The following is a 230,686-nucleotide window of genomic DNA, read 5'->3' as shown; positions in this document are numbered from 1 at the left end:
ACAGCCCCGCAACGAGTGCAGGAGCCGTGGCCGCAGCAGCAGTGGACCGCGAGGCGGAGGGCGCACCTGCAGAGGCCGGAGCGGAACCAGAAGCAGCCCCGGCGGGACCAGAGGGGGCATGGGAGGGATCATCGGAAGGGAGGAGCAGCGCCCTCGCCTGGATAGTCAGCAATGTCACAGTTCGTGAAAAAGCCTGCCGCCGGGCACCGGATGAACCCTCGGCCAGGTGCTGGCTAACTGCCCGCAGGTGCATAGTCTCAGCGAGGGCGGTAGCGCGTGCCTGCTCGGAAAAAGGCGGGGCTGCAGGCTCCGGGACGGGGCGGGGAATCAGGGCAAAACCGAGGCTGAGCACCAGAAGGGCCGTGAAGGCTGCAAGGGCATATCGGAAATAGCCGATGGGCCGGCCGCTTTCCCTGGTGTCCTTTTTCACAACACACCATGTTGTCACGGCAGCGGGCAACTCTGTGCACCAAGGCGGCCGGAAAATCGCTACGCTAGTAGTCACAACATCATCTATCGGGAGGCGGCCGGCATCGTGAGCAATGCAGAAGCCACGACTTCATCAGACCGGACCGACGCGGGAAAGGCTGAATCCGCGGGTGTCCATAATCCCGAGGCTGAGCGCCTCCGGGCTCTGTTCGAGCCGACGGTTCAGGCGCACAGGCTGTATCTGGAGGATGTTGCCATCAACATCGCGGGCTCCAACCGCGTAGTCCACGTGGTGGTGGACCTGCCGCAGGAAGAAACCGGCGGGGTCAGCCTCGATGTCATCGCAGACATTTCCAAGGAGCTTTCGGACATCCTGGACAACGTTCCCGGCATTGACAGCCGCCCCTACGACCTTGAGGTCTCCTCACCAGGCGTGGGCCGCCCGTTGAAGGAGCCCCGTCACTGGCACCGGGCCCGCGGCCGCTTGGTCACCGTTAACGTGGTCCAAGGTGACAACGTCACCGGCCGGATCCAATCTGTAGACGACTCGGGCGTGACGCTGATTCCCGAAATAGCCGTGAAAAAGGGAATGAAGCCCAAGCAGGGCGATCCCGTAAAACTTCCTTTCGACAAGATTCGCAGCGGAAAAGTCGAAATCGAGTTCAGCCACCTCGACGAGGCCGGTCTGAAAAATGAACACAATGGACCTTCTGAGGAGGCCTGATGGATATTGACATGAGCGCGCTGAGACTCCTGGAGCGTGAGCGCGAAATCCCCCTGGATCTCCTCATCCCCACGATCGAGCAGGCACTGCTGGTTGCTTATCACAAGTCTCCCGGCGCCTTCGAGAAGGCCCGCGCCGAGCTGGACCGCAAGAGCGGGCACGTGACCATCTGGGCCACCGAGATCGACGACGACGGTGTGCCGATTGGCGAGTTCGAAGACACCCCCGCGGGCTTTGGCCGCATCGCAGCCAGCACCGCCCGGCAGATCATCCTCCAGCGCCTTCGGGACGTTGAGGACGACAACGTGCTGGGCGAGTTCAAGGGCCGCGAGGGCGAACTCGTGGCCGGACTGATCCAGCAGGGCAACAACCCGCACATGATCCAGGTCAACCTGGGCAGTGTGGAAGCCCTACTGCCGCCGCCCGAGCAGGTGCCCGGGGAGAAGTACATCCATGGAAACCGCCTCCGTGCCTACGTCATCGACGTGCACCGCGGCACCAAGGGACCCTCGATAACGCTTTCCAGGTCGCACCCGGGCCTCGTCCGCAAGCTCTTCGAACTGGAGGTGCCGGAAATTGCGGACCACTCCGTGGAGATCGTGGCGCTGGCACGCGAAGCCGGGCACCGCACCAAGATCGCGGTGAAGGCCAATACCCCCGGGATAAACGCGAAGGGTGCCTGCATCGGCGAGATGGGTTCCCGCGTGCGGGCCGTCATGACTGAGCTGAATGACGAAAAGATCGACATCGTCGATTACAGCGAGGATCCGGCAACTTTTATCGCCAGTGCACTGTCCCCGTCGCGTGTGAATTCCGTCACCATCACAGATGAAGCCACCCGTTCGGCCCGTGTGGTGGTCCCTGACTACCAGCTGTCACTTGCCATCGGCAAAGAAGGCCAAAATGCCCGTCTCGCGGCGAAGCTGACAGGCTGGCGGATTGATATTGTCTCTGACGCGGCTGCGCCCCGCGCCTAGGGAGCGTTTTCCCCGGTCACGCCGGGATCGGTCGAAGCCTCCAACTGTGCTCTCCGACGGCGGCCGGTTCCGGCCGCCGTTTCGGGTGTGGGGGCCCCGAGGGGCTAGAATGGAACATGACCGTGCCTAGCAGCCGGCGCCAGTGTGCCTTTGTGCGGCCGCGTTTCTGTCTGAGGGCAGCAACGGTGCCGCCGGGCAGGCAGATATGTACAGGCAGGAAGATACTCGAAAGTGGCAGCAGTGCAACACCTCGGGAATCCGCCGCAACGTACCTGCATCGGATGCCGGAAGAAAGGGCTGCGGTCGGAGTTACTCCGGCTCGTCTCCGACGCCGGCGGGTCATCCGCTGTCGTAGTGGATGAACGACGCCGGATGGCTGGCAGGGGTGCATGGCTGCACCCCAGCGAAGCGTGCTTTGCCCTGGCGGTCAAGCGGCGTGCTTTCGGAAGGGCCCTTAACGGCGCAACCGGAACCGCCGACGTCGAACGCTGGATAGCGGCAGGAACGCACGCTGCGGACGTCCCGGCGTCTACAGCACCAACCGTCCAACCTGAAAGCGGGTCAGAAAACTGATGGAAACCCGATGAGTTCCCAGCGATGAGTGCGCAGCGATGACAACTTTGTTGCGCTCTGCAATGGACCTTTCAGCTGCATTAGCGGCGGAGGTCCGCAGTAAGAAGTAGACGGTTCGTGCCTGGCTCGGTGCGGACCGAGACAGGAGAAATGTGGCCAAGGTCCGCGTACACGAGCTTGCGAAAGAGCTCGGTATTACTTCCAAAGATGCAGTGAACAAACTGCAGGAACTGGGCGAATTCGTTCGCTCCGCCTCATCCACCATTGAGGCCCCCGTTGTGCGGAAACTCCGCAACGCCTTCCCGGCTGCGTCCGCTTCGACCTCCGAAGCGCCCGCAAGCGCTCCCAAGGCTCCGGCCAAGGCGGCAGAATCACGTCCCGCTCCGGCTCCCGGACCGGCTGCCCCGAAGGCCCAGGCGCCCGCACCGGCGCCGGCCCCGGCACCCGCCCCGGCACCCAAGGCTGAGGCACCTGCCGCCCCGGCAGCTCCGTCCCCGGTAGCTCCTGCAGCGGCCGCCCCGGCGGCTCCCTCCACTGGCGCCAAACCCGGAGCCCGCCCGGCCCCCAAGGCTGAGACCCCGGCAGCGCCGGCCCCGCGACAGGGCGGCTCCGCCCCGCGTCCTGGCGGCCCGCGCCCCGGCAACAACCCGTTCGCCACCTCGCAGGGCATGCCCCGTGGCCGTGGCGGCGACGGCGAGCGTCCGCCGCGTCCGGGTAACAACCCGTTCGCGACGTCCCAGGGCATGCCCCGCCCGGGCGGCGGCCGTACCGACGGCGACCGTCCCGGTGGCCCGCGTCCCGCAGCAGGAGCTCCCCGCCCCGGCGGTCCGCGTCCGGCTGCAGGTGCCGGTGGTGCCCGTCCCGGTGGTCCGCGGCCTGCAGCGGGTGCGGGTCCCCGTCCGGGTGCCGGAGGCAACCGTCCTACTCCCGGCATGATGCCTAACCGCACCGAGCGTCCGGCACCTGCCGGTGCCGGTGCCGGCCGTCCCGGCGGCGGCGGACGCGGTCCCGGCCGCCCAGGCGGCGCTCCCGGAACCGGCGGTCCCGGCGGTGGCGGCGGTGCTCCGGCCGGCGGTGGCTTCGGCAAGGGCGGCCGCGGCCGCGGTGGTACCCAGGGTGCCTTCGGCAAGGGCGGCGCAGGCCGCGGCAAGCAGCGCAAGTCGAAGCGCGCAAAGCGCCAGGAGCTCGAGCAGATGAGCGCCCCGTCGCTGGGTGGCGTGAGCGTACCCCGCGGCGACGGCAACACCGTTATCCGGCTTCGCCGTGGCTCGTCCATTACGGACTTCGCCGACAAGATCGAGGCGAACCCCGCCGCGCTGGTGACCGTTCTCTTTCACCTCGGTGAGATGGCTACGGCAACCCAGTCGCTGGACGAAGACACCTTTGCGCTGCTGGGTGAGGAGCTTGGCTACAAGCTGCAGGTCGTTTCGCCGGAGGATGAGGAGCGCGAGCTGCTCAGCACCTTCGATATCGACGTCGAAGCCGAACTTGAGGCTGAAGGCGACGAAGAGCTTGAGGCGCGTCCTCCGGTCGTCACTGTGATGGGTCACGTTGACCACGGTAAGACCCGGTTGCTGGATGCCATCCGCAACTCGGACGTGGTTGCAGGCGAGCACGGCGGCATCACGCAGCACATTGGTGCCTACCAGATCAGCCACGAGCATGAGGGTGCGCTGCGCGACATCACCTTCATCGATACCCCGGGTCACGAAGCGTTCACCGCCATGCGTGCCCGTGGTGCGAAGGTCACGGATATCGCCATCCTGGTGGTCGCAGCGGACGACGGCGTCATGCCCCAGACCGTTGAAGCGCTCAACCACGCCCAGGCGGCCAACGTGCCGATCGTTGTGGCCGTGAACAAGATCGACAAGGAAGGCGCCAACCCGGACAAGGTCAAGGGCCAGCTGACCGAGTACGGCCTCGTTCCAGAAGAATATGGTGGCGACACCATGTTCGTTGAGGTTTCTGCCCGCCAGAACCTGAACATCGACGAGCTGATCGATGCGGTGCTGCTGACAGCCGATGCCGCGCTGGACCTCCGCGCCAACCCGGACAAGGCTGCCCGCGGTATCGCCATCGAAGCGAACCTGGACAAGGGCCGCGGTTCCGTAGCCACCGTCCTGGTGCAGTCCGGTACCCTGGCGGTCGGCGACACGATCGTGGCCGGCACGGCTCACGGCCGCGTCCGTGCCATGTTCGACGAAGACGGCGAAGCCCTCGACGTTGCACTGCCGTCCCGTCCGGTCCAGGTCCTCGGCCTGTCCAACGTGCCGCGCGCCGGTGACTCCTTCCTGGTGACCGCCGACGAGCGTACGGCCCGCCAGATCGCTGAAAAGCGTGAAGCTGCTGACCGCAACGCCCAGCTCGCCAAGCGCCGCAAGCGCATCAGCCTGGAAGACTTCGATCAGGCTGTGGCCGAAGGCAAGATCGACACCCTCAACCTCATCCTCAAGGGTGACGTTTCCGGTGCCGTGGAAGCCCTCGAAGACGCGCTGCTCAAGATCGACGTCGGCGAGGGCGTCCAGCTCCGCGTTATCCACCGCGGTGTCGGTGCGATCACGCAGAACGACGTCAACCTGGCAACGGTCGACAGCGCCGTGATCATCGGCTTCAACGTCAAGCCTGCCGAGCGGGTTGCCGAGCTGGCAGACCGCGAAGGTGTGGATATGCGCTTCTACTCCGTCATCTACGCAGCAATTGATGACATCGAGCTGGCCCTCAAGGGCATGCTCAAGCCGGAGTACGAAGAGGTCCAGCTGGGCACCGCCGAGGTCCGCGAAGTGTTCCGCTCCTCCAAGTTCGGCAACATTGCAGGTTCCATCGTTCGCTCCGGCATCATGCGGCGCAACGCGAAGGCCCGTATCAGCCGCAACGGCAAGGTTATCGGTGACAACCTCACCGTCGAGACGCTCAAGCGTTTCAAGGACGACGTCACCGAGGTCCGCACGGACTTCGAGTGCGGTATCGGCCTCGGGTCGTACAACGACATCAACGAAGGCGACATCATCGAGACCTTCGAGATGCGCGAGAAGCCGCGCGTTTAGGTTCGTCTAGCGTCATAAAGTGCGGGGCCGCTGGATTTTCCGGCGGCCCCGCACTGTCGGTGCGTGGCAACTAACGAAACTCATGTACGTAGGCCGTCATCGCGCCGTCGTACCTCAATTTTTAGGAGTAAAAATGGCTGATCCGGCACGCGCTGCCAAGATGGCGCAGCGGATTAAGGTTGTTGTTGCAGAGGCCTTGGGCCGGAAGGTGAAGGATCCCCGGCTTGAGGGCATCACTGTCACTGATGCCCGGGTGACCAACGACCTGCAGCATGCCACCATCTACTACACCGTCTTCGGTGACCAGGCCGTCCAGGCTGACGCCGCCAAGGGCCTGGAGAAGGCCAAGGGCGTACTGCGGCAGGAAGTTGGCCGGAACATCACCGCCCGGCTGACCCCCACGCTGGAGTTCGTGGCTGACCAGATCCCCGTGAACGCCTCCAACCTCGAGGAGCTGCTCCGGGAGGCGAAGAGGCGTGACGCCGAGGTGGCTGCCCTGGCCGAGAAAGCCAAGCACGCAGGCGACGCTGACCCGTACAAGACGGACGTGCAGCCTGACGTGGACCTCGACGAAGACGATTTCGACGAAGAGGACATTGAGTTCAGCCGTGCGGATGACCTCGATGAGGGTCAGAGCAAGTAGGCATGAGCAGAACGGCGCGGCCGGACCTGAGGGTCCGGCCGCGCCGTTCCTATATGCCGCGCCGTTCTGATGTACTGAACGCCCGGCATCTTTCTTGTCGGGTTAGTCGTCCCGGTGCCCGGTCAGGGGCATGGAAACAACGCGGCCGTCCGGGGCCTTCCCCGGTTCAGGGAGAGCGTTCACGGTGGCGTAGAGGGTATCGCCCCTGAGATCGACGTCGGCAGCGAGCTGTGCCGGGAGCAGCACGCGCTGTTTGCGGTCGTCATCGTCGATCCTGACCACGCCTTTTCCGAAAAGGGAAGCGACGTAGACGTTGCCGTCGGCGTCGGCCTCAATGCCGGTGGGGGACATCACCCGGTCCGCGAACAGCTTCACCTGTCCGGTGTGTGGATTGACGCGGAACACCGCGCCGCGGGCGCCGAGGGCCGGATCTTCAGGGCCGCCGGGGAGCGAGGACACATATAGCCAGCCGTCCGGACCGACGGTGACGTCAGTGGGAACAGACTCGAAGCTGTAGGTGTACCCCACGATGCAGGCCGGCAGCTTCATAGCAGCAGCCTGTGACGCGGTGACGCGGTGCGGGCGGGCCGGCAGTACGGCGACTGTTTTCGTCTTGCCCGACTTCACATCGACGGACACAATGCTGTTGGCCCCCGCATCGGCCACGTACACTTTGGCGCCGGAAACTTCGATTCCGTAGGGGTGGGAGTCGACGTCGCCCTTGTAGGAGACCGGGGCGTCCTTCGGCAGTTGCGCAGCGCAGCCCGCCGGCAGGTTGCGGAAGCCGTACTGGATGCCGCCGTCGGCGTTTTCTCTCTTCTCCAGGGCAGCCAGATCACCGAACATGCGGTGTTTGCCACTGGAATCGATGCTGTGAATGTGTCCCGCCAGCGGGCGGGGATCCATCGGCCCGGCCCCTTGGCTGGCGGCGAAGAAGATCGTACCGCCCTGCCGGTCCGAACCCGCCACATCCCACGCGGCGTTTTCGTAGACTACAGACCGGGCTCCGTCTTTGGCGATCCGCACCAGCCGGCCCGCGAACTCTTCGCTGACGAGGACGGAGCGGTCCTGCCCGACGCTGAGATGCAGCGGAGCGACCAGGCCTTTAGCGAGCACCTTCGGGGCAATGGGCTTTGCAGCCGGGGCGGCCTGGGTGGCCGGGGCGGAAGAGAGGATCGTGGCTGCAGCGGCCAGTACGGTCAGGACTGCTGATGTCTTTTTCATGCTGTCTCCAATGTCAATGGTGATCATCCAGAGCATTGAGACCTGATTATTCGCCCGATTCGGGTTCCCCCGTCGCGCGCATTGTAGTCCCGGGAATTGGAGGCTGTCGATGGCTGACAACAAGTCGGCGCTGGCCGGAATCACGTCCGCAGCGCTGCAAACTCAACCGTGGCCGGCCGGAACGATTCATCTGACTATGATCGGAGCATGCCCGCCACACCAACTGACACAGACGTCCTGGAGTACCTGACCGAGGCAGTGGCCTTGGCCGAACGAAACGTGGCCGCCGGAGGCGGGCCCTTCGGTGCGCTCGTGGTAACAGCCGACGGCATTGTGCATGAGGGCGTCAACCGGGTTACCCGGGACAATGACCCCACGGCGCACGCAGAAGTGGTTGCGATCCGCACGGCGGCCGCCGAGTCCGGGAATTTTGATCTCACCGGCGCCGTGCTCTACGCCAGCTGCGAGCCGTGCCCGCTGTGCCTGGCCGCGGCCCTGTGGGCGCGGATCGAGCGCGTCTACTTTGCGGCTGACCGCCATGGGGCGGCTGCCGCGGGTTTCGACGACGCCGTGTTCTATGAGTATTTCGGCGGGACCCGGCCGGATCTGTTGCCGGTCACCCAAACCGCAGTCCCGACGTCGGGAAGCCCCTTTGAGGCGTGGCGCAGCAACGCGGAACGCACCGACTATTGAACAGGACCGGCAGCTGAACCGGAAGAGAGGCGGAACGTGCAACCCCAACTCGTCCCATGCCCCCACTGCGGCAAGACCAACAGGCTCCCGGCTGCTGCTGCCGGGCATCCGCGCTGCGGCAACTGCCGACAGGACCTCCCGTGGATAGTCACGGCCGGCGATGAGGACTTTGCCCGCATCGCCGAACAGTCCACCGTCCCGGCCCTCGTGGATTTCTGGGCCGCCTGGTGCGGCCCCTGCCGGATGGTCAGCCCTGTTCTCGATGGCCTCGCCCGCGAGAAGGCTGGGCAGGTCAAGCTGGTCAAGGTTGACGTGGACCGGTCCCCGGCATTGTCCCGGCGTTTTGACGTGCAGTCCATCCCCACGCTGATTGTCCTCGTGAACGGGAAAGTCGTGGCCCGCCAGTCCGGCGCCGCTCCCGCTCCCGTTCTTCGCTCCTGGCTGGAGTCAGCCCTGACGGGCAGCCGGGGCTGAGGCGCGCGCAGGCAGCCGGCCGAGTCCCTCCACCAGATCTGCCCCGCTGCCGCACAACGCGATCCGGATCCAGCCCTCACCAATGGAGCCGAAAGCGGTTCCCGGGGCAACGGAAACGCCGGACTCCGCGAGGAACGTGTGCACCCAGCTCCGCACGTCCCCTTCGCTCACATGCGACACATCGGCCCAGAGATAGAACGCGCCTTGGGCGGAGAGAAACGGGATGCCCTTGGAACGGAGGATGGCCGAAGCGGCATCCCGGTTCACCCGGTAATGCCTGCGGGCCTCCACCACGTAGTCCTGCGGACCGGTCAGGGCCGCCAGCGCGCTGTACTGCGACGGTGATGCCACACAGGAGACGATGGCCTCCATGACCTTGTTCATCTGCTGCTCGAGTCCTGGCGGGCAGATGAGGGCGCCGATCCGCAGCCCCGTGAGGCCATACGTCTTGGACAGTGTCAGGGACGTGAAGATCCGGGCCTCGCCGGAACTGCTGCTGTCAAAGCGCGCCGCGCTGACATGGGGAACATCGTAGGTGAACGCCTCATAGCATTCGTCAGAGATGATCCAGAGATCATGCCGCCTGGCCAGCTCCACCAGCTGGCGGGTGATTTCCTCGCTGAGCACCGCCCCGAGCGGGTTCGACGGCGAGTTGAGCATCAGGACACGCGTACGGTCAGTGATCAGCGCTGCAACGTCCTCGATCCGCGGCTGGAAGTCGTATTCCGGATAAAGGGGATACCCGACAGGGACGGCGTGCAGCAGCCGGCTGGTCATGGCGAACGTGGGATATCCGGGGTTGGGGATCAGGATTTCATCACCCGAACCCAGGAGGAGGCTCATCGCCAGGTGCAGCCCTTGCTGCGCACCGGCAACCACGTAGACGCGCTCAGCTCCAACGTCGGCCCCCGACTGCTCCCTGAACCTGTCGGCGAAGGCCTTGCGCAGGGCGGGAATCCCGGCGTTAGGGGTGTAGTTGGTCTCGTCACGGTCCAGGCACGACATCCCCGCCTCCAGAACGTGCCGGGGGAGGGGGAAGCCGGGTTCGCCGATACTTAACACCAGGGCGCCGGGGGTCCGCCACGCCGCTTCGGTGATTTCGCGGATCTGATTGACGGGGACGTCAGAAACGTGCGGCGCAAGCTCGGGCATGATTGTCATCCTAGTGCCCGAGGCCCCAGTGGCGGGACGGCTGTTTTGGCGGGCAGGCTACCGGGGCTTCCGCCGGCTGACAGGGAGGGTATCGCCACGCCGATATACTGGGAGGCGTGCTTTCTGGACTGGTAATAGTGGACAAGCCGCAGGGATGGACCAGCCATGATGTGGTTGGACGGATGCGGCGCATCGCCGGTACCCGGAAAGTGGGCCATGCGGGAACACTCGATCCCATGGCCACAGGGGTCCTTGTACTCGGAATTAACAAGGCAACGCGGTTGCTCACCTACATCGTGGGAACGTCCAAGACCTACACCGCCACCATCCGGCTCGGTGAATCCACCATCACCGACGACGCCGAAGGCGAGGTGGTGGCCACAGTGAGTGCCGCCGCCGTCAGCGACGAGGACATCCACGCGGGAGTGGCAGCGCTGACCGGGGAGATCCAGCAGGTTCCCAGCAGCGTCAGCGCCATCAAGGTCAACGGAGAACGGGCCTACGCCCGCGTCCGGTCCGGCGAAGCCGTGAAGCTGGCAGCAAGGCCCGTGACCATCCACCGTTTCGATCTGCAGGACATCCGCCGCGAACGCGGCGGGGACGTGGTGGATCTTGATGTGACAGTGGAATGCTCGTCCGGAACCTATATCCGGGCACTGGCACGCGACCTGGGCTCTTCCCTAGGCGTCGGGGGCCACCTGACCGCTCTGCGCCGGACCCACGTGGGGCCGTATTCACTCGACCAGGCACGGACTCTCGAGCAACTCGCCGAGGACCTGGAAGTATTCGAGATGTCCCAGGCGGCCCGTGCGCTCATGCCCAACAGGGAACTCAGCCCGGAGGAAACCACGGAGATATCATTCGGCCGCCGCATTGCTGCCGGAGCGCCGGCCGGATCGGCGGAGGCAGCCACCGCCGAACGGCCCGCAGCGGCGTTTGCTCCGGACGGCACCCTCGTGGCGCTGCTGGCGGATTCGGGCAACTTCGCCAAACCGGTACTCGTCTTTGCGCCCGGCACCGGGCCCGGCGCCGCCAGCGGGCAGGCCGTTTAGCCTTGGACGCCTATTTCTACATCATCCTGGTGGTCGGTCTGCTCTCCACCCTCATCTGTGCTGTGGCAGGAATCCTCAAGAAGGCGCCAAACGATGTCACTATCCTGTCGGTGGCCGCGGTGGAACTGGCGCTGCTGGTCTACCTCGTCGGCTCGATCATCCGTGTCATCGCAGGGGAACCGATCGCAGGGGAGGCCTGGGAGTTCTGGGGCTACCTCGGGACCGCCCTGCTCCTGCCCGTTGCCGCGGTGTACTGGTCGGTCCTGGAACGCACGCGCTGGAGCAATTTTGTCCTCGCGGCCGTCGGGGTGACTGCCCTGGTCATGGCCGCCCGAATGAACCAAATCTGGTACTGACGTGGAAGAAGCCTCCAAAGTGACCGCAACACCCGCCCACACCGAACACAACCCCCGCGAGGCCGGCAACACGCGGAACACCGGCCCCGGGAGGCTCCTGATCGCGGTGTACGCTGTGTTCGCCATCTCTGCGACAGCGCGCGCCGGATACCAGATTCTCACCAAGTTCTCCGAGGCCCCGCTGGCCTACCTGCTGTCCGCTTTCGCCGCTGCGGTGTACGTGGTCGCCACGGTCTCGCTGGCCAAGCCGGGGCGGGCATGGTTCCGCGTGTCACTCATCGCCGTGCTGGTGGAGCTGGTGGGCGTGGTGGTCGTGGGAGCGCTGAGCGTGTTCGACGCCGTAGCCTTTCCGCATGAAACGGTGTGGTCCCTTTTTGGCCGCGGCTATGCCTTCATCCCGCTGGTCCTGCCCGTCCTGGGACTGATCTGGCTCTACCGGCGGCGGCCGGCGGCACCTGCCGCCCAGCTGTCCTGAGCCGGGGCAGGCCGTTCCGGCCCGTCCGTGGACTGCCGTGATTGCGGGTAATCTAGGAGAGTTCCGGGCACCTGGCGGTGCACGGGAGTTCATGTCAGGCAGTAAAAGGCGAGGTTGATGGTTCACATCTGGAACGATCCGACCGAAGTTCCCCAGGACTTCGGTCCTTCCGTGGTCACGATCGGCAACTTCGACGGCGTTCACCGCGGCCACCAGCAGGTGCTGTCCCGGCTCATCCGGACCGCCCGGCTCAACAAGGCACGGTCCGTGGCCGTGACGTTTGATCCCCACCCCGCCCAGGTGCACCGGCCCCAGTCAGCGCCTGAACTCATCATGGGCCTGCAGGACAAGCTCCTGGCACTGGGGGAGCTCGGACTGGATGCCATCCTGGTGATGAAGTACTCGCTTGAACTCGCCAGCCTCACCCCTGAAGAGTTCGTTGGATCGGTGCTGGTCGACGCCCTCCACGCCAGCCATGTCGTCATCGGCCATGATGCCCGCTTCGGGCGCGGCAACTCCGGAGACCTGAACACAATGCGCGAGCTTGGGGCCAAGTTCGGCTTCGAGGTGCTGGTCATCAGCGAATTCGGCTCGGAAGGCTTTCCCCTGCATGACGACGGCGGCAAGGACCGCCGCTGTTCGTCCACCTGGGTGCGTGAAGCGCTCATGGAAGGGGACGTGGCCACGGCTGCCGCCGTGCTGGGACGCCCGCACCAGATGCGCGGTGAAGTAGTCCACGGTGCGGCCCGCGGCCGTGCACTGGGATTTCCCACCGCCAACCTTTCCCATGACGCCAGCGGCTTCATTCCTGCGGACGGGATCTACGCGGGCTGGCTGGTGGACCAGGCAGGCACCCGGTGGCCGGCTGCCATCTCGGTCGGCTCCAACCCCACCTTCGACGGCGTCAGCCGGCAGGTGGAAGCCCATGTCATCGACCGCCCCGAGGAAACCGTAGAAGACTTCGATCTGTACGGCCAGACAGTAGTGGTGGAGTTTGTCGCCCGGTTGCGGGGCATGGTGGCGTACCGTGGGCCTGAGGCCCTTGTGGAGCAGATGCGCCAGGATGTCGTGCAAACCCACGACATCCTCCTTAAACAGCGCTGACCCGCCAGCTCCACACAGTACTTGGCAAGGAAGGCAACGCTGTGACCGTGGAGAAGAACACCAGGAAACTGGACAAGGGAATCGTCCGCGATTTCAGTTCCAGGATGAGCTACGGGGCGTACCTTCAGCTGCCCACGCTGCTGAGCGCGCAGCGGCCTGTCAGCAAACCGGAACACCATGACGAGATGCTGTTCATCATCCAGCACCAGACCACCGAGCTCTGGCTCAAGCTCGTGCTGCACGAACTGCGCAGCGCCGCCGCACACCTCCGCAGGGACGATCTGGGTACCGCGCTGAAGGGCATTGCCCGCGTCAAGCACATCCAGAAAACCCTCACGGAACAGTGGTCTGTCCTGGCCACGCTGACGCCCACAGAGTATTCGCAATTCCGGGGCTTCCTCGGCAACTCCTCCGGATTCCAGTCCAGCCAGTACCGTGCGGTGGAATTCGTCCTGGGCAACAAAAACAAGAAAATGCTGCCGGTATTTGAGTCTGATCCGGAGGCGCACGCGCTGCTCACGGCGGTCCTGGAAGCGCCCAGCATCTATGACGAGTTCCTGGCCTACCTGCACCGGCAGGGCTACGACGTCCCCGCTGAGGTGCTCAACCGCGACGTCACCCGCGCCCACGAGTTCTCACCGGGGCTGGTTCCGCTGTTCAAGCACATCTACGAAAATGCCGCTGACAACTGGGGCGCCTACGAGGCCTGCGAGGAGCTCGTGGACCTTGAGGACAACTTCCAGCTCTGGCGGTTCCGGCACCTGCGCACCGTGCAGCGAACCATCGGAATGAAGACCGGAACCGGCGGCTCCAGCGGCGTGGCGTTCCTGCAAAAAGCCCTTGAACTCACGTTCTTTCCTGAACTGTTTGCTGTACGGACGGAGATTGGCCAATGACCGCCCTTGACGGAAGCCGGGACGTCGGAATGACGGAGGAGACAGTGACACAGGACAAACTCCTCCGGCATGCACTCCTGCTCGACGGGCAGGACCCGCTGGCCGCCTTCCGGGACCACTTCATCGGCACCGAGACGGATCTGTCCTATCTGGACGGCAACTCCCTGGGCCGGCCGCTGAAGCGGACAGCGGACGACATCAACACCTTCATCCACGCCGGCTGGGGCGGCCGCCTCATCCGCGGCTGGGATGAGGAATGGCTGGAGATGCCCCAGACCATCGGCGACCAGTTGGGACGGGCAGTCCTCGGCGCCGCCCCCGGACAGACCATCATTGCCGATTCGACCACCGTCGTGCTGTACAAGCTGATCCGCGCTGCCCTTGCCGCCGTCAAGGATCCCGGCCGGACCGAGATCGTCCTCGACACGGAGAACTTTCCCACAGACCGGTACCTCGTCGAAGGCATTGCCCGGGAGGAGGGGCTGACGCTGCGCTGGATTGAAGCTGATCCGGCCTCCGGGGTGACCCTTGAACAGGTGAGGCAGGCCGCCGGGCCGGCTACCGCCGTCGTGCTTCTCAGCCATGTGGCGTACCGCTCGGGGTTCCTCGCGGACCTGCCGGGCATCACGGCGGCGGTGCACGACGCCGGCGCACTGGTTGTGTGGGACCTGTGCCATTCAGCGGGGTCCGTGGAGATCGGGCTGGACGCGGCCGGTGTTGATTTTGCCGCGGGCTGCACCTACAAGTACCTCAACGGTGGACCGGGATCGCCCGCCTTCGCCTATGTCAATGCCCGGCACTTGCCCGGTCTCGCGCAGCCCATCTGGGGCTGGATGGGACGGAAAGACGCGTTCGAGATGGGCCCCGGCTATGAGGCTGCCTACGGTATCCGCGGCTTCCTGAGCGGAACGCCGGCCATCTTCGGCATGATCGCGATGCGCGGCACTCTGGACCTGATCGAGGAGGTGGGGATGCCCGCAATCCGCGGGAAGTCGCTCCAGCTGACGGAATTCGCGGTGGAGTTGTTCGACGCGTGGCTGGCTCCAGCCGGTGTCAGGCTCGCCACGCCACGCGACCCCGGGCAGCGCGGCAGCCACATCACCCTGGACCATCCCTCGTTCCGGGAAGTGACGGCCTCCCTGTGGAACAGCGACGTAATTCCCGACTTCCGGGCGCCGTCGGGCATTCGAATCGGTCTTTCGCCGCTCAGCACAAGCTTTGCCGAACTGCACCGCGGCATGGCGGCCATCCGGGACCTGCTGCCGGATCACTGACGCGCGACGGTTCGTATTGCCCGGCTCGTGATTGAACCGCCCGCATTGAACAGAACCAGCCATTGACCAGAGCGGGCGTTTCGACAAGATTGCGACAGGGCCGGTAAACTAACCGTGGGTCCGGCTGCAGTCCGTGGTTGCTGGATCCTGTTTCGCGCGGACAGCCTGTTTTGACGGGACCGTCCGCGCCTGCACACCCGGCAGTGAATTTCTGACTCGGGCCTCACGGCACATTTCTAGGAGTTATTGTGGCACTTGACGCCGCCGTAAAGCAGTCCATCATCAAGGATTACGCAACGTCCGAGGGCGACACCGGTTCGCCGGAGGTCCAGATTGCGGTTCTGACTCAGCGGATCAAGGATCTGACTGAGCACATGAAGGAGCACAAGCACGACTTCCACACCCAGCGCGGTCTGCTGGCCATGGTCGGTCGTCGCAAGCGCATGCTGACCTACCTCAAGAAGACTGACATCTCCCGCTACCGTTCGCTCATTGAGCGTCTTGGCCTGCGCCGCTAGTCTGACTTAGGGGGCGGCCCTTTCCCGCTGGGAACGGGCCGCCTTCTGCACTAAAAAACTCAACAGGAGGATCAACCGCATCACGCATTCGCGGTCCTCGGTAGTGATCCCCGGGAAGCTTCGCTGACGGAAGCCGGCCCGTGGGTCTCGATCGATGACCGGGTGCAGTGCAGGCCAGTAGACAGATGCTGGACTGGGTTGATGCGGCTGGACTTCCGTTAACAAAGAAACGGGGGTGACTCTCTTGGAGGGTCCCGAAATCCAGTTCTCAGAAGCAGTCATTGACAATGGCCGCTTTGGCAAGCGTGTAATCCGCTTCGAAACCGGCCGTCTTGCCAAGCAGGCCGCCGGCGCAGCCATGGTGTACATCGACGAAGACACCGCGCTGCTTTCCGCTACCACTGCCGGCAAGCACCCGCGCGAAGGCTTCGACTTCTTCCCCCTGACGGTGGACGTCGAAGAGCGCATGTACGCCGCCGGCCGCATCCCGGGTTCGTTCTTCCGCCGTGAAGGCCGTCCGTCCACCGAAGCCATCCTGGCCTGCCGCCTGATGGACCGCCCGCTGCGTCCCGCCTTCGTCAAGGGCCTGCGCAACGAGGTCCAGATCGTCGTCACCGTGCTGGCGATCAACCCGGACGAGCTGTACGACGTCGTGGCGATCAACGCCTCCTCGATGTCCACCCAGCTGTCCGGCCTGCCGTTCTCCGGCCCGATCGGCGGCGTCCGCGTTGCCCTCGTGGCGGACGAGCAGGGTTCGCAGTGGGTTGCCTTCCCGAAGCACTCCCAGCTGGAAAACTCCGTGTTCAACATGGTTGTGGCCGGCCGCGTGGCAGGCGACGACGTCGCCATCATGATGGTCGAGGCAGAAGCCACGGACAACTCCTGGAACCTCATCAAGGAACAGGGCGCCACCGCTCCGACCGAAGAGGTCGTTTCCGAGGGTCTCGAGGCCGCCAAGCCGTTCATCAAGGCTCTCTGCGATGCGCAGCAGGACCTGGCAGCCCGCGCCGCCAAGCCCACCGTCGAGTTCCCGGTCTTCCTGGACTACCAGGACGACGTGTATGCCGCCGTTGAGGCCGCCGCATCCGAGAAGCTCACCGCCGTCTTCCAGATCGCCGACAAGCAGACGCGCGACAACGCCGCCGACGAGCTGAAGGACGAGGTTGTCGCGTCCCTGGCTGAGCAGTTCGAAGGCCGCGAAAAGGAAGTTTCAGCAGCCTTCCGCTCCGTGACCAAGCACGTGGTCCGCCAGCGGATCCTCAAGGACCAGATCCGCATCGACGGCCGTGGCCTGACGGACATCCGCCAGCTCACCGCCGAGGTCGAGGTGCTGCCCCGCGTTCACGGTTCTGCCATCTTCGAACGCGGCGAAACCCAGATCATGGGTGTCACCACGCTGAACATGCTCAAGATGGAACAGCAGATTGACTCGCTCTCGCCCGTAACGCGCAAGCGTTACATGCACAACTACAACTTCCCGCCGTACTCCACCGGTGAAACAGGTCGCGTCGGTTCCCCGAAGCGCCGTGAAATCGGCCACGGCGCCCTTGCCGAGCGCGCGCTCGTGCCGGTGCTGCCGTCCCGCGAGGAGTTCCCGTACGCCATCCGCCAGGTCTCCGAGGCCCTTGGCTCCAACGGCTCCACCTCGATGGGCTCGGTCTGCGCCTCCACGCTGTCCATGCTCAACGCCGGTGTTCCGCTGAAGGCTGCCGTTGCAGGGATCGCCATGGGCCTGGTGTCTGACCAGGTTGACGGGCAGACCCGGTACGCCGCCCTCACGGACATCCTCGGCGCTGAAGACGCCTTCGGCGACATGGACTTCAAAGTCGCGGGCACGGCTGAGTTCGTCACCGCCATCCAGTTGGACACCAAGCTCGACGGCATCCCCGCCTCGGTGCTGGCAGCAGCGCTGAAGCAGGCGCGCGAAGCCCGTCTGCACATCCTCGAGGTCATCAACGCAGCGATTGACACGCCGGACGAGCTCTCCGAGTTCGCCCCGCGCGTTATCGCCGTCAAGATCCCCGTGGACAAGATCGGCGAGGTCATCGGTCCGAAGGGCAAGATGATCAACCAGATCCAGGAGGACACCGGCGCCGACATCTCCATCGAGGACGACGGCACGGTCTACATTGGCGCCACCGACGGACCGTCTGCCGATGCAGCACGCTCCGCGATTAACGCCATTGCCAACCCGCAGGTGCCGGAAATCGGCGAGCGTTACCTGGGCACGGTCGTCAAGACCACCACCTTCGGTGCGTTCATCTCCCTCACCCCGGGCAAGGACGGCCTGCTGCACATCTCCGAGCTGCGCAAGCTCGCCAGCGGCAAGCGCGTGGACAACGTCGAGGACGTCGTCTCCGTCGGCCAGAAGATCCAGGTGGAAATCACCAAGATCGATGACCGCGGCAAGCTGTCCCTGTCGCCGGTCGTGGCGGAAGAGGAAGGCGCCGGGGATTCCGAGCGCGCCCACACGACGGAGCCTGCTGAAGGCGCTGACGTCTAGCAGTTCCGTTTTCCGGGATACACACAGTATGAAACGCGGGGCCGGTGGTTGATCCACCGGCCCCGCCGGCTGTTAACAAGATGCTCTCCCCAGACACGCTACTGAAATTCTTATTGACACGGCGCATTCCTATTGGCACGGGGCAGGGCACCTGACCCGGGGCGCCGCTGGTACGATTGCAGGCAGATTTGGCTCCGCTTCCTGAAAGGCCTTGATGACTGTCGTACCCCTGCCGCTGGCGCAGAACCATCCCGGTGACACCCTGATCCACGGAGCTGACGGCGGCTCTGAAGTGCGCCGTTCGGTTCTGCCGGGCGGGGTCCGCGTGCTGACCGAGGCCATGCCTGGCCAGCGTTCCGCCACGATCGGTTTCTGGGTGGGAGTGGGATCCCGCGACGAGGCGCCCGGCCAGCACGGCTCAACCCACTTCCTTGAGCACCTGCTGTTCAAGGGAACACGGCGGCGGACGGCCTTGGAAATTGCGTCAGCTTTCGACGAAGTGGGCGGGGAATCGAACGCGGCCACTGCGAAGGAAAGCACCTGCTATTTCGCCCGCGTGCTGGACACGGACCTGCCGATGGCCATTGACGTCATCGCGGACATGATCACCGGGGCGGTACTGGACCCGGCGGAAATGGAACAGGAACGCGACGTCATCCTTGAAGAGATCGCCATGGACAGCGACGACCCTACGGACGTGGCGCACGAGCACTTCGTCGCGGCTGTTCTCGGTTCCCATCCTCTGGGCAGGCCCATTGGCGGTACCCCGGACGCCATCAGGGCAGTGGCCCGCGACTCTGTATGGGACCACTACCGGCGTTACTACCGTCCCGATGAATTGGTTATCACCGCCGCCGGCGGTTTGCATCACGACGACGTGTGCCGCCTTGTGGTGGATGCTCTTCACAGTGCCGGGTGGTCGCTGGAGCCCGATGCGGCTCCCGTGGAACGGCGGTCCACGGAACGAGCAGAGATCACCGGAACCGCAGGGCTGCATGTGGTCAAGCGCCCTGTGGAACAGGCCAACATCATCATGGGCTGCCCGACAATCGTAGCCACGGATGAACGCCGGTATGTCATGAGCGTGCTGAACGCAGTGCTTGGCGGCGGCATGTCCTCGCGCCTTTTCCAGGAGATCCGCGAAAAGCGGGGGCTCGTCTACTCCACCTATTCGTTCGCATCCTCCTATGCCGACGCCGGTTATTTCGGCATGTATGCCGGCTGCACACCCACAAAGGTCCGCCAGGTCCTGGAACTGCTGGGGGCGGAGCTGGACAAGCTCGCCAAGAGCGGCATCTCAGATGAGGAACTCCGCAAGGCCGTGGGTCAGCTCTGCGGCGGTATCGTTCTGGCTCTCGAGGACACCGGCTCGCGCATGTCGCGTCTGGGCCGCGCGGAACTCGTGTCCGGTGAGTACCAGGACATCGACGAGACCCTGCGGCTAATCAAGTCCGTGACTGCAGAGCAGGTCCAGGAACTGGCCGGCGAGCTCGCTGCGGCGCCGCGGACCGTGACGGTGGTAGGCCCGTTCGAAGAGACCGAAACCTTCGGCTTCTGATCTCCGGCTGCCGCACGGACGGATCTCGCCATGAGGGCAGTGACGCGCCACGGTCCTGCTACTGGACACCCCCGATGGGCGGGCTCATGATGGAGCCAGATCCCACTGCGCGGGGCTTCCATTGGGTTGGCCTGCGCGTACCCGCACTGGGGAGGAATAATGGAGCAGCCTCACCCGGGGACGGCCCACGATGCGCTGGAGATGTTCGTGGGGCACTGGCTGGGAACCACAGAGCTCGCGGCTTCACCGTGGGGTCCCGCCCGGACCGCGAAAGCGGAAGTGACGTTTACGAGGGCTGCGGGCGGGCTGGCCGTAGTGCAGACGTACCGCCACACCGAGACCGACGGCAGCCATTTCGAGGGCCACGGCGTCTTCACCGTCGACCCTGACCATGATGAAACGCTCTGGTACTACGTGGACAGTATGGGAAAGCCGCCCGAAGCCCCGGCGCGCGGCGCTTGGCGCGACGGGATGCTCACGGTCGAGCGGCACAGCGACCGCGGCACCGCACGGCACACCTTCCGCGTTGATGACGGCGTGCTGACCCACACCGCCGAGCTCCGGCTCGGGGATGCACGCGACTACAGCCCCTTCATGACCTCAGTCTGCCGCCGCGCCTGAGAGCGCGAACGGACACTTAAGCACCATATAAATCCTTGGCTCAGCCGCCGGCGAACGGCGGCAGGACGTCCACCACGTCACCGTCGGAGAGGACCACGGAGCGGTCACGGACGGCGACTTCGTTGAGCAGGAAACTGCTCCGCGCAAGGATGCCGGCAAGACCCGGCGTTCCGGCCGGGGGGTCGGGGCGTTCGACGTCGAGGACAGCCGTGAGCAGGGCTTCCACGGTGGATCCGGGTGGAAGGTCGAAGCGCTCCTCGTCCACGCCTGCCGCGGCGCGTGCGGCAGCGAAGTAACGTACGTTCAAGGGTTCAGCCTCCGATGGCGCTCATGCTGCGGTCCGGTTGGACGAAGTCCGGAGCGTCGAGTCCCACGTGGTCCATGCCGTGGGCCTTGGGCTTGAGCCACATGGCATCCTGCCAGCGTTCTGCCAGTTCCTGGTCGCTGGCACCGGCCCGAAGCAGGCCGAGCAGGTCGAATTCCTCCCGCGAGAAGAGGCAGCTCATGATCTTGCCTTCCGCGGTGATGCGGGTACGCCGGCAGTCGGAACAGAACGGCTCGGTGACGGAGGCTATGATCCCCACGGTGCCGAGAACAGGACTACTTAAGCCCGCAGACCCTGCTGTCACAGACCCTGAGGGTCGGTGCCGTACTTCAAACCGTTCCGCCGGCGCGCCATCGCGCGCGCGCGGATCCGGGCTCAGGACGTAGTCCCTGGACAGCAGCTCGCGGATCTCCGCCGCGGTGATCATGTCCTGCCGGGTCCAGCCGTGATCGGCGTCGAGCGGCATCTGCTCAATGAACCGCAGCTCATAGCCTTTCTCCAGGGCCCAGGCCAGCAGCGCCGGCGACTCGGTGTCATTGATGCCGCGCATGAGCACCGCGTTGAGCTTGACCGGGCCGAGTCCCGCCGCCCAGGCGGCGTCCACGCCGGCAAGGACGCGGTCCAGGAAGGGACGCCTGGTCAGCTTGGCGAACGTCTCCTCATGCAGGGAATCCAGCGAAACGTTGATCCGGGTGAGTCCCGCCGCTTTGAGCGCGGCGGCCTTCCTGTCCAGCCCCACGCCGTTCGTGGTCATGGAGATCGGCAGGTCCGGGTGTTCCTGGCGGAGCGCAGCGATGATGTCGACGAGGTCGGCCCGGACCAGGGGTTCGCCGCCGGTCAGCCGAAGCTCCCGGACTCCGAGCAGGTTGACTCCCACACGGACGATCCGCACAATCTCGTTGGCGGACATGACGGCCTGTTTCGCCAGCCATTCCAGCCCCTCGGCCGGCATGCAGTAGGTGCAGCGCAGATTGCACTTGTCCGTCAGGGATAGACGCATGTCTGTGGCGCGGCGGCCATAGCGGTCGGCGAGCCCTGCGGGAGCGTCGGCGGGGCGGGCTGCCGGAACGCCCTGCGCGCCCTGAAGGGGTCTGCTCCCTTCACGGGGCTGCGGCATGCCAAGCTGAACACTCATGAACTCAGGCTACGCCAGATTGCGCCAAAGCATCACGCGCATGACGCCACCCGGGAACCTATGCTGGAAGGGTGAACGAGTCCCAGCCGGACGTGGGCGGGACAGCGGCCGCTCAGCAGAGCGCTCCCGCGTCCGAAACACGCGCCGCGTCAGGACTTCCGCCCGCCCGGTCCCGCCGGTGGGCTGCAGCGGCGGGTGTGGTTGCGGCAGGTGCCGGACTAGCGGCGAGCGAGCTGATTGCCGGATTCGTCAGCCCTTCGCTGTCGACCATCACGGCCATCGGCGGCGTGATCATCGATAGCGTTCCGCCTGCAGTCAAGGACTGGGCGGTTGCGCTGTTCGGCACGGCTGACAAACTGGCTCTGCTGGCCGGGATGGCCCTGGTGATCGCAGCCGTGGCAGCGTTCGCGGGTGTGCTGGAACTCCGCAGGCGCCTGGCCGGAGCCGCGGTTTTCGCCATTTTCGGGCTGGTCGGCGTGGCAGCTGTGCTGACCCGCGCCCAGGTGACTGTTCCCGCCGTCGCCCTCCCTGTGCTGGCCGCTGGCATCGGCGGACTGCTGCTGCAAAGTTTGATCGCGCGGCTTGGCGCGTGGCAGGCCGGCATACCCGGTGCCCCTGCGGGCGGGCAGACCGGCGGGCAGATTACGGAGCGAGCCGGAGGACCGGACCCTGGACAAACCAGGCGGCGCGGGTTCCTCTCGCTGCTGGGCGGTTCAACCGGAGCGGTGTTGGTGGGCGGGGCGGTCGTCACGGCCTGGCGGGGCGGGGCAGCGGGGGTCAACGAGCTCCGCCGCACCCTGCGGTTGCCGGCGCCGTGGTCGCCGGCCTCGGCGATTCCCGCGGGTGCCGAGATCGGCCTGGACGGCATGCAGCCGCTCGTCACCCCGAACCCTGATTTTTACCGCATTGACACAGCGCTCTCCGTCCCTGTCCTTGATCCCCGCGAATGGAAGCTGAAGGTCACGGGCATGGTGGAGCGGGAGGTCGAACTTGACTTCGAGGCCCTGCAAGCGAAGCCCCTGCTGGAACGCCACGTGACTATCGCCTGTGTTTCCAACGAGGTGGGCGGAGACCTGATCGGCAATGCGCTGTGGCTTGGCTGGCCGGTCCGGGAACTGCTGGGCATGGCCGGCCCGCTGCCGGGCGCCGACATGGTCCTCTCCAAAAGCTCGGACGGCTGGACCGCGAGCACCCCCTTGGACGTCCTGACCGACAACCGGGACGCGCTGCTCGCCATCGGCATGAACGGCGAGCCGCTGCCGCTCGAACACGGCTTCCCCGTGCGCATGGTCGTCCCAGGACTGTATGGCTACGTGTCCGCCACGAAATGGCTCATTGAACTCAAGGTCACCCGGTTCGCTGACGACGTCGCCTACTGGACACCCCGCGGCTGGTCCGAACGCGGACCCATCAAGATCTCGTCGCGCATTGATGTTCCCCGCGACGGCCGGTCCGCCCGTCAGGGTGCATTGTCATTCGGTGGCGTGGCCTGGGCGCAGCACACGGGCATCGGAAAAGTGGAACTGCGCGTGGATGGCGGCGCCTGGCAGCAGGCCGAGCTGGCACCCGGCATTTCTGTGGACACCTGGTACCAGTGGAGGCTGGGCGTCAACCTGCCGCCGGGAAAGCATGAAGTCCAGGTACGGGCGACAGACCTGCGCGGCCGTGTACAAACGGAGGAACGCCGATCCGTTGCCCCGGACGGCGCCACAGGCCTGCACACCATTAGAGTTGACGTGAACCAATAACAGGCGCTCCCTAAGGCAGGACCATGCACAGTCACCCGCAGCCAACTGCCCAGCGCCATGCTGACGCAGGCCACAGGCACCCCAGCGTGGCCGAACACCGGCAGTCGGTCCGGAACCTCCTGGAGCCGCTGCTGTCCTCCGGCCCTCCCGAGCGGGTCCCGCTCACTGAAGCCTTGGGTCGGGGGCTGGCCGAGACCATCATCGCGCCGCTGAACCTGCCGCCCTTCGCCAACTCCCAGATGGACGGCTTCGCCGTTCACTCTCGGGACGTGCCCGACGGCGGCCCAGCACTCCGCGTCGCCGCTCCCGTTCCTGCGGGCGCCAGTCCCGCACCGCTGGAGGCGGGGACAGCAGCCCCGATCATGACGGGAGCAATGATTCCGCCCGGGGCCGACGCCGTCGTTCCTGTTGAGCGGGCGGTTCCCGCCGTGTTCCCCGCGCCCGGAACAGAGGCAACCGTGCAGTTGCCGTCCACCCCGTCGGGGACATTTATCCGGGCCTCCGGCAGCGATATCCGTGCGGGGGAGACAGCCCTTGCCGCAGGTACACACCTGGGTCCGGGGCAACTGGGGCTCGTCGCGGCGCTTGGCCTGCCCGATGTGCTGGTGCACCGCCGGCTGACCGTCCTGCTGGTCACAACCGGGGATGAAGTGGTTGCACCGGGGATCCCGTTGGACAACGGAAAGATCTACGACGCGAACGGTACGCTGCTGGAAACCTCGTTGCGGCAGGCCGGGCTGGCTGTGACCAGGGCCGGTATCTCAACCGATGATCCCGAGGCCCTCCGCCGTCTGCTGCGAAGCCATGCCGGAGTGGACCTCATCATCACCAGCGGGGGAGTGAGCAAGGGAGCCTACGAAGTGGTCCGCCAGGCGATGGACGGCCAAAATGTGGTCTTCGCCCACGTGGCCATGCAGCCCGGCGGCCCGCAAGGAATCGGAAAGTTCGACGGCGTGCCCCTCCTGGGATTTCCCGGTAACCCGGTCAGCTGCCTGGTCTCGTTCGAGATGTTCCTGCGCCCTGTCCTCAGCGATCTGTTCGGAGCACCGGTACCCAGGACCGTCGTGCGCGGCCGGCTCCTGCAACCGCTGACATCGCCTGCAGGCAAGCATCAGGTGCGGCGAGGAACCCTTCTATCCGACGGCAGCGTCCGGCTGGAGGGAGGCGAAGGGTCCCACCTGATCAGGGCCCTGGCGCATTCAAATGCCCTGGTGCAGGTGCCGGAAGGTGTCTCCGCGCTTAATGAGGGCGCCGAAGTGGAAGTATGGATGCTGTGACAGCACAAAATGATCCTGCAGCCCTGACGCATCTGCGCAGCGACGGCACCGCCCAGATGGTGGACGTCTCAGAAAAATCGGAAACCACGCGGGAAGCGACAGCCAGCGCGACGGTCCGCAGCACCCCGGAGGTTCTTGCGTTGCTGGGCACCGGCGGGCTGCCCAAGGGCGATGCCCTGGCCGTTGCGCGGATAGCCGGCATCATGGCGGCCAAGAAGACCCCTGACCTTATTCCGCTGTGCCATCCGCTGCCGGTTTCGAAGGTGACAGTGGACTTCGAGCTCGGCCCCGCGACCGTGGGCATCCTCGCCACGGTCAAGACCCGGGGAGTCACCGGAGTGGAGATGGAGGCGTTGACGGCGGCCTCCGTCGCGGCTTTGAGCGTGTACGACATGATCAAGGCCGTGGACAAACACGCCGTGCTGACCGACATCAAGGTACTTGCCAAAAGCGGCGGCAAGAGCGGGGACTGGCGATTGTGAGTATGGCAGGAGTACCGCACGTCCACGGGGAGGTCCAGGGGAGGAAGGCCGGCGTGGTGATTGCCTCGACCCGCGCCGCCGCCGGGCTTTACCAGGACGAGACCGGGCCGGTCATCATTGACTGGCTCACCGAGCACGGCTTCGACGCTTTCCCGGCCATGGTGGTTCCTGACGGCGAGCCGGTGGGCGCCGCCATCCGGGCGCTGCTCACCCAGCAACCCGCCGTCGTCATCACCAGCGGCGGGACCGGATTGAGCCCCGACGACCGGACGCCCGAAGTGACGCTGCCCCTGCTGGACCGGGAAATCCCCGGCATTATGGAAGGCATCCGGCAGGCGGGCATCGCCAAGACCCCGCTGGCGATGCTGAGCCGCGGGCACGCCGGCGCCGCCGGCACAACCTTTATCGTTAATCTGCCCGGATCACCCAAGGGCGTCATGGACGGGCTGTCCGTGCTGGATCCGGTGATCGGGCATCTTTGTGACCAGCTGGAGGGCGGACATGGGCACTGAACAGGCCAGGACTGAACAGGGCAGGACTGAACAGGGATCGACTGGGAGGCGATCCACCGCGGAGGCAACCCCGGTGCAGGCGTTCGACGTGGTGCATGCCGTGCTGAGCGAGGAAGCGATCTCCGTCGATGTGGCGATCGCTGCCGTGGAGTCGGAAACCGCCGGCGCGGTCGTCAGCTTCAGCGGCGTAGTGCGGAACCACGACGGCGGCAAGAGCGTCGAGCGGCTGAATTACACCGCCCACCCCACGGCCCACCAGGTCCTGGCCGACGTCGTGGCCAAACTCATCGCCGAGCATTCCGGCGATGACAGCGGAGAACCGGGCACTCCTGTGCGGATTTGGGCCGCGCACCGTATCGGCGCCCTGAAGATCGGCGATCCTGCCCTGGTCTGCGCCGTAGCTGCCGCGCACCGCGGGCAGGCATTTGCTGTGTGCTCGGAACTGGTGGACAGGATCAAGGAGCAGGTTCCCATCTGGAAAGAACAGTTCTTCACTGACGGCACCGTGGAGTGGGTCGGCGCAGGAGCCTAAGTGGCTGAGGAAATGTTCGACGGGTTTGACCACGTGACCGGCCTTGGCGGGATGTATCTGGCGGATCCCCGCCTCGCCGCCAACTATGGCGGTGAGCAGGGAGCACACCTCGTCCGCGACGCCCTCCGGGTCTTTGCCGAGAAGCACCTTTAGGCCTGTTACAGCCTCCCATCCGTGGGGGGAGAGCACGCCTGGGGGAACGGCAGGGGGGCTGGAAAGGGGGGTCCGGGATCCGGCTTTTTGTAGCCGGAGTGCGGCACGATGACGGCCATCGGGAGGAGCCCGCAGCCGTGGAAAACGGCCGACAGGCTGCTCCGGATGCGGTCCGGACTCCTGCCCGGGCTGGTCTCACGGCAGTGTGCGGAGGCGTGCACTGGCAGCTGCAGCAGAAAGGATTGGCCAATGGAACCGGCGAACCCAGGCTCGGAGACCGGAATCCACGGACCACGGGAGGACGTGGCACTGCAGCGCCGGGACCTCGGGAGAACGGCCGGTTCCAGGGGGCCGGACGGGTTCGCAGGATTGGACGGGGACCGCCGGCCAGGCACACGGGTGCGGGGCGATCCGTCCTTGCGCGGTCAGGTCCTGGACGTTATCGCGGACGTGGTCTCTGGTACGGCGACGTCCCCTGAAGTGCGCCAGCGGCTTCTGTGGCAGCTAATGGAGCATCCGGGCAACCCGGAGCAGGCCCTGCTCTCACACATCCTCGGTTTCGAGAATCCCTGAGGGAGCCGCGTCCGTCCGGATGTCAGGGTCCCGAAGGTGGTCCAGCAGGGCCCGCTCCGGGTGCCCGGGGTTTTCGGCAAGATGTTGCAGCATGCGTGCACGGACCTCCTGGCGGACGGGTTCCGCATCGGAAAGCACGTCCAGGATAATGTCCACGATCTGCCGGCGCAGTTCAGGGCTGCCGAGCTGGACACATGCCAGCGGCTCGGGTTCGGCCGTTTCCCATTCATGCAGGGCTGATGACTCGTGCAGCCCGCGAATCCCCGTACGCATTGCGGCCTCCTTCGGCTCGTCTAAGTTCCGGTCCCAGCCCCCCTGGGTGTTTCCATCATGGACGGTGAACGTGAAGCATGAATGAGACTCGTCTGAGAGTCTTCTCATCAGCTGTTCGCTTCCCGTTTCCCCGGAACTCTCTTCCCGTACACCTCCGGTTCCGCTGCCCGGCCAGCCAAAAGGTAGGGTTGAAGCCATGACCGAACAACTCCCCGTCGCCGTTTTGGGCGCGAGCGGGCGCATGGGCGCCGAAGCAGTCAAGGCCGTTGAAGCAGCTTCCGACATGAAGCTCGTGGCCGCCCTGGGCCGCGGCGATTCCCTCGATACGCTCGCAAGATCAGGGGCCCGGATCGTCGTGGACCTGACCGTGCCGGAGAGCACAGAGGCGAACGTCCGCTTCGCCGTCGAGCACGGCATGCACGCCGTCGTGGGAACCACGGGCTGGGACGCAGGAAGGCTCGCGGAGCTGGAATCCCTGCTGTCCGGCCGGCCGGAGGTGGGCGTGCTCATTGCACCGAACTTTGCCCTCGGATCGGTGCTGGCGTCTGCCTTTGCCGCCAAGGCCTCCAGGTATTTCGAGTCGGTGGAAATCATTGAACTCCACCACCCCGATAAGGTAGACGCCCCCTCTGGAACCGCGGTCCGCACCGCTCAGCTCATCGCCGGGGAACGTGTGGCCGCCGGCGTCGATCCAAGCCCGGATGCGACCACGAGCGAGCTGGCCGGCGCCCGCGGCTGTGACGTCGACGGGGTCCGCGTCCACAGCGTCCGGCTCCGCGGCCTCGTGGCGCACCAGGAAGTCCTGCTCGGCGGACCGGGGGAACAGCTCACCTTCCGCCACGATTCCTTCGACCGGGCTTCCTTCATGCCAGGAGTCCTCCTGGGCGTGCGGAACGTCGCCCGGCACCCCGGACTGACGGTTGGCTTGGACGGTTACCTGGACCTGGGGCTGTAGGGACCGTGGAACGCTTCCTTGACCGGCTGAAGCAGAGCCGCACCAAAATCTGGGTTGGGGCCGTCACGCTCCTGCTTGTGTTCTATTTGGTCGTGTCGTTCCAGCGCTCTGTCCTCCTGCTGACGGATCCCGAACCGGTGGCGCGCGCCATAGGGGCGGCCTATCTCGTTCTTCCGGTAATCGGCGCCTGGGCACTGATCCGCGAGCTGCTGTTCGGTGCCCGCACCGAACAGATGGCGAAAGTTCTCGAGGCCGAAGGCGGCCTCCCGGTAGACAACCTGCCCCGCACTCCTGCAGGAAGGATCGTCCGTTCCGCCGCCGACGAGGAGTTCGAGAAGTACCGTGCAGAGACCGAAGCGGCCCCTGATGACTGGCGCTCCTGGTTCCGGCTCAGCTGCGCCTACGACGCGGCAGGGGACCGCAAGCGCGCCCGGTCTGCCATGCGGGACGCGGTGCGGCTCTTCCGCGCCTCGAACAACGCGCTCACGCGGTAACCCCTTAGCGTAAGCACAGGCCGGATGCGGGGCACGAAGCGCACCGCCCTCAGCGGACCCTGTCCGGCTCCTGCCGTCCCACCTGATTTGCGGCGTGGCCAAGCCATTCGAGGGGGCCGCGGCGCTTCAGGATCACAAAGGCCATTCCGATCAGCACGGCGAGTGCGGCGTGCGCAAAGTACATGCCGTCTTCAGTCCATCCCTCCGGCAGGGGCTTGAGATGGAACGCCGCCACCACCCAGACGTGCACCGTGTACAGGGTCAGGGTCATGGCCCCGGGGCCGCGGAGGGGCAGCAAGAGATCCAGGTCCAGCCATTCGCCGAGCCTGCCCACCAGAAGGCACAGCCCGACGACGGCGGCAGCCACGCCGCTTGTATGCAGCAGATCGAGGGTGGTTCCGGAGTGTGGGGCGCTGCCGGCCAGCCACCACCAGGACCCCTCCTGCCGGACGCCGGCCAGGTTCACCTGCAGAAGGCTGTCCAGCGGGTAGTTGGGGTCCGTCAGTATCGCCTGCAGGGCCTCCCGGCCGCCCCACTCTTCCATGGCGGCGGTGCCCAGCACCTTCGCGAACGCAGCCACCGCGGTGCCTGCCGCCAGCAGCAGCAGTGGAATCCCAAGGGCCGTCAGGGAGAGGCGGCCGATGATCAGGCCGATCAGCAGGTACGAAAGCCACTGCAGGATGGGGTAGTAACCGGTCAGGAACAAATCGCCGAGCAGCTGGCCGGGCGTGGTCAGATCCTCCCACCCCGGGTTGTGGTTTAGCTGCAGCGGCGGCTCCGCGGCCATCAGCCAGGGGCGCAGCAGGAAGGCCAGCACGGGAGAGCCCAGAATCCAGCCGGCCGTCCAGGCGCAGAGGGTTTTGAGCCGCAGTCCGAGGAACGGCAGGATGCACAGGAAGAGAACGGCGTAGTGCACCAGGATCACTGCGACGTTGACCTCGAGGCCGCCCAGGGCAAGTCCGACGACGGCAATCACCAGGGCGCGCAGGGCTATGCCCCGCCGGGCAGCAGCCAGGGCGCCGCCTGCCAGCGGGTGTTGTTTGCCCGTGGAGAGCGCGAGACCGACGCCGGCCAGCACTGCGAAGAGGGCTGCGGCCCGCCCTGAAAACGTCAGCCCGATCCATGTGGGGGTCAGACTGGCATCCGCCTCGAAGGTCGGCAGCAGGTGTGTGGCCATCATCCCCAGGAGGGCAAGGCCGCGGGCGGCGTCGATGCCTGAGAGGCGGGTGGAGACTGCCTTGCCTTTCGATGTTTTGGACGATGCAGCCGTGCTCCCCGAGGTCATGATGTGATCGTCTCATATCCAGCCGGGCGGCCAAGGCGCTTCAACTGTGACGGACGGTCCTGCCGGAGAGTACGCAAAAGTGCTAATTGCATTCGAACATACTTTCGAATAATCTTGCGGCATGGATCGGCCGGAAAATGAAACGGGACAGGAAAGCAGGCCCGAGGGTCTGCTGAAGGCGATGAGTCCGGGCGTGGTGGACTACCTCTTCCGCCAGCTTGTCTCCGGAGAGCCTGCGGAGGATGTGCCATGGCAGCGCGAGGGTATACCTCTTTCTGCCCAGGCGCCGGGCGGAGAGTTGGCGCGCCGCCTGTCGGAGACAGACCTCGATGCGCTGACACCCACTGAGCTGTTCCATTACGTGCGGGCGGCCCAGCGCCTCGCGGCTTGGGCAGAGTCGCTCAGGGAGGCGGCCCTCGGCCGGTACTGCGCCGGAAATGATTCCCGTCAGGCCGGAAATGATGCCCGTCAGGCTCCGCGCCGCCCGCGCCATGCGTGACTGCCGCGCTTGCCGGTCGGCGCGACTTTGGCCATCATCACGCGCCCGCCATTGTCCTAACCTGCCGCTGACAGGGTAACGTTTTTCCCATGGCTGAAACTCCCGCGAACATTCCTGCTCTTGGAACCCTTCTGACCGCCATGGTCACGCCCTTTACGCAGGACGGCAAAGTGGACTACCAGCAGGCCGCGGAGCTGGCCGGCAAGCTCGTCGATGACGGCTGCGACGGCCTGGTAGTCACCGGCACCACCGGTGAAACCTCCACCCTCAAAGACGAGGAAAACCTGGGCATGTTCCGTGCGGTCAAGGAGGCGGTAGGAGGTCGGGCCGCCATCATCGCCGGAACCGGAACCAACGACACGGCGCACTCTGTGCATCTGTCCCAGCAGGCTGCGGCCCTCGGCGTCGACGGTCTCCTGCTCGTCACGCCGTACTACAACAAGCCCAGCCAGGCCGGCGTCCGAGCGCACTTCGAAACCATCGCGTCGGCAGTCGACGTACCCGTCATGCTCTATGACATCCCGGGCCGCTCCTCCATCGCGATCGCGCCTGAAACCATGATCCGGCTTGCCCAGCACCCGAACATCGTCGCCGTCAAAGACGCCAAGGCCGACTTCACCGCTGCCACGCGCGTCATGGCGGAAACCGATCTTCTCTTCTACTCCGGGGATGACGGCCTGACCCTTCCCTGGATGGCCCTGGGCGCAGTGGGCCTGGTAGGTGTGACGACGCACGTTGCCACCCGCCGCTTCCGCGAGCTTATCGACGCCGTCAACGCCAACGACCTCGGAACGGCGCGCAAGATCAACTTCGAGCTCGAGCCCGTGGTACGCGCAACCATGACCCGCGTGCAGGGTGCCGTCGCGGCCAAACAAATTCTTAAATGGCAGGGAGTCCTGCCCAACTCGATTGTCCGCTTGCCCCTCGTGGAGCCGGACGAAGCCGAGATCGAAACCATCCGCGGGGATTTGGCGGAAGGAGGGCTGGTCTTTTCCTGACGGACTGAGACCGGCACTCTTCCGCTGGAAAGAAGTGCAATATGACCCAACTAGCCCTACCCGGCCTCGTTACGCCCCCCCGCCTTGCGGAGGGGACCCTCAGGATTGTTCCGCTTGGGGGCCTGGGCGAAATCGGCCGCAACATGGCTGTCTTCGAAATCGACGGAAAGTTGCTGATCGTTGACTGCGGTGTCCTCTTCCCTGAGGAGACGCAGCCCGGGGTGGACCTGATCCTGCCCGATTTCTCCTACATTGAGGATCGGCTGGATGACATCGTGGCCGTGGTGCTCACGCACGGCCATGAGGACCACATTGGTGCCGTGCCCTACCTCCTCCGTCTCCGCAGCGATATTCCGCTGGTGGGATCGCAGCTGACACTTGCCCTGGTGGAAGCGAAGCTCCAGGAACACCGCATCCGCCCCTACACACTGACGGTGACCGAAGGCCAGGTCGAGCAGTTCGGCCCGTTCCAGTGCGAGTTTGTCGCCGTCAACCACTCCATTCCGGATGCGCTGGCCGTGTTCCTTCGTACCGCCGGCGGTACGGTGCTGCACACCGGTGACTTCAAAATGGACCAGCTGCCGCTGGACGGGCGGATCACCGACCTGCGGCACTTCGCCAAGCTCGGCGAAGAAGGCGTGGATCTCTTCATGTCCGACTCCACAAACGCCGACGTCCCCGGATTCACCACCGCCGAAAAGGAGATCGGACCCACCCTGGAGCGGCTCTTCGGGCAGGCTACGAAGCGCATCATCGTGGCCTCTTTCTCCTCCCACGTCCACCGCGTGCAGCAGGTCCTGGACGCCGCCGCCAAGCATGGCCGCAACGTGGCGTTTGTAGGACGCTCGATGGTCCGGAATATGGCCATCGCCGAAAAGCTCGGCTACCTGGACGTGCCGGACGGCATCCTCGTAGACCTCAAGAACATCGACGCCCTGCCGGACAACAAGGTAGTGCTGATGTCCACGGGGTCGCAGGGCGAGCCCATGGCTGCGCTGTCCCGGATGGCGAACGGGGACCACCGTGTGGTGGTGGGCCAGGGCGATACCGTAATCCTCGCCTCGAGCCTTATCCCGGGCAACGAGAATGCGGTGTTCCGCATCATCAACGGCCTGCTGAAGCTTGGCGCCGATGTCATTCACAAGGGCAACGCCAAAGTCCACGTCTCAGGGCACGCGGCCGCCGGCGAGCTGCTCTATTGCTACAACATCCTCGAACCGCTAAACGCCATGCCCGTCCACGGCGAAACCCGCCATCTGATCGCCAACGCAAGGATCGCGGAGGCATCCGGCGTGCCGGATGCCAGCATCCTCCTGGCGGACAACGGCACGGTTGTTGACCTCAAGGACCACCGCGCCGACGTTGTGGGCCAGATTGAAGTTGGCTTCGTCTACGTGGACGGCTCCAGCGTCGGCGAAATCACCGATGCTGACCTCAAGGACCGGCGTGTCCTTGGCGATGAAGGTTTCATTTCCATCATCACGGTCATCAACCGGGCTACCGGCAAGGTGGTTTCCGGTCCGGAAATCCACGCCAGGGGAGTGGCCGAGGACGACTCGGTCTTCGATGACATAATCCCCAAGATCAATAACGCCCTGGAAGAAGCTGTGCTGAGCAACGCGGACCACACCACGCACCAGCTGCAGCAGGTTGTCCGCCGGGTCGTCGGAACCTGGGTCAATCGCAAGCTTCGGCGCCGGCCGATGATCATTCCGGTGGTCCTCGAAGCCTAGCCTTCCGCCGGCGCGTGCTGCCGGATCGCGATTTGGGCGAATGCAGGGCTGTCGAACACAGCGCCGGAAGGCCCGGAAATCAGCGGAATCAGGTGCGGAGTGGAGTACCGTGGCACATATGGCCACACGTACTTCCTCCGCGCCAAAACGTACCCCCAGCGCCAGATCGGGCACGTCATCAGGCCGCGCCGGTGCCACGGCCTCCAAGGCGGGGCGTTCGGCATCAACCGGCCAGCCAGCCCGCACACGCCAGATGGCCGCCGTCGAACCCCGCCAGCCGTGGCTTCTGCGGGTTCTGGGCGGCGCCTGGCTGGCTGTCGGCCACCTGGTGGGTGGGGGAGTGCGCAGGATCGGTCATGATGTCAGCGACCTCCCGCCCGGGGATCGCCGGGACGGCGCCGCGCTGTTCAACCTGGCGCTGGCAATTTTCATCGCAACCTTCGCATGGTGGGGTTTCCGGGGCTGGTTCCCTGATGCGGTGTACGCAGTGGTCAATGGGACGTTCGGGTGGATGTCGCTGGTGCTGCCGCTAATGCTGTTCATCTGCGCTGTGCGGCTGTTCCGCCGGCCTGCCGACGGCCGCGGCAACAACCGCGTGGGGATCGGCTTCCTCATCATGACATTCGCAGGCTGCGGGCTGGCCCACATCATCGGCGGTCAACCAACCGTCGCCCAGGGTTTCGACGGCCTCCGCCAGGCGGGCGGCATGCTGGGTTTCCTGGCATCATCGCCCCTTGCCGCCATCCACGCCGCGGTGCCAGTGGCTTTATATGGACTGCTGGCGTTCGTCTCAGTGCTCATCGTCACCGCCACACCGTTCACGGCGATCCCGCGGCGCCTGCGCGCGGCCTATGAGCACCTCATGGGCGTTGACCTGCAGGAACATAAGGCCGACGGCCACGACCGCAGCTACCTTTACGAAAACACTGCTCCGGCAGCGCCGAAAAAGAAGCGCAAGCGCCTCTTCGGCAAGGAACAGGACGCAGACGCGCGCCTCGAGGGCTATGTCGGTGACGAGGCCTTCGAGCATGCGGTCATTGACGACGACGAGCCTGCCTCTTCCGGCAAGGGCGCCTCGGCGGTGGCCCCTGGTGTCCGCCGACCCACTCAGGCGGAGATCGCCGTCGAGAAGATCAAGGCGGCGCAGGGGATTGGAGTCAAGGGGTCGGACGCCCACGGGGAGAATGCCACGGAGGCCATCCCGCTCGTCGCCCCAGGCATGAACACGGCAGGCATGAACACGCCGGGTATCAGCGCCCCCGGCTCGCCGCCGGCGATGAATGCAGCGGGTGCGGCCGTCCATGTGCCTTCCAAACCGGTGGCGCCACCGCCGCCGCCCACGCCGATCCCGCAACGCACGGAGCAGCTTTCGCTGGCCGGCGACGTCACTTACACCCTCCCGTCGTCCGACATGCTGACCCCCGGGTCCATTCCGAAGGAGCGGACGGAAGCCAACGACGCCGTGGTCGCCGCCCTGACCGACACGCTCACCCAGTTCAACGTGGACGCCACGGTGACCGGGTTCAGCCGCGGTCCCACCGTCACGCGCTATGAAATCGAGCTCGCGCCCGGAACCAAGGTGGAGCGCGTCACGGCGCTGTCCAAGAACATCTCCTATGCGGTCGCCAGCTCGGATGTGCGGATCCTGAGCCCCATCCCGGGCAAGTCCGCCATCGGCATTGAAATCCCGAACACGGACCGTGAGACTGTGTCGCTGGGCGACGTCCTCCGCAGCCAAAACGCCCGGCGCACCGACCACCCCATGGTTATGGGCGTCGGGAAGGACGTGGAGGGAGGATACGTCGTCGCGAACCTCGCGAAGATGCCCCACCTCCTCGTGGCCGGTGCAACCGGTGCCGGTAAGTCCTCGTTCGTGAATTCGATGATCACGTCGATCCTCATGCGTTCCACGCCGGACGAGGTCCGCATGGTCATGGTAGACCCCAAGCGCGTGGAACTGACCGCCTATGAGGGAGTGCCGCACCTCATCACGCCCATCATTACGAACCCGAAGAAAGCCGCCGAAGCGCTGCAGTGGGTAGTCCGGGAAATGGACGCCCGCTACGACGACCTGGCCAACTACGGCTTCAAGCACATCGACGACTTCAACAAAGCCGTCCGAGCAGGGAAAGTCCAGCCTCCCGTGGATTCCAAGCGCGTGATCCGGCCGTACCCGTATCTGTTGGTGATCGTGGACGAACTCGCCGACCTCATGATGGTGGCCCCGCGCGACGTCGAGGACTCCATCGTCCGGATCACGCAGCTGGCGCGTGCCGCCGGCATCCACCTGGTCCTTGCCACGCAGCGGCCGTCCGTGGACGTCGTCACCGGCCTGATCAAGGCCAACGTCCCCTCGCGCATGGCCTTTGCGACATCCTCCGTGACCGACTCCCGCGTGGTCCTCGACCAGCCAGGCGCCGAAAAGCTTATCGGGCAGGGTGACGCCCTCTTCCTGCCCATGGGCGCCTCCAAAGCCATGCGCGTGCAGGGCGCCTGGGTGACGGAGTCAGAAATCCATAACGTGGTGGAGCACGTCAAGGGCCAGCTCAAGGCCGAGTACCGCGATGACGTTGCCGCAGATGCACCTAAGAAGCAGATTGACGACGACATCGGAGACGACCTCGAGGTGCTGCTGCAGGCCACCGAACTCGTGGTCACCACCCAGTTCGGCTCCACTTCTATGCTGCAGCGCAAGCTGCGGGTCGGGTTCGCCAAGGCCGGCCGCCTCATGGACCTTCTGGAGTCCAGGGGAGTGGTGGGCCCATCCGAAGGATCCAAGGCGCGCGACGTCCTGGTCAAGCCGGACGACCTCGCCGCCGTGCTGGCAGCCATGAAGGGCCAGGAAGCCCCGGTCGCACCCGATTCGCAGACCGCCGCTCTCAGCGACAATGCCAACGCCAACATCGCGCAGGGCGGCTATGCGGAAGACCTCGTTGCTGCCGACCTGGACAACCGCACGCAGAGCGTTGAGTACTACGACGGGGCCGATGGTCCGGGTGATGACGGTGACGGCTCCGAGGACGCCTGGTCCCTTACGGGGCGGTAGCTCTGAGACAGGAGCCGAACCCCCAGTTCTGAACGCTGGCCAGGAAGCTGACCGGCCGGAAGACGGTAGCCTAGGAAGGTGACTAGCACCGAAGCGACCGCGGCCGGCTCCAACAGCTCCGGGATCTGGAATCTACCCAACATCCTCACGATGCTCCGCATCGTGCTGGTGCCGTTCTTCGTCTGGTTCCTCCTGGCGGACGCGCCAGGGCTCAGCAGCGAGTCCGGGCCTTGGAGGTGGGCCGCCGTGGCGGTTTTCGCCGTCGCCATCTATACGGACAAGCTCGACGGCGACATTGCCCGCAGCCGCGGATTGGTCACCGATTTCGGTAAGATTGCCGATCCCATTGCAGACAAGCTGCTGACCGGCTCCGCCCTGGTCATGCTCTCTGTGCTAAACGAACTGCCCTGGTGGATCACGGTGGTCATCCTTGTCCGCGAATGGGGCATCACCGCACTGCGGTTCTTCGTCATTCGTTATGGCGTCATTCCGGCATCGCGCGGAGGAAAATTCAAGACTGTGGTGCAGACCGCCGCGATCTTCCTGTACCTGCTCCCGTTGTCGGCCATCGCGCCATGGCTGACCTGGGTGGCCCTCGCCGTGATGCTGGTCGCCGTGCTCATCACGGTGTGGACCGGCGTCGAGTATGTCATCGAGGCACTGAAGGTCCGCTCGCAGGGGCTGCGCCACAGGGCCGAAGAACAGCGCAGGGCCGAAGAACAGCGCGAGGCAGAAGAACAGCGCGGGCCGGACACCCGGGAGGGGCAGGTATGAGCAACCTTCACAGACTTGCCGGCGAAACCGTGGCGGCGGCGGCAGGACGCGGCGTCACGATAGCCACCGCAGAGTCCCTGACCGCGGGCATGGTCAGCGCCATGCTTGCTGACACGCCCGGCGCCTCCGCCATGCTGCGCGGCGGCGTCGTCTCCTATAGCAATTCGGTCAAGCGTGACCTCCTCCGCGTTCCCCAGGAGCTGCTGGACGCCGTGGGATCCGTGGACGGCGAGGTGGCCGCCGCCATGGCCGAAGGTGCCCGCAGCGCCTGCGGAGCGGACCTGGCCGTAGCAACCACCGGCGTGGCGGGGCCGGGGGAGCATGACGGGAAACCGGTGGGAACGGTGTTCATCGGTGTCGCCAGTGCCCACGGTTCCACGTCCTTTCCCTACAGTTTCGAGGGCACGCGGGCGGAGATCAGGGCGCTGGCTTGCGAGGCTGCGCTGGAACGGCTTCGGGAGGCGCTGGCCTCGCTAAGTTACCAGGAGTAAAGTTGCCGGGAACAAAAAGCATTTCCTAATAGTTGTTACATTGTGTCGCTTCCGCAATGGGGAGGCGCCTAGGATGAAAATACCAACATCGGTTCGCCCTTCAGCGGACCGGACTCATGAGGGAGCAAGGCGATACAGATGGTAAAGCAGCCCGTATCCGTGAACGGCGTTGTCCGCTGGAAGGATGTGGGCCTCGCTGATCAGTCCAAGAGCGAACAGAAGGAGCGCAAGATGGTAGTACTTCGTCACGAAATCGGTGATGTCCTGCGCGATGTCCGCCAGCGCCAGGGGCGTACCCTCCGCGAAGTGTCGCACAGCGCCCGGGTTTCCCTGGGTTACCTGAGTGAAGTGGAGCGCGGCCAGAAGGAAGCCTCTTCCGAGCTCCTGTCCTCGATTTGCTCTGCCCTGGACGTGCCGCTCTCCAGCATGCTCCGTGAGGTCAGCGACCGTGTGGCGGTGGCCGAGGGCGTTGCAGTGCCCGACACGGTGCCGCAGGAATTCTCCCAGCGTTACGGCCGTGATCTCGACCGCGACCTCAACACTGAGCTGAACAACGAGCTTGCCAAGGGCCTGCTGTCCGGAGCCCGGTAACCGGAACCGAACCCAAAGCTTCGCCTAACGAAAGCCCGCGGCAGCAGCCGGGGGCTTTCGTTACGCCTGGGGGTGTTCGTCCCGGGGAAACCCGTCACGTTCGTATGTTGCATTGAGCTTGGCCATATAGGTGGCAAGTGCTTCAAGATCCTCCACCGGCCATTCGCCCAACCGCTCCCGGAAGACCTGGTGCCTGGCGTCCTGCACCTGGTGCATCTTCTCTTCGCCCTTGGGTGTGAGGCGGATTGTCTGCGCGCGCCCATCGAGCGGATCCGCTTCCTTGACGACGAGGCCGATGTTCTCCAAAAACGCGATCTGACGACTCACCGAAGGCTTGCCGACTCCGATGCAGGACGCGAGTTCAGTCAGTCTGATGGGTCCCGTCTTGCGGATCATCGTGAGCAGCCCGTAGGCAGCGGGCTCCATGTCCGGATGCACCTGGCGCGACAGCTGCTGGGAAACAGCGCGGGCGCGCCGCCAGAAGATGCTGATCTGCTGCTCCACAGACTTCAGGGCCTCATCAAGGGTGTCTTCAGCAGGGGCGGACGTTCCCGGGACGTCAACGGGGTTGCTCATGGCAACCATTCTAGAGTCCGCCGGCCATGAGAGACTCTATCCTGTGCGGATCAGTGATTTTTGGCGGCTCATGGACGATGAGTTCGGTGCAGGCTATTCCCGTGTACTCAGCAGTTCGCTGAGCCTTGCAGGAGTAGGAGGCCGGACCGCCGATGAAGCATTGGCTGCCGGTGTCAATCCCCGGGACATTTGGCTGGCTATGTGCGACGTACAGGACGTTCCGGCAGAACGGCGCCTGGGTCGCGACGTCAAACCCACCAAGAACTGATCCTCCCATTCCGCTGGCAGAGTCCTGACACGCCGACCGGTTCTTCGAATATCTGTTCGGATGGGACTATGCTTTTTTCCAGCGGGTTATCCACATACGCAGCCGCGCCGGGCAATATTGTCACTGGCCGGCGATAGCGTCAGGGATGACAGAGAAAAGGGCCGCACAGGCCACTCCACAGCGAGAAAGCAACAGAGGTGTGAACCATGGCGGCAGCCCCGGACCGTGCAAAGGCGCTTGAAGCAGCGCTTGCCCAGATTGACAAGCAGTTCGGCAAGGGATCGATCATGCGGCTGGGCGATGAGACCCGGGCCCCCATCGAGGTCATTCCCACCGGATCGATTGCCCTGGATGTCGCGCTTGGCATCGGCGGGCTTCCTCGCGGCAGGGTCGTGGAGATCTACGGGCCGGAATCCTCCGGTAAGACCACCGTCGCGCTCCATGCCGTGGCGAACGCCCAGCGCAACGGCGGCATCGCCGCATTCATCGACGCCGAACACGCCCTTGACCCCGAGTACGCGGCCAGGCTGGGTGTGGATACAGATGCCCTGCTGGTCTCCCAGCCGGACACCGGTGAACAGGCCCTCGAGATCATGGACATGCTGGTGGGCTCCGGTTCACTGGACGTCGTGGTCATTGACTCCGTGGCCGCCCTCGTCCCGCGCGCGGAAATCGAAGGCGACATGGGCGACAGCCACGTCGGCCTCCAGGCGCGGCTAATGAGCCAGGCCCTCCGAAAGATCACCGGCCGGCTGAGCCAGACCAAGACCACCGCCATCTTCATCAACCAGCTTCGCGAAAAGATCGGCGTGTTCTTCGGCTCACCCGAAACCACCACCGGTGGTAAGGCGCTGAAGTTCTACGCGTCCGTCCGTATTGACGTCCGCCGCATTCAGACGCTGAAGGAAGGTGCCGACTCTGTCGGTAACCGTACCAAGGCCAAGATCGTCAAGAACAAGATGGCCCCGCCCTTCAAGGTCGCCGAGTTCGACATCATCTACGGGCAGGGCATCTCCCGAGAGGGCGGCATCATCGACATGGGCGTGGAGCACGGCATCATCAAGAAGTCCGGGTCCTGGTTCACCTATGACGGCGACCAGCTTGGGCAGGGCATGGAGAACTCCCGGCGCTTCCTTCGCGACAACCCCGAACTCGCGGCGGAACTGGAGCGGCTCATCAAGGAAAAGCTCGGCGTTGGAGTCAAGCCCGCTGCTGAAACAGAGGCTTCACCGAAGCTGAAGGCTGTTGACGGCTTCTAGCAGCAGGCGGCGAGGCCGGGACGGCGGTGCCGAGGACGGCGACTGGTCCGCCCCGGCATCTCCGCCGGGACAGAATGAGCCGCCGCCACCGCCGGAGGACAGAGAAGCAGATCCTGTGGCGGTGGCGCGGGCCATCGTGCTGCGCCAGCTGACGAACTCCCCTAAGAGCAGGCTGCAGCTGGAGCGCAAACTGGCCGAACGCAACGTGCCGGAAGACGTCGCCGTTGCTGTTCTGGACCGGTTCGAAGAAGTCAAACTCGTCAATGACGCGGAATTCGCCGATATGTGGGTGCGCAGCCGCTCGCAGAACCGCAAGCTGGCCAAGGGTGCCCTGCGCCGCGAACTGGCCGAGAAGGGCATCGACCCCGAGACCGCGGCATCAGCGCTGGGGCAGCTTAGCGACGAGGACGAGGAAGCTGCGGCCCGGCACCTGGTGGAGCGCAAGCTGCGGCCGGGCGTGGACCTGACGGACCGCGCCGAGCGGGACAAGGCAACCCGGCGCCTGGCCTCCATGCTCGCGCGCAAGGGGTACCAGCCCTCGCAGGCCTTCCGCATCGTCGGCGAAGTGCTGGACTCAGTCTCGGGCAGCTAGAGCTTCTCCGCCAGCTGAAGCACCGGCGGCCAAGCAGGCCCAGCCGGGGGACGAATCCGGGATCTGGACGCAGCCGGTACGCTTAATGGGTGAGTCTGACCTACCCTTCCCCCGTAACCGACGCCGTACCCGCAGCCGGCGGCGCTTCCGGCGCACCCCGCACCTACCAGGTGCGGACTTTCGGATGCCAAATGAACGTCCACGATTCCGAACGCATGGCCGGGATGCTCGAAGCGGCAGGCTACGTTCCGGCGGATGGCACCCAGGCCGACGTCGTGGTGTTCAACACATGCGCTGTCAGGGAAAACGCGGACAATAAGCTGTACGGCAACCTGGGCCAGCTGGCGCCGGTCAAGGCCGCCAACCCCGGAATGCAGATCGCCGTCGGCGGCTGCCTGGCGCAGAAGGACCGCGAGGCCATTCTGAAGAAGGCCCCATGGGTGGACGCCGTCTTTGGCACGCACAACGTCGGTGCCCTGCCGGCCCTTTTGGACCGGGCGCGCCACAACAGCGAGGCCCAGCTGGAGATCCTTGAATCGCTGGACGTCTTCCCGTCGACACTGCCCACGAAGCGCGACTCAGTCTATTCCGGCTGGGTGTCCATTTCCGTCGGCTGTAACAACACCTGCACTTTCTGCATCGTTCCAGCCCTCCGCGGCAAGGAAAAGGACCGCCGGCCCGGGGACATCCTCGCCGAAGTTCAAGCCTTGGTGGAGGACGGCGCCATCGAAGTGACCCTCCTGGGCCAGAACGTCAACTCCTACGGCGTGGAGTTCGGCGACCGCCAGGCGTTCTCCAAACTGCTGCGCGCCTGTGGTGTGATCCATGGCCTGGAAAGGGTCCGCTTCACCAGCCCGCACCCGGCCGCATTTACGGACGACGTCATCGACGCCATGGCCGAGACGCCCAATGTCATGCCGCAGCTGCACATGCCGCTGCAGTCGGGCTCAGACAAGGTCCTGAAGGACATGCGGCGTTCCTACCGCTCCTCCAAGTTCCTCGGAATCCTCGACAAGGTCCGGGAGAAAATGCCGCACGCCGCGATCTCCACGGACATCATTGTGGGTTTCCCGGGCGAGACGGAAGAGGATTTCCAGGGGACCCTGGACGTTGTTGAGAAGTCGCGCTTCGCCACCGCCTTCACTTTCCAGTACTCCAAGCGGCCCGGGACACCGGCGGCCGACCTTCCCGACCAGCTGCCTAAAGCGGTGGTCCAGGAGCGCTTCGAGCGGCTCACTGCCCTTCAGGACCGCATCGCTGCAGAGGAAAACGCAAAGCAGCTTGGACGGCGGGTTGAGGTTATGGTGACTGCGCAGTCGGGACGCAAGGCAGAGGAAACCCACCGCCTGTCCGGCAGGGCGCAGGACCAGCGGCTCGTCCACTTCTCGGTGCCTGGCGGTGCCCCAGCCCCTCGGCCAGGTGACCTCGTCACCGTCACGATCACCGGGGCTGCCGCTTTCCACCTGGTCGCCGACCCTGCAACGGCTGCGGACTACTCCCTCCGCCGTTCGCGGGCGGGGGACGCCTGGGACAGGTCACAGTCGGATTCCTGCGGCGCTCCCGCGCCGGCTGCCCCGGGCGGGAAATCCAACGTCTCACTCGGCATGCCGTCACTACCGATCCGCAGCCGCTAGCCCGTGGACGCCAGGCAGCCGCCCGTCATCACGGTGGTTGGGCCCACCGGTTCCGGAAAATCGGACCTGGCCGTCGAGCTCGCGCTGAAACTTGACGGCGAGGTCATCAACGCAGACGCCATGCAGTTTTACCGCGGCATGGACATCGGAACCGCCAAAGTCACCGAGGCTGAGCGCAAGGGGATTCCGCACCACCTGCTGGACACTCTGGACGTCACCGAGGAAGCGTCGGTGTCCGAGTTCCAGCAGCAGGCACGCGCCGCCATCGCTGACATCCACCGCCGCGGGAAACGTGCCATTCTCGCCGGCGGCTCCGGGCTTTATGTCCGTGCTGCCGTCGACATCCTCGAGTTCCCGGGTACCTCTCCCTCCATCCGGAAGCGCCTTGAGCAGGAACACGCGGACGCCGGCGTTGCCCCTCTGCTGGAACGGTTGCGGCGCGTCGACCCGGCCTCTGCCGGACGGCTGGGAGACGCGCGCCGGATCATCCGGGCCCTGGAGGTCTTTGAGCTGACAGGCCGTCCGTTCAGTTCGTTCATGCCCAACCGCGAGTACGTTCAGCCCACGGTGCAGATCGGCCTGCAAGTCGACCGGGAGATACTCCGAGACCGGCTCGCCGACCGCGTCCACCGCATGGTCGGGAAGGGACTCCTGGCTGAGGTTGAACGCCTTGACGCTGCCGGGCTCCGGCGGGGCCGCACTGCGCCCCGCGCGCTGGGATACGCCCAGTTTTTGAAAGTGCTCGACGGCGCGACGGATGTGGCGCAGGCAGCGGAGGAGACGATCGTGGCCACCCGGCAGTTTGCCCGCCGCCAGCTCACCTGGTTCCGGGCCGATCCGCGCATTGCATGGGTAGACTGGCAGGATCCTGATCTGGTCGCCAAGGCCGCGGCCCTCTGCTGCTGACGGGATCGCAGATGCAGGGCGGCCTCCGTTTTTCGGACCGTTGAGCCGACGGGTAACCTTGAAACATGAATGAAGCCCTTACAGAAGCCGACGAACGCCCGGTGTCACACCTGAGCGGCCTCCGCTTCTCGAAGGGCCACGGCACCGGCAATGACTTCGTCTTGATCGCGGATCCCGAGGGCATCCATTCCATCTCCCCGCACCAGGTCGCTGAGCTCTGCGACCGGCACCGCGGCATTGGCGGGGACGGACTCATCCGTGCGGTCCCGTCCCGGCTGCTCGATGAGGGCCGGCAGATCCTCTCTGTGAACCCGGATGCCGAATGGTTCATGGACTACCGCAACGGCGACGGCTCGCTGTCCGAGATGTGCGGGAACGGCGTCCGGGTCTTCGTTCACTTCCTCCTCGCCGAGGGCCTGGCGGAGCTGCCGCCTGGCGGCTCACTGACGGTCGGAACGCGCGGCGGCGTGAAGACGATCGTCCGCACAGCCGACGGCTACGCCGTGGATATGGGCCCTTGGGAGTTTATTTTCCCCGCCGATGCTGCCGCCCGCGCCATGGACTCCCTGGTCAGCGCTGACGGCCTGGAGGTGCCGCGGCCCGCACTGTCCGTCAGCATGGGAAACCCGCACACGGTCGTCGCCCTGGCTGAGCTGTCCGAGCTTGACGGCATGAAGCTCTTCACCGCACCGCATGTTGATCCGAAGCCCGAGCACGGAACCAACGTTGAATTTGTTGTGCCCTCCGAACCCCTGGTCCACGACGGTGTGGGCACAGTCACCATGCGTGTGCACGAACGCGGAGTCGGGGAAACACAGTCGTGCGGAACAGGTGCCTGCGCCGCCGCCGTAGCAATCCGTCACTGGGCCGGTCAGGGCGCACCGGACGCTTGGCAGGTAAAGGTGCCGGGCGGCGTCGTCGGTGTGAAATTCTTCACCGTGGCTGACGGCCGTGAGCACGTGGAGCTGAGCGGTCCGGCAACGATCGTAGCTAGCGGGACGCTTTCCTGACCCGCAGGATCCGGAACGACTTGGACGTGCTCTCACGGGTCACCGTGAAGGACTCATCGAGCGCCGTGTCCAGCCAGCGCTGCAGCGAATCGGAACCCAGGTTTTTCTGCACCACCATCCAGGCCGAGCCGCCCGGTGCCAGACGCGGCAGCCAGAGCAACAGCAGTGAATGCAGCTCGTCCTTGCCGACCCGGATCGGCGGATTGGACCAGATGGTATCGAAGCGCAGCTCCGGATCGACCTCCTCCGGCAAGCTGGCGGCGACATTGTCCAACCCAAGAAGGGCGGCGTTCTCGTTCGTGAGTGCGATGCAGCGTTCGTTGACGTCCACCGCGTAAACCTGCGCATGCGGCGCACGCAGCGCCATGGTCAGCGCGATGGGGCCCCAGCCGCAGCCTATGTCCAGCAGATTCCCCTGCGGCGCCGGGGCAGGGACTTCCGCCAGCAATATCGCCGTGCCCTTATCGATCCCGTCCGGGCTGAAAATACCCGAGGAAGTGTGCAGCTTCCGCGGTTCACCGGCCAGCTCCACGGTAAGCGGCTTGCGGGTGAACGGCCCTGCGGGCGAGGCGCTGAAATAGTGGGCAGAGTCCATAACTGGCCAGATTAGTGGGCTGACCGGCCTGATGGAAAACCGGCGCCGGAGTTCTGGTATTCTAGTAGGCATGTTCCTGACTTTTGAGTAGCCGGTATTTGTCGGCCGCAGGTTCAAGCCGCGGCCTCCGGCCACATGCCCTCCCGTTGCGATGCAGGTGTACAGCCTTCCGCGCGGAGCGCGCCCATTGACGCTCAATCAGTCCATTTCCTGCCGCTCCGGCTCCAAGCCCGCGGCATGTCAGGAGCCTCCGTGACCCTTCCCAGTCAGCCCAGCGCGAATACCGTGCCCAAGGGCGGCAATCAGCACTATTCTAAAGATGCAGAACCTTTTAAGGAGACCATGACCAGTCAGCACAATTCCGGATCCGACCCAGCCGCCCAGGACATGAGCCCTGAGGAAATCCAGGCTGTGATCGACCGGATCCTCTCCAAGGACGTCCCGGCCCGGGGCGCCGCAGCTGCTAACGGCCCGGAAGCCGGCAGTAACGCGGTCCTTGGCACAGCGCAGGCCATCTCGCGCCTTGACGAAGAACACAGTATGTTCGACGGCGACCAGCAGGACCTCGAGGAACGCCGCGCACTGCGCCGTACGGCTGGGCTGTCCACCGAACTCGAAGACGTCACCGAAGTTGAATACCGGCAGCTGCGCCTGGAGCGTGTGGTTTTGGCTGGGCTCTGGAGCGAAGGCACCCTCGCCGACGCCGAGAACTCCTTGCGGGAACTGGCCGCCCTCGCCGAAACGGCTGGGTCGGAAGTTCTCGATGGGCTGGTCCAGCGGCGGGCAAAACCTGACCCCGGGACTTTCTTGGGCGCCGGAAAGGCCCTGGAGCTCAAGGACGTCGTGATGGCCACCGGCGCAGATACCGTGGTGGTGGACGCGGAACTTGCCCCCTCGCAGCGCCGCGGGCTCGAAGACATCGTCAAAGTCAAGGTCATTGACCGCACCGCGCTGATCCTCGACATCTTCGCCCAGCATGCGAAGAGCCGCGAAGGCAAGGCTCAGGTGGAGCTCGCGCAGCTCGAATACCTGCTCCCACGCCTCCGTGGCTGGGGCGAATCGATGTCCCGCCAAGCCGGTGGCCAGGTGGGCGGCGCCGGTGCAGGCATGGGCTCGCGTGGTCCCGGTGAAACCAAGATCGAACTGGACCGGCGGCGCATCCGCACGCGGATGGCGAAGCTGCGCCGCGAGATTGCCGCGATGAAGCCGGCCCGGGAAACCAAGCGGGCCAACCGGCGTCGTAATGCCGTACCGTCCGTGGCGATCGCCGGGTACACCAACGCCGGCAAGTCCTCACTGCTGAACCGGCTGACTGATGCCGGCGTCCTGGTCGAAAACGCCTTGTTCGCCACGCTGGATCCGACCGTGCGCAAGGCGGAGACCGCGGACGGTCTGGGGTACACGCTCGCGGACACGGTGGGCTTCGTCCGGTCACTTCCCACACAGCTGGTGGAGGCTTTCCGCTCCACGCTGGAGGAAGTGGCAGACGCAGATCTGATCCTGCACGTTGTGGATGTCTCCCACCCGGATCCGGAGGGCCAGATCGCTGCTGTGCGCTCCGTCTTCGCCGAGGTGGACGCGCGCAAGGTGCCCGAGATCATCGTTCTGAACAAGGCTGACGCGGCGGATCCGTTCGTCGTCGAGCGACTGAAGCAGCGCGAGCCGCGCCATGTGGTGGTGTCGGCCCGCACCGGCCAGGGAATTCCCGAGCTGCTTAAGGCGATCAGCGACGGGATTCCGCGGCCCAGCGTCAAGCTTGAACTGCTGGTGCCGTACCATCGCGGAGACCTGATCAACAAGCTCCACGAGTCTGATGCGGAGATCCTCAGCATGGAGCACGAAGAGGGCGGCACCCGGGCCGTGGTCATGGTCCGGGAAGGCCTTGCGGCTGAACTGGAATCCTTCATCATCAATGACTGACCGGGCGGCAGCCTCCGCCGGTGCCGCTCCCTCCTCCGGCGCCACGGCCGGCGAGGAGTTCGTCATCGAGCTCCTCGACCGTGCCGTGGCGGCCATGGGCGGCCAGAGCCGCAGCGGCCAGCATGAGATGGCGCGGCAGGTGGCCCGGGCCATTGAAACCGGCCACCACCTGCTGGTCCAGGCCGGCACAGGCACCGGAAAATCCCTCGCCTACCTGGTCCCGCTCATCGCCCACTCGCTGGAAAGCAACAAGCCCACACTCGTCTCAACGGCCACCCTGGCGCTGCAGACCCAGATCGTTGGCCGCGACCTTCCCCGGCTGTTGGAGAGCCTCAAACCGGCACTCGACCGCCCGGTGAAGGTTGCCCTCGTCAAAGGCCGTGCCAACTACGTCTGCCGGCACAAGCTCGAAGGGGGCTTTCCCTCCGAGGAGCCCGCCGAGGGGCAGCTTTTCTCCTTGGGCGAGGACACCAGCGTCCCGCACTTCGCGGCTGCCATGGGCGGGCCGTCGTCACAGCTTGGCAAGGAGGTCGTCCGCCTCCGCGAATGGGCGGAAAAGACCACCACGGGCGACCGCGACGAGCTCCTTCCCGGTGTCACGGACCGCGCCTGGCGGCAGGTCTCCGTCACTTCGATGGAATGCCTGGGCGCCCAGAAGTGTCCGCTCGCCGAAGAATGCTTCAGCGAGCTGGCCCGGCACGAGGCAGCCGATGCCGACGTCGTCGTCACCAACCATGCCATGCTTGCAGTCAGCGCATTTGAGGGCCTGGCGGTCCTGCCCGAATACGATGTGGTCGTCGTCGATGAAGCTCACGAGCTGCACGACCGGGTCACCGGCGCAGTGTCCGGACAGCTGTCCGTCGCCATGGTCCATGCGGCAGCATCAGGTGCCCGCAAACACACCGGGATTACCGTGGACGCGCTCAACAACGCGGCGGCCAACCTTGAACTTGCCCTCGCGGCTGTCCCCAGCGGTCTGCTGCCCAACGGATTAAACGCGGAACAGCTCGACTGCGTTGACCAGCTCCGGGAGGCGTGCCGGGCGGCGCTCTCGGATTCCAAGGGGGACAGTAACAGCACGGCCGACGGCGGCCGGCAGCTCGCGCGCTCCCGCCTCCTCGTCATCCTGGAACTGTGCGAACGGCTGCTCGCCGCACGCGAGAACCGCGAGGTTGTCTGGTTTTCGCGGAACAGCACCTTCGATCCCCAGCAGGGGTACTCACCGCCGGATGACACGCAGCCCGCGCTGATCAACATCGCACCACTCAGCGTCGCCGGGCGCCTGCGGGAGGGATTGTTCGCGGACCACACGGTGGTGCTGACTTCCGCTACGCTCGCCATCGGTTCCGCGTTCGAACCCGCTGCCGGCGGCCTCGGCCTCCTGGGTGACGGCGCCCCCGGCTGGACCGGAGTGGACGTCGGATCGCCGTTTGACTACCCCAAGCAAGGCATACTCTACGTGGCAGGGCATCTGCCCAAGCCGGGGAGGGGCACGTCGCCTGAAGCGCTGGACGAACTCGAAGCGCTGATCAGGGCCTCCGGAGGTGGAGCACTGTGCCTCTTCTCATCCCGCCGTGCCGCTGAGGAGGCCGCGGATGCCCTGAGGCCGCGCCTGGACGTCGACGTGCTTTGCCAGGGAGACTCCACGATGACCGCGCTGGTTAAGCAGTTCGCGGACGAGCCGGATACCTGCCTCTTCGGGACCATGTCGCTATGGCAGGGGGTGGACGTGCCGGGTGGCTCTTGCAGGCTTGTAGTGATCGACAGGATTCCGTTTCCGCGGCCGGATGATCCGCTGATGACTGCCCGCTCCCGGGCAGTGGCGCAGTCCGGCGGCAACGGCTTCATGTCCGTCTCGGCGACCCACGCCGCGATCCGCCTGGCCCAGGGTGCCGGTCGTCTCATCCGGTCCACCGATGACAGGGGTGTGGTGGCTGTACTGGATTCGCGCCTCTCCACTGAGCGTTACGGCGCGTTCCTGCGGGCAGCGCTTCCACCGTTCTGGCCGACGACCGACCGCAAGATCGCCCTTGCGGCATTGGAACGACTCGCCCGGGCTGACTGAGGGCAGGCTTGCGTGTGACGGTCGCAGCGAGAGCTTGTCCCTGAAGCGGACACGCCTAGAGCGAGCGGAGCACCGAGACGACCTTGCCCATGACGATGGCGTGGTCGCCCAGAATGGGCTCGTACTGCGTGTTTTGCGGAAGCAGCCACGTGTGGCCATCCCGCTGCCGAAATGTCTTCACTGTTGCTTCGTCATCCAGCAGGGCCGCAACGATGTCGCCGTTGACGGCGTCACTCTGCCGGCGTACAACCACCCAGTCGCCGTCGCAGATGGCAGCATCCACCATGGAGTCCCCTGCGACGCGCAGCATGAACAGTTCCCCGTGGCCCACAAGCTGCCGGGGGAGTGGCATGAGCTCCTCCACCATTTGGTCGGCGAGGATGGGGCCGCCGGCAGCGATGCGCCCGACGAGCGGCACCATGGCGGTGTCGGTTGCGCTGGGAAGCTCGGACACACTGACCGGGCCGACACTCTGAAGCCGCACGTCCTGCTCGGGATCGGAGGTCTTGGACAGGCCGGCGTCCAGCGTCAGCGGCATGAGGACTTCCATGGCGCGGGGCCGCTTGGGATCGCGCCGGAGATACCCGAGCTTTTCCAGTTGAGAGAGCTGGTGAGTAACGCTGGACAGGCTGGCCAGCCCGACGATGTCTCCAATCTCCCGCATGGAGGGAGGGTAGCCGTTGTCATTGACCGAGCGCTGGATGGTCTCCAGTATCTTCTTCTGACGAATCGTCAGCCCCTTGGGCTTCCGGGGCCGCTGGCTGCGCTGGGTAGCTTTGCCTTCGGAGGCTGATGCTGCCATGTTCGCAAATGCCTTTCGTTCCACCCGGTCTGCGGGCTGCAGTGCCGGGAACCCCCGGCCTGAAAATGTCAGACCCTGCTGATCAACTGCAGAAGTGGTTGTTCTTCGATTTCAAACGTAGGCCAGCCGCAGGGCTTTTTCAAACATTTGTTCTAGCGAGTCTCGACTTTATTCGTTGATAAGTGCTAAAACTGGAGAAGCAAAAGTTCGAATATGTGTTCTATTGCAACTGCAGGTCCGGTCGGTTCTTCGAACACACTGGCGGACATGCTCAGCAGTATCGACCGGCAGCAGCACAGAGCAGCAGCACAGAGTAGTCCAGGAGGGCTCAGGTCATGTCAGCTTCAACAACCGTTCATCAGCCTCTTTCGCTCCAGTCCCACCCAGTCCCGTCCCAGGGCAGGACCGAACAGGCGGGGAAGCCGCCGCGTCTGCGTCTGACCCGCCGGGGCCGCATCGTTCTGATCGGGTTGCCGCTGGTGCTTCTGGCGGCGCTTCTGTTGACTCTGGCCGGACTGCTGAATTCCCCGGCTAAGGCAGCCGACGCGGCCAGCGAACTCTCGGTCACGGAGACGGTCACTGTGACGGTGCAGCCCGGGGAGTCGCTATGGGCCATCGCCGTGGACGCGGATCCCCACAGGGACGCCCGCGACACTATTGCCGACATTGTCCAGCTGAACGATCTGGAGGACGGCAAAGTTCTGCCGGGGCAGCAGCTGTTCGTCCCGTCCGCCAAGTCCTGAATGCGGTGCAGAATCGCTCCCTGCCTGCCGTCGCACCGGCCACAGTTTCCTGCCAGCCGCTTCGGGCAAATAAACTGTCCACGTGACCGACCAGCTTGAGCGACTGAACCGCCTTCCCCTTCGGACCAACCTGCGGGGGTTGACGCCCTACGGCGCGCCGCAGCTGGACGTGCCTATCCTGCTGAACGTCAATGAGAACACTCATGGCGTACCGGCCGATGTCAGGGCAGCCATATCGGAGGCTGTGACAGAGGCTGCGGCCGGACTGAACCGCTACCCGGACCGCGAATTCACCCAGCTCCGGGAAGCCCTCGCCGAATACCTGGGCCACGGTCTGGGCGCCGAAAACATCTGGGCGGCCAACGGCTCCAATGAAGTCCTCCAGCAGATCCTCCAGGCCTTCGGCGGCCCCGGCCGCACGGCGTTGGGATTTCCGCCCACGTACTCCATGTACCCGCTGCTGGCCAGCGGCACCGACACTGAATACATCGTGGGGCAGCGGGCGGAGGACTACGGCCTGAGCGCCGAGTCCGCGGCACGCCAGGTCCGGGAGCTGCAGCCGAACGTCGTGTTCCTGTGCTCGCCAAACAATCCCACCGGCACGGGCCTGGGGCTGGATGTAGTAGAAGCCGTGTATCAAGCCGGCGAAGCCAGCCAGACCGTTGTGATTGTCGACGAGGCCTACCACGAGTTTGCGCACGACGGCACGCCCAGCGCCCTGACGCTGCTGCCCGGGCGTGAGCGGCTCATAGTGTCCCGGACCATGAGCAAGGCCTTTGCCCTGGCCGGAGCCCGGCTCGGATACATGGCAGCAGCCCCGGAAGTGGCCGACGCGCTGCGCCTTGTCCGCCTTCCGTACCACCTGTCGGCGATCACCCAGGCCACTGCTCTGGCCGCGCTGGAGCACAGGGAGGCTCTGATGGCCGACGTCGAGGACATCAAGCGCCAGCGCGACCGGATTGTCACAGAGCTGACGCGGATGGGTCTGAAGCCTGCGGCGTCGGACTCCAACTACGTCTTCTTCGGCGGCATCGAGAACCCCCACCAGGTGTGGCAGGAGCTGCTGGACTCCGGTGTCCTGATTAGGGATGTCGGGATCCCCGGGCACCTGCGTGTTACCGCGGGTACTGAGACGGAAACCACAGCCTTCCTCGGGGCGCTGGAAGCGATCCTGGCCCGGCAGGCAGCCCTTCCGGCCTAAACTGGAGGGTAGACCGAGAGCAGCGTCTGCATCATCCTTCGTCAAAAAGGACATCTATCACCATGACCGATACCGGAATCAAGACTGTCGGGGCCCGCACCGCGCGCCTGGAGCGCACCACCAGTGAATCCTCCGTTCTGGTGGAGATCGACCTCGACGGCACCGGAGTATCAGACATCAGCACCTCGGTCCCGTTTTACGACCACATGCTGACCGCGCTGTGCAAGCACTCGCTGATCGACATGACCGTGAAGGCTACCGGCGACATCCACATCGATGTCCACCACACGGTGGAGGACGTTGCCATCACGTTTGGCGAGGTGCTGCGCACCGCCCTCGGCAACAAGGCCGGCATCCGCCGCTTCGGTGAAGCAACCGTGCCGCTGGACGAGGCACTTGCCCACGCGGTGGTTGATGTTTCCGGCCGGCCTTACCTCGTGCACGGAGGTGAACCGGCAGGCCAGGAATACCACCTGATCGGCGGGCATTTCACCGGTTCGCTAACCCGCCACGTCTTTGAGGCCATCACCCTGCACGCCGGCATCTGCCTGCACATGAACGTCCTCGCGGGGCGGGATCCGCACCACATTGTCGAGGCCCAGTTCAAAGCATTCGCCAGGGCGCTGCGCGCCGCCGTCGAGCCCGACCCCCGGGTCGAGGGAATTCCGTCCACGAAGGGTGCACTGTGACAGGCAAAGTGCTGCGCGACGGCGCCATCATCGACCCCTCGGCCACGGTGAAGCTCCCGTCGCCCGAAGGGAAGCCGACGGTCACCGTGCTGGACTATGGATCAGGCAACGTCCGTTCTGCTGTCCGGGCGCTCGAACGCGCCGGTGCTGAGGTCATTCTGAGCTCCAAGCAGGAGGATGTTCTGAACGCTGACGGCCTGGTGGTTCCGGGCGTGGGTGCCTTCGAAACTGTCATGCGTGAGCTTAAAGCCGTGGACGGCATCCGGATGATCGGGCGCCGCGTCGCCGGCGGCCGGCCGGTCCTTGGCATCTGCGTTGGCCTCCAGGTGCTCTTCGAAGCGGGCGTGGAACACGGGACAGAAGCGGAAGGCATGGGGGAGTGGCCAGGCAAGGTTGAGCTCCTTCCCGCCGACGTGGTTCCCCACATGGGATGGAACACGGTCAAGGTTCCGGAGGGTTCAAGGCTGTTCGAAGGCGTGGAGAATGAGCGGTTCTACTTCGTGCACTCCTATGGGGTGCAGAGCTGGGACTTCGACGTCATCCAGCCCCGCATGGCCCCACCGCTCGTCACCTGGTCCGAGCACGGCGCACCCTTCATCGCAGCCGTGGAGAACGGTCCGCTGTGCGCCACGCAATTCCACCCCGAAAAATCGGGCGACGCCGGCGGCCGACTCCTCAAGAACTGGGTGACCAGCCTGCTCAGTTCCTCGCACCGCATCCCCCCAGCGGACGCCTAGATGTGGTCGGTCGTCCTGATGGGCCTCGCCGGCTTGCTGATCGGCGGCGCGCTGTCCTTCAGGCAGCAGGAGAAGCCGCTCTGGACGCAAATAGGGTTCGGCGTCCTGGCGGCAATGTCACTGCTGGCCGCCTACCTGCTGACCCTGCCCGGATCCTGACGCCGGCTCCCTGACCACCGCGCAGCCATGACGTCTGCGCAATTCATAACCACATGTGCTCCACGAGAACTGAGGACCGAGATGACCAGCCAGAACGAACTGCCGGCACTTGAACTGCTTCCCGCAGTCGACGTCGTGAACGGGCAGGCCGTGCGCCTGGTCCAGGGCGAAGCAGGCAGCGAAACCAGCTATGGCACCCCCTTGGAGGCGGCCCTGAACTGGCAGCAGCAGGGCGCCGAGTGGGTCCACCTCGTGGACCTGGACGCGGCCTTCGGCCGCGGCTCGAATGCCGAGTTGCTGCGCGAAGTCGTCGGTCGTCTGGACATCAAGGTGGAATTCTCCGGCGGCCTGCGCGACGACGAATCGCTGGAAAAGGCACTGGACCTGGGAGTCGCGCGGGTCAACCTTGGAACCGCGGCCCTGGAAAACCCGGAGTGGACTGCCCGAGCCATCGACCGCTTCGGTGATCGGATCGCTGTCGGACTCGACGTCCGCGGCACCACCCTGGCTGGGCGCGGCTGGACTAAAGAGGGCGGGGACCTCTGGGACGTGCTGGGCCGCCTCGAGGAAGCGGGCTGTGCCCGCTACGTGGTGACGGACGTGACCAAGGACGGCACGCTGCAGGGACCCAACGTTGAACTGTTGCGCCAGATGGTGGAAAAGACTGGCAAGCCCGTGGTGGCCTCCGGCGGGATCTCCAGCCTGGATGACCTGAAGGTCCTGCGCTCACTGGTCCCGCTGGGCGTCGAAGGCGCGATTGTCGGCAAGGCCCTCTACGCCGGCGCCTTCACCCTGCCCGAGGCCCTTGACGTCGCCGGCCGCCCCTAGGCTGCCCCAGTGGCTGGGCAGGACTTAACCCCGGAAAACCGGGAGGACCCGGCAGGGCAGCCGCCTGCCCGCCGGCTCCCAGGCCATATCGAGGCGGCCCTGGCGGGTGCCGACGGCGCCACGGATTCCGCCGGCCAGCCTTGGGCGGGGCGCAGCCTCGCCGGTGAGGACGCGAAGATTCACAACTTCGAGGACGACGACGGCACAGCAGACAATGCCTATCTCGCCGCCATCGATGCGCTCTTGACCGGCGGAGCGGACGAAGCGGCTGTGGTCGCCACCCTGGCAACAGCGAGGGTCTTTGTCCCGGTGGTGGCGCAGCTTGCCGAGGAAGCGGAGGGAGCTGCAGGGCTCCATGCCGACAAGCAGGCGGATATGGCGCTGGTGACGCTCAAGGCGCCGGACGGCAGGCTGGCCATGCCGGTCTTCACTTCTTCGGCCGCACTGGCCGCCTGGCACTCGGAGGCGAGGCCCGTTGCCGTCTATGCATCGCGCGCTGCCCTATCAGCAGTCTCAGAGGGCGCGGAACTGCTTGTGGTTGATCCCGGCTCCGAGGTGACGTTCGTCGTGCGCCGGCCAGCGGTGTGGTCTCTCGCGCAGCAGCAGCCCTGGCTTCCCGCCTACAGGGACCCCGAACTGGCTGCGGTGCTGGAAGCGACAGCCGCCGCTTGGCCCGCGGTCCGCCGCCTGGAGGTTCTTCCCGGTCAGGGAGTGGCTGCCGCTACGGCATCCGGCCGCCGGATGGCAGGCGGAGGACCCGGCCCGGAGCTCCGGGTGGTGCTGTATCTCGAGGAGGGGCTTGATGCCGCCGCCGTCCAGTCGCTCGTCGGGGACCTGCACAATCAGTGGGCGCGGAATGAATTGTTCGGTGAACGTGTTGACTCGGTCGAGGTCAAGCTGAGGCGCGCCGCAGAGTAACCGCCGGTCCAAGTGGTCCGTCCGATTCTGCCCCGCGGCGGAACGAAGGGACCACCCGTGAATTTCACCCTGTACCGGGATCTGTTGGCTGTGGAGCCGATACGCCGCCTCCTGGTGGTGGGCATGATTGCCCGTATACCCCACTCATCTGCCGGCGTGCTGCTGACGCTGCACATCGTCCTCACCTTGGAACAGGGGTATGCCGCTGCAGGCACTGCAGCAGCCGTCATGACCGTTGGCATTGCCCTGGGTGCCCCATGGCGCGGCCGCCGCGTGGACACGGTGGGGCTGCGCCGGGCGCTGATCCCGTCGGTGGTTTCCGAGACCGTCATCTGGTCGATAGTCCCGCACGTTTCCTATCAGTGGCTGTTGCCGCTGGTCTTCGTGGGCGGCCTGCTGACGCTGCCCATTTTTAGTGTGGTGCGGCAGTCGCTGGGAGTGCTCGCCGACGGCGACCAGCGGCGGACCGCCTTCGCACTCGATGCCATCACCACCGAACTGGTGTTCATGATCGGGCCAGCGGCGGGAGCAGTCGTGGCTACGAGCGGCCAGTCGGTCCTCGGCCTGACCATCGTAGGTGTCTCCACCTCCCTGGCAGGTCTGTTCCTGATGTGGTTCAATCCGCCCACCCGAAGCGCTGCCGATAACGGGGCCAGCGTTGGCGAAGAGCAGGATGCTGCAGCGATGACCGTTGCCGCCGCAGCCCCGGCCCACCTGCAGGAAGCTGCCGCCGAGTTGGCATTGCCGACAGCCGTGCGCGGCCGGAGCGGTCTGCAGAATCCGGGCCGCCTGCGACGTCTGCGTCTGCGCCATGAAGGCCTGAAGGGGCGCGCGGCCGCCGGCTTCGCGTGGTTCACAGCGTCCGTGGCCGCCGTGTTCGCAGTGGCCGCCGGGGCCGGCATGGTCCTTAGCGGCACCGACGTGGGGATCATTGCGGCTCTTGAAACCAACGGCCGCGAGGCCGAGATCGGTATCGTGTTCGTTTTTTGGTGCGCTGCATCCGTCCTGGGCGGCCTCGTCTACGGCGCCCTGCATCGGCCGGTTTCGCCGATCCTGCTCCTGCTGGGAATGGCGGCACTGACCATCCCGATGGGATTCGCCACCGACACACTGACCCTGAGCCTGCTGTCCCTGCTTCCGGGCTTCCTGTGCGCCCCGGTGCTTTCGGCCGCCTCGGAGAAAGTGGCCGACCTCGTGGCCGAGGCGCGCCGGGGCGAAGCGATGGGATGGTATGGATCCGCCCTGACTGCGGGCATCGCGCTTGGGGCCCCGCTCGCCGGGCTGTTCATTGACACTGTCGGCGCGTGGGGCGGATTCGTTTCAGTCGGTGTGGCCGGAGTGCTCCTCTGCGCGGCTGGCATCGCATTGCAGCAGCGCCGCCGCCGGCGGGCCGCGGCGCCCTGACTTCGGCCGGGTCTATTTCCGAACGGCCGGCTCCGGAGCTCCCTGCTCGGAAACTCCCTACCCCCTACTCGGGAACAATGGGAGGAATGCGGACCTCAACCGGCTTAGTGAGTTCTATTTCTTTGCTGTTGATCACGACGGCACACTGGAACTCCGCAGAGCAGGTCTGCAGCACGACGAAGGCTACCGCTATTCCGGGATCGTAGGCGATCGCGCGGGGAATGACCCGGATGGTCACAGTCTGGCTTTCGCCCGTGCAGCTGAGCTGGGCGTTGCCAAAGCCATTGGCAATCCGGCCTTCGGTGACGCGCTGGTTCACTTCCACCACGGGAACGGCGATAATACGGCCGGGGTCGGTGTCGCAGGTAAACGTTATCGGGACATCGACGGCGGCGCCGTCAGCAACGAGGGTGCCCGGGCCGACGCTGACGAGGGCTGCAGGGGCAGCGTAAGCGGGTGTGGCAACTGCGGTCAGCCCGAGGCTGGCGACAAGGACGGTGGCGAAACGGACTGTTGTGCCTAGCATGGTAGGTTCTGCCTTTGTGAACGGGCGGCAATCTTTGCCTCCAGGCGGCGAGGGCGGGAATCCCGCTGCCTGGGTATACGGGGCGCTGCCCCTGACGGCAGCGCCCCGCAAAGGCGCCGCATGAGTGCCAGCCGGAAAGCCGGCTGGCCGCCGAGCTTACTCAGGGTGCGGTTCCGTGACAACAGTCAATTTATTGGAATGAAAAAAGAACGACGGCGGGCGGCCTCCTCAAGGCCGGCCTGCCGCCGTCGAACGCTGCTTTGCGTCAGGTACTGTCCGGTGAGTCAACGCCCCCGGTCAATTAATTTCACCGGTCAGTTGACAGCGCCCGTGAACTTCTCGCCCGGACCCTTGCCCGGAGGATCCGGAATGATCGACTCTTCCCGGAACGCCAGCTGCAGGGAACGCAGCCCGTCGCGCAACGGGCCGGCATGCTGGGAGCCGATTTCAGGCGCTGCCGCGGTGACAAGTCCTGCAAGGGCGGTAATGAGCTTCCGGGCCTCATCCAGGTCCTTGAGTTCCTCTGCATTCTCCTCGGCGGCCAAGCCAAGCTTCACGGCAGCGGCGCTCATGAGGTGGACAGCGGCCGTGGTGATGACCTCGATGGCCGGAACTTCTGCGATGTCCCGAACCTGCTGTGAGACATCGGCCTGGGGCGCGGGGGCCTGGTAAATGTGTGAATTACTGTCTGGAGTGCTCATACTGGTAAGCTTGACACAGACCGACTGGATGTCGTTATTTTGCCGTGGATGAGACCCACTGCCGCAATGTGCGGTGAGCGGGTATCTTTCTGTAAAATCGTCTTTCAGTTTGCAAGCGGAGTTCTCTCCCACCCGCGTCAGCCGTTTTCCCCGCAGTTTCAAGGGGACGCAAGGTTGCCGGGTAACAGGTCGGGCGTTCCCGCAGGCACAGTCCTGTGGAAGCGCGTGCAGTCCCCAGGGGCGTGCACATCCGATCTTCGAGGCCTTCGATTGCTCCGGCAATTGGGGGCCTTCTCTGTTTGCCGGTGGAACATCAAACACAAACACAGGAGCTTTAACATTAGCGAGCCAAGAATCAATGAGCGTATCCGCGTCCCTGAGGTGCGGCTGGTCGGCCCTGCCGGCGAACAGGTAGGAATCGTCCGTATCGAGGATGCCCTCCGTCTGGCTGCCGAGTCCGACCTTGATCTCGTTGAAGTTGCACCTCAGGCGAAGCCTCCGGTGTGCAAGCTGATGGACTTCGGCAAGTACAAGTACGAGGCCGCAGTCAAGGCCCGTGAGGCCCGTAAGAACCAAACCAACACGGTTCTGAAGGAAATCCGGTTCCGCCTGAAGATCGACACCCACGACTATGAGACCAAGCGCGGCCATGCCCTGCGCTTCCTCGGAGCCGGAGACAAGGTCAAGGCCATGATCCAGTTCCGTGGCCGTGAGCAGCAGCGTCCCGAAATGGGCCTGCGTTTGCTCCAGCGTTTCGCTGAGGACGTCTCCGACGTTGGGGTAGTGGAGTCCAGCCCCCGCATCGATGGCCGCAACATGGTCATGGTCATCGGTCCGCTGAAGAACAAGGCTGAGGCTAAGGCCGAAGCCCGCCGTACTGCGCAGCGCGCCGAGGCCAAGGCCCAGAATGAAGCCAAGGCATCCGGACACATCGACACCTCGGGCGCTGAGCAGGCACCCATGACGCAGTCGCTTGCAGACCTGCTGCCCGAGGGCTACCAGGTGAACACGGAAGCACCTGCGCCGGAAGCCGCCGTCGAAACGCCGGCAGCTAAGGCTCCGGAGGTCCCGGAAGCCCCGCAGCAGGAAGCCCCCAAGGCAGCAGAGCCGAAGCGCGAAGCGCCCAAGGCTGCCGCCCCCAAGGCTGCAGCTCCGAAGGCTGCAGCTCCGAAGGCTGCAGCTCCGAAGGCTCCGGCTCCGGCTCCGGCACCCGCAGCTCCTGCGGAGCCGAAAGCAACTGAAGCTGAAGCCGCTGCTCCAGCAGCACCAAAGCCTGCGGCAGTGCCTGCCCCGCCGAAGCCGGTGGCCAGGCCTGCTGCGCCGAAGCCCGCTGCACGCCCTGCAGCACCCCGGGCGACGCCGAAACCGGCAGGCAAGAAGACCACCTAGTCCACAGCTGCGGAAGGTATCGCCTTCAGGCAGTAAGCAACCAGCATGCCGCCCGCAGGGGCGGCTGCCCGAAAGACTGCAGACGTAGTCTGCGGAAACGTTAGGAGATCGGTTCCCATGCCGAAGATGAAGACCCACAGCGGTGCTAAGAAGCGCTTCAAGCTGACCGGCAGTGGCAAGCTGCGCCGCCAGCAGGCCAACCGCCGCCACTACCTCGAGCACAAGTCCTCCCGGCTGACGCGTCGCCTCGCCGGCGACAAGATCGTCTTCAAGGGCGACGCCAAGGTTATCCGGAAGATGCTCGGCATCTAATTTCCCAGCACTCTGACTGGTTGCCATTGGCAGCAGTCAACCACCAATAAGCCTTCTCAGGCCCGCCGGGATTCCGGCAGCAGACGCTTGGGATAAGAATTTTGAAGGAGTACGCACGTGGCACGTGTGAAGCGGGCGGTAAACGCCCACAAGAAGCGCCGGGTTGTTCTCGAACGCGCCAAAGGTTACCGCGGACAGCGCTCACGCCTGTACCGCAAGGCCAAAGAGCAGCTGCTGCACTCGTTTGTGTACAGCTACGGGGACCGCAAGAAGAAGAAGGGCGACTTCCGCCGCCTGTGGATCCAGCGCATCAACGCTGCATCCCGCGCCAACGGACTCACCTACAACCGCCTGATCCAGGGCCTGAAGGCCGCCGAGGTCGAGGTTGACCGCCGCATGCTTGCCGAGCTGGCCGTTTCCGACGCCAACGCCTTCGCTGCGCTGGTCCAGGTCGCCAAGGACTCCCTGCCTGCCGACACCTCCGCTCCGGCTGTTTCCGCCGAAGCTGCGCCGGCTGCCAAGACCAAGAAGCCTGCCGCCAAGAAGGCTGCCGCTGACGAGGCTGCTGTTTAGCAGCTCCCCGTTCCGGGCAGTTCGAGGACCTGTTGCAACAGCAACTAAGGTTCTTATATGAACGAAACCGGGCGCCCGCAAGACTTTCCACTTTCCAACCCCCGAGCTGATCGGGTCAGGGATGTGGCAAAGCTTGCCGGGCGCCCGGTCCGTTTAAAGCGCCGGCAGTTTTTGGCGGAGGGGCCCCAGGCCGTCCGTGAAGCACTGGTGCTGCACCGCAAGAGACTGGAGGCTGGGGAGCTTGGCGTCGTCCGCGACGTGTACGCCAGCGAAGCATGCCTGGACCGCTACCCGGAGTTCGAAGACCTGGCATCCGGCACCAGTGCCAGGCTGGCCACCGATGAGGTGCTGGCGGCCATGGCCGATACCGTCACACCGCAGGGGATCATCGCCGTCTGTGATTTCGTTGACGTCCCGCTGGACAGTGTGCTCGACGCGCGGCCCCGGCTGCTTGCTGTGCTGTGCCAGGTCCGGGATCCAGGAAACGCCGGAACCGTCCTCCGCGCCGCCGATGCGGCCGGCGCGGATGCCGTGGTTCTGACGGGCTCGAGTGTGGACATTTATAACCCCAAGGCCGTGCGCTCCACGGCCGGCTCCCTCTTCCACCTGCCGGTGGTGCTTGGCGCCGACGTCGAAGAGGTCGCAGCGCAGTGCAGGGCCCGGGGCATAGGTGTGCTGGCCGCCGACGGTTACGGGACACTGAATCTGGACCGGCTGCAGGATGAGAGTGCGGCGCGGCGGCTCAGCGGCTCGGACACCGGTTCGGACTATGCCCTGGAGGAGCCTACAGCCTGGCTCTTCGGGAATGAGGCGCAGGGACTATCCGAGGTTGAGCTCGCCTTGGCCGACCACCGGGTGGCAGTTCCCGTGTACGGCTCCGCTGAAAGCCTTAACCTCGGCACGGCAGCTACCGTTTGCCTCTATGCAAGTGCGAGGTCCCAGCAGCCGCAGCACGTGGCTGCGGGAGAATAAAAAAGCGGGGACCCACCGAAGTGGGTTCCCGCGTTCTTCTTTAGTTCAGGTCCGCCCACGGGGCAGCCTTGGTGTTCTTACGTCGTTGTGCGGTTGCGTCCGGTGATGGCCCCGTAGATGCCGGCGACTACCAGGCCGCCGATAATGGCGAGGATCCAGGTGCCGAGGTCGAAGAAGGCCAGGTCACCTCTGCCGAACAGAAGGCTGCCGATCCAGCCACCAACGATTGCGCCAACGACGCCCAGAACCAGGCTGGTGACCCAGCCGCCGCCAACCCTGCCGGGCATAACGGCCTTAACGATTGCGCCTACAATGAGGCCGAGAATAATCCAAGCAAGAAAACCCATTGTCTCCTCCTTTATATTCGTCGGGACCGATACAAAAACCACTCCCGATATGGCTTCAAGCTAGCACAGCGCATGTTTCTTGTCAGTACGCTTAGTTTCGTGTTTTTTTGTGGCGGGGCGTCGCCGGTACTGGTGCCCTCCGACGGCGGGACGGGTACGGTAATGACTAGTGGTTCCCGTTGGCGGGCCCAGTCCAATTCGTGGTGATGCAGACCTCAAAGAGGTGAGCCTCCCTTGGCTGCAACTGGTGGTACCAAGGCGATTGTTGCGGCTCTGGCTGCCAACCTGACCATCGCCGCCCTGAAGTTCGTCGCATTCATACTGACGTTGTCATCTTCAATGCTGGCCGAGGCAATCCACTCGGTGGCCGACTCCGGAAACCAGATCCTGCTTCTCGTGGGAGGCAAACGGGCGAAGCGTGCTGCAAGTGAAGAGCACCCGTTCGGTTACGGCCGTGAACGCTATATCTACGCCTTCATCGTTTCCATCGTGCTGTTCAGTGTGGGCGGCCTGTTCGCTCTCTACGAAGCATGGGACAAGTTCCAGCATCCGCACGTCCATCATCCCCCTCAAGACCCTGCACCTCGGGCCCGAGGAGCTGCTCGTCGCCGCAAAGATCACTGTGGGGGCAGCGGTATCGGGGCTGGAGATTGCCGAACTGATCAACGCCGCCGAGGAGCGGGTACGTGCGGCAGTTCCGATCGCCAGGGTCATCTATCTGGAACCCGATATCCACCGCTCGGAGCTGCGCACCGGGGAGGCGGCAGTTGGCGGCAAAGGGTCCTGAGCCCTGCCTGAACCTTTGGAAGCTGCTGGCTCTGTAATCCTGTCCGGGTTAGGTGGCCAGCGGCCTTTTATGCTCCAGCAGTCCGCTCAGCAGTGCTACGCCCAGGCCCAGGACGGCCAGCACCGCTCCCACCAGGGCAGGAGCAACATATCCCCATCCCCAGGCAATCACGAGGCCGCCGAGGAACGCGCCCAGGGCGTTGGCAACGTTGAGTGCCGCGTGATTGAGGGAGGAGGCCAGGGACGGTGCGTCGGGTGAGGCATCGAGCAGCCTGGTTTGCAGCGCGGGGACCAGCATTGAGCCGGCTGCGCCCACAACGAACACCATCACGAACGCGGACCAGGCCCAGTGCACGGCGACCGCGTAGATGACCAGCGCCACCGCGATTCCCGGCAGCACGCGGTAGAGGGTTCCCATGACTGACTTGTCGGCGAGCCTGCCGCCCACGATGTTGCCCGCCACCATTCCTAGACCATAGAGCGCCACGACGAACGGCAGGAACCCAGAAGGAATGCCCGCGACGGACGTCATCGTGTGCGCGATGTAAGTGTAGGTGGCGAAGAACCCGCCGAAGCCGACGATCCCGATCATGATGGCGAGCCAGACCTGTGCCCGCTTCAGTGCACCAAGTTCGCGGCGGATGCTCGCATCGGCATGGGCCTTCTGGAAGGGAACAAATTTCCAGATCAGGGCCAGCGTCAGCAGCCCGAGGAAGCCGACCAGAACGAACAGCAGACGCCAGCCGAACGTCTGTCCTATCCACGTGGCGAAGGGAACGCCGATGACGTTCGCCACGGTTAGCCCGGCCATGACCATGGAAATCGCCCACCCGCGTTTCGTCGGAGCCACGAGCGACGCCGCGATCACGGCGGCTACACCGAAAAAGGCGCCATGTGGCAGTCCGGCGGCAAAGCGGGAAACCAGCATGCTCGCATAGTCCGGGGCGATGAAGGAGGACAGATTGGCGACGCTGAAGAACAGCATGAGGCCGAGCGCGAGATGCTTGCGCGGAAGCTTCGCGCCCACGGCGGCCAGTGCAGGTGCCCCGACGACAACGCCCAGCGCATAGGCGGAGATGAGGTGCCCGGCCTCGGGGGTGCCGATGTTCAAGCCGACCTCCACCTCCTTGAGCAGCCCCATCATGGCGAATTCGGTAACACCGATGCCGAACCCTCCCATGGCCAGCGCCAGGATGGCGAGGCCGAGATGGGAGCGGTTGGCTGCGGCTTTGCCGGGAGCGTGAACGGTCGTGGTCATGTGCCTGCTTTTCCGAGCTCGGGGATGTGTGCTGCGGCGCAACTGAAGGCGCTGCCAGGTATTTCCGCGACGTTGGGGGAGGGCGCTGCAGAGGTGCACGCCCTAACCATTGTCCCCCATACACTGAGGAGGTGAGAGAACCGATAAGCGTCGTGGGCGGTGCCGTCCTGGATTCACTTGCCCGCCCAACCCGGCTGCTGGTGGCCAGGCGGACAGCACCCCCGCAGTTCGCAGGCATGTGGGAGTTTCCCGGCGGCAAAGTGGAACCGGATGAAACGGCCGAGACGGCACTGCACCGCGAGTTGGGTGAGGAGTTGGGCATCGGCGTCCGCCTGGGAGCGGAGCTGACGGCCCCGCACCAGTCTGGCTGGCCCCTGAACGAGCGGGCATCCATGCGCGTATGGTTGGCCGAAATCAGCGACGGTGAGCCCCTGCCCTTGGAGGACCATGACCAACTGGCCTGGGTGAGCATCCGTGAAAGTGAGGAAGCTCTCAGTCTGCCCTGGATTCCGGCCGACCTTCCGATTGTCCGGGCCCTGCTGGCAGAGCTCGGCACCTCAGCCCCGATGAACGCCCTCCCCGCAAATTAAGTTCCATTCAGCACTGCAGATCCCTTCTGATTGTTCGGATTAGGGCTCCTGCCGGCTTGTGGGCAGAATTTGCATGCTGGACGTTTCTGCTGCGTCCACCCCTTGGACAACTCGAGGGGACCGGCATATTCATCCCAGCCTGCAAGGAGTCCCATGATCTCGGTGAGCCGTGTCGTCAAGAGCTACGGCTCCGGAGCTTCGCAGGTCCGGGCCCTCGATGACGTGACCCTGTCCGTTGCCGAAGGTGAAATTTTCGGCGTCGTCGGTCAAAGCGGTGCAGGCAAGAGCACGCTGATCCGCACCATCAACTCCCTGGAGAGTCCCGACTCCGGCACCGTCCGGGTGGGCGGCCGGGAGATGACCAAGCTTGCGGGCCGGGAGCTGCGGGAAGCGCGGCACGACATCGGCATGATCTTTCAGCACTTCAACCTGCTTAGCGGCCGGACTGTCAGGTCCAACGTAGAACTCTCGCTGGAGATCACGGGAACCGGACGAAGCCAGCGCCGCAGCCGCGCCATGGAGATCCTGGAACTCGTAGGCCTGCATGGCAAAGCCGATGCCTATCCCGCTCAATTGTCTGGCGGGCAGAAACAGCGCGTCGGGATCGCCCGGGCATTGGCTTCCAACCCCTCGGTGCTGCTGAGCGATGAAGCCACTTCCGCGCTCGACCCCGAAACCACGCGGCAGATCCTGGATCTTATTCGCCAGCTCAGCAGGGACCTCAGCCTGACAGTGCTCCTGATCACGCACGAGATGGATGTTGTCAAGAGAATCTGCGAGTCCGCCGCTGTCATGAGCCAGGGGCGGATCCTTGAGCAGGGGCGCGTAAAGGACCTGCTGACGACGGACGGGTCCCTTTTGGGTAAGGCGCTGTTTCCCCTCGGAGACCTCCCGGAGACCTCGTCCGCAGTTGTCGAAATCACTTTTACGGGAGTTCCTACGGACCGGCCCGTCATCGCCCAGCTGGCCCGCAAGCACGGGATCGACGTCGGAATCCTGGGCGCCGCCGTCGAGACGGTCCACGGACGGCAGACCGGACGGACCCGGCTGGAACTGCCCGGCGACCGGGGGGCTGTGGCAGGTGCCATCGCGGACCTGCGCTCGCAGGGACTTTATGTGGAGGTAATCAAATGATTGACCGCAATGACCCTTACTTCTGGTCGGACTGGCTGGACACCATTCTTAACGGGGCGGGAGAGACGTTTTATACCGTCGGCGTGAGTCTCCTGCTGACCGTGATCTTCGGCCTTGCGGCCGGTGTGCTGCTCGTAACCACCGAGGCGGGCGGCCTGCTGGCCAAGCCGTTTGGAAGCCGAGTGCTGGGGCTCGTGATCAACCGCCTGCTGGATGTGCTGGTCAACATGGGCCGCTCGATCCCGTTCATTATCCTGATGATCCTGCTTATTCCCTTCACCCGCCTCCTGGTTGGCTCGTTCATCGGCCCGACGGCGGCCATCGTCCCGCTCACGATCGCCGGAATCCCGTTTTTCGCGCGATTGGTTGAGATCGGCATCCGGGAGGTGCCCCGGGGCCTTGTTGAAGCTGCCGAATCCCTGGGCGCCACGCGCTGGACCATCCTCACTAAAGTTTTGGTCGCCGAGGCCGTACCGGCCCTGGCCCTGAGCCTCTCCACAACGGTGGTGGGTCTCATTGGCTACTCCGCAATGGTGGGCGCTGTGGGCGGCGGGGGGCTGGGCGACGTGGCCTTCCGCTACGGCTACCAGCGTTACAGCCCGGAGTACATGTTCGGCGTGGTCATCCTCCTGATCCTGCTGGTCCAGATCTTCCAATCACTGGGAAACTTGGCGGCCCGCAGGCTTTCCCACCGCTGACCAACTCGTTTCAACTTCCATCCATTCCATCCCTGAAAGAGTTCCCCATGATTCGCTCCTCTCTCCTCAAAGCGGCCGCTGCCGGAGCAGCCGCCGTCCTCGCCTTGTCCGCATGCGGCGGTGCAGCTTCCTCCGCGAAGGAATCGGAAACCATCAAGGTAGGAGCGCTGGCTGTTCCGGCCGGCGACATGCTCAAGCACGTCCAGCGTGAACTGGCCCCCAAGGAAGGCCTGACAGTCGACTACAAGGAGTTCAGCGACTACAACACGCCGAACCCCGCTGTCAGCGACGGCGACATCGATGCCAACCTCTTCCAAAACACCACGTTCCTTGAGACCTACAACAAGGTGTCCGGCAAGAATCTGGTCAGCGTGGGCAAGGTCTACCTGCCGCCAATGGCCCTGTACTCCAACAACTTCAGCAGCCTGGACGCCCTGCCTGCCGGCGCCTCCGTGGCCATTCCGAACGACCCCACCAACGAGGCCCGTGCCTTGAAGCTGCTGGCGTCCAAGGGCCTCATCGAGGTCACGGAGAACCCGGTCACACTCAAGGACGTCAAGGCGAACCCCAAGAACCTGAAGTTCACGGAGATCGAAAACGCCAGCCTTCCCCAGGCCCTTAACGACAAGGACGCTGCGATCGTGACCCTGGCCTTCGCCCTGCCCGCTGGCCTGAGCGCCGACAAGCAGATTCTCGTCGAGGGCAAGGACAGCGCCTACTACAACGTCCTCGCTGTCAAGGCCGAGATGAAGGACGATCCCCGGGTGCAGAAGCTCTACAAGATCCTGACGTCCCAGGAGATGAAGGACTTCATCCAGACCGAGTTCAAGGGCCTCGTCATCCCTGCAAGCTAGGACGGCGATCAGAAGAGCGTCGGCTGGGATGCTTGAGCTGAGGCGACTGCTGCGGGGCGCTGGCTGGCTGCCTGTGGAATGCTCCCTTCCGGGTAGGCGGCCTCCTCGCCGCGCGGATCGTCGACATCACGGTGGCTGAATCCGTGAGACCCGCCAAATCCATGCCGTGCCTTGAAGTACCGGACCTTCCCCGCAAGCCAGGACCGGTATTCCTTGGAGGCGTAGGAGCCATTGCTGTACAACCTTTTGTACCGACCGACGAGTTCTGGGTGTGTGGCTGCAAGCCACTGCATGAACCACTCGCGGGTGCCTGGCTTGAGGTACAGCGCCCCTGCTGTCACTCCGGAGGCCCCGGCCCTGGCGAGGGAGGCAAACAGATCATCGAGGGCTTCGTCGCTGTCTGAAAGCCAGGGCAGGATGGGCATGGCCATGACGCCGCAGGGCAACCCGGCGTCACGGAGCCGCGACACAAGCTTCAGCCGGGCCCGCGGGCCCGGAGTGCCGGGCTCGATCGCCTCGGAGAGTTGTTCGTCTGTCATGGCGAGCGATATGCCCACCCCCACCGGCACCTGGGCGGCGGCATGCTTCAGCAGCGGGATGTCGCGGGCCAGCAGTGTTCCCTTGGTCAGGATGGACAGCGGCGTGCCGGAATCGGCCAGCGCGCCGATGATGCCGGGCATCAGCTGGTACCTGCCCTCGGCCCGCTGGTAAGGATCGGTGTTGGTGCCGAGCGCCACCTGCTGGCGCCCCCATGACGGCTTGGCCAGTTCCTTGCGCAGCACGTCCGCTGCGTTGATCTTCACGACCACTTGGCTGTCGAAGTCGAGCCCGGCGTCGAAGTCCAAGTACGTGTGGGTCTTGCGGGCGAAGCAGTAAACGCACGCATGGCTGCACCCCCGGTAGGGGTTCACTGTCCATTCGAACGGCATGCGGGAACCGGACGCCACCTTGTTGAGCACCGATTTGGCGGTGACCTCATGGAAGGTAACGCGGGCAAACTCGGGGGTGGAGACGGAACGCACCAGCCCGGCCAGCGGCAACAGCGGCACTGCGGCCGGGGCGGCCGCAGATGCACTGTTGGCGCTGGGCTCTCCGGGTGCCGGCTTAAGTGCTTGTGCGTCCCATCTCATGAGGTCTATTCGAATATATGTTCTAATGGAAGTCAAGATCCGCGGCTGGTGTGTCCGCGGCTGGAATGTCCGCCCCGGGCGGGATACCCGCCCGCTTCAAGTCCGGCGTGCCGCTCAAAGGGATTCCCCGATGCCGGATCGCCGTAACGCAGCAGCGACCAGCCGGCGGCTGCGAAGTAGAGCGCCAGGAAAGGCAGGCCGAGACATGCGTACTGGGTGGTGTGCCGTTCTTCGTGTCTGAGCAGGGCGGCGTTGGCCAAGGCCGCCTCAGGCCCGGCACGGTAGATGATTACGTTGCCCACCGCGAAGGCGCCGGCGATGGGCAGCCTCAGGTCGTAGCCGGTGGCGATGATGAGGCCGCGCGGTCCCTTGAACGTCCTGGTTCGGGCGAGCTGTGCGAGCATGAGTCCCGCCGGAGTGGAGGCATTGAGCAGGTTCGCGAGCTGTCGAAGCCGCTGTGCCGGGGTCATGAAGCCATGCTAGCGGCAGCCCCGCCGGACGGCACTGGCGGCAGCCCAGCCGGGCGGCACACCCAGCCGGCAGTGCCACCCGGCAGTTCGGGCAGCCGGGCGGCTTCAATTAGACTGGGAACAGTGCCTGCCGGCCAACCCCGGCGAGCCTGCCCTTGTCCTTGCATGGCGTCCTTGACCGGCGGTATGCGATGACGTGCCAGTGACGGACGCGCTGCCGGGAAACCGGTCCAGCAGCAGCGGCCGCTGGCATCACCCGACTCGTAGCTAAGAACAGTAGATGACTGAAACCTTGCCGGGCGCTGCCGTCCCGAACCCCACGGATGAAGCCGCCATCACCGCCGCCGTCGAGCAGGCAATCTCCGCCATTGCAGGAGCCGCCACACTGGACGAACTCAAGGCAGTGCGTTTGGCCCACACCGGTGAGAAATCACCGCTGAGCCTGGCCAACCGCGAGATCGGACGCCTGCCCAAAGACCAGAAGGCCATTGCTGGAAAGCTCATGGGCGCCTCGCGCGGACGCGTTAACAAGGCGCTCGCCGACCGTACTGCCGAGCTTGAGGCTGAAAACGACGCGCGCATCCTGGTGGAGGAAACCGTTGACGTCACCGCAGCCCCCCGCCGCCGCCGGGCCGGAGCGCGCCACCCGCTCTCCACCCTGCAGGACCGCGTGTCGGACATCTTTGTAGGCATGGGATGGGAGATCGCTGAAGGCCCGGAAGTGGAGTCGGAGTGGTTCAACTTCGACGCCCTGAACTTCAAGCCGGACCATCCGGCCCGTGAAATGCAGGACACCTTCTTCGTGGAGCCGCCGGAAGCGCACCTCCTCATGCGGACCCACACCTCCCCGGTGCAGGTCCGTTCCATGCTGGAACGTGAGGTGCCGATCTACGTGCTGTGCCCCGGCAAGGTTTTCCGTACGGATGAGCTCGACGCCACGCACACCCCGGTCTTCCACCAGTTCGAGGGGCTGGCGATCGATAAGAACCTCAGCATGGCGGATCTGCGCGGCACGCTGGAGCACTTTGCCCGCCAGATGTTCGGTGACGAAGCCCAGATCCGGTTGCGCCCCAACTACTTCCCGTTCACCGAGCCGTCTGCGGAACTGGACATCTTCCACCCGGGCGCCAAGGGCGGTCCGCGCTGGATTGAGTGGGGCGGTTGCGGCATGGTCAACCCCAACGTCCTCCGCGCGGCCGGCATCGACCCGGACGTCTATTCAGGGTTTGCCTTCGGCATGGGCATCGAGCGCACGCTCATGTTCCGCAACGAGGTTGGCGACATGCGCGACATGATCGAAGGCGATGTACGTTTCAGCGAGCACTTCGGGATGGAGATCTAACAGTGCGTATCCCACTTTCCTGGCTGCGTGAGTTCGCGCAGGTACCGGCCGGAGCAACGGCTGAAGATGTCATGGCGGACCTGGTCAAGGTCGGTTTTGAAGAAGAAGCGGTGCACCGCCCCACTGATGCCCTGCGCGGGCCCGTCGTGGTGGGCCAGGTCCTGAGCCTGGTCAAGGAGCCGCAGTCCAACGGCAAGACCATCAACTGGTGCCAGGTGCGCGTTGTCCCCGAGGGGCAGGAGCAGACACTCACCGGCAAGGGCATCGACCCATCCGGCGTGCAGGGCATCGTCTGCGGCGCCCACAACTTCGTCGAGGGCGACAAGGTGGTGGTCACCCTGCCGGGTGCCGTGCTGCCCGGTGACTTCCACATCTCTGCCCGCAAGACCTACGGCCACATGTCCGCAGGCATGATCGCCTCCGTCCGCGAACTGGGCATCGGCGAGGACCACGACGGCATCCTCGTGCTCTCGAGGATTGGACTCGACCCGGAAATCGGGACCGACGCCATGGAGCTGCTGGGCCTCTACGACGAAGCCGCCGAAATCAACGTCACCCCGGACCGAGGTTATGCCTTTTCCATCCGTGGCGTCGCCCGTGAATACGCCCACGCCACGGGTACGGTCTTCACCGATCCCGTTTCCAGGGTCAGCGCACCGGCTTCCCTCACCGGCGGCTACGGCGTGAAGATCAACGATGACGCCCCCATCTATGGCAACCCGGGATGCGACCGGTTCGTCGCCCGCACGGTCCGGGGCGTTGACGCGACCCGGCCCACACCGCCGTGGATGGCTTCCAGGCTGCGACTGGCCGGGATCCGCTCGATTTCCCTGCCCGTAGACATTTCCAACTATGTGATGCTCGAGCTCGGACAGCCCCTGCATTTCTACGACCAGGACAAGCTGTCAGGCGAGATCGTGGTACGGCGTGCCGTGGCGGGCGAGAAGCTCACCACCCTCGACGGCAAGGAACGCGCACTTGACCCCGAGGATCTGCTGATTACGGACAATTCGGGCCCCATCGGCGTCGCAGGCGTCATGGGCGGTGCATCCACCGAGGTCTCCGACGCCACGTCCACGGTACTGATCGAGGCCGCGCACTTCGAGGAAGTCTCGATTGCCCGTTCGCGCCGGCGCCACAAGCTGCCGTCGGAAGCGTCGAAGCGTTTCGAGCGCGGCGTTGACTGGCAGGTGGCGAACATCGCCGCCCAGCGTGCCGTCGACCTGCTTGTGGAACTTGCAGGGGGCACGGCTGAGGAGACGGGCACCGACGTCGGAACCGCACCGGACGCCGTGTCCATCGCCCTGCCGGCCGCTTTCGCCGCCGAGCGGATCGGCATCGACTTCACGGAAGAGCAGATCGTTACTTCCCTTGAAGACCTCGGCGCAGTGGTGGAAAAGTCCGACGGCGGCTGGGCAGTTTCGGCACCAAGCTGGCGGCACGACCTGGAAACCAAGGAGGATCTTTCCGAGGAGATCGCCCGTCTGGTGGGATATGACCAGATCCCGGCGATCCTTCCGGTCGCTCCTCCAGGACGGGGCCTGACGCGCGTGCAGCAGCAGCGCCGCCGGCTCATCCAGTCTCTTGCCGACGCCGGTCTCACCGAGGTGCTGGCTTATCCGTTCGTCTCGAAGGCCGCCAACGATACCTTCGGCGTGGCAGAGGCCGGGGCTGCCCGCTCGGCAGTCAAGCTGGCCAACCCCATCAGCGAGGAGCACGGCTACCTCCGCACGTCGGTCCTGCCCGGCCTGATCGAGGTGGCCAAGCGCAACCATTCGCGCGGCTTCCGGGACCTGGCGCTGTTCGAGGCAGGGCTTGTCTTCCTGCCCGGCGAGTCACTGGGAACCGCCTCGATTCCGCCGCTGGGCGTCAGGCCTTCGGATGAGGTGCTGGACGCACTGTACGACGGCGTTCCCGCCCAGCCGCTGCATGTCGCCGCCGTCCTGACCGGCCATGACTCCCCGGCCGCGGCAGGGCACACGCCAAGGTTGTGGGACTGGGCCGATGCGCTGGACATCGCACGCCTCATCGGTGACGTGCTCGGCGTCGAGGTCGTTGTGGCGCAGGGGCAGCACCAGGCCTTCCACCCGGGCCGGGCCGCGCAGCTGTCGCTGCGCACCGGCGAGGTAGTTGGCTACGCCGGCGAACTGCACCCCAAGCTCCTGGCGGCGTCGGACATGCCGGCCCGTTCCGTCGCACTCGAGATCAACGCCGACGCTCTCTTCGAGGCGGCCGCCGACGTGATCGTGGCACGCCATATCTCCACCTTCCCGGTGGCGACGCAGGACGTTGCGCTCGTGGTGCCGCAGGAGATTCCTGCGGACGATGTGCTGGCTGCCCTGCGCGAAGGCGCCGGTGAGCTGCTCGAAGACGTCGCCCTGTTCGACGTGTACGCCGGCAAGGGGATAGAGGACGGCAAGAAGTCACTGGCCTTCGGGCTCCGCTTCCGCGCCAACGACCGCACCCTGACGGCCGACGAGGCTTCCGCCGCCCGGGAGAGCGCTGTGGCCGTGGCGGCCGAGCGCTTCGGAGCAGTCCAGCGCTGATCCGGGCCTAAGAGATCTGGTCAGGAAATCCCCGCAGCCTTCCGGCTGCGGGGATTTTTTGTGGCCCGCGGCGCCGGTGCCGCATCTTCGGCCGCGTTCCTCGTATATTGGAATGCTGCGGGCATCGCAGGATCGGATAGCGGTGCAGCGTCAGGAGTCCGCAGATCCCGCTTTCTTGCGCGCTCGCCCCAGGGCACGGCAGACGATGGAACGGCCAACCGCGAACAGTTTGGCGCCAGATCGCCTGAGCATGTATTGAAGTGAAGCCGTCCTGGTGGACATGGACCAGGGACTACCAGGCGGGCGCACCCTGGTCATGCCTACGAGAGGAGTAGGCCCCTACGATTGCCCGGGATCCCTGGTACTGAACGCACCATGCGAAGCTCTCGCACGTTATCCTCGGTCTGGCTGACCCCGTCCGGCACGAACCCATGCTTGCGATGGCCTGCCAGGCTGCACCGTGCTTAGATGCCAATGCCATGGACTGAGCAATTTCAGCCTTGGCGCCCGCGCGAATGAGGACACCTTCCGTCACAAGCCTCAGAATAAGGGTGCTGTTCAGGCACGGGGCAGCGTGCGGTGCCAGCCCCGGCACTTCACCAAAAGCGAGCCCGTTATGGCACCAGCAGCACCTTGCCCGTGGTGCGCCGTCCCTCGAGGTCCTCGTGGGCCTGGCGGGCTTCGGCCAAGGGGTAGGTGGCGCCGATCCGGACCTTGAGGTTCCCGTTCGCGGCGGCGGCGAAGATCTCCCCGGAACGCCAGTGCCGTTCCTGTTCGTTGAGCAGGAAATGCGCGAGGGACGGCCGGGTCAGCGTCAGCGATCCGCCCGCGTTCAGGCGCTGCGGGTCAACGGGCGGGACAGCACCGGACGCTGCTCCGAACAGGACGAGCGACCCGCGGACCCGCAGGCAGGACATTGACCCGTCGAACGTGTTCCGGCCAACGCCGTCGTACACCACATCCACGCCCTTGCCACCGGTCAGCTCGCGGACATGGTGGGGAAATCCCTCATACCGCAGCACCTGGTCGGCGCCGGCTTCCCGGGCAAGCTCTTCCTTGGCGTCGGAGGACACCGTCGTGAGAACCCTGGCGCCCCGCTCCTTAAGCAGCTGGGTCAGCAGCAGGCCCACACCGCCGGCTCCCGCATGCGTCAGCACCGTGTGGCCCGGCTCCACCCTGAAGGACGAGTTAATGAGGTAATGCGCCGTCATGCCCTGCAGGGGGAGCGCCGCGGCCGTCTGGTCATCCACGCCGTCGGGCACCGGAAGGGCCTTCGCCGCATCCAGGATCGTGTAGCCGGCGTAGCATTTGGAACCCTCGGCCGTGGCTACCCGGCTGCCCACCGAGAAGTTCTCCACGCCCTCGCCGACTTCCTCTACGGTGCCGGCGACCTCCGATCCCGGAGTGAACGGGAAAGGAACCTTGTACATGCCGCCGCGCTGGTACGTATCAATGAAGTTCACGCCGGCGGCCGCGACCTTGACGAGTAACTGGCCGGGACCGGGGACGGGACGGTCGATTTCCGCGAAGTTCAGGACCTCGGGTCCGCCCGGCTGCTGGGCGACGATGGCATGCGTCATGGAATCTCTCCTTTCCCGGGCCGGGACTTCCGGCCGCCGGATTCTCAAACCATCCTATGGAGAGCCGTCCCGGAGGCGAAGTCGGCGGGCCTCATCAAGGGCGCGGAGCGGGGCTCGGCGACATCTCCGCCGCCTGGCGCAGCCTTGATCATGCTGCGGACGTCCACTATGCCCATGCCGGCGATAGCAATACGACGGGTGGAAGCACAGGAGAGCCAGAGATGAGCACCGCTAAAGCCAAGCGGGAAGAGATCTACCACCTGGCCGTCACCACCGGGTTGGCATTGGTGGAGGAACTGTCGCGGCATACCGGGGTCACCGCTTCCACCATCCGGCGCGATCTTGCCCACCTCAACGGGCAGGGAAAGCTGGCGCGGACCTACGGCGGCGCGGTGGCGCTGGGCGCCCACCCCGAGCCGTCCCTGCGGCAGCGGACGGGGGAGGCGTGTGAGCAAAAGCACGCCATCGCCGCTTGGGCCGCCGCCGAGGTGAAGGACGGCGAAAACATTCTGCTTGGTGGGGGGTCGACGGTAGGAGCGCTTGCACACGCCCTGCGCGCTCGGGAAAATCTCTCCGTCACCACCCCCGGCCTGAACACACTCCAGGAACTGGGGGACTCGGCAGGGGTCCAGGTGGACTGCCTCGGCGGCCGGCTGCGCGGCGTGAGCCAGACGTTCGTCGGTCCCCTCGCCGAGGCGGCACTGGAACGGATGAGCTTTGACCGGGTGTTCCTGGGAGCGGACGCCGTCACGGCAAGCGACGGCCTGTGTGAGCGGGCCATGCGCAGACCCGGCTCAAGGAGCTCATGGCGCGGCGCGGCGGCGCCGTCTACGTCCTTGCCGACTCCAGCAAGCTGGGCAAGCGCCCGTTCCGCGCCTGGGTCAGGATCACACTGCCGTGGACGTTGGTGACTGACGCCGACGCGGACCCCGGACAAGTGGCGCTCTTCCGGAAGGCCGGGGTGCAGGTGCAGCTGGTGCAGGCGGCGCAGCAGGAGCTAGCAGCAGCTGCTGCTGGCGCTAGCTCGCGCTGAGCTCCTCTGCCAAGATCGGAGCTTCCGACGTGGCCGGGACGAGCCGCGTGAGCATTTTGCCCCTGGCTGCTTCAATGAGCGCCTGGAAGAGTGCCATTTCCTCAGCCAGCTGCTCAGGGTGCCACTGCACACCGATGCAGAACCTATGGCCTGACAATTCAACCGCTTCGATGATCTGATCATCACTCCAAGCCGTAGCGATCAGACCCTGTCCCAAGCGGGCCACTGCCTGGTGGTGCGACACCGGCACTCCGTCGAGGCCAGCGGAGCCAAAAAGACGTCCCAACTTGGAATCGGCGCGCAACTCCACCCGGATGGAATTGAACTGGTAGCCGCCAGGCTGGTAGGCCGCGGTACCAACAATGTCAGGCAAGTGCTGGTGCAGTGTTCCGCCGAGCGTCACGTTCAGCATCTGCTCCCCGCGGCAGATGCACAAGAGCGGGACGTCCTGCCGGATTGCTTCAAGGATGAGTGCTGCTTCCCATTCATCCCGCTCCGGCCGAGGCGCGTCCGTCGCAGGATGTGCCTCCTGCCCATAGCGGGCAGGGTCAACATCCCAGCCGCCCGGAATGACCAATCCGTCAAGCCTGCTCACCAGATGCTCGACACTGGTTCCGAGAACCGGCTGAGGAGGAAGCAATACAGGCACTCCGCCGGCAGCCACGATCGGGGTCAGGTAGGTTTCCGGCAGGAAGGCCGCATTCACAGTGCCGCAACCCTCGGTCCCGGCCTGTTCCAGATACGTGGTCAGCCCAATGATCGGCTGCATTGCGGTATCGGCAGAGTTCATGCGGGTCCTTTCAGAATTAGTTCCTGCGGCAAGATTAGGGCGCAGTTGTGTACGCCGTGTTACGCCACTGTCACTATCGGATATCGGCGTGAGGAGGTCCTGCGGGACAACGTGTGCGCTCGGAGCTTGTTTTCCGGCCAGCGAGAGTTAACCATGGACGTGCTGGCACCGGCAAATTATGGAATCTGGGAGTGATCCGGGCCACCGGCAACTGTCCGGAACCTGCGGTTCGCCAGGGACGGTACCTTTCGGCGGACGGCCGCGATCCGCTCGAATCTGAGGTCGGCGAAAGCCACTCCTGGCGCTTCGCCGGCGTTGGCAATGACCACGCCGAAGGGATCCACGATCAGCGAGTATCCGGTGGCCAGCGGTCCAGTCTGGTTTGCCGTGACGATGTAGGACGTGTTTTCGATGGCCCTGGCCCGGACCAGCGTTGACCAGTGGTCTTCCTTTCCCGGCCCGCTGATCCACATTGCCGGAAGCAGCAGCACATTCGCGCCCGCGTCTACCAGGTGGCGGGAGCTCTCGGGAAAACGCAGGTCGTAGCAGGTGAGCACTCCGAGGCGAAGTTCCCCGAACTGAAGCAGGAAGGGCGGGCCGATCTCCCCGGGGCTGATGCCGTCACTTTCACGGTAGCCGAAGGCGTCATAGAGGTGGACCTTGCGGTACGTACCGGATATCCCACCTGCTGCGTCGACAGAGACCGCCGTGTTGAATGGCAAGCCTTCCGGGTTCGCCTCCGTCGTGCCCACCACCACCGGCAGGGCAAGTTCCCTTGCGCGGGCAGCGATTCCGCCGATGAAGGGGCCGTCAAGGTCCTGGGCGACGGAGGAGAGCGCGGCCGGCCCCGCACTGGCGTAAAGGCTCGATTCGGGAAGCACCAAAAGGTCAGCGCCGCCGGCGGACGCTGTTTCCATGAGCCTTGCGATTTCCTGCAGATTCCCTGCGGGGTCTGTTCCGGCAGGGAACTGTCCAGAGGCAATTCGCATGCTGCTCCTTAAGCAAACATCTCGCATTTGAGCCGGTTTTTCGGGCGGAACTCTGCCAATTTCGTCCTTGACGCAATCTTAGTCTCAGGAGAAGGTTAAGAAATAAGCATGCTTATTACTTTATGGGAGATTCAATATGTGCGGCATAGCGGGCGAGCTGGCCTTCCGGGGGGCAAGGGTTCGGCTGCGGTCAGTGGAGCGGATGACGGATTCCATGGCGGATAGAGGACCGGACGGAGAGGGGGTTTGGAGTAACAGCTGGGTGGCCCTGGGGCACAGGCGTTTGAGCATCATCGACCTGTCCGAAGCGGGTGCCCAGCCCATGATTGACGAGGGCGCCGGGCTGGCGCTGGTCTTCAACGGGTGCATCTACAACCACCATGAGCTCCGCAGGGAGCTTCAACAGCATTACGCCTTCGATTCCAGCAGCGACACTGAGGTGATCATCAAGGCCTATCGTCATTGGGGCGAGAACTTCGTGGACCACCTTGTGGGCATGTTTGCGATTGCCCTGGTGGACCGCCGGCGCAACCAAGTGGTCCTGGCCAGAGACCGCCTGGGCATCAAGCCGTTATACCTGGCATCCGTGGAAGGCAGCCTGCGGTTCGCTTCGACGCTGCCAGCGGTTTTGGCGGGCGGCGGGGTGGACACCGGAATCGATAATGTAGCGCTCCATCATTACCTCAGCTGGCATTCCATTGTGCCGGCCCCCCGCACCATCCTGGCCGGAGTTCGCAAGCTGCCTCCTGCTACCGTCCGGGTGGTCACCCCCGACGGTAGCCATCGGGACCGCGTCTACTGGAAGCCGGACTACGTCAGGCGTCAGGATCAGGCCCTGTGGACGCCGGACGATTGGCGTGAAGCCCTGCATCAGGCATTGCGGACTGCAGTTGCACGGCGGCTGGTCGCGGACGTTCCTGTTGGCGTGCTCCTCTCCGGCGGGCTCGATTCCAGCCTGCTGGTTGCCCTGCTCGCTGAGGGCGGCCAGTCCGGCCTCAATACCTTCAGCATTGGGTTCGACGGGACCGGCGGTGAAAGCGGCGACGAGTTTGAGTACTCGGACCTGATCGCCAGGAATTTCGGCACGGACCATCACAGGCTTCATATTCCCGTTTCCGAGTTTGCCCCGGCTGTTGCCGATGCGGTGGCCGCCATGCCTGAGCCCATGGCAAGCCATGACGTCCCTGCGTTCTTCCTGCTGTCAAAGGCTGTATCCGAGCAGGTCAAGGTGGTGCAGTCCGGCCAGGGCGCTGATGAAGTGTTTGCCGGATACGCCTACCACCAGCCTGCCGCAGCGGTTGCCCGAGAGCAGGCACTCGGCACCTTCACTGAAGCATTTGTGGACCGGAGCCATGCCCAGATGCTGGACGTGCTCGAGCCGGAGTGGCTGTGCCTGAGGGATGTGAGCCGGGAGCGACTGGCGGCGGAACTGGCTGTTCCCGGAGCGGAAACAGCCTTGGATGCCATTCTGCGCCTGGACACGCACGTCCTCATGCCTGACGATCCTGTCAAGCGGGTGGACAGCATGACCATGGCTTGGGGGCTGGAAGCCCGCGTTCCCTTCCTTGATCAGGACCTCGTTTCCCTGGCTGCCGCTTGTCCGCCCGGACTTAAGGCCGGGCAGGGCGGTAAGGGCGTGCTCAAGGATCTTGGCAGGGGGATCCTGCCGGACGACGTCATCGATCGGCCCAAGGGCTATTTCCCGGTTCCCGCCCTCCGCCACCTTGAGGAGCCGTTCCTCAGCATGGTCAGCGATGCCCTTCATACCCCCGAGGCCAAGCAGCGGGGCTTGTTCCGGAGCGACTTTGTGGAGGGGTTGCTGGCGAATCCCAACGAACGCTTCACCCTGGCCAGGGGCAACCTGCTGTGGCATCTGGGCGTTCTGGAGATGTGGCTGCAGCAGCATGGGGTTGGAACTTAACAATGGGGGGCGCACAGGAAGGCGTGGCCTGCCCCCTCGATCGCCGATGAGGCATTCAGGCGGAGGGTGGGCTCCGGCTACGGAGCCGCGGTAGCCGATCTGGGTGCGCTGGTGGAGATTCCTGGCATGGCCTGGGATGCCTTTGAGCCTGCACATCTTGAAAACAGCGCCGCCGCCGTCGCCAGACTGCTGTCGGGCGCCGGCCTGGGCGACGTGCATGTTGTGCGGCGAAACCGGACGGTACTCCCGGAGCTCCTGCGGTCCGCGCCCGAAAGTCCGTCCGGAGCGGCTGGCCGAGCATACTCCTCTATGCGCGACATGACGTCCAGCCTCCCGGTGATCCGGCGCTGTGGGAGACCCCGCCGTTGCCCCTGCTGAGCGCCACGGTCGGCTCTACGGAAGGGGCGTGGCGGACAACAAAGCCGGGATCATCATGCACCTTGCCGCCTTCCGGGCCCTATGGGAGGAACGGGAAGACAGCCTCGGAATCGGCATCACCTTCTTCATTGAGGGTGAGGAGGAAGCGGGGTCTCATGCTGACTGCCGTGGAAGAGTCTTGGGGAAAGCCGGCTGTGGAAAGGGGAGTCGGCGGTTCAATTCCCGTAACGGGCGTCATGGCGGAGGCTTTCCCCACGCTACTGTCCTGATCAACGGCGCTGAAGACCCGGATTCCCGCGCTCACGGCGCCAATGAGTCCATTGACTCGGCGGACTTCGGGAACGGCATCCTGGCCGAGGCATTGTTCCTCGATCAGCTGAACGGAGGTCAGCTGAACGGAGGTCAGTTGAACAGAGGCCAGCTAAATATGATCAGGTGAACAACTATGTGAACCGGATATGGTTCGCTGCATCGGCCGTTTCTTTTGCGGTGGGCCTTTCACAGGATGTCCCGAGTGACGACGGAGGGAAAAGCTTGTAACCGTGTGAGGCGGGATGCCTGCTGGTGAACCGGGTACGTATTTTGGCCATAGCATGAGGACGGCGCCACCGCCCCGATGGAGGATCAGCCCCTGAAGGAGGAGCAGCATGACGACAGCGAAGGCCGGACGGGAAGAGATCTACCATCTCGCCGTCACCACCGGGTTGGCATCTGTGGAGGAACTGTCCCGGCATGTCAACGTGACGGCTTCGACAATCCGCCGGGACATCGCGCATCTGAACGGTGAGGGCAAGCTGGCCCGGACCTACGGGGGCGCTGCTGCCCTCGGCGCCCACCCGGAACCGTCCCTGCGCCAGCGCACGGCGAGGCGTTCGAGCAGAAGCAGGCCATTGCTGCCTGGGTGGCCACACCCGGCATCAACACCCTCCAGGAACTCGCTGATTCACCGGGCGTCCAGGTGGACTGCCTCGGCGGCAGGCTCCGCGGCATGAGTCAGACGCTCGTCGGGCCGCTCGCCGAAGCCGCGCTGGAGCGCATGACCTTCGACCGGGTCTTCCTGAGCGCCGATGCCGTGACCGCAGAAGACGGCCTGTGCGAGGTGGACCACGCCCAGACCAGGCTGAAGGAGCTCATGGCGCGGCGCGGCGCCACCGTGTACGTCCTCGCTGACTCCAGCAAGCTTGGCAAAAAGCCCTTCCACGCCTGGGCCCGGATTCCGCTGCCCTGGATCCTCGTCACAGACACGTTTGCCGACGCCGGGCAGGTGCAGCTCTTCCGGGACACCGGCATTCAGGTCCACCTCGTGGACCCCGGGGGAGCAGGAATTGCGCAACCTCACGAAGAGACTGCCGGCAGCGCCAGCAAGGCCAGGGCGTCATGATCCCTCCTGAGATCACCACGCCCGAGGTGATGATCGACGTCGACATTCTCGACCGGAACATCGCCAGGATGGCCGCGGTGGCGCAAGCCCGCGGACTGCGGCTGCGCCCGCACGCCAAGACCCACAAGGTGCTGGAAATCGCGGAGCGTCAACTTGCGGCCGGCGCCGTCGGGCTGACGGTGGCGACCATCGGTGAGGCAGAAGTCTTCGCCACGGCTGGCGTCGCGGACATCTTTATCGCTTATCCGCTGTGGGTGACGGCATCCCAGGCGGCGCGGCTGCGGAAGCTCGCGGAGACCAGCAGAGTCGCAGTGGGCGTGGACTCGGCAGAAAGCGCGGCCTTTATGGGAGGGAACCTGGGAGCCGGTGCGGGCAGGGTTTCTGTCCTTGTGGAGCTCGACAGCGGACACCACCGCAGCGGCGTCCGGCCCGAGGATGCAGCCGCAGTTGCGCGGGCCGCCGCAGCTGCCGGACTGGACGTGGCCGGTGTCTTCACCTTCCCGGGCCACAGCTACGCGCCGGGAATGCCAATGGCAGCGGCCCGGCAGGAAGACGAAGCCCTGCGCCGAGGGGCTGACGAGCTGGCCGCCGCAGGTTTCACCGTGCGGACCGTCAGCGGCGGGTCCACCCCCACTGCCTCTCTCGACGGCGGTGCTTCTCACAACGGCAGTGCTTCTCCCGGCGGCGGTGCCTCTCTCGACAGCACGGCGGTAACTGAACTGCGCCCCGGGGTTTACGTGTTCGGCGACGCCCAGCAGTTCGAGCTTGGGCGGTGCGAAACCGCCGACATCGCCCTGACGGTTGCCAGCACTGTGGTCAGCCACCACCGCACTGCGCCGGGTGAACCGGGGCGCTTCATCATTGATGCAGGCAGCAAGGTCCTGGGCAGCGACCGCCCGGCCTGGGCCAGCGGCTATGGCCGGCTTCTGGACCATCCGGACGCCAGAATTACCGCCCTGTCCGAACACCACGCCACTGTTGAATGGCCGCCGGGACTCCCTCTGCCGGACCGCGGAGAGCGGCTCAGGGTGGTTCCCAACCACGTGTGCCTGACGATGAACCTGGTGGACGAGGTGTGTCTCATCCGTGCGGGAGCGCTCGCGGGGCGGTGGGAAGTGGCGGCACGCGGCAAGAACAACTGACGCGTCAGTACTGCCTCCGGCTGATCTGCCCCCACCGCGGGCAGGTGCCAGCCATGCATAAATATCGGGATCTATGCATATTCTTGCTGTATAGTCGGAACCATGACTATTTCTGTTGCCGTCTCAGGTGCCAGCGGCTATGCCGGCGGCGAGGTGCTGCGCATTCTGTCCGGCCACCCCGGTGTCACCCTCGGCGCCATCACCGCACACAGCAACGCCGGTTCAAGACTAGGCGAACTGCAGCCGCATCTCCATGGCCTGTCCAGCCGAATTCTTGAGGACACCACCGTGGAGAACCTGGCCGGGCACGACGTCGTGTTCCTGGCCCTTCCGCACGGTGCCTCCGCGGACATCGCCGCTAAGCTGCCCGGGGACACCGTGGTGATCGACGCCGGAGCGGACCATCGCCTTGAGGATCCGGCGGCATGGGAAAAATTTTACGGTTCCGCGCACGCCGGCACCTGGCCATACGGTCTGCCCGAACTTCCCGGACAGCGGGAGAAGCTCAAGGGCGCCAAGCGGATCGCCGTGCCCGGGTGCTATCCGACGTCGGCACTGCTGGCCCTGACGCCGGGCTTTGCCGCCGGGCTGCTCCAGGGCGAGGATGTGGTCATCGTTGCCGCCTCGGGCACGTCGGGCGCCGGAAAGGCCGCAAAGGTCAACCTGATCGGGTCCGAAGTCATGGGCTCCATGAGCCCCTATGGGGTAGGCGGCGGCCATCGCCACACTCCCGAGATCGAGCAGGGGCTGTCCAACGCCGGGGGGGAATCAGTCACCGTGTCCTTCACGCCCACGCTGGCCCCCATGAGCCGCGGCATTCTCACCACCGCCACGGCCAGGATCAAGCCGGGCGCGTCCGTCGAGCAGCTCCGCGCCGCCTGGATGGAGGCTTACGACGACGAACCCTTCGTCCACCTGCTGCCGGAGGGCCAGTGGCCCTCCACCAAGTCCGTCCAGGGCTCCAACCACGCGGCCATGCAGCTGGCCCTGGACACGCACACCGGCCGCGTCATCGTTACCTGCGCCATCGACAACCTGACAAAGGGGACCGCAGGCGGAGCCGTGCAGTCCATGAACATCGCTCTTGGCCTTGCGGAAACCGCAGGCCTCAACCTGCAGGGAGTCGCCCCGTGACCGTGACCGCACCCCAGGGCTTCCGGGCCTCCGGCGTGAAAGCCGGACTCAAGGCGTCCGGAAACCCTGACCTCGCCCTCGTGGTCAACGACGGTCCCTCCAAGGCTGCTGCAGCAGTTTTCACGTCGAACCGGGTGGCCGCCGCCCCTGTCCACTGGTCGCGTCAGGTGGTCTCCGACGGCCGCGTGGACGCAGTCATCCTGAACTCCGGCGGAGCCAACGCGTGCACCGGTCCGCAGGGTTTCCAGAACACCCATGCGACAGCCGAGAAGACGGCCAAGGTCCTCGGAATTTCCGCCACAGACGTCTTCGTCTGCTCCACCGGCCTGATCGGCGAGCAGCTGCCAATGGACAAGCTGCTTCCGGCCGTCGACGCTGCTGCTGCCGCGCTCACCGTTGATGGCGGAGCTGCCGCAGCCGCCGCCATTATGACAACGGATACGGTGCCGAAGCAGGCTGTATTCAAAGGCGCCGACGCCAAAGGCCAGGAATTCACTATCGGCGGCATCGCCAAGGGCGCGGGCATGCTCGCGCCCGGACTGGCCACCATGCTGGTGGTCCTCACCACAGATGCCGACGTTCTGCCGGAAATGCTCGACTTCGTCCTCCGCGACGCCACGCGGGTCACCTTTGACCGTGCCGACTCGGACGGCTGCATGTCCACAAACGACACCGTGGTGCTGCTGGCCTCCGGTGCGTCCGGTGCCGTTCCCTCCGCCGAGGCCTTCGGCAAGGGTCTTACACAGGTGTGTGCTGAACTGGCGCGCAAGCTGATCGGCGATGCCGAGGGTGCCAGTCACGACATCGCCATCCGGACGTTCAACGCTGCCAGCGAACGCGACGCCGAAACCGTCAGCCGTGCGGTCGCCCGTTCCAACCTCTTCAAGGCGGCCATCTTCGGCAAGGACCCGAACTGGGGACGTGTCCTGTCCGCCGTCGGTACCACGGACGCCGCCTTCGAGCCGGACCAGCTGAACGTCTCCATGAACGGAGTCCAGATCTGCCGCAACGGCAGCATCGGTGAGGACCGCAGCCGCGTGGACCTCGAGCCGCGCGAGGTGATCGTTGAGATCGATCTCCAGGCCGGCGATGCAGAAGCCACCATCTGGACGAACGACCTCACCCACGACTACGTCCACGAGAACAGCGCGTACTCAAGCTAGATCCACCAGCACCTTGGAGAACGGCAGCATGAACACCCAGACCCGCGAGACAACGTCCATGCGCGACGCGCAAGACAAAGCCGGCACCCTGATCGAGGCACTGCCCTGGATCCAGCGCTTCGCCGGCACCACGATGGTGATCAAGTACGGCGGTAACGCCATGGTGAACGACGAACTGCGCCGCGCCTTCGCCGAGGACGTGGTGTTCCTGCACCACGTGGGTATCCATCCTGTGGTGGTGCACGGCGGCGGTCCGCAGATTAACGCCATGCTGAGCCGGCTGGGCATCGAATCCGAGTTCAAGGGCGGCCTGCGCGTCACTACGCCCGAGGCCATGGATGTGGTCCGCATGGTCCTCACCGGCCAGGTGGGCCGCGAACTGGTGGGCCTCATCAACTCCCACGGCCCGTACGCCGTGGGCATGTCAGGTGAAGACGGCGGCCTGCTGCGCGCGGTCCGTACCGGCACCGTGGTGAACGGCGAAGAGGTGGACCTCGGTCTTGTCGGCGAAGTGGTGGGTGTCAACCCCGAAGGCATTGTCGACATCCTCGCGGCCGGCCGGATCCCGGTGATCTCTACTGTTGCGCCGGAGATTTTCAACGACGGCGCAGCCGACGGAGCCGGCCGTGGGCAGACTACCGGCCAGGTCCTGAACGTCAACGCAGATACGGCAGCCGCCGCCCTGGCCGAAGCGCTAGGCGCGTCCAAGCTGGTCATCCTGACCGACGTCGAAGGCCTGTTCGCCAACTGGCCGGACCGCTCGTCCCTGATCTCGTCACTGACCGCCTCAGAGCTCCGGGACCTGCTGCCTTCCCTCGAATCCGGCATGATTCCCAAGATGGAGGCGTGCCTGAAGGCCGTCGAAGGCGGCGTGGAACGCGCGCACATCGTGGACGGGCGCCTCGCGCACTCGATGCTCCTTGAAACATTTACGACGGCGGGCATCGGCACGCAGGTGGTCCCCGACGAGGAAACGGAAGCATGAGCAATCTTGAACACTCGGCAGTGGCCGAGCAGTCCCCGGTGACTGAGCTCGTTGAAACAAGCGGGCACGCGGGCTCAGAGTGGCTTGCCCGCTACTCATCGGCCCTCATGGGCGTTTTCGGCACGCCGCAGCGTGTCCTGGTGCGCGGAGCCGGCTGCCTTGTCTGGGACGCGGACGGCAAGGAGTACCTGGACCTGCTCGGCGGTATCGCTGTCAACGCCTTGGGACACGCCCACCCGTTTGTGACCTCGGTGATCTCCAGCCAGTTGGCCACGCTTGGGCATGTCTCCAACTTTTTCACCAGCCCCACCCAGATTGCCCTGGCCGAAAAGCTCCTGGCCCTGGGCAACGCACCGTCCGGCTCCAAGGTGTTTTTCACGAACTCCGGGACGGAAGCCAACGAGGCCGCCTTCAAGCTGGCCCGGCGTAACTCGGACGGACCGGGCGGGACCCGCAGCAGGATCATCGCCCTGGAAGGTGCCTTCCACGGCCGGACCATGGGTGCCCTCGCGCTGACGGCGAAGGAAGCCTATCGGGCACCGTTCGAGCCCATGCCCGGCGGCGTGGAGCACATTCCGTTCGGCGACATCGACGCGCTCCGCAACGCGGTGGACGAGACGGTGGCGGCCGTCTTTCTCGAACCCATCCAGGGTGAAGCCGGCGTCCGTCCGCTTCCTGCCGGGTACCTGCAGGCCGCCCGCGAGGCCACCTCGGCGGCCGGTGCGCTGCTGATCCTCGACGAGGTCCAGACTGGCATTGGACGTACCGGCAAGTGGCTGGCCAGCGAAGACGCAGGAATCGTGCCCGACGCCGTGACCTTGGCGAAGGGCCTCGGCGGCGGATTCCCCATCGGCGCGCTCATGACCTTCGGCCAGGAAACGTCGTCGCTGCTGTCCGCAGGGCAGCACGGCACCACGTTCGGCGGCAACCCCGTGGCCACGGCCGCCGCCTTGGCCACCCTGCATGCCATTGAAAGCCAGCAGGTGCTGGACAACGTCCGGAAGGTCGGGGACCACCTTCGCTCCGCCCTGGCCGCCGCTGACGGCGTGACCGAAGTCCGCGGGGAAGGGCTGCTGATCGGCTTCGATTTGGACGCCGATGTGGCGCCTGCCGCTGTCACCGCGGGCCTCGAGGCGGGATTCATCATTAACAGCCCCGGCCCGCGCACCATCCGGCTCGCGCCGCCCCTCATCCTCACCGAGGAGCAGGCGGACCGGTTCCTGGCAGCCCTCCCGGCCATCCTGCAAACTGCAAAGGACGCACAGTGACTTCACCAGCGGCTTCAACCACATCAGCGGCTACGCCCGTTCCGACCCGCCACTTCCTCAAGGACACCGACCTCAGCCCCGCCGAGCAGGCTGAGGTCCTGGAGCTCGCGGTCCGCATGAAGGCCGCACCCTACAGCGTGCAGCCGTTCGCCGCGCAAGGCAGCGGACGCAAGACAGTGGCCGTCATTTTCGACAAGACCTCCACCCGCACCCGGGTGTCCTTCGCCGCCGGTGTGGCGGACATGGGCGGTACCGCCCTCATCATCAACCCGGGTGAGGCGCAGATCGGCCACAAGGAATCCGTGGAGGACACCGCCAAGGTGCTCGAGCGGATGGTCTCGACCGTCGTGTGGCGGACCGGAGCCCACTCCGGACTGGTTGCCATGGCGGAAAACTCCAAAGTTCCGGTCATCAATGCCCTGTGCGATGACTACCACCCCTGCCAGCTCCTCGCGGACCTGCTGACGGTCAAGGAACACAAGGGCAGCCTGCAGGGCCTCACCATGGCCTACCTCGGCGACTCCGCCAACAACATGGCCAACTCCTACCTGCTGGCCGGCGTCACCGCGGGGATGCACGTGCGGATCGCCGGTCCGGAGGGGTACCTGCCGGCTGCAGCCATTGTGGCCGACGCGGAAGAACGGGCGGCCGAAACGGGCGGCTCCGTCCTCATCACCACCGATGCCGCCGAGGCCCTCAAGGGCGCCGATGTCGTGGCGACGGACACCTGGGTTTCGATGGGCCAGGAGGCCGAAAAAGAAGCCCGGCTCCAACTGTTCCGGAAGTACTCCGTCGACGAGGCCGCCATGGCACTCGCGGCGGATGACGCCGTCGTGCTTCACTGCCTCCCGGCATACCGCGGCTATGAGATCTCGGCAGGTGTCATTGACGGACCCCAGTCCATCGTGTGGGATGAGGCGGAAAACCGGCTGCACGCCCAGAAGGCCCTGATGGCGTGGCTCATGCACCGGTCCGGCCTGGCGGTGGTCGACGGGCTGCCGCCGGTGGCGGGGCAGGCTTAGTTGTCCGTCCAACCCCCGGCTTCGGGCGCGAGCCCGGCCACCAAGACAGCACGCCAGGCGCGGATCACCGCAATCCTGACAGGAGAGTCCGTGCGGTCCCAGGCAGAGCTTGCCGCTCTGCTGGCGGACGATGGCGTGCAGGTCACCCAGGCGACGCTGTCCCGGGACCTCGTCGAACTCGGCGCTGTCCGGGTCCGCGGGAAGGAGGGCGTGCTGGTCTACGCTGTTCCCGGCGAAGGCGGGGAGCGTGCGGCGAAAAGCGGGGTGAGCCAGGAAATCCTTGATGCGCGGCTCGCCAGGTTGTGCGGGGAACTGCTGGTCACCGCGGAAGCGTCGGCCAACATCGCCGTGCTCCGCACCCCTCCCGGGGCCGCCAACTTCCTGGCCCTCGCTATCGACCACTCAGTCATGCCCTCGATCCTCGGCACCATCGCGGGGGATGACACCGTCCTGCTGGTGGCCCGTGATCCGCAGGGCGGCCCGGATCTCGCCGCGCGGTTTCTGCAGCTTGCAGAGGAAGCCGGCCAGTAAAGCCAACCCGTACCCCTTCAGATTGGGCCCGCCGCTGCAATGTGACAGGCTCTTCATCAGACGAAAAACAAGTTCAACCAAACAACTAAGGAGCATTTGACGTGACTGAGCGTATTGTTCTGGCCTACTCCGGTGGCCTCGATACTTCCGTAGCCATCGGCTGGATCGGTGAAGCCACCGGCGCCGAGGTCATCGCCGTCGCGGTGGACGTCGGACAGGGCGGCGAATCACTGGAGACCATCCGCCAGCGCGCCCTGGGCTGCGGCGCCGTCGAGGCCTACGTGGCAGACGCCAGCGACGAGTTCGCCAACGAGTACTGCATGCCGACCCTGAAGGCCAACGCGCTGTACCAGGGCCACTACCCCCTGGTGTCCGCCATCTCCCGCCCGGTCATCGTTAAGCACCTGGTCAAGGCCGCCCGTGAATTCGGCGCCAGCACCGTGGCCCACGGCTGCACCGGCAAGGGCAATGACCAGGTCCGCTTCGAAGTCGGTATTCAGACCCTCGGCCCGGACCTGAAGTGCATCGCACCGGTCCGCGACCTCGCCCTGACCCGCGACAAGGCCATCGCCTTCGCCGAGGAAAAGGGACTGCCCATCGAGACGACCAAGAAGAACCCGTACTCGATTGACCAGAACGTCTGGGGACGCGCCGTCGAAACCGGCTACCTCGAGGACATCTGGAACGCCCCCACGAAGGACATCTACGACTACACGGCAGCGCCGGAATTCCCCCCGGCCCCGGATGAAGTCACCATCTCCTTCGAAGCGGGCATCCCCGTGGCGATCGACGGCGTGAAGGTCACCCCGCTGCAGGCCATCAAGGAACTGAACCGCCGCGCAGGCGCCCAGGGCGTAGGCCGGATCGACGTCGTCGAGGACCGCCTCGTGGGCATCAAGTCCCGCGAAATCTACGAGGCTCCCGGCGCCATGGCACTGATCACCGCGCACAAGCACCTCGAGGACATCACCATCGAGCGCGAACAGGCCCGCTTCAAGGCGACGGTCGGCCAGCGCTGGGCCGAACTGGTCTACGACGGCCAGTGGTTCTCCCCGCTTAAGCGCTCCCTCGACGCCTTCATCGAGGACACCCAGCGTTACGTCTCCGGGGACATCCGCATGGTCCTGCACGGTGGCCAGGCGATCGTCAACGGACGCCGCTCCGAGACCTCGCTGTACGACTTCGATCTCGCCACCTACGACACCGGTGACACCTTCGACCAGTCCATGGCCCGCGGGTTTATCGAGCTGTGGGGCATGTCTGCGAAGGTCGCCTCCGGTCGCGACATCCGCGTCGCAGGAAAGTAGCCCCTGTGGCTGAGCAGGAAATCACCAAATCGGCAGCCACGAACACCGGTGCACTGTGGGGCGGCCGGTTCGCCGGCGGCCCCGCGGACGCACTGGCAGCGTTGAGTAAGTCCACCCACTTCGACTGGCGGCTCGCCCGGTACGACATCGCCGGTTCCATGGCGCACGCCCGGGTGCTGCACAAGGCACAGCTGCTGGACGACACCGAGCTGGAAGGCATGCTGGCTGCCCTGAAGCGACTGGACGAGGACGTTGCCTCCGGCGCCTACCTGCCTGCGGAGTCCGACGAGGACGTTCATGGATCGCTGGAACGCGGCCTGATCGAGCGTGCCGGACCGCAGCTGGGCGGCAAGCTCCGTGCCGGACGCTCCCGAAACGACCAGGTGGCCACCCTTGGCCGCATGTTCCTGCGCGACCATGCGCGGATTATCGCGCGCGGTGTGCTGGCCACAATCGATGCACTTGTAGACCAGGCCAAAGCGCACCAGGGCGTGGCCATGCCCGGCCGCACCCACCTGCAGCACGCCCAGCCTGTCCTGCTCAGCCACCACCTGCTGGCCCATGCCTGGGCCCTGCTGCGCGATGTGCAGCGGCTCCAGGACTGGGACAAGCGGGCCGGTGTTTCGCCTTACGGTTCCGGCGCCCTCGCCGGATCCTCGCTGGGACTGGACCCGGAGGCGGTCGCGGCGGACCTGGGCTTTTTCTCCGCGGTCCACAACTCGATCGACGGCACCGCCTCCCGCGACGTCTTCGCCGAGTTCGCCTGGATCGCGGCCATGATCGGGGTTGACCTTTCGAGGGTCTCCGAGGAAGTCATCCTGTGGGCGACGAAGGAGTTCTCGTTCGTGACCCTGCACGATTCCTACTCCACCGGCTCTTCGATCATGCCGCAGAAAAAGAACCCGGATGTGGCCGAGCTGGCACGCGGCAAGGCAGGACGCCTGATCGGCGACCTGACCGGGCTGCTCGCGACACTCAAGGGCCTGCCGCTGGCGTACAACCGCGACCTGCAGGAGGACAAGGAACCGGTGTTCGACGCGGCAGACACGCTGGAGCTGCTGCTTCCCGCCGTGTCCGGCATGATCGCAACACTGAAGTTCAACGCCGAACGGATGGAAGCCCTGGCTCCGCAGGGCTTCGCGCTGGCCACCGACATCGCCGAATGGCTTGTCCGCCAGGGCGTTCCGTTCCGTGAGGCGCACGAGCTCTCCGGCGCCGCGGTGAAGCAGGCCGAAAGCCGCGGCGTCGAGCTGTGGGATTTGACGGACGAGGAGTATGCGGAGATTTCGGAGCATCTGACTCCCGACGTCCGCACCGTCCTGAGCACCGAGGGTTCCCTCAACAGCCGCAGCTCCCAGGGCGGCACCGCACCGGCCGCCGTCGAACGCCAGCTGGCGGCGCTGGAAGGCGAGCTTGCCGACGTCAGGGAGTACGCGGGCTAGTCAGCGCAACCGAGGTGGCATTTCGCAGCAGTGTTTTCCACGGAGACTGCCGCGAAGTGCCATCTCGCTGCGTTAAGCGGCAATCCCACTCCGCTACGATGGCGGCATGACCGCAATCACACCTGGCGCTGTGCGCGCCGAACTCCACAAGGCGGCCGACGTCGTTTCCTCCCTCACAGCGAAGCTCACCGACGCGGACGTCCCGGCGCCCTCCGCGCTGCCCGGCTGGAGCCGCGGGCACGTTCTGGCGCACATCGCCGCCATCTCAAACGCCATGGCCCGGCAAGTCGAGTTCGCGGCGCGCGGAGAAACTGTGGAATTGTACGACGGCGGCTATGACGGCCGTACGAAGGCCATCGAAATGAGCGCCGGACACTCCCTTGAACAACACCGGGCGGACCTCGCCGCAGCGCTGGAACGGGCGCTGCGCGCCTTCGATTCCGTGGACGCTTCACCGGCAGCTGCAGGCTGGCAGGCGCCCATCTCGTACCGCGGGGGAGTGGTGCTCGACGGCGGCCGCGCACTCTGGCGCGAACTCGTGATCCATGCCTCGGATCTCGGCACCGGCCGCGGTCCGGAGACGTGGAGCAGGCACTTCTGCGAGCACCTCTTCAACTTCCTGTCCGCGCGTGTGCCTGCAGACCAAAAGCTGGTGCTGCAGCCTTTGGGAATGCCTCCCGTGACGCTCGGCAGCGGCGGGCGCTCCACGGTTGTCAGTGGAATGGTCACGGACATCGCCGCGTGGCTCGCCGGGCGGGAACCTGCGCTCGGCAGCCTGCGCGCGTCGGCCGCCGCCGATGGCGTGGAGCTGCCGGAGCTGCTGCCGTGGCCTTCCGGGGTGCCCACGAGCTAGAGCGAGTTCAAGAGCCCGTATTGATTGACGACGTCGAGTCGCAGTCGGTGGCGCTGTTGATTCATGCGCTGTGTATCGCGCGTTTACGTGCGTAGGCGCGCGCGGCGCGGACTCGGTCCCCGCAACGGGTTGAGCACCATTGCCGTCGTGCGTGGGTGCGCAGGAAGAACCGCTCGCACGAGTCCGCTTCACAGGACGCGAGCATCGACGCTTGGTCGCCGCTGAGCAGCGAGGCAGCATCATCAGCGATGACGGCCATGACGTGCTCGACGACCTGTGTCACGGGATGCTCGGCGCAACGGGTGAACCCTGCCGCCGGCTCGAACCGTAACAGCTGCGCGCCGGGGGCACGGGTCAGCGCACGATTGACAGCGTGCACGGCCGTTGTCTTTGGGACGTCCCCAGTAGTGTGCGCCGTGAAAAGGTCGCGCAGATCTGCGCGCAACGCTGCGAGCCTGGCGCGGCAGTGCTCCTGCAGCACAGACTCTGATGCGATGAGATCGCGTGCCATTAGCCAAGCCGTCGCGGCCTCAGGGCTGCCCAGTTCGTCGTAACGTCTGCCTCCAGACAGTCCGTTTGAGGTGTTGACCAGCGCGAGGCAGGGATGCTCCTCGGCGCCTGGCGCGGCTGCTAGCAATGTATCTGACACGCTTCTCATGTTATCAGTTTCATTTAAACGTGAGGTAACTGCTAGGCTCCAATCACGCCAAAAAGCAAGTATTTCCATGAGGAGTTTGTATGCAGTTCGGACGACCATCGGGCGCGGCCCCATTCACGCTGTCCGTGCTCTCCGCGGGCGGCACCGGCGTCGGGATGACCGCAGAGGAAGGGCTGGCGGGCACGATCTCGCTGGCGCGGAAGGCGGATCAGCGGGGTTATCACCGGTTCTGGATGTCTGAGCACCATGCAATGGGGGCGACCTCAGTGTCCTCACCGCCGCTGATGGTCGCCCGCCTCATCGCCGAGACGACGCGCATCCGACTTGGTGCCGGCGGGGTAATGCTGCCTAACCACTCGCCGCTGCTGATCGCTGAGCAGTTCGGGATGCTGGAGGCTCTCGCGCGGGGCCGAATTGATCTTGGGCTGGGACGCGCCCCAGGCACTGATGGGGCGACTGCTGCGGCGCTGCGTCGGGGAGCTGATGCCAACGACGGATTCCCGCAGCAGGTGCTCGAGTTGCTCGGGTTCCTGGGCGACGAGTTCCCGCCCGGACACCCATACCGGAACGTCCACGCGGTGCCCGGGCCCTGGCAGGCAATGGAAAACCGGGTGTCGGCGCCTTCGACCGCTCCTGAGGTGTGGGTGCTGGGCTCCTCTCCGTACTCAGCACAGCTGGCCGGGCAGCTCGGCCGGCCGTATGCGTTCGCTTTGCAGTTCGGCGACGCTGACATCGACACGGCCATGCGTCTCTACCGTGAGAACTTCCAGCCCTCCAACGTGCTCGCCGAGCCGCACACCCTCGTCAGCGTGCCCGTGGCCATCAGCGAGGATCCGGTTCAGGCAAAACGGCAGGCGGCAACGTCGGCGATGGCGATGCTGCGCATGTTTAAAAGCGAAGGTTATCTGCTCCTGCCCCCGGACGAGGTTGAGGCGTATCCGGCGACAATACAGGAGCAGCAAATCCTGGACGCCTACACCAGCCGCAGTTTCCATGGCACCGCCGCTACTGTCGCTAGCCGCCTCGAAGCCCTGCACGAGCGGACCGGTGTCGATGAGGTGATGCTCGTTGTCGGCGGGCACTCGGCAACCCTCGACCAGCATGGGATCACCCTGCTTGCCGATCACTACGCACTGCCCTATCTGGAGGCGCCGCTTCCGGCAGCCGCGCAGTAGCGCACATTCCAACACACGTTCACAACGCCCACTAAAGGAGAACCCCATGACCACACCTCGCCGAGCCCTGATCGTCATTGACGCCCAACAGGAATACTTCGACGGGCTGCTCCCGATTCAATACCCGGCCCGGGATGAGTCCATCACCAGGATCAAGACCGCGATCGACACCGCCCACCAAACTGGAACTCCAGTGGTGCTGGTCCAGCACGAACTCCCGGCAGAGGTCCCGGTGTTCGCCTCCGGATCGGCGACCTGGCAGAACCACCCCGAAGTAGCCGCCCACGAGAACGTAGCAGCCAAGCGCATCAGCAAGCAGTTCTCCAGCATCTTCGCAGACACGGGCCTCGAAGCCTGGCTGCGTGAACAAGGCATCGACACGATTACCCTCGTTGGGTACATGACAAACAACTGCGTGCTCGCCTCCGCTGCAGCCGCCGAGCCCCTCGGCTTCGCCGTCGAAGTCCTCGCAGACGCGACCGGAGCAATCGACCTCTCCAACGAGGCCGGCACCGCGGCAGCACGCCAGGTCCACGAGACCCTCATGGCGCTGCTGCATTCGAACTGGGCCGCCGTCATGGATACCGCGACATGGATCACTGCGCTGCATACGGGAGCACCGTTGACCAAGAGCGACCTCATCACCTCCGCCGCGCAAGGCCGCAGCATTCGGTAGAAACGGGTTGGGGGATCAAGGAGAGCGGTCTGGCTCAACCGGCCGCCAGCACCTGCTTTTCCCGGGCCAGCAGGCTTTCCTTAATCCGCAGTCCCCACCGGAAGCCGCCGGGGGAGCCGTCGGTGCGGACCACCCGGTGGCACGGAACGAACAGCGCTGCGGCGTTCAACGCGCACGCGCTGGCCGCCGCCCGCACCGCCTTGGAGTTTCCGGCAAGCGCCGCATATTCCGTGTAGGTCACCGGGGCCCCCGGCCTGACCGTGCGCAGCACCTCCCACGCGTGCGCCCGGAAGGGGCCCGACCTCTGGAGCACCGGAACGCTCATGGCCGGGGCAGGGTTTCCGGCGTAGAAGGCTTCCACCGCAGAGGAGATGGCACCGAGGTCCTCAACGCTCTCATAGGCGGCAGGCAGCAGTGCCGGGTGGATCTGTCCGGTGAGTTCACCGACATCGGCAGTCCAGCCCGAAGCCAGCACCACGCCGTCCCGGGCGATGACCGTAAACGGCCCGTCCGGAGTGGCCATCGTCAGCCGCTGCGCAGTGCCGGCCGTCTCCGTATGCTCCACAGTCATTCCATTGCCTCTAAAATCCCGGCGTGTGATGTCGTCCTGGCTTGTCATGTCATCGCCTTGCCTCAGTGGTCGTGGTGGTCTTCGGAGCGCGGGCCACGTCCGGGGCGGCCGCGGCGCGCCAGAGGTGCATGGTGGCGTAGGAGCGCCACGGGCTCACGCCGTCGAAATCGGGAGACCTACTGATATCAGGAGAGCCGCCGAATACAGGGGCTGGGGCAGGACCTCCACCCTTGTCCGCACGATGGCTGACAGCACCCCCTGAGGTGAGGTTCCGGATGCCGTTGCGGACCGCGGCGTCATTGGCCAGGAAAATGTCCGGAGCGCCAATGACACGCATCGCCACGTATCCCACGGTCCAGGGGCCGATGCCGGCCAGCGGAAGGAGCTTGGAACGAAGCCCCGGCAGGTCATCACCGTAACCCAACTCAAGCTCCCTGGCGGCCAGGGCAGCGGAAGCGGCCACGAGCGCATCGGTTCTGCGCTGCGGCCCGCGCAGCAGTTCCCGCCCGTTCTCCGCAATTTGCTCCGGCGTGGGGAACAGCCTGTTGAGTCCTTCGCCCGGGACCACGCTGGGGCTGCCCGCCGCCGCCAACCGGGTGAGCGCCGTCCGGGCTGCGCCCACGGTAATCTGCTGTCCCACCATGGCCCGGATCAGGAGCTCGTGCGGGTCCAATGCGCCTGGCATCCGGATTCCGGGGGCTTCAGCCACGGAATCCGAAAGCCGCGGGTCAGCCGAAAGTGCCTCGTCGATCGCGACGGGGTCGGCATCGAGGTCCAAAAGCCGGCGGACCCTGCTGAGGAGCGCAGGCAGATCCCTCAGGTCCGCCGCGCCGATAGTGAGTACCAGGGGCCGTCCCCGGGTGCCGCCATCGTCCCCTGCAGTCTTGTATTCCGCAGTCTTGTATTCCGCAGTGTTGTTGGCGGCTGTGTTGTATTCCACTGTGAACCGGGCATGGCCGTGCGGCAGCCGGAGGGTCCTGGCGTAGGAGGTGGCTGTTCCGGACTCGATTCCCGGGATGGCCCGGACAGCAAGGAAGCTGAAAATGCCCGGATCGAAGGGCTCGCGGTAGGGGAGATTCAAGGTGAGGGCCGTGCTGGTTGCCGGTGCCGGATGACGGTGTGCGGTGGCACGCAGCGCGGTAGGCGTCATGGCGAACACCTCGCCCATGGTTTCGTTGAACTGGCGCACGCTGCTGAATCCGGCGGCAAACGCGACGTCTGCAAATTTCATGGACGTGGACACGAGCAGCGTCCGCGCGGTCTGGGCCCTGCCCGCCCGGGCGAGGGAGAGCGGGCCGGCGCCGAGCTCCTGGGTGAGGATCCTGTTCAGCTGCCGGGACGAGTACCCCAGCCGTGCGGCCAGCCCTTCCACGCCGTCGCGGTTGATAACGCCGTCGTTGATGAGACGCATGGCCCGTCCGGCAATATCGGAACGTAGGTTCCAGGCCGGCGTGCCCGGCACAGCTTCGGGGAGGCAGCGCTTGCAGGCGCGGTAGCCCGCGTCATGGGCGGCAGCGGAGGTCTCATAGAAGGTGACGTTGTCGGCCTTCGGCGTCCTCGCCGGGCAGGAAGGCCTGCAGTAGATGCCCGTGCTCCGCACCGCCGTATAGAACTGCCCGTCGAAACGGGTGTCCCGTGCGTCGATGGCACGATAGCGCTGCCAGAAGTCCATGTGTCCATCCTGCCAGTCTGGGGAAGGGGCAGCTAGCGGAAATCGGACATGGCCGTTGGGCGGCCTGTCGGTAAAGTCGGAGCATGCATAACGAGCTCCAGCGGAACGAGGTGCGGGAATTCCTGTCGGGGGATGCACGGGAAGTGGCGCCCCTGCTTCTTGGGGCCGTCCTCACCCACCACAGCCCGGAGGGATCCGTGTCCGTGCGGATCACCGAGTTGGAGGCCTACATGGGGCCCGGCGATTCCCTGCATCCGGACCCCGGTTCCCATACCTTCCGCGGCCCCACCGGCCGCAATGCGCCGATGTTCGGCCCCGCCGGCCATCTCTACGTCTACTTCACGTACGGAATGCACTACTGCGCCAACCTCGTCTGCGGACCGGACGGCCACGCGTCCGCCGTGCTGCTGCGCGCGGGCGAGGTGGTGGACGGGTTGCCGCTGGCGGCGGCGAGGCGGCCGACGTCCAAAGCGTCCAAGGACCTTGCCAGCGGACCCGCCCGCTTGGCCACTGCACTGGGACTGACGACGGCGGACAGCGGCAGGGATGCGCTCATCCACCCGTTCGGACTGGAGCTGCCTGCTGTCCCGGCCGGAGACGTCAGCTCAGGACCACGGGTGGGTGTGGCAGGGCACGGGGGATCCCACGACTACCCGTGGCGGTTCTGGCTCACAGGTGACCCCACAGTCTCCCGATACAAGGCCGCGAAGGTGCGTGCCGCGCGAACCTGACCCCTGCGGTCCGTGATGCTCCCGGCTGCCAGTGCCAGCGGGCGGAATGGCACGCTGACAGCCCCGGAAATACCGGGAAGGCAAGGACGCGTTCGTAAAAATGGTTGTAGAATGGACGGTCTGTCTTTTGCGATAGGGGAACGTTAATGCTCGATGCCGAATTGGCCCACGAACGGGACTATGTTGCCGGCCTGTATGCACGGCTTGATGAGCTGCGCGCGGAAAAGCGCGCCCAGTTGGCGCAGGTGCGCCGTGCCGGAGCGGTGGGCACTATGCAGAACGTTTCTGAACGCGACGCCTTCGCCGCACTGTACGAGGACCGCCTGGCGCAGCTTGACGCCGTCGATGACCGGCTGGTGTTCGGCCGGCTGGACCTGGACTCGGGTGAAGCGCAGTACATCGGCCGCATCGGCCTCACCACCGATGACCTGCAGCGGCTCATGGTGGACTGGCGCGCCCCTGAGGCCGGCCACTTCTACCAGGCCACGGCCTTTGACCGCCAGGGTGTGCGCAGGCGCAGGCACCTGATCCTGCAGGGCCGTGAGGTCAAGGCCATTGAAGACGACGTCCTCGACCCCGACATGCTCACGGACAGCAATTCGCTGCAGGGGGAGGGTGCCCTGCTCGCTGCCCTGAACTCCAAGCGGACCGGCCGAATGTCCGACATCGTGGGCACCATCCAGTCGGAACAGGACCGGATCATCCGCTCCTCCATTTCAGGCGCGCTCGTGGTCCAGGGCGGCCCCGGAACCGGAAAGACTGCCGTAGCGCTGCACCGCGCCGCGTACCTTCTCTATACGCACCGGGACAGGCTTAAGACGGCCGGTGTGCTGCTCGTGGGTCCGTCGTCGTCCTTCATGAAGTACATCGAGCGCGTCCTGCCGTCGCTCGGTGAAACCGGCGTGGTTATGGCGAGCCTTGGCCGGCTGATGCCCGGCATCAATGCCGTGCCTGAGCAGGAAGCGGAGGTGGCGGCCATCAAGGGGCGGCTGGACATGGCGGACGTCATCGCCAACGCCGTTGCGAACAGGCAGCGTCTTCCTGCGGAAAACCGCATCCTCGAAGTGGACGGCCGCAAGCTAACCCTTACGCCGCGGCAGGTCCGCCGTGCCCGTGAACGCGCCCGTTCCACCGGCAAGCCGCACAACGAGGCCCGACTCACGTTCGTGAAGATCCTTCTGCGCGAGCTGACCGAGCAGCTGACTGAAATGGTTGAAGCGGGCAACCTCGGTAACAACGCCGATAGGTCCTACCTGGCTGAGGATGTCCGTTCCGCCCGGGACGTCCGCATCGCGCTCAACCTCTGCTGGATGCCGATGACGCCGGAAAAGCTCGTCAGTGAACTGCTGAGCAAGCCAGCCATCCTGGAAGCCTGCACTCCGCGTCTGACTCCCCGGGAGCGCCAGCTCCTGCTCCGTGCCCCCGACGCTCCCTGGACCGAGGCGGATGTTCCGCTCCTGGATGAGGCAGCCGAGCTGCTCGGTGAACTCGACCCCGCAGCGGGCAGGGGCCTCGCCCAGCAGGAACACGACCGCGCCCGCGACCTGGCCAACGCCCGCCAGACACTTGTCAACATGGAGACTGCCGGCGTCGATGTCCTCATGTCGGCCGAGGAGCTCGTGGAGCAGAACCGGGAGCGCGAGGCACGCCTGACCGCCGCGGAGCGGGCCACCAGCGACCGCACCTGGGCATTCGGCCACATCGTGGTGGATGAAGCGCAGGAGCTCTCGCCCATGCAATGGCGCCTCCTCGTCCGCCGCTGCCCGCTGAAGTCGTTCACCATCGTGGGGGACATCGCCCAGACCAGTTCGGTCGCCGGAGCCAAGTCGTGGCAGGGCGCGCTTGCGCCGATGTTCGGCAAGCGCTGGCAGATGGAGGAACTCACCGTCAACTACCGCACGCCGTCGCAGATTGCTGAAGCCGCTGCCCGGATGGCCAACGCTGCCGGGCTCGTGGTGTCCGCTCCGAAGGCAGTCCGCGAGGGCAGCTGGGAACCCATCATCGACCGGGTCGCGCCTGGCGGGATCGTTAGCCGCCTGGTGGAGGTGCTCCCGGAAGAGCTGGACGCGATCGACGGCGGCCTGCTCGCCGTGATTGCCGACGGTGACCTCCTGCCGGAGGCCACGTCTGCGCTGCGCGCCGTCTACGGGCGCCGTATCGGGACCGGTGCCGGCAGCTACGAACAGGACGTCGTGGTGATCAGCCCGAGGGAAGCCAAGGGGCTCGAGTTCGACGCCGTGGTGGTCCTTGAGCCGGCCGCCATGCTCAACCATGAGCACGGCCGGGTGGGAGACCTCTATGTCGCCATGACCAGGCCCACCCAGAGGCTGCGCCTTATCGCCGCAGCAGAAGTCCCGCCAGGCATCGAGCGCTAGGAGCCCCGGAGCTCGTCCCCACGGTCCGGTCAGGGGCGTCTGGCCCGCAGCGCTCCTGACCGCCGATACTGCTACCTTAGAAAGCGTGTCACACGTAAACGACCTAGAATCCCAGCAGAACGACCCCAGCTTCGCCAACATCTGGCAGGAGCTCAAATGGCGCGGCCTTGTCCACGTATCCACCGACGAGGTGGAACTGGAGAAACTGCTCGCCGGAGACCCGGTCACGTACTATTGCGGATTCGACCCGACGGCTCCCAGCCTGCACCTGGGGAACCTGGTCCAGCTCCTCCTCATGAGGCGCCTGCAGCTGGCCGGGCACAAGCCGTTGGGCCTCGTTGGCGGCTCCACTGGCCTCATCGGTGACCCAAGGCCTACGGCCGAACGCACCCTGAACACGAAGGACACTGTCACCGAGTGGGTTGGCTACCTGCAGGCACAGGTCCGCAGGTTCCTCAGCTTCGAAGGTGCCAATGCCGCCCGCATGGTCAACAACCTCGACTGGACCGCGCCGCTTTCCGCCATCGACTTCCTGCGTGAGGTGGGTAAGCACTTCCGTGTAGGCACGATGCTGCGCAAGGATGCAGTGGCGTCCCGCCTCAACTCCGAAGAGGGCATCAGCTACACCGAGTTCAGCTACCAGATCCTGCAGGGCATGGACTACCTGCAGCTGTACCGGGACTACGGCTGCGTGCTGCAGACGGGCGGTTCGGACCAGTGGGGCAACCTGACCAGCGGCACCGAACTCATCCGCAAGGTGGAGGGCAAGAGCGTCCACGCCCTGGGGACTCCGCTCATCACCAACGCGGACGGCTCGAAGTTTGGCAAGAGCGAAGGCAACGCCATCTGGCTGGATCCGGCCATGTGCAGCCCATACGCGTTTTACCAGTTCTGGCTGAACACGGCGGATGCCGATGTCGTGCCCCGGCTGAAGGTCTTCACCTTCCTGGGCCGTTCCGAGATTGAGGCGCTGGCAGAAGCAGTTGCTGAGCGTCCGTTCGCTCGCGAGGGTCAGCGGAAGCTGGCCTACGAAGTGACTTCGCTGGTTCACGGTGTCGATGCCACCGAGAAGGTAATTGCGGCATCGGCTGCGGTGTTCGGCAACGGTGACCTGTCCCTGCTTGACGAGCCGACGCTCGCTGCCGCCACCTCGGAGCTGCCCTCAACTTCCGTGGACGGGGCCGGCCTTGGAATCATCGACCTGCTTGTCGCCTCGGGCCTGTCGGAGAGCAAGTCGGCGGCACGCCGGGTGGTCGGCGAAGGCGGTGCCTACGTCAACAATGCGAAAGTGTCTGACCCGGATGCCGTTATCCCCGTATCAGAGCTGCTGCACGGAAAATACCTGCTGCTGCGCCGGGGCAAAAAGAACCTCGCCACCGTCCAGGTGTCGGGCATCTAACACCCCGTCAACTACCTTCTGCACGCTCCCCCGGGCCGATTTGCGCGGGCCCGGGGGAGCGTGTATTGTTTTCTGAGTCGCCGCCGCTGAGCGGTGAACAAACCCCCTTAATCTGAGAAGCAATTTTTCGCGTGCAAAAGCATGAAAAGAAGAAAAGCTTCTCTTCGCTATGGGCGGAATCGGCTTCACGGGGTGAATATCGGGAAAACAACCGGGATTTGCAAAGTGAAAATGAATGAAATAAGCTGTAAACATCGCAGCGAAGAAATGCAAGGCGAATATAATTTACAAATTAAAATGTAGATTGCCGAGCGAAGTATTCGAATGTGTCTGTTGTTTGAGAACTCAATAGTGTGCCAAGTTTGTTGATACCGATTTTTTATTAAATTGGTTGAATTGCCGGGCTGCGCCTGCCCCTGTGGGTGTGGTCTGGTGTTTTGGCTGGTTTCAAATTTTGTGCAGCCTTCGTTCCTGTTATTTCCGGGGGTGTTGGTTGTGTCTGTTTTACTTCAACGGAGAGTTTGATCCTGGCTCAGGATGAACGCTGGCGGCGTGCTTAACACATGCAAGTCGAACGATGATCCGGTGCTTGCACCGGGGATTAGTGGCGAACGGGTGAGTAACACGTGAGTAACCTGCCCTTGACTCTGGGATAAGCCTGGGAAACTGGGTCTAATACCGGATATGACTCCTCATCGCATGGTGGGGGGTGGAAAGCTTTTGTGGTTTTGGATGGACTCGCGGCCTATCAGCTTGTTGGTGAGGTAATGGCTCACCAAGGCGACGACGGGTAGCCGGCCTGAGAGGGTGACCGGCCACACTGGGACTGAGACACGGCCCAGACTCCTACGGGAGGCAGCAGTGGGGAATATTGCACAATGGGCGCAAGCCTGATGCAGCGACGCCGCGTGAGGGATGACGGCCTTCGGGTTGTAAACCTCTTTCAGTAGGGAAGAAGCGAAAGTGACGGTACCTGCAGAAGAAGCGCCGGCTAACTACGTGCCAGCAGCCGCGGTAATACGTAGGGCGCAAGCGTTATCCGGAATTATTGGGCGTAAAGAGCTCGTAGGCGGTTTGTCGCGTCTGCCGTGAAAGTCCGGGGCTCAACTCCGGATCTGCGGTGGGTACGGGCAGGCTAGAGTGATGTAGGGGAGACTGGAATTCCTGGTGTAGCGGTGAAATGCGCAGATATCAGGAGGAACACCGATGGCGAAGGCAGGTCTCTGGGCATTAACTGACGCTGAGGAGCGAAAGCATGGGGAGCGAACAGGATTAGATACCCTGGTAGTCCATGCCGTAAACGTTGGGCACTAGGTGTGGGGGACATTCCACGTTTTCCGCGCCGTAGCTAACGCATTAAGTGCCCCGCCTGGGGAGTACGGCCGCAAGGCTAAAACTCAAAGGAATTGACGGGGGCCCGCACAAGCGGCGGAGCATGCGGATTAATTCGATGCAACGCGAAGAACCTTACCAAGGCTTGACATGGACCGGACCGCCGCAGAGATGTGGTTTCTCCTTTTGGGGCCGGTTCACAGGTGGTGCATGGTTGTCGTCAGCTCGTGTCGTGAGATGTTGGGTTAAGTCCCGCAACGAGCGCAACCCTCGTTCCATGTTGCCAGCGCGTTATGGCGGGGACTCATGGGAGACTGCCGGGGTCAACTCGGAGGAAGGTGGGGACGACGTCAAATCATCATGCCCCTTATGTCTTGGGCTTCACGCATGCTACAATGGCCGGTACAAAGGGTTGCGATACTGTGAGGTGGAGCTAATCCCAAAAAGCCGGTCTCAGTTCGGATTGGGGTCTGCAACTCGACCCCATGAAGTCGGAGTCGCTAGTAATCGCAGATCAGCAACGCTGCGGTGAATACGTTCCCGGGCCTTGTACACACCGCCCGTCAAGTCACGAAAGTTGGTAACACCCGAAGCCGGTGGCCTAACCCCTTGTGGGAGGGAGCCGTCGAAGGTGGGACTGGCGATTGGGACTAAGTCGTAACAAGGTAGCCGTACCGGAAGGTGCGGCTGGATCACCTCCTTTCTAAGGAGCACCTACGGATTCGTGCCGGCGTGTAGGCGCCGGTGGCGGGTTTGTCAGGAGTAAAGGCCCGTTGCGCAGGCGATCGTTCTGCGGCGGGTGCTCATGGGTGGAATATCAATGAATAGCGGCCGCTTGGTTCTTTTCTTCGTCTGGTACGGATGCTTTTGGGTGTCCTGGAACGGCGGGGCGGGGGAGTGGGTGGTTTCGTGTTTGGCACACTGTTGGGTCCTGAGGCAACAGGGCCGGGGTTTTTCGTGGTGGCGTGTCCTTTGGGGCGGGTGGCTGCGGGGGGTTCCGGGGTTTGTTTGTTTCTGGTTTCCTGGCTGCACCGATCGCACGGTTTGTTCTCCCTTTGGGGGGTGTGTGGGGTGTGTGGTTTGGGGTTGTTGTTTGAGAACTACATAGTGGACGCGAGCATCTTTTATAAGAAGCAATTTCCAAGAATATGAACCTGGATCTGGCTGTGCCCTGTTTTTTGTGGGGTGTGGTTGGTTTCTGTGGTTCTCTCGAAATTTCTGATTGATCTTTGTGGTCAAGTTTTTAAGAGCACACGGTGGATGCCTTGGCATTAGGAGCCGAAGAAGGACGTAGGAATCTGCGATAAGCCTGGGGGAGTCGATAACCGGACTGTGATCCCAGGGTGTCCGAATGGGGAAACCCCGCCAGACGCGCGAGTGATCTGGTGACCCGCATCTGAACACATAGGGTGCGTGGGGGGAACGCGGGGAAGTGAAACATCTCAGTACCCGCAGGAAGAGAAAACAATAGTGATTCCGTTAGTAGTGGCGAGCGAACGCGGATCAGGCTAAACCGTTTCCATGTGTGATAGCCGGCGGGCGTTGCATGGGCGGGGTTGTGGGACTTTCTTTCCTGGTTCTGCCGGACCGGGAGGGTGTGAAGTGCTGGCATAGGTGAACGGTCTTGAAAGGCCGGCCGTAGAGGGTGTGAGCCCCGTAACCGTAATGTTGTGCACCGCCTGGAGAGTATCCCAAGTAGCACGGGGCCCGAGAAATCCCGTGTGAATCTGTCAGGACCACCTGATAAGCCTAAATACTCCCTAATGACCGATAGCGGACCAGTACCGTGAGGGAAAGGTGAAAAGTACCCCGGGAGGGGAGTGAAACAGTACCTGAAACCGTGTGCTTACAATCCGTCGGAGCAACCGCACCTTGTGTGCATAGTAGTTGTGACGGCGTGCCTTTTGAAGAATGAGCCTGCGAGTTAGTGTTACGTCGCGAGGTTAACCCGTGTGGGGAAGCCGTAGCGAAAGCGAGTCTGAACAGGGCGTTGCAGTGGCGTGATCTAGACCCGAAGCGAAGTGATCTACCCATGGCCAGGTTGAAGCGACGGTAAGACGTCGTGGAGGACCGAACCCACTTCAGTTGAAAATGGAGGGGATGAGCTGTGGGTAGGGGTGAAAGGCCAATCAAACTTCGTGATAGCTGGTTCTCCCCGAAATGCATTTAGGTGCAGCGTTGCGTGTTTCTTGCCGGAGGTAGAGCTACTGGATGGCTAATGGGCCCTACAAGGTTACTGACGTCAGCCAAACTCCGAATGCCGGTAAGTCAGAGCGCAGCAGTGAGACTGTGGGGGATAAGCTTCATAGTCGAGAGGGAAACAGCCCAGACCACCAACTAAGGCCCCTAAGCGTGTGCTAAGTGGGAAAGGATGTGGAGTTGCGAAGACAACCAGGAGGTTGGCTTAGAAGCAGCCATCCTTAAAAGAGTGCGTAATAGCTCACTGGTCAAGTGATTCCGCGCCGACAATGTAGCGGGGCTCAAGTACACCGCCGAAGTTGTGGCATTCACACGTGTTCTAAGCCTTTGTGGTTCAGGAGTGTGGATGGGTAGGGGAGCGTCGTGTGGGCGGTGAAGTCGCGGTGTAAACCAGCGGTGGAGCCTACACGAGTGAGAATGCAGGCATGAGTAGCGAAAGACGGGTGAGAAACCCGTCCGCCGGATGATCAAGGGTTCCAGGGTCAAGCTAATCTGCCCTGGGTAAGTCGGGACCTAAGGCGAGGCCGACAGGCGTAGTCGATGGACAACGGGTTGATATTCCCGTACCGGCGAAAAACCGCCCATGCTGAACGGGGGATACTAACCGCCCGAAGCCTGCCCAATCACCCTTGTGGTGTGCGGGTTTTGGTGGAGCGCGGGATCTGATCCCGGGAGGCAAGCGTATTAACAGGTGTGACGCAGGAAGGTAGCCGAGCCGGGCGATGGTTGTCCCGGTCTAAGGATGTAGGGCGAACGGTAGGCAAATCCGCCGTTCATGTGCCTGAGATCTGATGGGACCCCCGTTTGGGGGGATTCGGTGATCCTATGCTGTCGAGAAAAGCATCGGCGCGAGGTTTTAGCCGCCCGTACCCCAAACCGACACAGGTGATCAGGTAGAGAATACTAAGGCGATCGAGAGAATTATGGTTAAGGAACTCGGCAAAATGCCCCCGTAACTTCGGGAGAAGGGGGGCCCCAACCTTGAACACCACTTGCTGGTGGGAGGGGATCGGGGCCGCAGAGACCAGGGGGAAGCGACTGTTTACTAAAAACACAGGTCCGTGCGAAGTCGCAAGACGATGTATACGGACTGACTCCTGCCCGGTGCTGGAAGGTTAAGAGGACCGGTTAGCCGCAAGGCGAAGCTGAGAATTCAAGCCCCAGTAAACGGCGGTGGTAACTATAACCATCCTAAGGTAGCGAAATTCCTTGTCGGGTAAGTTCCGACCTGCACGAATGGAGTAACGACTTCCCCGCTGTCTCAACCATAAACTCGGCGAAATTGCAGTACGAGTAAAGATGCTCGTTACGCGCAGCAGGACGGAAAGACCCCGAGACCTTTACTATAGTTTGGTATTGGTGTTCGGAGTGGCTTGTGTAGGATAGGTGGGAGACGTTGAAGCCCGGACGCCAGTTCGGGTGGAGTCATCGTTGAAATACCACTCTGGTCACTTTGGACATCTAACTTCGGCCCGTAATCCGGGTCAGGGACAGTGCCTGATGGGTAGTTTAACTGGGGCGGTTGCCTCCTAAAAAGTAACGGAGGCGCCCAAAGGTTCCCTCAGCCTGGTTGGCAATCAGGTGTCGAGTGTAAGTGCACAAGGGAGCTTGACTGTGAGAGAGACATCTCGAGCAGGGACGAAAGTCGGGACTAGTGATCCGGCGGTACATTGTGGAATGGCCGTCGCTCAACGGATAAAAGGTACCTCGGGGATAACAGGCTGATCTTGCCCAAGAGTCCATATCGACGGCATGGTTTGGCACCTCGATGTCGGCTCGTCGCATCCTGGGGCTGGAGTAGGTCCCAAGGGTTGGGCTGTTCGCCCATTAAAGCGGTACGCGAGCTGGGTTTAGAACGTCGTGAGACAGTTCGGTCCCTATCCGCTGCGCGCGCAGGAAATTTGAGAAGGGCTGTCCTTAGTACGAGAGGACCGGGACGGACGAACCTCTGGTGTGTCAGTTGTACTGCCAAGTGCACCGCTGATTAGCTACGTTCGGATGGGATAACCGCTGAAAGCATCTAAGCGGGAAGCTCGCTTCGAGATGAGATTTCCATACACCTTGTGTGTGAGAGGCCCCCAGCCAGACCACTGGGTTGATAGGCCGGATGTGGAAGCGAGGACTAACGACTCGTGAAGCTGACCGGTACTAATAGGCCGATAACTTACACCACACACCCACCCCGCAAACGCCCCTTCAAAAGCGTTTGCACCCGGGGCGGGTAAAAGATCCAAGAGCGCTTGCGTCCACTATGTGGTTCCCAACCAACAAACCCGCCACCGGCAGGGTTTGCTGCCAGGGAACCCACAACTCAATAGCACAACACCACACCTGCCATAACCGGCAGGGCATGTTGTAACCACAGATTTTCCCACCCCCGCCACCGCGGGGGGACGGGTCACAGGGTTACGGCGGTCATAGCGTGGGGGAAACGCCCGGTCCCATTCCGAACCCGGAAGCTAAGACCCACAGCGCCGATGGTACTGCACCCGGGAGGGTGTGGGAGAGTAGGTCACCGCCGGACAATCATTAACGGTCGAGAGCCCCAACCACACGGTTGGGGCTCTCCCACTTTAACAACCACCGCGCATGCAACACACTGCGCAACCGACGCTCTCTCACTCGTTACCGGCGATCACCCGACCCTTCCTCACTTTTCGCAGCTAATCCGCGGACGCTCTCTCAGCTTCTAACGGCCTGGATCAATCGCTCTTTCAGTCGGTGCGTACTGCCGCCGTCGCCGTGCCGCCCCGGGTCGAGTCGGCCCGGACCATCGTGACCTGCCGGGACGGACCGGGCTTGGTCGTCCAGGTCCAGTTGCCGAGGGAATTAATGGACGCCATTCCGATCTTCGTGACCGTCCGGCCTGGGGTGACGTCATACAGCACCACGCTTGCCGCCGTCACCGTCCCCGAGTACCTCGACGTCCCGGCGAACGTGATGTCCTTGTTCTGCCGGTGCCGCGCCGTGGTGATCGTGATGACGTCCTTCTGAGTGGCCGGTTGAGCAGCCGGCTGGGTGGTGGTCGTGGAGCCGCCCGTTTGGGTGGTCTCTGCCGTTGCGGTTGCCGTCGTCTCTGCCGTCCGGGTCGGGTTGGATGTCGCTGTCACCTGCTCACCCTGGACTGGAGTTGTCGGGTCGATCGGATGGGGTTTCACGGCTTCTATGGGGTCGTTGGGGTCGGGGTCGTTGGGGTTGTAGCCCACGCTGAACTGGCCCATCATGTCGTGGTCTTCGTGCGGCAGGTTGTGGCAGTGGATCATGTACCGGCCCCGGTGCGGGCCGAACTGCATGAGCAGGCGCACCGTTTCGCCTTCACCGACGTAGACGGTGTCCTTGGGCCCCTGTTCGTAGGGGAAGGGCGGCCGGCCGTTGCGGCTGAGGATTTTGAAGTCCACCAGGTGGATGTGCAGGGGATGGAACCAGCCGCCTGAGCTGTTCTCGAATTCCCAGATCTCGATGTCGTTGAGGTTTGGGTCGGCCAGGACCTTTTTGTAGCCGCTCTTCATGACCTCGTCCCAGGTCATTCCGCCGATGGTCCATATATCGCCGTCGCGCTTGAGGCGCATGTGCCGGGTCTTGACCGACTGCGAGGGCGTCAGGTTCATCGTTGGGCTGCCCGCCAGCAGGGTTGGCATCACCTTGGCGGCCGGTCCCGACGTGTCCACGGTTTCCCCGGTCACGTCGAATGCCATGACCCTGCCCGTGTAGTCGTAGTCGATGTTGTTTTTGTTCGACAAGTTGCGCAGTTCAACACGCTTGCCCACGGGGTACTTGGAGAAGTCGATGAGGATCTCATAGCGTTCCGCACCGGCCTGCCGCCAGGAAGTCACCTGTTTCGCGGTCGGCATCAGCCCGCCGTCGGTCGCCACCATCGTGACAGCGTCGCCTGTGCTCAGCCGGAAGTTGTAGGAGCGGGAGATGGAGGCATTGAGGATGCGGAAGCGGTAGATGCGGCGCTGCACCTTCATCACTGGCCACGGTGCACCGTTAACGAGGATGATGTCGCCATAAAGGCCTGAATGGGTGTTGTCGTTGTATCCAAGGGCACCGTTACTGGCGAACATGGCGTCCGAGATGGTCAGCGGCACATCGAATTTGCCCTGCGGCAGCAGATTCCGCTCAACCTCGTCGTGAAGGTGGTACTGGCCGGCGAGCCCGGAGTACACGCTCTGGGCTGTGTTGTGCGCCGCGTGATCGTGGTACCAGAGGGTACGGGCCGGCTGGAAGTTGGGGTACTCGTAGTCCTTGCACAGTCCGCGGCCGGTCACGTCGTTGGCATAGCCGTCGTACTGGGGAAGCGACGCCGAACCATGAAGGTGGGTGGACGTATCCAGGCGGTATCCCCACTGCGGGTGGAAGAGCGGCAGCAGGTTGTCCATTTCCATCGTGATCCGTTCGTCCTTGTTCACCTTGATGGTGGGGCCGGGGAAGGATCCGTTGTAGCCCAGGATCGGGGTTTTCAGCCCGGGAACGATGTTGGCCATGCCGGCGGTCTGTTCGATCTGGTACAGGTGCGTCTTGGCGCCGTCCGCCCCTATGGTAGTGCTCTTGGGAGCGAGCACCGGGGGAATGGGGAGCGTGCGCTGGTACAACCTGGGCATGTTCCGGGAACTCAACTGGCTCGCAGACTTGGCATCAACGGATGTGAGCGGCACAGCCAGCCCCAAAGTCCCGATGATGCCGACCCCGCCAATTTGCAATGCCTGACGGCGTGAAACTGCCATGGCTACCTCCCCATATACCGCGAATTGTCCAAATGCTTTAGATGAAGATTGAAGGGTTCACCCTGCAAAAACCTTGCGCGCTCATGGCCTTATCAGAGAGTCGCGTCTTGTTTGCTGACCGTGGGGGGACTCATTTGGACCGGAGTCCGCTTGGGCAACCGCAATGCGTGCCGAAGCCGAAGCCTCAGTCCAGTCCCCGACGTGCTCTGTTCCCGCCCGGTCATCCTCAAGGGATGCCAACCTGATACGCGGTTGCAGCAGCATCACGGCTGCAACCAAGGCCAGGGTGGCGGCGGCCAAGGTCCACATGGCGACACCGGCCGGCTCCGCTCCTCTCAAGAAAAGGTCGACGGCGGAATCAACCGTTATCTGCCAGGGTTCCCTCCTGGCGTCCGGCAGCTGATCAGGCTGCTGGGCCAGTGCCCAGCCGTGGAAGCCGTAAAGCGCCGCCACGGCACCCAGTGCCAGCAGCCGCACTGTCACCGTTGAGGATGAGGGGACCCCGAAGGAGCGCCACAGCGATGCAGTGAACAGGCATCCGGATACCAGAGCAAGCGCGGTCATGGCGGCATAGCCGAGTTGGCTGGCCGATGAGTACTGCAGCAGCGGTGTGTAGTAAAGGACGGCCAGCGTTGCAGCAAGACCAACCGCCGCCGCAATGGGATCTGCCGTGGCGGTCAGGGCCGAGCGGACTGCCCTGCCGATCACCTCCGCGCCGCCGATGGTTCCGTCGTGCCGCCCATGGACGGTTGCTTCTGCCAAGGTGAGCGGCGCGGCCGGCACAAGGAAGAGCGGAATCACGGCGGTAAGGATCATCTGGGTCAGCACGTGCGCACTGATGTGGTGCTCCTGGGCAGCGTGCAGTCCGCCGTTCGTGACGAGAAACAGCAGCCCGACGCCGACGAGCCAGAGGACGGTCCGGTAGACAGGCCATGTTCGGCCCTGCAAGCGCAGCCTGTGCAGGCCAGCGAGATACAGAAAGACGGCCATTCCGCAGACAAGGCTCCACAGCGGGTCCAGCTTCCAGGCGGATGCTGCAGCGATGAGTGAAGGGATTTGGCCCTCCTCTTCGAGGGGAGCCCCTTCCGCAATTGTCGGAGGCGGCGTGCGGGCAAGCGCCGCAGCAAGTCCGGACGCGGCCCCCATGACGGCCAGTTCCGCCACTGCGAGCATGGCAAACGCCTGGCCGCCCGCACTCGGGTTCCGCTCAAGCCTGGCAAGAATCAAACGCCGGTGAAGCGCCCCAAAGATCCCCAGCACAATGAAGGCAGCGCTTTTCGCCGAGAGGATTGCCCCGTAGGAGCTAATGAGGGCGGCGAACGAACCCAGGCCAGCCCAGCCTGCAAGAAGACCTGAAACGCCCAATGCGGCAAATGAAACCAGTGCGAGAGTGGAATAGCGCCGAACCACGGTTGCCACCGTTGCGGCGTCAAGAGACCGGCGGAGCAGGACGAGGGCCAACAGACCGCCCAGCCAGATTGCGGCCGCACCCATGTGCAGCACGACAGAAAGCGTACTGTCGGGGTGGCCCCCGCCGCTTGCGGCATGCGAATTCAATGCCAGCGGAACCAGCCCTGCAACGGAGAGCAGGGCCGCCAGTCCAACCCGCCGCTGACGTTTCAAGGTGGAAGCGCGGGTAGTGGCAGAACCGGGCTTCGCGGCTGAATGGTTCACGGCAAAGCACAGGAGTGCGACGGCGGCGGCCACCAGGACGCTCAATGCTCCCCGCCGCCCGGCGTCGACATCTGCCAGAAAGCTGATGAACGCTACACTGGATCCTTCCGAAAAGAGGGCCATATTGGCGAGAGAATGGAATGTCAGGAAGGACATGCCTGCCCCAGCAAGTGCCCAAAGGGCCGCCGAGACCCCGGCGAGCGTCAGCGCCCGCGAGAACGCCCTTCCTTGGGGCGGCAAAGCGAAGAGTGCGAGCACGAGCGAGCCGAGGGCACCCGCAGCGGCAATATTGAACATCAACTTCACCAAGGGCAAACCCCACACAACAGCCGAACCCGTCTGGGACAGCGCACCGGCTTCGGTTGCGGCCTGTGGGTAAAAGGCGACGACAAAGGGCCCAAGGCCACAGGCCAGGACAACGGCTCCGGCCGTGACTGCCCGCACGGTTGAATGCTTCATAGATCCCCCTAGGCGTGTCTCTTGGCCCAGTCTCACCAGACACCCTTGGGGATTCCCTGTGGCTGCATGGGGTGAAAGAGTCCCGACCAGTGCCGCTGGGGCGGGGTGATGAGGCCCGAGGACACGCTCGGGGCGGTCTGTGACCATTCACACGCCTGCCCTGATAACCGTCCCGAGGTTCGGAAGTGCGTACCCTCTCGCCTAGAATTGCAGGAGATAAGCGGGCGCCAGACAACACCAGGTGGCGTGGCGCAGAACAATAAAACAAGGATACGAGCGGCTGCGCATCGCGCCAGTGGTCGGCTCACTACAGGAGGCATCCACAATGGCTGAGCACGACGGCGGCAAGCGCCACGAACACGACAGCGGCAACTCGGGCAGCAACCGCGGGCGGGGCGGTCCTTTCAGGGGGACCAACAACTCAGGGGGCGACCCCAGGGGCTTCCGTGCCCGGGACGGTCGCGGCGCCGATGGCCCTCGCCGTCCATCCGGCGACGGTGAGCGTAAGCCGTTTGGTGATCGTCCGCGCCGTGAGGGTGAGGGTGAGCGCCGGAGTTTTGGTGGCGGTGAGCGTAAGCCGTTTGGTGATCGTCCGCGCCGTGAGGGTGAGGGTGAGCGCCGGAGTTTTGGTGGCGGTGAGCGTAAGCCGTTTGGTGATCGTCCGCGCCGTGAGGGTGAGGGTGAGCGCCGGAGTTTTGGTGGCGGTGAGCGTAAGCCGTTTGGTGATCGTCCGCGCCGTGAGGGTGAGGGTGAGCGCCGGAGTTTTGGTGGCGGTGAGCGTAAGCCGTTTGGTGATCGTCCGCGCCGTGAGGGTGAGGGTGAGCGCCGGAGTTTTGGTGGCGGTGAGCGTAAGCCGTTTGGTGATCGTCCGCGCCGTGAGGGTGAGGGTGAGCGCCGGAGTTTTGGTGGCGGTGAGCGTAAGCCGTTTGGTGATCGTCCGCGCCGTGAGGGTGAGGGTGAGCGCCGGAGTTTTGGTGGCGGTGAGCGTAAGCCGTTTGGTGATCGTCCGCGCCGTGAGGGTGGGGATGAGCGCCGGAGTTTTGGTGGCGGTGAGCGTAAGCCGTTTGGTGATCGTCCGCGCCGTGAGGGTGGGGATGAGCGCCGGAGTTTTGGTGGCGGTGAGCGTAAGCCGTTCAGCGACAGGCAGGAGCGGGCTCCCCGCAGCTTCGACCGGGGCGACTCCGGACCCCGTCGCTTCGGCCAGGACAGGGAAGAGGGCCGTCCCGTCCGCGTCCCGAACGCAGCGGACCTCCGCAGCGCCAACCGCCCGGACCGCGAGCGTTCTCCTGAAATTGATGAGGACGTGACCGGCAAGGAACTGGACCGCGCCACGCAGCATCAGATCAAAACCCTGGAGGCCAAGAGTGCCGAATGGGTGGCGCGACACCTGGTGATGGCCGGCCGCCTCCTCGACGAAGAGCCCGAGCTGGCCTTCCAGCACGCCTTGGCCGCCAGCCGCCGCGGCGGACGCCTCGCAGCAGTCCGCGAAGCTGTGGGCTTGACCGCCTACGCCGCCGGACACTACGGCGAAGCCCTGCGGGAGTTCCGGACTTACCGCCGGATCAGCGGCTCCAACATGCACCTGCCCGTCATGGCGGACTGCGAACGTGGTCTCGGCCGGCCGGACCGCGCCTTGGATGTCGCCCGCTCGGAGGAGGCCCATGACCTGGACGCCCCCGGCAAGGTGGAACTGGCAATGGTCGCGTCCGGTGCCCGCGCCGACCTTGGCCAGCTCGATGCTGCAGTGGCTGAGCTGGAGATCCCGCAGCTGGACATCAACCGCGCCTTCTCCTACAGCCCCCGCCTTTTCCGCGCGTACGCAGATGCCTTGAGCGCCGTTGGACGTACCGTCGAGGCGGAGAAGTGGCAACGCCAGGCCGTCGTGGCTGAGGAGGCCCTGGGCATGGGCATTGCGGAGGAACCGGAGATTATCGACCTCGGCTGGGACGAGGAAGAGGAAGCGCGCGAGGCGGCCGAGCGCAAGCGGCTGATAGCCGAGGCTGCAGCAGATGCCGCGCCGCAGGCTGCCCGCACCACGCCCGCCCAGCAGGCCGCAGAGGTCACCCCGGAAGCAGAACACCAAGCGTCCCCAGCGGAGAGCGCAGCATTGGGGGACAACCTTGACGACGCCGAAGCGGACCATTTCACCTCCGACGACGCCGAGTCCGATGCGGATTCGGCAGAAATCGAAGACGAAGAAGCAGTGCACGAAGAAGCAGTGCACGAAGAAGCAGTGCACGAGGAAGCAGCGCACGGCGAAGAAACACTGCACGACGACCGCAGGCACGAAGGCTCAGAGGACTAGGCACGCATGACTGATTCCCATCTGATCTCTCGTTTCGACGCGCTGCTCTCCGACCTCGACGGGGTGGTGTACGCCGGGCCCCACGCCATCCCCGGCGCTGTGGACTCGCTGCAGCGGCTTGAGGGTATCGGCGTCGGGCTTGGCTACGTGACCAATAACGCATCCCGGACTCCCGCGCAGGTGGCGGCACACCTGCGCGAGCTGGGAGCCCCGGCAGAGGACCATCAGGTGGTGAGTTCGTCGCAGGCGGCAGCGGAATTGCTTGCTTCGCTCCTGCCGGCAGGAGCCGCCGTTTTGATCACCGGCAGCCCTGCTTTGGCCCACGAGATCGAGCTGGTTGGACTGAAGCCCGTGCACAGTGCAGCGGAACACCCGGTTGCAGTGGCGCAGGGTTTCAACCCGGAGATCGGGTGGAAGGACCTGGCTGAGGCTTCTTACGTAGTAGCTGGCGGCGCCCTGTGGGTGGCCACCAATACAGACATGTCCATCCCGCAGGCACGGGGAATGGCGCCGGGGAACGGCACGCTCGTGGGTGCTGTAGCCGCCGCGACCCGCCAATACCCACGTATCGCGGGCAAGCCCGAGGCGCCGCTGTTCCACGCTGCCGCGAAGCGCCTCGCGGCCGACCGCCCGCTCGTGGTGGGGGACCGCCTGGACACCGACATCCTGGGCGGGAACCGCGCCGGCTTTGCCACCGTGGCGGTGCTGACCGGCGTCGACACGCGGGAAACGATCCTTGCGGCGCGCACCGAGGAGCGCCCCGACTTCCTCATTCCAGATCTGACGGGACTGTACCAGCCGTATCCGGCCGTGGAGCACGACGCCGGGACGTTCCGTTGCGGCGGCGCGATCGCTACCGTGGCCGGAGACACAGTCCGGATCAGCGGTGGGGAGGAAAACCTGGACTCCTGGCGGGCGGCCTGCGCCGCCTGGTGGAATGCGCGTCCGCAGGCTCCGGAACCCACTGCTCCGATGCTGGAATGGCTGGATCAATAGAATCAATAGACTGGTGAAATGACACAGCCGAATTCTGACTCCCGGCAGGAGGCCCCCGGCCGGATTACGTGGCCGGACCTGTCCGCGGGGACGGATAAAGCGCAGGACCACGCGGTCCAGGCCATCCTCGAGGCGGTACGGCAGATTCCGGCACTTCCGGTATCCGACCACCCTGCCGCGTACGCGGAAATGCACGAGAGCCTCCTGGCAGTGCTCAACGAGGATACGTCGGCCGGGACCGGCGCATGACCAGACTCGACCAGGTGCTCGTCACCCGGGGGCTGGCGCGGTCCCGCACGCATGCGGCCCGGCTCATCGCGGACGGCAAGGTCTCCTCCGCCGGTGACGTTCTCGCGAAGGCGTCGCTTCAGATTGCCGAAGACCGCGAGCTCGTCGTCGCCGAGGATGCGACAGACACCTACGTCAGCCGGGCGGGCCATAAGCTGGCCGGCGCCCTCGACGCGTTTCCCGAGATCCCGGTCGGCGGCAAACGGTGCCTCGATGCCGGAGCGTCCACGGGAGGGTTTACCGACGTCCTGCTGCGGCGGGGCGCCGCGCAGGTGGTGGCGGTCGACGTCGGGCACGGACAGCTGGTGCCGCAGCTCAGGAGTGACCCCCGCGTCAGCGTTCATGAAGGGCTAAATGTCCGGTACATGGAACCTGACCACATCGGGGGAGCGGCTGACCTGACGGTGGCCGACCTGTCCTTCATTTCGCTGACGCTCGTCATGGCGCCGTTGGCATCCTGCACGCGTCCCGGCGGCGACCTTGTGCTCATGGTCAAGCCTCAGTTTGAAATCGGCAAGGAACGGCTGGGACGCACCGGCGTGGTCACCTCGGAGCGCGAACGACGCATGGCGGTGGCTAAAGTGGCGGGGGCGGCCAGCGATGCAGGTCTTGAACTCTGCGGACTGGCGACCAGCCCATTGCCGGGGCAGGACGGAAATGTCGAGTATTTCCTGTGGATAAAACGAAGAACCGACCGAGACTTGCCTAAGATCGAAGAGCGGGACGCAGCTGTGGCTGTGTTGCTTGGAAGTATCTGGCCGAACCACTAGAGAGCGGAACCCGATGAGCAGGCGTGTACTGGTACTTGCCCACACCGGCCGCGAAGAATCCCTGAAGGCTGCCTGGGAGGCCTGTGCCCAACTGCACGCATCCGGCATCATTCCCGTGATGCAGCAGTCCGAGCTGGAGGACATGGAGGGGTTCTTCGGCCGGATGGAGCACCCCGTGGAAATCCTGCACGACCACGTCCAGCTGCCCGACGTCGAACTCGTCATGGTACTCGGCGGCGACGGCACCATTCTTCGGGCGGCTGAACTGGTCAGGGAGGTGGACGTCCCCCTGCTCGGAGTCAACCTGGGGCACGTGGGGTTCCTCGCCGAAAGCGAGCGGGCAGACCTCGCCCAGACCGTCGAATGGATCGCCAGCCGTGACTACTCGGTGGAAGAGCGGATGACCATCGACGTCCAGGTCTGGGTCCGCGGCCAGAAAATCTGGCATACCTGGGCGCTCAATGAGGCAGCCATCGAAAAAGGCAACCGTGAGCGGATGCTTGAGGTGGTCACCGAAGTGGATGAGCGTCCCCTGAGCTCCTTCGGCTGTGACGGTGTCGTGCTTGCCACGCCCACGGGATCGACAGCCTACGCCTTCTCGGCCGGCGGCCCGGTCGTGTGGCCTGAGGTGGAGGCCCTCGTGATTGTTCCCATCAGTGCGCACGCGCTCTTTACGAAGCCCCTGGTGGTTTCCCCGCGCTCCAGGCTGGCCGTGGAAGTGCTGAATCGGACGGATGCCCAGGGTGTGCTGTGGTGCGACGGCCGACGCTCCGTGGATCTGCCGCCCGGCGCCCGAGTGGAAGTCACCAGGTCCGCCACCCCTGTCCGCCTGGCCCGTACACACCAGACGCCATTCTCTGCCCGGCTGGTCCGCAAGTTCCAGCTGCCCATCCACGGCTGGCGCGGCCCCGTGCCGCAAGCCGAAGCCGTCCACACAGGCCCGATACCCTTAGTCCGCACACCGCGTCCCATGGCCCCCCTGCACCCGCCGCAGCCCGGCGATCTGCCGCCCATTCCGCAGCCGTACGCCGAACCTGCCGAAGATTCCGAGCCTCCAACCGGAAAGTGACCCATGCTTGAAGAACTGAGAATCCGAGATTTGGGCGTCATCACTGACGCTACCCTGCCCCTGGGCCCCGGCCTCAGTGTGGTGACCGGCGAGACCGGCGCCGGTGTGGAACTGCTGCTGTCACGCCGCCTGGGAGCGGACGGACGCAGCCGCGCTTTCCTCGGCGGACGTGCGGCCCCGGTGGGGGTGCTGGCCGAAATCGGCGAATCGCTGGTAGTGGTGCACGGCCAGTCGGACCAGATCCGGCTTAAAAGCGCCACAGCCCAGCGCGAAGCCCTGGACAAGTTTGCCGGGGATACCCTGGCCGCCGTCCTCGGCGGATATCAGAAGCTGTATGCCTCCTGGAAGGCAAGCCAGGTCGAACTGGACATGCTCCGGAATGCGGCGCGCGACCGCCTGCGCGAGGCGGAATCGCTGGAGATCTCCCTCGCGGAAATCGACGCCGTGGACCCGCAGCCGGGGGAGGACGACGCCCTCAAGGCCGAGGCGGTGAAGCTCGCCAATGTTGAGGAGCTCCGCATCGCTGCCACCACGGCCCATCAGGCACTGATTGCCGAGGACTTCGGCGAGGCCGGCGACGCCACCACGCTCGTGGACACTGCCAAGCGGACGCTCGAACACGTGGCCGAGCACGACGAGGAACTTGGTTCCGCTGCGGCCCGCCTCGCCGAGGTGGGCTTCCTGCTCAACGACATCGCCACAGAGCTTGCCAGCTATCAGGCCGGACTGGATTCGGAAGGCCCGGAGCGGCTGGCCGAGATCGAGGAACGCCGGGCAGCCTTGGCGAAGCTGGTCCGCAAATATGCGCCCAGCATCGACGAGGTTCTGGAGTGGGCCGAAAAGGCGCGTGTCCGCTTCGATGAGCTGCAGGACGATTCCACCCGGATTGAAATTCTGGAAGGCGACGTTGCCAAGGCCCAAGCCGAGCTCACGAAGCAGGCTGCAGCGATCAGCAAGATCCGTGCCAAGGCTGCCAAGAACCTCTCGGCCCGGGTCAGCGGGGAGCTGAAGGCCCTCGCCATGGCCGATGCCACCCTGGTCATCAACCTCGATCCCGCCGGCCAGCTCGGACCCCACGGCGCCGATGAAATCTCATTCCTGCTGCAGCCGCACTCGGGCGCACCCGCACGGCCGCTGGGCAAGGGAGCGTCCGGCGGTGAGCTTTCCCGCGTCATGCTGGCGATTGAGGTCGTACTGGCGGCCGTTGACCCGGTTCCCACGTTCGTCTTCGATGAGGTGGATGCAGGGGTGGGAGGCCGGGCCGCCGTCGAGATCGGCCGCCGGCTGGCCATGCTGGCCCGCCACGTCCAGGTGCTCGTTGTCACCCACCTGCCGCAGGTCGCTGCCTTCGCGGACCAGCACATCCGGGTGACCAAAACCTCGGTCCGCGGCTCCAACGGCACCACCGCCACCGGATTTACCTCCAGCGACGTCCAGCTGCTGGATGAGCCGGAGCGGGTCCGGGAGCTGGCGCGAATGCTCGCGGGCCAGGAGGACTCCGAAACGGCGCAGGCCCACGCGCAGGAACTGCTGGACGACGCCCGGCTCTTGCCGCAGCAGGCATGACGGCCTCTGCTCTTGCTTGGAGCGTGCGGACAGGGAAAACTGAAGCCTTTGGGGACGAATACCCGATCCGTGGAAGGCTCAATTGATGATAGGCTCGAATTCCGTGGTGCAGCGATCAAATTCCCGTATAAATTCCCGGTTCCCGGGCTCGTCCAAGACGACCAAACACATCTTCGTCACCGGCGGTGTGGCGTCCTCGCTCGGTAAGGGACTGACGGCTTCCAGCCTCGGCCACCTGCTGCGGGCACGCGGTTTGTCTGTAACTATGCAGAAGCTCGATCCCTATCTGAACGTGGATCCGGGCACGATGAACCCCTTCCAGCACGGTGAGGTCTTCGTCACGGACGACGGCGCGGAGACCGACCTCGACATCGGACACTACGAGCGCTTCCTCGACGAGAACCTCGAAGGCTCAGCCAACGTGACCACAGGCCAGGTCTACTCCACGGTGATCGCCAAGGAACGCCGCGGCGAATACCTCGGAGACACCGTCCAGGTCATTCCGCACATCACCGATGAGATCAAGCGCAGGATGCGTCTTCCCGCCGAGGGCAAGAACGCGCCGGATGTCATCATCACCGAGATCGGCGGAACCGTCGGCGACATCGAATCTCAGCCGTTCCTTGAGTCGGCGCGCCAGGTCCGCCAGGACGTCGGCCGCAACAACGTCTTCTTCCTGCACGTCTCCCTGGTGCCGTACATCGGACCCTCGCAGGAACTCAAGACCAAGCCCACGCAGCACTCTGTGGCAGCCCTGCGCTCCATCGGCATCCAGCCCGAAGCGATCGTGATCCGCTCGGACCGCGAAGTTCCCGAGGCCATGCGCGAAAAGATCGGCCGCATGTGCGACGTCGACATCGACGCCGTGGTCAACGCCGCCGACGCCCCGAGCATTTACGACATCCCCAAGACTCTGCACTCGCAGGGCCTGGATTCCTACATAGTCCGGGCGCTCGACCTGCCGTTCAAGGACGTCGACTGGACCAGCTGGGACAAGCTCCTCGAAGCCGTCCACAACCCCAAGCATGAGGTTGAAATCGCCCTCGTGGGCAAGTACATTGACCTCCCGGACGCCTACCTTTCCGTGACGGAGGCCCTGCGCGCCGGCGGCTTCGCCAATGACGCCAAGGTCAAGATCCGCTGGGTGCCGTCCGACGAATGCGAAACACACGAAGGCGCTGCCAGGTCGCTGGACGCCGTGGATGCCATCTGCGTGCCGGGAGGGTTCGGCATCCGCGGACTCGAAGGCAAGCTCGGCGCCCTGAAGTACGCCCGCGAAAGCCGTCTGCCGGTCCTGGGCCTGTGCCTTGGCCTGCAGTGCATGGTGATCGAGTACGCGCGCAACGTGGTGGGCCTTGAGGGCGCTTCTTCCAGCGAATTTGAGCCTGACTCGAAGTACCCGGTCATTGCCACGATGGAAGAGCAGTTGGAATACGTCGAGGGCCGCGGCGACCTGGGCGGCACCATGCGCCTCGGCCTGTACGAGGCCAAGCTGGACGAGGGCTCGGTCATCGCCGAAACCTACGGCACCACCACTGTCAGCGAACGCCACCGCCACCGGTACGAGGTGAACAACAAGTACCGCGACCAGATTGCCGCCCGGGGCCTCGTGTTCTCCGGCACGTCGCCGGATGGCAAGCTCGTCGAGTACGTAGAACTGCCGCGCGAAGTCCACCCGTACTACGTCGCCACGCAGGCCCACCCCGAACTGAGCTCGCGTCCGACGCGTCCGCACCCGCTCTTCGCCGGGCTGGTGAAGGCTGCCCTGGACCACCAGAGCAGCGCGAACAGGAACCCGGCTGCTCCGGTGGCCGGGTCCGCAGCGCAGCAGGAACCAGCGGCGGAGGCGGCCTCCGGGGCGACAGCCAGCTAGAGAACTGCAAAGTAGAACTGAGCACCAATGACGGAGGACGGCGCGATGCCCGGTATTTCTGAAAACATCCCTGCTGCACGGCAGGTGTCGGATGAGCCGAGCCCGCGCCGTCTGCTGTCCACGGAGAAGGTCTACGAGGGTAGGATCTGGGACGTCGTCAGTGACAGCTTTGAGCTCACCGAGGACGGCAGCCCCTTGGTCCGTGACTACATTGACCACCCCGGAGCGGTGGCCGTGCTGCCAATGAACGACGCCGGCGAGGTGCTGCTGATCAAGCAGTACCGGCATCCGGTAGGAATGGACCTGTGGGAGATTCCGGCTGGCCTGCTGGACGTCGAAGGCGAGGACTTTGTGGCCGGTGCCGCGCGTGAACTGGCGGAGGAAGCGGACCTCGTGGCCGGCACGTGGAACGTCCTCGCCGACTTTTTCAACTCGCCCGGGTCCTCCAGCGAAGCCATCCGCATTTATCTGGCCCGGGACCTGACGGAAGTTCCGCACCATGAGCTCCACGTCCGCACGGACGAGGAAGCCGAGATCGAGCTGCATTGGCTTCCGCTCGAAGAGGCCGTGGCCGCAGTCCTGGAGGGGCGCCTGCATAACCCTTCTGCCGTCGTCGGAGTCCTCGCCGCAGCAGCGGCCAAAGCGGAGGGCTTTAGCGGACTGCGCCCCGCTGATGCACCTTGGCCGGCCCATCCCAGCCAGCGCTGATGACGGCAGGGACGACTGCAGCTGAGTCAGCGCCTGCCCCGGGCCCGCCGCCTGCGGATCCCCCGGAGCAGGCTCCGCAGCGCCCGGGCCCCGACGCCGCCCGTGCCGAACGTCCCCGGACTGCGATTGACCGCGCGGTGACCGATTATCTCCAGCATATGGGCGTCGAGAGGGGCCTCGCGGCCAACACGTTGTCCGCCTACCGCCGCGACCTTGCCCGGTACTCCAACTACCTTGCCGCCGCGGGACTCAGCAGCCCCGGCGATGTGACACGGTTCCACGTCACCGGCTTCGTCCGGGCATTGTCGGATGGCTCGGACGGCGGAACGGCGCTGGGCGTGCGCTCGGCGGCGCGCACCGTGGTCGCCGTCCGCGGACTGCACAAGTTTTGGGCATTGGAGGGCATGACGACGGCGGATCCGGCCAGTGACGTCCACCCGCCGATGCCGGGGAGGCGGCTTCCCAAGGCCATCACCGTTGATGAAGTCACCCGCATCCTCGAAGCCGCGGGTGCCGACACAGCCACGGGTCTCAGGGACCGGGCGCTGCTCGAATTCCTCTATTCCACCGGTGCCCGCATCAGTGAAGCCGTGGGACTCGACGTCGATGACATTTCGGTGCAGCCGGCCTCCGCCGGGCCCGCCATCGTGCGGCTGTTCGGCAAGGGCTCAAAGGAGAGGATGGTCCCGCTTGGCTCCTATGGCGCCCGGGCGCTGGACGCCTACCTGGTCCGCGGCCGGCCGCTGCTGGCAGCCAAGGGCAAGGGAACGCCGGCGCTCTTCCTCAATGCACGGGGCGGACGGATCAGCCGGCAGAGTGCCTGGACCATCCTGAAGGCAGCAGCCGACAAGGCCAACATCACCAAGGATGTGTCCCCGCACACGCTGCGCCATTCTTTCGCCACGCACCTGCTCGAGGGCGGGGCCGACGTCCGGGTGGTCCAGGAACTGCTGGGCCACGCCTCCGTCACCACCACGCAGGTGTACACGCTCGTGACGGCGGATACGCTCCGGGAAATCTACGCCGCCGCCCATCCGCGGGCGCTGGGGTAAAAAGGCGCTGTGGTAAAGGGGCACTTGGATAAGGGCCGCTGGCTAAAGAGCCTGGCCTGGAGGGCAGGCAGGGCTGAAACGGGGCGGTGAGGCTAGGCTGGTCTCCATGACCTCCGTGCCCGTCACCCTCTGTTTCCTCCTCCGGGAGCGCCCCGGCAGCGGGCCCGAGGTGCTGCTGGGACTGAAAAAGACCGGGTTCGGCACCGGCAAGATCGTGGGCCTCGGCGGTCACGTCGAAGCGGGGGAGACCGACGCCCAGGCAGCCTGCCGCGAGGTGCTGGAGGAAGCGGGAATCGTGGTGCTCGAGGACGACCTGGCCGACGCCGGTACCGTGGAGTTTGTTTTTCCCGCACGGCCCGATTGGAATATGTCCACGCGACTGTTCACCGCCCGGCGGTGGATGGGTGATCCGGTGGAAAGTTCCGAGATCATTCCCGAGTGGTTCCGAACGTCCGCACTGCCCCTGGACCGGATGTGGCAGGATGCCGAGCACTGGCTTCCCGTGGCATTGGACGGAAGCGTGGTGGATTCCGTCATCACTTTGAATGCGGATAACGAGACGGTTGCTTCCGCCCAATACTCCTACCGAGGTATGTAGGTGCGCGGGCCGGCCACCTGCAGAGGTGACCGGCCCGGCGTCGTACTCTTTTCGCTGGAGAGCAGCGGGAAGTTACGGCAAATGCCGTTCCTCCGGACCGTTGTACGCGCTCAGCGGGCGGATCAGGGAATTGGATTCCATCTGCTCCATGATGTGGGCGGTCCAGCCAGTGATGCGGCTCGCGACGAACAGCGGGGTGAACATCTGTGTGTCGAAACCCATGAGGTGGTAGGTGGGCCCCGCGGGATAGTCGAGGTTCGGTTTGATGCCCTTGGCCTCGTCCATCGCGGTTTCGAGACCGTTGTAGAGTCCCAGCAGCTCGGCGCGGCCGTAGTGGGCGATCATCTTGTCCAGGGCCGCCTTCATAGTGGGCACGCGGGAGTCGCCGTGCTTATACACACGGTGCCCGAAGCCCATCACCTTCTTCTTGTTGGCCAGGGCATGTTCCATCCAGGCCCTGGCCCGTGCTGCGGCCTCCTCGAGGGATTCCTCGGCCCGGATGCCGATCTCCTCGAAGGTGTGCATGACGGCTTCGTTGGCGCCGCCGTGCAGGGGGCCCTTAAGCGCTCCGATCGCGCCGGTCACGGCCGAGTGGAGATCCGACAGGGTGGACGTGATGACCCGGGCTGCGAAGGTGGAGGCGTTGAACGAGTGCTCCGCATAAAGAATCATGGAGACGTTGAAGGCCTCGACGACCTCCGGCACGGCCTCCTCGCCGAAGGACATCCACAGGAAATTTGCGGAGTAGCCGAGGTCGTCGCGCGGCTCCACTGGTTCAATGGGGCGTCCCGCCGAGCGGCGGCGGCGCTGGTCGTAGGCCACGACCGCGGGCATGGCTGCGAACAGGTCCACGGCCTTGGCCATGTTGGCCTCCCGGGAGGAATCTTCTGCCAGCTCATGGCGCGCGCCCATCACTGAGGCTGCTGTCCTGCAGACATCCATTGGGTGGGCTGAGAGGGGCAGGGCGTCCACCACCTGCTTCACCACGGGGTCCATTGCACGGCCTGCCCGTTCCCGCCGGGTAAAAGCGGCCAGCTCCTCGGAGTCGGGGAGCTCTCCGTTCCAGAGCAGATAGGCGACTTCCTCGAAGCTGCACCGCGCTGCCAGTTCCTGGACCGGATAGCCCCGGTACAGCAGCGAGTTCGTATCGGGGTTGACCTTGGAGACGGCGGTGTAATCCACCACGACGCCGGCGAGGCCCTTCTTGATCTCTTCTTCAGCCATGCTGAACTCCTTCGTTCTTGCGTCCGATTACCGGCTGCCGCGGCCGGTGGTCCTGAGGGGTTGCGCGTCAGTCGGCTCCGGGAATCCGGAAATTGAAGACGCCGGCATCGAAGCGGTTGTAGGCCTCGTAGTCCACGAGGTCATACAGCCGCGCACGCGTGAGCATGTTTCCTACCTGTGCCTCCTGCGTTCCGTCCGCCCTGATTGAGTCCAGCGTACGCTCAGCAGCGCCCATGGCACTACGGAGCAGCGTCACGGGGTAGATCACCATATTGACGCCGACACTTTGCAGCTCGTCCACTGTGAACAGGGCACTCTTGCCGAACTCCGTCATGTTGGCCAGGATCGGGACGTCCACCGCGTCGCGGATAGCCTTGAACTCCTCCAGCGTGGCCATGGCTTCCGGGAAGATGGCGTCCGCTCCAGCCTCCACCAGCGCCTTCGCGCGCTGCTGGGCAGCCTCGAGCCCCTCCACAGCACGGATGTCGGTGCGGGCCATGATGAGGAAGTTCGGGTCCCGCCGTGCATCCGCGGCGGCACGGATGCGCTTGGTGGCCGTCTCGAGGTCCACGACGTTCTTGCCGTCGAGGTGTCCGCAGCGTTTGGGGTTGAACTGGTCTTCGATGTGGCAGCCGGCGAGTCCGGCGTTTTCCAGTTCCTGAACGCTGCGGGCCACGTTCATGGGTTCGCCGAACCCCGTGTCCGCGTCCACGATGGCCGGCAGGTCGGTCATTCGCGCGATCTGCCCGGCCCGGGTGGCCACCTCGGTGAGCGTGGTCAGCCCGATGTCCGGCAGGCCGAGGTCATTGGCCAACACGGCGCCGGAGATGTACACGCCGGCGAAGTCTTTCTCCTCAATCAGCCGGGCAGAGAGCGGATTGAACGCCCCGGGGAACTGCGCGATGGTGCCCGAGGCGAGCAGCTCACGGAAGCGGACGCGCTTTTCTTCCGGCCTGGTCTTGGAATACAGCACTTTAGAACAGCCCCTTTGGTGCTGCACCGAGGTCGATGACGCGGGGGGCGGCGGTGATGTTCAGCTGGTCCAGTTCCCCGGCGGCGAGTTCGGGGAGGTGTTCGACGGCGGCGAGGAACCGTGCGATTTCGTCCTCCTCCACGAGGCCGGCGGCGAGGGTGCGGAACTTGTTGATGTACTGTTCCCGGGTGAACGGCCGGGCGCCGAGCGGGTGGGCGTCGGCGACAGCGATCTCGTCGCGGATGACGGTGCCGTCGGAGAGGGTGATTTCCACGGACCCGCCGAAGGCCTTCTCGGAGATGTCGAGGGAGTGGTAGCGTCGGGTCCATTCCGGGTCTTCCTCGGTGGTGACCTTCTGCCAGAGCTCCACGGTGTCGGGGCGGGCGGCGCGTTCGGGGGCGTAGGAGTCCACGTGGTGCCAGGCCCCGTCCTGCAGTGCGACCGTGAAGATGTACGGGATGGAGTGGTCCAGCGTCTCACGCGATGCGGTGGGGCTGTACTTCTGCGGATCGTTCGCGCCGGAGCCGATGACATAGTGGGTGTGGTGGCTGGTCTTGATCAGCACGGACTGCACGTTGGCCGGGTCCGTGGCCTCAGGGTGTTCTTTGTTCAGCTTGCGGGCCAGGTCGATCCAGGCCTGGGCCTGGTACTCGGCCGAGTGCTCCTTGGTGTAGGTGTCCAGGATGGCGCGCTTGGCCTCACCCGGTGTGGGCAACGGGACCATGTAGGAGGCGTCGGGGCCGTCGAGCAGCCAGGCGATCACGCCGTCTTCGCCTTCGTAGATCGGCACGGGGGAGGTCTGGCCACGCATGGAACGGTCCGCGGCTTCCACTGCCATCTTGCCCGCGAACGCCGGAGCGTGGGCCTTCCACGTGGAGATCTCACCCTTCCTCGACTGGCGGGTCGCGGTGGTGGTGTGCAGCGCCTGCCCGACAGATTGGAAGATCGTCTCGACATCGAGCCCCAGCAGGGTCCCGATGCCGGCCGCGGCGGACGGGCCGAGGTGCGCGACGTGGTCGATCTTGTGCTTGTGCAGGCAGATCGCCTTGACCAGGTTCACCTGGATCTCATACCCGGTGGCAATGCCGCGGACAAGATCAGCGCCGCTGGAGCCAACGTGCTGGGCCACGGCCAGGATCGGCGGGATGTTGTCGCCGGGGTGGGAGTAATCGGCGGCAAGGAAGGTGTCGTGGTAATCCAGTTCCCGGACTGCGACCCCATTGGCCCAGGCGGCCCACTCGGGGGAGACGCGCTCACCGATCCCGAAGACCTTCGCGCCCTTGCCGCCCGTGGAGGGACCGTGGCTGAGGGCCTGCGCCCGGGCGGCGACGATCGGGGCCCGGTTCAGGGATGCGATGGCGACGGAGGCGTTATCGATGATCCGGTTAATCACCATCTCCGTGACGTCATCCGTCACGCCGACGGGGTCGGCTGCCACTACTGCGATCTTGTGGGCCAGCTGGTCCTCGCGTGGAAGGTTTTCCTCGCTTTTGTACACGCGGACGTGGTGTTCCTTAACCATGGGACTCCTTCGAGAGTGATGGGTGAGTGGCTTTGACGTGGGAAAGACTGCGGTGCAAGTGGACGGTGGTGGCCGCTTCAGCCAGCCGCGCGTTGCCCTCGGCTATGGCCTCGGCTATGGCCGCATGTTCGGCCGCGGCAGCAGTGAGGCGGCCGGCGTCGTCGGCCGCCAGCCTGCGGACCCGCACCAGATGGACACGGAGGCTGCGCATGGCCTGAGCCAGGTAGGAGTTCGAGATGGCGGCATCGATGGCCTCATCGAGACGACCCACGAGCCCGTAGTAGTCGTGACGGGCAGGGTCGGCGCCACTGATCAGCGCGGGCGCCGCCAGCAACTCTTCCTGCAGCTCCCGAAAAACTGCCGGATCGCCCCGCTGCGCCGCCAGCGCGGCTGCCTTGCCTTCGAGGGTTTCGCGGAGCTCGAACAGCTCATCGATATCGTCCAGCGAGATATCGGTGACGACGACGCCCCGGCCGCCCGCCGTCGTTGTTAGCCCTTCCGCTGAGAGGCGGCTTAGCGCTTCCCGCAGCGGCGTGCGGGACACTCCGAGGCGTTCGGACTGCTCAACTTCACCGAGGACAGTGCCAGGGAGGATCCGCCATTCGATGATGTCGTCGCGCAGTGCCGCGTAGGCCCTGTCGCTGGCGCGCATGCCGCCTCCCTTCCGTGGTCGATAGCTACCACTGTATACAGGCGAGGCACTTTTGCCTAGCATCAAGGGTGCATCCCTCAAGAACTAAGGCTCTTTTGTATACATAGTTCTTGTATCCAAGGCGGCCGGGAATAGCATGGGCGACATCACAACGTCGTGGACAGGAAATCTTCATGGTCACCAATAGCTACCGCGATGCCTACGACCGCAGCCTCACAAAGCCCGACGAGTTCTGGTTGCAGGCCGCATGCGGGTGTCCTGGACCCGGGGTCCCCGCCAGGCCGTGGACAGTCGGCGTGCGCCCCTGTTCGGCTGGTTCCCGGACGGCGTCCTTAACACCTCCTTTAACGCGCTGGACCGTCACGTTCTGGCTGGCCGTGGGGAACAGGATGCGCTTATTTATGATTCCGCGGTGCTTGGCAGCCGGCAGCGGTACACCTACGCGGAGCTCACGGATCTCGTGGCAAAGTTCGCCGGCGTCCTGCGGGCACGGGGAGTGGCGGAGGGCGACCGCGTCGTGATCTACATGCCGATGATCCCGGAAGCCGCCATCGCTATGCTGGCAACCGCGCGCCTGGGCGCCATCCACTCGGTGGTCTTCGGCGGCTTCGCTCCCAAGGAACTCGCCGCCCGCATCCGCGACGCTTCCCCTGTTGCGGTGGTTACCGCATCAGGCGGTGTGGAGCCCGCGCGCCGAGTGGAGTATCTGCCTGCAGTTAATGAAGCCCTCGCGCTCGCAGGAGCTGATGGAACCCCGGTTCTAGTCAAGGAGCGGGACGGCTTCGAGGCCCGGTGCGCCGACTTCGCCGGGTGGCTGGACTGGGACGACGAGATGGCCGTGGCCCGACCGGCGGCGCCTGTCGATGTCCGCGCCACTGACCCGCTATACATCCTGTACACCTCAGGCACCACCGGCAGCCCGAAGGGAGTGGTCCGCGATAACGGGGGGCACGCTGTTGCCATGGGCTGGACCATGGAAAACGTCTACGACGTCGGGCCGGGGGACGTCATGTGGACCGCTTCCGACGTCGGGTGGGTGGTGGGACACTCCTACATCGTGTACGGTCCCCTGATTGCCGGCGCCGCCACCGTGCTGTACGAGGGCAAGCCGGTGGGCACCCCCGATGCGGGAGCGTTCTGGCGTGTCATCCGGGACCACAAAGTGAATGTACTCTTTACCGCGCCGACCGCCCTGCGTGCAATTCGGAAGGCGGATCCCGGCGCCGCGTTGCTGGCCGGCTATGACTTGTCCAGCCTGAAGACGCTTTTCGTCGCCGGTGAGCGGCTGGACACCGACACCTATCACTGGGCCGCGGGAGCGCTGAGAGTCCCCGTGGTGGACCACTGGTGGCAGACCGAAACAGGTTGGGCCATCTGCGCCAATCCGAGGGGCCTGGATTCTCTTCCCATCAAACCTGGTTCACCTTCGGTACCGATGCCTGGATTCAACCTCAGCATCGTGGACGGTGCTGGCGTTGCGGTAGAGGCCGGAGTGGAAGGCAACATCGTGCTGGGGCTTCCGCTGCCTCCGGGTACGCTCACCACACTCTGGGGAGACGATGACCGCTACAAGTCGTCGTACCTCCAGGCCTTTGCCGGCTACTACGCCACGGGCGATTCCGGTTACCGGGACGAGGACGGGTACGTTTTCGTGATGGGGCGCACCGACGACGTGATCAACGTTGCCGGGCACAGGCTGTCTACGGGGGCAATGGAGCAGGTCATCGGACAGCATCCGGCAGTGGCTGAGTGCGCTGTCATCGGCGTCGCGGATCCCTTGAAAGGCCAGCGCGCCAGTGGCTATGTCGTGCTCAAGGCCGGGGTGGACGTGCCGGAGGCGGTCCTGGTTCGCGAACTGATCGCACTCGTCCGGCGGGACATCGGCGCCGTAGCCGATTTCAAGTCCGTGGCCGTGGTGGATGCGCTGCCCAAGACCAGGTCCGGGAAGATCCTTCGAAAGACGATGCGGCAAATCGCTGACGGCGATGACTACGTGGTCCCGTCCACCATCGAAGACCCCGAGGTGCTCGACCGGCTGATCGGAACGCTGCGGCCAGCGGACGCTGGCGGCGCCGGCTGAGCCGGTCGGACCTGCTGCGTCAGGCCGCCATTCTGCTCAGGCACGCGCCCAGCGGTACTCGTTTTCCGGTCGTCCGGGCGCCCCGTACCGCGCCGTACGGGAGACCGTCCCGGCGTCGGCAAGGTACTCCAGATAACGCCGGGCGGTGACCCGGGACATTCCCAGTGCGGTCATGACCTCGGTGGCTGAGACCGCGCCGGGCTGTTCCCGGATGAAGTCTCGGACGGCGTCGAGCGTGGAGGGTGAAAGACCCTTGGGCAGGGGCAGTTCCGACGGTGCCCGGAGACTGGCGAAGGCCTGGTCCACGTCGCTCTGGGAGGCACCGGCTTTGGCTGAGCCGGATCCTGAGGCCAGTTGCTCACGAAACTGGCGGTAGCTCGCCAGTTTGTCGGCGAAGGTCGCGAAGGTAAAGGGCTTAATGAGGTACTGCACGACGCCGATGGACACCGCGTTGCGCACGATGGTGAGTTCCCTGACGGCCGTGATTGCGATGATATCCGCAAAGTGGCCGGCGGAACGCATCCGTCGCGCGATATCCAGGCCGTGAAGGTCCGGCAGGTTCATGTCCAGGAGCACCAACTCCACAGGACTTCCGGCGGCCGCAAATTCCGTGAGCATCCGCAACGCCGACTGGCCGTCCGGCGCTGTGCCGGCCAGGACGAAGCCGGCCAGTCTTTCCACGTAGGCGGCATGCGCCGCTGAAGCGATCGGCTCGTCCTCGACCACGAGGACCCGGATGTCTGTCACGCTTGGTCCTCCAGGCGGCTGTGCGGGGCCGGCGGGGGAAGCACGACGTTGAAGCGCGCGCCGCCGCCGTTGCCGGAACTGGTGATCGTCATCGTACCGGCCAGCCGCTGGACCGCCTGCTTCACTAGGGCCAGCCCGAGACCGCGGCCAAAGGGTCCTGCCTCCTTGGTGCTGAAGCCGTAGCGGAAAATGTCGTCGACGGCACCGGGCTCAATGCCCTTGCCTGAATCCTGGACGGTGATGTCGAGCCCGCCGTGTTCGGACGTCACCGTCAGTTGGACACGCCTCGGGGCGGCGGCCTCGGCGGCAGCGTCAATTGCGTTGTCCAGGAGGTTGCCAAGGATGGTGACGAGGTCCTGGATGGCGATGCCCGCAGCCCCTGCCGCCGGGGATGCTTCGACGATCAGCTCCACGCCCCGTTCATGGGCCTCTGCGGCCTTGCCCATGATGAGCGCGCTGATCACGGGTTCCTGCACCGAGCCCACCATGTCGTCCGTGAGCTGCTGGCTCAGCTCAAGGTCGTGGGTCGCGAAGTCGAGCGCCTCATCCATCCGGCCGAGTTCCAGGAGCGACACCATGGTATGAAGCCGGTTGGCGTGCTCATGCGTCTGGGCGCGGAGGGCATCGGAGAGGGTCCGCATGGTCTCCAGTTCGCTTCCCAGGGATTCGATTTCCGTACGGTCCCTGATCGTGGCCACAGTGCCGAAGACCGCGGGCGGCCGTCCGGCCGGAGGGCCGGGGTCCACGGCCGGGCCCTGGTTCACCACGAGGACGCCTGAGTCCGTCAGATGGATCTCATCGTGGACGGTCCGGCCCGACTCGAACAGGGCCTTCAGGCTTGGCGCCAGCGGAAGGTCCCGGAGTGACGGAGCATCCGCGGGATCACTGCCAGAGCCCTTCGGTTCAAGGCCGAGCAGCTCAGCGGCTTGGTCGTTGTACATCACCACCCGTCCCTTGGGGTCGATGAGGATGATTCCCTCACGGACAGAGTGCAGCACGGATTCGTAGTAGGCAAAGAGCCGGGCAAGCTGTTCGGGCCCCCAGCCGCGGGTCACGCGGCGGAGGTAGCGCCCGAGCAGCCAGGACGTGAGCGAACCGCTTACGAGCAGTCCACCCGAGATGGCCAAAAGGGCGGGAATCCTCCCGCTCACGGCGACGTCGACTGTCCTGACCGTGACTCCGGCAGCCACGAGGGCCTTGACCGAACCGCCGGCGTCCTTGACCGGCGCGATGGTGCGTACGGAGGGACCCAGCGTGCCGGTGGCGATCTCGGTGAAAACCTTTCCCTCCAGGGCTTCGCCGATCGAACCGATGTAAGGCTGGCCGAGTTCCTCCCTTTGGGGGTGGGTCCACCGTGTCCTGTCCGGAGCCATGATCGTGATGAAGTCGGCGCCGGCGTCCTCCATGACGCGCAGGGCATAGGGCTGCAGCCGGGCGGAGGGGTCAGGGGAAGCAGCGGACTCCAGTACCAGGGGGTTGTCCGCAACGGCCACGGCCACCGCGGCCATCCTGCGTCCGGCCTCGGCATAGGTGCGGTCCCGGGCATCCACGAAGGCGGCTGTCCCCACGACAAGGGTGAGCGCCAGCACAAACAGCAGGTTGGCCACGAACAGCCGCTTGGCAATGCTCCAGTGGTGGATCACAACACCTCCCATGACCAATATGAACGCAACGGTGAGGCAAGTCACTTCATGCCCAATGATGGAAATCACACAAAGGACCGACGCGAAGAGCTCAGAGACTGTGCCGAAGCGTCTTCCAGATTATCCATAAGGAGACACATCATGGCTTCTCAACGAGGAGAGTCGGCTGCACCGGTCAAGACCGGGCGCAAAAGGCTGGACAAATCCCACTACCTTTACATCGCCGTCATCGCCGCCGTTATCCTGGGCGCCCTGGTGGGGCTGCTGTTCCCGGAGGTCGGAAAATCCCTGAAGCCCCTCGGCGACGGGTTCATCAAGCTCATCAAGATGATGATCGCTCCGATCATCTTCTGCACCATCGTGCTGGGCATCGGCTCCATTGCCAAGGCCGCAACCGTCGGCAAGGTTGGCGGGCTTGCCCTGGGCTACTTCGTCCTGATGTCCACGTTCGCCCTCGGCATCGGCCTCGTGGTCGGCAACCTGATCCACCCGGGCGAGGGCCTGAAGCTGGCCCCGTACGATCCCAACAAGAAGGCTGAAACCGACAGTACTGTAGCCTTCCTTCTCGGCATTATCCCCGGCGACATCCCGGTCCTGCCCACCCTCTTCGCCGCCATCCTCGTTGGCTTTGCACTGCAGAAGATGGGCGCTCAGGGCGCCCCCGTGCTCAGGGCCATCGGCCACGGCCAGGCTGTGGTCTTCCGCATCCTCATCATGATCATGTGGCTGGCTCCGGTGGGTGCCTTCGGCGCCATCGCCGCAGTTGTCGGTGCCACCGGCTTCCAGGCAATCGTGAGCATGTTCACCCTGATGGCGGCGTTCTACATCACCTGCGCACTGTTTATCGTCATCATCCTCGGCGGCCTCCTGCAGGTTGTGGCTGGCGTGAACATCTTCAAGCTGATGAAGTACCTGGCACGCGAATACCTCCTCATCTTCTCCACCTCCTCCTCCGAGGCAGCACTGCCCCGCCTGATCGCCAAGCTCGAGCACCTGGGTGTCTCCAAGCCGGTCGTCGGCGTTACCGTCCCCACCGGATACTCCTTCAACCTCGACGGCACGGCCATCTACCTGACAATGGCCTCCCTGTTCGTGGCCAACGCCATGGGAACCCCGCTGGACCTCGGTGCCCAGGTCTCCCTGCTGATCTTCATGATCATCGCCTCCAAGGGCGCTGCCGGTGTCACCGGCGCAGGCCTCGCCACGCTGGCCGCGGGCCTGCAGGCCCACAAGCCCGAACTCCTGGGCGGCGTCGGCATGATCGTTGGCATCGACCGGTTCATGTCCGAGGCCCGCGCCCTCACCAACTTCACCGGCAACGCGGTGGCCACGGTCCTGATCGGCACCTGGGTCAAGGAGATCGACGGCGTCCAGGTCCGGCGCGTCCTCTCCGGCGAGGAACCCTTCGACGAGCAGACCATGATTGCCACGCACCACGGTGTCCAGGAGACCCCGGCGCAGCAGCCCGTTCCGGCCAACGCGTAACTCCGGACAGACGGCGCCCCGGCGCCGAACGACCGCCCGCACAGGTACTCCTGTGCGGGCGGTTTTTGCATTCCCGGGACTAACCTTCGACCTCAGGTAAAAGGTAAAGGCTCAAATGCCATCAAAAGTCAAGTTTCACGGAATGCCGTGTCCGGAGCTGTAACCTTGGGTGGAAGAAGCATGGGAGCTGGGCAGTCAGCTTTAAGCACTCAGCTTGAGGCATCCAGCGGCAGAGAAAAATCACCGTCATCGAAAGTGTGGATAGATACGTGAGCAGCGAACAGGGTTCAGCAACTCTGGAAGGCACGGAACTCGACCTGGAAGACGCCGTGATGGGTCCCACAGGCCGCCCCCACCGCGATTTTCCGGAGCCCGCGCCGCTGTCCTCCCATGGACCGGCCCGCGTGATTGCAATGGTCAACCAGAAGGGCGGCGTTGGTAAAACCACGTCAACCATCAACCTTGCGGCAGCGCTTGCCGAATATGGCCGCCGCGTGCTGCTGGTGGACTTCGATCCCCAGGGCGCCCTGTCCGCGGGCTTGGGCGTCAATCCACACGAGCTGGACCTGACCGTGTACAACGTGCTGATGGACCGCAAGGTGGACATCCGAGAGGCGATCCACCAGACCGGCGTTGAAAACGTGGACCTGCTGCCCGCCAACATTGACCTCTCCGCTGCTGAGGTCCAGCTGGTCAACGAAGTGGCGCGCGAACAGGTGCTGGACCGCGCCCTGAAAAAGGTCGAGGACGACTATGACGTCGTTCTGATTGACTGCCAGCCGTCCCTAGGCTTGCTCACCGTGAACGCGCTGACCGCTGCCCACGGTGTCATCATTCCCCTGATCTGCGAGTTCTTTGCCCTCCGCGCTGTGGCGCTGCTCGTGGAAACCATCGACAAGGTCCAGGACAGGCTCAACCCGCGGCTGCAGGTGGACGGGGTGCTCGCCACGATGTACGACGCCCGGACCCTGCACAGCCGGGAAGTTATCTCCCGCCTCGTGGAAGCCTTCGGTGACAAGGTCTTTGAGACTGTCATCAAGCGTTCCATCAAGTTCGCAGACGCCACCGTCGCTGCAGAACCGATAACGAGCTATGCCGGCAACCACGTCGGTGCTGACGCCTACCGCCGCCTTGCCAAAGAACTCATTTCGCGCGGTGGCGCTCCCTAGCCTGGATTGTGTCTGGAGAGGGTGCCACGCCGGACGTTGCCGGGCAAGCCGTTAAGAAGCAGGGCTTTGAGGTCCGGCTCGCCAACTTCACCGGCCCGTTTGACCTCCTGCTGGGGCTGATCTCAAAGCACCAGCTGGACATCACCGAGGTGGCCCTGGCCACGGTGACCGACGAGTTCATCAAGTACATCCGGAACCTGCAGCAGCTGGGGGAGGAGTGGGCGCTTGACGAAGCCAGCGAGTTCCTGGTCATTGCTGCCACGCTGCTTGACCTCAAGGCCGCCCGGCTGCTTCCGGCCGGCGAAGTCGAGGACGAGGATGACATTGCCCTCCTGGAGGCACGGGACCTGCTGTTTGCCAGGCTCCTGCAGTACAAGGCGTTCAAGCAGGTTGCTGCCCTGATGGATGCCACCCTGGAGCTTGAGGCCCGCCGGTATCCGCGGCAGGTGGCGCTCGAGGAACATTTCGCGGCCATGCTTCCGGAACTCGTCTGGAAGCACACGCCGCAGCAGTTCGCCGTCCTGGCTGAAGCTGCGTTGAAACCCAGGGCGCCGGAGACCACCGAGGTGGGCCTGGCCCACCTCCACGGCAGCCCCGTCAGCGTCAAGGAGCAGGCGGAGCTGATCGGGCTGCGCCTGCAGGAGGGGAGGCCGCTGTCCTTCCGGGCACTGATTGCCAACGCGGAATCCACGCTGGTGGTGGTCGCGCGGTTCCTGGCCTTGCTGGAGCTGTTCCGCGACCAGGCGGTGGCCTTCGACCAGGTGGCGCCGCTCAGTGACCTGACCGTGCGGTGGACTGCCTCTGATGTGTGGAGCGGCGATCACCTGAGTGAAGAATATGAGGAGCAGACGTGAGCAAGTCCCAACCTACGCTGCCGGATGACGCAGTTAATCTGGCGGCGCTTCCCGGCGGTGCCCGGGCTGCCCTGGAAGCCGTACTGATGGTGCTGGACCAGCCGGCGTCCGCCACGGATCTGGCCGCCGGGCTGGACCTCACCGTCGAAACGGTGGAGCAGCTGCTGCTGGACCTGCAGCGCGAGTATGACGGCTATACTGTTAAAGCCCCGGATATGGAAATCGCCAGTGATGCTGGCCTTACCTCCAGCCCCCGGGGTTTTGAATTGCGGAACGTCGCCGGTGGCTGGCGCATCTACTCCCGTGCAGAATTCGCCGACATCGTTGGAGCATTCGTCTTGGAGGGCCAGACAGCCAGGCTGACGCAGGCAGCGCTTGAAACGCTCGCCGTCATCGCCTACAGGCAGCCCGTTTCGCGGGCCAGGGTGTCTGCAATTCGAGGGGTCAATGTTGACTCTGTCGTACGGACCCTGACCCAGCGCGGGCTGATCGAGGATGCCGGAACTGATCCGGAATCGGGCGCCGTCCTGTACCGGACGACGTCGTATTTCCTTGAACGCATGGGGATCGGCTCGGTGGCGGAGTTGCCTCAGATCTCACCGCACCTTCCGGGGCTTGATGGAATCGAAGAGTTCTACGACGCCGGAAGAATGTAGGCGCCTATGCCTGCGGAACAGTATTTACCAGGGCAGATTTAATCTGCAGGGCTGGCTAGTGTTGTCCTTGGACAACCGTTGCCGCTCAACATAACAAAGGACGGGTCATGACACAGGCGGGACGCCAGGGTTCACCACGTAACAGTTCAGGGCGTAAGGGTCCGGAGCGCGCTGCAGGGCAGGGCGGCCGGGGAGGCCAGCGCGGTACCGGATTCGGTTCAGGACAGCGCGATTTCTCCAAGGGAAGCGACCGGCCGTTCGGCGACCGTTCCCACCGGGCCCCCAAGCCCCGCGAGGAGCGCTTCGTCGATCCCGACGTTGCGGCTGCCGGCCAGGGCGGCAGGCTCTCCGCGGAGCGGAAGACCGGAGCCAAGCCGGCCGCACGCAAAACCGCGGCGCGCAAGCCTGGTGCCGGCAAGGCCCCGGGCACTCCCGGCGCGCTCAAGCCCAAGCCTCGCGCCGGAGCGCCCAAGACGGCCGCTTCGCGTGCCTTCGGAAGCGAACGCTTCGGGCAGAACCTCGGCCCTGTCCGCAAGCCTTCCCGGAAGCGCGGCCCGCGCGGCGACGTTCCGCAGTCGGAAGTGCACGACGCCGACGGCGTCCGCCTGCAGAAGGTCATGGCCTCCGCCGGCGTTGCCTCACGCCGCGTCTGCGAGGAGATGATCGCCGAAGGCCGCGTGGAGGTCGACGGCAAGGTCGTCACCGAGCTCGGCGTTCGTGTTGATCCCAAGACCGCCGTGATCCACGTGGACGGCCTGCGCATCCAGCTCGATGACACCCTGGTCTACATGGTGTTCAACAAGCCCAAGGGTGTTGTCTCCACCATGGAGGACCCTGAGGGACGTCCCTGCATCAGCGACTTCATCCGCAACAACCAGGGCGAACGGCTTTTCCATGTGGGACGCCTCGACGTCGCCACCGAGGGGCTGCTTTTGCTGACCAACGACGGCGAACTTGCCAACCGCCTGACACACCCTTCCTATGAGGTGCCCAAGACGTACCTGGTCCAGGTCCGCGGGCCCTTCCCCCAGGGTGTCGGCGCCCAGCTAAAGGCCGGCGTCGAGCTGGAAGACGGCATCGCCTCCGTAGACTCCTTCCGCCTTGTGGACTCGACCCCGGGCCACGTGCTGATCGAAGTGGTCCTGCACTCCGGGAAGAACCGGATCGTGCGCCGGCTCTTCGACGCGGTCGGTTTCCCTGTGCTGCGCCTGGTGCGCGTCAAGGTCGGCCCCATCGGGCTGGGGGACCAGCGCCAGGGAAGCATCCGCAACCTCGGCAAGCAGGAAGTCGGCCACCTGCTGGCATCCGTAGGGCTCTAGGGCATGTCGGCATTCCGCAATCACGGCCGCGGGCACCTGCGCGGCCCTGTCGTTGTTCTCGGCACGGGCCTGCTCGGGACCAGCATCGGCCTCGGCCTCCGCGGCCGCGGCGTTGCCGTCTACCTCTCCGATCCGTCGCCCACCAACCAGGCCGTCGCCGTCGACATCGGTGCTGGCCAGCCCCTCACGTCGCTGGGCGGGGAGCAGCCCGAACTCGTTGTCGTGGCGTCCCCGCCGGACGTGACGGCCGATGTCGTGGAGCGTGCGCTGTCCGAATACCCTGGCGCCACCGTGGTGGACATTGCCAGCGTCAAGGCGGCCATCCAGGCGGAGCTGCGCCGCCGGAACGTGGATCTTGGACGCTACGTCGGCACCCATCCCATGGCCGGGCGCGAGAAGTCCGGGCCGGTGGCAGCCCGCGGGGAGCTCTTCACCTCGATGCCGTGGGTGGTCTGCCCCTCGGAGGAATCGTCCGCCGTGTCGCTGCAGGTTGCCCGGGCCCTCGCCACCGACCTTGGCGCCTTGGTATCGCAATTCTCTGCCGAAGAGCACGACGAAGCGGTGGCGCTGGTGTCCCATCTGCCCCAGGTGATGTCGTCGCTGCTGGCCAGTAGGCTGCAGGGCACGCCTCTGCCTGCGCTGTCCCTCGCGGGCAACGGGCTCCGCGACGTGACCCGGATTGCCGCCAGCGATCCGACTCTGTGGGTGCAGATCCTCGGAGCGAACGCCGGCAAGGTGGTGGAGATCCTGTACGGCGTGCGGGAAGACCTGAACAGGCTGATCGGCACGCTGGAGGACCCCGCAGCGCCCGGCGCACGGCTGGACCTTGCCCAGCTGATGAGCGAGGGCAACGCCGGCCAGGCGCGCATCCCGGGCAAGCACGGCGGCCCGCCCCAGGCCTACTCGTGGCTCACGGTGCTCGTGGACGACCGACCGGGGCAAATTGCCCGCCTGCTGACAGAAATCGGCGAGATCGGTGTCAACGTCGAGGACCTACGGCTGGATCACTCGTCCGGACAGAACGTCGGGATGGTGGAACTGTCCGTTCTGCCGAACAGGCATGATCTCCTCATCGAAGCCCTTAACGACCGTGGATGGCGGGTATTGCAGTGACACAGGAACTTCTTGACACCATGCCGGCGCTCCGGCTGGGCCGCCCGCTGGTTGTTGCCATCGACGGGCCTTCGGGATCCGGCAAGTCGAGCGTGAGCAAGGAAGTGGCCCGGCGCCTTAACCTCGCCTACCTCGACACCGGCGCCATGTACCGTGCCCTGACCTGGTACTGCCTGGACCGCGCCACCGACCTCGGTGATGCCTCCGCCGTCGAGCTGGCCGCGGAAGACCTTCCGCTCGACATCAGCACCTGGCCCCACGAGGAGTACGTGCGGGTGGGCGGAACCGACGTCACCGAAGCGATCCGGGAGCCGAAAATCTCCTCAGCCGTCAGTGCTGTGGCCACTACGCTCGGCGCCCGGACCGAACTAATTCGCCGGCAGCGCGAGCTGATCGAAAAGCACCACCGCCGCATGGTGGTGGAAGGCAGGGACATCACCACCGTCGTCGTGCCCGGGGCCGAGGTCCGGATGCTGCTGACAGCCAGCGAAGAGGCTCGGCTGCGCCGGCGCGGAATCCAGCTCGGCGGCACGCAAAGCGCCGAGCAGCTTGCCGCCCAGGTGACCCAGCGCGACGCGAAGGACTCCACGGTTGTTAACTTCACCCAGGCCGCGGATGGCGTGGTGACCCTGGATTCCTCCGATCTGGATTTTGAACAGACCGTGGCGGCCGCGCTGCGGATTGTCACCAAAGTGATCAACCATGAGTGACCCCGTCCCTGAGCCGCCGCCAGCCGGAAACCGGGAAAAACGGGCGTGCTTCAATGGACAGGGCGAACAGACTTCACGTAGCAGCCGGGCCGCCGGCAGACCACCACTAAGGAAAATGCAATGAGCGACACCACTCAAACGTCCGGCCGCTCAGGCGCCGGCGAAGATGAATACACGCCCACCGGCGCCGACCAAGTGGCCGAGCACCTTGCCGCCATGGACGATGACGAGGCCGAACTCCGTGCGGCCTCGCTCCGGGCCGGGCTGGAAGATTACGAACTCGACGACGAAGACGCCGCCCTTCTGAGCGGCCACTACGACGACGAGGACCAGGAAGGTCCGGTCAAGCTGGACCCCGTCCTGGCGATCATCGGCCGTCCCAACGTCGGCAAGTCCACCCTGGTTAACCGCATCCTCGGCCGCCGCGAGGCGGTCGTTGAGGACACGCCGGGTGTGACCCGTGACCGTGTGATGTACTCCGCCAACTGGAACGGGCGCAATTTCACTCTTGTGGATACCGGTGGGTGGGAGCACGATGCCCGCGGCATCCACGCCAGGGTGGCGGAGCAGGCGGAAATGGCCGTCGAGCTCGCCGACGCGGTGCTGTTCGTCGTTGACTCCGCAGTCGGCGCGACGGCGACCGATGAAGCAGTCATGAAGATGCTGCGCCGGAGCAGGAAACCGGTCATCCTGGTGGCCAACAAGGTGGACGATTTTGCGCAGGAGGCGGACTCCGCCGTCCTGTGGGGCCTCGGCTTCGGCGAGCCCTACCCCGTCTCGGCACTGCATGGCCGCGGCGTGGCGGACCTGCTGGACCACGTCATGGACACGCTTCCGGAATTCTCCACGATCGAAGGCGTCGAACGCTCCGGCGGCCCCCGCCGTGTGGCGCTGATTGGCCGCCCGAACGTGGGCAAGTCATCCCTCCTGAACAAGCTGGCCGGTTCCGAACGGGTGGTGGTGGACAACATCGCCGGTACAACCCGGGACCCGGTGGACGAATTCATCGAGCTCGGTGGACGCACGTGGCGATTCGTCGACACCGCTGGTATTCGGCGCCGCCAGCACATGGCGCAGGGCGCTGACTTCTACGCCTCCCTGCGGACCCAAAGCGCGCTTGAAAAAGCGGAGGTCGCCGTCGTGCTTCTCGCCGTGGACGAGGTGCTCAGCGAGCAGGACGTCCGCATCCTCCAGCTGGCCATCGAATCCGGTCGCGCCCTGGTGCTTGCGTTCAACAAATGGGACCTTCTTGACGATGAGCGCCGCCGTTACCTGGAGCGTGAAATCGAGCAGGACCTGGCCCACGTTGAGTGGGCTCCGCGCGTGAACATCTCAGCCAAGACCGGCTGGCATAAGGATCGTCTCGTGCCCGCACTGGATGTTGCTTTGGAGAACTGGGACAAGCGCATCCCGACCGGACGGCTCAACGCGTTCCTGGGCGAGCTCGTGGCGGCGCACCCGCACCCGGTGCGCGGCGGCAAACAGCCGAGGATCCTCTTCGGCACCCAGGCCTCCAGCCGCCCACCGAAGTTCGTCCTCTTCACCACTGGCTTCCTCGACCCGGGATACCGCCGGTTTATCACCCGCCGGCTTCGGGAAACCTTCGGCTTCGAGGGAACACCCATTGAAGTCAGCATGCGTGTCCGTGAAAAGCGGGGAAAGAAGCGTTAATTTCGACACACCCGGCCCGTGACAACCGAAATTGTCACGGGCACCCTCCGGAATCGTGTAAGCTTTTGGAGGTGGTTCGGCCGGACTGCTGAAGTGAAATTCTTCTGAAATTCACGGCAGCGGAGAACGGCAGAACTGACGGGCTGTAGCGCAGCTTGGTAGCGCACTTGACTGGGGGTCAAGGGGTCGCAGGTTCAAATCCTGTCAGCCCGACCAGCTGAAAAACCGCTCTATTACTGGGATCTTGCCCGGTGATGGGGCGGTTTTTTCTTTGCCCTCGAACCGAAATACCGACTCGTGTGTGCAGTGCGTGTGCATCGGCTTCTTGGACGGCACCAAGGCGGACGCGTTCTCGGCTGCGTATCGGCTGGCGGAGGCAAACCAGATGTGCGTACAGGTCTGACGTCGTAGCCAGGTTGGAATGCCCCAGCCGTTTGGACACAATCGACATGTCAGCGCCGCCCGCGATAAGTAGGGAAGCATGCTCATGCCGGGAGCCGTGCAGGGTGGGTGTCGCGAGTCCGGCCTGTACCCGGATCTTGTCGGAGAGCCGCGTCGCGTAACAAGCTCGGCCCTCCGGAGCCGCGGCGACACGCCGCACCGTCACGGCACCCCTGCCGGTCTCTGTGCTCCGTCAGGAAGTCAACGATGTGATAGGTCCGGATGTCCGTGGGCGTCATTGCTCCCAGCGCCGAGGGGGCATACGCCTTCAGCGGAGCTAGCTACTAACGGTCCTTTCGACCGTTTTTCTGCCATAACTGAGTGGAGGTGGTCCGCTCCGCCCCCTTGCATCGGAGCGGACCACCTACTGCCGGCCCGTAGCCCCCCGGCGGACCCTGACCCGTAACCGAACTGTCCCGCAATCCTCGGTTACTGAAAGCGGCAGCCCGCCCCATTGGGGGTGAAGGCGGGCTACCTAACCGCCGCCGCGGAAGGCGTGCATCCAATGCGGCGGCTGCTATGGAGTGTACGGGCGGCACATCAAGGAACAGTCAACATTGGCGCAGCTTTTGGCGGTGGCTCGCCCCGTCCCCCATTTACCCGGGGCGCGCCACCTACCGCCGCCGTAGATCCAGCAACTGGCCGCTAGGGCGGGCGGTAAAGGGAGCATACGCCATGCAAGTAAACGCCCTGTAACCACGCAGCAGCCTTATCAAGTTGAGGGATTAAGTACCGCGGCGTAGCGTCATAACCGGCAGCCCCTCGCGTGTCCCCCCAGAGTGCGGGGGGCTGCTTGAACGTCAAGAACCCCCGCCGGCCAGGCCAGAGAGGCTGACGGGGGTTCTTCCTGCCTAAAGCACCTTGGGAAAACGCTACTTCTTTTCCTCAATGGCAATGGTTCAGGAGCCGAAGTTTGCGGCCTTCACATCAAGGAAGCAGTTACCCGCGTCCTTGTGGATGGCAGTTTCTCCGGCTTCGTCTTCCTGGAGCATCTTGATGGGAATGCCTCCGTCTTTCAGGATTCGGTGCACTCTTCCTCCGAGGGCACCAGAGTGGTACGCCCGTTTGGGGTGTGGACCGGTGCGGCTGGTTTGCCCTGTCGAGGGAAACCCGTGGTGTGCAGATTTCGCAGTGGCGGTTAATGCGCAGGACTTGCTTATGACCTCCGACACTTCCTGCCCTAACAGCGATCCTCGGCAGCACAGCCTCAGTTGGTGCAGCCAAAGCCAGCTATTTCAGGAAACGGGACGTCCGGCGGTCCGCCAGGACCTTGCCCTTCGTTTGGCAGGTGGGGCAGTACTGGAGGGCTGTGTCCGCGAAGGACACTTCACGGACCGTGTCCCCGCACACCGGGCATGACAGCCCGGCCCGGCCATGGACGTTCATGCCGCCGCGCTTCGTGTCCTTCAGGTCTTCCGGAGCCTTGCCCAGTGCCTCCTGCACCGCGGCCCCGAGAACGTCATGAATGGCCGTATGGAGGACCCGCGCGGTTTCCTTGTCCAGCGAATGAGCCATGGTGTACGGCGAGATCCTTGCAGCGTGAAGGATCTCGTCGCTGTAGGCGTTGCCGATTCCGGCCATCACGTTCTGGCTCCGCAGGACGCCCTTGATCTGGTGGGGACTGGCAGCAAGGATGGCCTGCAGGTTCTCGACGCTGAACCGCGGGTCCAGCGGGTCGGGTCCAAGGGCCGCAATTCCCGGTACCTTATGGGGATCCGTTACCACGTAGACAGCGAGACTCTTCTTGGTGCCTGCCTCGGTGAGATCGACCCCCAAATGGCCGCCGTCCTGTCCCGCAAACGTGAGCCGTGCGGCGATGGGGCCTTTGCCGGGCCGCAGCGGCACCTCCGAGGGAGACTCCGTGTAACGCACCCAGCCCGCCCGCGCCAGGTGAAAAACGAAGTAAAGGCCGCCGGCCTCCAGGCTAATGAACTTGCCGAAGCGCCGGACGCTGGCCACCGTGCGGCCTTCCAGGGCCGTGTAGGGCGGATCAGCGGTCTTGAGGACGGCCACGGAAAGGACCTGAAGTTTCGTCAGCACGGCGCCCTGGAGGTGTGTGCCGAGAAAGGCTGTCAGGCCCGCTACTTCGGGTAGTTCTGGCATGCCCCAACTCTGGCACAACGACCGAGGCGTGTCAGCGCCTGAGCTGGCCTAACGCTGTTTCGGTCCCCTTTGCGGTCCGGGGCTTGTGTCTATACTTTCAGCGGTGGCTTGTTCCTGCGCCGCCGTTGACATTGGTGATTGACCCGATGAAAGGCCCCTGATGAGCAACATTCCCTCAGATCTGTCCTACACCGCCGAACACGAGTGGGTGTCCGCGCCGAATGCCGACGGAGTGGTCAGGGTCGGGATCACCGACTTCGCCCAGGACGCCCTAGGGGACGTCGTCTACGCCCAGATGCCCGAAGTCGGGACTACTGTCACAGCGAACGACGTGATCGGCGAGGTCGAGTCCACCAAGAGCGTCAGCGATATCTACGCTCCGGTGACCGGTGAAATTGTTGCCCGGAACGACGCGCTTGACACGGATTCTGCCCTCATCAATTCCGATCCGTACGGCGACGGCTGGCTCATCGAGGTCAAGCTCGCGGAACCTGATGCAGTGGACTCCCTGCTCAGTGCATCCGAGTACGAACAACAGGTAGGCTAAAGCTAGCTGTTCCCGCCGGACCGGACCATGGATTTCATCGTATTGATTCCAGTGGTCCGGGCGGCGGACAGCGAACCCGGAGCTGCCAGGCAGTTTCCGGACGATACGCGTTGATTGCAGGGGGACATCTGCAACGAAGGAGGAGGAATCCATGGTTGGCGGCGAACAGAACCACACCAGCGGTGATTACGGCACGGGCGTGGGCAGGGCTTCGGAGACAACCTCGATCAACCTCACTCCCGTCCGTGACGAGCCGACGATCGTGCCCAAGCTTTCGCCCGAGGAGAGGACTGCCGTAGAGGCATTGCCGGCCGGTTCGGCACTGCTGGTAGCGCACAGCGGCCCCAACGCGGGCGCCCGTTTCCTGCTTGACTCCGACGTCACCACGGCCGGACGGCACCCTGATGCGGATATTTTCCTTGACGACGTGACCGTCTCGCGCCGCCATGTCGAGTTCCGCCGCACCGCCCGCAGCTTCGAGGTCGTGGACACGGGCAGCCTCAACGGCACCTACGTCAACCATGACCGCGTGGATAGCTTGGAGCTGAAGTCCGGAAACGAAGTCCAGATCGGCAAGTTCCGACTCACCTTCTACCTGAGCCCTGCCCGCACAGCAGGACGCGTCTGATTCGGAGCGGCTGCCTGTGGCAATGGCACAACCGGAGCGCCGGGGACCCCTGGTCCTGAATATCGGGGAGGTCCTCGCTCAGTTGAGCGACGATTTCCCGAGCATGACGGCGTCGAAAATCAGATTCCTTGAAGAAAAGGGGCTCATCAATCCCCGGCGCACCCCTGCCGGCTACCGGCAGTATTCAGATGGCGACGTCGAACGTCTGCGCTTTGTCCTGTCGCTGCAGCGCGACCAGTACCTGCCCTTAAAGGTGATCAAGGACTACCTTGACGCCATTGACCGCGGTGAGCGGCCGGAGAACCTTCCGCCGGGTGTCACCGTTTCCCCGCGGATTGTTTCCGATGAGCTTGCAGCTGAGCTGCAGAACAAGTCACGCAAGCTCAGTGAGGAGCAGTTGCGGGCGGAGTCCGGCGCGAGCGTTCCGCTGGTGCAGTCGCTGCTGAGCTTCGGCCTCATCGGCCACACGAACGGCATGTTCGATGAGCACGCGCTGCAGGTGGCACGCGCCTGCGTCCAACTGGAGGGGCACGGACTGGAGCCCCGTCATCTCCGTCCCTTCCAGGCTGCCGCCGAGCGGGAGTTCGGACTGGTGGAACGGGCAGTGGCGACGCTGACATCCCGCAGGGACGCAGCTTCGCAGGCACGGGCAGCCGAGGCGGCCCGCGAAATCAGTGACCTCTGCCTGACGCTGCACCGGGCTCTGGTCCAGGACCGTATCTCACGGATGGAAATCTGATGATCGAAGTCGAGATTGTGGGCGTCCGGATAGAGCTGCCCTCCAACCAGCCCCTGGTCCTGCTGCGCGAGATGCACGGCGAACGGCACGTGCCCATCTGGATCGGCACGCCGGAAGCGAGTGCCATCGCCTTGGCACAGCAGGGCGTGGTTCCGCCGCGGCCCATGACGCACGACCTTCTGGTGGACGTCGTCGAGACGCTGGGGCACTCCGTCGTGAGCGTCAACATTGTGGCTGTGGAAGACAACATCTTCTACGGGCAGCTCCAGTTTGATAACGGCGCAACCGTCAGCTCCCGGGCGTCCGATGCACTGGCCATTGCGCTCAGGGCCAAGTGCCGTATCTGGTGCGCGGATTCAGTCATGGACGAGGCCGGTGTACGGATCACCGAACACGACGAGGGGGAGGACACCGAGCCGGGTCCCGCCGTCGACGAGGAGCGCGAACTGCGAAAGTTCCGCGAGTTCCTGGACGACGTGGAACCGGAAGATTTCGACGGCTGAGGTAACGTTAAGGTTAAACTTAAGGCTGAAACTTTCGACACGCCGTTTATATGGGCGCAGGGTCTTTGACCTTGGGCCGCGGCGGGCCTAACGTCGAAGGTACCAAGTTCCCATTGCATACGACAGCCGCGCAAGTCACACTGGAAAGTGCTACTCCGGCCAAATTACACGCATGATCTTCGTCGTGATCATCATGTCTGTAGGGCTGTTGCGGCAGACTTCCCCAGGGGAGCTCATGACAAGGAGGATCCACGTGAGTCCGAAAGGCGAAGCAGGCGAGCTGAAGCAGTCTTCGACGGCCGGCGTAGCTGTGCCTGTAAGTGGCGCTCAGGGCCTTCTCTTCACTGAGGACCTTCCGGTGCTGGACGAAGATGCAGGCTACCGGGGCCCCACCGCCTGCAAGGCGGCGGGCATCACCTACCGCCAACTGGACTACTGGGCCCGGACGGGCCTGGTGGAACCCGCAGTCCGCGGTGCCGCCGGCTCGGGATCGCAGCGGCTCTACGGCTTCCGTGACATCCTCGTCCTCAAGGTGGTCAAGCGTCTGCTTGATACCGGCGTATCGCTGCAGCAGATCCGCTCCGCCGTGGAACACCTTCGTGAGCGGGGCGTTGAAGACCTGGCGCAAATCACCCTTATGAGCGATGGCGCCAGTGTCTACGAGTGCACCTCCGCCGACGAAGTCATCGACCTGGTGCAGGGCGGTCAGGGCGTCTTTGGCATCGCCGTCGGACGTGTCTGGCGTGAAGTTGAAGGCAGCCTTGCCTCTCTGCCGAGCGAGCACGCCTCCGAGCAGAACTTCCCGGATGACGAACTGAGCAAGCGCCGCGCGGCGCGCAAGATCGGCTAGGTTTACGAACCCTGCGGGACGGTCGACGAGGTGCTGTCCAGCGGGACGTTGCTGGGTCCGTTGACGACGTTATGCTGCTCGACCCACCCGGATCCATCCAGCCAGAGGGCGTCCCGAACAGCCACCAGGATGTTGTCGCGGATAACCGTCGTGGATGGACAGGACGCGTGGCAGACAACACCGCGGGAGTTTCTGCCGTTCAGCCAGACCGTGTTGAATTCGAAAGTGGTGCTGTTGGTAGGGCCGTACTGCGAATCCGGGCCACGGATGATCAGTCCCACCGCCTCGGCGCAGTCCGCGCCGCACGTGGAGCGGACCAGGTTGTAGCGGAAAACATTGCCGTCGGCCGCGCCGTCAGAACGGCCAACTTCGGAGAACACGTTGTTGTCGATGGCGTGGTTGTGGTGGATGTTATTGCGGCTGCCGTCGTAGATCTCGAAGGCGCCGCCGTCCATGCCGTAGTCGAAGGAGGCAGCCGTGGAGCCGGTGACGGTGTTGCCGAAAAACTCGTTGTCGTTGCCGTTGATCAGTACGCCGAAGGCTCCTGAGTCATCGGTGCAGTCCGTCGCCTCCGCCGTGCCGCACTGACGTCCGGGCGTATTGACGTTCATGACGTTGTTGTTTTTCAGGACGTTGTTGGAGTAGGTGCTGAAGTCAGAGCCTGTGCCCACCTTGATTCCGGCGGCGTTGTCGGAGGCTTCGGAATTTTTCACCGCAACGTAGTCGCCGGACACATTGAAGCCCGCGTACCCGCAGTTTGTGGCCCGCAGACCCTCCACCTCGATGTAGCTGCCGTTCAGTCGGAAGCAGCTTCCACCCTCCCCGCTGGTCACCGTGGGCAAATTCCCGCTTCCGTAGCTGTTCAACCTGATCGTCGAGTCCGCGGTGCCGCTTTCGTCCAGAACGACGTTGCCCGCCCACTCATCACCCCTGCGGAAACTTATGGAATCGCCGGGATTGAAAGTCGTTGTATTGACCTTCGTTAGCGACTGCCAGGGCGAATCGGGGGAAGTTCCGGAGTTGCTGTCACTACCGAGAGCGCTGATGTAGTAGCGGGTGAACGGGGTCGACCGGCTCACTGTGGAAACCCAGGCCATCAACAGGACCACCAGGAGGACAAGCGCCAGCGCCGCGGCCCGTGTGGCATTTGCTCTCATGATGGCACCTGCGGGGAGGCGGACGACGAGGGACTCTAAACGGCTCCGGACTACGGCTGGCTTCCGCTGGCCGTATCCGGAGCCGCAATGCTATAGAGCGGCCGTCGTCAAAGTCAATGGCCGTGGCCCCTAGCGGTTGACCCGGCTGCGGTTCGCCCTGCCCGCGGACATCAGATTGGCCAGGAGAGTGTCGAAGAGGGCCGCGGTTGATTTGGCGGAGTCGCCCGGCCAGTGGTGGATGGAGTGGGCAGCGCCTTGGATCTGCTGCCAGTTTGCCTGCTCCGGGATGTGTGGCGCGAGCAGGAGATCACCGAACATGGACTGCATCTCGGCCAGCCGGAACGCGTGCTCGGAGGATCCAGTACGAACGCGGTTGGCCACGATGCCTGCCGGTGTGAGGTTAGGGGCGAATTCCTGCCGGAAGAGCTGGATGGCGCGCATTGTGCGCTCAGTGCCGGCCACGGAGAACAGGCCTGGTTCTGCCACGAGGGCCACTTTGGTACTTGCCGACCACGCCATGCGCGTCAGGCCATTCAAAGAAGGAGGGCAGTCCACGAGTACCAACTGGTATGTGTCCGTTCCAGCCAGCACCGCGGTCAACCGGCGAAGGTCCCTCTTGCCAAGGTCCGGGCGGTCGTAGATGCCGGTGTAGGCCGAGCCCACGGCGACGTCCAGGACGGCGGGTGCGGAACCATTGGTTGCCACCCGCGTGGTCCAGCCGCTGGGCACTACGTTTTCGGGAAGCTTGGCCTTGCGTGGATTCTTCAGCATCCGGCCGATGTCCAGCTTGTCGCTCGGCTGCACTCCCAAGGCTGTGCTGGCATCGGCATGGGGATCCAGGTCCACAACGAGGGTGGGGATACCGGCGGCCAGTGCCGCAGACGCCAATCCGGTTGTGACGGATGTCTTGCCGACACCGCCTTTGAGGCTGCTGATGCTGACTACTTGCACTTGAAAAACCAATACCTAACGCCGGTTGCCGTGTTCGGGTAGTTGCTGCTCCGGTCCTGCCGGAACGGGGACAGGGTTCGCCGCCCCACCCATCATATGTTGACCGGGTGCCCAAACCCTTTTTATCTGCCTCCGGCGCATGGCTTAGTGGGCAGGCAGTTGCCGACTGTCCGCCGGCCCGGCTGCCGGACGTTGTCCGGATACCGCTGCTGGGGCCAGCACAGCATGATTGTGGCCTCGAAATGACGGATAATTTGTGATGGTGGACACAATGATTTGTGTTTCAATACGCGCGTCTTACACACTGTGACGACACTTACCGAACCACCCGCGATGATGCAGGAGAAGTATGTTTTCCAAGATTCTGGTGGCCAACCGCGGCGAGATCGCAATCCGTGCTTTCCGCGCAGGCTACGAACTCGGCGCCAAGACAGTCGCCGTGTTCCCCAACGAGGACCGTAACTCGATCCACCGCCAGAAGGCCGACGAGGCATACCTCATCGGTGAAGAGGGCCACCCCGTACGCGCATACCTGGACGTTGACGAGGTCATCCGGGTCGCCAAGGAATCCGGAGCCGACGCCATTTACCCCGGCTACGGCTTCCTCTCGGAGAACCCGGACCTGGCCCGGGCCGCCAAGAACGCCGGCATTACTTTCGTCGGCCCCCCCGCTGAAGTCCTGGAACTTGCCGGCAACAAGGTTGCCGCCCTGGAGGCTGCCCGCAAGGCCGGCGTCCCCGTCCTGAAGTCAAGCGCGCCCTCAAAGGACCTCGACGAGCTCATCGCCGCAGCGGACGAAATCGGCTTCCCGATCTTCGCGAAGGCGGTTGCGGGCGGCGGCGGACGCGGCATGCGCCGGGTCAACACCCGCGAAGCGCTGCCCGAAGCGCTGCAGTCCGCCATGCGCGAGGCCGACGCCGCATTCGGCGACCCCACCATGTTCCTGGAGCAGGCGGTGCTCCGTCCCCGGCACATCGAAGTGCAGATCCTGGCCGACGCCGAAGGCAACGTCATGCATCTCTTCGAGCGTGACTGCTCCATCCAGCGCCGCCACCAGAAGGTTATCGAGATCGCCCCGGCGCCCAACCTCGACGAGGGCATCCGCCAGGCCCTGTACCGCGACGCTGTCAAATTCGCCAAGGCCCTGAACTACGTCAACGCCGGTACCGTGGAGTTCCTTGTGGATACGGTAGGGGAGCGCGCCGGCCAGCACGTCTTCATCGAAATGAACCCCCGCATCCAGGTGGAGCACACGGTCACCGAAGAGGTTACCGACGTCGACCTGGTGCAGGCACAGATGCGGATCGCCTCGGGCGAGACTCTGGCCGACCTCGGCTTGTCGCAGGAGACGGTATTCCTTAAGGGTGCGGCGCTGCAGTCGCGCATCACCACGGAGGATCCGGCCAACGGCTTCCGCCCCGACGTCGGAAAGATCACCGGCTACCGCTCGGCCGGCGGTGCCGGTGTAAGGCTCGACGGCGGCACGGTCTACTCGGGTGCCGAAATCAGCCCCCACTTCGACTCCATGCTCGTCAAGCTCACCTGCCGCGGCCGGGACTACCCGGCCGCAGTGGCCCGGGCCCGACGTGCCCTCGCAGAGTTCCGTATCCGTGGCGTATCCACGAACATCTCATTCCTGCAGGCCGTGCTGGACGACCCGGACTTTATCGCCGGGAACGTGGCCACATCCTTCATCGATGAGCGCCCCCAGCTGCTGAAGGCCCGCGTTTCAGCGGACCGCGGCACGAAGCTGCTGACCTGGCTGGCTGAGGTCACCGTCAACAAACCAAACGGTGAGCTCACAGTCCACACCGATCCTGCCGAGAAGCTTCCGGTCGTGAAGGGGAGCGAGCCGCAGCCGGGCTCGCGCCAGCGCCTACAGGAACTGGGCCCGGAAGGCTTCGCCCGTGCCCTGCGTGAGCAGACGGCCGTGGCGGTCACGGACACCACGTTCCGCGACGCGCACCAGTCGCTGCTGGCCACCCGCGTCCGCACCAGGGACCTGGTTGCCGCCGCACCCGCTGTGTCCTCGCTGCTGCCGGAACTGCTCTCGGTCGAGGCCTGGGGCGGCGCCACCTACGACGTCGCCCTGCGTTTCCTGGGCGAGGACCCCTGGGACCGCCTGGCTGCGCTGCGTAAGGCCATGCCGAACATCTGCCTGCAGATGCTGCTCCGCGGCCGGAACACGGTGGGTTACACACCGTACCCGGAGGAAGTGACGGAGGCCTTCGTCAACGAGGCGGCCGCCACGGGCATTGACATCTTCCGCATCTTCGATGCGCTGAATGACGTCAACCAGATGGCTCCGGCCATCCGCGCCGTGCGCGCCACGGGTACCGCCGTCGCCGAAGTGGCGCTCTGCTACACCGGGGACATGCTGGACCCGAATGAAAAGCTGTACACGCTGGACTACTACCTGCAGCTGGCGGACAGGATTGTCGAGGCAGGCGCGCACATCCTCGCCATCAAGGATATGGCCGGCCTGCTGCGCCCGGCAGCCGCCGCGAAGCTCGTGACGGCACTCCGGGAACGGTTCGACCTCCCCGTCCACCTGCACACGCACGACACCGCCGGCGGGCAGCTCGCCACCTTGTTTGCGGCAGTGAACGCCGGCGTTGACGCCGTCGACGTCGCCTCGGCCTCCTTGGCCGGAACCACGAGCCAGCCTTCTGCGTCCGCGCTGGTTGCAGCGCTGGCCCACACTGAGCGCGACACCGGGCTCAGCCTTGCCTATGTCAGCTCCCTGGAACCCTACTGGGAAGCCGTGCGCCGCGTGTACGCGCCGTTCGAGTCCGGCCTGCCGGGCCCCACCGGCCGGGTCTACCAGCACGAAATTCCGGGCGGGCAGCTGTCCAACCTCCGGCAGCAGGCCATGGCCCTGGGCCTGGGCGAACGCTTCGAAGCCATCGAAGACATGTACACCGCCGCGGACCGCATCCTGGGCCATCTGGTGAAGGTCACGCCTTCCTCCAAGGTGGTGGGTGACCTAGCCCTGCACCTTGTCGGGCTGAACGCCGATCCCGCGGACTTCGAAGAGAACCCGCAGAACTATGACATCCCGGACTCGGTCATTGGCTTCCTGTCCGGCGAGCTCGGCGATCCTCCTGGAGGCTGGCCGGAACCGTTCCGCACCAAGGCACTGCAGGGGCGGAGCATCAAGGTCCGCGACGCGGAGCTCAGCGCGGAAGACAGCGCAGCTCTTAAGGGTGACTCAAAGACCAGGCAGCAGACGCTGAACCGCCTGCTCTTCGCCGGGCCGACCAAGGACTACCAGAAGAGCGTGGAAACCTACGGCAACGTTTCCGTCCTGGACACCCGCGACTACCTTTATGGTCTGCAGCGCGGCCAGGAGCACGTGATCCAGCTCGAAAAGGGTGTCCGCCTTATCGCCTCGCTGGAGGCCGTTTCGGAGCCGGACGAGAAGGGCATGCGCACCGTCATGTGCACGCTCAACGGGCAGTCCCGTCCTGTCTCGGTCCGCGACAAGTCCGTGATCAGCAACGTCAAGGCAGCCGAGAAGGCCGATCCCGCCCAACCGGGACAGGTCGCTGCGCCGTTCGCCGGCGCCGTCACGGTCACCGTCAGGATCGGCGACACGGTCAAGGCCGGTGACACCGTCGCCACGATCGAGGCCATGAAGATGGAGGCGTCCATCACAACGCCGGTTGCGGGCAAGGTGACGCGGATTGCCATCTCCGCTGTGGAACAGGTACAGGGCGGAGACCTGCTGCTCGTCGTTGAGTAGGAGCGTCGAGTAGGAGCCGGTCGGGTAGCGGCCAGTCCAACCGAAAGAGCCCCGCCGGAGGAATTCCGGCGGGGCTCTTTCGTGTGCGGGTGCTAGGCGCGGGTGGGTCTGGGCGCGGCGTACATTTCGTCGATGACCGGTTCGAAGTCCTTCATGACCTGCGCCCGCTTGACCTTCATGGACGGGGTCAGGTGGCCCGAGGCCTCGGTGAAGTCGCGCGGCACGATCCGGAACGACCTGATGGCCTCGGCCTGCGAAACGGAATGGTTCGCGTTGTTGATCAATTCCTGCACTGCGGCCCTCACGGTGTCGTTGTCGGCCGCCTCGGCAACAGTGGTTTCAGCGGGCAGCCCATGCCGCTGCAGCCATCCCGGAAGGGCTTCCTCGTCGAGCGTCACGAGAGCACCGATGAAGGGCCGGTTATCGCCCACCACGAGCACCTGGGACACCAGCGCGTCGGCACGGATCTGGTCTTCGAGCAGGGCCGGAATCACGTTCTTGCCCCCGGCCGTAACGATGATTTCCTTCTTCCGGCCGGTGATGGTCAGGAAGCCGTCAGCATCCAGCTGGCCGATGTCTCCAGTCCGGAACCACCCGTCGACGAAAGCCTCAGCCGTCAGGTCCTCGCGCTTGTAGTAGCCCTTCATGACACAGACGCCCTTGGTGAGGATCTCGCCATCGTCCGCAATTTTTACCGTATTGCCGGGAATCGGTGCCCCAACAGTCCCGATCTTGATGCGCTCGGGCGTGTTAACGCTGACCGGGGCCGTGGTCTCTGTGAGGCCGTAGCCTTCGAGGATCTGCAGGCCGATGCCCTGGAAGAAATGGCCCAGCCGCTCGCCCAGGGGACCGCCTCCTGACACAGCATGGGCGACCTCGCCGCCCATCGCGGCGCGGAGCTTGCCGTAAACGAGCTTATCGAAGAGGGCGTGCCTGATCTTCAGCCCGACACCCACCTTGCCCTCCTGGCGGGCGCGGGAGTAGGCGATGGCCGTGTCCGCCGCCTTGTGGAAAATCGCGCCTTTCCCGCCGTCTTCCGCTTTGGTCAGTGCGGAGTTGTATACCTTCTCGAAGACACGCGGTACGGCGAGGATGAACGTGGGCTTGTAGCTCTGCAGGTCAGGCAGCAGGTGCTTGATGTCAGGCGTGTGTGCGACCGTGACGCCGGCCCCCACGGCCAGGACGGAGATGAACCGTGCGAACACGTGCGCCATCGGGAGGAACATGATGGTCCGCGCCTGCTCGTTGACAATCTGGCGCAGGGACGTGGCCAGCGCGTTCTCCGTCAGTTCAACAAAGTTTCCGTGGGTCAGTTCGCAGCCCTTTGGCCGTCCCGTGGTGCCGGAGGTATAGATGATCGTGGCGACGTCGCCCAACCCGGCTGTGGTCCGCCGCTTCTCAAGTTCGTCGTCGCTGACATCTGTCCCGGCCTCCCGGAGAGCATTTAGCCCTTCGCCCTCGAGCTGCCAGACCCGGCTCAGGGCGGTCAGGCCTTCGGAAGCGGCCGCCTGCCTGATGACGTTTTCGTGGTGGGCCGCTTCGCCGAACGCGGCCACCGCACCCGAGTCGCCGAGGTTCCAGGCCACTTGGGACGGGGAGGATGTTTCATAGATGGGGACCGAAATACCGCCGGCGAACCAGATGGCGAAGTCAACCAGCGCCCACTCGTACCGCGTCCGGGACATGATTCCGACCCGGTCCCCGGCCTGCACGCCGCTGGCAATCAGCCCCTTTGCGAGGGCGGACACATCCTCGCGGAAGTCAGAGGCGGTGATGTCCTGCCACCGGCCTGAGGCATCCAGCCGCGAGTAGAGTGCCGGATTCGATGTCTTCGCCGCCTGGCGCACCAGAAGATCCGTGATGTTGGAGTCCGAAGGGACGTTGACCAGGGGCGGAACACTGAATTCGCGCACGATAGCTCCTTTGATATCCGTAGGCCGCTGTGGTTAGTCACCACCTTAGTACCCCGCCGCCCGAGGCGGGCTTAGGCCCGCTACCAGCACAAACAGTTACGTGATGTCGAGGTTGCGCCACTGTGAACGGGAGGCAAAACCGCAGGCGGGGGCACCTAGAATGGGGACTTATGCAGCCATTCCCGCCGACCGAACAGTCCGGACCGACTGACACAGCCCGCCTGTTCAGCACGACCCCCCGCTCCAGGCCCGTTTGGCGGCGAAGCCGGGCTGGCCAGCCGGGCGGAAGTGCACCCTACCGCACGCTCCGGCAGCACCTGCGTCCGGCGGCCAATGGCCTGGCCATCGGCATTGACATCGGCGGGACGAAGGTTGCGGCGGGCGTCGTTGATGGTGAAGGGCGCATTCTCCGGGAAGCCAGGCGCTCCACGCCCGGGAGCAATCCCCGGGCGGTCGAACAGGTCATTGTGGAGCTGGTGGAGGAACTCAGTCGCGGCGCCCGCATCAGGTCGGTGGGCATCGGCGCCGCCGGCTGGATGGACCTGGACGGTGGCACCGTGCTCTTCAGCCCGCACCTTGCCTGGCGCAACGAACCTCTGCGGGATAACCTCCAGCGCTTGCTTCGGCGCCCTGTGATGCTGACCAATGACGCCGACGCGGCAGCCTGGGCCGAATGGCGCTTTGGTGCGGGCCAGGGCCAGGACCGGCTCGTGTGCATCACACTGGGCACGGGGATTGGCGGGGCCATGGTGATGGACGGCCGCGTGGAGCGGGGCCGCTTCGGCGTTGCGGGCGAATTCGGCCACCAGATCATCATGCCCGGCGGGCACCGCTGCGAATGCGGCAACCGCGGCTGCTGGGAGCAGTATGCCTCCGGCAATGCCCTCGGGCGGGAGGCCCGGGAGCTCGCACTGGCAAACTCGCCGGTGGCGCAGGAGCTTCTCAAGGCCGTTGACGGCCACGCCGAGCGCATCACTGGAGCCACCGTGACGGAACTGGCTATCGCCGGAGACGCTGCGTCGAAGGAACTTCTGGAGGACGTGGGGGACTGGCTGGGACTCGGGCTGGCCAATCTGGCGGCCGCCCTTGATCCTGGAAAGTTCGTGATCGGCGGAGGGCTGTGCGCTGCCGGGGAACTGCTGGTGGCACCGGCACGGAAGGCTTTCGCCCGCAACCTCACTGGCCGCGGTTTCCGCCCGGCCGCTGAAATCGCCCTGGCGGCCTTGGGTCCAAACGCCGGGCTTATCGGTGCGGCTGACTTGTCAAGGGTCAGCAGCCGAACGCACAGCTGACGCCGGCACGTACGGCTAACAGCGCTTACACGCGGGCGCCGTCGTCGTTTTCGTCTTTCTCCTGTGGCAGCTTCATGATCAGGTACACGACGCCCGCCACAAACACGGCCACTATGCCCAGGATCGCCAGCAGGGGTGCTGACCGCCAGAACATGGCGGACAGTACGAGGGCAATCGGGGAACCCACCGCGCCGAGCCACGCAAGCATCGTCAGGGGATCTGTCGCGGAAAGGACGGGCGGGTCCTCAGGCACAAACGCACCCTCTTCGTCATCGACTCCGTAGTCGCGGGGACCCTCCGGCCCGGTTTGCACCGCCTCACCAGTCGCCTCGGCGGCGCGCCGGCGCGCCGCTGCCTGTTCGCGTTCGACGGCGGACGGCTCCACAGGTGCCGCGGCACCGGGAGCCAGGCCGAGCGGATCGAAGTCAGTGAACCGCCTGGCAGGTGCCTCCGGCCCGGCCGAAGAGTCAGCGGATGAAGGACCTGAAGTGCCTGCGGCGGAGGAGCCTGCGGGGTCGGGCGACTGTTCATCTGCCTGGCGGGCATAGTCGGCCGTGCCGGCCTCCAGTTCGGTGCCGGTCCCTGCGTCGGACTTGGAGGTCTTCCCTTCGAGCCTGGCCACGAGGTCGAGCCATACGGCGTCATCCTGGTTGGCGCTGGGATCGGATGGATTCGAATCGGGCCTGTTCATTGGGCTCGCCCTTCTGGCTGGCTGTCGCGGACTGGTAGGGCTCCGGCATCAGCAAGGACGTTCCGGATGAATTCCACCGAGCCGTTGAAGATCTGTCCGGCGTCGTTATCGAGCGTGGCTACATGGTAACTGTTCTCCAACATGGTCACGTTGAGCGGTGCGTGCGTCAGGCCCCGGCGAAGCGCCGTCATACTCGTGTCGGAAACGACATGGTCCACCGTGGAACGAAAAACCTGGACGGGGGCGGTGACCGCCGGCAGCAGCAGGCGCGTGACTTTGAAGAGCTTGTGCAGTTCATGGGCGGCTGCGACAGGTGTCCGGGCGTAGGCGCCTTCATCAACGCCGGGCTTGAGGATGTCATTGCCGATGGACGGCGTGCTCTTCAGCACGAGCTTCAGTATGCCGGCCAGTGGCGCGCGCGGGTCGTCGATGACGAGCGCGGGGTTGACCAGGACAGTGCCTGCGACGGACCGGGTGGCAGCGATGCGCAAGGCAAGCGCGCCTCCCATGGAGATTCCTGCCGCAAAGACGTAGTCGCACTCGGCCTCAAGCTCCAGATACGCAGCATCCATCGCGTCATGCCATTCCATCCAGCGGCTGCGGGCCAATTCCTGCCACGTGGTGCCATGGCCGGGAAGCAGCGGCATGCGGACCGCGAAGCCTGCGTCCGCGAAGGCCCTGGCCCAGGCCCGCACTCCGTGTGGACTTCCGGTAAAGCCGTGCGAGAGTGCAATGCCCACTCGGGGGCCCTCTCCCGAGAACGGGCTGCTGAACGGACTGTGGTCCGGAAGGGTGCTCATTGCTTCTCCGACGATATGGCACTGTTGGCACGGGTGCTGGTTGCCGGTGCGCCTGGATGCGCGTGGTCTGGATGCGCGTGGTCTGGATGCACAGTGTCTGCGTGCATTTGGAAGAACCGCGCCGAGGCCGCGAAAATTTCCTGCGCGTCGACGTCCAGCGTGGCGACATGGCCGCTGTTCTCCAGCAGCACAGTTTCAAGGTTGCCTTTTCCAACATGTGCAGTTCCGAGACGGGCCTTCAACATGGCCAACGACGTGGGCGGCACAACGACGTCGTTCCGGGACTTGAACACCAGCACGGGCGCAGTGACCCGGGGCAGTCCCCGGATGGCTGCTGCGAAGAGCCGTTTCAGCTGATGGACAGCTGCCAGCGGCGTGCGGGAATAGTCGCCGTCCTGCGTGGGGGCCGCCGTCGGATTTTCTTCTTCGATCGGAATAGTGGTCCGCTGGAAGTACTTCAGCAGTCCTATGATCCTGACGCGCCGGTCATAGAAGCTCAGCCCTGGATTCACCACTGCCACGCCAACCACTGAATGGCGGGAGGCTGTCAGCAGCGCGATGGCACCGCCCATGGAAAGTCCGGCTACGAAGCAGGCCTCGGTCCTGCCGGCAAGCTCCAGGTACGTTTTTTCAAAGGCGCCGTGCCAATCCGGCCAGCCTGTTCGCGCCAGGTCCTGCCAGTCTGTTCCGTGACCGGGAAGCAGCGGTACCGAGACGGCGAAGCCGCGTTCCGCCAGATATTCGGCCCAGGGAAGGATGCTCAACGGGCTGCCTGTAAAACCGTGACAGATCGCGATTCCGATGCGCGCATTGGGGCCATGGCCCGGATAGCTGAAAGCGGCGGGCGTCGCCGGGTCGCTGCTTTCCGTCATGAGTCCATCGTGTCACTGTTCGCTGCAAATCTCACTAGAGTAGGGTTGCATTGCAGTGCTGGCGGGCCCCTTGGAGTGCCTGCCAGTTTCCTTCCGGAGGGGTTGGACCGTGTTTTATTGGATCATGAAGAGGATCTTTTTGGGTCCGGTGCTTCGCACTCTTTTCCGGCCGTGGGTTAAGGGGCTGGATAATGTACCGGCCGAGGGACCTGCGATTATTGCCTCAAACCACTTGTCCTTCTCCGACTCGATCTTCATGCCACTGATGGTGTCGCGGCCGGTCATTTTTCTGGCGAAGTCGGAATACTTCACGGGCACCGGGCTCAAGGGCAAGCTGACCGCCATGTTTTTCCGGCTCACGAACCAACTTCCCATGGACCGCTCCGGAGGGGCCGCATCCGCTGCCTCCCTCGAGGCCGGCATGCATGTCCTGAACCACGGGGGACTGCTGGGCATCTATCCGGAGGGTACCCGCAGCCCCGACGGCCGGCTGTACCGCGGCAAGGTGGGCGTTGCCAGGCTGGCGCTGCAGGCCGGGGTTCCGGTGATACCGGTCGCGATGATCGGCACGGACAAAGTCCAGCCGATCGGAAAGAGGCTGCCCAATATCCGGCGTATCGGCATGATTTTCGGTGAGCCCCTGGACTTTAGCAGGTATCAGGGTATGGCAGATGACCGGCTGATTCAGCGGTCGGTGACGGACGAGATCATGTACGAGCTTATGCGCCTGTCCGGGCAGGAATACGTTGACGAGTACGCCGCCGTGGTTAAACTGCGGCTGGCGGGTAAACAACCAGACCAGACCGGTAAGGACCAGACCGGCAAGGACCAGCCAGGCAAGGATCAGCCCGGAGAAGACCGGCGGGGCGCCTGACCTGAGGAGTGCGGGCCGGAGACGCGTGGCGCCGGCATGTAATACGCCGGAGTCTGTGACGCCGGCCGGGGGTCAATGACACTCCGGGTGTCCCGATGACTGTCCGGGCATCTACTCTTAGTAGTGTGACTGAGCTATCCGCAAAACCTGCCCCTTCCACGACCATCACCGCAGTGAACAGCACCGCCCAGAGCGGCGCAGCGAACTATCCGGGACTGGACAACTGGCGGGACCTTCCGATTTCCCAGCAGCCCTCGTGGCAGGACCGTGACGTCTTCGACGCTTCCGTCCGCGAACTCTCGGCACTGCCGCCCCTCGTGTTTGCGGGCGAAGTCGACGTGCTCCGCGAGCGGCTTGCCGCAGCCGCCCAGGGCAAGGCGTTCCTCCTGCAGGGCGGCGACTGTGCCGAAACGTTCGGGGATGCGACGGCTGACAAGATCAGCGCCCGCGTGAAGACTATCCTCCAGATGGCGGTAGTGCTCACCTACGGTGCGGCAATGCCCGTCATCAAGATGGGCCGGATGGCCGGCCAGTTCGCCAAGCCCCGCTCATCGAATGAAGAAACACGCGACGGCGTGACTCTTCCGGCCTACCGCGGCGACATTGTCAACGGGTACGACTTCACTCCCGAATCCCGCGGTCATGATGCCAGCAGGATGCTCAAGGCCTACCACACGTCGGCATCCACGCTGAACCTGATCCGCGCCTTCACGCAGGGCGGGTTCGCTGATCTGCGCCTGGTGCACCAGTGGAACAAGGGCTTCACCGAAAACCCGGCTCACGCCCGCTACGAATCCCTTGCCCGCGACATCGACCGCGCCATCCAGTTCATGGCGTCCTGCGGAGCTGACTTCGAAGCGCTGAAGCGTGTGGAGTTCTACGCCAGCCACGAGGCCCTGCTGCTCGACTATGAGCGCGCCCTGACCCGCATCGACTCGCGCACCGGCTTCCCTTACGACACCTCCGCCCATTTCCTCTGGATCGGTGAGCGGACCCGGGAGCTCGAGCACGCGCATGTCGACTTCCTCTCCCGCGTGCGCAACCCCATCGGCGTTAAGCTTGGCCCCGCCACCACGGGTGATGACGCCCTGCGACTGATCGACAAGCTGGATCCGAACCGCGAGCCGGGCCGACTGACTTTCATCACCCGTATGGGCGCCGGCAACATTCGTGAAAAGCTCCCCGCGGTCGTGGAAAAGGTGACCGCTTCGGGCGCCCAGGTTCTGTGGGTGACCGACCCGATGCACGGTAACACCGTCACCTCGCCGAACGGCTACAAGACCCGTAACTTCGACGACGTCATCGACGAGGTCCGCGGATTCTTCGAAGTGCACCACGCCCTCGGAACCGTGCCGGGCGGCCTTCACGTCGAAATGACCGGCGACGATGTTGCCGAGTGCCTTGGCGGTGCCGACCCCATCGACCAGGAGGCTTTCCTCGACCGCTACGAATCAGTGTGCGATCCGCGCCTGAACCATATGCAGTCGCTGGAGATGGCGTTCCTCGTGGCTGGCGCCCTGACCCGGCGCTGACACCTGGCCCGGCGCTGCAACCTGCCGTGGCGCGGCACAGTGCGGAAGCGGGCTGATAGCAACTGATAAGGACCGGGGCCCGGGGGGAGCAATCATCCCGGAGCCCCGGTCCAAGTGAGGTCTAATCACGCTGGGATCTTGATCAGGCTGTCGTCTGGAGCATACGTCTAGACGACGGTCAGCGTCACCACGGATCCCTCCGGTACCTCTGTGTCCACAGGATCCTGGTCCCGCACCGTTCCGAAGAATCCGCCGAGGATGTTGTTGACCTGGACCTCGAAACCTCGCTTCTCCAGCGCTTCACGGGCATCGCTGACCTGCTCGCCAATGTAATTGGGCACCTTCACGAGCTTCGGGCCTGCGGAAATGGTCAGGGTGACGGTGCTGCCGCGGGTCAGGGTGCCGGAGGCAGGTTCCTGCCTGACAACCGCTCCCTCTGGGATGTTCCTGTCATTGACGGTCATGTCCGCAACAACGGCCACGAGCCCGGCTGCCTCGATGGTCCGGAAGGCTGCAGATTGCTCCGCTCCGCGGACGTCCGGGACGGGGATGGGCTGGGGGCCCTTGGATACAGTGAGGCTAACTGGAGTTCCGTGCTTGACCTGCGCGGCAGCTGCGGGGGCTTGGGCTAGGACCGTGCCTGCCGGTGCCTCTTCATCGAATTTCTCAGTGATTTTTCCAAGGGCCATCTCTGCCCGGTTGAGTGTTTCCTTGGCGGCGTCGAGGGATTTCCCTGCCAGTTGCGGCAGCGGGAAGAGCTGCGGGCCCTTGGAGACGAACAGTGAAACCTGCTGGTACTTGCGGATCTCCGTTCCCGCCTTCGGTTGAGACCCCACTACCAGCCCGGCGCGGACATCGTCGTCGAACACATCCTGGGTGCTGGATTGGAATCCGGCCGCCAGGAGGAGTTGCTGAGCCTCGGCAACAGTCCGGTTGGCCACCGACGGGACGGTGCCGGGTGATCCTGGTCCCATGCCGAAGAACCAGCCGGCACCGGTGGCCAGCAGCGCCGCGATGACCAGGATGACGATCCAGAGAATCCCGCGGCGTCGGGCGTTTCCCTCACGCAGGCTTCGCAGGGGTGTCGCGGCTGCGCGCGTGCGGGCACGTTCATCGACCCGGTCCTGTTTCCGCTGCTCACGCTTACTCAGCGCTCCATGCCCCAGGGCCGACGGGCCTGGCCCGTAACGGTCAAGCGTGCTGCGTTGGTTGTTGCGTGGCCGGTCGGCATCCACCTGAACGCCGTCCAGGGCAGGGCGGGAATCAAAGTCGCTGTCTGTGTCCCGGCCGTATCCAGGAGGGAGCCGGCGTGCGGGGAAGATGGTGGTGGGATTGCTCGTCTGCGCAATGACTTCGGTGGGGCGCTGGCCCCCGCGCCACTGAAGTGTCTGATCCAGCGGAACCTTGTCCCGCATTTCGGAGAGCACCTCGGTATGGCCTCCGGCGCTCCCCGGCCGGGACGGCAGGCGCTGAGGCACAGGCGGTACCGGGATACCGCTTCCTGCCGGCCCTGAGGCCCTAATGCCCGCCGCAGCCGCCGGGCGGCGCTCCCCCCGCGCCGCGGGAGGCTGCAGATCGAGCTCCGCGTCGGAGAGATTGGTGCGGATGTGCCTGAGTTCGGAGAGGAGCGCATTGCCGTCCACGGGACGCTTTTCCGGGTCCTTTGCCGTACACCACTGCACCAGCTCATCAACCTCTGCTGCCAGTCCCGGGACGAGGCTGGACGGCGGAGCGACGGTCGAGTTGACGTGCTGATAGGCAACCTGGATCGGAACGTCGCCGTCGAACGGCTGTTTGCCGGTGAGCATCTCGAAGAGCATGATTCCAGTGGAGTAGATGTCACTGCGCGCATCCGCCGGCCGGCCAAGGACCAGTTCGGGGGAGAGGTACGCGACCGTTCCGATGAGCGTCCCGGTGCTTGTGGTGGTTGTCACCGCCCGGGCGAGCCCGAAGTCGCCGATTTTGATGCGGCCATCGTCCGCGATCAGTACGTTTTCCGGCTTCACGTCCCGGTGAATCAGCCCGGCGTCATGCGCTGAGCCCAGGCCTTCCACCACCGGATCGATCAGGGCAAATGCCAGGCGCGGAGACAGTGCCCCCTTTTCACGAATGACGTCGCGGAGCGTGTGGCCCTTGATGTACTCCATGACCAGATAGGCTGTCTGACCATCATGTCCCTGGTCCAGGACGCCCACGACATGGGGATGCGACAGTTTTGCCGCCGAGCGGGCCTCCCGGGAGAGGCGGTCGAGGAAGCTGTGGTCATTGGCCAAGTGTGGGTGAAGGACCTTGAGCGCGACGTCCCGGTCCAGCCGCTGGTCTGTGGCCAGGTACACGGTGGACATTCCGCCGCCCGCGAGCCTTGAATTTACCTGGTAGCGGTTGTCCACCAGGGAACCAACGAGACGGTCCGACACGTTTTCCTGCACTCTATGATCCTAAATGCTGCACGGAAACAGGCCCGGACCAACATGCAATCCGGACCCGTATCGTTATGCTCTGCCCCTCTATTAAGGGGAAGGAACGTTTGCAGTCTAGGCGAAGTTCTTTCGGTGCGCTTTGATCGCTGCGACGTAAGCCTTCGTGTCCGAGTACATGCCGTACTTGCTGACGGAATACTGGCCCTGGTAGTAGCCGGCAATCGCGTTGTCCAGGTTCTTGCTGGTGCGGATCAGTTGCCGGATGATAGCCACCCCGGCCGTTGCATTGTCATACGGATCAAGCAGGTTCAGCTTCCGGCCCACAAGGTCGGACGCCCACTCGCCGGAGGACGGAATGACCTGCATGGTGCCGATGGCATTTGCAGGGGACACGGCGCGCTGGTTGAAGCCGGATTCCTGGTAGGCGAACGCCAAGGCGAGCGCCGGATCCACCCCCATGCGCCGTGCCGTGTCGGCCACGATGGATTTCATCTGCGCAAGCGAAGGCACGGGAGCCGCGTTGAGCAGGGCCTTGTTCTTGTTGGCGGAGCTCACCACGGCTGCCGGATACGTGAAGCCAAGGAAGGAGCTGGGCACCAGCGGCGTGACGCTCGACGCCGGTTGGACGGGGCTCGTGGACTTCCCCGGGATCGCGAGTTTGTTACCGGGGTAGATGGTGCTGGTTACCTTGAGCCGGTTGGCGGAGAGTAGATCCGCCAACCTGATGCCGTGACGTGCAGCAATGCCGGAAAGCGTATCTCCGGACTTGATGGTATAGGAGCGCGAGGAGACGGTGCGGGCGGGCGCCGGCGCGGATTTAGTTGGTGCTGGGGAAGCCGCCGTCCCGCCGAGCCGGATCTTCTGGCCCGGGTAGATGATCGAGTTTACGGACAACCGGTTCCAGCTCAGTACCTGTGAAAGCTTCACGCCGTGCCTAGCCGCGATCCCGCCCAGGGTGTCTCCGGATTTCACGGTGTACGTCCTGGTGGCCGAGCTGGCAGGGGCAACATGGGTGGCTGTCCCGGCTGGCGAGGCGCCTTTTAGCTTTAGCTTCTGCCCCGGGTAAATCACCGAGTTCGACCTGAGGTTGTTCAGCTTGAGAACGGCCGAAGTACTCAGGCCATAGCGTGCGGCGATGCCGCTGACTGTATCGCCGCGTACAACCCGGTGGCTGCTGGGGGTGACGCGGGCAGGCTGCAGGCCGGACGGGATGGAGGCCGGGACGGATGCAGGGGGAATTACTCCAGCCTTGACCGCAGCAGCCTGCGCCTCCATGGCGGCAGCAAGCGTTGCAGGAATTGCGCTGGGCCTCGTGTCGGCGCTGGCCGGCTGAGCGAGTGCCAGAGAAGACAGCATGACGGCGGGCAGGGTTGCCGTCGTCGCAGCAATCATAGGAAGGCTCTGCCTGGGGGGCTGCTTTGGCGAGCTGGTCGGCGTCATGGGAGAGATCCTCTTCTCAGCGGCGAATGCTGTCTGTCAGGCACGTGTGACTATTGATACTACTGTTACTGAAGTTCTTTTTGTTACGAATGTGATCAATGAGAATCTCTCATGATTTCGCAAATAGCACAAGAACGGGCTCATGCCCGTCAAGCCCGGATATCTGGGAGTGTCGCCCGGCGAGGGCGGACGTTATGCATGTCGACCAGCCGCTGACTAGGCGTGCAGGCGCCAGCCGTGGCAACCTTGACCCGTGAGTACTGTAGAAAGCCTTGTTGGCGACTGGTTGCCCCTGCCCGACGTAGCCGAGTTGCTGGACGTTTCCATTACCAAAGTCCATGGGTTGCTGGATGAGCGCGCCCTTGCCGCCATCCGGGTGGGCGAACGCAAGATCCGTTCTGTGCCGGCCGCTTTCCTCCAGGACGGACACGTCGTGGAGAGCCTCAAGGGCACCATTGTTGTCCTGTCTGATGCCGGGTATTCGGACGAGGAACTGATTACCTGGCTCTTCACGCCCGACGATTCACTGCGTGGCCGCCCGATCGACGCCCTCAGGGAGGGCCGCAAAACGGAAATTCGCCGCCGCGCCCAGTCGCTGGCCTGGTAAGGCAAGCCCACACGCTAAAGCACGCCAGGTCGTTCCGGCTCTGGAACGACCTGGCGTGGGAACGACCTGAGGTGTTATTAGAGTGCCGTCCTGGCGGCGGGGCTATTAAGCGGCTCGGCTGACGGTTGCTTCGGCGAGCTTCCTCAATGCGGTCTTGGGAAGGTCGTCCAGCGGGAGCAGCTCCAGTGCCTCATAGGCCGCGGCCCCAAACTCTTCAATCAGGACTTCGGTGGCGTGCAGGGCGCCGCAATCGGCGATGATCCTGCGGATTTCTGCCACGTCTTCCTCGCCCAGGTCGGGACTGCCGAGCTTGGCGTCGATGAAGGCTGATTCTTCAGGTGTGGAGAGGTCCAGGGCGAAGGCCACCAGGACGGTGCGCTTTCCCTCCCTGAGGTCGTCTCCCGCCGGCTTGCCGGTGGTAACGGGATCCCCAAATACGCCCAGCACGTCGTCCCGGAGCTGGAATGCTTCGCCGAGCGGCAGCGCGAAAGCGGAGTATCCGCGGAGCAGGTCGTCCGTCGCCCCGCCCAGGGCTCCACCCAGGGCAAGCGGGTGTTCAGTGGAGTACTTGGCGGATTTGAACCGGATGATCGACTGGGCCCGGCTCACAGCACCTGCACGGTCGCGGACCGGACCCGCCACTTCTTCGAGGATGTCGAGGTATTGTCCGGCCATGACCTCGGCGCGCATGAGATTGAAGATCAGCCGTGCCCGGCTTCCGGAGGCCGCCTGCTCGCCAATCTCGGTGAAGGCTTCCTCGCTGAAGGAAAGGCACAGATCCCCGGCCAGGATGGCCGCAGCGTGGCCGAAACGTTCACTGTCCAGCGCCCAGCCCTGGCTCTCGTGCAGTTGGCTGAAGCGGCGGTGGACGCTTGGACCTCCGCGCCGCGTATCTGAGCGGTCAATAATGTCATCGTGAATGAGGGCCGCGGCTTGGAAGAGTTCGAGGGCTGCCCCCGCCGTGATGACGTCCTCTGCTGCCGCCGGCGCGCCGGCGCCGCGCCATCCCCAGTAACACATGAGTGCGCGGAGCCGCTTGCCTCCGGTCACCAGGTTTGAGATGGACCCCATAATCGGGTCGATGTCCGGCGAGATCGAGGTCATGACGGAGTGTCTGGACGTGAGGAAGTCCGTGAGCCTGCCTGCCACGGCGGCGACGAAAGCTGCCTGTTCGACGCGGAGCTGTTCGGCTACCGTCACTTGACGGACCCGGGCAACACGTTGGCGCCGATCGTGAAAGTGGAGACACCGGCGGTCTGCGGAACCGCGATGTTGACTGTTTCGGTGCCCGCGCGAACGAAGTCGAGTGAAGCGACGGCGCCTACGGTGGTGCCGGGAACGGCCTTGAAACCCTGAGCCTCCAGCGCCTTGGTATAGAACGCCACCACCGCCGCCGGCTTGGCGGACACGGACCCGACCAGGGCTGCGGTTGCGGGGGAGGAAGACGTGTCGAAACTGCTCGACACAACCTTTGCGCCCGGCATGAGTGGAAGTAGTTTTTGCGGAAAGCCTGCCACGAGCGCACCTATGGCGGCAGTAGTGCCGGGAGACGCCGTCGGGCTGGGCGGTGCCGTGATGGCCGCCCGCGCCGCCTCTGTTACGGATGCAATTTCGGACGCTTGGCCCGATGCGGCAGGTTCGGCGGACCCGGCAGGTCCGGGGGTCGGAGCGCCGCAGGCTGACATCATCACCACCGCGCCGGCCGCAAGCAGGCCGAGGCCTGCAGGCATGTGCGTTCCAATGACCTTCACAGGTGTTTTCCTCCTGGGGTTGATGCCGGATCCAGCCTCCAGTTTAGTCAGCCCTTGGGCATAGGATTGCAGGCGTGGTGCAGGAGACGGATAAGGAGCAACTCGAAGCGCGTCTTCGGGAGCTGCGGCGCAGCAGCATCCTGCACGTGGATATGGACGCGTTCTTCGTGTCCGTGGAACTGCGCTCACGTCCTGAGCTGCACCGAAGACCGGTGATCGTCGGCTTTCCGGCGGAGCGGTCGGTCGTGCTGTCTGCCTCCTACGAAGCGCGCGCGTTTGGAGTCAAGTCGGCCATGCCCATGGCGGTTGCGCACCGGCTGTGCCCGCAGGCGATCATCATTGAGCCGCGGCACAAGCTTTACTACGAAGTCTCGGGGGAGCTCATGCGCATCTTCGAATCCATCACTGAACTGGTGGAGCCGCTGAGCGTCGATGAGGCTTTTCTCGACGTCGGGGGTGCCATACGGCGGCTGGGTCCACCCCGGGCTATTGGCGAGCTGATCCGGCGCAGGGTGGTCCGCGAACTGGGAATCACTGCCTCTGTGGGAATTGCCAGTACCAAATTCGTCGCCAAGATTGCCTCGACCCGCTGCAAGCCCGACGGACTGCTGCTGATCACGCCCGAGCAGACAGTGCCGTACCTTCACAGTCTGCCTGTCAGTGCACTATGGGGTGTCGGCGCCAAGACTGCGGAGGTGCTTGCAAGGATGGGCATCCGGACGGTGGCCGACGTTGCAGCCACTCCCGTCGCGTCCCTGAAGAAGGTGCTGGGGGCCACCGGCGAGCACGTCCACCGGCTGTCCTGGGGGATCGATCCGCGGACGGTCACGCCCGTCAGGGTGGAAAAGAGCATAGGGGCGGAAGAAACCTTCGCTGCGGACACCGCCGATGACGTCCAGCTCCACAGGGAGCTCCTGCGTCTGTCCCACCGCACTGCCGAGCGCCTGCGGGCCTCCGGGATGGTGGCGCGGACCGTTGCACTGAAGCTTCGGTATGCCGACTTCTCTACTGTGACCCGGAGCAGGAAGGTACACACCCCAGTCGACAGCGCCCAGCTGATCTATGCAGTGGTCCTTCAGTTGCTGGACTCCCTGGGGAGCCGGCCTATGACGGTCCGGCTCGTGGGGGTCCGCGCCGAGCAGCTTGAGGCCGCCGCGCAGACGTCCCTCCAGCTGAGTATTGACCGGCGGGATGATAACTGGCGGGCCGCGGAACAGGCGCTGGACCGGGTGGCGGAAAAGTTCGGCAACAAGTCCGTTCTGCCTGCTCGGCTGCTGGACCCAGGGACGGGCTCCTCCAAGCCGCCCCGGCACAAGCTCTGACATGAGCGGAGCGTCCCATTTCTGCCGGATTCAGGCGTCTCAAGCCGTTTTAGCGCGTGAACAGCGTCTTTCACAACACCGCACAACAAACTATCCTTAGAGATACATAGATTTCGAACGTCTGGACATGTGTGGATCGCCTGACCCGCCCGCGTCCTTATGCTTGGATCCCCGGACCTGCCAAGGACGGAGGGCCGGGAACCAGTGAAGCATATGGATCGTTGACGAGGCAGAAACAACTGGTCCCGGCACGTCCGGACGTTGGCCTACTTAAGGAGGTCGTGATGCCGCTCTCGGAGCACGAACAGAAGCTGCTCGAGCAACTCGAGAGGCAACTGCATGAGGACGATCCCAAGTTCGCCAGTTCCATGGGCTCGGATCCAGGCCGTACCTGGTCCACCCGGCACATTGTGATTGGCGTTTTGGCAACACTGGCCGGAGTCATGCTCCTGCTGGTGGGGGTTTCCCTTCAGAACATTTTCGTGGGTGTCCTCGGATTCATCGTCATGGGTGCCGGGGTGTACTTCGCGACGATGCGCAGTGCCTCGACAGGCAAGGCTAAGACGGGCGGCCATGGAAAGAAGTCCAAAGGCAAGAGTTCCTTCATGAGCAGTCTTGAAGAGCGCTGGGATGAAAGGCGCCGCGGCGAGCCCTGACCTGCCGAGCCCTGACCTGCACCGGCCTCGCGCGTCCATATCCCTCCACTTTCTGCCCGGCACTTACCTCCACTTTCCGCCACCTGGCCTTACAGGTGGCCGCATACGAAGACCCGCTCCGGCGGGTCTTCGGTGTTTAAGGCGGGTTTTTGGTCTTTATCGGGTTTGTACACGCGCAGAGGTGGAGCAGCGTGGAAAATCCCTCCACTTCGCTCCCCGCTGCATCTGGCGCGCAAACATGGGCCAATTGTGACCTTAGGAGCCCTATCGTCTCCCGTGTTGCGTTGACTGTGGTGAGAAGTGGAGTAAAGTGGAGCGTGTAAGAGGGTAGTGGCAGCTCGGGGGTTGTTCGGCTTCTGACGGCAGACGGGCGGTGGGCATGTGTTCCTGGGGACACACTCACCGCGTCTGGATGAAAAGGGGCGGATTATTCTTCCCGCTAAGTTCCGTGAGGAGCTTGCCGGCGGACTTGTTCTCACGCGAGGCCAGGAGCGCTGCATCTACGTCTTCAGTGAGCAGGAATTCGCGAGGGTTCACGAGCAGATCCGGGAGGCTCCCATCTCCAATAAGCAAGCTCGTGACTACATTCGTGTGTTTCTCTCCGGAGCCTCGGACGAGGTGCCTGACAAGCAAGGGCGGGTGACTATCCCACCAGCCCTTCGGGAGTACGCAGGCCTTGGCAGGGAGTTGGCTGTCATTGGGGCCGGCACCAGGGCTGAGATCTGGGACGCCGAGGCTTGGAACGTGTACCTGGCGGAGAAGGAAACCTCCTTCTCTGAAACTGACAACCCCATCGCCGGTCTTCTCTGAATGCCGGCGGAAACATGTGAACCTGCTTCTTGAACGAGATCTCCAGCCGCCCATCCACCTTTTCCTGGCTCACTTCCCCGGAGCCAGGCATGGCCAGGATAGGCGCGGATGGGGATCTGGCTTAAGAAGCATTCCGCTTAAAAAGAAGCAACAGTGAGGCAGGGAGGGCGAAGGTATGAACGAGCATGACAATGCCAGACCTACGTCCGAACGCCATGTGCCGGTCCTGAAGGACCGGTGCATCAATTTGCTGGCCCCGGGATTCGAAGCGGCGCGCATGCGCGGCCAGACCCCCGTGGCAATCGACGCCACCCTCGGAATGGGTGGTCACTCCGAAGCAATGCTGCAGCGGTTCCCGGATCTTCACCTGGTCGGCATCGACCGGGATGAGGAGGCCCTGGCCCTGGCCGGCGCGAGGCTGCAACCGTTCGCAGCCCGGACGGACCTGGTCCACGCGGTCTACGACGAAATCGCTGACGTCCTTGAGGACCTCGGAATCTCCGAAGTCCACGGGATCCTGATGGACCTCGGGGTGTCTTCGCTGCAGCTTGATGAGCGGGAGCGCGGCTTCGCCTACTCCTTCGATGCTCCGCTTGACATGCGGATGGACACTAGCCGCGGCCAGACCGCGGCCGATGTTGTTAACAGCTACAGCGAGGAAGAGCTCGTCCGAATCATCCGAAAATGGGGCGAGGAGAAGTTCGCCGGCCGGATCGCGCACCGGATCGTGGCGGCCCGGGCCGCCAAACCCTTCACAACAACAGGCGAACTCGTGGAGCAGATCCGTGCCGTTGTTCCCGCCGGCGCGGCCAAGTCCGGGGGACATCCGGCCAAGCGGACATTCCAGGCGTTGCGGATCGAAGTCAACGAGGAACTTGACGTCCTGGAGCGGGCAGTGCCGGCAGCCGTGGACGCCCTTGCCATGGGCGGGCGGCTTGTTGTCATGTCCTACCACTCGCTTGAGGACAAGATTGTGAAGAGCGTATTCCAGTCGCGGTCAAAGTCTTCAGCTCCGTTGGGCTTTCCGGTGGAGCTTGAAGAACACAAAGCCGAACTGAAGACCCTGACCAAAGGCACCGAAGTGCCGACCGCCGTCGAAATAGCCGAGAATCCGCGTGCAGCATCCGCCAGGCTGCGCGCCGTGGAACGTATCCGAGCCAGGAGAGCCGCATGAGCACCGCAGCCGCCAAGAACCTCGCCTTCGCGCCCGGCCCCCGCGCCGCCGAAGTTGATCCCCGGCTCACCGGTGCCCGCAAGGCCCGGACACCGCTGTCCGTGGTCCGTTCAGCTCCCAGGAAACGCCGAGCGCCCTTTGTGGTTCTCTGCTTCGGCCTGCTGGCCGTAGCCCTGATAGCCGTCCTCGTTCTCAACATCTCGGTATCCACCGCCCAGTACCAGCTGGTAAAGCTGCGCAGCGACCAAACGGCCCTGACGAAGCAGAACCAGGATCTGACACAGCAGGTGCAAAACTTCCAGGCTCCCCAGAATCTGGCGGCCAAGGCCTCAGAATTGGGGATGGTTGCATCCACCGGCAAGGGGCAGATCGATCTGTCGACGCTGACGGTCAGCGGTTCGGCTAAGCCGGCGGCCAAGGGAGACTCTGCGGGTGCGGTCATCGCGGCCCCGGCTGTTCCCGGCCAGCTCAACGTGGTGCCGCCGTCGATCACCAATGAACCGCTTGAGAGCCGGAAGCCTGTCGCGGAAGCCGTGGCGGAGCCGGTTAAGAAGGCAGCAGCGGCAAAGCCGGCCGCTGTCCTGAATGGAGGCACCATCCCGGCGCCCGCCCAAAAGGTACCGGGGCAGTAGCAGGAGTACGGACGCTGTCAGCGGCCGGGGGCAGGCAAGCAGTGAGGGATTGATCGTGGCGCAAGGCAAGGCAAGCAGGCAAGGGGTCCCCGGCCAGCCGCAAAGAGCCGGATCGTCATACAAGGCCACTTCGTCGAAACGGGCCGGCGCGCCGAAGAAACCCAGTGCGCCGCCAAAACCTGCCAACGCAACGAAGCGGCTGCGGCTCGGGCTGAGCATCATGCTGGCACTGCTGCTGGTGGTGGGCGGAAAGCTCTTCCTGGTTCAGGGCCTGGACGTAGGCGGCATGGCTGAAGCGGCCCTCACTAACCGCCTGCGGCCAACCGTGCTGCCTGCCGAACGCGGCAGCATCGTCGACGCCAACGGCACTGTCCTCGCCAACAGCGTGATCCGCTACAACATCACCGTGGATCAGGCTGTCAACACCAAAACGGAATCCTTCAAACGGCTTGAAACGGTGAACGGCGAAGAAGAGCTCGTGACGGTTTCCCGTGACCAGGGCATTTCCGAGCTCGCCGCCGTCCTGGGGATGAGAGTGCAGGATGTGCGCGACTCTCTGACCGGGACCAAGACGTACTACATCGTGGCCAAGGACCTAAAACCGGACGTTGAAGACCGGGTGTCCAAGCTGCGGATCCCGGGAGTTTTCTCCGAGGGAACCAGCAAGCGCGTTTACCCGAACGGCTCGGTGGCCGGCGGGATCGTGGGCTTCCTGGAGAACGGGGACAAGGGCCTGGCCGGGCTGGAGCAGACTCAGGATGCCACGCTTCGGGGGACTGACGGAAAGCGGGTTTTCGAAATTGGCGCCGACGGCCTCCGCATTCCTGTGGGCGTGGACGAGCTGACTCCGGCCCAGGACGGCAAGGACGTCAAGCTCACCCTCAACTCCGACCTGCAGTACTTTGCACAGCAGGCCATTCAGAGCCAGACGGACAAGCTGAGCGCCGAATGGGGCACCATCATCGTTTCTGATGCCAAGACCGGTGACATCCTCGCCATGGCCGACACCAACGCCCCGGATCCCAACGATCCAGGCAAGGTCGCGGCAAAGGACCGCGGGGTCCGCGCCGTCACTGCCGCGTACGAGCCCGGTTCGGTCCAAAAAATGATCACGGCTGCTGCGGTCATCGAAGAAGGCAAGGCAAAACCGCTCGACACGTTCGTCATTCCGCCGTCCTACGTGGTTGATGGGCAGCAGTTTGACGACTCCTTCAACCACGGCACGGAGAAGCGCACCCTTGCCGGAATCCTCGGCTGGTCCATGAATACCGGAACCGTCATGGCCGGCGAGCGGCTGACGAAGCAACAGCGTTACGACTGGCTGCGGAAGTTCGGGATCGGCGAGGCCCCGGCGATCGGCTTGCCCGCAGAGGCGAAGGGAATCCTGACGCCGCCGGACCAGTGGGATGGACGCCAGCAGTACACCGTGCTCTTCGGTCAGGGCGTGTCGCAGTCGACGCTCCAGACTGTCCGTGCCTATCAGGCCATCGCGAACGACGGAGTGATGCTCCAGCCGAGGCTCATTGACAGCTATATCGCCCCCGACGGAACGGAAGAGAAAGTGCCGGCAAAACCTGCCCGGAAGGTGGTCTCCGAGGCGACCGCCAAGCAGGTACGGGACATCCTCGAAAGCGCCGTCACCGAGGGCCAGATCAAGGAAGCGGCGATCGACGGTTACCGTGTCGGCGCCAAGACTGGAACCTCACAGTCGCCCTGCGATGACGGCACTGCGGGCTTCTGCGGCTTCACCGCCTCGATGGTGGGAATGGCGCCGATGGACGATCCGCGGTTTATTGTTGAGGTGGTCCTGCAGCGGCCCAAAGGTTCCATTTACGGCATCACGAACGGTCCCATATTCCGTTCCGTCATGAGCCAGGCATTGCGGACGTACAACGTTTCGCCGTCCAAAGGCCAACCGGTCAGGCTGCCGCAGTTCGCCAAGTAGTAAACCCGCTTTCAAGACCGCGGTACGCCTGAACGCTTCGTTCTGCCGTGTCCGTTGGTCCACTAGTACCAACGGAGATTTCCTTGTCAGAACACTATGCTCCCGGCACTGCCGACGCCCAGCAAGGGCAGGCCGCCCGCAGTGCGTTCCGGCCCGCCAACGTCGCTGCAGTTGAGCTGGGAGCCATTGGCCGGGAAATTGGCATCAGCGTCCCCGGGACCTCGGCAGGCGTTCCGGTAACCGGGATCTCCCTTAACTCCCGGACGGTGGAGGACGGGGACCTTTATGTTGCCCTTCCGGGGTCTGTGCGCCATGGGGCGGACTTCGCGGCCGCAGCAATTGAATCCGGAGCGGCCGCCGTACTGACGGACGACGCCGGGGCCAGGATCCTTGCCCTGGCACCGGATGTACCGGTGCCGGTGCTGGTCGTGGACGAGCCGCGTGCCGTCGTCGGGCGTCTTTCTGCGCTGATTTACCGGAGCCAGGCAGCGGACGGGACCGCCCTGGCGCTCTTTGGCGTCACTGGCACCAACGGCAAAACCACCACCACGTATTTCGTCAACTCGTTACTCCAGGCCCTCGGCAAAAAGACGGGCCTTATCGGGACCATCGAGATCGTGGCCGGCGGTGAGCCCATTCCGAGCCTTCTGACGACTCCCGAGTCCACCGATGTCCATGCCCTGCTCGCGCTGATGCGGGAACGCGGCCTCGACGCGGCGTCCATGGAGGTGTCCTCGCACGCCGTCTCGTTCCGCCGGGTAGACGGCGTGGTGTTCGACGTGGTCGGATTCACCAACCTCACCCAGGACCACTTGGATCTCCATGGCACCATGGAGGACTACTTTCGCACGAAGGCGAAGCTCTTCACCACGGAGCGCGCCCGCGCCGCCGTCGTGACGGTCGACGACGAATGGGGCCGCCGCCTCGCGGCTGAAGCAGAACTTCCTGTCACCACGCTTGCGACGCTGCCGGTTGGATCGGCTCCGCCCTCCGCCGAGGCGGCATCTTCCGGCGCAGCAGACTGGACTGTCACGAACACCCGGCCCCGCGGCCTCGGCACTGAATTCACGCTGTGCGGCAGGACAGGCGAGGAGCTCCGTGTGCACACCGGCCTTCCCGGAAGCTTCAACGTTTCCAATGCCGCCCTGGCCCTTGCCATGGTCCTCGCCGGCGGGGCCAAGCCCGCTGACGTGCAGGCAGCCCTTGATGCCAGTGACCCCTTTACAGTCGCAGTCCCGGGCAGGATGCAGCTTGTCTCCACCGAGCCCGCGGCAGTGGTCGACTTTGCACATAACCCTGATGCCTTGTCCAGGGCGTTGGAGGCGGTCCGTTCAGCTGACCCCTCCTCCAAGGTCATTGTTGTCTTCGGTGCCACAGGTCAGCGTGACCAAGGGAAACGGCCCGCGATGGGAGCCATCGCCGCCCGCCTGTCCGACGTAGTGATCGTCAGCGACGACGATCCGCACGATGAGGACGCCGCCGCCATCCGCGCCGACGTGCTCGTGGGCGCAACAGACGCCAAGGAAGCTGAGCGGCTCGATTGCCGCATCCTGGAAGTTTTCCCCCGCGACGAGGCCATCCGGAGGGCCGTGGAACTGGCTGCGCCCAACGACACCATCCTTGTTGCCGGCAGGGGGCATGAAGTGTGGCAGGAGGTCAAGGGCGTGAACCTTGCCCTTGATGACAGGGTGGAACTCCGGAACGCCTTGGTGGCCCGGGGATTCACTGTTCTTGAAGATGACCGGATAGAGTCCTAGACCGACATGATTGCATTTACTGCGGCGGAAATCGCCGACATTACCAGCGGCCGACTCCTCGCCGATCCCCAGCTCACCCCGGCTTCAGTGGTCACAGACTCCAGGGAGGCCATCAATGGCTCCCTCTACGTCGCCAAGCCGGGCGAAAACGCTGACGGGCACGACTTTGTGGACGCCGCGTTCAGCCGCGGCGCCATCCTGGCCCTCACCGAGCGCGAGGTTGCCGACGCCAACGGCACGGGCTACCCCGCCGTCGTGGTGGAGGACGCTGTACTGGCCATGGGAGCGCTGGCGGCCGAAGCCGTCCGGCGGATCAGGGAGCGGCGGCAGATGGCGGGCGAACCGTTCACGGTCATCGGAATCACCGGTTCTGCGGGCAAAACCACCACCAAGGACCTCTTGGCCGGCATCCTTTCAAAAGAAGCGGACACTGTTGCGCCGCAGGGCTCCTACAACGGTGAGGTCGGCGTTCCGCTGACGGTCTTTCAGGCAGGCTTTGACACCCGGTACCTCGTCATCGAGATGGGCGCCACCGGGATTGGCCACATCCGGTACCTGTGCACCATGGTCCGCCCGGAAATCGGCGTGGTCCTGGGCGTGGGCACGGCGCACGCAGGAGAGTTCGGGGGAGTGGAAAACATCGCCATCGCCAAGGGCGAGCTGGTGGAAGCGCTCCCGGCGGACGGCACGGCTGTCCTGAACCTGGATGATCCCCGGGTGGCCGCCATGGCCGCTCGCACCAAGGCCGCCGTCCTCGGTTTTTCTTTTCGGAACGCCGCGGCTGAGGGTCCCGTTGTCCGCGCACTGCACATGGAAACGAACGTGGCGGGGCACCCGCAATTCGACCTGGCGCTGCCGGGGGGAGAGCCCATCGGTGTTGCAAGCAAGCTCATCGGGGAACACCACGTCGCCAACCTGCTCGCCGCCGCTGCCGCAGCGCACGCCGCCGGCATCCCGGGGGAGCGCATCGCAGGCTCCCTGAGCTCCCAGACCCCTGCCAGCCGCTGGCGGATGGAACGCACCGAACGTCCCGACGGCGTGACCATCATCAATGATGCCTACAACGCCAACCCTGAATCGATGCGGGCAGCATTGCGCACGCTGGCCGACCTCGGCCGCGGCCGCCGTACCTGGGCTGTGCTCGGAGCCATGCTCGAGCTGGGCGATGAGTCCATTGGGGAACACACCGCAGTTGGCACCCAGGTGGTGCGCCTTAACATCTCGCGCCTGCTCGTGGTGGGACGGGAAGCGCGCCCGCTCTACGTCTCCGCCATCCAGGAAGGATCATGGGGCGAGGAATGCATTTTCGCCGAGACGGCGGATGAGGCCTTCGAAATCCTGGAAGCCCAGCTGGAACCTGGCGACCTGGTGCTGTTCAAGTCCTCCAACAGCGTGGGACTGCGCCATTTGGGCGATCGGATAGCATTACCCCCGAAAACCCCCGCAACCGCCAATGAAGGGAGCGAGCTGCTGTGATTGCACTGCTGATCGGCGCTGGCCTGGCCCTGCTGATGGCATTGGTGGGCACACCGCTGTTCATCCGTCTGCTGGTCCGCAAGAGCTACGGCCAGTTCATCCGTGATGACGGGCCGACGTCCCACCACACAAAGCGCGGCACCCCGACCATGGGCGGAACGGTGGTGGTCACTGCCGTACTCCTGAGCTACGGCCTGACCCACCTCATCATGTGGATGATGAACCCGCTGTCCGCCGGCCCGTCAGTGTCCGCGCTGCTCCTGCTCTTCCTGATGGTGGGCATGGGGTTGGTGGGTTTCCTGGATGACTTCATCAAGATCTCCCGGCAGCGCAGCCTCGGCCTGAACGCCAAGGCCAAGCTGATCCTGCAGGGCGCCGTGGGCATCATTTTCGCCGTCCTGGCCCTCTACTTCCCGGACTCCGACGGCCTGACGCCCGCGTCCACCAAGATCTCCCTGGTGCGCGACATTCCCTGGCTGGACCTTGCCTTCGGCGGCACCGTGCTCGGAGCGATCCTGTTCGTCCTCTGGTCAAACCTGATCGTGACTGCAGCCACCAACGGCGTCAACCTGACTGACGGGCTCGACGGGCTGGCGGCTGGTGCCTCCGTGATGGTCTTCGGCGCATATACCCTGATGGGCATATGGCAGAGCAACCAGGCCTGCGGATCACCCCGCCAGGCCGGCGGGGGCTGTTATTCCGTGCGGGACCCGCTCGACCTTGCGCTCCTCGCTGCCATCATGAGCGCGGCGCTGGTGGGCTTCCTCTGGTGGAACACTTCACCGGCCAAAATCTTCATGGGCGACACCGGATCCCTTGCCATCGGCGGCGCCATCGCCGGATTTGCTATCCTCTCCCGCACCGAACTGCTGCTCGCCTTCATTGGCGGCCTGTTCGTGCTCATCACGCTGTCCGTGATCATCCAAGTGGGCTACTTCAAGGTCACCAAGGGCAAACGCTTCTTCAAAATGGCTCCGCTCCAGCACCATTTCGAGCTCAAGGGGTGGGCCGAAGTCACTGTCGTCGTCCGGTTCTGGATCCTGGGCGGCCTGTTTGTCGCCGCGGGCCTGGGCATTTTCTACGCGGAATGGGTGGTCCTGCTGTGAGCGGCATCGTCACCGGGGCAGCCCGGCTCAAAGATTTGGTCACCTGGGACTCCAACTGGTCGGGACTCCGTGTGTTGGTCACCGGTATCGGTGTTTCGGGTTTCGCCGCCGCCGACACCCTCATCGAACTGGGTGCCCGGGTGGTGGTGGTGGACGCAGCCACGACGGAGACAGCCCGCGCCAAGGCGGACACCCTGAAGATTGTCGGGGCTGCCGACGTCCTGCTCGGTGAGGACGCTGTGAAGTCCTTGCCCAAGATTGATGGCCTGAAACCGGAACTGATCGTGACCTCACCCGGCTGGCGGCCGGACCAAGCTTTGCTTGCAGCCGCCGCACGGGCCCACATCCCGGTCTGGGGCGACGTCGAGCTGGCCTGGCGTGTCCGCATCCGGGAAGGGCGCAAGACGGCGGACTGGCTGACCATCACCGGCACCAATGGAAAGACCACGACGGTGGGCCTGACCGAGTCGATGCTGAAGGCAGCGGGCCTGAAGGCGATCGCCGTGGGGAACGTGGGAACCCCGATCCTCGACGCCCTCCGGGACCCCGTCGATTACGACGTGTTCGCGGTGGAGCTCTCCAGCTTCCAGCTGCATTGGTCCGAGTCCGTCTCCGCCGTCGCAAGCGTGGTCCTCAACGTCGCTGAGGACCACGTTGACTGGCACGGTTCCTACGACTCCTATTTGGCGGACAAAGCCAGGATCTACGAAAACACGCAGAAGGCCTGCCTCTACAACGCCGAGCAGATCGAAATTGAGCGGATGGTGGAGGATGCCGACGTCGTGGAAGGTTGCCGGGCCATCGGGTTCACCACCGTCACGCCCGCGATCAGCATGCTCGGCGTCGTCGAGGGCCTTCTGGTTGACAGGGCCTTCATTGCCGAGCGCAAGGACAGTGCGGCGGAGCTTGCCTCGATCTCCGACCTGGGTCCGGTGGCTCCCCGGCATATGGTGGCCAACGCGCTGGCCGCGGCCGGACTGGTACGGGCCTATGGGATCAGCCCCGAGCACGTTCGCAAGGGGCTGCGGGACTACATCCCCGGAAGCCACCGCATCCAGCCGGTTGCCAAGCAGAACGGCGTGCTGTGGATCAACGACTCCAAGGCCACCAACCCGCATGCCGCGGCGGCCTCGCTGTCCGCGTTCGATCCTGTTGTCTGGATCGCCGGCGGCCTGTCCAAGGGAGTCAGCTACGACGAGATCGTCAGCCAGCACGCCAGCCGCCTCAAGGCTGTAGTGCTCATTGGCAAGGACCCGTCATCCCTCGAAGAGGCACTGAGGCGACACGCTCCGGATGTACCGGTCATCCGGACCGGCACGGGCGACACTGAAAACGTGCAGTCCGCCGGAACCGGCCAGGACGGCGCGCTGTCCTCCCCGGAGTCCGGTGAAGCCGTCATGGCACGGGCCGTCGCGTCAGCGGCGCAGCTTGCCACCTCGGGTGACACAGTGCTCATGGCGCCGGCGGCTGCCTCCATGGATCAGTTCTCTTCCTACGCTCACCGTGGCGACGCCTTCATCGAAGCAGTCCGCGAGCTCGTGGAAGGGCAGGCTCAGACCGGCAAGGAGTAGGAATGGTCAGCACGCCCACACGGCCTGTGAAGCGGCCGACGGGAAGCACCGTGGTGCAGCGGCCACTTCCTGGGAAGCTGTTGCGCGGATACCGCCGCTTTTGGTCGGCTCTTGAAGGGGACGGGAAGTCCCGTAACGGTTCCACGTACTACCTGATTCTGGGCACGACACTTGCGCTGACGGCCATCGGGATCATGATGGTATTGTCCGCCTCGAGCGTGGAGGCCATCGCCGCCGGGGAGTCCCCCTACTCGGCTGCGCTCAAGCAGGGGCTGTTCGCGGGGATCGGCATCTTCTTGATGTTCATGCTGTCGCGGATCAATGTGGTGTGGCTTAAGCGCCTGGCTTGGCTGGGCATTTTAGTTTCCTACGGCCTGCTCGGCCTGGTGCTGCTGATAGGCACCAGTGTGAACGGCAACAAGAACTGGATCGAAGTCGGAGGGTTCTTCACCCTGCAGCCATCCGAAGCCGCCAAGCTCGCGCTGGCACTGTGGATGGCCACGGTCCTTGCCAAGAAGGCCAGGCTGATCCACCGCTGGCAGCATGCTGTGGTTCCTGTGGTACCGGTGGCCATGGGCGTCATCGTGCTCGTCCTCGCCGGCAACGACCTCGGTACCGGCATGATCATCATGATGATCATGGCTGCTGCGCTGTTCTTCGCAGGCGTCCGCCTCTACCTCTTTGGCTTTGCTGCCATCGCAGCGGTCATCGGCACCGCGTTCATGGCCTTGACCAGCTCCAACCGCATGTGCCGCATCACCTCGTGGTGGACGGGCCAAAGCTGCGGCGACGGTACGGATGCCAACTACCAGTCCACCAACGGCCTGTACGGGCTCGCTTCGGGTGGCTGGTTCGGCGTCGGGCTCGGCCAGAGCCGGCAAAAGTACAGCTGGATTCCAGAAGCCCACAACGACTTTATTTTCGCCATCATCGGTGAGGAGTTCGGACTGCTGGGGACCGTCGTCGTCCTCATACTGTTCGCCATCCTCGGCGCCGCGATCTACCGCGTGGTTGTAGCGCAGGAGGATCTCTTCCACCGCGTCCTCGCCGGCACCATCATGGTGTGGCTGCTGGGCCAGGCAACGGTCAACATGGCGGTGGTTACCGGGCTCGTCCCGGTAATCGGCGTTCCGCTGCCCTTCATCTCCTATGGCGGATCGGCCCTGCTCATGTCGCTTTGCGCAATCGGCGTAGTGTTGTCTCTGGCCCGGGAACAGATGGCTCCCAGCCTCCGGCCCCGGAAACTGCTGCCGCCGCTGCGAAAGCGCGGCCGCAAGACACCCAGTACGAAAGCGTAAACGTCACCTGATGAAATCCGACACCTTGTCCGTGGTCCTTGCCGGCGGCGGAACGGCGGGCCATATCAACCCCCTCCTCGCCATCGCCTCGGCAATCCGCGAAGCCCGTCCCGACGCCCGGCTGCTGGCAGTCGGAACGCCCTCAGGCATGGAAACGAGGCTGGTTCCCGCGGCTGGACTTGAACTTGCCACGATTGACCGTGTCCCATTCCCGCGCCGGCCCTCCGCCGACCTGCTGCGGCTTCCAGCCCGTTTGGCAGGCGCCGTCAAGCAGGCCGGACGGATCCTGGATGAGGCCCAAGCCGATGTCGTGGTCGGCGTGGGCGGCTACGTCTGCACGCCGATGTATCTGGCGGCCTGGCGCCGCAAAATTCCGATCGTCATCCACGAGGCAAACGCCCGCCCGGGGCTCGCCAACAGGGTAGGCGCACTCTTCAGCAAACACGTCGCCGTCGCCTTCGCCGGGACGCCATTGCGCCACGCACGCCATGTGGGCATGCCCATGCGGCGCGAGATCTCGGCCATGGTCCGGGAAACCGCCCGAAACGAAGCCCTGAATGCGCTCGGGCTGCAGCCCGACAAACCGGTGCTTATCGTCACCGGCGGCTCGTCCGGGGCGCAGAGCATTAACCGGACGGTGGCGGCTTCCCTTGAGGCGCTGGCGGAAGCCGGGGTTCAGACGCTCCATATCACCGGCCGGGGCAAGGCGCTGGAGGACAGCGACGGCAACGTCCTGCAGGCGGAGGGCTACCGCCAGCTCGAGTACGTCGACGGCATGGAATCGGTGTACGCCGCGGCTGACCTCTTGCTCGCACGGGCCGGAGCGGCCACGGTGAGCGAGGTAGCCGCCGTCGGCGTTCCCGCGGTGTTCGTGCCGCTGCCCATCGGCAACGGGGAGCAGGCGCTCAACGCCGAAGGGCTGGTGCAGGCGGGCGGTGCCCTGCTTGTGGCTGACCGGGAGTTCACTCCCGAGTGGGTACGCCGGCAGCTCATTCCGTTGCTGACGGACCGGCCCCGGCTTGAGACCATGGCAGCAAACTCCGAAAACCTTGGCATCAGGGATGCCGACCGGCTGATGGCCGGTCTCGTACTGGAAGCGGTATCCGCATGACCGGCAACGGCGTACGTCAGCAGGAAGCGCTTGGGCGCGTACATTTCATCGGCATCGGCGGTGTGGGCATGTCCGCCGTGGCCAGGATCATGGTGGCCCGGGGTGTGCCGGTGAGCGGTTCCGACGCCAAGGACCTGCCCGTCATGGCGGACCTCGCAGCCGCCGGCGCCAGGATTGCCGTCGGCTATGCGGCGGAAAATCTCGGCGGGGCGCAGACCGTCGTGGCGGGATCCGCCATCCGGGAGGACAACCCGGAGCTCGCCGCCGCCAGGGCAGCAGGGCTGCCCGTGCTGCACCGGTCCGAGGCGCTGGCCGCCACCATGGGCGATGACCTCGTAGTCACAGTCGCAGGCACCCACGGGAAGTCCACCACGACGTCGATGATTGCAGTGCTGCTGCAGGGCGCCGGCCTGGACCCTTCCTTCGCGATCGGCGCCAACGTTCCGGCCCTTGGCGTCAACGCGGCAAGCGGCACGTCGCAGGTGTTCGTGGCCGAGGCCGACGAGTCGGACGGCTCGTTCCTGAACTACCGTCCGAAGATCGCTGTCGTAACGAACGTCGAGCCAGACCACCTGGACCACTACGGCACGGCCGAGGCCGTGTATGCCTCGTTCGACAGCTTCACGGCCCTGCTGCCGGCGGACGGGGTGCTCGTTGCCTGCGCGGACGACGCCGGCGCGCTGGCTCTGGCGCGCCGGACCGCCGAGCGGGGCAACACCCGGGTGGTGCTGTACGGCACGTCCGAGGACGCTGACATCCGGCTGTCCGACGGCGGCCCCGGCAATGTCTCCATCACGACGGCGGCCGGCAGCTTTCCGCTGTCACTGCAGGTCCCGGGCCGGCACAATGCGCTCAACGCCGCTGCCGCGATGGCGGTGGCCTTGGAGCTGGGCGTGGCACCGGACGCGGCAGCGGCGGCGCTGGCAGGATTCTCCGGCGCCTCAAGGCGCTTTGAATTCAGGGGCGAGGGCAGGGGTGTGCGCGTGTACGACGACTACGCCCACCACCCCACTGAGGTGCGCGCCGCCCTGGCCGCAGCACGCTCGGTCGCCGGCAGCCACAAAGTCCATGTCCTGTTCCAGCCCCATCTCTTTTCCCGGACCCGTGAATTTGCCAAGGACTTCGCTGAAGCCCTGAACACGGCCGACACCGCCTTGGTGCTGGACATTTATCCGGCCAGGGAAGACCCGATCCCCGGCGTCACCAGCGCCCTGATCGCGGAGCATCTCGGTGCGGGCGGCCACCTGACAGATGGTGGCGCAACCGCAGTGGCAGCTGTGGCCGCAGCCGCGGAGCCCGGAGATGTGGTGCTGACCGCCGGGGCCGGCGACGTCACAGCGTATGGGCCGCTCATCGTGGAGTCGCTTGCCGTGGAGTCACGCAGTGGCTAGCACACGGCGGCCAACCTATCGGCCCACCGGAACCGGCACCGGCACCGGAACCCGGGGCAAGTCGGGGGATCGGGATGCTGCAGGATCACAGGCGACGGAGTCCGGGGCCTCAGACTCCCGACGCGCCTCGCAGCCGGGAGTGATCTCCGCCTCCAAGAGCGCTTACGTGGAGCCTGCGGGACTGCAGCCCGAAGGGGAGAAGGCAGCCGCGCAAAAGGCCGTGAGGCAGAAAGCAGCCGGGCAGAAAGCAGCCGGGCAGAAAGCCGGTCTTTGGAAGGCCGGCAGGCGGAAAGCCGCTCAGCAGAAGGCTGATGACCAGGGGACCGCAGCCGCGGGTGCAGCACGTGAGAATGTTCTCGCCTTTCCCGAGCCCAAGGGCAGGCGGATCAGGCGGAATGCCATCATCGCCGCATGTCTAGTGGCGGCGCTGGTGGCCGGTGTGCTGGTGGCGGCCGTGTATTCGCCCCTGCTCGCCGTCAGGGCGGTGACGGTGAACGGCACCAAACTGCTCAAGCCCGCGCAGGTCCAGGCTGCCCTCAAACCGCTTGAGGGAAAACCCCTGCCCCAGATCAGCGACGGGGAGGTTGACGGACTGCTTAGGCAGCTCGTGCAGATCAAGTCAGTGACAACGCAGGCACACCCGCCCTCCACCCTTGTGGTGCAGGTCCAGGAACGCATTCCGGTGGCGCTCGTGAAGCGCGGGGCGCAGTACATTCTGGTGGACGTGGACGGCGTGCGGCTGAGCTCCACGGACAACCCCGCCAAGGTGAAGCTGCCGGTCATTGACGGGGGCGCCGGTGCCATCGGCAAGGATTTGTTTCAGGCTACTGCCGCCGTCCTCGGTGCCTTGCCGGCCAGCGTCCTGGCTAAACTTTCCAACGCCTCCGCAAGGTCAGTTGACGCGGTGGAACTGAAACTCGTTGACGGCCGGACCGTCGTGTGGGGCAATGCGGGGGAGAAGGAACTGAAGGCGCGGGTACTTGAGGCACTTCTGAAGGTTCCGGCTGATCCTGCCAATCCGGTCAAGGTCTACGACGTCAGCGTTCCCCGGCACCCGGTGACTCGATGACGGACTGACACGCCGTATTTCGCGGGGATTAGCACGACACGCTGCGGCGGTTATTGAATGTACGAAGCATAGGAAATAGCGTCACAGACATGAGTTACTTGACATAACTATAACCTTCAACTCGAAGGTTAAGGTTCGGAAGTTCAAGCTCGACTCCATCAGTTTTCGCAACAGGACACGAACAAGGGACACGTAACGTGGCAGCTCCGCAGAATTACTTGGCCGTCATCAAGGTCGTCGGCATCGGCGGCGGTGGCGTGAACGCAGTCAACCGCATGATCGACGTGGGTCTCCGCGGTGTCGAATTCATCGCGATCAACACCGATGCCCAGGCGCTGCTGATGAGCGATGCCGACGTCAAGCTTGATGTCGGACGCGAACTGACGCGAGGGCTTGGCGCAGGTGCCAACCCCGACGTCGGCCGGCAGGCTGCCGAGGACCACGCTGACGAGATCGAGGAAGTGCTGCGCGGTGCGGACATGGTCTTCGTGACGGCTGGCGAGGGCGGTGGCACGGGCACCGGCGGTGCTCCCGTCGTTGCCCGCATTGCTCGGTCCCTTGGCGCCCTGACCATTGGTGTCGTGACCCGCCCCTTCACTTTCGAGGGACGCCGCCGCGCCGGTTCCGCCGAGGCCGGCATCGATGCGCTGCGCGATGAGGTCGACACGCTGATCGTCATTCCCAACGACCGTCTGCTGTCGATCAGCGACCGCAACGTCTCCGTGCTGGATGCTTTCCGCTCGGCTGACCAGGTCCTGCTGTCCGGTGTCCAGGGCATCACCGACCTCATCACCACCCCGGGCTTGATCAACCTTGACTTCGCCGACGTCAAGTCGGTCATGCAGGGCGCCGGTTCGGCGCTCATGGGCATCGGCTCCGCCCGCGGCGAGGACAGGGCTGTCAAAGCCGCCGAACTCGCCATCGCATCGCCGCTGCTTGAGGCTTCCATTGACGGTGCCCACGGTGTGCTGCTCTCGATCCAGGGCGGTTCTGACCTCGGCCTCTTCGAGATCAACGAGGCCGCCCGCCTCGTCCAGGAAGTGGCGCACCCCGAAGCCAACATCATCTTCGGAGCCGTGATCGACGACGCCCTCGGCGACGAGGCACGCGTCACCGTCATCGCAGCCGGCTTTGACGATGTTAAGGCCACCTCGCCGTCCATGGATCAGTCCCAGCCGCAGGCCGCCCCGCAGCGTCCCGCCGTTCCGGCTGCTGCGCCGACCCAGGCACCCTCCGGAAACCCGCAGGTCCACGTCCAGCCGGTGCACGCCGGAGTCGGCGCCGCCACCAACCTGGGCAGCTGGGGCCAGCACCGCTCGTCCGCAGTCCCCGCAGACTCCGGATTCGACGTCGATCTCCCGTCCGTTGTTGAGCCCGATCTCTCCGGCGGCCGCCAGGATGACCTGGACGTCCCGGACTTCCTGAAGTAGGAAGCCTTCCTGTTTGTCAGCAGGCGGCCGGTCCTGAGGTCCGGCTGCTCGTGGCCTGCATTTTCCTGAGCGTGTCCCCGGGCCCAAAGCCTTACTGATTGTCGGTGTTTTTGATTGTTGTTGGTGTTCTGATTGTTTCTGTGGCGCTCCGAAGTTCTTCCGGGTGTGTCGGTGGCGTTCACCGACACCGCGGCAGGCAACCTTGCGTTGCACGTAGGCGATGATGGGCCGTCCGTTCTGCAACGGCGCGACGAACTGAACAGAACCACGGGTCTTGCTCCCCGCGGCTTCCGCTACATGAACCAGGTGCATGGAAACCACGTTGCCCTCGTTGGTGCTGCGGCGGAGACGCCCACAGCTGATGCCATGGTGTCCCGCTCGGAACCGCTGGCTGTCATGGTGGCTGACTGCATTCCCCTTGTTCTTGTCGGTCAGTCAGACTCCGCTCCGCTGTTTGGAGTGGTTCATGCTGGCCGCCCGGGGCTGGCTGCCGGGATCATTCCTGCTGCTATCGAGCAGTTGCGGGCTGCGGGCGCTGAGAACATCCGTGCCTGGCTGGGTCCGTCCATCTGCGGCGGCTGTTATGAAGTGCCGGCCGGCCTCCGGGACGGCGTTGCTGCCCTCGTGCCGTCTGCCTGGGCCACCACAACGTGGGGAACACCGGCGCTCGACCTTCCGGCAGGCGCGGCAAGCCAACTTGAAGCCGAAGGCGTGACCATCGAATATCGGGGACCATGCACCCTTGAAACCGAATCCCTCTACTCCTATCGCAGGGACCGGCAGTCCGGGCGGTTCGCGGGGCTGGTGTGGGCCCATGGCTGAGACCCCTGAAACAGACCCCAGGACAGCAAGGCTGAGGCAGCGCCTCGAGGCGGTGAACCTGCGGATCGCCGAGGCCACCGCTGCTGCTGGCCGCGGCGACAATGCGCCGCGGCTCATCGTTGTCACCAAGTTCCACCCAGCAGACGACATCCGCAGGCTCGCCGCGCTCGGAGTGTCGGACTTTGGCGAAAACCGTGACCAGGAGGCATCCGAAAAGGCCGACGCGCTCAGCGGACTGGATGTCAGGTGGCATTTCGTTGGGCAGCTGCAAAGCAAGAAATCCAAAAACGTGGTCCGTTACGCCCACGCTGTTCACTCCGTTGACCGTCCCCAGCTCGTGGAAGCGCTGGGCCGGGCCATGGCAGCGGAGCGGGAGAAGTCCGGCCGTGACCCTCTGGAGTGCTTCATCCAAGTAAGCCTGGAAAACGACGCCGGGACGCACCGGGGTGGAGCCGCACCTGTCGACGTGCCGCTGCTGGCCGACCAGGTGGAAGCTGCCGGGGGCCTGCAGTTGGCCGGGGTCATGGCCGTTGCTCCGCTGGGTGCCGAGCCGGACCGGGCGTTTGCGCAGCTGGCCGAGATTTCCGCACGGCTCCGGATGGACCACCCTGCCGCGGACGGCATTTCAGCGGGCATGAGCCAGGATCTGGAATCAGCCATAAGCCACGGTGCGACACACCTGAGAATCGGGTCCGATATTCTCGGTTCGCGCCCGGCCGTGCGATAGCGTCTGAGTATTGGAAGTGAATGGCGGGGATTTCCGATGCTGTCAGACGTTTGGTCGGCCCGCTTACGGACACGATTAGGAGTCGACCATGGCTGGCGCTCTGCGCAAGACAATGATCTATCTTGGGCTCGCCGATGGCGAAGAGCACTACGAGTCTGAGCTTTCCACCCAGCAAAAGGACGAGGACCACATGGAGCCTGACCGCGAAGAACGCCGTGCCCCGGCACCCGTCCGCGACGTCGTCCGTGAAGTGCCTGCCCCCGCCGAAGAGGAATACCGCGCACCCGTGACACCCATCAAACGTGCGGCTTCCAGCCGCGAGGAAAGCACAGGACTCCGGCAGATCACCACGATCCACCCGCGCTCCTACAACGACGCCAAGCTTATTGGCGAAAGCTTCCGGGACGGCATTCCTGTCATCATGAACGTCACCGACATGGGTGAAGCGGACGCCAAGCGCCTTGTCGACTTCTCGGCGGGACTGGTTTTCGGTCTCCGCGGAAGCATCGAGCGTGTCACCAACAAGGTGTTCCTGCTGTCGCCGTCGTACGTTGAAGTCATCGGCGATGACAAGAAAGCCAGCGACACGACCGCGAGCTTCTTCAACCAAAGCTAGGGAAGATTCTCCGGATGCCAGGCAGGACTCCTGCCTGGCATCCGTGCTGACATAGTATTTGTGCTGAAGCAGTCGTTCAGCAACAGGCAGACCGACAGGGGTGCCACCGCATCCGGAATGAACATGGAGATTTTGATCAGCTCATGGGACTAGTATTCGGGCTCATCTATATCGTCCTGCTGTTCATCTTTGTGGCACTCATCGTGCGGCTGGTCTTCGACTGGGTCCAGATGTTTGCACGCGAATGGCGTCCCCGCGGGGCCGCGCTCGTCGCGGCCCACGCGGTGTACTCCGTTACGGATCCGCCACTGAGAGTGCTCCGCAGGGTTATCCCGCCGCTGCGGCTCGGCGGTGTATCGCTTGATCTGGGCTTCCTGGTGTTGTTCATCGCCCTCAGCATCGCAATGGCGGTCACCAGATCCTTCGCATAGCTTCACGGCCGCGTCCGTTCCCGGAAGGAACGGGTGAGCGTGCTGTGAAATCTCCGGTTTGACACTACGTGTTGAATTAGAGGAACCAGACCATATTTAGGTACCGTAGTTTTGAACGGCCGGAAGGCCTACTGACTAACTAGACCAACGAGGTGACCAGATGGCTTTGACGCCAGAAGACGTTGTCAACAAGCGCTTTCAGCCGACCAAGTTCCGCGAAGGCTACGACCAGGACGAAGTTGATGACTTCCTGGACGAAATCGTCGTTGAACTGCGCCGCCTGAACCAGGAAAACGACGAACTTCGCAAGAAGCTCGCTGAGGTTTCCGGCGGCAACCCCGCTGCCTCCGCAGCAGTGGCACCTGTCGTTGAGAAGGTTTCGGCTCCGGCGAAGGCCGACAAGGACGAAGCACGCGCGAAGGCCGAAGCCGACGCAAAGGCCGCAGAGCTTGCCAAGAAGAAGGCTGCCGAGCAGGCTGTGCCCGTGGCAGCACCGGCCCCCGCTGCCGGAGGCAATGTCTCCGAGTCCGCTGCCGGCCTGCTTGCCATGGCCCAGCAGATGCACGACCGTCACGTCGCTGACGGCCAGGAACAGCGCGACAAGATCATCGCTGAGGCACAGATCGAAGCCAGCAGCCTCGTCAACGATGCACAGGAGAAGTCCCGCAAGATCCTCGGCGCACTTGAGCAGCAGCGTTCTGTTCTCGAGCGCAAGGTGGAGCAGCTCCGCGGCTTCGAGCGCGACTACCGCGCACGCCTGAAGGCTTACATCGAGGGCCAGCTCCGCGATCTTGACGCCCGTGGCTCCGTCGCCGCCCCCGAGGTCGGCGAAAGCAACGCTACCGTTTAGCACGTATTCTGAAAGCCGGTGGCTGAGGATTCCTCGGCCGCCGGCTTTTTGTGATTAACCTCGGTTCCCGAACGAAAGCACTATGACAGACGAAATTGCCGCTGATGCAGCCCACCCAGCCTCTCCGCGCCCACGGCCCCGCCGGGCAGTCCTGCTCTCCCTGTTCACCGGCCTGGCTGCGTTCGCGTACATTTTCGACCAGCTCACCAAGCTGTGGGTCACAAGCACCATGGTCGAAGGCGAACGCATCCCGGTCCTGCCGCCGCTCCTGCACTGGTACTTCATCCGGAACTCCGGCGCCGCCTTTTCCATTGGCGAGAACGTGACGTGGATCTTCACCATCATCATGGTGGCCGTCTCAGTGGCTATTCTGTTCCAGCTGCGCCGGCTCGGCTCGGCATGGTGGGCCGTGGCTCTGGGACTTCTGTTCGGCGGTGCCACCGGGAATCTGACCGACCGGCTGTTCCGCGAACCATCCTTCGCCATGGGACACGTGGTGGACTTTATCCAGCTGCCTAACTTCGCGATCTTCAACATAGCCGACTCGGCCGTGGTGTCCTCGGTGGTTATCATCTGCCTGCTGACGCTGCGTGGGATCGGACTCGACGGCTCCCGCCACTCGTCGGCCAAGCAGGACGGGGGCAAGGATGTCTGAGCGGCTGGTAGTGCCTGAAGAGCTCCACGGAACCCGTGCGGATGCAGGGCTGGCCAAACTGATGGGCGTGTCCCGTTCTTTGGCTGCGGACCTCATCGCCGAAGGCAATGTTGTCAGCGGCGGAAAACTCCTGGGGAAGTCTGCCAGGCTCGCGTCTGGCACTGTGCTCCACGTGACAGTCCCGGAGCGGCGGGACCCCTTGGAAGTTGTGGAGGAAGAAGTGGAAGGCCTGAAAATCCTGCTGGACGACGACGACTTCGTGGTCGTGGACAAGCCAGTGGGTGTGGCCGCGCACCCTTCGCCCGGCTGGGTGGGCCCGACGGTCGTCGGGGGACTGGCCGGCGCCGGCTACCGCATCTCGACATCCGGCGCCTCTGAACGCGCCGGCATTGTCCACCGTCTCGACGTCGGCACGTCCGGTGTTATGGTGGTCGCCAAGTCAGAAGATGCGTACACAGCGCTGAAACGGGCCTTCAAGGACCGCAGCGTCGACAAGGTCTACCACGCTGTTGTCCAGGGGCTGCCGGACCCCTTGCAGGGGACCATCGATGCCCCCATCGGCCGCCATCCCGGCCACGACTGGCGCTTTGCGGTCATCGAGGAGGGGCGGCCGTCCGTTACGCATTACGAAGTCCTCGAGGCTTACGGCAAGGCGACCCTGGTGGAGGTGCACCTGGAGACTGGCAGGACCCACCAGATCCGGGTCCATTTCGCAGCGCTGCGGCACCCCTGCGCCGGCGACCTCACCTACGGCGCCGACCCCCGCCTTGCCGCCACCCTCGGACTAACGCGGCAGTGGCTCCACGCCCGGCAGCTTGGCTTCGATCACCCCAGGACAGGCGAACGGGTGACTGTGACCAGCGAATACCCGGAAGATCTCGCCTATGCGCTGCGGGTTCTGGAGTCGGGTAACGCCTGAGGACGGTGTGGCTGCCAGGGTAGGCATGCCCAGGGCTGGCCTGCCCAGGGCGGGTGGCCGCGCTGAACGTCTGGCCCCGGCACTAGAATGGTCCGGTGACTTCCAGCAATGACTCGTTCGTACATCTCCACACCCACACCGAGTACTCCATGCTGGACGGTGCAGCCCGGCTCGGCGAACTGTTCGACGAAACCGAGCGGCTGGGCATGCCAGCCCTCGCCACGACAGACCACGGTTATCTGTTTGGGGCCTTTGATTTCTGGAAGAAGGCCACGGACAAGGGCATCAAGCCGATCATCGGCGTCGAAGCCTATGTGACACCGGGGACGGCGCGCGGGGACAAGGAACGCGTGCGGTGGGGTGATGAATCCCAGCGTAAGGACGACGTTTCCGGCGGTGGCTCCTACACCCACATGACGCTCCTGAGCTACAACAACGTGGGGATGCGGAACCTGTTCCGGGCCTCGTCGATCGCATCTCTGGATTCTGTCTTCGGCAAATGGCCAAGGCTGGACCGGGAGCTGCTGAACACGTATTCCGAGGGACTGATAGCCACTACCGGCTGCCCGTCCGGGGAGGTCCAGACCCGGCTCCGGCTTGGCCAGTACCGCGAGGCGCTGGAGGCGGCCGCGGAGTTCCGCGACATCTTCGGTGCGGACAACTACTTTTGCGAACTCATGGACCACGGCCTGGACATCGAGCGGAGGGTCACGGGAGACCTGCTGCGGCTCGCCAAAGACCTGAACCTGCCGCTTGTGGCCACCAACGACCTCCACTACACGCATGAGCATGACGCGAAGGCGCACGAGGCCCTGCTGGCCATCCAATCCGGCTCCACGCTGCTGGAACCCACCTATGACAACGGCGGCTCGCGCTTCGCCTTCTCCGGCAGCGGCTACTACCTGAAGTCTCCCCGGGAAATGCGTGAGCTCTTCCGGGACCACCCGGAAGCCTGTGACAACACCCTGCTCATCGCCGAGCGCTGCGAGGTGTCCTTCAACACGGACGCCAACTACATGCCCCGCTTCCCCTGCCCGCCCGGAGAAGACGAGACATCCTGGTTGGTTAAGGAAGTGGACAAGGGGCTGCAGTACCGCTATCCCGGGGGCATCCCGGACGAGGTCCGCAAGCAGGCCGACTACGAGCTGGAGGTCATCACCTCCATGGGCTTCCCGGGTTACTTCCTCGTGGTTGCCGACTTCATCAACTGGGCGAAGAACAACGGCATCCGCGTCGGACCGGGCCGCGGTTCCGGCGCGGGCTCCATGGTTGCTTACGCCATGCGCATCACCGACCTCGACCCGCTGAGGCACGGCCTGATCTTCGAGCGCTTCCTCAACCCGGACCGCGTCTCGATGCCCGACTTCGACGTGGACTTCGATGACCGGCGCCGATCGGAAGTGATCGACTACGTCACCCGCAAGTATGGCGACGAACGCGTGGCCATGATCGTCACGTACGGCACCATCAAGACCAAGCAGGCGCTCAAGGACTCCTCGCGCGTCCTGGGGTATCCCTTCAGCATGGGCGAGCAGCTGACCAAGGCCCTGCCGCCCGCCGTCATGGCCAAGGACATCCCGCTTGCTGATATCCAGAACCCTGAGGCCAAGCGTTACAGCGAAGCCGGTGACTTCCGGCAGCTCATCGCAACCGACCCAGAAGCCGCGAAGGTGTTCGAGACGGCACTGGGCATAGAGGGCCTGAAGCGCCAGTGGGGCGTCCATGCCGCCGGCGTCATTATGTCCTCGGACCCGATCATTGACGTCATCCCCATCATGCGCCGTTTCCAGGACGGCCAGGTCATCACCCAGTTCGACTACCCGACGTCCGAGGGCCTTGGCCTGATCAAGATGGACTTCCTGGGACTGCGGAACCTGACGATCATTTCCGATGCCCTCGAGAACATCAAGATGAACCGCGGAATCGACCTCGACCTCGAAAACCTTGAGCTCGACGATGCCGCTTCCTACGAGCTCCTGGCGCGCGGCGACACCCTCGGGGTGTTTCAGCTCGACGGCGGCCCGATGCGGTCCCTGCTCAAACTGATGAAACCTGACAACTTCGAGGATATTTCCGCTGTCCTGGCGCTCTACCGCCCGGGTCCGATGGGCGCCAACGCCCACACGGATTATGCCCTGCGCAAGAACGGGATTCAGAAAGTTATCCCGATCCACCCCGAACTCGAAGAACCGCTGTCGGAGATCCTGGGCGGCACCTACGGCCTGATCGTCTACCAGGAACAGGTTATGGCCGTCGCGCAGAAGCTTGCCGGGTACTCCCTGGGCCAGGCCGACATCCTGCGCCGGGCCATGGGTAAAAAGAAGAAGTCTGAACTGGATAAGCAGTTTGCCGGCTTTTCACAGGGCATGCAGGACAACGGCTACTCGATGGAAGCCGTGAAGACCCTGTGGGACATCCTGCTGCCGTTTTCCGACTACGCGTTCAACAAGGCGCACTCGGCCGCGTATGGAGTGATCTCCTACTGGACGGCGTACCTCAAGGCCCACTACGCACCCGAGTACATGGCCGCACTGCTGACCTCCGTCGGTGACGACAAGGACAAGTCTGCGATCTACCTGAACGAATGCCGGCGGATGGGCATTACTGTGCTGCCGCCGGACGTTAACGAATCGGCGCTGAACTTCACTCCGGTGGGCAATGACATCCGCTTCGGCATGGGGGCGATCCGCAACGTCGGCGTCAACGTGGTGGAAGCCATGGTTTCCGCCCGGGAAAAGGACGGCGCATACACCTCCTTCAAGGACTACCTCATGAAGGTGCCCGCCGTCGTGTGCAACAAGCGCACCATTGAATCCCTGATCAAGGCCGGCGCCTTCGACTCCTTGGGGCACCACCGGCGCGCCCTGGCCATGGTCCATGAAGAGGCAATCGATTCCGTCATCACCCTCAAGCGCAATGAGGCCATCGGACAGTTCGACCTCTTCGCCGGCTTCGAGGATACCGAGTCGGAGGCGTCCCTGAGCATCGAGATACCTGACCTTCCCGAGTGGGAGAAGAAGGACAAGCTGTCGTTCGAGCGTGACATGCTTGGGCTGTATGTCTCGGACCACCCGCTGCAGGGCCTTGAAGGGTTGCTGAGCCAGCACGCCGACCAGTCCATCACCTCGATCATCGCCGAGGATGGACCCCAGGACGGGGCGATCGTGACGATTTCCGGGATGATCACCTCGCTCAGCAGGCGTATCGCCAAGGCCAGCGGCAATGCCTATGCCAGGGCCGAGATCGAAGACCTCGGCGGTTCTATGGAAGTGATGTTCTTCGGGCAGGTGTACGGCCCCATAGCGTCCGTCCTCGCCGAAGACCTCATCGTGGTAGTCAAGGGCCGCCTGCAGCGGCGTGATGACGGCGCCGTCACCCTGAACTGCATGGAACTTTCCGTCCCGGACCTTAGTGAGGGCGCCAATGGACCCATCGTGATCACGATGCCGACTCACAAGGCCACCGAGGCAGTGGTCATGGAGCTGGGCGACGTACTGCGCAACCACCGCGGAAACTCAGAGGTGCGCATCAACCTCATGGGCGACACCCGAGTGGAGGTTATGGCCCTGCCCGTGCACCTGCGGGTCAACCCCAACCCCTCGCTCTTCGGCGACCTGAAGGTGCTGCTGGGGCCTGCCTGCCTGGACTTCTAGGCACGCCCAACCCTTCTAATGGCGCGCCCCTTGCAAGGGCGCGCCACCCTCCCGGTGAAAGAAACCCGCCTGCCTGTCCGCAGAGGACCGCTGTGCCGTGGACGAGGAACTCGCCCCGGCACCGGCCCTCTCGCCGGGATGGGCGCCCGCACCCTCGTCGCCGTGGCCAAAGCCGCCGCCTACCGCCGTGACGCGCGCTCGACATCGTTTCGTGGCACGACGGAGGGGCCCGGTCTGCTACTTTGCTTTGTCCAACAGGTTTTCCTGTCCGGCTACGTTGCTTTCCAGCTAGATTTCGTAGTCCAGGGGTACGGGCTGGCCGTACGTGCCGGAGTGGTACAGCAGGGGAGTGCCGTCCGGTCCTACCTGGCCCTCCACCACTTCCACCACGACCACCGCGTTGTTTTCAAAGGACAGGCGCATCTGGATCTTCCCGATCAACCAGCCGGCAACATCCTTGAGGATCGGAACGTCATGCGGGCCAAGTGCCCAGTGGTCTCCGGCGAAGCGCTCTTTCGTACGCGCGAAGCGGTCGGCCAGTTCCTGGTTCTCCAGACCCAGCATGTGGACGCCAATGTAGGTGGTGTTTGCCACTGCAGGCCAGGAGCTCGAACTGCGTGCCATGTTGAAAGTAAAGCGGGGTGGCTTGGCAGAGAGTGAAGCCACGGACGTGGCGGTGAAGCCGTACGGGACGCCGTTGTAGTTCACTGTGATAATTGCAACGCCTGCCGCATGGCGGCGGAACATCTCCTTGAACGTGCCTTCGAAGGCAGCGTCATCCGCGGTCACTGTAATCGATCTCCCTGCTGAACTGGTGGTTTCGTTGTCCTACTACAAGAGTATTGGCCGATGGGGGGTTCCGTTGATTCTTCGTCCCCAAGGCCATCCGGCTCAACAGCGGCAAACATTTGTTAGCGTTTCTTCATGACGCAGCCCGCACACGCATCTCCCTCCGGATCACCTGAAGGGGCCGACAGTACCCTGCAGCGGCCTTCGTCCCGTCGGGCTGCCGGCAGTTCCGGGCAGCAGCAACGTGCTTCGCGTGGCTGGCTGTGGGCAGCCGGCATTGCCGGATCCGGGGTGCCGATAGGTGTCCTGTGGTGGGTGCTTGCCCCCGGCGGCCTGAATCTCCTGTCGGGCAACGCAGCCTTCGCGTCCGGGACCAACTCCCAAGTGTGGCTGCCGCGGGATTTGGTCCTGGCGGGATTTTTTGTGGTCGCGGGCTGTCTCGTGGCGGTCCTGCTGGCGGGCCGAAAGGACGCAGGATCGGCCCGGATGTTACTGCTGTCCGTGGCCGCCGGGGCCGTTGCAGCGGTGCTTGCCTGGCAGGTCGGCCTCCTGGCCGGCCGCTGGTTCGGCGACCCGCTGGACACCTCAGCCAACGCAAGCGTCGCCTTCTCGCTGCGGTCTTATTCAGTTTTGCTGCTGTGGCCTGCGGCAGTTGCGGGCGGCTTTTTTGCAATCACCCTGCTTGAAGTGCTGCACCGGCCCCGGGACCGGGACCCGGGCAGCAGCGGCCGTGTGTGACAGCGAGGCTCGTCCCGGTCCCCGGGCGCGTAAAATGAACCGGTGACTAATTCTCCGGAGAGCCCTGCACGCCCGACTTCCCCCACCGTCGACTTTCGCACCGTGGATCTTCGCGGCCGGCGGCTGAGTCTCGCGGAACTCCGTGAAGCCGTGCCGCGGGCCCGGCATGAGACAGTCGCCGATGCTGAGCAGAAGGTCGAAGCCATCATCACTGACGTCCGCGAGCGTGGCTATGAAGCATTGACAGAGCTTGCCCGCCGTTTCGACGGGGTGGAGCAGGCGCACCCGCGTGTGTCCGCCGAGGCGCTGCGCTCGGCGCTGAACGGCCTGGACCCGGCCGTCCGTTCAGCCCTGGAGGAGAGCATCAGCCGTGCCCGCCGCTTCGCCGACAGCCAGCGCCCCGCGGATGTCGACGTCGCACTGGACGAGGGCGCCGTCGTGAGCCAGAAGTGGGTGCCTGTTGCGCGTGTGGGTCTCTACGTTCCGGGCGGCCTGGCCGTCTACCCGTCGTCGGTCATCATGAACGTTGTCCCCGCGCTGGCAGCGGGGGTGGAATCCATCGCGCTGGCGTCCCCGCCGCAGAAGGACTTTGGCGGCCTGCCGCATCCTACTATCCTGGCGGCCGCGGCGCTGCTCGGCATTGACGAGGTTTATGCGATCGGCGGGGCGCAGGCCATTGCCGCGTTCGCGTACGGCCTGCCGGGCTCCGACGGGGCGGCCGCTCTGGAACCCGTCGACGTCGTGACGGGGCCGGGCAACATTTTCGTGGCCACCGCCAAGCGCCTTGTTAAAGGGGTTGTGGGAATCGACTCGGAGGCAGGCACCACTGAGATCGCCATTCTGGCCGATGCCGCGGCCCGGCCCGCCTTCGTTGCCGCCGACCTGATCAGTCAGGCCGAGCACGACCCGAAGGCAGCCTCCGTGCTGATCACCGATTCCGAGCAGCTCGCCGCTGAGGTGAGGGAGGAGCTTGACCGTCAGGCGCTGGCGACGAAGCACAGTGCGAGGGTGCGCGAAGCGCTCTCCGGCCCGCAATCCGGCGTCGTGCTGGTGGATGACCTTGACCAGGGCATAGCCGCCTGCGATGCGTATGCTGCCGAACATCTTGAAATCATGACGGCGGACGCGCCTGCTGTGGCGGCCCGCATCAGGAACGCCGGGGCCATTTTCGTTGGGGACTACAGCCCCGTCAGCCTGGGGGACTACTGTGCGGGTTCCAACCACGTGCTGCCCACCAGCGGAACGGCGGCGTTTTCCTCCGGCCTGAACGTGACCACGTTCCTGCGCGCCATCCAGGTCATCAACTACACGGACTCGGCGCTCCAGCGGGTCAGCAGCCACATCGTCAGCCTGTCCGGGGCGGAAGACCTGCCGGCACACGGCGATGCCGTGACGGCCCGCTTCAGAACCGGCCGGTAAACACTAGATGTAGTAATTACAGGCTTGTTATTCAGCTACATCTAGTCGTAGACTGGTGGCGGTAGAGAAGCCGGGCACATGCCCGCGGCCCCGCTGCGCACAGGGAAGGAACGAACGTGTACTGTCCGTTTTGCCGGAACCCTGATTCGCGCGTCGTGGACAGCCGCATGGCCGACGACGGTTCGTCCATCAGGCGGCGCCGCCAATGCCCCGAATGCGGCCGGCGCTTCACCACAGTTGAAACCACCAGCCTTTCCGTCATCAAGCGCTCTGGCGTAGGGGAGCCTTTTAGCCGCAGCAAGGTCATCAACGGCGTCCGCAAAGCGTGCCAGGGCAGGCCGGTGAGCGAGGACGACCTCGCCCTGCTCGCCCAGGAAGTCGAAGAGAACATCAGGGCTTCGGGCGCGGCGGAAATCGATGCCCATGAGGTGGGCCTGATCATCCTGGGTCCGCTGCAGAAGCTGGACAAGGTGGCCTATCTTCGCTTCGCGAGCGTGTACCAGGCTTTCGAATCACTGGAAGACTTCGAATCCGCCATTGCGCTGCTGCGGCACGAGGGAGACGTCGACGGCAAGCCGGCCGAAGGCAAGAGTCCGGAACAGAGCACGCTTTAAGCTCCGGTGGCGGCAGCGGAGGGGAAGCCGCACAAGCCGGCACCGGCTCCAGTAAAAAACCGAAGGCGGCAGACATTGAGTCTGCCGCCTTCGGTTTTCCCTGGAGGCGCTGCGCGGGCAGGAATCAGCCCGGCTGGAACCTACTTTGCGAGCTCGTGCTTCACGGCGATCTCAAGGGCTGCCCCCACGATGCCGGCTTCGTTTTTCAGCTCGGCCGGAACGATGGGCGTGCGCAGCTTCAGCCGCGGCAGGTACTCATCGGCGCGCTTGGAAATTCCGCCGCCGACGATGAACAGTTCCGGGGAGAACAGGAACTCGACGTGGGAGAAGTAGCGCTGCAGGAGCACGCTGTACTCCTCCCAGCTGAGGCCGTCCCGCTCACGTGCCACGGCAGAGGCCTTGCTTTCGGCGTCGAAACCGTCGATCTCAAGGTGGCCGAGCTCGGCATTCGGAACCAGTTGGCCATTGAAGATGAACGCTGAACCGATGCCGGTGCCGAGTGTGATGACGAGGACAGTGCCGTTGACGCCTTCACCGGCGCCGTAGCGTGCCTCGGCAAGCCCGGCGGCGTCGGCGTCGTTAATGACTTCCACCGGGCGGCCCAACCGGGCAGTGAGCAACGCGTCGATGTCGGTGTTGATCCAGCTCTTATCCACGTTGGCGGCGGAGTGGACCACACCGTGCTGGATGATGCCGGGAAACGTGACGCCCACCGGGCTGTCCGCTTCGGGTGCGTCAGGGCGCGCAGACAGTTCCTCCACGACCTTCGCGACGACTTCCATGACAGCGGCCGGGGTAGCAGGCTGGGGAGTTGCCAGGCGGAAGCGGTCGCCAATCAGTTTGCCCTTCTTCAGGTCAACGATGCCGCCCTTGATTCCGGTGCCGCCGATATCAATACCGATCAGCGGTGCGTTCTTGCGGGTCTTTTCGTCCTTTTTAGCCAATGCGATTCCGTTCGTGGCAGGGTTTTGGGCTCGGGCTGGCAAGGGTCGCTTGCCTGGGGAGTCTGGGCCGGTGCAGACTGGGCGTTAGGGAAGGGTGAGGATCTCCGCGCCCGTTTCGGTGACGAGCAGGGTGTGTTCGAACTGGGCAGTGCGCTTCCGGTCGCGGGTCACAACCGTCCAGTCGTCTGCCCACATGTCCCACTCAACGGTGCCGAGCGTAAGCATGGGTTCGATCGTGAACACCATGCCGGCTTCGATCACGGTGTTGTAGGCAGGGGCAGCGTCATAGTGGGGAATGATCAGGCCGGTATGGAAGGCTTCCCCCACTCCATGGCCGGTGAAGTCGCGGACAACGCCGTAGCCGAAACGCTTGGCGTAGGACTCGATGGCGCGGCCGATCACGTTGATTTCCCGCCCCGGCGCGACTGCCTTAATGGCCCGGTTCAGCGACTCCTGGGTGCGCTCCACCAAGAGGCGCGACTCCTCGTCCACGTCCCCCACCAGGAAGGTGTAGTTCGTGTCTCCGTGCACTCCGCCGATGAACGCGGTGATGTCGATGTTGAGAATGTCCCCGTCCTTGACCACTGTGCTGTCCGGAATCCCGTGGCAGATGACCTCGTTCAGTGAGGAGCACAAGGACTTGGGGAAGCCGCGGTAGCCAAGAGTTGACGGGTAGGCCTTGTGGTCCAGCAGGAATTCGTGGCCGATCCGGTCAAGTTCGTCCGTGGTCACGCCGGGGACAATGTGTTTTCCCACTTCGACGATGGCCTGGGCAGCGATTTTTCCTGCTATGCGGATTTTCTCGATCGTCTCGGCCGGCTTTACCTCTGAGCCGGTGAACCTAGACGGTCCCGGCTTGCCGACGTACTCGGGCCGCGGTATGGAAGCAGGCACCGGACGCTGTGGGCTGACGGATCCGGGGGTCAGCGTGCCGGTTGGTGCGGTCGAGGCTAAGGAAGGCATAGATTGATCATATAAGGCAGGGCAGATTGGCATGTAAATTAATGCGGCGCCGCGGCCACATGGCGTTCTACGTTACGTGGATCACTTGTAGCCGAGTGACAAGCGGCGCCGGGTGAAGAAGCAGCGCCGTCCGGAAAACAGCTCCAGCCCGGCCATCCAGCGGAAGCGAGGAACGTCGATGCCCCAGTACTGGTACAACGTAAAGACACATGAGGTCGAAGAGGACGCCATGTCGGACTGGACCCAGCTCATCGGCCCGTACAAAACCCGGGAAGAGGCCGAGCACGCCCTGGAGAAGGTCCACGCCCGCAATGAGGCGTGGGAAAAGGGCGACGAGGACTAGCGCGGGAGGGGAAGCGCTGGAACGAGTGGTCGCGGAAGCCGCTAGAATGAGTGCTCCCGGCCTGGAAACTGTCCGGACCGGACATCATCGCCGTAGGCCTTGGCGGCATCACTGAGGATAGTCCGCAGGTCTGCGTACTGCTTGACGAACTTGGCCATTTTGCCGCCCCGGAGGCCTGCCATGTCCTGCCAGACCAGCACCTGACCGGTCGTGACATTTCCGGCGCCGATGCCGATGGTCGGCACCGCGACGGCGGCGTCGACTGCTGCTGCCGTCTCGGCCGGAACCATTTCCATGAGCACGCAGAACGCGCCCGCGTCTACCAGCGCCACGGCGTCGTCGATCAGCCGCTTTGCATCATCCCCGCGGCCCTGCACGCGGTAGCCGCCCAGCGAGTGCTCACTTTGGGGCGTGAAGCCGATGTGGGCCATCACGGGAATGCCCGCCTGCACCATGGCTCGGACGGTCTCAGCGTAGAACGCGCCGCCTTCAATCTTCACGGCATGGGCCAGGCCTTCCTTCAGGAAGCGGACGCCGGTGGCGACCGCCTGCTGGGCGGACACCTCATAGCTGCCGAACGGCAGGTCCGCCACGACCAGGGCGCGCTTTGCTGAACGGGTCACGGCGCGGCACAGGGGCAGCAGTTCGTCAACAGTCACAGGGAGGCTGGATTCGTTGCCGAAGACGTTGTTCGACGCCGAGTCGCCCACGAGCAGTACTTCGATGCCGGCCTGGTCGAAGATCTCCGCGGTGTACTGGTCATACGCCGTCAGCATGGCGAAACGCTCACCGCTGGCTTTGGCCTGCTGCAGGTGATGCGTGCGGATCCTGGCTGCCGGTTTCCGCGGAGCGCCCGACGACGGCGGTTCCCCCGCTGCAGGGCCGCTGCCGTAAGGGGCGGGTACTTCTGCGGACGCGCTTGAGTCAGGACTGCTGCTGGTGGAGGCCATAGGCTAGAGCGTAAACCGAGACCCGCTGCCCTAGCCACCGCCGTCTCTTCGGCGGCAGGTGATTCGCCTCACAGGACCCGCCTCGCGGGGACCTGTGAAAGACGGTGTGGGTCGTTGTAACGGCAATTGTGCCTGCGGCAGGTGTTAACGCTGTGTTACGCGGTACAGCTGCGCCAACATTGCAACTGAATGCTTAGTAAAGTGAATCGTGAGCTGCCGCGGCCTCTTTCATCGCATTGGGCCCCGGCATGAACGTTGACCCGGAGAAGAGGCCTTCATGGACCGCCAGCAAGAGTTTGTCCTGCGCACGATCGAAGAGCGCGACGTACGTTTTGTGCGTCTGTGGTTCACCGACGTCGTAGGTTCACTCAAATCAGTGGCGCTGGCGCCAGCCGAAGTCGAAGGCGCGTTTGAAGAGGGCCTGGGCTTTGACGGGTCCTCTATCGAAGGCCTGGCCCGCGTGTTCGAATCCGACATGCTCGCCCAGCCTGATCCCGCCACATTCCAGATCCTGCCCTGGCGCGGTGAGACCGAGCAGACGTCGAGGATGTTCTGCGACATTCTCACGCCGGATGGGGAGCCCTCGGCCGCTGACCCCCGCAACGTCCTCAAGCGCACTCTGGCCAAGGCCGCCGACATGGGCTTCACCTGCTACACGCACCCGGAAATCGAGTTTTACCTTCTGAAGTCCCAAGAGCCCGGACCGGACGGCGCGCCGATTCCCGTGGACGAGGGCGGCTACTTCGACCACGTGCCCGGCGGAGTGGCCCAGGACTTCCGCCGCACCGCCGTCACCATGCTCGAGTCGGTGGGCATCTCCGTGGAGTTCAGCCACCACGAGGCGGGTCCCGGCCAAAACGAGATCGACCTTCGCTACGCGGACGCCCTCCAGACGGCGGACAACATCATGACGTTCCGTACGGTGATCAAAGAGGTGGCGCTCCAGCAGGGGACGTACGCAACCTTCATGCCCAAGCCGTTCACCGCGCACCCGGGTTCGGGCATGCATACGCACTTCTCGCTGTTCGAGGGTGATACCAATGCATTCTTTGAGGCAGGGGCCGAGTTCCAGCTGTCCGAGACCGCGCGCCAGTTCATCGCCGGCATCCTCAAGCACGCTCCGGAGTTCACTGCCGTGACCAACCAGTTCGTGAACTCCTACAAGCGCCTGTGGGGCGGAGGAGAAGCGCCCAGCTACCTGAGCTGGGGCCACAACAACCGCTCCGCCCTGGTGCGCGTGCCGCTGTACAAGCCGGGCAAGGGACAGTCCGCCCGGATCGAATACCGCGGCATTGACTCCGCAGCCAACCCCTACCTCGCCTACGCCGTGCTTCTGGGCGCCGGGCTCAAGGGTATCGAGGAGGGCTACCAGCTTCCCGCCGCGGCCGAGGACGACATCTGGTCGCTGAGCTCGGCGGAACGCCGTGCCATGGGCCACGACCCGCTGCCCGCCAGCCTGCACGACGCGATCCGCAGCATGGAGGACTCCGAGCTCATGCCACAGATCCTGGGTGAGCAGGTGTTCGAGCACTTCCTGCGCAACAAGAGGGCGGAATGGCAGGACTACCGCCTTCAGGTGACCCCTTATGAACTGCAGCGAAACCTCGCGATCCTGTAGGCGGTCGGCGTGAGCCTGGCCCGCCGCCTCATCTCCGCCGGCTTCAGTGACCTGGAGAAGGGCGAACGGTTCCTCGCGGCCCCGGAACTCGAGGGCATCGATCAGGACGTGCTCTTCGCGGGCCTCCAGCTTGCCGCGAGCCCGGATGCTGCGCTGCAATCGCTGGTCCGGCTGATCGAAAAGCATCCTGACCTGAGGGAGCTGGCTGCCGCTGACACTGACTCCAGCGAGCCCCTGTACCGGGTCCTGGGGGCAAGTGAGGCCCTGGGCGAGTTCCTCATCCGGCATCCGGAACATTTGGAGGCCTTCGACGTTAAAGTCAGCCCGGAACCGCTCCAGGCGCCGGCTGACGAACTGCGGACGGGGCTCCTGAAATCGGTACAGGCAGACCCGAGGGCGTCGCGCCCGGTTGCGGGAATTACCGGCCCCGAGGCGTACGAGGCCCTGCGCACGGCGTATCGGCGCGGTGTGGTCGACCTGGCCGTCAAGGACCTTTGTGCGGCGGACCCGCTGGACTTCATGCCCGCTGTCGGCGCCGAGCTTGCCGATCTGGCCGGCGCTGCCATCGAGGCCGCCCTGGCCGTCTCCCGGGCGGAGGCGGGAGCGCAGTTCAACGCGGAGGAGGTTGCCGACGTCGGCCTTGCCGTGATCGGCATGGGTAAGTGCGGTGCGCGCGAGCTCAACTACATTTCCGACGTCGACGTCATCTACGTCGTGGAGGCCGGGCTGCTCGAGGATGCGCGGGCAAACAGCATCGGCACTGCCCTTGCCTCCGGCATCTCGCGCGCCATTTCCTCCCCGGCCCGCGAACCCGGCCTGTGGGAGGTGGATGCCAACCTCCGTCCCGAGGGTAAGTCCGGGCCGCTGGTCCGGACGCTTGATTCGCACCGGAGCTATTACGCCCGTTGGGCTGAGAGCTGGGAATTCCAGGCGCTGCTGAAGGCCAGGACAATTGCCGGCGATGCGGACCTGGGCAGCCGGTACGAAGAAGCTGTATCGCCGCTTGTGTGGTCTTCCGCCGGCCGGGACGGGTTCGTCGAATCGGTGCAGGCTATGCGCCGGCGGGTGACCGAACACATTCCCGCCGCGGAGGAACAGCGCCAGATCAAGCTCGGCCGCGGCGGGCTGCGGGACGTCGAGTTCACGGTGCAGCTCCTGCAGCTGGTGCACGGAAAATCCGACGAGTCGCTGCGGTGCCGTGATACGACATCTGCCATCGCCGCCCTGTCCGCAGGCGGGTACATCGGCAGGGCGGACGCCTCCGCATTTGACCGTGCCTACCGGTACTTGCGGCTGCTGGAACACCGCATCCAGCTGTTCCAGCTGCGCCGCACCCACCTGATGCCGGTCAAGGAACCTGCCCTGCGGGCCCTGGCCAAAGCCGTGCTGGGCCCCTTCTCCACGGACCGGCCGCATCCTGACGCGCTCATGGCGGCATGGCAGAAGACAAAGCGCTCGGTCCGGGAACTGCATGACCGGATCTTCTACCGGCCGCTGCTGAACACCGCTGCGAAACTGAGCAGTGAGGATGCCCGCCTGACCCCGGAAGCAGCCCAAGGCCGCCTTGCCGCGCTCGGGTACCGCGATCCGCAGGGAGCCCTGCGGCATATCGAGGCTCTCACGGCGGGTGTCAGCCGTAGGGCCGCCTTGCAGCGGCAGCTGCTGCCCATCCTGCTGGGCTGGCTCGCTGAAGGCGTCGATCCCGACACCGGCCTGCTCGCGTTCCGGCGCGTCAGCGAGTCCCTGGGTACCACCCACTGGTACCTCGGCATGCTGCGGGATTCTGCCGCGGCAGCAGAACGGCTCTGCCACATGCTCTCCAATTCACGGCTCATTGCCGACCTGCTCGAAGTATCGCCGGAATCCGTGGCGTGGCTGGGGTCGGACAAGGACCTCACACCCCTGAGCTTTGAGGCGCAGTGGCAGGAAATCGTCTCCAAGATGTCCCGCCACGCCGAGCCGGAAAGCGCCATGAGGCTGATCCGGCTGATCCGGCGGCGTGAGATCCTGCGCATCGCCATCGCGGACAGCGCCGGACTGCTCACCCAGGACCAGGTGGGCGTGGCGCTGGCCGAAACGGACCGCGCCGCCATCCTCGGGGCCCTGCGGGTGGCCGAGAACATTGTGTCGGCGACGGGGCCCCTGAAGACCTCGGTGCTGGTGGTGGCTATGGGCCGGCAGGGCGGCCGGGAAATCGGGTACGGTTCCGACGCCGATGTGCTCTACGTCCACCGCGCCCTGCCCGGCTGTGCGGACGGTGAAGCCCAGGAGCAGGCGGCAAAGATCGTTGGCCATGTCTCCAGCCTCCTCACCCAGCCTCTGCGGCCCGCCATCATGGCCGAGCGCGTGCTCACGGTTGACGCGGACCTCCGCCCCGAGGGCAAGAGCGGTGCGATGGTGAGGTCGCTGGAATCGTACGCCGAGTACTACCGCCGCTGGTCCCTGGCGTGGGAGGCCCAGGCACTCCTGCGGGCCAGGCCCATTGCCGGGGACGACCAGCTGGCGGATGCCTTCCTCCGGCTCATCAATCCGATACGCTACCCCGAGTCGCTCTCGGAGGCGGACGTCCGGGAGATCAGGCGCATTAAGGCCAGGGTGGAGTCCGAACGGCTGCCGCGCGGTGCCGACCCTGCCCGGCACCTCAAGCTCGGCCGGGGCGGGCTCAGCGACGTCGAATGGCTGGTGCAGCTGCTGCAGCTGCAGCACGCGGGGCAGCACCCCGAATTGAGGACGACGTCGACGATCGGTGCTTTGGAGGCGGCAGCTGAGCTGGGCCTCATCGAAGCCGCCGACGCCGGGTTGCTGGCCGAAGCCTGGCGCCTCGCCAGCCGCATCCGCTCCGCCAATGTCATCTGGACGGGGCGTGCCTCGGACCTGCTGCCGTCCTCGCGTCGGGACCTCGAAGCAGTGGCGCGCTGGTGCGGATATGAGGAGGGGATGGCCACGGCTTTCGAGGAGAACTACCTTCGGGTGAGCCGGCGCGCGCGTGCCGTCTTCGAGAAGGTCTTCTACGGTCACTAGGCCAGTGGCAAACCGCATTCCGCAGGGCTGACATGCTTTGGCGCGGGTGCTAGGTTGGCCCCATGGCTACCCAAATCTTTGTCAATCTCCCTGTCTCGGACCTGGACAAGTCGGTGGAGTTCTTCACGGCGCTGGGGTTCACCTTCAACCCGGACTACACCGACGAGAACGCCACGTGCATGGTCATCAATGACAACGCCTACGTGATGCTGCTGGTCGAGGGCTTCTTCAAAACCTTCACGTCCAAGGACATCGTCGATGCCAGGCGATCTACCGAGGTGATCATGGCCTTTTCAGCGGACAGCCGCGAGGGCGTTGACGGACTGTACAACAAGGCGATCGACGCCGGGGGCTCCTCGTCCCAGCCCGCCCAGGACTACGGCTTCATGTACAGCCGCAGTTTCCAGGACCCCGACGGCCACCTCTGGGAGGTCATGTGGATGGACCCGGCCGGCCCCCAGGCCGAGACCGCGACGTCCGCCGCCGGGGCTGAATGACGCGGCTGAATGACGCTTCCCGCAGCGCGGGTAGTCCGCGGGTAGTCTCAGAACATGCTTCCCGACGTCTGGCTCATCTCCCTGAGGGACCTTGACGACGATGCCCGGGCCATCCACCTTGGCGAAGTCGCGCTGATGGAACTGGGCGCAGGCCAAAATGACTTCGTTGGCGATCCGCTGCGGATGATGCTGGCAGGTCTGGAAGAACAGTCCCGCCGTCCTTATGTGATCGAGTCCGGCGGGAAGGCTGCCGGGGTGCTGACCCTGCAGTCGGGCGCGGCCACGCTGGCAGGATGGCCCGATGACCACTCGGTCTGGCTGCTCCGCGGGTTCCTCATCGACAGAACCCTGCAGGGGTCGGGGCTGGGGACGGCAGCCGCGGCAGCAGCGGTGGCTGCCGCCGCAAAACTCACGGCGCGGCAGGGAAGCGGGGAGTCCGGCGTCGTACTTTCCGTCAACGAGCGCAACAGAGCCGGCATAACCGCCTACCTCAAGGCCGGGTTTGAGGACCGCGGACTATACCAGGGCGGCGAAGCAGGCCCGCAACGGACCATGTACGCGGCCTTCTGATATGTCCGGGCGGTCTTCCGGGTGCTTATAGACTGCTGGAGTACGTGTTCCTCGACCTTTAGGAGAAGTGCATGAACTACAGCGGAAGTCCGTCTGAGAAAGCAGTGGCGGCCGGCGAACTGGACAGGAGCCATGTGGGGCAGTCGGTGAGCTTTCAGTCGAATGATTTCACAGTGGTGTTCGGAAAGATCGCGGGTATCGCACGCACGGAAGCCCAGGTGTACCTGACACTGGAAGGCGTAGGTGGCGGAACCCACCTGAAGGATGAGTATGACCTTCCGGTCGGCCAGCACGTCTATCTGCAGCTCGATCCGTTGAGCAACGCCGGCAAGACCATTTCTGACGCGGAGAAGATCATCAAGGAAAAGTTCGACGAGCTCAAAAAGAACCTCCTTGACCGGGAACAGAAGTCCGGCTCCCAGTAGTAGCGGCTTCTAGGGGCTGCTGTTGGCAGGGCCTGTTTCTGCAAGGTCTGCCGGCCTGGAAGCAAAGAACCCCGCAACGCTTCGGCGTTGCGGGGTTCTTTCGGTGATGCAGGTATAACCAGATAACAGTCCTGGCTAGACGCCGTAGTAGAGCTCGAACTCGTAGGGGTTCGGGCGCAGGGACAGCGGGCGGATCTCGTTCTCGTACTTGTACTCGATCCAGGTGTCGATCAGGTCCTGGGTGAACACGCCGCCGGCCTGCAGGAACTCGTTGTCCTCGCGCAGGGCCTCCAAGGCTTCCTCGAGGGTGCCCGGAGCCTTCGGGATGTCCTTCGCTTCTTCGGCGGGGAGCTCGTAAAGGTCCTTGTCGATCGGAGCCGGCGGCTCAATACGGTTGCGGATGCCGTCGATGCCGGCCATCAGCTGGGCGGCGAAAGCCAGGTAGGGGTTGGAGGAGGGGTCCGGAGCGCGGAATTCGATGCGCTTGGCCTTCGGGTTGGTGCCCGTGATCGGGATGCGGATACCGGCGGAGCGGTTGCCCTGCGAGTAGACCATGTTGACCGGAGCCTCGAAGCCCTTGACCAGGCGGCGGTACGAGTTGACCGTCGGGTTGGTGAAGGCCAGCACGGCGGAAGCGTGCTTCAGCAGGCCGCCGATGTACCAGCGGGCAGTGTCAGACAGGCCGGCGTAGCCCTTCTCGTCGTAGAACAGCGGCTGGCCGCCGGTCCACAGTGACTGGTGGCAGTGCATGCCCGAGCCGTTGTCACCGAAGACCGGCTTCGGCATGAAGGTAACGGACTTGCCCCAGGCGTCAGCGGTGTTCTTGATGACGTACTTGAACTTCTGCAGGTCATCGGCCGCGTGGGTCAGCGTGGTGAACTTGTAGTTGATTTCAGCCTGGCCGGCGGAACCCACTTCGTGGTGGCTGCGCTCGACCTCGAGGCCGGCTTCGTCCAGGGCGACACACATGGCGTCACGCAGGTCAGCCTGCTTGTCGGTCGGGGAGACCGGGAAGTAGCCGCCCTTGACGGGGGTCTTGTAGCCCAGGTTTCCGCCTTCTTCTTCGCGGCCGCTGTTCCAGTGGGCTTCTTCCGAGTCGATCTTGTAGAAGCTGCCCTCAGGGGAGGACTGGTACTGGACGTTATCGAAGACGAAGAACTCTGCTTCAGGGGCGAAGAAGGCGGTGTCTGCGATGCCGGTGGAGGCGAGGTAGGCTTCGGCCTTCTCAGCCACGCCACGGGGGTCACGGTGGTAAGGGTCACCGGTGCGGGGGTTCACGATGGAGAAGTTCAGCGCAAGGGTCTTCTCCAGACGGAAGGTGTCCAGGAATGCGGTGGTGACATCCGGGATCAGCTGCATGTCCGACTCGGCAATGCCCTGGAAGCCGCGGATGGAAGATCCGTCGAAGAGCTGGCCATTGACGAAGAAATCAGCGTCGACGCTCTTCGCCGGCACGTTGAAGTGCTGCTGCACGCCAGGAAGGTCGGTGAAGCGGATATCGACGAACTTAATATCTTCGTCCTGGATGAACTTGAGGACTTCGTCCGCAGTCTTGAACATCTATGCTCCTTACGCATATGTAATAACTGGCTGGAGGCCTATGTGGTCCAGCGCAATCGGGGTGCAGCGCAGTCGGAATCGGGCGAAAAACACAAAAGTGCCCCCGCCTCCAGCTCGCTGGCAACTGTTACCACCCTAGGGACAAGGGATTTCCCGTCCGTGTCCGCTTTGTTTCCGGCAGGTTACATAACCGCCTGATATGTAAACGCTATACGGTGTCCACAGTGTGGTCTATCCGGATCCACTATCCGGGAGATCCGAACTCGGCTGAGCGGGGCAGCGGACCGCTAAACTTGGACAGTGGTAGATCGCAGAGATATTGGTTCCTGGCTGTCCGGGCCGGACACATCCGGCATTTCCAAGTACCCGGGGGAGCGCCTTGGGCTTCCTGAATCGGGTCCCGGATCCATTGCCCGGGCCGGGCGGCGGATTGCGGCGATCCTCATCGACTGGACCCTGGCCCTGCTGATCAGCAACTTCCTGTTTTCGGGCGATTCGTGGGCCACACTCGCCGTCTTTGCAGCCGAGCAAATCCTGCTGCTCGGAACCCTCGGCTACAGCATCGGCCACCGCGCCATGAGCATCCGTGTGGTGCGGCTTGGCGGCGCGCCGGCCGGCCCCCTTGCAGCCCTGGTCCGGACCCTGCTGCTGTGCCTGGTGATTCCCGCCGTAATTTTCGACCCGGACCAGCGGGGTCTGCATGACAAGGCCGCGAAGACGGTGCTGGTCCGCATGTAGCGGGCCGGCGCTGCCGGACCCGCCGCGGCGGGGCCGGCCGCCGCAGCACAACATCCGGACGCTAGACGTCCGCAGTTTCTTCCCCGGCGCGTTCCTTGACGTCCCGTTCCACTGACGCTGCCTGCCCTCCGGCGGGGGTTGTGCCGGCCGCCGTCAGATAGCCGCGGCCTCCTGCCCAGCGCTCGAACAGCAGCGTGGCAAACGGTAGGACTGCCGAGAAACCGGCGAAAAGAGCGACGAGGAACGGCCAGCGCTGCAGCCGCCACAGGACGAGGGCTGTCAGGCCATAGCCGATGAACAGCCCGCCGTGGATGGGACCGGCGATTTCCACGCCCAGCTCGGTGGTCTTGGCGATCCATTTGAAGTACATACCGGCCAGCAGTGCCGCCCAGCTGAACGCTTCGGCAAGGGCGAGCACGCGGAAGATGCTTATGACGGCGGTAGTTGACGGTACTTTCACGGGGTCTCCGGCTCTGTCGGTGGTTGGCGGCGGGTGGCAGCACGCAGCTTCCGCCGGTGTGTCAGGCAAATGAAAGCGCCCCGGCAGCCGGAGGAAGTCCGGCCGCCGGGGCGGATCAGGAAGTTTTAGCGTCCGCGCTGGGGACGGGCCTTGTAGGGATCAATGCCCTTCGGAATGGGGAGCCGTGTGCCGAGGGACGAGATGCGCTTGGACACGGCGCTGACCTCGATCTTGGTGAGCTCCTTGTCCAGCTTGTTCATCTTCTTCGCAACCTGGCTGATGGGCGTCTGGCCTTCGCCGCGGCCGCTCTCGATGACATGAATGGTCACGTTGGGAAGGATGCGCGCGAGCTTCTTGCGCTCAGCGTCCAGGAGCGGCTTGACGCGGTGCGAGGGGCCTTCGCTGACCAGCACGATGCCGGGACGGCCGATGGCGCGGAAGACAGCGTCCTGGGTACGCGGGTTGACTGCGACCGGCTGTTCTTCCGTGATCCAGCCGCGCTTAAGCGTGCTGAGCGCAGCCCCGGACGCTCCGGGCTGGTTTTCGATCTGGGCGAAAGCCGCCCGTTCGGCGCGCCGCGACAGGATGAAGGTAGCGGCCAGGAAACCCAGCGGGATGCCGATGATCAGGCCGGTAATCCAGTTGTTCAGCAACAGGCCAACGATGAGGCTGACTGCGACGACTCCCAGGAACGCCAGCAGCATGAGCCACGGGACCATGGGATCGTGGCGGCGCGTCATGGTGAAGACTTCGCCGATCTGCTTGAGCCGGCTGGGCTTCTTGACCTTCGCTTCCTTGGGCTTGCGCGAGAAGAGGCCGCGCTTGGGAGCGTCAGCTGCCGGAGGGTTGTTGCTGGAATCAGGGGTTTTCGCCATAGTGCCTTAATTCTACGTGATCCATGACAAAGGACCGGACGCCGGAAACTTCCGGCGGCCGGTCCTTTGGGCGGTCAGGCAGGTACTGCTAGGAGTGGGCCGCGAGCAGGGTGCTGGCTTCCTGGCGGGTGGTTCCGGAGGATTCGATGTGGGCGAGTTTGGCGGGGATTTCCCGGCCTTTCTTGCGCATTGCGGTGGCCCAGAGCCGGCCGGCGCGGTAGGAGGAGCGGACCAGGGGGCCGGACATGACGCCGAGGAAGCCGATCTCGTCCGCTTCCTGCTGCAGGTCCACGAATTCCTGCGGCTTGACCCAGCGGTCCACCGGCAGGTGCCGTTCGGAGGGGCGCAGGTACTGGGTGATGGTGATCAGGTCGCAGCCGGCCTCGTGCAGGTCCTGCAGGGCTTCGGAGATTTCCTGGCGGGTCTCGCCCATGCCAAGGATGAGGTTGGATTTGGTGACCATGCCCAGGTTCCGTCCCTGGGTGATGACGTCCAGGGAGCGTTCGTAGCGGAACGCGGGGCGGATGCGCTTGAAGATCCGCGGCACGGTTTCGACGTTGTGGGCGAACACCTCGGGGGCCGAGTCGCAGATCGCGGCGATGTGGTCGGGTTTGCCGGAGAAGTCCGGGATCAAAAGTTCGACGCCGGTGCCCGGGTTCAGTTCGTGGATCTTGCGGACCGTTTCGGCGTAGAGCCAGACGCCCTCGTCGGCGAGGTCGTCGCGGGCGACGCCGGTGACGGTGGCGTAGCGCAGGGCCATGGCCTGCACCGAGCGGGCCACCTTGGTCGGTTCGAACCTGTCCACGGGGGAGGGCTTGCCGGTGTCGATCTGGCAGAAGTCACAGCGCCGGGTGCATTCGGAGCCGCCGATCAGGAACGTCGCTTCCTTGTCTTCCCAGCACTCGAAGATGTTCGGGCACCCGGCTTCCTCGCAGACGGTGTGCAGGCCTTCCTTCTTCACCAGGTTCTTGAGCTGGACGAACTCCGGGCCCATCTGGACCTTGGCCTTGATCCACTCCGGCTTGCGCTCCACCGGGGTGGCCGCATTGCGCTGCTCGATACGCAGCATCTTCCGGCCTTCTGGTGCCAGTGTCACAGGAGAACTCCTTCGGGGGTTGCAACTAGGGCGTCTTCATTCTTGCGCAGTTCCTCGATGATCCGAGAAACAAGTTCAGCCGGAGCCACGTCGCGGCCGGTTTCCCGCGCGATGGTAGTTACGTCGGCATCGGTGATTCCACAGGCGATGATCTGGGCGTAGGGTGCCAGGTCGTTGTTGCAGTTGATGGCGAAGCCGTGCATGGTGACTCCCTGGGAGATCCTGATGCCGATAGCGGCGATTTTGCGGTCGGGGCCTTTGTCGTCAGCGGTAATCCAGACGCCGGCGCGGCCCTTGATCCGGACGCCCTGAATGCCGTAGTCGGCCAGGACAGCGATGATGACGGCCTCGAGCCGCTCAACGTAGTCGCGGATCCCCGCCCTGTTCTTCAGCTTGATGATGGGGTAGCCCACCAGTTGGCCGGGTCCGTGCCAGGTGAGCTTGCCGCCGCGGTCCACCGGCACCACGGGAGTGCCGTCGAAGGGCCGCTCGTGGTCCTCCGTCAGCTTCCCTGCCGTGTAGACGGCGGAGTGTTCGAGGAGGAGTACGGTGCTGGGGGCCTTGCCCGCCAGGACGTTCTCATGGATTTCCCGCTGGAGGTCCCAGGCCTTCGAATAATCCACGAAATCAGGGGCGAGACCCAGCTGTCTGAACTCAAGAGTCATGGCATCCAGCTTAGACCTTGGCCGGGTCCCTCCCGGCTAGTGTGTGCCCAACCTCTCACTTCGCTTAGGCGCCATGGTATACGCCGCTGGCCTGTGGATAACTTCTGCGGGAACAGCCGGCTTCCGGTAGTCATTAAGGCATGGATGCTGAGGGGCCGGACACTGATCCGGCAGGACGTAAACCGAAGGTGCCCGGCTACCACGCGCGCCGCCGGCTGGGTGTCGGCGGCAGCGCCGTCGTCTGGCTGGTGGAGGAGGAAGCCACAGGGCGGCAGCTGGCCCTGAAGTGTTTCGGCCCGCTGTTCCCACCGCAGCAGGCGCGGTCCCACCTGTCCCGTCCCGGCGGTTCCGGGGCAGGCGTGTACCCCGAAGAGGATATCCGCCGCGAGCTGCTGATCATGTCCGTTCTCGACCATGGGCACCTGGTCAAGGCGCACGAGGTCGTCACGGTTGGTGACGGCCCGGACAGCGCATTGGGCATCCTGATGGACTATGCGCCCGGCGGCTCGCTCGGGCAGCTGGTCGCGGCCCGGGGACGGCTGAGTGTCGGCGAGACGGTAACCGTGCTGACCCCCGTTGCGCAGGCCCTGGCCTATCTGCACGGCAAGGGATTCACGCACTCGGATGTGTCCCCTGGGAATGTGCTCTTTTCCGGTCACGGGAAGCCGCTCCTGGCTGACGTCGGCACGGCCCGGATGGTGGGCGATGGCGACGCTGTGCCGGATGCCGGAACCGCAGGTTTCCAGGATCCCTCGCCGGTGGATGCTGTCCGGGCGGGCCTGCAGCCCGGCCGCGATGTCTATGCCGCAGCGGCCGTGGGCTGGTATTGCCTCACCGGGGCTCCACCTCCGCCGGCGGCGGACCGGCCGCCGCTGTCCGTGCTGGCTCCTGATGTGCCCCGGGAGCTTGCCGCGGCGCTGGAGGCAGGCCTCAACGAGGACCGGCGGCAGCGGCCTGACGCAACAGAACTGGCGACGGCGGTATACCGAAGTGCGCCGGCAGCACCTGTTGATCTATCCCGCTCCGTGGATCCGAGCGTCCTGCCGCAGCTGCTGACACGCAGGCCTGAACCGCCAGCGCGAAGCCGTCACCGCGAGCGCCTGGGCGCCTGGAGAAGGCGCCTCCACACCTCCGGGCTGGCGAAAGCCCTCCGGAGGCGCAGGAGCACCGGGACGTCACCGGGCAGGCACTCACGGCGGTCCGCCGCGCCGTCCCGCAACAGGGCCAGGGCAGTGTGGGCGGCCTTGGCTGCCCTTGCCGTCATTGTCGATGTGTGGATGCCGCTGCCACCATCACCGGAGCTGCTGCCGGCTGATGGTCCGACCGCCGCTGAAGCAGGAGGCACGAGTCCGAGCGCAACTGAAACGGGTACCACTGAACCGGGTACCACGGAATCAGGTAGCTCTGAACCGGCTACTGCTGAACCGGGTACCACGGGTCCGACGGCGGGCAGTCCGGTTCCGGCCATGGTGCCCGGTGCCGTCCGTCGCCAGGTGCAGTCGGCAAATCCGGTGGAAGCCGTCAAAGGACTCGCAGCACTTCGTGCTTTCGCCTTGAGCCGGGGCAGGCTGGAGTTGCTCCGCGAGGTAAACGCCGCCAACTCTCCGGCAGCATCCGCCGACGCCCGCATCACCGCCAGGCTTCAGGAGTCCGGGTCGGTGCTGGAAGGGTTCACCACCGCCCTCACCGGCATCCGGCGCCTTCCCGAAAGTTCGAACGGCCGGGCGGTGGTCGCCGTGACGGCTGTGACGTCCGGCTATGTGCAGAGGTCTGCAGGGGGCACTGTGGCCGCTAGTCCAGCCCAAGCGGCTGTTGACCTGCGGCTCGTGCTGCTCAAGGTGAAGGGCAGGTGGCTGATCTCGGAGATCCTCGCGGCACGGTAACCCGTCCTGCGGCCCCGACCCGTGCCACAACCCGTCACCCGCTCCTCCTGCAATTCCCGCGGCCATTTACCCATAGGTCATGTCCCGCAGGTCATTCCCCGCCCGCCACCCACTCGGCCGCCTGCCGGAGGGCCGGGTGCTGCCACTCGAACCCGGCGGCGTATAAGCGGGACGGCTCCACCTTCTGGCTGGCCAGGAGGAGCTCGTCCGCCAGTTTGCCCATCACAAGCCGCAGCGCCGGTGCCGGGACCCGGAGCAGCGCGGGCCTGTGCAGGGCTGCGGCCAGTTCCTTTACCAGGGCATTGACGTCCGCGGCTTCGGGGGCAGAGACGATGACCGGGCCGGACAACTCTGACGCCAGGAGGAAAATAAATGCCGCGGACAGGTCCGGCAGCGTGATCCACGGCCAATACTGCCGGCCATTGCCCAGGGGCCCGCCGAGCCCCAGGCGCAGCAGCGGAAGCAGCCTTCCGAGTGCTCCGCCGGACCTGCTCAGCACTACAGCAGTCCGCGGGGTCACCACACGCACACTGCCAGGAGCCTCACGGGCGGCGGCCTCCCATTCCACGCAGATGCGCGCAAGGATGCCGGAACCGGCGGATGACTCCTCGCTGAGGACGGCGTCACCGGCATCGCCGTAGTAGCCGGTTCCGGACTGGCTGATGAACACCTGCGGAGGCGCATCGAGGTGCTTCATCGCCGTAGCCAGGGACCGCGTCGCATCCAGCCGTGAACGGAAAAGTTCGTCTATGCGTCCCGGCGTCCATGGCCGGTCCCCGATGCCAGCCCCGGCGAGGTTGATGACTGCGTCTGCGCCCTCAAGGCAGGCTGGGTCGAGGAATCCGGACGAGGGGTCCCAGCGGGCCTCGGCAGGGGATGCGGGCGTCCGGCGGACCAGTCGCGTGACGGCATGTCCGTCGTCGGAGAGGCGTTTGGAAAGGTGGCTGCCGATAAGCCCGGAGGCGCCAGCCATGACGATGCGCATGATCCATCTCACCATGTCCGGCACGGTGGGGCACTTCCCGGATGCCCCTGTTGACTTTGACTATGATCGAACGATGACCTCTTCGAGCTACTTCCGTTTTCCGCATGTTCACGGCGATCTGGTCACGTTTGTGGCCGAGGACGACGTCTGGATCGCACCCCTTGGCGGCGGCCGTGCATGGCGGATTTCCTCGCTGCAACTTCCGGCCCGCAATCCCCGGTTCACGCCGGACGGCAAGAAACTCGTCTGGTCGGTCGTGCAGGGAGCCGCGCCCGAGGTTGTCATTGCGGACGTCGACGGCGGTGGCTACCGTCAGCTGACCTTCTTCGGCCACAGCACCACGAGGGTTAAGGGCTTCACGGCCGCCGGTGAGGTGGTGGTCACCAGCGCATTCCGCCAGGCCGAGAGCCGGCACACGCATGCCTACCGGCTGTCCACGCAAGGCGGGTGGGCGGAGGAGCTGCCCTTCGGGCCGGTTGAATCCGTGGCCTTCGGTCCGGAGGTCGGAGACGAGAAACCCGTGGTGGTAGCCAGCGTGCTGTCGAGGGAGCCGGCATGGTGGAAGCGCTACCGGGGCGGTACGGCCGGAAAGCTCTGGATCGACGCCGACGGCAACGGCGAGTTTGAGCGGCTGCTTCCGGACCTCGAGGGCAACCTCGCCGATCCGATGTGGGTGGACGGCCGGATTGCCTTCCTTTCGGACCACGAGGGCTACGGCAACCTGTACTCGGTCCAGCCCAACGGCAATGACCTGCGGCGTCATACGGACCATGAGGATTTCTATGTGCGCCATGCGTCCACGGACGGCAAGCGCGTGGTTTTCGAAGCCGCTGGCGAACTGTGGATACTGCGTGATCTTGCCGCCGACGCCGTCCGGCTGAACATCTCGCTTGGTTCGGCTTCCCAGGGACGCCGCCCCTCGCTGCTGAAGGTCAGAAAGCATTTGGGCGACGTCCGTCCTGACGCCGCTGGAACAGCCAGCGCGGTGGAGGCGCACGGAACTATCCACTGGCTGCGGCACAAGGACGGGCCCTCCCGGGTGGTCGAAGCCACTCCCGGTGTCAGGGCATGCCTCCCGCGTCCCCTCACCGGGGGGCGCATCGCCTATGTAGCGGACCATGACGGTGAGGAAGCCCTGTACATCAGGGAGATCGCTCCCCGCTTGGCCGCCTCCGCCTCCGCCGCCCAGGCCGCCCAGGCAGCGGAAACGGTGCGTGCGGGCAGCGTCGCTGAACAGCCGGTTTCCGTAACACCTGCGCTGCTGCCCAGTCCTGTTTCCGCAGCCGGCGTCGTTGGCCATGGCATCGAGGCGCCCGTGACGGACGGCTCCCGTGCGGACGTCGCACCTGCCGCCGAAAGCGAAGAGAGCGTCGCCGCCGCTGCAGCCGCAGATTCCACAGGCACGACGCCCGTCCGGATCGCTTTCCCGCGGCCGTCGCGCGCCAGTGCGCTGGAAGCCAGCCCCGACGGCCGCTGGCTCGCGGTGGGCACCTCGTTTGGTGACGTCTATGTCGCCGATACCCGGGAAGGCACCCTCACGCGGGTGACCAGCATCGGTGAGGGCAGCATTGACGCGCTGTGCTGGTCCCCGGACTCTGCCTGGCTCGCCTGGGCGGAGCCCGTCACGTCCTTTGGCTCCCGCAGCCGGCTCCGGCTCACGCAGGTGGGAGCAAACTTACAGGGCGCCGAGCAGTCCATCGTCGACGTGACAGACGGCCGCTTCCGTGACCAGTCGCCGTCGTTCACACCGGACGGGAAGTTCCTTGCTTTCCTGTCCAACCGAAGCTTCGACCCGGTCTACGACGGACATTCCTTCGACCTTTCGTTCCCCAGCCCGATCAAGCCTTACCTCGTGGCACTCGCAGCTGATACCGCGTCCCCGTTCGGCCCGGATGTGGATCTTGCATTCGAGGAAGGAACCGGCGGCGACGGCGGGGCGCAGGATACGACAGCGCAGGCAACAACAGCTTCGGAGAAGCCGGCGCCGGTCCGTGTGGACGCAGACGGTCTCTCGCACCGGGTGATCAGTGTTCCGGTCCCGCAGGGCAACTACGCGTCGCTGACGGCAGTGGAGGGTGCGCTGTTGTGGCTGGACTGCCCCCTGTCCGGGGTTACCGGGGACGGCAAGGCGAGCCCTGAGGACAAGGACGAGGCGCCCAGCCTCGTCCGGTTCGATCTCGGGAAGCGCAAGAGCGTAACCATTGTGGATTCCCTTGACAGCTACACCGCCTCCGGTGACGGCAGGAAGGTCGTGGCTGTCCACGAGAAGCAGGTGCGGGTTGTGCCCTCGGACGCGAAAGCAGATGAGGAATCCGGCCAGCTCGTTAAGGTGGATCTCACGCGGATCCGCGTGAAGATGGACCCGGTCAGTGTCTGGGGACAGGCCTTCGACGAAGCGTGGCGGCTGCAGCGCGACTTCTTCTGGACAGAAGACATGGCTGGCCAGGACTGGGAATCGGTGCACAGGCGCTACCGGCCGCTGGTTGGGAGGCTCGGATCCCACGACGACCTCGTGGATCTGCTGTGGGAGCTGCACGGAGAGCTAGGCACATCCCATGCCTACGTCCGTCCCGCCGCGGCCACGGAGAACGGCAGCAACGGCCAGGGCCGCCTCGGCGCAGACCTCTCGTTCAACGGAGAGGGCTGGGAGATTGCCCGCATCCTCGCCGGCGAGTCCTCCGATCCCATGGCGACATCCCCGCTGGCCCGGCCGGGCGCGGCCGCCAAGGCAGGGGACGTCCTGCTGGCGGTCGACGGCGTGCAGCTTACGGAGACCCTGACGCCTGCCATGCAGCTTGTGGGCGCGGCCGGGCGGGCTGTGGAACTGACCATCCGCAACGGGGCGGGCCACGGTGCCGCGGCGGGCGAGCAGCGGCGTATTGCCGTGGTTCCCATCAAGGACGAGGAACGCCTGCGCTACCAGGACTGGGTTACGGCCAACCGCCGAACGGTCCGTGAAGCGTCGGGAGGAAAGTTTGGCTACCTGCACGTCCCGGACATGATGGCCAATGGGTGGGCGCAGCTGCACCGCGACCTCGACACGGAAACGGCTCTCGACGGGCTCATCGTTGACGTGCGCCGCAACCGCGGCGGGCACACCTCGCAGCTGGTCGCTGAGCTCATCGGCCGCAAGGTGACGGGCTGGAGCATGCCGCGTGGCGAGAAGCCCCGGACCTATCCGCACCATGCTCCGCGCGGTCCCGTCATCATCCTCGCCGATGAATTCGCCGGCTCCGACGGGGACATCATCACCCAGGTGTCCAAGCTGCGGGGGATCGGCCCCGTGATCGGAACCCGCACCTGGGGCGGGGTGGTGGGCATCGACAACCGCTTCACCCTGGCCGACGGTACCGGAGTCACCCAGCCGCGCTACGCCACCTGGTTTGGCGGGGGAGTCGGCTGGAACGTGGAAAACCACGGCGTGGCGCCGGACATCGAAGTGACGTTCCCGCCGCACGCCTATGCTGCCGGCCGGGACCCGCAGCTTGAATATGGCATCGGCGCGTTGAAGGAAATGGTGCAGGAGCTTCCCACCGACCGCCCGCCGGCACGTGAAGGCTACCGGCGGCTGCGGCCGGAACCGCTCCCGGCCCGCCGGCATACGGCTGGCTGACGCTCCCGCGGCGAAATAAGGGGTGAAACCAAAAGGCCCTGTGGGTTCTGGTTGTCCAGAACCCACAGGGCCTTTGCTGTCGGCGCCGCCGGCTCGCCGGTATCAGGCACCGGCATCATGCGCCGGGCGGGAAAGCGCCCGGGGAAATCAGGAAGCGGCGAGCGTGGCGTCGAGGGTGATGTCGATGCTGGCGAGGGCGCCGGAAACAGGGCAACCGACCTTGGCTTCCGCCGCGATCTTCTGGAACTCGTCTTCCGAGATGCCCGGGATCCTGGCGTTCAGGGTCAGGTGGCTGCCCGTGATACCCGTGCCCGGTACGAACGTGACGTCCGCCTTGGTGTTGACCTCTTCCGGCGTGTGCCCGGCCTGGGCGAGGGCGTGGCTGAAAGCCATGGAGAAGCAGGCCGAGTGGGCGGCGGCGATCAGCTCCTCCGGGCTGGTCTTGCCTTCCGATGCCTCGGTACGGGCCTTCCAGGTGACCTCGTAGGTGCCCAGTCCGGAGCTGTCGAGCGTCGTGTTGCCGGCGCCCGTCATCAGGTCGCCGTTCCATACTGTGTGTGCGGTGCGTGTTGCTGCCATGTCCACTCCTTAGCTTGGGTTCGTCCAGGCCCGGGCTGCCGCCCGGCCCTTCCTGCTCAATCCTAGGGACTACCCGGCACGCGCGCACGGGTTGTCCGCTGTCAGAGGATTATGACCGGGGCTATTGCCAGAGGGTGGCGATCGCGATGTTCAGCAAGGCCAGGCCGCCGACGCTGTGCGCAAGGCCGGCGGAGATCGGCTCGTTCTGCTTGTACTTCCGGCGTCCAATGAAGGCCAGCACGATGACGGCCAGTGCGATAGCGAACTTGATGCCGAGCTTGACGTAGTTTGCGTCCATGTCGAGGGCGGGAATCAGCCCCGTCATCACGATGCCGGTGAGCAGCTGCAGCGCGGCGCCGTCGAACTGCCGGGGGTGGACGGTTGGCTTCTTCATGTTGCCGATCCAGATGCCGACGATCATGGCGGCGCCAACGATGTGCAGGAAGACCATGATGTTATAGACGATGTTCATGGCACCAGTGTAGCCAGAGCTTTCTACGCACCGTAGTAGGACCGTGGGTGGGTCTGGGCGGGAACAAAAAAGCGGCGGCTGCCCGCTCAGTGGTTTCCCACCGGCCGGGCAGCCGCCGCCTGACGGTCTATTGGGCCTTAGAGGCCCGGCAGCTTAGAGTCCGAGGTCCGATTCGAAAGCGCCCTCTTCGAGCCGGGCCTTCAGGGTCTGGAGGAAGCGTCCTGCGTCGGCACCGTCCACCAGGCGGTGGTCGTAGGTCAGCGACAGGTACATCATGGAGCGGACGGCGATCGAGTCGTCGCCGTTCTCGTCCTGCACCACGACGGGCCGCTTGACGATGGCGCCGGTGCCCAGAATGCCAACCTGCGGCTGGTTGATGATCGGCGTGTCGAACAGGGCGCCGACAGAACCGATGTTGGTGATGCTGAACGTGCCGCCCGACAGCTCGTCGGGACCGATCCTGCCGTTGCGGGTGCGGTCAGCAACGTCGGCGATCTTGCCGGCGAGACCGGCAAGGTTGAGCGTGCCGGCATCGGCAATGACCGGGACCAGCAGGCCCTTGTCCGTGTCGACGGCGATCGCGAGGTGCTCGGCGTTGTGGTACGTGATTTCCTGCCTGTCTTCGTCGTATGCAGCGTTGAGCTTGGGGTGCTGCTTCAGTGCCTCAGCCACAGCCTTGGCGATGAACGGCAGGAAGGTGAGCTTGGTGCCGTTCTGGGCCTGGAACGAGTTCTTCGCCTTGAGGCGCAGCTTCGCGATCCTGGTCATGTCCACTTCGTGCACCTGGGTCAGCTGCGTGGAGATGTCCAGCGATTCCCGCATGCGGCGGGCGATGACCTGGCGGATGCGGGGGGCCTTCTGGGTGGTCCCGCGCAGCGACGAAGCTGCGGCGGCTGCACCTGCCGATGGAGCGGCAGAAGCGGCTGCCGGAGCTGCGGCTGCTGGCGCGGCTTTGGCTTCAGCGGCTGCCAGGACGTCCTGCTTGCGGATGCGTCCGCCGACGCCGGTGCCGGACAGGCCGGAGATGTCCACGCCGTGCTGGTTGGCAAGCTTGCGGACCAGCGGAGTGACGTAGCCGTTGTCAGTTCCGGCGGCCGGCGCCTCGGCGGGAGCGGCCGGAGCCTGGGCGGGTGCAGCGGGAGCCGGTGCTGCAGGAGCGGGGGCGGGAGCCGGTGCAGCCTGGGCCGGTACGGCCGGGGCTTCAGCAGGTGTCTCCGGAGCAGCAGGTGCTTCGGCCGGCTTTTCAGGGGCTGCGGCAGGCGCGGCTGCGGGAGCGGCAGCGCCGGACCCGATGACGGCGAGGACGGAACCAACTTCAGCGGTCTCGTCCTCGTTGACGCGGATCTCCTGGAGCGTGCCTGCTACGGGGGACGGAATTTCGGTGTCGACCTTGTCCGTGGAAACCTCGAGCAGCGGCTCGTCAACTTCCACGGCATCGCCGATTGACTTGAGCCAGCGGGTGACAGTGCCTTCCGTAACGCTTTCGCCCAGTGCCGGGAGGGTAACCTCGTGGCCTTCGCGGGATGCGGCGGGTGCTGCGGCGGCAGGTGCTTCGGCTGCAGGGGCCGCTGCGGCTGGAGCTTCCTTGGCCGGGGCTTCTTCGGCCGGTGCGGCCTCGGCGGGTGCCTCTTCAGCCGGTGCGGATCCGCCGCCGGCACCATCACCGATGCGGACCAGGGGAGCGCCAACTTCTGCTGTTTCGTCTTCAGCAACGAGGATCTCCTCGATGACGCCGGCGATAGGAGAGGGGATCTCAGTGTCTACTTTGTCGGTGGAGACCTCGAGCAGCGGCTCGTCCACCTCTACCCGGTCACCTACCTGCTTGAGCCAGCGGGTGACGGTTCCTTCGGTGACACTCTCACCGAGGGCGGGCAAGTTAACGGATTCAGACATGTCGTCCCCGTTCTCCTTATTGATCTTTATGCGAATGAATGCTGGCTTGTTTGAGCCTAGTGCAAGCAGCAGGTAATGCCGCCTGCACTAGGCCCTGGTTCTTGTGGAGCTGGTGGAGCCGCGGAGCCGCCGCTAGCCGTGGAGGGCTTTGCCCGCGAGGGCGAGGTGGGCTTCGCCCAGTGCCTCGTTCTGGGTGGGGTGGGCGTGCAGCAGCTGGGCCACATCCTCGGGGTAGGCTTCCCAGTTCACGATCAGCTGCGCTTCGCCGATCTGCTCGCCCATACGGGAGCCGATCATGTGAACGCCCACCACGGGGCCGTCCTTCTGGCGGACCAGCTTGACGATGCCGCCGGTACCCAGGATCGAGCTCTTGCCGTTGCCGGCGAGGTTGTATTCCTGGGTCTGGACCTGGTCTTCGCCGAACTTCTCCTTGGCAGCCTTTTCGGTGTAGCCGACGGTGGCGATTTCAGGCTCCGAGTAAGTGACCTTGGGGATGTTGACGTCTTCGACGATGGCCGGCTTGAGCCCGGCAATTTCCTCGGCGACGAAGATGCCCTGCTGGTAGCCGCGGTGCGCCAGCTGGACGCCCGGGACGATGTCGCCCACAGCGTAGATGTTGCCGACGCCGGTGTGGAGGCGTTCATTGGTGATCACGAAGCCGCGGTCAACGGTGATGCCGGCGTCTTCGAAGCCGAGGTTTGCGGTGACGGGGCCACGGCCGACGGCCACGAGGAGCAGGTCGGCTTCGAAGGTCTTGCCGTCGACGAGGGTGACCTTGACGCCGTCGGCGTTTTGCTCAACGCCCTGGAAGAAGACACCGGTGGAGAACTTGATGCCGCGCTTCTTGAACGCACGCTCGAAGTTCTTCACGATGGCGGCGTCCTCGTTGGGGACCAGCGACGGCAGACCCTCAACGATGGTGACGTCGACGCCGAAGGACTTCCAGACCGAGGCGAACTCAACGCCGATCACGCCACCGCCCAGGATGATAGCGCTCTTCGGGATGGTATCCATGGTGAGTGCTTCGTCGGAGGTGATGACCTTCCCGCCGATTTCCAGTCCCGGAAGAGTGCGGGAGTAGGAGCCCGTGGCCAGAACGATGTTCTTGCCCTTGTAGGCGGTGCCGTTCACGACGACGGTGTCGGTGCCCTGAAGTTTGCCTTCACCCTCGATGACGGTGATGCCCTTGGACTTGATCAGGCCCTGCAGGCCCTTGTACTTGCCGGCAACGATGCCGTCCTTGTAGGCGTTCACGGCGCCCATGTCGATGCTGTCCAGCGTGACGTTCACGCCGTACTTGGCGGAATCACGGGCGTGGTCGGCCAGCTCGGCCGAGTGGAGCAGAGCCTTGGTGGGGATACAGCCGTTGTGCAGGCAGGTGCCGCCGAGCTTGGCCTTCTCCACGAGCCCAACAGAGAAGCCAAGCTGAACGGCCCGGAGTGCGGTGGCGTAGCCGCCGCTTCCGCCGCCGAGTACCAGGATGTCGAATTCTTGCGCAGTTGCCTGATCGGCCACTTAGACGCTCCCTCGCGTGAACGATGACACGAGAGTACGCATCATCTGGTCTTGGAACTTGCTCTGCCGTGATTATGCCAGCAGGCCGGTTCCCTTTCATTTGTGACTACCGAGGTTCACCTTAGCGAACCACTTATCCATGCTCCACCTTGCCGCCGCTTTTGTGGAGCGCTTGTGTCGAGTGTCACGCGGCTGTGTGGCGGGGGGATCACCGCCTGCCACACAGCCGCGTTCCGGGTCACGCCCGGGCCAGAAGGTCCTCGGCATACGCGACGAGCGTGCGGACGGTGCAGCCCGTGCCCTGCTTAGGGGTATAGCCGTACGGCGCCCCGTTGTTAAAGGAAGGGCCGGCAATATCGATATGCGCCCACGGGATGGTTTCGCCGTCTTTTGCCTTGCCCACGAACTCGCGCAGGAACACCGCCGCCGTCATCATGCCGCCGTGGCGTTCTCCGATGTTGGCGATGTCCGCCACCTGCGAATCCAGGCTTGGCCGCAGTTCCTCGGGCAGCGGCATCGGCCAGACCAGCTCGCCGGCCCGGTCGGCTGCCGCTTTGAGCGGGGCAGTTACGCTGTCGGCGCCCATGACGCCTGCGGTGCGGTTTCCCAGTGCGATCAGCTGCGCACCGGTGAGAGTGGCCACGTCGATGATGACGTCGGGATGCTCCTGGCTCGCTGCGACGATGCCGTCGGCCATGACCAGCCGACCCTCGGCGTCGGTGTTCAGGACCTCAACGGTCTTGCCGCCGAAGATCGTGAGGACGTCGGCCGGGCGGGACGCGGAACCCGACGGCATGTTTTCAGCGATGCAGAGCCAGGCTGTCGCCTTGACCGGCAAGCCCAAACCGGCGAGCGCCAGCACTGTGTTGAGGACGACGGCGGCACCCGCCATATCGCTCTTCATGTCACCCATGCCCAGGGCCGGCTTGATGGAAATGCCACCCGTATCGAACGTGATGCCCTTGCCCACAAGCGCGATCTTCCGGGTGGCCTTCGCCGGCGAGTATTCGACTTTCACCAGGCGGGGCTGGCGTGCAGAGCCCTTGCCGACGCCCATGATGCCGCCGAAGCCCTCTTTCTCGAGGCGCTTTTCGTCCCAGACCGTCACCTTGACGGGCAGGCCCTTCGCCAGTTCCTTGGCCGCCTCGGCGAAGGTCTCGGGATAGAGGTGGCTCGGCGGCTGGTTGACCAGCGTGCGGGTGGCGTTAACCGCCTTTCCTACGAGGGCGGCCCGCTTCAATGCCGGCTCCAGATCCTTGCCGCCGGCCAGGTCGGTGAAGATCACCACGCTGCGGACCGGATCCTTGAGGCCGTCTTTCGAGGAGCGGTACTCAGTGAAGGAGTAGGCGCCCAGCGCCGCGCCTTCGGCGACTGCTTCGACATCGGCGACATCCGCCGTCGGGAACGCCAGCGTAACAGTGGACAGTCCCGCTAGCTGACGGACTGCGGAGCCTGCTGCCCGCCGCAGCGCCTCGCGGCTGAGGCGCTGGCCGGGGCTTGTCTTGCCGACGCCGGCCAGGACGACGATGCCGTTTCCTGCCTCCGGAAGCCCGGGAAGGCGGACAACCTGGTCGGCAGCGCCCGTGATGCCAAGAACCTTCAGCGATTCGGTCAGTGCCTCTGCGGACTTGGCGGACAACGGGTTCTCGAGCAGGACCGGACCGTCCGCCCCTTGTCCCACGCCCACCACGACGGCGTCGCTCGCCGCCTTCTTGAGGTCGCGTGCAACGGCACTGATGTTTATTTCACTATTCTTGACCACGAGGATCAGTCCTCAATTCTCTGTGACGATTCGGGCAGGAACTGCATGCAAGGCGCCGGCCGCGCGTATCGGAGCGTCCTCCACAGGGTGGCCGCCGGCAGCGGTGGCCCCTCAGCAAGGCCAATGTCGATCGTAGTCTGTCGCCGGCTCCTTGCTGGGATTGCGTGAGAGCCGGGCCACTGCCGTCTCCGGAATGTGCCGGGCGGCTCCGGCGTTATGGAGATAACGTCCCCTAAATAGACCTGAATAGACTTTGACCACGAAAGGAACTCGCCGTGTTTGAACGGATTTCCGGCTCGCTGCTGGACCCCGATGCGCTCTATGCCAAGAACATCGAGCTGTTCCACAGCCCCGGGCTGCGCGGGCTGAACCTGGTGATGGCCTTCACCGGCTTTGCCGATGCCGGCCACGTGGTCCGCCAGATCACGGCTGAACTCCTGGACAACCTTGAGTCCGAGCGGGTGGCCGTGTTCGACGCTGACCAGCTGATCGACTACCGCTCCCGGCGTCCGCATGTGACGTTCGTGGAAGACCACCTCGAGGATTACCAGGCGCCAAGCCTGGCCTTGTACAAGCTGGTGGACGGGCTGGGCCGGCCGTTCCTGTTCCTCGCCGGATTCGAACCGGACCTGCAGTGGGAACGCTTCGCGCGTGCGGTGGTGCAGATCGTGGAGGCCCTCGACGTCAACCTCGTGACGTGGATCCACGCCATCCCCATGCCTGTTCCGCACACCCGCCCGGTCGGCGTGACCGTGCACGGCAACCGTCCAGACCTGATCGAAGGCATCTCGGCGTGGAAGCCGACGGTGGAAGTGCCGGCAGCGGTGGGCCACGTGCTGGAACTGCGCCTTGCCGGTGCCGGCCGGAATGTGGCTGGTTATGTCATCCACGTCCCGCATTACCTTGCCGAGGCTGAATACCCGACCGCAGCCGTGGCCGGTCTGGAGTACCTGGGCGCTGCGGCTTCCCTCATGCTGCCCACCGACCGCCTCCGTGAGTCGGGCCGCGAAGTGGGCCGGCAGATCGCCGAACAGGTCGAGGCGTCCGCTGACGTCCAGCAGGTGGTGGCCAAGCTGGAAGCCCGCTACGACGAAAAGGCGGAAGGGACGGTGCGGCGGTCACTCCTGGCCGACGAGAACGATGAGCTGCCCGATGCTGACACGCTGGGCGCCGCCGTCGAAGCCTATCTCGCCCGTGAAAACCCGGCACATTAAGCTGCCCCATAACGTCGGTCACTAAAAGCCCAAAATAAATAGGATTTTTGAGGGGCCCGGGCATAATAAAAGGGTGACTGCACCCCGCGCCTGGCTCGTTTGGTCCATAGGCATTTTCGCGTACCTGGTGGCTGTGACCCAGCGTACGTCCTTTGGTGTGGTCGGGCTCGAGGCGACGGAGCGTTTTCACGCCACTGCCTCGGCCATCTCCTTTTTCACAGTGCTCCAGCTGCTCGTCTATGCGGCCCTGCAGATCCCCGTCGGCGTGCTGGTGGACCGGTTCGGCTCCCGGGCCATGATCGCCGGCGGGGCCCTGCTCATGGGCCTCGGCCAGCTCCAGCTCGCCTTCGCCGAAAGCGTCCCGGCCGGCGTGCTCGGCCGGGTGCTCGTCGGCGCCGGCGACGCAATGACCTTCATTTCCGTCATCCGGCTGATTCCGCTGTGGTTTGCTCCCGCCCGGGTGCCGCTGCTGACCCAGCTCACCGGAATGTCCGGGCAGCTGGGGCAGTTGCTCAGCGTCGTGCCCTTTGCCTTCGTCCTGCATAGCGCCGGCTGGAGCCCCGCCTTCCTGTCCCTCGCCGGACTGTCCGGCCTCGCCGTCGTCCTGGTTGTCCTGCTGCTGCAGGATCTGCCGCCGGGCACCCCGCGGCAGGAAGCGGCCAAGGGGCTGAAGGCCACCGGCATCTCGCTTTCCCGGGCATGGAAGCAGCCGGGCACGCGGCTGGGCATGTGGAGTCACTTCACCATCCAATTCAGCGGCACCGTTTTCGCGATGACGTGGGGGTACCCGTTCCTTATATCCGCGCAGGGGCTGGATGCTGCTACCGTGGCCTCGCTGATGTCCCTTTATGTGGCCGGCGCGATCGGGGCCGGACCGCTGATCGGCCGGTTTGTCGCGCGGCACCCGCTGCGGCGCTCCACCATGGTTCTGCTCCTCGTAGCTGCCACCGCTGCGGCATGGGCGGCCGTGCTCCTGTATCCCGGCCGGTCGCCATTGTGGCTGCTGGCCGTCCTCATTGTGGTGCTGGCCATCGGCGGTCCCGGCTCCATGATCGGCTTTGATTTTGCGCGTACGTTCAACCCGGCACACCGGATCGGCACGGCCACCGGCATTGTCAACGTGGGCGGTTTCTTCGCCGCGCTCATGGCCATCTACCTGATCGGCGCCGTCCTGGACGTGCTGTACACCACCGGTTTTTCCAACGGCGCGCTGTATGGCCTGGAACCGTTCCGCATCGCGCTCTGTGTGCACTTCCTCCTTCTCGGCATCGGCTCCATCGCGATGCTGGTGGTTCGCCGCAAGGTCCGCCGGCAGATGGCTGCCCAGGGAATCGTTGTCCCGCCGCTGCTCCAGGCGATGGCCCAGCAGCGGCGGGCGCGCAATGCCCGGAAGTCCGCGTCCCAGGGATAAGCGCCTCCGGTGTAGCCGTTCGTGGGTACGGCCGGTTCCGTATCAGACGGTCCCAGGTACCGACGCTTGCGCCGTCTTGGCACCCAGCGGCAGCCGGGTCGGCCGGCCACCTGTCCTCCCCAGTGCCGTATGTCCACATAGCCCAAGTCGGGCCTGCCTTGGGGGATGGGCGGCGGCGAAAGCTTGAGGCATGAACGCACCTGAGCACCTGATCATCAGTGGCCCCGAGGATATTCTCGGATTTGTTCCCCACACGCTGGGGTATTGGCCCTCCCGGAGCCTCGTGGCCATGACCATGCAGGGCAAACGGCTGGGGGCCACGCTGCGCGTCGACCTCCCGGAAGCCGGCCCGACAGACCGCGGGGAGGATTTCGCCGGAACTGTAGCTGAGTATCTCCTCGCGGATGTGGAGGCCGACGGCAGCCTGTTGATCTTTTTTACTGATGACGGCTGGGCGGACGCCGCCGGCCCGCCGGGCAGCCGGGCGCTGCTCGCAGCCCTCGAGCCTGCCCTCGGGCTCGCTGGCATGCCGGTGCGGGACGCCTGGTACGTCGGCCCGGAGTACTGGAGGAACGCGTACTGCACCGACCCCGGTTGCTGTCCCTTGCCCGGCCGCCCCCTCGCGGAAATTCGCGACAGCAGGCTCAACGCCGAAATGGTGTACCTGGGAAGCAGCGTGGGCGAGGCCCCCGGTACCGGCACCCCCGCAAGTCCAGGATCCGGTAAACCCGCCGTGATGGAGGCCGAAGAACGCTGGGCACTGGAACTGTGTGCCAGGCGAAGCAGCCGGAAGCAGTTTGAAACCGTGCTGGATACATGGCAGGCGGTGCTGGCTTCCAAGGCTGCGATGGCCGTCAAGGCGCCGAGCCTGGATACGACAGACGGTGCGGAACCGGCACCCGCCGTGACGGCTGCACCGGGTATTTCAGCGGCACCGGGTATTCCAGCGGCAGCGGGCTTTCCAGCGGCACCGGGGCCCGCATCCGGAGGTGACCTGCCGTGTGACATTGCCGGATTTCTCCGGGCCACTCTCCGCGTCCCGGCCTGGCGGGATGCCGTGCTCGTGATGGCTGCCGCGGGGCGTGCCACCGCCCGGGCAGGGGCTGAGCAGTTTGGCATCTTCTCCCAAGAGCCCGTGTTGCCGGCAAAAGGGCCGGCCCTCGTTCAGATGACGTCCGTTCACCTGGCGTCCGTTCATCTGCCGTCGGGCACAGTGGATGCCGGGGAAACCGGTCAGAAGGCGAGCTGCCCGAATACTGACCGCAGCGACAGGCAGGCCGGGCTGCCCGGTTACGGCGAGGTCCTGCTTGGCCTTAGCCCGGCGCTGCCCGACTGGAACATCATGAAATTCCTTGAAGACGTCATGCTTGATCTCGTGGCATGCGGCCCGGGGGAAGCGGAGGCAGCGGCGTGGACCTCCAGAGGTTGGATCGAGTGGTGCCGGGGGCGGGGGTCCTACGCCCACGCCTCGCTGTCCAAAGCGCTGGAGGCCGCGCCCGGCTACAGGCTCGCCGAACTGCTCTCCGAGGTGGTCCGGCGGGGAACGATCTGCGGCTGGGCAGGAAGGAAGGAGGCGGCCTGGCACAGGTTCGGCGTGGACGCGGCCTAAGCCAGGCACTCCAGGGCCTATTACGGCGGAAGCGCCCTGCCCGCAGAAAATCGTGAGACAATGGTTGCCGAGACCCGGTTGGGTCCGTGAATCAGTGCTTGCAGTGAGCCCGGGAACGGGAACATTGCGGCCGCCCCGGCAGTTCTACTTAATGGCTTTGCCGGTCGTGGTTGCACATGATGTCAATCACGGACTTGACAGGGTCATAGTGGTGTTGCCCGTATGGTGATTCCACAGACCGCCGCTAGAAAGGTTTTCTGTGACCCCGTCTTCCGCGAAGAAGGAACCCGCCGCCCAGGCCGATGTGTCGGCCGAGGACAAGAAGGCGGCAACTAACGCCAAGCGCGCAGCAACCCGTGCCGCCAATAAGGCTGTCAAGGATGCTGCTGTCGCCGGTGGCGGTGACGCCTCGAAGCCCGAGCCGAAGAAGCGTGGACCCAAGCCCGGCGCCAAGGCGGCAGCCGAAGCTGCCGGAAACGCAGCCCCTGATGACGACGTTGAGGTTGACGTCGAAGAGGACCTGGACGACGTAACGCCCGATCCCTCTGAACTCACCGAGGAACCCGACGAGGCCGGCAAGACTGCCGCCGCCCCCACAGGGTCCGGTTTCGTATACTCCGACGCGGACGACGACGATGCCCCCGTGCAGCAGGTCATGTCCGCGGGCGCCACCGCCGACCCCGTCAAGGACTACCTCAAGCAGATCGGCAAGGTTGCGCTCCTCAACGCCGAACAGGAGGTTGACCTTGCTCTCCGGATTGAGGCCGGCCTCTTCGCCGAAGAGAAGATCGCCAACGACGATGGCTCGATGGACCCGAAGTACAAGCGTGAGCTTGAGTTCATCATCCACGACGGCAAGCGCGCCAAGAACCACCTTCTCGAAGCAAACCTCCGCCTCGTGGTGTCCCTGGCCAAGCGGTACACCGGCCGCGGCATGCTGTTCCTGGACCTCATCCAGGAAGGCAACCTCGGTCTGATCCGTGCAGTTGAGAAGTTCGACTACACCAAGGGCTTTAAGTTCTCGACCTACGCCACGTGGTGGATCCGGCAGGCGATTACGCGTGCCATGGCCGACCAGGCCCGCACCATTCGTATCCCTGTCCACATGGTCGAAGTCATCAACAAGCTCGCCCGCGTGCAGCGCCAGATGCTGCAGGACCTCGGACGCGAACCCACTCCCGAGGAACTGGCCCTCGAGCTGGACATGACCCCGGAAAAGGTCGTGGAGGTCCAGAAGTACGGCCGCGAGCCGATCTCCCTGCACACGCCTCTGGGTGAGGACGGCGACTCCGAGTTCGGTGACCTCATCGAGGATTCAGAAGCCGTGGTTCCAGCCGATGCCGTGAGCTTTACCCTGCTGCAGGAACAGCTGCACTCCGTTCTTGACACCCTGTCAGAGCGGGAAGCCGGAGTTGTTGCCATGCGCTTTGGCCTCACCGACGGCCAGCCGAAGACTTTAGACGAAATCGGCAAGGTCTACGGCGTCACGCGTGAGCGTATCCGTCAGATCGAATCCAAGACCATGTCCAAGCTGCGCCACCCGTCGCGGTCTCAGGTCCTGCGGGATTACCTGGACTAGTCTGAAAAACAAAGCCTGGGGCTGCCACCGTTAGCGGTGGCAGCCCCAGGCTTTTTCTGGTGGATCATCATCATGTGGGCAGACGATGCACAGGCAGCAAAAAGGCCAGGGCCCCCGTAGGGAACCTGGCCTGTCTGCTACGCACTATCCCAGCTCAAGGTCTAGTCGACCGGTACCGGCGCCTTCTCGTGAAGCCGGCCCGACTCATCGTGCCATTCTGAGCTCAGCGGCTTGAGGGTCGCTTCGACGGCACGTGAATGGTGAGCGCAGAAGAGCAGCTCACCACCGGAGGACTCGAGTACAACCCGGACGTACGCCTGCGCTCCGCAACGGTCGCACCGGTCAGCTGCGTTAAGTGTGCGGTCGGCAACTGCTGTTGTCATGTCGGCCTCCTTAGTAGATCTGTACATCTATATAACCAGCATTCGGTGCCGAACTATGGCAAGGATGTGTCACTTTCGCTGTCCGCGTATCACGTCTGCGTAACGGCACGGCCCTGCCGGGGCCTGCCGGGAGTGGCTGAACGCCTACCTCCGCCCGCACGACTAGGCTAGAGGGAGCCATTTAATGCCCTAGCCGGGCCCTCTTTGAAGGAGTTCACTGCCTGTGGCACCGAGTTCTGATTACACCGCCCGCCACCTTTCGGTGCTGGAGGGCCTCGAGGCCGTCCGGAAACGCCCGGGCATGTACATCGGTTCCACCGATTCCCGGGGCCTCATGCACTGTCTCTGGGAGATCATCGACAATTCCGTGGACGAGGCCCTGGCCGGTTTCGGCCACGACATCAAGATCATTTTGCACGCGGACAACTCGGTGGAGATTCACGATGACGGCCGCGGCATTCCCATCGATGTCGAACCCAAGACCGGCCTTACCGGCGTTGAAGTCGTTTTCACCAA

The 230,686-nt window shown here is 64.8% G+C and carries 203 protein-coding genes, 1 tRNA gene, 3 rRNA genes and 6 pseudogenes (2 of these 213 only partly in view); 153 read left to right on the top strand and 60 right to left on the bottom strand.

Features of this window, described 5'->3' with window-relative positions; all coding sequences use genetic code 11:
• Nucleotides 1-430, bottom strand: the start of a protein-coding gene (locus M1E01_RS13055; RefSeq protein WP_457972004.1) for a DUF4439 domain-containing protein. Its footprint begins 863 nt before the window's first position; only the first 430 of its 1,293 coding nucleotides appear in the window; the start codon lies at nucleotides 428-430; the stop codon falls past the left edge of the window.
• Nucleotides 431-535: 105 nt separating this feature from the next.
• Between M1E01_RS13055 and M1E01_RS13050 the strand changes: the two genes are divergently transcribed.
• The 5 genes from M1E01_RS13050 (at nucleotide 536) to rbfA (ending at nucleotide 6,390) form a co-directional block, all read left to right on the top strand.
• Nucleotides 536-1,153, top strand: a complete 618-nt coding sequence (locus M1E01_RS13050) for a ribosome maturation factor RimP (protein ID WP_457972003.1) — start codon at nucleotides 536-538, stop codon at nucleotides 1,151-1,153.
• The gene (nusA, locus tag M1E01_RS13045) at nucleotides 1,153-2,130 is read left to right on the top strand and encodes a transcription termination factor NusA (protein WP_457972002.1); all 978 of its coding nucleotides are present in this window, start codon (nucleotides 1,153-1,155) and stop codon (nucleotides 2,128-2,130) included. Before M1E01_RS13050 ends, nusA begins: the two co-directional genes overlap by 1 nt.
• Before the next feature lie 231 nt (nucleotides 2,131-2,361).
• The gene (locus M1E01_RS13040) at nucleotides 2,362-2,703 is read left to right on the top strand and encodes a YlxR family protein (RefSeq protein ID WP_457972001.1); all 342 of its coding nucleotides are present in this window, start codon (nucleotides 2,362-2,364) and stop codon (nucleotides 2,701-2,703) included.
• Between the two features lie 152 nt (nucleotides 2,704-2,855).
• Nucleotides 2,856-5,747 carry a translation initiation factor IF-2 gene (infB, locus tag M1E01_RS13035; protein ID WP_457972000.1) on the top strand — a complete coding sequence of 964 codons (2,892 nt, stop codon included), beginning with the start codon at nucleotides 2,856-2,858 and terminating at the stop codon, nucleotides 5,745-5,747.
• Between the two features lie 133 nt (nucleotides 5,748-5,880).
• Nucleotides 5,881-6,390, top strand: a complete 510-nt coding sequence (gene rbfA / locus M1E01_RS13030) for a 30S ribosome-binding factor RbfA (protein WP_457971999.1) — start codon at nucleotides 5,881-5,883, stop codon at nucleotides 6,388-6,390.
• Nucleotides 6,391-6,492: 102 nt separating this feature from the next.
• Here the strand turns inward: rbfA and M1E01_RS13025 are convergent, their stop codons facing one another.
• Complete coding sequence (locus M1E01_RS13025) at nucleotides 6,493-7,614, bottom strand: ScyD/ScyE family protein (RefSeq protein ID WP_457971998.1); 1,122 nt, start codon at nucleotides 7,612-7,614, stop codon at nucleotides 6,493-6,495.
• A 207-nt stretch (nucleotides 7,615-7,821) separates the two neighbouring features.
• On the opposite strand from M1E01_RS13025, the gene M1E01_RS13020 reads away from it, so the two are divergent.
• Together M1E01_RS13020 and trxA are read left to right on the top strand one after the other, a co-directional pair.
• Nucleotides 7,822-8,307: a nucleoside deaminase gene (locus tag M1E01_RS13020; protein ID WP_457971997.1), complete on the top strand. Its 486-nt coding sequence runs from the start codon at nucleotides 7,822-7,824 to the stop codon at nucleotides 8,305-8,307.
• Between the two features lie 36 nt (nucleotides 8,308-8,343).
• Nucleotides 8,344-8,781: a thioredoxin gene (gene trxA, locus M1E01_RS13015; RefSeq protein WP_457971996.1), complete on the top strand. Its 438-nt coding sequence runs from the start codon at nucleotides 8,344-8,346 to the stop codon at nucleotides 8,779-8,781.
• On the opposite strand, the gene M1E01_RS13010 is transcribed toward trxA, so the two are convergent.
• Entirely contained in the window at nucleotides 8,755-9,933 is a 1,179-nt protein-coding gene (locus M1E01_RS13010) for a pyridoxal phosphate-dependent aminotransferase (RefSeq protein ID WP_457971995.1), read from the bottom strand. The two genes, trxA and M1E01_RS13010, sit on opposite strands and share 27 nt — an antisense overlap.
• 116 nt (nucleotides 9,934-10,049) lie before the next feature.
• Between M1E01_RS13010 and truB the strand changes: the two genes are divergently transcribed.
• The 10 genes from truB (at nucleotide 10,050) to M1E01_RS12960 (ending at nucleotide 20,290) form a co-directional block, all read left to right on the top strand.
• Nucleotides 10,050-10,985: a tRNA pseudouridine(55) synthase TruB gene (gene truB / locus M1E01_RS13005; RefSeq protein WP_457971994.1), complete on the top strand. Its 936-nt coding sequence runs from the start codon at nucleotides 10,050-10,052 to the stop codon at nucleotides 10,983-10,985.
• A gap of 2 nt (nucleotides 10,986-10,987) precedes the next feature.
• A complete protein-coding gene (locus M1E01_RS13000) occupies nucleotides 10,988-11,341 on the top strand; it encodes a hypothetical protein (protein WP_457971993.1) in 354 nt (117 codons plus the stop codon).
• 19 nt (nucleotides 11,342-11,360) lie between these two features.
• Nucleotides 11,361-11,816 (top strand): hypothetical protein, encoded by a 456-nt coding sequence (locus M1E01_RS12995; RefSeq protein ID WP_457971992.1) that lies wholly within the window; start codon nucleotides 11,361-11,363, stop codon nucleotides 11,814-11,816.
• A 117-nt stretch (nucleotides 11,817-11,933) separates the two neighbouring features.
• Entirely contained in the window at nucleotides 11,934-12,920 is a 987-nt protein-coding gene (locus tag M1E01_RS12990; protein WP_457971991.1) for a bifunctional riboflavin kinase/FAD synthetase, read from the top strand.
• A 41-nt stretch (nucleotides 12,921-12,961) separates the two neighbouring features.
• Nucleotides 12,962-13,816, top strand: coding sequence for a tryptophan 2,3-dioxygenase (kynA, locus tag M1E01_RS12985; RefSeq protein WP_457971990.1), 855 nt, complete (start codon nucleotides 12,962-12,964; stop codon nucleotides 13,814-13,816).
• A 29-nt stretch (nucleotides 13,817-13,845) separates the two neighbouring features.
• Nucleotides 13,846-15,090 (top strand): kynureninase, encoded by a 1,245-nt coding sequence (gene kynU, locus M1E01_RS12980; protein ID WP_457974963.1) that lies wholly within the window; start codon nucleotides 13,846-13,848, stop codon nucleotides 15,088-15,090.
• Between the two features lie 248 nt (nucleotides 15,091-15,338).
• Nucleotides 15,339-15,608, top strand: a complete 270-nt coding sequence (gene rpsO / locus M1E01_RS12975; protein ID WP_457971989.1) for a 30S ribosomal protein S15 — start codon at nucleotides 15,339-15,341, stop codon at nucleotides 15,606-15,608.
• A gap of 244 nt (nucleotides 15,609-15,852) precedes the next feature.
• Nucleotides 15,853-18,111, top strand: coding sequence for a polyribonucleotide nucleotidyltransferase (locus M1E01_RS12970; RefSeq protein WP_457974962.1), 2,259 nt, complete (start codon nucleotides 15,853-15,855; stop codon nucleotides 18,109-18,111).
• Nucleotides 18,112-18,325: 214 nt separating this feature from the next.
• The gene (locus tag M1E01_RS12965) at nucleotides 18,326-19,669 is read left to right on the top strand and encodes a M16 family metallopeptidase (RefSeq protein ID WP_457971988.1); all 1,344 of its coding nucleotides are present in this window, start codon (nucleotides 18,326-18,328) and stop codon (nucleotides 19,667-19,669) included.
• Between the two features lie 159 nt (nucleotides 19,670-19,828).
• On the top strand, nucleotides 19,829-20,290 hold the full coding sequence (locus M1E01_RS12960; protein ID WP_457971987.1) for a DUF1579 family protein: 462 nt from the start codon (nucleotides 19,829-19,831) through the stop codon (nucleotides 20,288-20,290).
• A gap of 40 nt (nucleotides 20,291-20,330) precedes the next feature.
• On the opposite strand, the gene M1E01_RS12955 is transcribed toward M1E01_RS12960, so the two are convergent.
• Both M1E01_RS12955 and moaA read right to left on the bottom strand, forming a co-directional pair.
• Entirely contained in the window at nucleotides 20,331-20,597 is a 267-nt protein-coding gene (locus tag M1E01_RS12955; RefSeq protein WP_457971986.1) for a MoaD/ThiS family protein, read from the bottom strand.
• A gap of 4 nt (nucleotides 20,598-20,601) precedes the next feature.
• A complete protein-coding gene (gene moaA, locus M1E01_RS12950; protein WP_457971985.1) occupies nucleotides 20,602-21,750 on the bottom strand; it encodes a GTP 3',8-cyclase MoaA in 1,149 nt (382 codons plus the stop codon).
• A gap of 197 nt (nucleotides 21,751-21,947) precedes the next feature.
• On the opposite strand from moaA, the gene M1E01_RS12945 reads away from it, so the two are divergent.
• From M1E01_RS12945 to M1E01_RS12915, 7 genes and pseudogenes are all read left to right on the top strand, one after another.
• Entirely contained in the window at nucleotides 21,948-23,498 is a 1,551-nt protein-coding gene (locus M1E01_RS12945) for a molybdopterin-dependent oxidoreductase (protein ID WP_457974961.1), read from the top strand.
• Nucleotides 23,499-23,521: 23 nt separating this feature from the next.
• On the top strand, nucleotides 23,522-24,775 hold the full coding sequence (locus M1E01_RS12940; RefSeq protein WP_457971984.1) for a molybdopterin molybdotransferase MoeA: 1,254 nt from the start codon (nucleotides 23,522-23,524) through the stop codon (nucleotides 24,773-24,775).
• Nucleotides 24,763-25,257 (top strand): cyclic pyranopterin monophosphate synthase MoaC, encoded by a 495-nt coding sequence (gene moaC / locus M1E01_RS12935; protein ID WP_457971983.1) that lies wholly within the window; start codon nucleotides 24,763-24,765, stop codon nucleotides 25,255-25,257. The genes M1E01_RS12940 and moaC overlap by 13 nt, the downstream gene beginning before the upstream one ends.
• A gap of 2 nt (nucleotides 25,258-25,259) precedes the next feature.
• The gene (locus M1E01_RS12930; protein ID WP_457971982.1) at nucleotides 25,260-25,769 is read left to right on the top strand and encodes a MogA/MoaB family molybdenum cofactor biosynthesis protein; all 510 of its coding nucleotides are present in this window, start codon (nucleotides 25,260-25,262) and stop codon (nucleotides 25,767-25,769) included.
• Nucleotides 25,759-26,301, top strand: a complete 543-nt coding sequence (locus M1E01_RS12925) for a molybdenum cofactor biosynthesis protein MoaE (protein WP_457971981.1) — start codon at nucleotides 25,759-25,761, stop codon at nucleotides 26,299-26,301. Before M1E01_RS12930 ends, M1E01_RS12925 begins: the two co-directional genes overlap by 11 nt.
• A gap of 30 nt (nucleotides 26,302-26,331) precedes the next feature.
• Nucleotides 26,332-26,454, top strand: a pseudogene (locus M1E01_RS12920) (MerR family transcriptional regulator); the annotation flags it as partial.
• A gap of 249 nt (nucleotides 26,455-26,703) precedes the next feature.
• A complete protein-coding gene (locus M1E01_RS12915; RefSeq protein WP_457971980.1) occupies nucleotides 26,704-27,027 on the top strand; it encodes a hypothetical protein in 324 nt (107 codons plus the stop codon).
• On the opposite strand, the gene M1E01_RS12910 is transcribed toward M1E01_RS12915, so the two are convergent.
• Nucleotides 26,998-27,300 (bottom strand): hypothetical protein, encoded by a 303-nt coding sequence (locus M1E01_RS12910; RefSeq protein ID WP_457971979.1) that lies wholly within the window; start codon nucleotides 27,298-27,300, stop codon nucleotides 26,998-27,000. The two genes, M1E01_RS12915 and M1E01_RS12910, sit on opposite strands and share 30 nt — an antisense overlap.
• A gap of 196 nt (nucleotides 27,301-27,496) precedes the next feature.
• On the opposite strand from M1E01_RS12910, the gene dapB reads away from it, so the two are divergent.
• Together dapB and M1E01_RS12900 are read left to right on the top strand one after the other, a co-directional pair.
• Entirely contained in the window at nucleotides 27,497-28,255 is a 759-nt protein-coding gene (dapB, locus tag M1E01_RS12905; protein ID WP_457971978.1) for a 4-hydroxy-tetrahydrodipicolinate reductase, read from the top strand.
• A 5-nt stretch (nucleotides 28,256-28,260) separates the two neighbouring features.
• Nucleotides 28,261-28,749, top strand: coding sequence for a hypothetical protein (locus M1E01_RS12900; protein ID WP_457971977.1), 489 nt, complete (start codon nucleotides 28,261-28,263; stop codon nucleotides 28,747-28,749).
• Between the two features lie 49 nt (nucleotides 28,750-28,798).
• On the opposite strand, the gene M1E01_RS12895 is transcribed toward M1E01_RS12900, so the two are convergent.
• The gene (locus M1E01_RS12895) at nucleotides 28,799-30,034 is read right to left on the bottom strand and encodes a heparan-alpha-glucosaminide N-acetyltransferase domain-containing protein (protein ID WP_457971976.1); all 1,236 of its coding nucleotides are present in this window, start codon (nucleotides 30,032-30,034) and stop codon (nucleotides 28,799-28,801) included.
• A gap of 121 nt (nucleotides 30,035-30,155) precedes the next feature.
• Here M1E01_RS12895 and M1E01_RS12890 point away from each other — a divergent pair, with 121 nt between their 5' ends.
• The 7 genes from M1E01_RS12890 (at nucleotide 30,156) to M1E01_RS12860 (ending at nucleotide 38,166) form a co-directional block, all read left to right on the top strand.
• Complete coding sequence (locus M1E01_RS12890) at nucleotides 30,156-30,533, top strand: hypothetical protein (protein ID WP_457971975.1); 378 nt, start codon at nucleotides 30,156-30,158, stop codon at nucleotides 30,531-30,533.
• Nucleotides 30,534-30,622: 89 nt separating this feature from the next.
• A complete protein-coding gene (gene dapA / locus M1E01_RS12885) occupies nucleotides 30,623-31,531 on the top strand; it encodes a 4-hydroxy-tetrahydrodipicolinate synthase (protein WP_457971974.1) in 909 nt (302 codons plus the stop codon).
• A gap of 41 nt (nucleotides 31,532-31,572) precedes the next feature.
• Nucleotides 31,573-33,264 carry a ribonuclease J gene (locus M1E01_RS12880; RefSeq protein WP_457971973.1) on the top strand — a complete coding sequence of 564 codons (1,692 nt, stop codon included), beginning with the start codon at nucleotides 31,573-31,575 and terminating at the stop codon, nucleotides 33,262-33,264.
• Between the two features lie 118 nt (nucleotides 33,265-33,382).
• The gene (locus M1E01_RS12875) at nucleotides 33,383-36,310 is read left to right on the top strand and encodes a DNA translocase FtsK (RefSeq protein WP_457971972.1); all 2,928 of its coding nucleotides are present in this window, start codon (nucleotides 33,383-33,385) and stop codon (nucleotides 36,308-36,310) included.
• 78 nt (nucleotides 36,311-36,388) lie between these two features.
• Nucleotides 36,389-37,084: a CDP-diacylglycerol--glycerol-3-phosphate 3-phosphatidyltransferase gene (pgsA, locus tag M1E01_RS12870; RefSeq protein WP_457971971.1), complete on the top strand. Its 696-nt coding sequence runs from the start codon at nucleotides 36,389-36,391 to the stop codon at nucleotides 37,082-37,084.
• The gene (locus M1E01_RS12865) at nucleotides 37,081-37,575 is read left to right on the top strand and encodes a CinA family protein (RefSeq protein ID WP_457971970.1); all 495 of its coding nucleotides are present in this window, start codon (nucleotides 37,081-37,083) and stop codon (nucleotides 37,573-37,575) included. The genes pgsA and M1E01_RS12865 overlap by 4 nt, the downstream gene beginning before the upstream one ends.
• A 138-nt stretch (nucleotides 37,576-37,713) precedes the next feature.
• Entirely contained in the window at nucleotides 37,714-38,166 is a 453-nt protein-coding gene (locus tag M1E01_RS12860; protein WP_457971969.1) for a helix-turn-helix domain-containing protein, read from the top strand.
• Between the two features lie 60 nt (nucleotides 38,167-38,226).
• Here the strand turns inward: M1E01_RS12860 and M1E01_RS12855 are convergent, their stop codons facing one another.
• The gene (locus M1E01_RS12855) at nucleotides 38,227-38,742 is read right to left on the bottom strand and encodes a MarR family winged helix-turn-helix transcriptional regulator (RefSeq protein ID WP_457971968.1); all 516 of its coding nucleotides are present in this window, start codon (nucleotides 38,740-38,742) and stop codon (nucleotides 38,227-38,229) included.
• A 43-nt stretch (nucleotides 38,743-38,785) separates the two neighbouring features.
• On the opposite strand from M1E01_RS12855, the gene M1E01_RS12850 reads away from it, so the two are divergent.
• The 6 genes from M1E01_RS12850 (at nucleotide 38,786) to dapF (ending at nucleotide 44,411) form a co-directional block, all read left to right on the top strand.
• The gene (locus tag M1E01_RS12850) at nucleotides 38,786-39,010 is read left to right on the top strand and encodes a DUF3046 domain-containing protein (RefSeq protein ID WP_457974960.1); all 225 of its coding nucleotides are present in this window, start codon (nucleotides 38,786-38,788) and stop codon (nucleotides 39,008-39,010) included.
• 206 nt (nucleotides 39,011-39,216) lie between these two features.
• The gene (gene recA, locus M1E01_RS12845) at nucleotides 39,217-40,269 is read left to right on the top strand and encodes a recombinase RecA (RefSeq protein WP_457971967.1); all 1,053 of its coding nucleotides are present in this window, start codon (nucleotides 39,217-39,219) and stop codon (nucleotides 40,267-40,269) included.
• 115 nt (nucleotides 40,270-40,384) lie between these two features.
• Nucleotides 40,385-40,861, top strand: a complete 477-nt coding sequence (locus tag M1E01_RS12840; protein WP_457974959.1) for a regulatory protein RecX — start codon at nucleotides 40,385-40,387, stop codon at nucleotides 40,859-40,861.
• Nucleotides 40,862-40,950: 89 nt separating this feature from the next.
• A complete protein-coding gene (miaB, locus tag M1E01_RS12835) occupies nucleotides 40,951-42,495 on the top strand; it encodes a tRNA (N6-isopentenyl adenosine(37)-C2)-methylthiotransferase MiaB (RefSeq protein ID WP_457971966.1) in 1,545 nt (514 codons plus the stop codon).
• A 3-nt stretch (nucleotides 42,496-42,498) separates the two neighbouring features.
• The gene (miaA, locus tag M1E01_RS12830; RefSeq protein WP_457971965.1) at nucleotides 42,499-43,401 is read left to right on the top strand and encodes a tRNA (adenosine(37)-N6)-dimethylallyltransferase MiaA; all 903 of its coding nucleotides are present in this window, start codon (nucleotides 42,499-42,501) and stop codon (nucleotides 43,399-43,401) included.
• A gap of 65 nt (nucleotides 43,402-43,466) precedes the next feature.
• Nucleotides 43,467-44,411, top strand: coding sequence for a diaminopimelate epimerase (dapF, locus tag M1E01_RS12825; RefSeq protein ID WP_457971964.1), 945 nt, complete (start codon nucleotides 43,467-43,469; stop codon nucleotides 44,409-44,411).
• On the opposite strand, the gene M1E01_RS12820 is transcribed toward dapF, so the two are convergent.
• Entirely contained in the window at nucleotides 44,392-45,006 is a 615-nt protein-coding gene (locus M1E01_RS12820) for a class I SAM-dependent methyltransferase (RefSeq protein WP_457971963.1), read from the bottom strand. The genes dapF and M1E01_RS12820 overlap by 20 nt on opposite strands.
• A gap of 342 nt (nucleotides 45,007-45,348) precedes the next feature.
• Between M1E01_RS12820 and hflX the strand changes: the two genes are divergently transcribed.
• Together hflX and M1E01_RS12810 are read left to right on the top strand one after the other, a co-directional pair.
• Nucleotides 45,349-46,926, top strand: a complete 1,578-nt coding sequence (hflX, locus tag M1E01_RS12815; protein WP_457971962.1) for a GTPase HflX — start codon at nucleotides 45,349-45,351, stop codon at nucleotides 46,924-46,926.
• Nucleotides 46,919-48,991, top strand: a complete 2,073-nt coding sequence (locus M1E01_RS12810; RefSeq protein ID WP_457971961.1) for an ATP-dependent DNA helicase — start codon at nucleotides 46,919-46,921, stop codon at nucleotides 48,989-48,991. Before hflX ends, M1E01_RS12810 begins: the two co-directional genes overlap by 8 nt.
• 55 nt (nucleotides 48,992-49,046) lie before the next feature.
• Here M1E01_RS12810 and lexA read toward each other — a convergent pair whose 3' ends face one another.
• Nucleotides 49,047-49,793: a transcriptional repressor LexA gene (gene lexA / locus M1E01_RS12805; RefSeq protein ID WP_457971960.1), complete on the bottom strand. Its 747-nt coding sequence runs from the start codon at nucleotides 49,791-49,793 to the stop codon at nucleotides 49,047-49,049.
• Nucleotides 49,794-50,128: 335 nt separating this feature from the next.
• Here lexA and M1E01_RS12800 point away from each other — a divergent pair, with 335 nt between their 5' ends.
• The 8 genes from M1E01_RS12800 to M1E01_RS12765 all read left to right on the top strand — a co-directional run bounded on the left by M1E01_RS12800 (nucleotide 50,129) and on the right by M1E01_RS12765 (nucleotide 56,472).
• The gene (locus tag M1E01_RS12800; RefSeq protein ID WP_457971959.1) at nucleotides 50,129-50,536 is read left to right on the top strand and encodes a LysM peptidoglycan-binding domain-containing protein; all 408 of its coding nucleotides are present in this window, start codon (nucleotides 50,129-50,131) and stop codon (nucleotides 50,534-50,536) included.
• Nucleotides 50,537-50,618: 82 nt separating this feature from the next.
• Nucleotides 50,619-51,737 carry a histidinol-phosphate transaminase gene (locus tag M1E01_RS12795; RefSeq protein WP_457971958.1) on the top strand — a complete coding sequence of 373 codons (1,119 nt, stop codon included), beginning with the start codon at nucleotides 50,619-50,621 and terminating at the stop codon, nucleotides 51,735-51,737.
• 62 nt (nucleotides 51,738-51,799) lie between these two features.
• Nucleotides 51,800-52,426 carry an imidazoleglycerol-phosphate dehydratase HisB gene (gene hisB / locus M1E01_RS12790; protein WP_457971957.1) on the top strand — a complete coding sequence of 209 codons (627 nt, stop codon included), beginning with the start codon at nucleotides 51,800-51,802 and terminating at the stop codon, nucleotides 52,424-52,426.
• Nucleotides 52,423-53,163 carry an imidazole glycerol phosphate synthase subunit HisH gene (gene hisH / locus M1E01_RS12785; protein ID WP_457971956.1) on the top strand — a complete coding sequence of 247 codons (741 nt, stop codon included), beginning with the start codon at nucleotides 52,423-52,425 and terminating at the stop codon, nucleotides 53,161-53,163. Before hisB ends, hisH begins: the two co-directional genes overlap by 4 nt.
• On the top strand, nucleotides 53,164-53,322 hold the full coding sequence (locus M1E01_RS12780) for a hypothetical protein (protein ID WP_457971955.1): 159 nt from the start codon (nucleotides 53,164-53,166) through the stop codon (nucleotides 53,320-53,322).
• 81 nt (nucleotides 53,323-53,403) lie between these two features.
• Nucleotides 53,404-54,150, top strand: a complete 747-nt coding sequence (priA, locus tag M1E01_RS12775) for a bifunctional 1-(5-phosphoribosyl)-5-((5-phosphoribosylamino)methylideneamino)imidazole-4-carboxamide isomerase/phosphoribosylanthranilate isomerase PriA (RefSeq protein WP_457971954.1) — start codon at nucleotides 53,404-53,406, stop codon at nucleotides 54,148-54,150.
• A 9-nt stretch (nucleotides 54,151-54,159) separates the two neighbouring features.
• Nucleotides 54,160-55,068, top strand: coding sequence for an SseB family protein (locus M1E01_RS12770; RefSeq protein ID WP_457971953.1), 909 nt, complete (start codon nucleotides 54,160-54,162; stop codon nucleotides 55,066-55,068).
• Between the two features lie 57 nt (nucleotides 55,069-55,125).
• A complete protein-coding gene (locus M1E01_RS12765; protein WP_457971952.1) occupies nucleotides 55,126-56,472 on the top strand; it encodes an MFS transporter in 1,347 nt (448 codons plus the stop codon).
• Nucleotides 56,473-56,536: 64 nt separating this feature from the next.
• On the opposite strand, the gene M1E01_RS12760 is transcribed toward M1E01_RS12765, so the two are convergent.
• Both M1E01_RS12760 and M1E01_RS12755 read right to left on the bottom strand, forming a co-directional pair.
• The gene (locus M1E01_RS12760; protein WP_457971951.1) at nucleotides 56,537-56,998 is read right to left on the bottom strand and encodes a hypothetical protein; all 462 of its coding nucleotides are present in this window, start codon (nucleotides 56,996-56,998) and stop codon (nucleotides 56,537-56,539) included.
• A 314-nt stretch (nucleotides 56,999-57,312) separates the two neighbouring features.
• Complete coding sequence (locus M1E01_RS12755) at nucleotides 57,313-57,699, bottom strand: DUF1844 domain-containing protein (RefSeq protein WP_457971950.1); 387 nt, start codon at nucleotides 57,697-57,699, stop codon at nucleotides 57,313-57,315.
• Between the two features lie 381 nt (nucleotides 57,700-58,080).
• Between M1E01_RS12755 and infC the strand changes: the two genes are divergently transcribed.
• The 4 genes from infC to M1E01_RS12735 all read left to right on the top strand — a co-directional run bounded on the left by infC (nucleotide 58,081) and on the right by M1E01_RS12735 (nucleotide 60,945).
• Nucleotides 58,081-59,088, top strand: coding sequence for a translation initiation factor IF-3 (gene infC / locus M1E01_RS12750; RefSeq protein ID WP_457971949.1), 1,008 nt, complete (start codon nucleotides 58,081-58,083; stop codon nucleotides 59,086-59,088).
• 117 nt (nucleotides 59,089-59,205) lie between these two features.
• Entirely contained in the window at nucleotides 59,206-59,400 is a 195-nt protein-coding gene (gene rpmI / locus M1E01_RS12745) for a 50S ribosomal protein L35 (RefSeq protein WP_009358635.1), read from the top strand.
• A 117-nt stretch (nucleotides 59,401-59,517) separates the two neighbouring features.
• Nucleotides 59,518-59,973: a 50S ribosomal protein L20 gene (gene rplT, locus M1E01_RS12740; protein WP_457971948.1), complete on the top strand. Its 456-nt coding sequence runs from the start codon at nucleotides 59,518-59,520 to the stop codon at nucleotides 59,971-59,973.
• 57 nt (nucleotides 59,974-60,030) lie between these two features.
• Nucleotides 60,031-60,945 (top strand): TrmH family RNA methyltransferase, encoded by a 915-nt coding sequence (locus tag M1E01_RS12735; protein ID WP_457971947.1) that lies wholly within the window; start codon nucleotides 60,031-60,033, stop codon nucleotides 60,943-60,945.
• Nucleotides 60,946-61,022: 77 nt separating this feature from the next.
• Here the strand turns inward: M1E01_RS12735 and M1E01_RS12730 are convergent, their stop codons facing one another.
• Complete coding sequence (locus M1E01_RS12730) at nucleotides 61,023-61,292, bottom strand: GlsB/YeaQ/YmgE family stress response membrane protein (protein ID WP_457971946.1); 270 nt, start codon at nucleotides 61,290-61,292, stop codon at nucleotides 61,023-61,025.
• A 234-nt stretch (nucleotides 61,293-61,526) separates the two neighbouring features.
• Between M1E01_RS12730 and M1E01_RS12725 the strand changes: the two are divergent.
• A pseudogene (locus M1E01_RS12725) lies at nucleotides 61,527-62,079 on the top strand (cation diffusion facilitator family transporter).
• Between the two features lie 48 nt (nucleotides 62,080-62,127).
• Here the strand turns inward: M1E01_RS12725 and M1E01_RS12720 are convergent.
• Entirely contained in the window at nucleotides 62,128-63,336 is a 1,209-nt protein-coding gene (locus M1E01_RS12720; protein WP_457971945.1) for an MFS transporter, read from the bottom strand.
• 131 nt (nucleotides 63,337-63,467) lie between these two features.
• Here M1E01_RS12720 and M1E01_RS12715 point away from each other — a divergent pair, with 131 nt between their 5' ends.
• The 4 genes from M1E01_RS12715 (at nucleotide 63,468) to M1E01_RS12700 (ending at nucleotide 66,612) form a co-directional block, all read left to right on the top strand.
• Complete coding sequence (locus tag M1E01_RS12715; RefSeq protein ID WP_457971944.1) at nucleotides 63,468-63,926, top strand: (deoxy)nucleoside triphosphate pyrophosphohydrolase; 459 nt, start codon at nucleotides 63,468-63,470, stop codon at nucleotides 63,924-63,926.
• A 153-nt stretch (nucleotides 63,927-64,079) separates the two neighbouring features.
• Nucleotides 64,080-65,060 (top strand): methionine ABC transporter ATP-binding protein, encoded by a 981-nt coding sequence (locus M1E01_RS12710; RefSeq protein WP_457971943.1) that lies wholly within the window; start codon nucleotides 64,080-64,082, stop codon nucleotides 65,058-65,060.
• A complete protein-coding gene (locus tag M1E01_RS12705) occupies nucleotides 65,057-65,758 on the top strand; it encodes a methionine ABC transporter permease (protein ID WP_457971942.1) in 702 nt (233 codons plus the stop codon). The genes M1E01_RS12710 and M1E01_RS12705 overlap by 4 nt, the downstream gene beginning before the upstream one ends.
• A 47-nt stretch (nucleotides 65,759-65,805) precedes the next feature.
• Nucleotides 65,806-66,612, top strand: coding sequence for a MetQ/NlpA family ABC transporter substrate-binding protein (locus M1E01_RS12700; RefSeq protein WP_457971941.1), 807 nt, complete (start codon nucleotides 65,806-65,808; stop codon nucleotides 66,610-66,612).
• 8 nt (nucleotides 66,613-66,620) lie between these two features.
• Here M1E01_RS12700 and M1E01_RS12695 read toward each other — a convergent pair whose 3' ends face one another.
• Both M1E01_RS12695 and M1E01_RS12690 read right to left on the bottom strand, forming a co-directional pair.
• A complete protein-coding gene (locus tag M1E01_RS12695; protein WP_457971940.1) occupies nucleotides 66,621-67,742 on the bottom strand; it encodes an Rv2578c family radical SAM protein in 1,122 nt (373 codons plus the stop codon).
• A 32-nt stretch (nucleotides 67,743-67,774) separates the two neighbouring features.
• Nucleotides 67,775-68,212: a hypothetical protein gene (locus tag M1E01_RS12690; protein ID WP_457971939.1), complete on the bottom strand. Its 438-nt coding sequence runs from the start codon at nucleotides 68,210-68,212 to the stop codon at nucleotides 67,775-67,777.
• A 280-nt stretch (nucleotides 68,213-68,492) separates the two neighbouring features.
• On the opposite strand from M1E01_RS12690, the gene pheS reads away from it, so the two are divergent.
• Together pheS and pheT are read left to right on the top strand one after the other, a co-directional pair.
• Complete coding sequence (gene pheS / locus M1E01_RS12685; protein ID WP_457971938.1) at nucleotides 68,493-69,554, top strand: phenylalanine--tRNA ligase subunit alpha; 1,062 nt, start codon at nucleotides 68,493-68,495, stop codon at nucleotides 69,552-69,554.
• Nucleotides 69,555-69,556: 2 nt separating this feature from the next.
• Complete coding sequence (gene pheT / locus M1E01_RS12680) at nucleotides 69,557-72,100, top strand: phenylalanine--tRNA ligase subunit beta (RefSeq protein ID WP_457971937.1); 2,544 nt, start codon at nucleotides 69,557-69,559, stop codon at nucleotides 72,098-72,100.
• Nucleotides 72,101-72,714: 614 nt separating this feature from the next.
• Here pheT and M1E01_RS12675 read toward each other — a convergent pair.
• Entirely contained in the window at nucleotides 72,715-73,680 is a 966-nt protein-coding gene (locus M1E01_RS12675; RefSeq protein ID WP_457971936.1) for a quinone oxidoreductase family protein, read from the bottom strand.
• Nucleotides 73,681-73,901: 221 nt separating this feature from the next.
• On the opposite strand from M1E01_RS12675, the pseudogene M1E01_RS12670 reads away from it, so the two are divergent.
• Nucleotides 73,902-74,713 (top strand): annotated as a pseudogene (locus M1E01_RS12670) (DeoR/GlpR family DNA-binding transcription regulator).
• Here M1E01_RS12670 and M1E01_RS12665 read toward each other — a convergent pair.
• Together M1E01_RS12665 and M1E01_RS12660 are read right to left on the bottom strand one after the other, a co-directional pair.
• Nucleotides 74,700-75,503: a gamma-glutamyl-gamma-aminobutyrate hydrolase family protein gene (locus M1E01_RS12665; RefSeq protein ID WP_457971935.1), complete on the bottom strand. Its 804-nt coding sequence runs from the start codon at nucleotides 75,501-75,503 to the stop codon at nucleotides 74,700-74,702. The pseudogene M1E01_RS12670 and the gene M1E01_RS12665 sit on opposite strands and share 14 nt — an antisense overlap.
• A 176-nt stretch (nucleotides 75,504-75,679) precedes the next feature.
• Nucleotides 75,680-76,492, bottom strand: a complete 813-nt coding sequence (locus tag M1E01_RS12660) for a carbon-nitrogen hydrolase family protein (protein ID WP_457971934.1) — start codon at nucleotides 76,490-76,492, stop codon at nucleotides 75,680-75,682.
• Between the two features lie 136 nt (nucleotides 76,493-76,628).
• On the opposite strand from M1E01_RS12660, the gene M1E01_RS12655 reads away from it, so the two are divergent.
• The 13 genes and pseudogenes from M1E01_RS12655 (at nucleotide 76,629) to M1E01_RS12595 (ending at nucleotide 91,019) form a co-directional block, all read left to right on the top strand.
• The gene (locus M1E01_RS12655) at nucleotides 76,629-78,413 is read left to right on the top strand and encodes an N-acetylglutaminylglutamine amidotransferase (protein WP_457971933.1); all 1,785 of its coding nucleotides are present in this window, start codon (nucleotides 76,629-76,631) and stop codon (nucleotides 78,411-78,413) included.
• Between the two features lie 349 nt (nucleotides 78,414-78,762).
• Nucleotides 78,763-79,230, top strand: a complete 468-nt coding sequence (locus M1E01_RS12650) for a M20/M25/M40 family metallo-hydrolase (RefSeq protein WP_457971932.1) — start codon at nucleotides 78,763-78,765, stop codon at nucleotides 79,228-79,230.
• Nucleotides 79,231-79,438: 208 nt separating this feature from the next.
• Nucleotides 79,439-80,172: pseudogene (locus tag M1E01_RS12645) on the top strand (DeoR/GlpR family DNA-binding transcription regulator).
• On the top strand, nucleotides 80,169-81,314 hold the full coding sequence (locus M1E01_RS12640; RefSeq protein ID WP_457971931.1) for an alanine racemase: 1,146 nt from the start codon (nucleotides 80,169-80,171) through the stop codon (nucleotides 81,312-81,314). The pseudogene M1E01_RS12645 and the gene M1E01_RS12640 overlap by 4 nt, the downstream one beginning before the upstream one ends.
• 102 nt (nucleotides 81,315-81,416) lie before the next feature.
• Nucleotides 81,417-82,448: an N-acetyl-gamma-glutamyl-phosphate reductase gene (gene argC, locus M1E01_RS12635; protein WP_457971930.1), complete on the top strand. Its 1,032-nt coding sequence runs from the start codon at nucleotides 81,417-81,419 to the stop codon at nucleotides 82,446-82,448.
• Nucleotides 82,445-83,611, top strand: a complete 1,167-nt coding sequence (gene argJ, locus M1E01_RS12630; protein WP_457971929.1) for a bifunctional glutamate N-acetyltransferase/amino-acid acetyltransferase ArgJ — start codon at nucleotides 82,445-82,447, stop codon at nucleotides 83,609-83,611. Before argC ends, argJ begins: the two co-directional genes overlap by 4 nt.
• Before the next feature lie 28 nt (nucleotides 83,612-83,639).
• Nucleotides 83,640-84,596: an acetylglutamate kinase gene (argB, locus tag M1E01_RS12625; protein ID WP_457971928.1), complete on the top strand. Its 957-nt coding sequence runs from the start codon at nucleotides 83,640-83,642 to the stop codon at nucleotides 84,594-84,596.
• A complete protein-coding gene (locus M1E01_RS12620) occupies nucleotides 84,593-85,864 on the top strand; it encodes an acetylornithine transaminase (protein ID WP_457971927.1) in 1,272 nt (423 codons plus the stop codon). The genes argB and M1E01_RS12620 overlap by 4 nt, the downstream gene beginning before the upstream one ends.
• Nucleotides 85,861-86,886 (top strand): ornithine carbamoyltransferase, encoded by a 1,026-nt coding sequence (gene argF / locus M1E01_RS12615; RefSeq protein WP_457971926.1) that lies wholly within the window; start codon nucleotides 85,861-85,863, stop codon nucleotides 86,884-86,886. Before M1E01_RS12620 ends, argF begins: the two co-directional genes overlap by 4 nt.
• Nucleotides 86,887-87,417 carry an arginine repressor gene (locus tag M1E01_RS12610; RefSeq protein ID WP_457971925.1) on the top strand — a complete coding sequence of 177 codons (531 nt, stop codon included), beginning with the start codon at nucleotides 86,887-86,889 and terminating at the stop codon, nucleotides 87,415-87,417. It begins immediately after the preceding gene.
• 101 nt (nucleotides 87,418-87,518) lie between these two features.
• A complete protein-coding gene (locus M1E01_RS12605; protein ID WP_457971924.1) occupies nucleotides 87,519-88,724 on the top strand; it encodes an argininosuccinate synthase in 1,206 nt (401 codons plus the stop codon).
• A gap of 5 nt (nucleotides 88,725-88,729) precedes the next feature.
• The gene (argH, locus tag M1E01_RS12600) at nucleotides 88,730-90,166 is read left to right on the top strand and encodes an argininosuccinate lyase (RefSeq protein ID WP_457971923.1); all 1,437 of its coding nucleotides are present in this window, start codon (nucleotides 88,730-88,732) and stop codon (nucleotides 90,164-90,166) included.
• 106 nt (nucleotides 90,167-90,272) lie between these two features.
• Nucleotides 90,273-91,019 carry a maleylpyruvate isomerase family mycothiol-dependent enzyme gene (locus M1E01_RS12595; RefSeq protein ID WP_457971922.1) on the top strand — a complete coding sequence of 249 codons (747 nt, stop codon included), beginning with the start codon at nucleotides 90,273-90,275 and terminating at the stop codon, nucleotides 91,017-91,019.
• 61 nt (nucleotides 91,020-91,080) lie between these two features.
• Here M1E01_RS12595 and M1E01_RS12590 read toward each other — a convergent pair whose 3' ends face one another.
• The gene (locus M1E01_RS12590; RefSeq protein ID WP_457971921.1) at nucleotides 91,081-91,677 is read right to left on the bottom strand and encodes a CGNR zinc finger domain-containing protein; all 597 of its coding nucleotides are present in this window, start codon (nucleotides 91,675-91,677) and stop codon (nucleotides 91,081-91,083) included.
• Nucleotides 91,678-91,757: 80 nt separating this feature from the next.
• Here M1E01_RS12590 and M1E01_RS12585 point away from each other — a divergent pair, with 80 nt between their 5' ends.
• Both M1E01_RS12585 and M1E01_RS12580 read left to right on the top strand, forming a co-directional pair.
• Nucleotides 91,758-92,852, top strand: a complete 1,095-nt coding sequence (locus tag M1E01_RS12585) for an LLM class flavin-dependent oxidoreductase (protein ID WP_457971920.1) — start codon at nucleotides 91,758-91,760, stop codon at nucleotides 92,850-92,852.
• Nucleotides 92,853-92,898: 46 nt separating this feature from the next.
• Entirely contained in the window at nucleotides 92,899-93,528 is a 630-nt protein-coding gene (locus M1E01_RS12580; RefSeq protein WP_457971919.1) for a cysteine hydrolase family protein, read from the top strand.
• Between the two features lie 34 nt (nucleotides 93,529-93,562).
• Here the strand turns inward: M1E01_RS12580 and M1E01_RS12575 are convergent, their stop codons facing one another.
• Together M1E01_RS12575 and M1E01_RS12570 are read right to left on the bottom strand one after the other, a co-directional pair.
• A complete protein-coding gene (locus tag M1E01_RS12575) occupies nucleotides 93,563-94,099 on the bottom strand; it encodes a methylated-DNA--[protein]-cysteine S-methyltransferase (RefSeq protein WP_457974958.1) in 537 nt (178 codons plus the stop codon).
• A 49-nt stretch (nucleotides 94,100-94,148) separates the two neighbouring features.
• Nucleotides 94,149-95,771 (bottom strand): DNA-3-methyladenine glycosylase 2 family protein, encoded by a 1,623-nt coding sequence (locus M1E01_RS12570; protein WP_457971918.1) that lies wholly within the window; start codon nucleotides 95,769-95,771, stop codon nucleotides 94,149-94,151.
• A gap of 83 nt (nucleotides 95,772-95,854) precedes the next feature.
• On the opposite strand from M1E01_RS12570, the gene M1E01_RS12565 reads away from it, so the two are divergent.
• From M1E01_RS12565 to rrf, 6 genes are all read left to right on the top strand, one after another.
• Nucleotides 95,855-96,502, top strand: a complete 648-nt coding sequence (locus M1E01_RS12565) for a DNA-3-methyladenine glycosylase (protein ID WP_457971917.1) — start codon at nucleotides 95,855-95,857, stop codon at nucleotides 96,500-96,502.
• Nucleotides 96,503-96,648: 146 nt separating this feature from the next.
• A complete protein-coding gene (locus M1E01_RS12560) occupies nucleotides 96,649-98,877 on the top strand; it encodes a HelD family protein (protein ID WP_457971916.1) in 2,229 nt (742 codons plus the stop codon).
• Between the two features lie 85 nt (nucleotides 98,878-98,962).
• The gene (tyrS, locus tag M1E01_RS12555; RefSeq protein WP_457971915.1) at nucleotides 98,963-100,276 is read left to right on the top strand and encodes a tyrosine--tRNA ligase; all 1,314 of its coding nucleotides are present in this window, start codon (nucleotides 98,963-98,965) and stop codon (nucleotides 100,274-100,276) included.
• 509 nt (nucleotides 100,277-100,785) lie between these two features.
• A 16S ribosomal RNA gene (locus tag M1E01_RS12550) occupies nucleotides 100,786-102,311 on the top strand.
• A 530-nt stretch (nucleotides 102,312-102,841) separates the two neighbouring features.
• Nucleotides 102,842-105,980: ribosomal RNA gene (locus tag M1E01_RS12545) — 23S ribosomal RNA — on the top strand.
• 234 nt (nucleotides 105,981-106,214) lie between these two features.
• Nucleotides 106,215-106,331, top strand: a 5S ribosomal RNA gene (gene rrf, locus M1E01_RS12540).
• The 16S, 23S and 5S rRNA genes sit together here, the layout of an rRNA operon.
• A gap of 190 nt (nucleotides 106,332-106,521) precedes the next feature.
• On the opposite strand, the gene M1E01_RS12535 is transcribed toward rrf, so the two are convergent.
• From M1E01_RS12535 to M1E01_RS12525, 3 genes are all read right to left on the bottom strand, one after another.
• A complete protein-coding gene (locus M1E01_RS12535) occupies nucleotides 106,522-108,534 on the bottom strand; it encodes a multicopper oxidase family protein (RefSeq protein ID WP_457971914.1) in 2,013 nt (670 codons plus the stop codon).
• 81 nt (nucleotides 108,535-108,615) lie between these two features.
• The gene (locus M1E01_RS12530; protein WP_457971913.1) at nucleotides 108,616-110,667 is read right to left on the bottom strand and encodes a cytochrome c oxidase assembly protein; all 2,052 of its coding nucleotides are present in this window, start codon (nucleotides 110,665-110,667) and stop codon (nucleotides 108,616-108,618) included.
• 421 nt (nucleotides 110,668-111,088) lie between these two features.
• A complete protein-coding gene (locus M1E01_RS12525) occupies nucleotides 111,089-112,006 on the bottom strand; it encodes a hypothetical protein (protein WP_457971912.1) in 918 nt (305 codons plus the stop codon).
• Between M1E01_RS12525 and M1E01_RS12520 the strand changes: the two genes are divergently transcribed.
• The 10 genes from M1E01_RS12520 to M1E01_RS12475 all read left to right on the top strand — a co-directional run bounded on the left by M1E01_RS12520 (nucleotide 111,971) and on the right by M1E01_RS12475 (nucleotide 121,892).
• Nucleotides 111,971-112,972 carry a hypothetical protein gene (locus M1E01_RS12520; RefSeq protein ID WP_457971911.1) on the top strand — a complete coding sequence of 334 codons (1,002 nt, stop codon included), beginning with the start codon at nucleotides 111,971-111,973 and terminating at the stop codon, nucleotides 112,970-112,972. The genes M1E01_RS12525 and M1E01_RS12520 overlap by 36 nt on opposite strands.
• A gap of 6 nt (nucleotides 112,973-112,978) precedes the next feature.
• Nucleotides 112,979-113,968, top strand: coding sequence for an HAD-IIA family hydrolase (locus tag M1E01_RS12515; protein WP_457971910.1), 990 nt, complete (start codon nucleotides 112,979-112,981; stop codon nucleotides 113,966-113,968).
• A gap of 18 nt (nucleotides 113,969-113,986) precedes the next feature.
• Nucleotides 113,987-114,217, top strand: a complete 231-nt coding sequence (locus tag M1E01_RS12510; protein ID WP_457971909.1) for a hypothetical protein — start codon at nucleotides 113,987-113,989, stop codon at nucleotides 114,215-114,217.
• Nucleotides 114,214-115,026: a TlyA family RNA methyltransferase gene (locus M1E01_RS12505; protein WP_457971908.1), complete on the top strand. Its 813-nt coding sequence runs from the start codon at nucleotides 114,214-114,216 to the stop codon at nucleotides 115,024-115,026. The genes M1E01_RS12510 and M1E01_RS12505 overlap by 4 nt, the downstream gene beginning before the upstream one ends.
• Nucleotides 115,027-115,039: 13 nt before the next feature.
• Complete coding sequence (locus tag M1E01_RS12500; protein WP_457971907.1) at nucleotides 115,040-116,095, top strand: NAD kinase; 1,056 nt, start codon at nucleotides 115,040-115,042, stop codon at nucleotides 116,093-116,095.
• A 3-nt stretch (nucleotides 116,096-116,098) separates the two neighbouring features.
• Complete coding sequence (recN, locus tag M1E01_RS12495) at nucleotides 116,099-117,661, top strand: DNA repair protein RecN (RefSeq protein ID WP_457971906.1); 1,563 nt, start codon at nucleotides 116,099-116,101, stop codon at nucleotides 117,659-117,661.
• An 85-nt stretch (nucleotides 117,662-117,746) separates the two neighbouring features.
• The gene (locus tag M1E01_RS12490; RefSeq protein WP_457971905.1) at nucleotides 117,747-119,534 is read left to right on the top strand and encodes a CTP synthase; all 1,788 of its coding nucleotides are present in this window, start codon (nucleotides 117,747-117,749) and stop codon (nucleotides 119,532-119,534) included.
• Between the two features lie 45 nt (nucleotides 119,535-119,579).
• Nucleotides 119,580-120,242 carry an NUDIX domain-containing protein gene (locus M1E01_RS12485; protein WP_457974957.1) on the top strand — a complete coding sequence of 221 codons (663 nt, stop codon included), beginning with the start codon at nucleotides 119,580-119,582 and terminating at the stop codon, nucleotides 120,240-120,242.
• Nucleotides 120,242-121,294: a site-specific tyrosine recombinase XerD gene (gene xerD / locus M1E01_RS12480; RefSeq protein ID WP_457971904.1), complete on the top strand. Its 1,053-nt coding sequence runs from the start codon at nucleotides 120,242-120,244 to the stop codon at nucleotides 121,292-121,294. The genes M1E01_RS12485 and xerD overlap by 1 nt, the downstream gene beginning before the upstream one ends.
• A gap of 106 nt (nucleotides 121,295-121,400) precedes the next feature.
• Nucleotides 121,401-121,892, top strand: a complete 492-nt coding sequence (locus M1E01_RS12475; protein ID WP_457971903.1) for an 8-oxo-dGTP diphosphatase — start codon at nucleotides 121,401-121,403, stop codon at nucleotides 121,890-121,892.
• A 72-nt stretch (nucleotides 121,893-121,964) separates the two neighbouring features.
• Here the strand turns inward: M1E01_RS12475 and M1E01_RS12470 are convergent, their stop codons facing one another.
• The 4 genes from M1E01_RS12470 to M1E01_RS12455 form a co-directional block, all read right to left on the bottom strand.
• Nucleotides 121,965-123,116 carry a bifunctional 2-methylcitrate synthase/citrate synthase gene (locus M1E01_RS12470; RefSeq protein ID WP_457971902.1) on the bottom strand — a complete coding sequence of 384 codons (1,152 nt, stop codon included), beginning with the start codon at nucleotides 123,114-123,116 and terminating at the stop codon, nucleotides 121,965-121,967.
• Nucleotides 123,117-123,183: 67 nt separating this feature from the next.
• A complete protein-coding gene (gene prpB, locus M1E01_RS12465; RefSeq protein WP_457971901.1) occupies nucleotides 123,184-124,089 on the bottom strand; it encodes a methylisocitrate lyase in 906 nt (301 codons plus the stop codon).
• A gap of 1 nt (nucleotide 124,090) precedes the next feature.
• A complete protein-coding gene (locus M1E01_RS12460) occupies nucleotides 124,091-125,611 on the bottom strand; it encodes an MmgE/PrpD family protein (RefSeq protein ID WP_457971900.1) in 1,521 nt (506 codons plus the stop codon).
• Nucleotides 125,604-126,263, bottom strand: a complete 660-nt coding sequence (locus M1E01_RS12455) for a GntR family transcriptional regulator (protein ID WP_457971899.1) — start codon at nucleotides 126,261-126,263, stop codon at nucleotides 125,604-125,606. Before M1E01_RS12455 ends, M1E01_RS12460 begins: the two co-directional genes overlap by 8 nt.
• Before the next feature lie 173 nt (nucleotides 126,264-126,436).
• On the opposite strand from M1E01_RS12455, the pseudogene M1E01_RS12450 reads away from it, so the two are divergent.
• Nucleotides 126,437-128,343: pseudogene (locus M1E01_RS12450) on the top strand (AMP-binding protein).
• A 36-nt stretch (nucleotides 128,344-128,379) separates the two neighbouring features.
• Here the strand turns inward: M1E01_RS12450 and M1E01_RS12445 are convergent.
• Both M1E01_RS12445 and M1E01_RS12440 read right to left on the bottom strand, forming a co-directional pair.
• Nucleotides 128,380-129,090, bottom strand: coding sequence for a response regulator (locus M1E01_RS12445; protein WP_457971898.1), 711 nt, complete (start codon nucleotides 129,088-129,090; stop codon nucleotides 128,380-128,382).
• On the bottom strand, nucleotides 129,087-130,733 hold the full coding sequence (locus tag M1E01_RS12440; protein WP_457974956.1) for a sensor histidine kinase: 1,647 nt from the start codon (nucleotides 130,731-130,733) through the stop codon (nucleotides 129,087-129,089). The genes M1E01_RS12445 and M1E01_RS12440 overlap by 4 nt, the downstream gene beginning before the upstream one ends.
• A 141-nt stretch (nucleotides 130,734-130,874) precedes the next feature.
• Here M1E01_RS12440 and M1E01_RS12435 point away from each other — a divergent pair, with 141 nt between their 5' ends.
• The 9 genes from M1E01_RS12435 (at nucleotide 130,875) to M1E01_RS12395 (ending at nucleotide 139,926) form a co-directional block, all read left to right on the top strand.
• Entirely contained in the window at nucleotides 130,875-132,218 is a 1,344-nt protein-coding gene (locus M1E01_RS12435) for a cation:dicarboxylate symporter family transporter (RefSeq protein WP_457971897.1), read from the top strand.
• A gap of 269 nt (nucleotides 132,219-132,487) precedes the next feature.
• Nucleotides 132,488-133,387 carry a ParA family protein gene (locus tag M1E01_RS12430; protein WP_457971896.1) on the top strand — a complete coding sequence of 300 codons (900 nt, stop codon included), beginning with the start codon at nucleotides 132,488-132,490 and terminating at the stop codon, nucleotides 133,385-133,387.
• Nucleotides 133,388-133,395: 8 nt separating this feature from the next.
• A complete protein-coding gene (locus tag M1E01_RS12425) occupies nucleotides 133,396-134,241 on the top strand; it encodes a segregation and condensation protein A (RefSeq protein WP_457971895.1) in 846 nt (281 codons plus the stop codon).
• Nucleotides 134,242-134,327: 86 nt separating this feature from the next.
• Nucleotides 134,328-134,897 carry an SMC-Scp complex subunit ScpB gene (gene scpB, locus M1E01_RS12420; protein WP_457974955.1) on the top strand — a complete coding sequence of 190 codons (570 nt, stop codon included), beginning with the start codon at nucleotides 134,328-134,330 and terminating at the stop codon, nucleotides 134,895-134,897.
• 107 nt (nucleotides 134,898-135,004) lie between these two features.
• The gene (locus M1E01_RS12415; RefSeq protein WP_457971894.1) at nucleotides 135,005-136,216 is read left to right on the top strand and encodes a pseudouridine synthase; all 1,212 of its coding nucleotides are present in this window, start codon (nucleotides 135,005-135,007) and stop codon (nucleotides 136,214-136,216) included.
• 3 nt (nucleotides 136,217-136,219) lie between these two features.
• A complete protein-coding gene (locus M1E01_RS12410) occupies nucleotides 136,220-137,329 on the top strand; it encodes a prephenate dehydrogenase (RefSeq protein ID WP_457971893.1) in 1,110 nt (369 codons plus the stop codon).
• Nucleotides 137,326-138,039: a (d)CMP kinase gene (gene cmk / locus M1E01_RS12405; RefSeq protein ID WP_457971892.1), complete on the top strand. Its 714-nt coding sequence runs from the start codon at nucleotides 137,326-137,328 to the stop codon at nucleotides 138,037-138,039. Before M1E01_RS12410 ends, cmk begins: the two co-directional genes overlap by 4 nt.
• A 120-nt stretch (nucleotides 138,040-138,159) precedes the next feature.
• Nucleotides 138,160-139,710, top strand: coding sequence for a ribosome biogenesis GTPase Der (gene der, locus M1E01_RS12400; protein ID WP_457971891.1), 1,551 nt, complete (start codon nucleotides 138,160-138,162; stop codon nucleotides 139,708-139,710).
• Nucleotides 139,711-139,849: 139 nt separating this feature from the next.
• A tRNA-Pro gene (locus M1E01_RS12395) sits at nucleotides 139,850-139,926 on the top strand.
• Here the strand turns inward: M1E01_RS12395 and M1E01_RS12390 are convergent.
• From M1E01_RS12390 to M1E01_RS12380, 3 genes are all read right to left on the bottom strand, one after another.
• Nucleotides 139,889-140,311, bottom strand: a complete 423-nt coding sequence (locus tag M1E01_RS12390; protein ID WP_457974954.1) for a tyrosine-type recombinase/integrase — start codon at nucleotides 140,309-140,311, stop codon at nucleotides 139,889-139,891. The genes M1E01_RS12395 and M1E01_RS12390 overlap by 38 nt on opposite strands.
• A 739-nt stretch (nucleotides 140,312-141,050) precedes the next feature.
• The gene (locus M1E01_RS12385) at nucleotides 141,051-141,182 is read right to left on the bottom strand and encodes a hypothetical protein (protein WP_457971890.1); all 132 of its coding nucleotides are present in this window, start codon (nucleotides 141,180-141,182) and stop codon (nucleotides 141,051-141,053) included.
• 199 nt (nucleotides 141,183-141,381) lie between these two features.
• The gene (locus tag M1E01_RS12380; RefSeq protein WP_457971889.1) at nucleotides 141,382-142,254 is read right to left on the bottom strand and encodes an Fpg/Nei family DNA glycosylase; all 873 of its coding nucleotides are present in this window, start codon (nucleotides 142,252-142,254) and stop codon (nucleotides 141,382-141,384) included.
• A 160-nt stretch (nucleotides 142,255-142,414) separates the two neighbouring features.
• On the opposite strand from M1E01_RS12380, the gene gcvH reads away from it, so the two are divergent.
• From gcvH to M1E01_RS12355, 5 genes are all read left to right on the top strand, one after another.
• Nucleotides 142,415-142,801: a glycine cleavage system protein GcvH gene (gene gcvH, locus M1E01_RS12375; protein WP_457971888.1), complete on the top strand. Its 387-nt coding sequence runs from the start codon at nucleotides 142,415-142,417 to the stop codon at nucleotides 142,799-142,801.
• 151 nt (nucleotides 142,802-142,952) lie between these two features.
• Nucleotides 142,953-143,429, top strand: a complete 477-nt coding sequence (locus tag M1E01_RS12370; protein ID WP_457971887.1) for an FHA domain-containing protein — start codon at nucleotides 142,953-142,955, stop codon at nucleotides 143,427-143,429.
• 22 nt (nucleotides 143,430-143,451) lie between these two features.
• Nucleotides 143,452-144,168, top strand: a complete 717-nt coding sequence (gene ftsR, locus M1E01_RS12365; protein WP_457971886.1) for a transcriptional regulator FtsR — start codon at nucleotides 143,452-143,454, stop codon at nucleotides 144,166-144,168.
• Entirely contained in the window at nucleotides 144,168-144,671 is a 504-nt protein-coding gene (locus M1E01_RS12360; RefSeq protein WP_457971885.1) for a bifunctional nuclease family protein, read from the top strand. Before ftsR ends, M1E01_RS12360 begins: the two co-directional genes overlap by 1 nt.
• Before the next feature lie 253 nt (nucleotides 144,672-144,924).
• Nucleotides 144,925-145,521, top strand: a complete 597-nt coding sequence (locus tag M1E01_RS12355; RefSeq protein ID WP_457971884.1) for a MerR family transcriptional regulator — start codon at nucleotides 144,925-144,927, stop codon at nucleotides 145,519-145,521.
• Between the two features lie 2 nt (nucleotides 145,522-145,523).
• Here M1E01_RS12355 and M1E01_RS12350 read toward each other — a convergent pair whose 3' ends face one another.
• Together M1E01_RS12350 and M1E01_RS12345 are read right to left on the bottom strand one after the other, a co-directional pair.
• Complete coding sequence (locus M1E01_RS12350) at nucleotides 145,524-146,678, bottom strand: hypothetical protein (protein ID WP_457971883.1); 1,155 nt, start codon at nucleotides 146,676-146,678, stop codon at nucleotides 145,524-145,526.
• Nucleotides 146,679-146,807: 129 nt separating this feature from the next.
• Nucleotides 146,808-147,629 carry a ParA family protein gene (locus tag M1E01_RS12345; RefSeq protein WP_457971882.1) on the bottom strand — a complete coding sequence of 274 codons (822 nt, stop codon included), beginning with the start codon at nucleotides 147,627-147,629 and terminating at the stop codon, nucleotides 146,808-146,810.
• Nucleotides 147,630-147,978: 349 nt separating this feature from the next.
• On the opposite strand from M1E01_RS12345, the gene M1E01_RS12340 reads away from it, so the two are divergent.
• The gene (locus M1E01_RS12340; protein WP_457971881.1) at nucleotides 147,979-151,374 is read left to right on the top strand and encodes a pyruvate carboxylase; all 3,396 of its coding nucleotides are present in this window, start codon (nucleotides 147,979-147,981) and stop codon (nucleotides 151,372-151,374) included.
• 92 nt (nucleotides 151,375-151,466) lie between these two features.
• Here M1E01_RS12340 and M1E01_RS12335 read toward each other — a convergent pair whose 3' ends face one another.
• Nucleotides 151,467-153,287, bottom strand: coding sequence for an AMP-dependent synthetase/ligase (locus M1E01_RS12335; protein WP_457971880.1), 1,821 nt, complete (start codon nucleotides 153,285-153,287; stop codon nucleotides 151,467-151,469).
• A 170-nt stretch (nucleotides 153,288-153,457) separates the two neighbouring features.
• Here M1E01_RS12335 and M1E01_RS12330 point away from each other — a divergent pair, with 170 nt between their 5' ends.
• The gene (locus M1E01_RS12330) at nucleotides 153,458-154,579 is read left to right on the top strand and encodes an ROK family glucokinase (protein ID WP_457971879.1); all 1,122 of its coding nucleotides are present in this window, start codon (nucleotides 153,458-153,460) and stop codon (nucleotides 154,577-154,579) included.
• Between the two features lie 25 nt (nucleotides 154,580-154,604).
• On the opposite strand, the gene M1E01_RS12325 is transcribed toward M1E01_RS12330, so the two are convergent.
• From M1E01_RS12325 to M1E01_RS12315, 3 genes are read right to left on the bottom strand one after another with little or no spacing between them, the layout of a single operon-like run.
• Nucleotides 154,605-155,270, bottom strand: a complete 666-nt coding sequence (locus M1E01_RS12325; protein ID WP_457971878.1) for a hypothetical protein — start codon at nucleotides 155,268-155,270, stop codon at nucleotides 154,605-154,607.
• Entirely contained in the window at nucleotides 155,267-156,070 is an 804-nt protein-coding gene (locus M1E01_RS12320; protein ID WP_457971877.1) for an alpha/beta hydrolase, read from the bottom strand. Before M1E01_RS12320 ends, M1E01_RS12325 begins: the two co-directional genes overlap by 4 nt.
• On the bottom strand, nucleotides 156,067-156,942 hold the full coding sequence (locus tag M1E01_RS12315) for an alpha/beta hydrolase (protein WP_457971876.1): 876 nt from the start codon (nucleotides 156,940-156,942) through the stop codon (nucleotides 156,067-156,069). The genes M1E01_RS12320 and M1E01_RS12315 overlap by 4 nt, the downstream gene beginning before the upstream one ends.
• A 109-nt stretch (nucleotides 156,943-157,051) precedes the next feature.
• Here M1E01_RS12315 and M1E01_RS12310 point away from each other — a divergent pair, with 109 nt between their 5' ends.
• Together M1E01_RS12310 and M1E01_RS12305 are read left to right on the top strand one after the other, a co-directional pair.
• On the top strand, nucleotides 157,052-157,816 hold the full coding sequence (locus M1E01_RS12310) for a lysophospholipid acyltransferase family protein (RefSeq protein ID WP_457971875.1): 765 nt from the start codon (nucleotides 157,052-157,054) through the stop codon (nucleotides 157,814-157,816).
• A 125-nt stretch (nucleotides 157,817-157,941) separates the two neighbouring features.
• Nucleotides 157,942-159,348 (top strand): class II 3-deoxy-7-phosphoheptulonate synthase, encoded by a 1,407-nt coding sequence (locus M1E01_RS12305; protein ID WP_457971874.1) that lies wholly within the window; start codon nucleotides 157,942-157,944, stop codon nucleotides 159,346-159,348.
• Between the two features lie 167 nt (nucleotides 159,349-159,515).
• Here M1E01_RS12305 and M1E01_RS12300 read toward each other — a convergent pair whose 3' ends face one another.
• Together M1E01_RS12300 and M1E01_RS12295 are read right to left on the bottom strand one after the other, a co-directional pair.
• Nucleotides 159,516-161,777, bottom strand: a complete 2,262-nt coding sequence (locus M1E01_RS12300) for a protein kinase domain-containing protein (RefSeq protein ID WP_457971873.1) — start codon at nucleotides 161,775-161,777, stop codon at nucleotides 159,516-159,518.
• Between the two features lie 105 nt (nucleotides 161,778-161,882).
• Entirely contained in the window at nucleotides 161,883-163,208 is a 1,326-nt protein-coding gene (locus tag M1E01_RS12295; protein WP_457971872.1) for a LysM peptidoglycan-binding domain-containing protein, read from the bottom strand.
• A gap of 253 nt (nucleotides 163,209-163,461) precedes the next feature.
• On the opposite strand from M1E01_RS12295, the gene M1E01_RS12290 reads away from it, so the two are divergent.
• Nucleotides 163,462-163,815, top strand: a complete 354-nt coding sequence (locus M1E01_RS12290; protein ID WP_457971871.1) for an Rv2175c family DNA-binding protein — start codon at nucleotides 163,462-163,464, stop codon at nucleotides 163,813-163,815.
• Between the two features lie 105 nt (nucleotides 163,816-163,920).
• On the opposite strand, the gene M1E01_RS12285 is transcribed toward M1E01_RS12290, so the two are convergent.
• A complete protein-coding gene (locus tag M1E01_RS12285; protein WP_457971870.1) occupies nucleotides 163,921-165,015 on the bottom strand; it encodes a polyprenyl synthetase family protein in 1,095 nt (364 codons plus the stop codon).
• The gene (locus M1E01_RS12280) at nucleotides 165,012-165,566 is read right to left on the bottom strand and encodes a hypothetical protein (protein WP_457971869.1); all 555 of its coding nucleotides are present in this window, start codon (nucleotides 165,564-165,566) and stop codon (nucleotides 165,012-165,014) included. Before M1E01_RS12280 ends, M1E01_RS12285 begins: the two co-directional genes overlap by 4 nt.
• Before the next feature lie 74 nt (nucleotides 165,567-165,640).
• Here M1E01_RS12280 and dinB point away from each other — a divergent pair, with 74 nt between their 5' ends.
• The 24 genes and pseudogenes from dinB to M1E01_RS12160 all read left to right on the top strand — a co-directional run.
• A complete protein-coding gene (gene dinB, locus M1E01_RS12275) occupies nucleotides 165,641-166,888 on the top strand; it encodes a DNA polymerase IV (RefSeq protein ID WP_457971868.1) in 1,248 nt (415 codons plus the stop codon).
• Between the two features lie 284 nt (nucleotides 166,889-167,172).
• On the top strand, nucleotides 167,173-167,544 hold the full coding sequence (locus M1E01_RS12270; protein ID WP_400480719.1) for a DUF3040 domain-containing protein: 372 nt from the start codon (nucleotides 167,173-167,175) through the stop codon (nucleotides 167,542-167,544).
• Between the two features lie 381 nt (nucleotides 167,545-167,925).
• Nucleotides 167,926-168,354 (top strand): division/cell wall cluster transcriptional repressor MraZ, encoded by a 429-nt coding sequence (gene mraZ, locus M1E01_RS12265; RefSeq protein ID WP_457971867.1) that lies wholly within the window; start codon nucleotides 167,926-167,928, stop codon nucleotides 168,352-168,354.
• A 175-nt stretch (nucleotides 168,355-168,529) separates the two neighbouring features.
• On the top strand, nucleotides 168,530-169,528 hold the full coding sequence (rsmH, locus tag M1E01_RS12260; RefSeq protein ID WP_457971866.1) for a 16S rRNA (cytosine(1402)-N(4))-methyltransferase RsmH: 999 nt from the start codon (nucleotides 168,530-168,532) through the stop codon (nucleotides 169,526-169,528).
• The gene (locus tag M1E01_RS12255; protein WP_457971865.1) at nucleotides 169,525-170,160 is read left to right on the top strand and encodes a hypothetical protein; all 636 of its coding nucleotides are present in this window, start codon (nucleotides 169,525-169,527) and stop codon (nucleotides 170,158-170,160) included. Before rsmH ends, M1E01_RS12255 begins: the two co-directional genes overlap by 4 nt.
• A 220-nt stretch (nucleotides 170,161-170,380) precedes the next feature.
• Nucleotides 170,381-172,105: a peptidoglycan D,D-transpeptidase FtsI family protein gene (locus M1E01_RS12250; protein WP_457971864.1), complete on the top strand. Its 1,725-nt coding sequence runs from the start codon at nucleotides 170,381-170,383 to the stop codon at nucleotides 172,103-172,105.
• An 83-nt stretch (nucleotides 172,106-172,188) separates the two neighbouring features.
• Nucleotides 172,189-173,862: a UDP-N-acetylmuramoyl-L-alanyl-D-glutamate--2,6-diaminopimelate ligase gene (locus M1E01_RS12245; protein WP_457971863.1), complete on the top strand. Its 1,674-nt coding sequence runs from the start codon at nucleotides 172,189-172,191 to the stop codon at nucleotides 173,860-173,862.
• Between the two features lie 6 nt (nucleotides 173,863-173,868).
• The gene (locus M1E01_RS12240; protein WP_457971862.1) at nucleotides 173,869-175,338 is read left to right on the top strand and encodes a UDP-N-acetylmuramoyl-tripeptide--D-alanyl-D-alanine ligase; all 1,470 of its coding nucleotides are present in this window, start codon (nucleotides 173,869-173,871) and stop codon (nucleotides 175,336-175,338) included.
• Nucleotides 175,335-176,444, top strand: coding sequence for a phospho-N-acetylmuramoyl-pentapeptide-transferase (gene mraY, locus M1E01_RS12235; protein ID WP_457971861.1), 1,110 nt, complete (start codon nucleotides 175,335-175,337; stop codon nucleotides 176,442-176,444). Before M1E01_RS12240 ends, mraY begins: the two co-directional genes overlap by 4 nt.
• A complete protein-coding gene (murD, locus tag M1E01_RS12230) occupies nucleotides 176,426-178,015 on the top strand; it encodes a UDP-N-acetylmuramoyl-L-alanine--D-glutamate ligase (protein ID WP_457971860.1) in 1,590 nt (529 codons plus the stop codon). The genes mraY and murD overlap by 19 nt, the downstream gene beginning before the upstream one ends.
• A gap of 2 nt (nucleotides 178,016-178,017) precedes the next feature.
• Nucleotides 178,018-179,313: a putative lipid II flippase FtsW gene (gene ftsW, locus M1E01_RS12225; protein ID WP_457971859.1), complete on the top strand. Its 1,296-nt coding sequence runs from the start codon at nucleotides 178,018-178,020 to the stop codon at nucleotides 179,311-179,313.
• Between the two features lie 10 nt (nucleotides 179,314-179,323).
• On the top strand, nucleotides 179,324-180,424 hold the full coding sequence (murG, locus tag M1E01_RS12220) for an undecaprenyldiphospho-muramoylpentapeptide beta-N-acetylglucosaminyltransferase (protein WP_457971858.1): 1,101 nt from the start codon (nucleotides 179,324-179,326) through the stop codon (nucleotides 180,422-180,424).
• Nucleotides 180,421-181,815, top strand: coding sequence for a UDP-N-acetylmuramate--L-alanine ligase (murC, locus tag M1E01_RS12215; protein ID WP_457971857.1), 1,395 nt, complete (start codon nucleotides 180,421-180,423; stop codon nucleotides 181,813-181,815). Before murG ends, murC begins: the two co-directional genes overlap by 4 nt.
• Nucleotides 181,808-182,884 (top strand): FtsQ-type POTRA domain-containing protein, encoded by a 1,077-nt coding sequence (locus tag M1E01_RS12210; protein WP_457971856.1) that lies wholly within the window; start codon nucleotides 181,808-181,810, stop codon nucleotides 182,882-182,884. The genes murC and M1E01_RS12210 overlap by 8 nt, the downstream gene beginning before the upstream one ends.
• A 197-nt stretch (nucleotides 182,885-183,081) precedes the next feature.
• The gene (gene ftsZ / locus M1E01_RS12205) at nucleotides 183,082-184,314 is read left to right on the top strand and encodes a cell division protein FtsZ (RefSeq protein ID WP_457971855.1); all 1,233 of its coding nucleotides are present in this window, start codon (nucleotides 183,082-183,084) and stop codon (nucleotides 184,312-184,314) included.
• 132 nt (nucleotides 184,315-184,446) lie between these two features.
• A complete protein-coding gene (locus M1E01_RS12200; RefSeq protein ID WP_457971854.1) occupies nucleotides 184,447-185,136 on the top strand; it encodes a polyphenol oxidase family protein in 690 nt (229 codons plus the stop codon).
• A complete protein-coding gene (locus M1E01_RS12195; RefSeq protein WP_457971853.1) occupies nucleotides 185,129-185,863 on the top strand; it encodes a YggS family pyridoxal phosphate-dependent enzyme in 735 nt (244 codons plus the stop codon). The genes M1E01_RS12200 and M1E01_RS12195 overlap by 8 nt, the downstream gene beginning before the upstream one ends.
• An 88-nt stretch (nucleotides 185,864-185,951) precedes the next feature.
• The gene (locus tag M1E01_RS12190; RefSeq protein WP_457971852.1) at nucleotides 185,952-186,479 is read left to right on the top strand and encodes a cell division protein SepF; all 528 of its coding nucleotides are present in this window, start codon (nucleotides 185,952-185,954) and stop codon (nucleotides 186,477-186,479) included.
• Nucleotides 186,480-186,622: 143 nt separating this feature from the next.
• The gene (locus tag M1E01_RS12185; RefSeq protein WP_457971851.1) at nucleotides 186,623-186,910 is read left to right on the top strand and encodes a YggT family protein; all 288 of its coding nucleotides are present in this window, start codon (nucleotides 186,623-186,625) and stop codon (nucleotides 186,908-186,910) included.
• A gap of 160 nt (nucleotides 186,911-187,070) precedes the next feature.
• Complete coding sequence (locus tag M1E01_RS12180; RefSeq protein ID WP_457971850.1) at nucleotides 187,071-187,760, top strand: DivIVA domain-containing protein; 690 nt, start codon at nucleotides 187,071-187,073, stop codon at nucleotides 187,758-187,760.
• Between the two features lie 82 nt (nucleotides 187,761-187,842).
• Nucleotides 187,843-188,415, top strand: coding sequence for a signal peptidase II (gene lspA, locus M1E01_RS12175; RefSeq protein ID WP_457971849.1), 573 nt, complete (start codon nucleotides 187,843-187,845; stop codon nucleotides 188,413-188,415).
• Nucleotides 188,408-189,334, top strand: a complete 927-nt coding sequence (locus tag M1E01_RS12170; protein WP_457971848.1) for an RluA family pseudouridine synthase — start codon at nucleotides 188,408-188,410, stop codon at nucleotides 189,332-189,334. The genes lspA and M1E01_RS12170 overlap by 8 nt, the downstream gene beginning before the upstream one ends.
• Before the next feature lie 95 nt (nucleotides 189,335-189,429).
• On the top strand, nucleotides 189,430-192,987 hold the full coding sequence (gene dnaE / locus M1E01_RS12165; RefSeq protein ID WP_457971847.1) for a DNA polymerase III subunit alpha: 3,558 nt from the start codon (nucleotides 189,430-189,432) through the stop codon (nucleotides 192,985-192,987).
• 39 nt (nucleotides 192,988-193,026) lie between these two features.
• Nucleotides 193,027-193,206 (top strand): annotated as a pseudogene (locus tag M1E01_RS12160) (HNH endonuclease); the annotation flags it as partial.
• A 69-nt stretch (nucleotides 193,207-193,275) separates the two neighbouring features.
• On the opposite strand, the gene M1E01_RS12155 reads toward M1E01_RS12160, so the two are convergent.
• Nucleotides 193,276-193,734 (bottom strand): flavin reductase family protein, encoded by a 459-nt coding sequence (locus M1E01_RS12155; RefSeq protein ID WP_457974953.1) that lies wholly within the window; start codon nucleotides 193,732-193,734, stop codon nucleotides 193,276-193,278.
• A 177-nt stretch (nucleotides 193,735-193,911) separates the two neighbouring features.
• On the opposite strand from M1E01_RS12155, the gene M1E01_RS12150 reads away from it, so the two are divergent.
• From M1E01_RS12150 to nrdR, 3 genes are all read left to right on the top strand, one after another.
• On the top strand, nucleotides 193,912-194,514 hold the full coding sequence (locus tag M1E01_RS12150) for a hypothetical protein (protein ID WP_457971846.1): 603 nt from the start codon (nucleotides 193,912-193,914) through the stop codon (nucleotides 194,512-194,514).
• Nucleotides 194,515-194,556: 42 nt separating this feature from the next.
• Nucleotides 194,557-195,933, top strand: coding sequence for a histidinol dehydrogenase (gene hisD, locus M1E01_RS12145; RefSeq protein WP_457971845.1), 1,377 nt, complete (start codon nucleotides 194,557-194,559; stop codon nucleotides 195,931-195,933).
• A 116-nt stretch (nucleotides 195,934-196,049) separates the two neighbouring features.
• A complete protein-coding gene (gene nrdR / locus M1E01_RS12140) occupies nucleotides 196,050-196,547 on the top strand; it encodes a transcriptional regulator NrdR (RefSeq protein ID WP_457971844.1) in 498 nt (165 codons plus the stop codon).
• 140 nt (nucleotides 196,548-196,687) lie between these two features.
• Here nrdR and ppgK read toward each other — a convergent pair whose 3' ends face one another.
• Both ppgK and map read right to left on the bottom strand, forming a co-directional pair.
• The gene (gene ppgK, locus M1E01_RS12135) at nucleotides 196,688-197,491 is read right to left on the bottom strand and encodes a polyphosphate--glucose phosphotransferase (protein ID WP_457971843.1); all 804 of its coding nucleotides are present in this window, start codon (nucleotides 197,489-197,491) and stop codon (nucleotides 196,688-196,690) included.
• Nucleotides 197,492-197,575: 84 nt separating this feature from the next.
• Complete coding sequence (gene map / locus M1E01_RS12130; RefSeq protein ID WP_457971842.1) at nucleotides 197,576-198,454, bottom strand: type I methionyl aminopeptidase; 879 nt, start codon at nucleotides 198,452-198,454, stop codon at nucleotides 197,576-197,578.
• Between the two features lie 178 nt (nucleotides 198,455-198,632).
• Between map and M1E01_RS12125 the strand changes: the two genes are divergently transcribed.
• Nucleotides 198,633-198,797: an SPOR domain-containing protein gene (locus M1E01_RS12125; RefSeq protein ID WP_400480745.1), complete on the top strand. Its 165-nt coding sequence runs from the start codon at nucleotides 198,633-198,635 to the stop codon at nucleotides 198,795-198,797.
• Between the two features lie 41 nt (nucleotides 198,798-198,838).
• On the opposite strand, the gene panB is transcribed toward M1E01_RS12125, so the two are convergent.
• On the bottom strand, nucleotides 198,839-199,747 hold the full coding sequence (gene panB, locus M1E01_RS12120) for a 3-methyl-2-oxobutanoate hydroxymethyltransferase (protein ID WP_457971841.1): 909 nt from the start codon (nucleotides 199,745-199,747) through the stop codon (nucleotides 198,839-198,841).
• Between the two features lie 277 nt (nucleotides 199,748-200,024).
• On the opposite strand from panB, the gene glnA (M1E01_RS12115) reads away from it, so the two are divergent.
• The 5 genes from glnA (M1E01_RS12115) (at nucleotide 200,025) to M1E01_RS12095 (ending at nucleotide 205,878) form a co-directional block, all read left to right on the top strand.
• Nucleotides 200,025-201,365 carry a type I glutamate--ammonia ligase gene (glnA, locus tag M1E01_RS12115; RefSeq protein ID WP_457971840.1) on the top strand — a complete coding sequence of 447 codons (1,341 nt, stop codon included), beginning with the start codon at nucleotides 200,025-200,027 and terminating at the stop codon, nucleotides 201,363-201,365.
• 9 nt (nucleotides 201,366-201,374) lie between these two features.
• Entirely contained in the window at nucleotides 201,375-204,386 is a 3,012-nt protein-coding gene (locus M1E01_RS12110) for a bifunctional [glutamine synthetase] adenylyltransferase/[glutamine synthetase]-adenylyl-L-tyrosine phosphorylase (protein WP_457971839.1), read from the top strand.
• A gap of 62 nt (nucleotides 204,387-204,448) precedes the next feature.
• On the top strand, nucleotides 204,449-204,883 hold the full coding sequence (locus M1E01_RS12105; RefSeq protein ID WP_457971838.1) for a VOC family protein: 435 nt from the start codon (nucleotides 204,449-204,451) through the stop codon (nucleotides 204,881-204,883).
• A 54-nt stretch (nucleotides 204,884-204,937) separates the two neighbouring features.
• Nucleotides 204,938-205,453 (top strand): GNAT family N-acetyltransferase, encoded by a 516-nt coding sequence (locus M1E01_RS12100; RefSeq protein ID WP_457971837.1) that lies wholly within the window; start codon nucleotides 204,938-204,940, stop codon nucleotides 205,451-205,453.
• A 71-nt stretch (nucleotides 205,454-205,524) separates the two neighbouring features.
• Nucleotides 205,525-205,878 carry a hypothetical protein gene (locus M1E01_RS12095; protein WP_457971836.1) on the top strand — a complete coding sequence of 118 codons (354 nt, stop codon included), beginning with the start codon at nucleotides 205,525-205,527 and terminating at the stop codon, nucleotides 205,876-205,878.
• Between the two features lie 135 nt (nucleotides 205,879-206,013).
• Here M1E01_RS12095 and glnA (M1E01_RS12090) read toward each other — a convergent pair whose 3' ends face one another.
• On the bottom strand, nucleotides 206,014-207,438 hold the full coding sequence (gene glnA / locus M1E01_RS12090; protein ID WP_457971835.1) for a type I glutamate--ammonia ligase: 1,425 nt from the start codon (nucleotides 207,436-207,438) through the stop codon (nucleotides 206,014-206,016).
• A gap of 300 nt (nucleotides 207,439-207,738) precedes the next feature.
• Here glnA (M1E01_RS12090) and M1E01_RS12085 point away from each other — a divergent pair, with 300 nt between their 5' ends.
• Nucleotides 207,739-208,176 (top strand): RDD family protein, encoded by a 438-nt coding sequence (locus tag M1E01_RS12085; protein WP_457971834.1) that lies wholly within the window; start codon nucleotides 207,739-207,741, stop codon nucleotides 208,174-208,176.
• A 61-nt stretch (nucleotides 208,177-208,237) separates the two neighbouring features.
• Here the strand turns inward: M1E01_RS12085 and M1E01_RS12080 are convergent, their stop codons facing one another.
• The 4 genes from M1E01_RS12080 to lipB all read right to left on the bottom strand — a co-directional run bounded on the left by M1E01_RS12080 (nucleotide 208,238) and on the right by lipB (nucleotide 211,272).
• Nucleotides 208,238-208,636: a DUF3817 domain-containing protein gene (locus M1E01_RS12080; protein ID WP_457971833.1), complete on the bottom strand. Its 399-nt coding sequence runs from the start codon at nucleotides 208,634-208,636 to the stop codon at nucleotides 208,238-208,240.
• 125 nt (nucleotides 208,637-208,761) lie between these two features.
• A complete protein-coding gene (locus M1E01_RS12075; protein ID WP_457971832.1) occupies nucleotides 208,762-209,511 on the bottom strand; it encodes a DUF4191 domain-containing protein in 750 nt (249 codons plus the stop codon).
• A gap of 88 nt (nucleotides 209,512-209,599) precedes the next feature.
• Nucleotides 209,600-210,607 (bottom strand): lipoyl synthase, encoded by a 1,008-nt coding sequence (lipA, locus tag M1E01_RS12070; RefSeq protein ID WP_457971831.1) that lies wholly within the window; start codon nucleotides 210,605-210,607, stop codon nucleotides 209,600-209,602.
• A complete protein-coding gene (gene lipB / locus M1E01_RS12065; protein WP_457971830.1) occupies nucleotides 210,604-211,272 on the bottom strand; it encodes a lipoyl(octanoyl) transferase LipB in 669 nt (222 codons plus the stop codon). Before lipB ends, lipA begins: the two co-directional genes overlap by 4 nt.
• 140 nt (nucleotides 211,273-211,412) lie before the next feature.
• On the opposite strand from lipB, the gene M1E01_RS12060 reads away from it, so the two are divergent.
• Nucleotides 211,413-213,155, top strand: coding sequence for a protein kinase domain-containing protein (locus tag M1E01_RS12060; RefSeq protein WP_457971829.1), 1,743 nt, complete (start codon nucleotides 211,413-211,415; stop codon nucleotides 213,153-213,155).
• Between the two features lie 91 nt (nucleotides 213,156-213,246).
• Here M1E01_RS12060 and M1E01_RS12055 read toward each other — a convergent pair whose 3' ends face one another.
• Nucleotides 213,247-214,140 (bottom strand): TIGR01777 family oxidoreductase, encoded by an 894-nt coding sequence (locus M1E01_RS12055; RefSeq protein ID WP_457974952.1) that lies wholly within the window; start codon nucleotides 214,138-214,140, stop codon nucleotides 213,247-213,249.
• Nucleotides 214,141-214,213: 73 nt separating this feature from the next.
• Here M1E01_RS12055 and M1E01_RS12050 point away from each other — a divergent pair, with 73 nt between their 5' ends.
• Nucleotides 214,214-217,753, top strand: coding sequence for a S41 family peptidase (locus tag M1E01_RS12050; protein ID WP_457974951.1), 3,540 nt, complete (start codon nucleotides 214,214-214,216; stop codon nucleotides 217,751-217,753).
• A gap of 147 nt (nucleotides 217,754-217,900) precedes the next feature.
• On the opposite strand, the gene M1E01_RS12045 is transcribed toward M1E01_RS12050, so the two are convergent.
• The 5 genes from M1E01_RS12045 to M1E01_RS12025 form a co-directional block, all read right to left on the bottom strand.
• Nucleotides 217,901-218,332 carry an OsmC family protein gene (locus M1E01_RS12045; RefSeq protein ID WP_457971828.1) on the bottom strand — a complete coding sequence of 144 codons (432 nt, stop codon included), beginning with the start codon at nucleotides 218,330-218,332 and terminating at the stop codon, nucleotides 217,901-217,903.
• A 121-nt stretch (nucleotides 218,333-218,453) separates the two neighbouring features.
• Nucleotides 218,454-218,804 (bottom strand): hypothetical protein, encoded by a 351-nt coding sequence (locus M1E01_RS12040; protein WP_457971827.1) that lies wholly within the window; start codon nucleotides 218,802-218,804, stop codon nucleotides 218,454-218,456.
• A gap of 153 nt (nucleotides 218,805-218,957) precedes the next feature.
• Nucleotides 218,958-220,697: a 2-oxoglutarate dehydrogenase, E2 component, dihydrolipoamide succinyltransferase gene (gene sucB, locus M1E01_RS12035; protein ID WP_457971826.1), complete on the bottom strand. Its 1,740-nt coding sequence runs from the start codon at nucleotides 220,695-220,697 to the stop codon at nucleotides 218,958-218,960.
• 132 nt (nucleotides 220,698-220,829) lie between these two features.
• Nucleotides 220,830-222,212: a dihydrolipoyl dehydrogenase gene (gene lpdA / locus M1E01_RS12030; protein ID WP_457971825.1), complete on the bottom strand. Its 1,383-nt coding sequence runs from the start codon at nucleotides 222,210-222,212 to the stop codon at nucleotides 220,830-220,832.
• 238 nt (nucleotides 222,213-222,450) lie between these two features.
• On the bottom strand, nucleotides 222,451-223,974 hold the full coding sequence (locus M1E01_RS12025; RefSeq protein WP_457971824.1) for a leucyl aminopeptidase: 1,524 nt from the start codon (nucleotides 223,972-223,974) through the stop codon (nucleotides 222,451-222,453).
• A 275-nt stretch (nucleotides 223,975-224,249) separates the two neighbouring features.
• Here M1E01_RS12025 and M1E01_RS12020 point away from each other — a divergent pair, with 275 nt between their 5' ends.
• The 4 genes from M1E01_RS12020 to M1E01_RS12005 all read left to right on the top strand — a co-directional run bounded on the left by M1E01_RS12020 (nucleotide 224,250) and on the right by M1E01_RS12005 (nucleotide 229,787).
• On the top strand, nucleotides 224,250-225,188 hold the full coding sequence (locus M1E01_RS12020) for a proteasome assembly chaperone family protein (protein ID WP_457971823.1): 939 nt from the start codon (nucleotides 224,250-224,252) through the stop codon (nucleotides 225,186-225,188).
• A gap of 73 nt (nucleotides 225,189-225,261) precedes the next feature.
• Nucleotides 225,262-226,599: an MFS transporter gene (locus tag M1E01_RS12015; protein ID WP_457971822.1), complete on the top strand. Its 1,338-nt coding sequence runs from the start codon at nucleotides 225,262-225,264 to the stop codon at nucleotides 226,597-226,599.
• Between the two features lie 190 nt (nucleotides 226,600-226,789).
• On the top strand, nucleotides 226,790-228,208 hold the full coding sequence (locus M1E01_RS12010; RefSeq protein WP_457971821.1) for a DUF4192 family protein: 1,419 nt from the start codon (nucleotides 226,790-226,792) through the stop codon (nucleotides 228,206-228,208).
• Nucleotides 228,209-228,467: 259 nt separating this feature from the next.
• A complete protein-coding gene (locus M1E01_RS12005) occupies nucleotides 228,468-229,787 on the top strand; it encodes an RNA polymerase sigma factor (RefSeq protein WP_457971820.1) in 1,320 nt (439 codons plus the stop codon).
• Between the two features lie 161 nt (nucleotides 229,788-229,948).
• On the opposite strand, the gene M1E01_RS12000 is transcribed toward M1E01_RS12005, so the two are convergent.
• On the bottom strand, nucleotides 229,949-230,170 hold the full coding sequence (locus M1E01_RS12000; RefSeq protein WP_457971819.1) for a DUF7455 domain-containing protein: 222 nt from the start codon (nucleotides 230,168-230,170) through the stop codon (nucleotides 229,949-229,951).
• A 223-nt stretch (nucleotides 230,171-230,393) separates the two neighbouring features.
• On the opposite strand from M1E01_RS12000, the gene M1E01_RS11995 reads away from it, so the two are divergent.
• Nucleotides 230,394-230,686, top strand: partial view of a DNA gyrase/topoisomerase IV subunit B gene (locus M1E01_RS11995; protein WP_457971818.1) — the 5' end (the start) only. 1,813 nt of this gene lie beyond the right edge of the window; only the first 293 of its 2,106 coding nucleotides appear in the window; the start codon lies at nucleotides 230,394-230,396; its stop codon lies off the right edge, out of view.

Source organism: Arthrobacter sp. D1-17 (genome assembly GCF_054130535.1).
Note: the sequence above shows the minus strand (reverse complement) of the source record. Positions and strands in the feature narration are given on the sequence as shown.

Coding starts and splice junctions, on each gene's coding strand:
- M1E01_RS12965 (WP_457971988.1), top strand. CDS start 18,326: ATGACTGTCGTACCCCTGCCGCTGGCGCAGAACCATCCCGGTGACACC.
- M1E01_RS12915 (WP_457971980.1), top strand. CDS start 26,704: ATGGAACCGGCGAACCCAGGCTCGGAGACCGGAATCCACGGACCACGG.
- M1E01_RS12910 (WP_457971979.1), bottom strand. CDS start 27,300: ATGCGTACGGGGATTCGCGGGCTGCACGAGTCATCAGCCCTGCATGAA.
- M1E01_RS12255 (WP_457971865.1), top strand. CDS start 169,525: ATGAGCACCGCAGCCGCCAAGAACCTCGCCTTCGCGCCCGGCCCCCGC.
- M1E01_RS12780 (WP_457971955.1), top strand. CDS start 53,164: ATGTGGTCGGTCGTCCTGATGGGCCTCGCCGGCTTGCTGATCGGCGGC.
- M1E01_RS12155 (WP_457974953.1), bottom strand. CDS start 193,734: ATGTTCCGCCGCCATGCGGCAGGCGTTGCAATTATCACAGTGAACTAC.
- M1E01_RS12880 (WP_457971973.1), top strand. CDS start 31,573: ATGACCCAACTAGCCCTACCCGGCCTCGTTACGCCCCCCCGCCTTGCG.
- M1E01_RS12505 (WP_457971908.1), top strand. CDS start 114,214: ATGACCAGACTCGACCAGGTGCTCGTCACCCGGGGGCTGGCGCGGTCC.
- M1E01_RS12695 (WP_457971940.1), bottom strand. CDS start 67,742: ATGAGATGGGACGCACAAGCACTTAAGCCGGCACCCGGAGAGCCCAGC.
- gcvH (WP_457971888.1), top strand. CDS start 142,415: ATGAGCAACATTCCCTCAGATCTGTCCTACACCGCCGAACACGAGTGG.
- M1E01_RS12860 (WP_457971969.1), top strand. CDS start 37,714: ATGGTAAAGCAGCCCGTATCCGTGAACGGCGTTGTCCGCTGGAAGGAT.
- lexA (WP_457971960.1), bottom strand. CDS start 49,793: ATGGCAGCATCAGCCTCCGAAGGCAAAGCTACCCAGCGCAGCCAGCGG.
- M1E01_RS12875 (WP_457971972.1), top strand. CDS start 33,383: ATGGCCACACGTACTTCCTCCGCGCCAAAACGTACCCCCAGCGCCAGA.
- M1E01_RS12010 (WP_457971821.1), top strand. CDS start 226,790: ATGAACGCACCTGAGCACCTGATCATCAGTGGCCCCGAGGATATTCTC.
- dapB (WP_457971978.1), top strand. CDS start 27,497: ATGACCGAACAACTCCCCGTCGCCGTTTTGGGCGCGAGCGGGCGCATG.
- M1E01_RS12820 (WP_457971963.1), bottom strand. CDS start 45,006: ATGGACTCTGCCCACTATTTCAGCGCCTCGCCCGCAGGGCCGTTCACC.
- M1E01_RS12525 (WP_457971912.1), bottom strand. CDS start 112,006: ATGCTGCGTGGCGCGGTCCAGTTCCTTGCCGGTCACGTCCTCATCAAT.
- M1E01_RS12325 (WP_457971878.1), bottom strand. CDS start 155,270: ATGAACAGGCCCGATTCGAATCCATCCGATCCCAGCGCCAACCAGGAT.
- M1E01_RS12760 (WP_457971951.1), bottom strand. CDS start 56,998: ATGCTAGGCACAACAGTCCGTTTCGCCACCGTCCTTGTCGCCAGCCTC.
- hisB (WP_457971957.1), top strand. CDS start 51,800: ATGACCGATACCGGAATCAAGACTGTCGGGGCCCGCACCGCGCGCCTG.
- argB (WP_457971928.1), top strand. CDS start 83,640: ATGAACACCCAGACCCGCGAGACAACGTCCATGCGCGACGCGCAAGAC.
- M1E01_RS12865 (WP_457971970.1), top strand. CDS start 37,081: ATGAGCAACCTTCACAGACTTGCCGGCGAAACCGTGGCGGCGGCGGCA.
- M1E01_RS12360 (WP_457971885.1), top strand. CDS start 144,168: ATGATCGAAGTCGAGATTGTGGGCGTCCGGATAGAGCTGCCCTCCAAC.
- recA (WP_457971967.1), top strand. CDS start 39,217: ATGGCGGCAGCCCCGGACCGTGCAAAGGCGCTTGAAGCAGCGCTTGCC.
- M1E01_RS12055 (WP_457974952.1), bottom strand. CDS start 214,140: ATGCGCATCGTCATGGCTGGCGCCTCCGGGCTTATCGGCAGCCACCTT.
- M1E01_RS12960 (WP_457971987.1), top strand. CDS start 19,829: ATGGAGCAGCCTCACCCGGGGACGGCCCACGATGCGCTGGAGATGTTC.
- glnA (WP_457971840.1), top strand. CDS start 200,025: ATGGACCGCCAGCAAGAGTTTGTCCTGCGCACGATCGAAGAGCGCGAC.
- sucB (WP_457971826.1), bottom strand. CDS start 220,697: ATGTCTGAATCCGTTAACTTGCCCGCCCTCGGTGAGAGTGTCACCGAA.
- map (WP_457971842.1), bottom strand. CDS start 198,454: ATGCCTTCCTTAGCCTCGACCGCACCAACCGGCACGCTGACCCCCGGA.
- M1E01_RS12180 (WP_457971850.1), top strand. CDS start 187,071: ATGGCTTTGACGCCAGAAGACGTTGTCAACAAGCGCTTTCAGCCGACC.
- M1E01_RS12515 (WP_457971910.1), top strand. CDS start 112,979: ATGACTGATTCCCATCTGATCTCTCGTTTCGACGCGCTGCTCTCCGAC.
- M1E01_RS12185 (WP_457971851.1), top strand. CDS start 186,623: ATGGGACTAGTATTCGGGCTCATCTATATCGTCCTGCTGTTCATCTTT.
- M1E01_RS13025 (WP_457971998.1), bottom strand. CDS start 7,614: ATGAAAAAGACATCAGCAGTCCTGACCGTACTGGCCGCTGCAGCCACG.
- dapF (WP_457971964.1), top strand. CDS start 43,467: ATGAATGAAGCCCTTACAGAAGCCGACGAACGCCCGGTGTCACACCTG.
- M1E01_RS12190 (WP_457971852.1), top strand. CDS start 185,952: ATGGCTGGCGCTCTGCGCAAGACAATGATCTATCTTGGGCTCGCCGAT.
- M1E01_RS12940 (WP_457971984.1), top strand. CDS start 23,522: ATGCACAGTCACCCGCAGCCAACTGCCCAGCGCCATGCTGACGCAGGC.
- M1E01_RS12350 (WP_457971883.1), bottom strand. CDS start 146,678: ATGAGAGCAAATGCCACACGGGCCGCGGCGCTGGCGCTTGTCCTCCTG.
- murG (WP_457971858.1), top strand. CDS start 179,324: ATGAAATCCGACACCTTGTCCGTGGTCCTTGCCGGCGGCGGAACGGCG.
- M1E01_RS12240 (WP_457971862.1), top strand. CDS start 173,869: ATGATTGCATTTACTGCGGCGGAAATCGCCGACATTACCAGCGGCCGA.
- M1E01_RS12510 (WP_457971909.1), top strand. CDS start 113,987: ATGACACAGCCGAATTCTGACTCCCGGCAGGAGGCCCCCGGCCGGATT.
- argC (WP_457971930.1), top strand. CDS start 81,417: ATGACTATTTCTGTTGCCGTCTCAGGTGCCAGCGGCTATGCCGGCGGC.
- M1E01_RS12800 (WP_457971959.1), top strand. CDS start 50,129: ATGTCAGCTTCAACAACCGTTCATCAGCCTCTTTCGCTCCAGTCCCAC.
- M1E01_RS12315 (WP_457971876.1), bottom strand. CDS start 156,942: ATGACGGAAAGCAGCGACCCGGCGACGCCCGCCGCTTTCAGCTATCCG.
- M1E01_RS12585 (WP_457971920.1), top strand. CDS start 91,758: ATGCAGTTCGGACGACCATCGGGCGCGGCCCCATTCACGCTGTCCGTG.
- M1E01_RS12475 (WP_457971903.1), top strand. CDS start 121,401: ATGACCTCCGTGCCCGTCACCCTCTGTTTCCTCCTCCGGGAGCGCCCC.
- M1E01_RS12095 (WP_457971836.1), top strand. CDS start 205,525: ATGAACTACAGCGGAAGTCCGTCTGAGAAAGCAGTGGCGGCCGGCGAA.
- rbfA (WP_457971999.1), top strand. CDS start 5,881: ATGGCTGATCCGGCACGCGCTGCCAAGATGGCGCAGCGGATTAAGGTT.
- M1E01_RS12530 (WP_457971913.1), bottom strand. CDS start 110,667: ATGAAGCATTCAACCGTGCGGGCAGTCACGGCCGGAGCCGTTGTCCTG.
- M1E01_RS12620 (WP_457971927.1), top strand. CDS start 84,593: ATGAGCAATCTTGAACACTCGGCAGTGGCCGAGCAGTCCCCGGTGACT.
- M1E01_RS12735 (WP_457971947.1), top strand. CDS start 60,031: ATGAACGAAACCGGGCGCCCGCAAGACTTTCCACTTTCCAACCCCCGA.
- M1E01_RS12710 (WP_457971943.1), top strand. CDS start 64,080: ATGATCTCGGTGAGCCGTGTCGTCAAGAGCTACGGCTCCGGAGCTTCG.
- M1E01_RS12045 (WP_457971828.1), bottom strand. CDS start 218,332: ATGGCAGCAACACGCACCGCACACACAGTATGGAACGGCGACCTGATG.
- M1E01_RS12565 (WP_457971917.1), top strand. CDS start 95,855: ATGCATAACGAGCTCCAGCGGAACGAGGTGCGGGAATTCCTGTCGGGG.
- der (WP_457971891.1), top strand. CDS start 138,160: ATGAGCGACACCACTCAAACGTCCGGCCGCTCAGGCGCCGGCGAAGAT.
- M1E01_RS12380 (WP_457971889.1), bottom strand. CDS start 142,254: ATGCCAGAACTACCCGAAGTAGCGGGCCTGACAGCCTTTCTCGGCACA.
- M1E01_RS12195 (WP_457971853.1), top strand. CDS start 185,129: ATGGCTGAGACCCCTGAAACAGACCCCAGGACAGCAAGGCTGAGGCAG.
- M1E01_RS12470 (WP_457971902.1), bottom strand. CDS start 123,116: ATGGCTGAAGAAGAGATCAAGAAGGGCCTCGCCGGCGTCGTGGTGGAT.
- dapA (WP_457971974.1), top strand. CDS start 30,623: ATGGCTGAAACTCCCGCGAACATTCCTGCTCTTGGAACCCTTCTGACC.
- M1E01_RS12705 (WP_457971942.1), top strand. CDS start 65,057: ATGATTGACCGCAATGACCCTTACTTCTGGTCGGACTGGCTGGACACC.
- M1E01_RS12755 (WP_457971950.1), bottom strand. CDS start 57,699: ATGAGCACTCCAGACAGTAATTCACACATTTACCAGGCCCCCGCGCCC.
- hflX (WP_457971962.1), top strand. CDS start 45,349: ATGACCAGTCAGCACAATTCCGGATCCGACCCAGCCGCCCAGGACATG.
- M1E01_RS12415 (WP_457971894.1), top strand. CDS start 135,005: ATGACACAGGCGGGACGCCAGGGTTCACCACGTAACAGTTCAGGGCGT.
- M1E01_RS13010 (WP_457971995.1), bottom strand. CDS start 9,933: ATGCCCGAGCTTGCGCCGCACGTTTCTGACGTCCCCGTCAATCAGATC.
- M1E01_RS12150 (WP_457971846.1), top strand. CDS start 193,912: ATGACGCAGCCCGCACACGCATCTCCCTCCGGATCACCTGAAGGGGCC.
- M1E01_RS12295 (WP_457971872.1), bottom strand. CDS start 163,208: ATGACGCCGACCAGCTCGCCAAAGCAGCCCCCCAGGCAGAGCCTTCCT.
- lipB (WP_457971830.1), bottom strand. CDS start 211,272: ATGACTCTTGAGTTCAGACAGCTGGGTCTCGCCCCTGATTTCGTGGAT.
- M1E01_RS12575 (WP_457974958.1), bottom strand. CDS start 94,099: ATGACTGTGGAGCATACGGAGACGGCCGGCACTGCGCAGCGGCTGACG.
- M1E01_RS12730 (WP_457971946.1), bottom strand. CDS start 61,292: ATGGGTTTTCTTGCTTGGATTATTCTCGGCCTCATTGTAGGCGCAATC.
- M1E01_RS12720 (WP_457971945.1), bottom strand. CDS start 63,336: ATGACCACGACCGTTCACGCTCCCGGCAAAGCCGCAGCCAACCGCTCC.
- recN (WP_457971906.1), top strand. CDS start 116,099: ATGCTTGAAGAACTGAGAATCCGAGATTTGGGCGTCATCACTGACGCT.
- M1E01_RS12930 (WP_457971982.1), top strand. CDS start 25,260: ATGGCAGGAGTACCGCACGTCCACGGGGAGGTCCAGGGGAGGAAGGCC.
- rsmH (WP_457971866.1), top strand. CDS start 168,530: ATGAACGAGCATGACAATGCCAGACCTACGTCCGAACGCCATGTGCCG.
- M1E01_RS12665 (WP_457971935.1), bottom strand. CDS start 75,503: ATGAACTCTGCCGATACCGCAATGCAGCCGATCATTGGGCTGACCACG.
- M1E01_RS12675 (WP_457971936.1), bottom strand. CDS start 73,680: ATGACGCATGCCATCGTCGCCCAGCAGCCGGGCGGACCCGAGGTCCTG.
- M1E01_RS12040 (WP_457971827.1), bottom strand. CDS start 218,804: ATGAACATCGTCTATAACATCATGGTCTTCCTGCACATCGTTGGCGCC.
- M1E01_RS12570 (WP_457971918.1), bottom strand. CDS start 95,771: ATGGACTTCTGGCAGCGCTATCGTGCCATCGACGCACGGGACACCCGT.
- kynU (WP_457974963.1), top strand. CDS start 13,846: ATGACGGAGGAGACAGTGACACAGGACAAACTCCTCCGGCATGCACTC.
- priA (WP_457971954.1), top strand. CDS start 53,404: ATGACCAGCCAGAACGAACTGCCGGCACTTGAACTGCTTCCCGCAGTC.
- murC (WP_457971857.1), top strand. CDS start 180,421: ATGACCGGCAACGGCGTACGTCAGCAGGAAGCGCTTGGGCGCGTACAT.
- M1E01_RS12125 (WP_400480745.1), top strand. CDS start 198,633: ATGCCCCAGTACTGGTACAACGTAAAGACACATGAGGTCGAAGAGGAC.
- M1E01_RS12690 (WP_457971939.1), bottom strand. CDS start 68,212: ATGACCCCGGCACAGCGGCTTCGACAGCTCGCGAACCTGCTCAATGCC.
- M1E01_RS12170 (WP_457971848.1), top strand. CDS start 188,408: ATGTCTGAGCGGCTGGTAGTGCCTGAAGAGCTCCACGGAACCCGTGCG.
- M1E01_RS12270 (WP_400480719.1), top strand. CDS start 167,173: ATGCCGCTCTCGGAGCACGAACAGAAGCTGCTCGAGCAACTCGAGAGG.
- M1E01_RS12105 (WP_457971838.1), top strand. CDS start 204,449: ATGGCTACCCAAATCTTTGTCAATCTCCCTGTCTCGGACCTGGACAAG.
- M1E01_RS12490 (WP_457971905.1), top strand. CDS start 117,747: ATGATAGGCTCGAATTCCGTGGTGCAGCGATCAAATTCCCGTATAAAT.
- M1E01_RS12640 (WP_457971931.1), top strand. CDS start 80,169: ATGATCCCTCCTGAGATCACCACGCCCGAGGTGATGATCGACGTCGAC.
- M1E01_RS12075 (WP_457971832.1), bottom strand. CDS start 209,511: ATGGCGAAAACCCCTGATTCCAGCAACAACCCTCCGGCAGCTGACGCT.
- nusA (WP_457972002.1), top strand. CDS start 1,153: ATGGATATTGACATGAGCGCGCTGAGACTCCTGGAGCGTGAGCGCGAA.
- M1E01_RS12655 (WP_457971933.1), top strand. CDS start 76,629: ATGTGCGGCATAGCGGGCGAGCTGGCCTTCCGGGGGGCAAGGGTTCGG.
- moaC (WP_457971983.1), top strand. CDS start 24,763: ATGGATGCTGTGACAGCACAAAATGATCCTGCAGCCCTGACGCATCTG.
- M1E01_RS12855 (WP_457971968.1), bottom strand. CDS start 38,742: ATGAGCAACCCCGTTGACGTCCCGGGAACGTCCGCCCCTGCTGAAGAC.
- M1E01_RS12435 (WP_457971897.1), top strand. CDS start 130,875: ATGGCTTCTCAACGAGGAGAGTCGGCTGCACCGGTCAAGACCGGGCGC.
- ftsR (WP_457971886.1), top strand. CDS start 143,452: ATGGCACAACCGGAGCGCCGGGGACCCCTGGTCCTGAATATCGGGGAG.
- M1E01_RS12990 (WP_457971991.1), top strand. CDS start 11,934: ATGGTTCACATCTGGAACGATCCGACCGAAGTTCCCCAGGACTTCGGT.
- M1E01_RS12535 (WP_457971914.1), bottom strand. CDS start 108,534: ATGGCAGTTTCACGCCGTCAGGCATTGCAAATTGGCGGGGTCGGCATC.
- xerD (WP_457971904.1), top strand. CDS start 120,242: ATGACGGCAGGGACGACTGCAGCTGAGTCAGCGCCTGCCCCGGGCCCG.
- M1E01_RS12455 (WP_457971899.1), bottom strand. CDS start 126,263: ATGCGCGCCAGCGACAGGGCCTACGCGGCACTGCGCGACGACATCATC.
- M1E01_RS13020 (WP_457971997.1), top strand. CDS start 7,822: ATGCCCGCCACACCAACTGACACAGACGTCCTGGAGTACCTGACCGAG.
- pheS (WP_457971938.1), top strand. CDS start 68,493: ATGACTGAAACCTTGCCGGGCGCTGCCGTCCCGAACCCCACGGATGAA.
- M1E01_RS12485 (WP_457974957.1), top strand. CDS start 119,580: ATGCCCGGTATTTCTGAAAACATCCCTGCTGCACGGCAGGTGTCGGAT.
- moaA (WP_457971985.1), bottom strand. CDS start 21,750: ATGAGTGTTCAGCTTGGCATGCCGCAGCCCCGTGAAGGGAGCAGACCC.
- M1E01_RS12660 (WP_457971934.1), bottom strand. CDS start 76,492: ATGCGAATTGCCTCTGGACAGTTCCCTGCCGGAACAGACCCCGCAGGG.
- M1E01_RS12810 (WP_457971961.1), top strand. CDS start 46,919: ATGACTGACCGGGCGGCAGCCTCCGCCGGTGCCGCTCCCTCCTCCGGC.
- M1E01_RS12890 (WP_457971975.1), top strand. CDS start 30,156: ATGGATCGGCCGGAAAATGAAACGGGACAGGAAAGCAGGCCCGAGGGT.
- M1E01_RS12340 (WP_457971881.1), top strand. CDS start 147,979: ATGTTTTCCAAGATTCTGGTGGCCAACCGCGGCGAGATCGCAATCCGT.
- ftsW (WP_457971859.1), top strand. CDS start 178,018: ATGGTCAGCACGCCCACACGGCCTGTGAAGCGGCCGACGGGAAGCACC.
- M1E01_RS12580 (WP_457971919.1), top strand. CDS start 92,899: ATGACCACACCTCGCCGAGCCCTGATCGTCATTGACGCCCAACAGGAA.
- lspA (WP_457971849.1), top strand. CDS start 187,843: ATGACAGACGAAATTGCCGCTGATGCAGCCCACCCAGCCTCTCCGCGC.
- glnA (WP_457971835.1), bottom strand. CDS start 207,438: ATGTTCAAGACTGCGGACGAAGTCCTCAAGTTCATCCAGGACGAAGAT.
- M1E01_RS12330 (WP_457971879.1), top strand. CDS start 153,458: ATGCAGCCATTCCCGCCGACCGAACAGTCCGGACCGACTGACACAGCC.
- panB (WP_457971841.1), bottom strand. CDS start 199,747: ATGGCCTCCACCAGCAGCAGTCCTGACTCAAGCGCGTCCGCAGAAGTA.
- M1E01_RS12460 (WP_457971900.1), bottom strand. CDS start 125,611: ATGGTTAAGGAACACCACGTCCGCGTGTACAAAAGCGAGGAAAACCTT.
- M1E01_RS12595 (WP_457971922.1), top strand. CDS start 90,273: ATGACCGCAATCACACCTGGCGCTGTGCGCGCCGAACTCCACAAGGCG.
- M1E01_RS12895 (WP_457971976.1), bottom strand. CDS start 30,034: ATGACCTCGGGGAGCACGGCTGCATCGTCCAAAACATCGAAAGGCAAG.
- M1E01_RS12050 (WP_457974951.1), top strand. CDS start 214,214: ATGACCTCTTCGAGCTACTTCCGTTTTCCGCATGTTCACGGCGATCTG.
- M1E01_RS12500 (WP_457971907.1), top strand. CDS start 115,040: ATGAGCAGGCGTGTACTGGTACTTGCCCACACCGGCCGCGAAGAATCC.
- M1E01_RS12700 (WP_457971941.1), top strand. CDS start 65,806: ATGATTCGCTCCTCTCTCCTCAAAGCGGCCGCTGCCGGAGCAGCCGCC.
- M1E01_RS12320 (WP_457971877.1), bottom strand. CDS start 156,070: ATGAGCACCCTTCCGGACCACAGTCCGTTCAGCAGCCCGTTCTCGGGA.
- M1E01_RS12370 (WP_457971887.1), top strand. CDS start 142,953: ATGGTTGGCGGCGAACAGAACCACACCAGCGGTGATTACGGCACGGGC.
- M1E01_RS12250 (WP_457971864.1), top strand. CDS start 170,381: ATGCTGGCACTGCTGCTGGTGGTGGGCGGAAAGCTCTTCCTGGTTCAG.
- M1E01_RS12590 (WP_457971921.1), bottom strand. CDS start 91,677: ATGAGAAGCGTGTCAGATACATTGCTAGCAGCCGCGCCAGGCGCCGAG.
- M1E01_RS12060 (WP_457971829.1), top strand. CDS start 211,413: ATGGATGCTGAGGGGCCGGACACTGATCCGGCAGGACGTAAACCGAAG.
- M1E01_RS12925 (WP_457971981.1), top strand. CDS start 25,759: ATGGGCACTGAACAGGCCAGGACTGAACAGGGCAGGACTGAACAGGGA.
- M1E01_RS12100 (WP_457971837.1), top strand. CDS start 204,938: ATGCTTCCCGACGTCTGGCTCATCTCCCTGAGGGACCTTGACGACGAT.
- M1E01_RS12000 (WP_457971819.1), bottom strand. CDS start 230,170: ATGACAACAGCAGTTGCCGACCGCACACTTAACGCAGCTGACCGGTGC.
- murD (WP_457971860.1), top strand. CDS start 176,426: ATGGGTGGTCCTGCTGTGAGCGGCATCGTCACCGGGGCAGCCCGGCTC.
- M1E01_RS12410 (WP_457971893.1), top strand. CDS start 136,220: ATGTCGGCATTCCGCAATCACGGCCGCGGGCACCTGCGCGGCCCTGTC.
- rpmI (WP_009358635.1), top strand. CDS start 59,206: ATGCCGAAGATGAAGACCCACAGCGGTGCTAAGAAGCGCTTCAAGCTG.
- scpB (WP_457974955.1), top strand. CDS start 134,328: ATGGTGCTGGACCAGCCGGCGTCCGCCACGGATCTGGCCGCCGGGCTG.
- M1E01_RS12560 (WP_457971916.1), top strand. CDS start 96,649: ATGCTCGATGCCGAATTGGCCCACGAACGGGACTATGTTGCCGGCCTG.